The 230,686-nt window shown below is 38.6% G+C and carries 216 protein-coding genes, 9 tRNA genes and 2 riboswitches (2 of these 227 cut by a window edge); of the genes, 171 read left to right on the forward strand and 54 right to left on the reverse strand.

The window, feature by feature from the left end; translation table 11 throughout:
* The 10 genes from VNN39_RS04225 to VNN39_RS04270 all read left to right on the forward strand — a co-directional run.
* Window positions 1-70 (forward strand) — tRNA-Asp (locus tag VNN39_RS04225); it begins 3 nt to the left of the window's first position.
* A 38-nt stretch (window positions 71-108) separates the two neighbouring features.
* Window positions 109-181: transfer RNA gene (locus VNN39_RS04230), tRNA-Lys, on the forward strand.
* 46 nt (window positions 182-227) lie between these two features.
* A tRNA-Leu gene (locus tag VNN39_RS04235) sits at window positions 228-309 on the forward strand.
* Between the two features lie 11 nt (window positions 310-320).
* Window positions 321-393, forward strand: a tRNA-Thr gene (locus tag VNN39_RS04240).
* Between the two features lie 69 nt (window positions 394-462).
* A tRNA-Gly gene (locus VNN39_RS04245) sits at window positions 463-534 on the forward strand.
* A gap of 38 nt (window positions 535-572) precedes the next feature.
* Window positions 573-658 (forward strand) — tRNA-Leu (locus VNN39_RS04250).
* A 391-nt stretch (window positions 659-1,049) separates the two neighbouring features.
* A complete protein-coding gene (locus VNN39_RS04255; RefSeq protein ID WP_017369695.1) occupies window positions 1,050-1,535 on the forward strand; it encodes a hypothetical protein in 486 nt (161 codons plus the stop codon).
* 92 nt (window positions 1,536-1,627) lie between these two features.
* Window positions 1,628-2,824 carry a phosphoglycerate kinase gene (locus tag VNN39_RS04260; protein WP_338997945.1) on the forward strand — a complete coding sequence of 399 codons (1,197 nt, stop codon included), beginning with the start codon at window positions 1,628-1,630 and terminating at the stop codon, window positions 2,822-2,824.
* A gap of 47 nt (window positions 2,825-2,871) precedes the next feature.
* Window positions 2,872-4,041, forward strand: coding sequence for a class I SAM-dependent rRNA methyltransferase (locus VNN39_RS04265; protein WP_338997947.1), 1,170 nt, complete (start codon window positions 2,872-2,874; stop codon window positions 4,039-4,041).
* A 215-nt stretch (window positions 4,042-4,256) separates the two neighbouring features.
* Entirely contained in the window at window positions 4,257-5,051 is a 795-nt protein-coding gene (locus VNN39_RS04270; protein WP_165712538.1) for a TraX family protein, read from the forward strand.
* Window positions 5,052-5,085: 34 nt separating this feature from the next.
* Here the strand turns inward: VNN39_RS04270 and VNN39_RS04275 are convergent, their stop codons facing one another.
* The 8 genes from VNN39_RS04275 to VNN39_RS04310 form a co-directional block, all read right to left on the reverse strand.
* A complete protein-coding gene (locus tag VNN39_RS04275) occupies window positions 5,086-6,120 on the reverse strand; it encodes a YdcF family protein (RefSeq protein WP_338997950.1) in 1,035 nt (344 codons plus the stop codon).
* Window positions 6,121-6,253: 133 nt separating this feature from the next.
* Window positions 6,254-6,339, reverse strand: a tRNA-Leu gene (locus tag VNN39_RS04280).
* An 83-nt stretch (window positions 6,340-6,422) separates the two neighbouring features.
* Window positions 6,423-7,691 (reverse strand): NAD(P)/FAD-dependent oxidoreductase, encoded by a 1,269-nt coding sequence (locus tag VNN39_RS04285; RefSeq protein ID WP_165713565.1) that lies wholly within the window; start codon window positions 7,689-7,691, stop codon window positions 6,423-6,425.
* Window positions 7,692-7,787: 96 nt separating this feature from the next.
* A complete protein-coding gene (locus tag VNN39_RS04290; RefSeq protein WP_270232018.1) occupies window positions 7,788-9,290 on the reverse strand; it encodes an ABC transporter permease/substrate-binding protein in 1,503 nt (500 codons plus the stop codon).
* Entirely contained in the window at window positions 9,283-10,125 is an 843-nt protein-coding gene (locus VNN39_RS04295; protein ID WP_165713563.1) for an ABC transporter ATP-binding protein, read from the reverse strand. Before VNN39_RS04295 ends, VNN39_RS04290 begins: the two co-directional genes overlap by 8 nt.
* Window positions 10,126-10,223: 98 nt before the next feature.
* A complete protein-coding gene (locus tag VNN39_RS04300; protein WP_096368991.1) occupies window positions 10,224-11,237 on the reverse strand; it encodes a Gfo/Idh/MocA family oxidoreductase in 1,014 nt (337 codons plus the stop codon).
* Entirely contained in the window at window positions 11,234-11,383 is a 150-nt protein-coding gene (locus tag VNN39_RS04305; RefSeq protein WP_017369688.1) for a hypothetical protein, read from the reverse strand. Before VNN39_RS04305 ends, VNN39_RS04300 begins: the two co-directional genes overlap by 4 nt.
* A gap of 14 nt (window positions 11,384-11,397) precedes the next feature.
* On the reverse strand, window positions 11,398-11,877 hold the full coding sequence (locus tag VNN39_RS04310) for an S-ribosylhomocysteine lyase (RefSeq protein WP_003133193.1): 480 nt from the start codon (window positions 11,875-11,877) through the stop codon (window positions 11,398-11,400).
* A gap of 120 nt (window positions 11,878-11,997) precedes the next feature.
* On the opposite strand from VNN39_RS04310, the gene VNN39_RS04315 reads away from it, so the two are divergent.
* The 21 genes from VNN39_RS04315 (at window position 11,998) to rpsD (ending at window position 34,051) form a co-directional block, all read left to right on the forward strand.
* Entirely contained in the window at window positions 11,998-12,843 is an 846-nt protein-coding gene (locus tag VNN39_RS04315) for an aldo/keto reductase (RefSeq protein ID WP_096368992.1), read from the forward strand.
* Window positions 12,844-13,021: 178 nt separating this feature from the next.
* On the forward strand, window positions 13,022-14,116 hold the full coding sequence (locus tag VNN39_RS04320) for an alanine dehydrogenase (RefSeq protein ID WP_213432483.1): 1,095 nt from the start codon (window positions 13,022-13,024) through the stop codon (window positions 14,114-14,116).
* A 24-nt stretch (window positions 14,117-14,140) separates the two neighbouring features.
* Window positions 14,141-15,148, forward strand: a complete 1,008-nt coding sequence (gene tdcB / locus VNN39_RS04325) for a bifunctional threonine ammonia-lyase/L-serine ammonia-lyase TdcB (RefSeq protein WP_338997957.1) — start codon at window positions 14,141-14,143, stop codon at window positions 15,146-15,148.
* A 226-nt stretch (window positions 15,149-15,374) separates the two neighbouring features.
* Complete coding sequence (locus tag VNN39_RS04330) at window positions 15,375-16,565, forward strand: glycine C-acetyltransferase (protein WP_338997959.1); 1,191 nt, start codon at window positions 15,375-15,377, stop codon at window positions 16,563-16,565.
* Window positions 16,566-16,631: 66 nt separating this feature from the next.
* A complete protein-coding gene (locus VNN39_RS04335; protein ID WP_019291514.1) occupies window positions 16,632-17,585 on the forward strand; it encodes an L-threonine 3-dehydrogenase in 954 nt (317 codons plus the stop codon).
* 147 nt (window positions 17,586-17,732) lie between these two features.
* Window positions 17,733-19,094, forward strand: a complete 1,362-nt coding sequence (locus tag VNN39_RS04340; RefSeq protein ID WP_017369683.1) for an APC family permease — start codon at window positions 17,733-17,735, stop codon at window positions 19,092-19,094.
* A gap of 104 nt (window positions 19,095-19,198) precedes the next feature.
* Entirely contained in the window at window positions 19,199-19,711 is a 513-nt protein-coding gene (locus VNN39_RS04345) for an isochorismatase family cysteine hydrolase (RefSeq protein ID WP_338997961.1), read from the forward strand.
* A gap of 158 nt (window positions 19,712-19,869) precedes the next feature.
* A complete protein-coding gene (gene nrdD / locus VNN39_RS04350; protein ID WP_338998090.1) occupies window positions 19,870-22,110 on the forward strand; it encodes an anaerobic ribonucleoside-triphosphate reductase in 2,241 nt (746 codons plus the stop codon).
* A 211-nt stretch (window positions 22,111-22,321) separates the two neighbouring features.
* Window positions 22,322-23,767: an APC family permease gene (locus VNN39_RS04355; RefSeq protein WP_165712504.1), complete on the forward strand. Its 1,446-nt coding sequence runs from the start codon at window positions 22,322-22,324 to the stop codon at window positions 23,765-23,767.
* Window positions 23,768-23,958: 191 nt separating this feature from the next.
* The gene (gene nrdG / locus VNN39_RS04360) at window positions 23,959-24,558 is read left to right on the forward strand and encodes an anaerobic ribonucleoside-triphosphate reductase activating protein (RefSeq protein ID WP_339007255.1); all 600 of its coding nucleotides are present in this window, start codon (window positions 23,959-23,961) and stop codon (window positions 24,556-24,558) included.
* Window positions 24,555-25,049: a DUF2325 domain-containing protein gene (locus VNN39_RS04365; RefSeq protein ID WP_165712501.1), complete on the forward strand. Its 495-nt coding sequence runs from the start codon at window positions 24,555-24,557 to the stop codon at window positions 25,047-25,049. Before nrdG ends, VNN39_RS04365 begins: the two co-directional genes overlap by 4 nt.
* 66 nt (window positions 25,050-25,115) lie before the next feature.
* Complete coding sequence (locus VNN39_RS04370; protein ID WP_165713537.1) at window positions 25,116-25,949, forward strand: energy-coupling factor ABC transporter ATP-binding protein; 834 nt, start codon at window positions 25,116-25,118, stop codon at window positions 25,947-25,949.
* Window positions 25,946-26,791 carry an energy-coupling factor ABC transporter ATP-binding protein gene (locus VNN39_RS04375; protein ID WP_338997966.1) on the forward strand — a complete coding sequence of 282 codons (846 nt, stop codon included), beginning with the start codon at window positions 25,946-25,948 and terminating at the stop codon, window positions 26,789-26,791. Before VNN39_RS04370 ends, VNN39_RS04375 begins: the two co-directional genes overlap by 4 nt.
* A gap of 1 nt (window position 26,792) precedes the next feature.
* Window positions 26,793-27,596 (forward strand): energy-coupling factor transporter transmembrane component T family protein, encoded by an 804-nt coding sequence (locus VNN39_RS04380; protein WP_165713536.1) that lies wholly within the window; start codon window positions 26,793-26,795, stop codon window positions 27,594-27,596.
* Window positions 27,597-27,711: 115 nt separating this feature from the next.
* A tRNA-Arg gene (locus VNN39_RS04385) sits at window positions 27,712-27,785 on the forward strand.
* 54 nt (window positions 27,786-27,839) lie between these two features.
* A tRNA-Pro gene (locus VNN39_RS04390) sits at window positions 27,840-27,913 on the forward strand.
* Between the two features lie 434 nt (window positions 27,914-28,347).
* A complete protein-coding gene (locus VNN39_RS04395) occupies window positions 28,348-30,384 on the forward strand; it encodes a hypothetical protein (protein WP_338997968.1) in 2,037 nt (678 codons plus the stop codon).
* A 19-nt stretch (window positions 30,385-30,403) separates the two neighbouring features.
* The gene (locus tag VNN39_RS04400; RefSeq protein WP_338997970.1) at window positions 30,404-31,048 is read left to right on the forward strand and encodes an ATP-binding cassette domain-containing protein; all 645 of its coding nucleotides are present in this window, start codon (window positions 30,404-30,406) and stop codon (window positions 31,046-31,048) included.
* A gap of 114 nt (window positions 31,049-31,162) precedes the next feature.
* The gene (locus tag VNN39_RS04405) at window positions 31,163-31,612 is read left to right on the forward strand and encodes a hypothetical protein (RefSeq protein WP_206916525.1); all 450 of its coding nucleotides are present in this window, start codon (window positions 31,163-31,165) and stop codon (window positions 31,610-31,612) included.
* Between the two features lie 269 nt (window positions 31,613-31,881).
* Complete coding sequence (locus tag VNN39_RS04410; protein WP_046400862.1) at window positions 31,882-33,237, forward strand: APC family permease; 1,356 nt, start codon at window positions 31,882-31,884, stop codon at window positions 33,235-33,237.
* 202 nt (window positions 33,238-33,439) lie between these two features.
* Window positions 33,440-34,051, forward strand: a complete 612-nt coding sequence (gene rpsD, locus VNN39_RS04415) for a 30S ribosomal protein S4 (RefSeq protein WP_003133217.1) — start codon at window positions 33,440-33,442, stop codon at window positions 34,049-34,051.
* 210 nt (window positions 34,052-34,261) lie between these two features.
* On the opposite strand, the gene VNN39_RS04420 is transcribed toward rpsD, so the two are convergent.
* Window positions 34,262-35,035: a sulfite exporter TauE/SafE family protein gene (locus tag VNN39_RS04420; protein ID WP_019291824.1), complete on the reverse strand. Its 774-nt coding sequence runs from the start codon at window positions 35,033-35,035 to the stop codon at window positions 34,262-34,264.
* Window positions 35,036-35,183: 148 nt separating this feature from the next.
* Between VNN39_RS04420 and VNN39_RS04425 the strand changes: the two genes are divergently transcribed.
* The 6 genes from VNN39_RS04425 to VNN39_RS04450 are packed head-to-tail and all read left to right on the forward strand — an operon-like array spanning window position 35,184 to window position 40,098.
* Window positions 35,184-36,026 (forward strand): PTS sugar transporter subunit IIC, encoded by an 843-nt coding sequence (locus VNN39_RS04425; protein ID WP_338997975.1) that lies wholly within the window; start codon window positions 35,184-35,186, stop codon window positions 36,024-36,026.
* Window positions 36,019-36,855 carry a PTS system mannose/fructose/sorbose family transporter subunit IID gene (locus tag VNN39_RS04430; protein WP_061414255.1) on the forward strand — a complete coding sequence of 279 codons (837 nt, stop codon included), beginning with the start codon at window positions 36,019-36,021 and terminating at the stop codon, window positions 36,853-36,855. Before VNN39_RS04425 ends, VNN39_RS04430 begins: the two co-directional genes overlap by 8 nt.
* 38 nt (window positions 36,856-36,893) lie before the next feature.
* Entirely contained in the window at window positions 36,894-37,373 is a 480-nt protein-coding gene (locus VNN39_RS04435) for a PTS sugar transporter subunit IIB (protein WP_165711898.1), read from the forward strand.
* 15 nt (window positions 37,374-37,388) lie between these two features.
* Complete coding sequence (locus VNN39_RS04440; RefSeq protein ID WP_017369657.1) at window positions 37,389-38,237, forward strand: MurR/RpiR family transcriptional regulator; 849 nt, start codon at window positions 37,389-37,391, stop codon at window positions 38,235-38,237.
* A gap of 12 nt (window positions 38,238-38,249) precedes the next feature.
* Window positions 38,250-39,152: an N-acetylmuramic acid 6-phosphate etherase gene (gene murQ / locus VNN39_RS04445; protein ID WP_213496607.1), complete on the forward strand. Its 903-nt coding sequence runs from the start codon at window positions 38,250-38,252 to the stop codon at window positions 39,150-39,152.
* On the forward strand, window positions 39,115-40,098 hold the full coding sequence (locus VNN39_RS04450; RefSeq protein WP_339007257.1) for a serine hydrolase domain-containing protein: 984 nt from the start codon (window positions 39,115-39,117) through the stop codon (window positions 40,096-40,098). The genes murQ and VNN39_RS04450 overlap by 38 nt, the downstream gene beginning before the upstream one ends.
* 65 nt (window positions 40,099-40,163) lie before the next feature.
* Here VNN39_RS04450 and VNN39_RS04455 read toward each other — a convergent pair whose 3' ends face one another.
* Window positions 40,164-40,778, reverse strand: a complete 615-nt coding sequence (locus tag VNN39_RS04455; RefSeq protein WP_339007259.1) for a nitroreductase family protein — start codon at window positions 40,776-40,778, stop codon at window positions 40,164-40,166.
* Between the two features lie 95 nt (window positions 40,779-40,873).
* Between VNN39_RS04455 and VNN39_RS04460 the strand changes: the two genes are divergently transcribed.
* From VNN39_RS04460 to add, 6 genes are all read left to right on the forward strand, one after another.
* Window positions 40,874-43,006, forward strand: a complete 2,133-nt coding sequence (locus VNN39_RS04460; protein ID WP_270741009.1) for a Tex family protein — start codon at window positions 40,874-40,876, stop codon at window positions 43,004-43,006.
* A complete protein-coding gene (locus VNN39_RS04465) occupies window positions 42,987-43,421 on the forward strand; it encodes a SprT family protein (protein ID WP_165711903.1) in 435 nt (144 codons plus the stop codon). Before VNN39_RS04460 ends, VNN39_RS04465 begins: the two co-directional genes overlap by 20 nt.
* A 99-nt stretch (window positions 43,422-43,520) precedes the next feature.
* Window positions 43,521-44,324: a DUF6273 domain-containing protein gene (locus VNN39_RS04470; protein ID WP_270741011.1), complete on the forward strand. Its 804-nt coding sequence runs from the start codon at window positions 43,521-43,523 to the stop codon at window positions 44,322-44,324.
* Between the two features lie 11 nt (window positions 44,325-44,335).
* Entirely contained in the window at window positions 44,336-47,131 is a 2,796-nt protein-coding gene (locus VNN39_RS04475; protein WP_339007261.1) for a VWA domain-containing protein, read from the forward strand.
* On the forward strand, window positions 47,121-47,918 hold the full coding sequence (locus VNN39_RS04480; RefSeq protein WP_165714567.1) for a DUF6273 domain-containing protein: 798 nt from the start codon (window positions 47,121-47,123) through the stop codon (window positions 47,916-47,918). Before VNN39_RS04475 ends, VNN39_RS04480 begins: the two co-directional genes overlap by 11 nt.
* A gap of 181 nt (window positions 47,919-48,099) precedes the next feature.
* A complete protein-coding gene (gene add / locus VNN39_RS04485) occupies window positions 48,100-49,134 on the forward strand; it encodes an adenosine deaminase (protein WP_338997988.1) in 1,035 nt (344 codons plus the stop codon).
* A gap of 12 nt (window positions 49,135-49,146) precedes the next feature.
* Here add and VNN39_RS04490 read toward each other — a convergent pair whose 3' ends face one another.
* From VNN39_RS04490 to VNN39_RS04500, 3 genes are all read right to left on the reverse strand, one after another.
* A complete protein-coding gene (locus tag VNN39_RS04490; RefSeq protein ID WP_165711907.1) occupies window positions 49,147-49,608 on the reverse strand; it encodes a VanZ family protein in 462 nt (153 codons plus the stop codon).
* A 118-nt stretch (window positions 49,609-49,726) separates the two neighbouring features.
* Window positions 49,727-51,415, reverse strand: a complete 1,689-nt coding sequence (rnjA, locus tag VNN39_RS04495; protein WP_339007263.1) for a ribonuclease J1 — start codon at window positions 51,413-51,415, stop codon at window positions 49,727-49,729.
* 120 nt (window positions 51,416-51,535) lie between these two features.
* Entirely contained in the window at window positions 51,536-51,766 is a 231-nt protein-coding gene (locus VNN39_RS04500) for a DNA-directed RNA polymerase subunit epsilon (protein ID WP_017369648.1), read from the reverse strand.
* 408 nt (window positions 51,767-52,174) lie between these two features.
* On the opposite strand from VNN39_RS04500, the gene tsaB reads away from it, so the two are divergent.
* The 4 genes from tsaB to tsaD are packed head-to-tail and all read left to right on the forward strand — an operon-like array spanning window position 52,175 to window position 54,850.
* Window positions 52,175-52,885, forward strand: a complete 711-nt coding sequence (gene tsaB / locus VNN39_RS04505) for a tRNA (adenosine(37)-N6)-threonylcarbamoyltransferase complex dimerization subunit type 1 TsaB (protein ID WP_165713524.1) — start codon at window positions 52,175-52,177, stop codon at window positions 52,883-52,885.
* A complete protein-coding gene (gene rimI / locus VNN39_RS04510) occupies window positions 52,869-53,405 on the forward strand; it encodes a ribosomal protein S18-alanine N-acetyltransferase (protein ID WP_017369646.1) in 537 nt (178 codons plus the stop codon). Before tsaB ends, rimI (VNN39_RS04510) begins: the two co-directional genes overlap by 17 nt.
* Window positions 53,395-53,829: a ribosomal protein S18-alanine N-acetyltransferase gene (rimI, locus tag VNN39_RS04515; protein ID WP_096369028.1), complete on the forward strand. Its 435-nt coding sequence runs from the start codon at window positions 53,395-53,397 to the stop codon at window positions 53,827-53,829. The genes rimI (VNN39_RS04510) and rimI (VNN39_RS04515) overlap by 11 nt, the downstream gene beginning before the upstream one ends.
* Before the next feature lies 1 nt (window position 53,830).
* Complete coding sequence (tsaD, locus tag VNN39_RS04520) at window positions 53,831-54,850, forward strand: tRNA (adenosine(37)-N6)-threonylcarbamoyltransferase complex transferase subunit TsaD (RefSeq protein ID WP_096369029.1); 1,020 nt, start codon at window positions 53,831-53,833, stop codon at window positions 54,848-54,850.
* Window positions 54,851-54,883: 33 nt separating this feature from the next.
* Here tsaD and VNN39_RS04525 read toward each other — a convergent pair whose 3' ends face one another.
* Window positions 54,884-55,360, reverse strand: a complete 477-nt coding sequence (locus VNN39_RS04525; protein ID WP_096369030.1) for an effector binding domain-containing protein — start codon at window positions 55,358-55,360, stop codon at window positions 54,884-54,886.
* Window positions 55,361-55,369: 9 nt separating this feature from the next.
* Window positions 55,370-56,170 carry a hypothetical protein gene (locus VNN39_RS04530; protein WP_338997993.1) on the reverse strand — a complete coding sequence of 267 codons (801 nt, stop codon included), beginning with the start codon at window positions 56,168-56,170 and terminating at the stop codon, window positions 55,370-55,372.
* Between the two features lie 236 nt (window positions 56,171-56,406).
* On the opposite strand from VNN39_RS04530, the gene VNN39_RS04535 reads away from it, so the two are divergent.
* Together VNN39_RS04535 and VNN39_RS04540 are read left to right on the forward strand one after the other, a co-directional pair.
* Window positions 56,407-58,947, forward strand: a complete 2,541-nt coding sequence (locus VNN39_RS04535) for a M1 family metallopeptidase (RefSeq protein ID WP_338997994.1) — start codon at window positions 56,407-56,409, stop codon at window positions 58,945-58,947.
* Window positions 58,948-59,105: 158 nt separating this feature from the next.
* A riboswitch (THF riboswitch) is annotated at window positions 59,106-59,204 on the forward strand.
* Window positions 59,205-59,247: 43 nt separating this feature from the next.
* Window positions 59,248-59,787, forward strand: coding sequence for a folate family ECF transporter S component (locus tag VNN39_RS04540; protein WP_338997995.1), 540 nt, complete (start codon window positions 59,248-59,250; stop codon window positions 59,785-59,787).
* Window positions 59,788-59,797: 10 nt separating this feature from the next.
* Here the strand turns inward: VNN39_RS04540 and VNN39_RS04545 are convergent, their stop codons facing one another.
* The 3 genes from VNN39_RS04545 to VNN39_RS04555 form a co-directional block, all read right to left on the reverse strand.
* Entirely contained in the window at window positions 59,798-60,991 is a 1,194-nt protein-coding gene (locus tag VNN39_RS04545) for an MFS transporter (protein WP_338997997.1), read from the reverse strand.
* Window positions 60,992-61,088: 97 nt separating this feature from the next.
* A complete protein-coding gene (locus VNN39_RS04550; RefSeq protein WP_165713520.1) occupies window positions 61,089-61,547 on the reverse strand; it encodes a MarR family transcriptional regulator in 459 nt (152 codons plus the stop codon).
* Between the two features lies 1 nt (window position 61,548).
* Window positions 61,549-62,763: a cation diffusion facilitator family transporter gene (locus tag VNN39_RS04555; protein ID WP_165711914.1), complete on the reverse strand. Its 1,215-nt coding sequence runs from the start codon at window positions 62,761-62,763 to the stop codon at window positions 61,549-61,551.
* Window positions 62,764-63,080: 317 nt separating this feature from the next.
* Here VNN39_RS04555 and VNN39_RS04560 point away from each other — a divergent pair, with 317 nt between their 5' ends.
* On the forward strand, window positions 63,081-64,814 hold the full coding sequence (locus VNN39_RS04560; RefSeq protein WP_017369636.1) for an ABC transporter ATP-binding protein: 1,734 nt from the start codon (window positions 63,081-63,083) through the stop codon (window positions 64,812-64,814).
* Between the two features lie 53 nt (window positions 64,815-64,867).
* A complete protein-coding gene (locus tag VNN39_RS04565; protein ID WP_338998001.1) occupies window positions 64,868-66,961 on the forward strand; it encodes an ABC transporter ATP-binding protein in 2,094 nt (697 codons plus the stop codon).
* Window positions 66,962-67,062: 101 nt separating this feature from the next.
* Here VNN39_RS04565 and VNN39_RS04570 read toward each other — a convergent pair whose 3' ends face one another.
* On the reverse strand, window positions 67,063-67,782 hold the full coding sequence (locus VNN39_RS04570) for a hypothetical protein (RefSeq protein ID WP_339007265.1): 720 nt from the start codon (window positions 67,780-67,782) through the stop codon (window positions 67,063-67,065).
* Between the two features lie 228 nt (window positions 67,783-68,010).
* On the opposite strand from VNN39_RS04570, the gene VNN39_RS04575 reads away from it, so the two are divergent.
* The gene (locus VNN39_RS04575; RefSeq protein ID WP_165713516.1) at window positions 68,011-69,276 is read left to right on the forward strand and encodes a UDP-N-acetylglucosamine 1-carboxyvinyltransferase; all 1,266 of its coding nucleotides are present in this window, start codon (window positions 68,011-68,013) and stop codon (window positions 69,274-69,276) included.
* A gap of 48 nt (window positions 69,277-69,324) precedes the next feature.
* A complete protein-coding gene (locus tag VNN39_RS04580) occupies window positions 69,325-69,540 on the forward strand; it encodes a YdbC family protein (protein WP_003133281.1) in 216 nt (71 codons plus the stop codon).
* A gap of 72 nt (window positions 69,541-69,612) precedes the next feature.
* Here the strand turns inward: VNN39_RS04580 and VNN39_RS04585 are convergent, their stop codons facing one another.
* The 4 genes from VNN39_RS04585 to VNN39_RS04600 form a co-directional block, all read right to left on the reverse strand.
* On the reverse strand, window positions 69,613-69,969 hold the full coding sequence (locus VNN39_RS04585) for a DUF3397 domain-containing protein (protein WP_165711919.1): 357 nt from the start codon (window positions 69,967-69,969) through the stop codon (window positions 69,613-69,615).
* A 108-nt stretch (window positions 69,970-70,077) separates the two neighbouring features.
* Window positions 70,078-70,557 carry an aminoacyl-tRNA deacylase gene (locus tag VNN39_RS04590; protein ID WP_338998003.1) on the reverse strand — a complete coding sequence of 160 codons (480 nt, stop codon included), beginning with the start codon at window positions 70,555-70,557 and terminating at the stop codon, window positions 70,078-70,080.
* 12 nt (window positions 70,558-70,569) lie between these two features.
* Window positions 70,570-71,106 carry an energy-coupled thiamine transporter ThiT gene (gene thiT / locus VNN39_RS04595; protein ID WP_017369630.1) on the reverse strand — a complete coding sequence of 179 codons (537 nt, stop codon included), beginning with the start codon at window positions 71,104-71,106 and terminating at the stop codon, window positions 70,570-70,572.
* Window positions 71,107-71,161: 55 nt separating this feature from the next.
* Window positions 71,162-71,260: riboswitch (TPP riboswitch) on the reverse strand.
* Window positions 71,261-71,293: 33 nt separating this feature from the next.
* On the reverse strand, window positions 71,294-72,082 hold the full coding sequence (locus VNN39_RS04600) for a CPBP family intramembrane glutamic endopeptidase (protein ID WP_017369629.1): 789 nt from the start codon (window positions 72,080-72,082) through the stop codon (window positions 71,294-71,296).
* Window positions 72,083-72,159: 77 nt separating this feature from the next.
* Here VNN39_RS04600 and VNN39_RS04605 point away from each other — a divergent pair, with 77 nt between their 5' ends.
* Complete coding sequence (locus VNN39_RS04605; protein ID WP_339007267.1) at window positions 72,160-72,936, forward strand: CppA C-terminal domain-containing protein; 777 nt, start codon at window positions 72,160-72,162, stop codon at window positions 72,934-72,936.
* A complete protein-coding gene (locus VNN39_RS04610; protein WP_213496631.1) occupies window positions 72,933-73,871 on the forward strand; it encodes a serine hydrolase domain-containing protein in 939 nt (312 codons plus the stop codon). Before VNN39_RS04605 ends, VNN39_RS04610 begins: the two co-directional genes overlap by 4 nt.
* Before the next feature lie 76 nt (window positions 73,872-73,947).
* On the opposite strand, the gene VNN39_RS04615 is transcribed toward VNN39_RS04610, so the two are convergent.
* Window positions 73,948-75,288: an amino acid permease gene (locus VNN39_RS04615; protein WP_338998004.1), complete on the reverse strand. Its 1,341-nt coding sequence runs from the start codon at window positions 75,286-75,288 to the stop codon at window positions 73,948-73,950.
* Window positions 75,289-75,844: 556 nt separating this feature from the next.
* On the opposite strand from VNN39_RS04615, the gene VNN39_RS04620 reads away from it, so the two are divergent.
* The 4 genes from VNN39_RS04620 (at window position 75,845) to dinB (ending at window position 82,332) form a co-directional block, all read left to right on the forward strand.
* Window positions 75,845-78,955 carry a DEAD/DEAH box helicase gene (locus tag VNN39_RS04620; RefSeq protein ID WP_339007269.1) on the forward strand — a complete coding sequence of 1,037 codons (3,111 nt, stop codon included), beginning with the start codon at window positions 75,845-75,847 and terminating at the stop codon, window positions 78,953-78,955.
* A gap of 135 nt (window positions 78,956-79,090) precedes the next feature.
* Window positions 79,091-79,720 carry a hypothetical protein gene (locus VNN39_RS04625; RefSeq protein WP_017369624.1) on the forward strand — a complete coding sequence of 210 codons (630 nt, stop codon included), beginning with the start codon at window positions 79,091-79,093 and terminating at the stop codon, window positions 79,718-79,720.
* Between the two features lie 50 nt (window positions 79,721-79,770).
* Window positions 79,771-81,102, forward strand: coding sequence for a UDP-N-acetylmuramate--L-alanine ligase (murC, locus tag VNN39_RS04630; RefSeq protein ID WP_165713509.1), 1,332 nt, complete (start codon window positions 79,771-79,773; stop codon window positions 81,100-81,102).
* 132 nt (window positions 81,103-81,234) lie between these two features.
* Complete coding sequence (dinB, locus tag VNN39_RS04635) at window positions 81,235-82,332, forward strand: DNA polymerase IV (RefSeq protein WP_096369050.1); 1,098 nt, start codon at window positions 81,235-81,237, stop codon at window positions 82,330-82,332.
* On the opposite strand, the gene VNN39_RS04640 is transcribed toward dinB, so the two are convergent.
* Window positions 82,280-82,936, reverse strand: a complete 657-nt coding sequence (locus VNN39_RS04640) for a prepilin peptidase (protein ID WP_165713508.1) — start codon at window positions 82,934-82,936, stop codon at window positions 82,280-82,282. The genes dinB and VNN39_RS04640 overlap by 53 nt on opposite strands.
* A 110-nt stretch (window positions 82,937-83,046) precedes the next feature.
* Between VNN39_RS04640 and VNN39_RS04645 the strand changes: the two genes are divergently transcribed.
* On the forward strand, window positions 83,047-83,493 hold the full coding sequence (locus VNN39_RS04645) for a Dps family protein (RefSeq protein WP_096369051.1): 447 nt from the start codon (window positions 83,047-83,049) through the stop codon (window positions 83,491-83,493).
* A 39-nt stretch (window positions 83,494-83,532) separates the two neighbouring features.
* Here VNN39_RS04645 and VNN39_RS04650 read toward each other — a convergent pair whose 3' ends face one another.
* Genes VNN39_RS04650 through VNN39_RS04660 form a run of 3 tightly spaced genes read right to left on the reverse strand, consistent with a single transcriptional unit; the run spans window position 83,533 to window position 85,103 of the window.
* Window positions 83,533-83,913, reverse strand: a complete 381-nt coding sequence (locus VNN39_RS04650) for a rhodanese-like domain-containing protein (RefSeq protein ID WP_017368654.1) — start codon at window positions 83,911-83,913, stop codon at window positions 83,533-83,535.
* Window positions 83,914-83,929: 16 nt separating this feature from the next.
* A complete protein-coding gene (locus VNN39_RS04655; protein WP_017368653.1) occupies window positions 83,930-84,898 on the reverse strand; it encodes an ROK family glucokinase in 969 nt (322 codons plus the stop codon).
* Window positions 84,891-85,103 (reverse strand): YqgQ family protein, encoded by a 213-nt coding sequence (locus tag VNN39_RS04660; RefSeq protein ID WP_003133311.1) that lies wholly within the window; start codon window positions 85,101-85,103, stop codon window positions 84,891-84,893. The genes VNN39_RS04655 and VNN39_RS04660 overlap by 8 nt, the downstream gene beginning before the upstream one ends.
* Before the next feature lie 319 nt (window positions 85,104-85,422).
* Between VNN39_RS04660 and typA the strand changes: the two genes are divergently transcribed.
* From typA to VNN39_RS04700, 8 genes are all read left to right on the forward strand, one after another.
* Window positions 85,423-87,264, forward strand: coding sequence for a translational GTPase TypA (gene typA, locus VNN39_RS04665; RefSeq protein WP_339007271.1), 1,842 nt, complete (start codon window positions 85,423-85,425; stop codon window positions 87,262-87,264).
* Between the two features lie 74 nt (window positions 87,265-87,338).
* A complete protein-coding gene (locus VNN39_RS04670; RefSeq protein WP_017368651.1) occupies window positions 87,339-87,569 on the forward strand; it encodes a DUF3165 family protein in 231 nt (76 codons plus the stop codon).
* 45 nt (window positions 87,570-87,614) lie between these two features.
* A complete protein-coding gene (locus VNN39_RS04675; RefSeq protein WP_338998010.1) occupies window positions 87,615-88,550 on the forward strand; it encodes a class I SAM-dependent methyltransferase in 936 nt (311 codons plus the stop codon).
* Window positions 88,551-88,634: 84 nt separating this feature from the next.
* On the forward strand, window positions 88,635-89,828 hold the full coding sequence (locus tag VNN39_RS04680) for an acetate kinase (protein WP_338998011.1): 1,194 nt from the start codon (window positions 88,635-88,637) through the stop codon (window positions 89,826-89,828).
* Between the two features lie 117 nt (window positions 89,829-89,945).
* Entirely contained in the window at window positions 89,946-91,139 is a 1,194-nt protein-coding gene (locus VNN39_RS04685; RefSeq protein WP_165713502.1) for an acetate kinase, read from the forward strand.
* Between the two features lie 90 nt (window positions 91,140-91,229).
* Window positions 91,230-91,946, forward strand: a complete 717-nt coding sequence (gene pyrH / locus VNN39_RS04690) for a UMP kinase (RefSeq protein ID WP_019292238.1) — start codon at window positions 91,230-91,232, stop codon at window positions 91,944-91,946.
* 28 nt (window positions 91,947-91,974) lie between these two features.
* Window positions 91,975-92,532, forward strand: coding sequence for a ribosome recycling factor (gene frr, locus VNN39_RS04695; RefSeq protein ID WP_017368646.1), 558 nt, complete (start codon window positions 91,975-91,977; stop codon window positions 92,530-92,532).
* A 108-nt stretch (window positions 92,533-92,640) separates the two neighbouring features.
* Window positions 92,641-93,501 carry a CvfB family protein gene (locus VNN39_RS04700; RefSeq protein ID WP_017368645.1) on the forward strand — a complete coding sequence of 287 codons (861 nt, stop codon included), beginning with the start codon at window positions 92,641-92,643 and terminating at the stop codon, window positions 93,499-93,501.
* 53 nt (window positions 93,502-93,554) lie between these two features.
* On the opposite strand, the gene VNN39_RS04705 is transcribed toward VNN39_RS04700, so the two are convergent.
* The 3 genes from VNN39_RS04705 to VNN39_RS04715 all read right to left on the reverse strand — a co-directional run bounded on the left by VNN39_RS04705 (window position 93,555) and on the right by VNN39_RS04715 (window position 97,132).
* Window positions 93,555-94,967 (reverse strand): glycoside hydrolase family 1 protein, encoded by a 1,413-nt coding sequence (locus VNN39_RS04705; RefSeq protein ID WP_338998014.1) that lies wholly within the window; start codon window positions 94,965-94,967, stop codon window positions 93,555-93,557.
* Between the two features lie 18 nt (window positions 94,968-94,985).
* Window positions 94,986-96,275, reverse strand: coding sequence for a PTS cellobiose transporter subunit IIC (gene celB / locus VNN39_RS04710; protein ID WP_046400840.1), 1,290 nt, complete (start codon window positions 96,273-96,275; stop codon window positions 94,986-94,988).
* Between the two features lie 80 nt (window positions 96,276-96,355).
* Window positions 96,356-97,132, reverse strand: a complete 777-nt coding sequence (locus VNN39_RS04715; RefSeq protein WP_017368642.1) for a MurR/RpiR family transcriptional regulator — start codon at window positions 97,130-97,132, stop codon at window positions 96,356-96,358.
* Window positions 97,133-97,333: 201 nt separating this feature from the next.
* Between VNN39_RS04715 and msrA the strand changes: the two genes are divergently transcribed.
* The 9 genes from msrA (at window position 97,334) to VNN39_RS04760 (ending at window position 103,590) form a co-directional block, all read left to right on the forward strand.
* Entirely contained in the window at window positions 97,334-97,849 is a 516-nt protein-coding gene (gene msrA, locus VNN39_RS04720; RefSeq protein WP_019292236.1) for a peptide-methionine (S)-S-oxide reductase MsrA, read from the forward strand.
* A complete protein-coding gene (locus VNN39_RS04725; protein WP_003133330.1) occupies window positions 97,846-98,061 on the forward strand; it encodes a YozE family protein in 216 nt (71 codons plus the stop codon). Before msrA ends, VNN39_RS04725 begins: the two co-directional genes overlap by 4 nt.
* 17 nt (window positions 98,062-98,078) lie before the next feature.
* Window positions 98,079-98,450, forward strand: coding sequence for a VOC family protein (locus VNN39_RS04730; protein WP_003133332.1), 372 nt, complete (start codon window positions 98,079-98,081; stop codon window positions 98,448-98,450).
* A gap of 234 nt (window positions 98,451-98,684) precedes the next feature.
* Window positions 98,685-99,083 (forward strand): hypothetical protein, encoded by a 399-nt coding sequence (locus VNN39_RS04735; protein WP_165713499.1) that lies wholly within the window; start codon window positions 98,685-98,687, stop codon window positions 99,081-99,083.
* 6 nt (window positions 99,084-99,089) lie between these two features.
* The gene (locus VNN39_RS04740) at window positions 99,090-101,150 is read left to right on the forward strand and encodes a DUF1430 domain-containing protein (RefSeq protein ID WP_338998017.1); all 2,061 of its coding nucleotides are present in this window, start codon (window positions 99,090-99,092) and stop codon (window positions 101,148-101,150) included.
* A 6-nt stretch (window positions 101,151-101,156) separates the two neighbouring features.
* Window positions 101,157-101,786, forward strand: a complete 630-nt coding sequence (locus tag VNN39_RS04745) for an ABC transporter ATP-binding protein (RefSeq protein ID WP_165711937.1) — start codon at window positions 101,157-101,159, stop codon at window positions 101,784-101,786.
* A 126-nt stretch (window positions 101,787-101,912) separates the two neighbouring features.
* Window positions 101,913-102,338, forward strand: coding sequence for a 50S ribosomal protein L11 (gene rplK, locus VNN39_RS04750; protein WP_003133340.1), 426 nt, complete (start codon window positions 101,913-101,915; stop codon window positions 102,336-102,338).
* An 89-nt stretch (window positions 102,339-102,427) separates the two neighbouring features.
* On the forward strand, window positions 102,428-103,117 hold the full coding sequence (rplA, locus tag VNN39_RS04755) for a 50S ribosomal protein L1 (protein ID WP_003133341.1): 690 nt from the start codon (window positions 102,428-102,430) through the stop codon (window positions 103,115-103,117).
* A 116-nt stretch (window positions 103,118-103,233) separates the two neighbouring features.
* Complete coding sequence (locus VNN39_RS04760; protein WP_017368636.1) at window positions 103,234-103,590, forward strand: hypothetical protein; 357 nt, start codon at window positions 103,234-103,236, stop codon at window positions 103,588-103,590.
* Between the two features lie 4 nt (window positions 103,591-103,594).
* Here the strand turns inward: VNN39_RS04760 and VNN39_RS04765 are convergent, their stop codons facing one another.
* Window positions 103,595-103,822: a hypothetical protein gene (locus VNN39_RS04765; RefSeq protein WP_096369065.1), complete on the reverse strand. Its 228-nt coding sequence runs from the start codon at window positions 103,820-103,822 to the stop codon at window positions 103,595-103,597.
* Entirely contained in the window at window positions 103,819-104,214 is a 396-nt protein-coding gene (locus VNN39_RS04770) for an HIT family protein (RefSeq protein WP_017368634.1), read from the reverse strand. The genes VNN39_RS04765 and VNN39_RS04770 overlap by 4 nt, the downstream gene beginning before the upstream one ends.
* Before the next feature lie 199 nt (window positions 104,215-104,413).
* Between VNN39_RS04770 and VNN39_RS04775 the strand changes: the two genes are divergently transcribed.
* From VNN39_RS04775 to VNN39_RS04795, 5 genes are all read left to right on the forward strand, one after another.
* Window positions 104,414-106,162, forward strand: a complete 1,749-nt coding sequence (locus tag VNN39_RS04775) for a MucBP domain-containing protein (protein WP_338998019.1) — start codon at window positions 104,414-104,416, stop codon at window positions 106,160-106,162.
* 110 nt (window positions 106,163-106,272) lie between these two features.
* On the forward strand, window positions 106,273-106,914 hold the full coding sequence (locus VNN39_RS04780; protein WP_270232058.1) for an HAD family hydrolase: 642 nt from the start codon (window positions 106,273-106,275) through the stop codon (window positions 106,912-106,914).
* Between the two features lie 55 nt (window positions 106,915-106,969).
* Window positions 106,970-107,815, forward strand: a complete 846-nt coding sequence (locus VNN39_RS04785) for an Rgg/GadR/MutR family transcriptional regulator (protein WP_165711941.1) — start codon at window positions 106,970-106,972, stop codon at window positions 107,813-107,815.
* A gap of 141 nt (window positions 107,816-107,956) precedes the next feature.
* On the forward strand, window positions 107,957-108,697 hold the full coding sequence (locus tag VNN39_RS04790; protein ID WP_165713495.1) for an ABC transporter ATP-binding protein: 741 nt from the start codon (window positions 107,957-107,959) through the stop codon (window positions 108,695-108,697).
* Entirely contained in the window at window positions 108,690-109,709 is a 1,020-nt protein-coding gene (locus VNN39_RS04795; RefSeq protein WP_338998025.1) for an ABC transporter permease, read from the forward strand. The genes VNN39_RS04790 and VNN39_RS04795 overlap by 8 nt, the downstream gene beginning before the upstream one ends.
* A gap of 22 nt (window positions 109,710-109,731) precedes the next feature.
* Here VNN39_RS04795 and VNN39_RS04800 read toward each other — a convergent pair whose 3' ends face one another.
* Window positions 109,732-110,358: a copper homeostasis protein CutC gene (locus VNN39_RS04800; protein ID WP_338998027.1), complete on the reverse strand. Its 627-nt coding sequence runs from the start codon at window positions 110,356-110,358 to the stop codon at window positions 109,732-109,734.
* Window positions 110,359-110,702: 344 nt separating this feature from the next.
* Between VNN39_RS04800 and VNN39_RS04805 the strand changes: the two genes are divergently transcribed.
* From VNN39_RS04805 to VNN39_RS04815, 3 genes are all read left to right on the forward strand, one after another.
* A complete protein-coding gene (locus VNN39_RS04805; protein ID WP_338998029.1) occupies window positions 110,703-110,969 on the forward strand; it encodes a hypothetical protein in 267 nt (88 codons plus the stop codon).
* 136 nt (window positions 110,970-111,105) lie between these two features.
* Window positions 111,106-112,209 carry a S66 peptidase family protein gene (locus tag VNN39_RS04810; RefSeq protein WP_338998031.1) on the forward strand — a complete coding sequence of 368 codons (1,104 nt, stop codon included), beginning with the start codon at window positions 111,106-111,108 and terminating at the stop codon, window positions 112,207-112,209.
* A gap of 183 nt (window positions 112,210-112,392) precedes the next feature.
* Window positions 112,393-113,214, forward strand: coding sequence for a putative RNA methyltransferase (locus tag VNN39_RS04815; protein ID WP_338998033.1), 822 nt, complete (start codon window positions 112,393-112,395; stop codon window positions 113,212-113,214).
* A gap of 43 nt (window positions 113,215-113,257) precedes the next feature.
* On the opposite strand, the gene VNN39_RS04820 is transcribed toward VNN39_RS04815, so the two are convergent.
* Window positions 113,258-113,536 (reverse strand): DUF3270 domain-containing protein, encoded by a 279-nt coding sequence (locus tag VNN39_RS04820; protein WP_017368623.1) that lies wholly within the window; start codon window positions 113,534-113,536, stop codon window positions 113,258-113,260.
* 171 nt (window positions 113,537-113,707) lie between these two features.
* Here VNN39_RS04820 and VNN39_RS04825 point away from each other — a divergent pair, with 171 nt between their 5' ends.
* The 10 genes from VNN39_RS04825 (at window position 113,708) to VNN39_RS04870 (ending at window position 125,813) form a co-directional block, all read left to right on the forward strand.
* Window positions 113,708-114,631, forward strand: coding sequence for a peptidase U32 family protein (locus VNN39_RS04825; RefSeq protein WP_165714544.1), 924 nt, complete (start codon window positions 113,708-113,710; stop codon window positions 114,629-114,631).
* 187 nt (window positions 114,632-114,818) lie between these two features.
* The gene (locus VNN39_RS04830; RefSeq protein ID WP_017368621.1) at window positions 114,819-116,108 is read left to right on the forward strand and encodes a peptidase U32 family protein; all 1,290 of its coding nucleotides are present in this window, start codon (window positions 114,819-114,821) and stop codon (window positions 116,106-116,108) included.
* A gap of 22 nt (window positions 116,109-116,130) precedes the next feature.
* The gene (locus VNN39_RS04835; RefSeq protein ID WP_165713490.1) at window positions 116,131-117,000 is read left to right on the forward strand and encodes an adenylyltransferase/cytidyltransferase family protein; all 870 of its coding nucleotides are present in this window, start codon (window positions 116,131-116,133) and stop codon (window positions 116,998-117,000) included.
* A gap of 10 nt (window positions 117,001-117,010) precedes the next feature.
* Window positions 117,011-117,760: a MurR/RpiR family transcriptional regulator gene (locus VNN39_RS04840; protein WP_017368619.1), complete on the forward strand. Its 750-nt coding sequence runs from the start codon at window positions 117,011-117,013 to the stop codon at window positions 117,758-117,760.
* Between the two features lie 168 nt (window positions 117,761-117,928).
* On the forward strand, window positions 117,929-119,326 hold the full coding sequence (locus VNN39_RS04845; protein WP_338998037.1) for a glycoside-pentoside-hexuronide (GPH):cation symporter: 1,398 nt from the start codon (window positions 117,929-117,931) through the stop codon (window positions 119,324-119,326).
* A gap of 57 nt (window positions 119,327-119,383) precedes the next feature.
* A complete protein-coding gene (locus VNN39_RS04850; RefSeq protein WP_339007274.1) occupies window positions 119,384-120,412 on the forward strand; it encodes a galactose-1-epimerase in 1,029 nt (342 codons plus the stop codon).
* Between the two features lie 10 nt (window positions 120,413-120,422).
* The gene (locus tag VNN39_RS04855) at window positions 120,423-121,622 is read left to right on the forward strand and encodes a galactokinase (protein ID WP_338998041.1); all 1,200 of its coding nucleotides are present in this window, start codon (window positions 120,423-120,425) and stop codon (window positions 121,620-121,622) included.
* An 11-nt stretch (window positions 121,623-121,633) separates the two neighbouring features.
* On the forward strand, window positions 121,634-123,112 hold the full coding sequence (gene galT / locus VNN39_RS04860; protein ID WP_338998043.1) for a UDP-glucose--hexose-1-phosphate uridylyltransferase: 1,479 nt from the start codon (window positions 121,634-121,636) through the stop codon (window positions 123,110-123,112).
* A 70-nt stretch (window positions 123,113-123,182) separates the two neighbouring features.
* Window positions 123,183-124,166: a UDP-glucose 4-epimerase GalE gene (gene galE / locus VNN39_RS04865; RefSeq protein WP_017368614.1), complete on the forward strand. Its 984-nt coding sequence runs from the start codon at window positions 123,183-123,185 to the stop codon at window positions 124,164-124,166.
* 186 nt (window positions 124,167-124,352) lie between these two features.
* Window positions 124,353-125,813: a basic amino acid/polyamine antiporter gene (locus VNN39_RS04870; RefSeq protein ID WP_096369083.1), complete on the forward strand. Its 1,461-nt coding sequence runs from the start codon at window positions 124,353-124,355 to the stop codon at window positions 125,811-125,813.
* Window positions 125,814-125,833: 20 nt separating this feature from the next.
* Here the strand turns inward: VNN39_RS04870 and VNN39_RS04875 are convergent, their stop codons facing one another.
* From VNN39_RS04875 to VNN39_RS04885, 3 genes are read right to left on the reverse strand one after another with little or no spacing between them, the layout of a single operon-like run.
* Window positions 125,834-126,055 (reverse strand): transcriptional regulator, encoded by a 222-nt coding sequence (locus VNN39_RS04875; RefSeq protein ID WP_017368612.1) that lies wholly within the window; start codon window positions 126,053-126,055, stop codon window positions 125,834-125,836.
* Window positions 126,027-127,121 carry a DNA replication/repair protein RecF gene (gene recF / locus VNN39_RS04880; protein ID WP_213496666.1) on the reverse strand — a complete coding sequence of 365 codons (1,095 nt, stop codon included), beginning with the start codon at window positions 127,119-127,121 and terminating at the stop codon, window positions 126,027-126,029. Before recF ends, VNN39_RS04875 begins: the two co-directional genes overlap by 29 nt.
* A 2-nt stretch (window positions 127,122-127,123) precedes the next feature.
* The gene (locus tag VNN39_RS04885) at window positions 127,124-127,486 is read right to left on the reverse strand and encodes an RNA-binding S4 domain-containing protein (protein ID WP_096369085.1); all 363 of its coding nucleotides are present in this window, start codon (window positions 127,484-127,486) and stop codon (window positions 127,124-127,126) included.
* Window positions 127,487-127,619: 133 nt separating this feature from the next.
* Here VNN39_RS04885 and yfmF point away from each other — a divergent pair, with 133 nt between their 5' ends.
* From yfmF to VNN39_RS04925, 8 genes are all read left to right on the forward strand, one after another.
* A complete protein-coding gene (yfmF, locus tag VNN39_RS04890) occupies window positions 127,620-128,864 on the forward strand; it encodes an EF-P 5-aminopentanol modification-associated protein YfmF (protein WP_338998049.1) in 1,245 nt (414 codons plus the stop codon).
* Window positions 128,845-130,128, forward strand: coding sequence for an EF-P 5-aminopentanol modification-associated protein YfmH (yfmH, locus tag VNN39_RS04895; protein ID WP_339007277.1), 1,284 nt, complete (start codon window positions 128,845-128,847; stop codon window positions 130,126-130,128). The genes yfmF and yfmH overlap by 20 nt, the downstream gene beginning before the upstream one ends.
* A gap of 51 nt (window positions 130,129-130,179) precedes the next feature.
* On the forward strand, window positions 130,180-131,088 hold the full coding sequence (locus tag VNN39_RS04900) for a helix-turn-helix domain-containing protein (RefSeq protein WP_165713481.1): 909 nt from the start codon (window positions 130,180-130,182) through the stop codon (window positions 131,086-131,088).
* A 48-nt stretch (window positions 131,089-131,136) separates the two neighbouring features.
* Window positions 131,137-131,688 carry a CDP-diacylglycerol--glycerol-3-phosphate 3-phosphatidyltransferase gene (gene pgsA / locus VNN39_RS04905; RefSeq protein WP_017368606.1) on the forward strand — a complete coding sequence of 184 codons (552 nt, stop codon included), beginning with the start codon at window positions 131,137-131,139 and terminating at the stop codon, window positions 131,686-131,688.
* Window positions 131,689-132,253: 565 nt separating this feature from the next.
* Complete coding sequence (hisS, locus tag VNN39_RS04910; RefSeq protein ID WP_338998054.1) at window positions 132,254-133,537, forward strand: histidine--tRNA ligase; 1,284 nt, start codon at window positions 132,254-132,256, stop codon at window positions 133,535-133,537.
* Between the two features lie 55 nt (window positions 133,538-133,592).
* Entirely contained in the window at window positions 133,593-135,341 is a 1,749-nt protein-coding gene (aspS, locus tag VNN39_RS04915) for an aspartate--tRNA ligase (protein ID WP_165713480.1), read from the forward strand.
* Window positions 135,342-135,351: 10 nt separating this feature from the next.
* Window positions 135,352-136,215, forward strand: coding sequence for a YitT family protein (locus tag VNN39_RS04920; protein ID WP_185767522.1), 864 nt, complete (start codon window positions 135,352-135,354; stop codon window positions 136,213-136,215).
* Window positions 136,216-136,337: 122 nt separating this feature from the next.
* Complete coding sequence (locus VNN39_RS04925; RefSeq protein ID WP_017368602.1) at window positions 136,338-137,219, forward strand: YitT family protein; 882 nt, start codon at window positions 136,338-136,340, stop codon at window positions 137,217-137,219.
* Window positions 137,220-137,258: 39 nt separating this feature from the next.
* Here VNN39_RS04925 and VNN39_RS04930 read toward each other — a convergent pair whose 3' ends face one another.
* The 4 genes from VNN39_RS04930 to hslO form a co-directional block, all read right to left on the reverse strand.
* The gene (locus tag VNN39_RS04930; RefSeq protein ID WP_017368601.1) at window positions 137,259-137,501 is read right to left on the reverse strand and encodes a hypothetical protein; all 243 of its coding nucleotides are present in this window, start codon (window positions 137,499-137,501) and stop codon (window positions 137,259-137,261) included.
* A 66-nt stretch (window positions 137,502-137,567) separates the two neighbouring features.
* The gene (gene dusB, locus VNN39_RS04935) at window positions 137,568-138,563 is read right to left on the reverse strand and encodes a tRNA dihydrouridine synthase DusB (RefSeq protein WP_003133380.1); all 996 of its coding nucleotides are present in this window, start codon (window positions 138,561-138,563) and stop codon (window positions 137,568-137,570) included.
* Between the two features lie 88 nt (window positions 138,564-138,651).
* The gene (locus tag VNN39_RS04940; protein ID WP_096369092.1) at window positions 138,652-140,196 is read right to left on the reverse strand and encodes a ClC family H(+)/Cl(-) exchange transporter; all 1,545 of its coding nucleotides are present in this window, start codon (window positions 140,194-140,196) and stop codon (window positions 138,652-138,654) included.
* The gene (gene hslO, locus VNN39_RS04945) at window positions 140,193-141,077 is read right to left on the reverse strand and encodes an Hsp33 family molecular chaperone HslO (RefSeq protein ID WP_338998060.1); all 885 of its coding nucleotides are present in this window, start codon (window positions 141,075-141,077) and stop codon (window positions 140,193-140,195) included. The genes VNN39_RS04940 and hslO overlap by 4 nt, the downstream gene beginning before the upstream one ends.
* A gap of 307 nt (window positions 141,078-141,384) precedes the next feature.
* On the opposite strand from hslO, the gene VNN39_RS04950 reads away from it, so the two are divergent.
* Window positions 141,385-142,674: an adenylosuccinate synthase gene (locus VNN39_RS04950; RefSeq protein WP_339007278.1), complete on the forward strand. Its 1,290-nt coding sequence runs from the start codon at window positions 141,385-141,387 to the stop codon at window positions 142,672-142,674.
* 56 nt (window positions 142,675-142,730) lie between these two features.
* Here the strand turns inward: VNN39_RS04950 and VNN39_RS04955 are convergent, their stop codons facing one another.
* A complete protein-coding gene (locus tag VNN39_RS04955; protein ID WP_338998062.1) occupies window positions 142,731-143,303 on the reverse strand; it encodes a TetR/AcrR family transcriptional regulator in 573 nt (190 codons plus the stop codon).
* Between the two features lie 418 nt (window positions 143,304-143,721).
* Between VNN39_RS04955 and VNN39_RS04960 the strand changes: the two genes are divergently transcribed.
* The 7 genes from VNN39_RS04960 (at window position 143,722) to VNN39_RS04990 (ending at window position 152,558) form a co-directional block, all read left to right on the forward strand.
* Complete coding sequence (locus VNN39_RS04960) at window positions 143,722-144,744, forward strand: hypothetical protein (RefSeq protein WP_338998064.1); 1,023 nt, start codon at window positions 143,722-143,724, stop codon at window positions 144,742-144,744.
* Between the two features lie 102 nt (window positions 144,745-144,846).
* Window positions 144,847-145,476, forward strand: a complete 630-nt coding sequence (locus VNN39_RS04965) for a hypothetical protein (RefSeq protein WP_338998066.1) — start codon at window positions 144,847-144,849, stop codon at window positions 145,474-145,476.
* Between the two features lie 343 nt (window positions 145,477-145,819).
* Window positions 145,820-146,860, forward strand: a complete 1,041-nt coding sequence (gene pheS, locus VNN39_RS04970; RefSeq protein WP_165714201.1) for a phenylalanine--tRNA ligase subunit alpha — start codon at window positions 145,820-145,822, stop codon at window positions 146,858-146,860.
* A 48-nt stretch (window positions 146,861-146,908) separates the two neighbouring features.
* Window positions 146,909-149,317 (forward strand): phenylalanine--tRNA ligase subunit beta, encoded by a 2,409-nt coding sequence (gene pheT / locus VNN39_RS04975; protein WP_338998068.1) that lies wholly within the window; start codon window positions 146,909-146,911, stop codon window positions 149,315-149,317.
* A gap of 157 nt (window positions 149,318-149,474) precedes the next feature.
* The gene (locus VNN39_RS04980) at window positions 149,475-150,506 is read left to right on the forward strand and encodes a 3D domain-containing protein (RefSeq protein ID WP_165714203.1); all 1,032 of its coding nucleotides are present in this window, start codon (window positions 149,475-149,477) and stop codon (window positions 150,504-150,506) included.
* 185 nt (window positions 150,507-150,691) lie between these two features.
* Complete coding sequence (locus VNN39_RS04985) at window positions 150,692-150,862, forward strand: adenine methyltransferase (protein ID WP_339006929.1); 171 nt, start codon at window positions 150,692-150,694, stop codon at window positions 150,860-150,862.
* A gap of 97 nt (window positions 150,863-150,959) precedes the next feature.
* Window positions 150,960-152,558, forward strand: a complete 1,599-nt coding sequence (locus VNN39_RS04990) for a hypothetical protein (protein WP_338996850.1) — start codon at window positions 150,960-150,962, stop codon at window positions 152,556-152,558.
* A 63-nt stretch (window positions 152,559-152,621) separates the two neighbouring features.
* Here the strand turns inward: VNN39_RS04990 and VNN39_RS04995 are convergent, their stop codons facing one another.
* Both VNN39_RS04995 and VNN39_RS05000 read right to left on the reverse strand, forming a co-directional pair.
* The gene (locus VNN39_RS04995; RefSeq protein WP_165713903.1) at window positions 152,622-152,816 is read right to left on the reverse strand and encodes a hypothetical protein; all 195 of its coding nucleotides are present in this window, start codon (window positions 152,814-152,816) and stop codon (window positions 152,622-152,624) included.
* Window positions 152,817-152,839: 23 nt separating this feature from the next.
* A complete protein-coding gene (locus VNN39_RS05000; RefSeq protein WP_096369100.1) occupies window positions 152,840-153,613 on the reverse strand; it encodes an XRE family transcriptional regulator in 774 nt (257 codons plus the stop codon).
* Window positions 153,614-153,703: 90 nt separating this feature from the next.
* Here VNN39_RS05000 and VNN39_RS10105 point away from each other — a divergent pair, with 90 nt between their 5' ends.
* The 21 genes from VNN39_RS10105 (at window position 153,704) to VNN39_RS05100 (ending at window position 181,430) form a co-directional block, all read left to right on the forward strand.
* On the forward strand, window positions 153,704-153,910 hold the full coding sequence (locus tag VNN39_RS10105) for a DUF5963 family protein (RefSeq protein ID WP_416274273.1): 207 nt from the start codon (window positions 153,704-153,706) through the stop codon (window positions 153,908-153,910).
* Entirely contained in the window at window positions 153,904-154,785 is an 882-nt protein-coding gene (gene rsgA / locus VNN39_RS05005) for a ribosome small subunit-dependent GTPase A (RefSeq protein WP_338996854.1), read from the forward strand. Before VNN39_RS10105 ends, rsgA begins: the two co-directional genes overlap by 7 nt.
* Window positions 154,757-154,963, forward strand: coding sequence for a hypothetical protein (locus VNN39_RS05010; RefSeq protein ID WP_017369142.1), 207 nt, complete (start codon window positions 154,757-154,759; stop codon window positions 154,961-154,963). The genes rsgA and VNN39_RS05010 overlap by 29 nt, the downstream gene beginning before the upstream one ends.
* Before the next feature lie 8 nt (window positions 154,964-154,971).
* Window positions 154,972-155,631 carry a ribulose-phosphate 3-epimerase gene (gene rpe / locus VNN39_RS05015; protein ID WP_017369141.1) on the forward strand — a complete coding sequence of 220 codons (660 nt, stop codon included), beginning with the start codon at window positions 154,972-154,974 and terminating at the stop codon, window positions 155,629-155,631.
* Window positions 155,628-156,914 (forward strand): DNA recombination protein RmuC, encoded by a 1,287-nt coding sequence (gene rmuC, locus VNN39_RS05020; RefSeq protein WP_165712251.1) that lies wholly within the window; start codon window positions 155,628-155,630, stop codon window positions 156,912-156,914. Before rpe ends, rmuC begins: the two co-directional genes overlap by 4 nt.
* A gap of 1 nt (window position 156,915) precedes the next feature.
* Window positions 156,916-157,860, forward strand: a complete 945-nt coding sequence (locus VNN39_RS05025) for a 3'-5' exoribonuclease YhaM family protein (RefSeq protein WP_339006931.1) — start codon at window positions 156,916-156,918, stop codon at window positions 157,858-157,860.
* A 15-nt stretch (window positions 157,861-157,875) separates the two neighbouring features.
* Window positions 157,876-158,745 (forward strand): aldose 1-epimerase family protein, encoded by an 870-nt coding sequence (locus tag VNN39_RS05030; RefSeq protein WP_338996858.1) that lies wholly within the window; start codon window positions 157,876-157,878, stop codon window positions 158,743-158,745.
* A gap of 90 nt (window positions 158,746-158,835) precedes the next feature.
* Complete coding sequence (locus VNN39_RS05035) at window positions 158,836-159,963, forward strand: cation:proton antiporter (RefSeq protein ID WP_165712248.1); 1,128 nt, start codon at window positions 158,836-158,838, stop codon at window positions 159,961-159,963.
* A gap of 74 nt (window positions 159,964-160,037) precedes the next feature.
* Window positions 160,038-160,667: a uracil phosphoribosyltransferase gene (gene upp / locus VNN39_RS05040; RefSeq protein ID WP_017369137.1), complete on the forward strand. Its 630-nt coding sequence runs from the start codon at window positions 160,038-160,040 to the stop codon at window positions 160,665-160,667.
* Window positions 160,668-160,815: 148 nt separating this feature from the next.
* Window positions 160,816-161,424: a nitroreductase family protein gene (locus tag VNN39_RS05045; protein ID WP_017369136.1), complete on the forward strand. Its 609-nt coding sequence runs from the start codon at window positions 160,816-160,818 to the stop codon at window positions 161,422-161,424.
* A 204-nt stretch (window positions 161,425-161,628) separates the two neighbouring features.
* The gene (locus tag VNN39_RS05050; RefSeq protein WP_003133409.1) at window positions 161,629-161,946 is read left to right on the forward strand and encodes an ATP cone domain-containing protein; all 318 of its coding nucleotides are present in this window, start codon (window positions 161,629-161,631) and stop codon (window positions 161,944-161,946) included.
* Window positions 161,947-162,143: 197 nt separating this feature from the next.
* A complete protein-coding gene (locus VNN39_RS05055) occupies window positions 162,144-169,079 on the forward strand; it encodes an LPXTG cell wall anchor domain-containing protein (protein WP_339006933.1) in 6,936 nt (2,311 codons plus the stop codon).
* A 191-nt stretch (window positions 169,080-169,270) separates the two neighbouring features.
* Window positions 169,271-170,218 (forward strand): ferrochelatase, encoded by a 948-nt coding sequence (gene hemH / locus VNN39_RS05060; RefSeq protein ID WP_338996862.1) that lies wholly within the window; start codon window positions 169,271-169,273, stop codon window positions 170,216-170,218.
* Between the two features lie 362 nt (window positions 170,219-170,580).
* A complete protein-coding gene (gene thrS / locus VNN39_RS05065; protein ID WP_339006935.1) occupies window positions 170,581-172,521 on the forward strand; it encodes a threonine--tRNA ligase in 1,941 nt (646 codons plus the stop codon).
* A gap of 155 nt (window positions 172,522-172,676) precedes the next feature.
* Window positions 172,677-173,573, forward strand: a complete 897-nt coding sequence (locus VNN39_RS05070; protein WP_017370538.1) for a class II fructose-bisphosphate aldolase — start codon at window positions 172,677-172,679, stop codon at window positions 173,571-173,573.
* Window positions 173,574-173,714: 141 nt separating this feature from the next.
* Window positions 173,715-174,980: a GTPase gene (locus tag VNN39_RS05075; RefSeq protein ID WP_213432707.1), complete on the forward strand. Its 1,266-nt coding sequence runs from the start codon at window positions 173,715-173,717 to the stop codon at window positions 174,978-174,980.
* Window positions 174,965-175,495: a YcjF family protein gene (locus tag VNN39_RS05080; protein WP_213432706.1), complete on the forward strand. Its 531-nt coding sequence runs from the start codon at window positions 174,965-174,967 to the stop codon at window positions 175,493-175,495. The genes VNN39_RS05075 and VNN39_RS05080 overlap by 16 nt, the downstream gene beginning before the upstream one ends.
* Before the next feature lie 193 nt (window positions 175,496-175,688).
* A complete protein-coding gene (gene licT, locus VNN39_RS05085; RefSeq protein WP_213496843.1) occupies window positions 175,689-176,534 on the forward strand; it encodes a BglG family transcription antiterminator LicT in 846 nt (281 codons plus the stop codon).
* 72 nt (window positions 176,535-176,606) lie between these two features.
* Entirely contained in the window at window positions 176,607-178,532 is a 1,926-nt protein-coding gene (locus VNN39_RS05090; RefSeq protein ID WP_338996871.1) for a beta-glucoside-specific PTS transporter subunit IIABC, read from the forward strand.
* Window positions 178,533-178,546: 14 nt separating this feature from the next.
* Window positions 178,547-179,992: a glycoside hydrolase family 1 protein gene (locus VNN39_RS05095; RefSeq protein WP_338996872.1), complete on the forward strand. Its 1,446-nt coding sequence runs from the start codon at window positions 178,547-178,549 to the stop codon at window positions 179,990-179,992.
* A 1-nt stretch (window position 179,993) separates the two neighbouring features.
* On the forward strand, window positions 179,994-181,430 hold the full coding sequence (locus VNN39_RS05100; RefSeq protein WP_338996874.1) for a glycoside hydrolase family 1 protein: 1,437 nt from the start codon (window positions 179,994-179,996) through the stop codon (window positions 181,428-181,430).
* Window positions 181,431-181,489: 59 nt separating this feature from the next.
* On the opposite strand, the gene VNN39_RS05105 is transcribed toward VNN39_RS05100, so the two are convergent.
* Window positions 181,490-182,179, reverse strand: a complete 690-nt coding sequence (locus VNN39_RS05105; RefSeq protein ID WP_213496851.1) for an alpha/beta fold hydrolase — start codon at window positions 182,177-182,179, stop codon at window positions 181,490-181,492.
* 196 nt (window positions 182,180-182,375) lie between these two features.
* Between VNN39_RS05105 and VNN39_RS05110 the strand changes: the two genes are divergently transcribed.
* The 5 genes from VNN39_RS05110 (at window position 182,376) to VNN39_RS05130 (ending at window position 187,814) form a co-directional block, all read left to right on the forward strand.
* A complete protein-coding gene (locus VNN39_RS05110) occupies window positions 182,376-183,968 on the forward strand; it encodes a glucosaminidase domain-containing protein (RefSeq protein WP_308003670.1) in 1,593 nt (530 codons plus the stop codon).
* A 338-nt stretch (window positions 183,969-184,306) separates the two neighbouring features.
* Window positions 184,307-185,761 (forward strand): ribosomal protection-like ABC-F family protein, encoded by a 1,455-nt coding sequence (abc-f, locus tag VNN39_RS05115; RefSeq protein WP_213496855.1) that lies wholly within the window; start codon window positions 184,307-184,309, stop codon window positions 185,759-185,761.
* 332 nt (window positions 185,762-186,093) lie between these two features.
* The gene (locus VNN39_RS05120; RefSeq protein WP_338996877.1) at window positions 186,094-187,182 is read left to right on the forward strand and encodes a DUF4097 domain-containing protein; all 1,089 of its coding nucleotides are present in this window, start codon (window positions 186,094-186,096) and stop codon (window positions 187,180-187,182) included.
* 37 nt (window positions 187,183-187,219) lie between these two features.
* Window positions 187,220-187,420 carry a PspC domain-containing protein gene (locus VNN39_RS05125; protein WP_017369124.1) on the forward strand — a complete coding sequence of 67 codons (201 nt, stop codon included), beginning with the start codon at window positions 187,220-187,222 and terminating at the stop codon, window positions 187,418-187,420.
* Between the two features lie 34 nt (window positions 187,421-187,454).
* Window positions 187,455-187,814 carry a PspC domain-containing protein gene (locus VNN39_RS05130; RefSeq protein ID WP_017369123.1) on the forward strand — a complete coding sequence of 120 codons (360 nt, stop codon included), beginning with the start codon at window positions 187,455-187,457 and terminating at the stop codon, window positions 187,812-187,814.
* Window positions 187,815-187,881: 67 nt separating this feature from the next.
* On the opposite strand, the gene VNN39_RS05135 is transcribed toward VNN39_RS05130, so the two are convergent.
* Complete coding sequence (locus VNN39_RS05135) at window positions 187,882-188,631, reverse strand: biotin--[acetyl-CoA-carboxylase] ligase (protein WP_339006937.1); 750 nt, start codon at window positions 188,629-188,631, stop codon at window positions 187,882-187,884.
* Window positions 188,632-188,776: 145 nt separating this feature from the next.
* On the opposite strand from VNN39_RS05135, the gene metK reads away from it, so the two are divergent.
* The 12 genes from metK (at window position 188,777) to pknB (ending at window position 202,799) form a co-directional block, all read left to right on the forward strand.
* Window positions 188,777-189,970 carry a methionine adenosyltransferase gene (metK, locus tag VNN39_RS05140; RefSeq protein WP_339006939.1) on the forward strand — a complete coding sequence of 398 codons (1,194 nt, stop codon included), beginning with the start codon at window positions 188,777-188,779 and terminating at the stop codon, window positions 189,968-189,970.
* A gap of 286 nt (window positions 189,971-190,256) precedes the next feature.
* A complete protein-coding gene (gene rny / locus VNN39_RS05145) occupies window positions 190,257-191,873 on the forward strand; it encodes a ribonuclease Y (RefSeq protein ID WP_003133434.1) in 1,617 nt (538 codons plus the stop codon).
* A gap of 154 nt (window positions 191,874-192,027) precedes the next feature.
* Complete coding sequence (gene gmk / locus VNN39_RS05150; protein ID WP_017369120.1) at window positions 192,028-192,657, forward strand: guanylate kinase; 630 nt, start codon at window positions 192,028-192,030, stop codon at window positions 192,655-192,657.
* A gap of 113 nt (window positions 192,658-192,770) precedes the next feature.
* Window positions 192,771-193,127 (forward strand): DNA-directed RNA polymerase subunit omega, encoded by a 357-nt coding sequence (rpoZ, locus tag VNN39_RS05155; protein WP_338996882.1) that lies wholly within the window; start codon window positions 192,771-192,773, stop codon window positions 193,125-193,127.
* A 146-nt stretch (window positions 193,128-193,273) separates the two neighbouring features.
* Window positions 193,274-195,601 (forward strand): primosomal protein N', encoded by a 2,328-nt coding sequence (locus VNN39_RS05160; RefSeq protein WP_338996884.1) that lies wholly within the window; start codon window positions 193,274-193,276, stop codon window positions 195,599-195,601.
* A gap of 246 nt (window positions 195,602-195,847) precedes the next feature.
* Window positions 195,848-196,504 carry a deoxynucleoside kinase gene (locus VNN39_RS05165; protein WP_017369117.1) on the forward strand — a complete coding sequence of 219 codons (657 nt, stop codon included), beginning with the start codon at window positions 195,848-195,850 and terminating at the stop codon, window positions 196,502-196,504.
* The gene (locus VNN39_RS05170) at window positions 196,501-197,055 is read left to right on the forward strand and encodes a TIGR00730 family Rossman fold protein (protein WP_165713921.1); all 555 of its coding nucleotides are present in this window, start codon (window positions 196,501-196,503) and stop codon (window positions 197,053-197,055) included. The genes VNN39_RS05165 and VNN39_RS05170 overlap by 4 nt, the downstream gene beginning before the upstream one ends.
* Entirely contained in the window at window positions 197,039-197,518 is a 480-nt protein-coding gene (locus tag VNN39_RS05175) for a nucleoside 2-deoxyribosyltransferase (RefSeq protein ID WP_017369115.1), read from the forward strand. Before VNN39_RS05170 ends, VNN39_RS05175 begins: the two co-directional genes overlap by 17 nt.
* A gap of 311 nt (window positions 197,519-197,829) precedes the next feature.
* On the forward strand, window positions 197,830-198,783 hold the full coding sequence (gene fmt, locus VNN39_RS05180; protein ID WP_017369114.1) for a methionyl-tRNA formyltransferase: 954 nt from the start codon (window positions 197,830-197,832) through the stop codon (window positions 198,781-198,783).
* Window positions 198,773-200,044, forward strand: coding sequence for a 16S rRNA (cytosine(967)-C(5))-methyltransferase RsmB (gene rsmB / locus VNN39_RS05185; protein WP_165713923.1), 1,272 nt, complete (start codon window positions 198,773-198,775; stop codon window positions 200,042-200,044). The genes fmt and rsmB overlap by 11 nt, the downstream gene beginning before the upstream one ends.
* Window positions 200,045-200,064: 20 nt before the next feature.
* Window positions 200,065-200,838, forward strand: coding sequence for a Stp1/IreP family PP2C-type Ser/Thr phosphatase (locus VNN39_RS05190; protein WP_165713924.1), 774 nt, complete (start codon window positions 200,065-200,067; stop codon window positions 200,836-200,838).
* Complete coding sequence (gene pknB, locus VNN39_RS05195) at window positions 200,838-202,799, forward strand: Stk1 family PASTA domain-containing Ser/Thr kinase (RefSeq protein ID WP_339006941.1); 1,962 nt, start codon at window positions 200,838-200,840, stop codon at window positions 202,797-202,799. The genes VNN39_RS05190 and pknB overlap by 1 nt, the downstream gene beginning before the upstream one ends.
* An 86-nt stretch (window positions 202,800-202,885) precedes the next feature.
* Here the strand turns inward: pknB and rpsO are convergent, their stop codons facing one another.
* Together rpsO and proC are read right to left on the reverse strand one after the other, a co-directional pair.
* Window positions 202,886-203,155, reverse strand: coding sequence for a 30S ribosomal protein S15 (gene rpsO / locus VNN39_RS05200; RefSeq protein ID WP_338996891.1), 270 nt, complete (start codon window positions 203,153-203,155; stop codon window positions 202,886-202,888).
* 143 nt (window positions 203,156-203,298) lie between these two features.
* Window positions 203,299-204,090: a pyrroline-5-carboxylate reductase gene (proC, locus tag VNN39_RS05205; protein WP_339006943.1), complete on the reverse strand. Its 792-nt coding sequence runs from the start codon at window positions 204,088-204,090 to the stop codon at window positions 203,299-203,301.
* A gap of 157 nt (window positions 204,091-204,247) precedes the next feature.
* Between proC and glmU the strand changes: the two genes are divergently transcribed.
* The 15 genes from glmU to ileS all read left to right on the forward strand — a co-directional run bounded on the left by glmU (window position 204,248) and on the right by ileS (window position 219,505).
* A complete protein-coding gene (glmU, locus tag VNN39_RS05210) occupies window positions 204,248-205,624 on the forward strand; it encodes a bifunctional UDP-N-acetylglucosamine diphosphorylase/glucosamine-1-phosphate N-acetyltransferase GlmU (protein ID WP_017369108.1) in 1,377 nt (458 codons plus the stop codon).
* A 32-nt stretch (window positions 205,625-205,656) separates the two neighbouring features.
* Window positions 205,657-206,241 (forward strand): NUDIX hydrolase, encoded by a 585-nt coding sequence (locus VNN39_RS05215; protein WP_338996893.1) that lies wholly within the window; start codon window positions 205,657-205,659, stop codon window positions 206,239-206,241.
* The gene (macP, locus tag VNN39_RS05220) at window positions 206,234-206,512 is read left to right on the forward strand and encodes a cell wall synthase accessory phosphoprotein MacP (protein WP_017369106.1); all 279 of its coding nucleotides are present in this window, start codon (window positions 206,234-206,236) and stop codon (window positions 206,510-206,512) included. The genes VNN39_RS05215 and macP overlap by 8 nt, the downstream gene beginning before the upstream one ends.
* Before the next feature lie 95 nt (window positions 206,513-206,607).
* Window positions 206,608-207,288 (forward strand): 5'-methylthioadenosine/adenosylhomocysteine nucleosidase, encoded by a 681-nt coding sequence (locus VNN39_RS05225; protein ID WP_338996895.1) that lies wholly within the window; start codon window positions 206,608-206,610, stop codon window positions 207,286-207,288.
* 75 nt (window positions 207,289-207,363) lie between these two features.
* Window positions 207,364-208,674, forward strand: coding sequence for an aminopeptidase C (gene pepC / locus VNN39_RS05230; protein ID WP_338996897.1), 1,311 nt, complete (start codon window positions 207,364-207,366; stop codon window positions 208,672-208,674).
* Window positions 208,675-208,723: 49 nt separating this feature from the next.
* Entirely contained in the window at window positions 208,724-209,452 is a 729-nt protein-coding gene (gene rlmB / locus VNN39_RS05235) for a 23S rRNA (guanosine(2251)-2'-O)-methyltransferase RlmB (RefSeq protein ID WP_017369103.1), read from the forward strand.
* 11 nt (window positions 209,453-209,463) lie between these two features.
* Window positions 209,464-210,336: a DegV family protein gene (locus VNN39_RS05240; RefSeq protein WP_017369102.1), complete on the forward strand. Its 873-nt coding sequence runs from the start codon at window positions 209,464-209,466 to the stop codon at window positions 210,334-210,336.
* A 119-nt stretch (window positions 210,337-210,455) separates the two neighbouring features.
* Complete coding sequence (ftsA, locus tag VNN39_RS05245; protein WP_017369101.1) at window positions 210,456-211,817, forward strand: cell division protein FtsA; 1,362 nt, start codon at window positions 210,456-210,458, stop codon at window positions 211,815-211,817.
* Between the two features lie 28 nt (window positions 211,818-211,845).
* Window positions 211,846-213,120, forward strand: a complete 1,275-nt coding sequence (gene ftsZ, locus VNN39_RS05250; RefSeq protein ID WP_339006945.1) for a cell division protein FtsZ — start codon at window positions 211,846-211,848, stop codon at window positions 213,118-213,120.
* On the forward strand, window positions 213,120-213,791 hold the full coding sequence (locus VNN39_RS05255) for a YggS family pyridoxal phosphate-dependent enzyme (protein ID WP_338996902.1): 672 nt from the start codon (window positions 213,120-213,122) through the stop codon (window positions 213,789-213,791). Before ftsZ ends, VNN39_RS05255 begins: the two co-directional genes overlap by 1 nt.
* A gap of 40 nt (window positions 213,792-213,831) precedes the next feature.
* Complete coding sequence (locus tag VNN39_RS05260; RefSeq protein ID WP_017369098.1) at window positions 213,832-214,410, forward strand: cell division protein SepF; 579 nt, start codon at window positions 213,832-213,834, stop codon at window positions 214,408-214,410.
* Window positions 214,411-214,416: 6 nt separating this feature from the next.
* Window positions 214,417-214,662 (forward strand): YggT family protein, encoded by a 246-nt coding sequence (locus VNN39_RS05265; protein WP_003133468.1) that lies wholly within the window; start codon window positions 214,417-214,419, stop codon window positions 214,660-214,662.
* Entirely contained in the window at window positions 214,659-215,456 is a 798-nt protein-coding gene (locus VNN39_RS05270) for an RNA-binding protein (protein ID WP_213496893.1), read from the forward strand. The genes VNN39_RS05265 and VNN39_RS05270 overlap by 4 nt, the downstream gene beginning before the upstream one ends.
* 26 nt (window positions 215,457-215,482) lie before the next feature.
* Window positions 215,483-216,325, forward strand: a complete 843-nt coding sequence (locus VNN39_RS05275) for a DivIVA domain-containing protein (protein WP_213496895.1) — start codon at window positions 215,483-215,485, stop codon at window positions 216,323-216,325.
* Between the two features lie 393 nt (window positions 216,326-216,718).
* A complete protein-coding gene (gene ileS / locus VNN39_RS05280) occupies window positions 216,719-219,505 on the forward strand; it encodes an isoleucine--tRNA ligase (RefSeq protein WP_339006947.1) in 2,787 nt (928 codons plus the stop codon).
* Between the two features lie 58 nt (window positions 219,506-219,563).
* Here ileS and VNN39_RS05285 read toward each other — a convergent pair whose 3' ends face one another.
* The gene (locus tag VNN39_RS05285) at window positions 219,564-219,680 is read right to left on the reverse strand and encodes a DUF4044 domain-containing protein (protein WP_004259413.1); all 117 of its coding nucleotides are present in this window, start codon (window positions 219,678-219,680) and stop codon (window positions 219,564-219,566) included.
* A gap of 61 nt (window positions 219,681-219,741) precedes the next feature.
* On the reverse strand, window positions 219,742-219,924 hold the full coding sequence (locus VNN39_RS05290; protein WP_165713933.1) for an SPJ_0845 family protein: 183 nt from the start codon (window positions 219,922-219,924) through the stop codon (window positions 219,742-219,744).
* Window positions 219,925-220,106: 182 nt separating this feature from the next.
* Between VNN39_RS05290 and tuf the strand changes: the two genes are divergently transcribed.
* On the forward strand, window positions 220,107-221,294 hold the full coding sequence (gene tuf / locus VNN39_RS05295; RefSeq protein ID WP_017370373.1) for an elongation factor Tu: 1,188 nt from the start codon (window positions 220,107-220,109) through the stop codon (window positions 221,292-221,294).
* 123 nt (window positions 221,295-221,417) lie between these two features.
* On the opposite strand, the gene VNN39_RS05300 is transcribed toward tuf, so the two are convergent.
* The 3 genes from VNN39_RS05300 to VNN39_RS05310 all read right to left on the reverse strand — a co-directional run bounded on the left by VNN39_RS05300 (window position 221,418) and on the right by VNN39_RS05310 (window position 224,589).
* Entirely contained in the window at window positions 221,418-221,762 is a 345-nt protein-coding gene (locus VNN39_RS05300) for a DUF1831 domain-containing protein (protein ID WP_213496901.1), read from the reverse strand.
* 3 nt (window positions 221,763-221,765) lie between these two features.
* On the reverse strand, window positions 221,766-222,884 hold the full coding sequence (locus VNN39_RS05305; protein WP_338998094.1) for a cysteine desulfurase family protein: 1,119 nt from the start codon (window positions 222,882-222,884) through the stop codon (window positions 221,766-221,768).
* 739 nt (window positions 222,885-223,623) lie between these two features.
* On the reverse strand, window positions 223,624-224,589 hold the full coding sequence (locus tag VNN39_RS05310) for a ribose-phosphate diphosphokinase (RefSeq protein WP_017370369.1): 966 nt from the start codon (window positions 224,587-224,589) through the stop codon (window positions 223,624-223,626).
* Window positions 224,590-225,070: 481 nt separating this feature from the next.
* Between VNN39_RS05310 and VNN39_RS05315 the strand changes: the two genes are divergently transcribed.
* The 6 genes from VNN39_RS05315 to VNN39_RS05340 form a co-directional block, all read left to right on the forward strand.
* A complete protein-coding gene (locus VNN39_RS05315) occupies window positions 225,071-226,012 on the forward strand; it encodes an ABC transporter substrate-binding protein (RefSeq protein ID WP_338996913.1) in 942 nt (313 codons plus the stop codon).
* Window positions 225,990-227,009, forward strand: coding sequence for an iron ABC transporter permease (locus VNN39_RS05320; RefSeq protein WP_338996914.1), 1,020 nt, complete (start codon window positions 225,990-225,992; stop codon window positions 227,007-227,009). The genes VNN39_RS05315 and VNN39_RS05320 overlap by 23 nt, the downstream gene beginning before the upstream one ends.
* Window position 227,010: 1 nt before the next feature.
* Entirely contained in the window at window positions 227,011-227,787 is a 777-nt protein-coding gene (locus VNN39_RS05325; protein WP_338996916.1) for an ABC transporter ATP-binding protein, read from the forward strand.
* Between the two features lie 260 nt (window positions 227,788-228,047).
* Window positions 228,048-228,881 carry a LicD family protein gene (locus tag VNN39_RS05330; protein ID WP_213496907.1) on the forward strand — a complete coding sequence of 278 codons (834 nt, stop codon included), beginning with the start codon at window positions 228,048-228,050 and terminating at the stop codon, window positions 228,879-228,881.
* Window positions 228,796-229,824, forward strand: a complete 1,029-nt coding sequence (locus VNN39_RS05335) for a glycosyltransferase (protein WP_243415556.1) — start codon at window positions 228,796-228,798, stop codon at window positions 229,822-229,824. The genes VNN39_RS05330 and VNN39_RS05335 overlap by 86 nt, the downstream gene beginning before the upstream one ends.
* 194 nt (window positions 229,825-230,018) lie before the next feature.
* A protein-coding gene (locus tag VNN39_RS05340) for a glycosyl transferase (protein ID WP_338996920.1) crosses the window boundary here: on the forward strand, window positions 230,019-230,686 show its 5' portion. 406 nt of this gene lie beyond the right edge of the window; only the first 668 of its 1,074 coding nucleotides appear in the window; the start codon lies at window positions 230,019-230,021; the stop codon falls past the right edge of the window.

Raw genomic sequence — 230,686 nt, forward strand, 5'->3', positions numbered from 1 at the left:
TCCGTAGTGTAGCGGTTATCACGTCGCCCTGTCACGGCGAAGATCGCGGGTTCGATTCCCGTCGGAACCGTTTCAAGTAGACTTACTTGAAAGGTAATAAAAGAAATAGACTCGTTAGCTCAGTTGGTAGAGCATTTGACTTTTAATCAAAGGGTCGCTGGTTCGAGCCCAGCACGGGTCATACTTTAACATTAGGTTGAGGTATAAAGCGTAAAAGAACTTGTCAAGCGGATGTGGTGAAATTGGCAGACACGCTAGATTTAGGTTCTAGTGCTTTAGGGCGTGGGGGTTCAAGTCCCTTCATCCGCATTTCTTTTATAGCCGACTTAGCTCAGTTGGTAGAGCATCTGATTTGTAATCAGAGGGTCGCGTGTTCGAATCATGTAGTCGGCATTCCTTTAACTGTTGGACCTAGTGAAGCCAGATAGAGGGTTTGAGAGAGCTTGTCTTTCTTTAAGCGTTGCGAACGTAGTTCAGGGGTAGAACACAACCTTGCCATGGTTGGGGTCGCGAGTTCGAATCTCGTCGTTCGCTTTGTTAGTTCTCCCTTAGTGGGGGATTTTCCATATTTTGCCGGGGTGGCGGAACTGGCAGACGCACAGGACTTAAAATCCTGCGAAGGGTAACCTTCGTACCGGTTCGAAACCGGTCCTCGGCATCACTTATACCAAGAGTTTACTAACTCTTGGTTTTTTTATAGATTATATTAACAACTGGTACATTAAGCGAGTTGTTTTTTTGTTGAAATATGAGGTTATGAGTTGATTTGTTAAATATCAGAGAATTGTTATTTATTACTCTAAGATGAAAAGATACGTGCTAATATTCTAGTTTTTTTGATAAAATGTCAATTTGTATTCTGGAACTTAAAAAATGTCCATAATTTCGATTATGTTTTAGAAATTTAAAGAATAAAAATAATTTGATAATTGTATTTATTTCTAGCTATGGTATTCTACTATATAGGAGTAGAACACATTACAAAAGGAGGAAACAAATAAGTTACGATAAGTTGGATGTTATTCTAGAGGGGAGAGAAATGTAGAAGGATGGAGCATAATTTAGATATGGAGCAGCTGGAAGAAATATTTCATTCTGTTCAACATATTGTATGGAAGAATAGTCGTTTGATTCCGATAAATTTTTGGACGATAGATGACTATCAGCAGGAAGGGCGTTTGGTATTATATGATTTACTTGAGGATGGTGTGACACAAAGAAAACTTTTTTGCCATTTTAAAGTACGTTATAAGCAGAGACTTATTGATATTAAAAGAAGGGAGCGGGCTTTTAAAAGGGGTTTTGACTGTGGGACTGGGCTAGATATTTACGAATATTCAGATGCTTTAAAAGGAAAAGTAGCCAGTCCAGAACATACTCTGATTTCTGGCAGTTTGCTTGAAGAAGTTTTAGAAAACTTAAATTTACGCTACCGTGCTCTTCTTAAAAGTTACCTTGCTGGTGATGAACTGCATCGAATGGAAAAACATCGTTTGAAAGAAAAAATAATAAAAATATTATATGATGAACAGTGACTTTATTAACAATGCTTGAAGAGAAAGTTTTGTTCAAATTGTGATATAATTACTTTATTACTAAATAAAAATTTATAGGAGATTTCCAGAAAATGGCAAAATTGACTGTTAAAGATGTAGATCTTAAAGGTAAAAAAGTTCTTATTCGTGTGGACTTCAATGTCCCACTTAAAGATGGTGTAATTACTAATGATAACCGTATTACTGCAGCTCTTCCAACAATCAAGTATGTACTTGAACAAGGCGGACGTGCAATTCTCTTCTCTCACCTTGGTCGTGTTAAAGAAGAAGCAGATAAAGCTGGTAAATCTCTTGCTCCAGTAGCAGCAGCTTTGGGCGAAAAATTGGGCAAAGAAGTTGTTTTCCCAGGAACTACTCGTGGTGCTGAGTTGGAAGCTGCTATTGCTGAATTAAAAGATGGCGATATCTTGCTTGTTGAAAACACTCGTTTTGAAGATGTTGATGGTAAAAAAGAATCTAAAAATGATCCTGAACTTGGTAAATACTGGGCTTCACTTGGAGACGGTATCTTCGTAAATGATGCATTTGGTACTGCTGACCGTGCCCACGCTTCAAACGTAGGTATTTCTGCTAACGTGGATAAAGCAGTAGCTGGTTTCTTGCTTGAAAACGAAATTGCTTACATCCAAGAAGCTGTTGAAAACCCAGTTCGCCCATTCGTAGCGATCCTTGGTGGTTCAAAAGTTTCAGATAAAATCGGTGTTATTGAAAACTTGCTTGGTAAAGCAGACAAAGTTATCATCGGTGGTGGTATGGCGTACACATTCTTCAAAGCACAAGGCATCGAAATCGGAGACTCTTTGGTTGAAGAAGATAAACTTGACTTGGCGAAAGAATTGCTTGAAAAAGCAGACGGGAAACTTATCTTGCCAGTAGACTCAAAAGAAGCTAATGCTTTTGCTGGTTACACTGAAGTAAAAGACACTGAAGGTGAAGCAGTTGATGCTGGTTTCCTTGGTCTTGATGCAGGTCCTAAATCAGTTGAACGTTTTGCTAAAGAACTTGAAGGTGCTAAAACAGTTGTTTGGAACGGTCCTATGGGTGTCTTTGAAAACCCTGACTTCCAAGCAGGTACTATCGGTGTTATGGATGCCATCATTGCTCAACCAGGTGTAAAATCAATCATTGGTGGTGGAGACTCAGCAGCTGCAGCAATCAACCTTGGCCGTGCAGATAAATTCTCATGGATCTCTACTGGTGGTGGTGCTTCTATGGAACTTCTCGAAGGTAAAGTTCTTCCAGGACTTGATGCTCTTACAGAAAAATAATGCAATAAAAAACAGACCATGGTCTGTTTTTTTGATACAATAATACTATGAAGAAAATCACAGTAAAAAAGCAGGCTGCACAAAAGCTCCGCCGCGCTTTTCCCTTAATTGTTGCCGAAGATTTAAAGTCTACTCCTCAGGAAGACGGGTTTATTGACTTTGTTGATGAACAAGAAAACTTTCTGGGAAGAGGCTATTTATCAAAACAAAATAAAGGCGCTGGTTGGCTTTTAAGTCCGATCTCAGAGGATATAAATCAAAGCTTCTATGCAGCGAAATTTGAAGAAGCTAAGCGCGCACGTCTTTCTTTTTTCCAAGATGAGCTTACTACAGCTTTCCGGCTTTTTAATGGTGAAGGAGACGGATTAGGTGGGGTAACTGTAGATTATTATGCTGATTATGCTGTTTTTAGCTGGTACAACCCTTTTATCTATACGCAAAGTACAGACATTATAGCTGCTTTTCGCTCTGTTTATCCTGAAATCAAAGGAATTTATGAAAAAATTCGGTTTGATGGTCCAAATTTTGAAACACGACATGTATGGGGGGAAGTTGCCCCAGAACCCTTGGCCGTTAAGGAAAATGGTGTGACCTATGCAACATATATGAATGAAGGGTTAATGACAGGGATTTTCTTAGATCAAAAAGAAGTCAGAGGTACTTTAGCAAGTGGTTTAGTGGCAGGTAAGACCCTTCTTAATATGTTTAGTTATACGGGCGCTTTTTCGGTCGCAGCAGCGTTTGGTGGAGCAAGCCAAACAACCTCAGTTGATTTAGCTAAACGTTCTTTGGATAAAACGCGAGAACAATTTACAATGAATGGCATCGATCCTGAGAGTCAACGCATCTACGTTATGGATGTTTTTGGTTATTTTAATTACGCCAAGAAAAAAGAATTAAGTTATGATGTAGTAGTTTTAGATCCACCAAGCTTTGCTCGTAACAAGAAGAAGACTTTTTCGGTGGCGAAGAATTATGGGGAACTCGTTCAAGAATCAATCGATATTTTAAATAAAGAAGGACTTTTGATTGCCTCTACAAACGCTGCTAATGTTAGCCGTGAGAAATTCCGTAAAATGGTAGAACAGGCTCTTAAAAATAAAAATGTTAAATTTGATATTTTTCAGGAAGAGCACTTGCCTGCCGACTTCAAGGTGGCTTCTTCTTTCCCGGAAGGTGATTATTTGAAAGTCATGTTTATTCAAATCAAAAAATAAGAAAAAACTGTTGGAAAGTTGCTTCAGCAGTTTTTTAATAAGCCATAAATTACTGAAATGTAAGAGAGGATGTACAATTCTCCTTTATAATAAAAGGGTATCAGTTTTTCTAAAAAAAGCCGTCTCAGTAGAAGCAGTTCTCTTGTTTCTTCATCTTCTTCACCTAGGCTGGTTTCTTCTAGAAAATCTGTTTCACAAATAAAGGAGAACAGAGTATGAAAAAAATATTTTCTAGCTATGATTTAAAAATCATAGGTATAGTATTTATGGTTATCGATCATATTAACATTTATCTTGGAAGCTACTTTGGCTTACCTACCTGGGTAGGATTTTTAGGGCGATTTGTCGCACCTCTATTTGTATTTATGATGGTCGAAGGCTTTCATTATACAAGAAGTCGAAAAAAATATTTTTTAAGGCTTTTAGGTGGTGGTCTACTGATGTATGCCATCAACATTAGCTTCAACTTGCTGACACGGAGCAGTTTTGAGGATCCTTATGGGCAATTTGATATATTTTTACTTCTTGCAGGTCAAAATATTTTCATGACGCTGGCACTCCTATTTGCTTTGATCTGGGCAATTGATATTATTCGTAAAAATCAAGGGACGAAGCTTAAGTGTTTTTCATATAGCTTAGTCATTCTATTGCTTTTGCCCCTTATCCTGTTGAGTGAGGGTGGCCCGTACGAGCTTGTATTGGTTCTCATTTTCTATTTTTTCCGAGGAAGATGGGCAAAAATTTCAGCAGGAATTATTACTTTTAGTCTTCTGTTGCTTGTATGGAGTTTGGTGGGCTATTTTACAGGGAGTGCAGCAGGCACGCTTTACCAGGTACTCAGTTTTTCAAATGAATTTATGATTATTACTGTTTTACCTTTCATTTTCCTCTACAATGGTCAACGTGGCGGTAATGGCGCACAGTGGCAAAGAGATCTTTTCTATTATTTTTATCCCGCACATTTGCTTATTCTGTACATCTTACGCTATGTCTTGGTAGGTGTAGTATAACAAAAACACACGGTCATTTATTAACCGTGTGTTTTTATATTGGTAAAAAGCTATATAATAAAGCGAAGAAAACAAAACCAATGAGGCTCATAACCCATATTTTATTGTGTGATAAGAGGGCCACGTATTCACGTATGAGGGCTGTGGGTAAGAAATAAAGTGCTGTTGGTGCACCAACCCCTTCAGCCTTAAGATGCACTCTACGGGCATATAAACGTGCACGGAGTACATGATAATTATTGGTTGAAAAGATAATACTTGGCGCTGGGTGGCTAATCTCAAATCGTGTGAGCCAATCTTCTTCAATAAGCTGTTTTGAAAAAAGCATATTTTCATAAGTTGTAGTTGATTGATCTTCTAAAATAATCATATTTTCAGGAATATGCTGAGAGAGGAGGTATTTACGCATGGCATAAGCTTCAGAAACAGGCTCATCAGCCCCTTGCCCACCACTCACGACAAATTTCGCATTCGGATTTTTGTAGAAATATTCAATCCCTTTGTCCAAGCGGCTTTTTAGAAGCGGTGGAACGTCTTCACTAGAAATACCAGATCCAAGTACAATAATATAGTCAATATGCTTTTTAAGCGGTAGCATCTGGTACATCCAAGAATAAAAGAGGTAAGCAATAAAGATGAAGGATAGTATTAAATCAAGTAAGAGGATAAATAACAAAATTATATCCAGAAAAAGTGGTAGTTTGAATACACCTGTGATTAAAAATAGAAAAAGAGGGAAACTGATGATTAAGTTTAAGCCCATGGCAGCGGAGAGCTTTGCAGTTAAGCTTTTCCCTTCTTTTGTATGCATTGTTTGTGAATTGAAAATGAGATAGATGCATACAGCTAAAAAAATCAGCGGGATAAGTAAATAGAAAATGGCTAAGGCAAGCAGTGAGCCATGGGAGGAAGTTTTATCAAGGAAAACGAGTCCAAGAATTAAAAGGGTGAAAAATGAGAGAATCAAGCCGGCAGCAAGAAGTAGCCCTCCAAAGATACTGCGGTCTTTAAATTTAATTAGCAAATAGCCTATCCCAGAAATAGCAAGAAAAAAGAGTAGATAAAGCATAGAATCCTCCAATAGTTAAAATTAGTATATCATGTTCGCACCTCGGTAAACTAGTATTTTGTATTACTGAAGCGGTATTTGTTTGAAATAAGAAATATAAAAAAACACCGGCATGAAACCGGTGTTTTTACGATGCGGAAGGCGGGACTTGAACCCGCACAGCCAAGATAGGCCACAGGATCCTTAATCCTGCGCGTCTGCCAATTCCGCCACTTCCGCGAATTGGTACTTTAATATAATACCATTTCACGAAGAAGAATGCAAGGATGAACTTATTTTTTAGATGTTTTTATAAAGATTGTTCAGTATTTCATATAAGAAGCCATTTCTGCAGCATGGGTACCTGCTACACGCCCTGTTACAAAAGCACATGTAATGTTATAGCCACCAGTATAACCGTTGATATCAAGTAATTCTCCTGTCATATAGAGACCGGGTGTTAATTTACTTTCCATTGTCTTTGGATTAACTTCTTTAAGGTGTACACCGCCACCAGTGACAAAAGATTTCTCAATCGGAAAAGTTTTATCGATTTGGATTGGAAATGCTTTAAGGATATGGGAGAGTCTCTCTAATTGTTTTTCAGTGAGTTGCTTTGCAGGCATATCTGCGTCGATTTGAACTTTATCGAGTAAGAAAAGTAAGTAGCGTTCCTGAGTCAGTGCTGCAAAAGCATTTTTCACAGCCTTTCCATTGTCACGCGCAGTATTTTTCAAGTCGTTTAAGAGTTGTGCTACAGATATGTCAGGGAAGCTGTCCAGCTGTACAGTCACGCTTTCTGCGCCTTTAGCCAGCTCTTGGTTGATAAAGCTAGAACAGCGAAGTGCTGCTGGTCCGCTAATACCAAAGTGTGTAAAGAGCATATCCATTTGGTGGTCAATGATGACTTTCCCTTTAGCATTAAGTACACTCAATCGAATATCTCGAAGGGAGATACCTTGTAAACTTTTCTCACTGATAAATGTTTCAGAAGAAACTAATGGAGATTCTGTCGGATAAAGGGTTGTGATTGTATGTCCAGCACTTCGTGTTAATTTATAACCATCGCCGGTGGAGCCTGTTGATGGATAGGCGCGACCGCCAGTAGATAAGACAACACAAGAGGCCGCGAAGCTGTCTGTTTCTGTTTCGAGTCCGGTAATAGTGCCATGCTCTATGTTGAGCTCAGTTACGGCAGAGTTTGGAAAATAGTCCACTTGAAGTTCCTCTATTTTACTGAAAAGTCCCTCAACAATTGTGCGAGATTTATCTGTTACAGGGAACATACGGCCATGATCTTCTTCCTTGAGCGGAATACCATTTTTCTCAAAGAAATCAATAATATCCAAGTTTGAAAATTGAGCAAAAGCACTATGTAAAAAGCGCCCGTTTCCAGGAACATGAGTAATAATCTCATCCACAGAATGACTGTTAGTAACGTTACATCGTCCACCTCCAGTCATCAATAGTTTTTTTCCAACCTTTTTGTTCTTATCAATTAAAGCTGTGTGGGCACCATTTTCAGCAGCAGCTATGGCAGCCATCATACCTGAAGGTCCAGCACCAACAACGATTACATCATATTTTTTCATAACTTCATTATAGCATAGTTTCTGGTGCTGATTTCTGGAGCTCGCTTACGAAATATATAAAAAGAACTCTTAGGTAAGAGTTCTTAAGCTCAGTCTTTAAACCAAACTATGTTTCATCAGAAAATCGTGGGCTACAGCAGCGGGATCTTTTTGTTCAACATTGACAGCGTAATTCATGTCAATCATTTCCTTATTGGTAATTTTTCCTGAGAGTTCGTTTAAAATTTTTTCTAATTGGGGATATTTTTTTAGGAGACTGTTGTTCATCAAAGGAGCGGCTTGATAGGGTGGGAAAAGATTTTTATCATCATTCAGTACAGTGAGTTCATATTGCTTGATTTGACTGTCTGTGGAGTAGACTTGTGCCAAATCAATGTTATTACTGTTTAAAGCATTGTAGATCAGGCTTGTTTGCATTGTCTTCACATCAAAACTTAACCCATATAAACTTTGAATTCCGATATAGCCATCCTGACGGTGTGCAAATTCTAAGTCGAATCCAGCTTTAACGGAAGGCAAGCTTTGCAGATCAGAAATATTTTTAAGGTGATGTTTCTGGGCATAGCTATTTTTAACAGCTAATGCATAAGTATCCTGGAACTCCATAGGTGCAAGATAAGTAAAGTTGTCAAGCTTAGCAATGCCTGCGCGCGCCTCTTCATAAACTTTTTTGGGGTCGGTGGAAGTCGTATTTTTTTTCAAAAATGTCGTTAAGACTGTTCCAGAAAATTCAGGATAAATATCGATTTTATTTGATTTTAAAGCATTGTAAAGGAAGGTTGTGTCTCCAAAGTTGGACTTGAGTGTGACTTCGATATCACTGTTCTTCTCAATAACTTCCTTGTACATATTTATCAAAAGTGTCGGCTCAGCTCCGAGTTTTCCAGCAATAGTAATCTGTGGATGAGTATTAGAATGAGGCTGATAATATGAACCCAACAAGAGTAAAAGCCCAGCAAAGAAGCTAATCAGAATGGTCCGAATTTTTGCTTTTTCCAAGAAGCGGAGTAAGGTTGAGAAAATAACGGCCAGTAAAGCAGAGGAAAGCGCTCCAATCAGGATAAGGTTAACATCATTGGAGTTAATGCCTAAGAGGATGAAATTTCCGAGTCCGCCTGCTCCAATAAGTGCAGCTAAAGTTGCGGTCCCAATAATCATGACTGCACTTGTACGAATACCTGCCATAATAAAGGGTAGAGCAAGTATCAGCTCAAACTTCATCAAGCGCTCCCGCCGATTCATTCCAAAAGCCGTTGCAGCTTCAATTAAGGATGGATCAATTTGTTGAAGTCCTGTGTAGGTATTTTGGATAATGGGAAAAAGGGCATAGACAACTAATGCAACAATGGCTGGCAAAGAGCCAATACCAATGAAAGGAATCAATAATCCAAGAAGGGCCAAACTTGGAATAGTTTGGAAAATTCCTGTAATTTGTAGTGCAGGTTCAGCAGTTTTGGGATAACGTCTTAAAAGTAAAGCAAGAGGAAGCGCGATTAAAATAGCGATAAACAGAGAAACCAAAGAAATTTGGATATGCTCTAAAAGAGCAGTCCAAAACTGGTGCTCTTGCTGTTGGAAGGTAGCAATCAAATTATTCATGAGTATCGTCCTCCAGACTATTTAAGATTTCCCCCAAAGGCGTTTCTTCCGAAAAATCATGAGTTGCAAGGACTTGTTCAAGATTTTTTAATTTATATTGAGATAGATCTTGATGATAATCAGTGAAGAAGTCCGCTACAAAAGTATTTGCTGGAGCATTTAAAATTTCTTGGGGTCGTCCCACTTGTTGAAGTTCACCATCTTTGAGAATAGCGATACGGTCAGCCATCGCCATTCCTTCAGACATATCGTGGGTAACAAAAACCGTTGTGATTTTTAAGGTTTTTTGTAAATCTTTGACCAGTTCCTGTAGCTGTTTACGGGAGATAGGATCTAAAGCGGAGAAAGGTTCGTCCATTAAAATAATCTTTGGTTTACAGGCGATAGCACGTAAAATACCAATCCGCTGTGCTTCACCCCCAGAAAGTTCGTGAGGATAGCGGTTAAGATACTTTTCGGCATCTAGACCAACTAAAGGAAGGAGTTCGAGTACACGCTCACGTATTTCTCTTTTGCTCCAACCTTTCATGGTTGGGATGATACTAATATTTTCTAAAACGGTCATGTTAGGAAAGAGCGCAATTTGTTGGAGAACATATCCTATTTGAAGACGCAAGTCCCTTAAGTTAATTGTTTGAATATCTTGATCATCAATGAGAACCTGTCCTTGATTGGGTTCGATGAGCCGGTTAATCATCTTGAGTAATGTTGTTTTTCCACCACCCGAAGAGCCTGCGAGGACAAAAAACTCATGACTTTTTATGGATAAGTTGATATCTGAAAGTACGGCTTTGTCTCCGTATTTTTTAGTAACATTTTTAAATGTAATAGTCATAGTGTCATTTTAACATTTTATCTTTCAGTTCTTTCAGGAAATGGATTGCTATTTTTCTGGATGGAAGGGTATAGAAAAAGCCCTCAAAGAGGACTTTTTTATTTAAAGCCATTTTCTAAAGTTTCAATAACCGTCAAAATTTGCTCATCCAAAACAAGTTTTTCAGCTCCATTCACGATTGACTCATAAGCCGCATCATAGACACGACCATAATCGCCTGAAACTGTAGGAATTGACTTTTCAATACGATCTCCATTTTGATTGTAGTATGTCAATTGAGCAAAATCTTGCGGTGTATCGGCCCCAAAACCTTCATTTCCTGGGAAGATTCCTACCTTCAAATCATTTTCCTGTTGATCAACGTTTTCTTTAATTAAAGTTCCTCTAGAACCATAAAGCACCCATTTGGGACGTTTGAGCGCAGCCAGTTCAGTGGCTTGGACGGTTGCTCGGAAATCAGTGTAAAGCAAGTTTACAGAGAAGTAATCGTCCACAGCATTTGAATCGCGTGTTGAACGGATATCGTACTGTACATCTTTTGGATGTCCAAAGAGTGAAACCATTTGGTCAACCATGTGTACACCATGGCCATACCAGGCGCCGTCAAAGTTTTTTCCAGCAGTTGCATCTGTTGGACGATAGTGATCCATAGTGACAGTAATGTCAAGCAAATCTCCTAAGTAACCCGCATCCAAAACTTTTTTAATCGTCAAAAAATCACTGTCAAAACGACGGTTTTGGAAAGGCATAAAGAAGAGATTATTTTCTTGAGCGATACCAACTAATTCTTTGGCTTGTTCTAACGTTTCCACTAACGGTTTATCACAGATAACATTTTTTCCACCCAGTAAAAGCTTTTTACTCGTTTCGTAATGTGCAGCACCTGGAGTGACGACAACGACTAAATCAATTGAATCATCTTGAATAATATCATTGATGTCTGTTGAAAAAACGGTTCCTTCAGCCTCAAGAATAGCTTGCTCAGGACGTTTACCTAGGCTACGATTGACAATGCGCGCAATGTTGAAGTGCTCACGAATTTTAACATACGGAATATGATAGCGATTGGTGGACTTCCCAAAACCAACATAAGCAATGTTTAACTTTTTCATGCTTTCTTCTCTTTTTTCTTTTTAGCTAAGTGTTGTTTTTTTAATTCTTCAATTTTTGACAACTTGTCTGTCTTTTTATTTGAATTTTTCTCGTGGAATTTTTGGACAGAGGCTTGTCCTTTATAGTCTAATTGATACTTTCCCATAGTTCTCTTTCTCTCTATTTTACAAGGCGACGTTCGAAAGCATCCGAGGAGATACCCTCACTCAATATTTTCTTCGCCCATTCTTTTGCTGAAAACAATGAGTGATCACGATAATTACCACATTCTTTTTCGGCAACACCTGGGACATTATCCCAAGTGAAACTGTCTCCTGCGAGCTCTTCCAAAGATGAAGTGATTACTTTAGCAATCTCTTCAGCAGTTGGCTCGCCCCACATAATCATATGGAAACCAGTGCGACATCCAAAGGGAGAAAAGTCAATCATACCATCAATACGGTCACGTATCAGACTTGCCATTGAGTGTTCGATAGTGTGTAGTCCGCTTGTAGGAATTTCACCGTGATTAGGTTGCACAAAACGGACGTCAAAGTTGGTAATAATGTCACCCTTAGGGCCTGTTTCTGTCCCAATTAGACGCACATAGGGTGCTAAAACTTTTGTGTGATCGAGCTGGAATGATTCTACTTCAGCCATTTTTCTTACCTCCAGTATTCTTTAGTATTCTTCTATTTTACCATTTTTTGAACCAAAATTTTTTTGTCTGACCTCGTAAAGTGATAGAATGAAGCTAGAAAGTAAAGAAAAGGAGAAATTATGTCACTTACAGAAACTTACACTCTCGCAAATGGTATGACAATTCCAAAAGTTGGTTTTGGAACATGGCAATCTAAAGATGGCGAAGAAGCGTATCAAGCTGTTAAAACAGCCTTAGAAGTTGGATACCGTCATATTGATACAGCAGCTGTTTATGGAAATGAAGAGTCCGTTGGTCGAGCGATTAAAGATAGTGGGATTGCACGCGAAGACTTGTTTATTACGACAAAACTTTGGGCTGTTGGCACAACAGAAGATGCGCGAGCGGCTCTTGATGAAAGTTTGGAAAAATTAGGCTTAGACTATGTAGACCTTTATCTTATTCACTGGCCAAACCCAAAAGCATTTCGCCCGAACTTTGCAGAGCGCAATGCTGCAGTCTGGAAAGCAATGGAAGAAGGCGTACGTGATAAGAAAGTCCGTGCTATTGGAGTGTCTAACTTCCATCCACGACATTTAGAACCTTTACTAGAAGTAGCCGAAATTAAACCAGTTGTCAACCAAATTATGGTTAATCCCTCGGATCAGCAAGAAGAGGTTGTTGCCTTCAATAAAGCACATGATATCTTGACAGAGGCTTATAGTCCACTTGGTACTGGAAAAATATTTGCGGTTACTGAGTTGACTGATATTGCAGATAAATATGGTAAAACAGTTGCCCAAGTCGTTTTACGTTGGAGTTTACACAAAGGCTATCTTCCTTTACCTAAGTCTGTGACGGCCAGCCGTATTAAAGAAAATGCGGATATCTTTGATTTTGATTTGACCGAAGAAGATATTACTTTTATCGACAGCCTTCATGGTAAAGCGGGTCTAGCACGCAACCCAGACGAAGTTGATCACTAAAATAAGTTGAAAGACATTCAAATTGTAAGATTTGAATGTCTTTTTTTATAATTGACAGAATATAGACAGGAAGAATAATAAAGCGTTAAAAAAGTGTTTTATTTCACAAAAATGATTGCTAAAAAAGAATGAAAGTGCTATCATTTAATTGATAAAGAATTCACAAAGGAGAAACAAAATGAAAATTGGTGTAATTAAAGACCCAAAACAAGGTGAAGCGCGTGTAGGGATGACTCCAGAAAACGTAAAAATTCTCGTTGAAGCAGGTAATGAAGTATTTGTCGATAGCAATGCTGGTGCAGGTTGTGGTTTTACAAATGACCTTTACGAAGCAGCAGGAGGACAAATCGTTGATACAGAAACTGCTTGGGAAGCAGAGCTTATTGTTAAAGTCAAAGAGCCAATGGAATCTGAATATAAATATTTCAAACCAGGACAAATAATTTGGGGATTCTTACACTTGGCAGCGAACAAAGCTTGTGTTGAAAAAATGATGGAAGTCGGCGTAACAGCTATTTCTGGTGAAAATATCTCAATCAATGGTGTGCTTGAGTTGCTTAAGCCAATGTCAGCTATTGCGGGACGTCGTGCAGTTAATATTGGGCAATATTATCTTGAAAAACAACATGAAGGGGAAGGAATTCTTCTTCCTGGTATTGAAGGTATCGAGGCTGGTACAGTTGTTATCTTCGGTGGTGGTAATGCTGCAGAAAATGCTGCCGATATGGCTGTTGCTTTGGGATGTAAGGTTATTATCATTGAACTTGGTGATGCGCGTATCGCCCAACTTAAAGAACGCTATGCAGGCAAAACAGTTGAAATCGTTAAATCAACAACTGAAGCTCTGGAAGAAAATATTAAACTTGCAGATGTCTTTATTTCAACAATCTTGATTCCAGGTGCTAAACCACCAAAATTAGTTAAAGAATATATGGTTGAATCTATGAAACCAGGATCTGTTATCGTGGATATTGCTATTGACCAAGGTGGTACAGTTGAAACAATTGATCATGCAACAAACCATGCAGATCCAGTCTTTATCAAACACGGTATTATTCATTATGCTGTGCCAAATATGCCAGGAGCAACACCTCGTACAGCGACGATAGCTTTGGCTCAAGGCAATATCTCTTTCCTTAAGGATATTTCAGTCAAAGGCTTAGATGAGGCGCTGAAATCAAAAGAACTTTTATCCGGTTTGAGTGTTTACAAAGGAAAAGTCGTTTCCAAAGCACTTGCGGATTCAATCGATGTTACTTATACGGAACTCTAAAAATAAATCTAAGGAAAAAGAATTATGCCAAATTTAGCAAATCTGCCAATTACAATTAAAGATATTAAAAAAGCTCAAAATACTGTCAAACAATATGCACGTGAAACACCTTTGATTCAGTCAATGTTCTTGACTGCTAGAACAGGTGGTGAAGTTTACTTGAAACTTGAAAATATGCAATTAACAGGTTCATTCAAGTTTCGTGGTGCTTTCAATAAGATTGCTCAATTGTCCCAAGAAGAAAAAGACCGTGGAGTTATTGCTTGTTCAGCAGGAAATCACGCTCAAGGTGTGGCTTTAACATCAAAACTTTTGGGGATCAAAAGTATTATTGTTATGCCAAAAGGTGCACCGCAAGCCAAAGTTGATGCCACACGTGGTTATGGCGCAGAAGTAATGCTTGAAGGTAAACAGTTTGACGACTCCAAAGCCTTTTGTGAAGCTTACGCTAAAGAAAATAACATTACCTATATTCCACCATATGACGATGCAGAGGTAATGGCTGGACAAGGGACAATTGGTCTTGAAATCTTAGATCATCTTTGGGATGTTGACACAGTATTGGTACCAGTAGGCGGTGGTGGTTTGATTTCGGGTGTTGCTGTTGCCCTGAAATCCTTCAATCCTAATATCCAAGTTATTGGTGTTCAAGCTGAAAACTGTCATGGTATGACTGCATCCTTTAGAGAGCGTAAAAAAGTACACCATGACGAAGCTCCAACGATTGCAGATGGGTGTCATGTGGCTTACCCTGGGGAACTAACGTTTGAAGTAGTCAATCAAATCGTTGATAATATGGTTCTTGTGACAGAAGAAGAAATCGAATTGGCAATTAAAGATTTAATTCAACGTACAAAAATCGTGGTGGAAGGTGCCGGAGCTCTTGCTACAGCTGCTATTCTCTCAGGTAAAGTTGATGATTATGTGAAAGGGAAAAAAGTTGTTTCTATTGTTTCAGGCGGGAATGTTGACTTGGCCCGTATCGAAGATGTCGTAGATCACTTCCTGATTGCCAATGACAATGATCAATAATTTTTAAAGCAAAAGACTCTTAATTTCAGAGTCTTTTTTTGTATAGTTCAGTCTTTTTTTAATCGTGAGATAATTTACTCTGATATCACGAAATTCACAAAGACATGTAATTTAAATTAAAATTTAATCAAAGTGCAAAAAATCCTTGCATGAGTAAAAAAAAAGTGTTAAACTTACTGTAAACGGTTACAAAACGTGTAACTAAAAATTGAAAGAAGGTTATAGAATGACTTCAAAAGTTTTAACACAGTTCCTCGAAAATGGGCTTGGAGACCTTAAACAAAAAGGTTTGCTCAACACCATTGATGTCTTAGATAGCGCCAATGGTCCTGAGATTACAATTGCGGGCAACAAGATGATTAACCTTGCTTCAAATAACTATTTGGGATTTGCAACACGCCCTGAATTAATTCAAGCGACAAAAGATGCAACAGATAAATATGGAGCAGGAGCAGGTGCTGTACGTACAATCAACGGTACTTTAGACATCCATATTGAATTGGAGAAAACAATTGCTGAATTTAAAGGTACAGAGGCTGCTATTGCGTTTCAATCTGGTTTCAATTGTAACATGGGAGCGATTAGCGCTGTCATGAAAAAAGGTGATGCAATTCTTTCTGATGAATTGAATCACGCCTCAATTATTGACGGGTGTCGTCTCTCAGGTGCTAAAATTATTCGCGTGAAACACCAAGATATGGCTGATCTTGAAGCAAAAGCAAAAGAAGCTACCGCGTCTGGTGAATATAATAAAGTAATGTACATCACAGACGGTGTCTTCTCAATGGATGGTGACGTTGCAAAACTGCCAGAAATTGTCGAAATTGCCGAAAAATATGATTTGATTACATATGTTGATGATGCGCATGGTTCTGGTGTTATGGGCGGCGGAGCCGGCACAGTAAAACACTTTGGTTTACAAGACAAAATTGACTTCCAAATCGGTACACTTTCAAAAGCGATTGGTGTAGTGGGCGGATATGTAGCAGGTTCAAAACTTTTGGTTGATTGGCTCAAATCACAAGGTCGTCCTTTCCTCTTTTCAACTTCATTGACACCAGGTGCAGCAGCAGCAGCAAAAGAAGCCTTTGTCTTAATGCATGATCATCCAGAGTATGTTGAAACACTTTGGGATAACGCAAAATACTTCAAAGAAGAATTGCAAAAAGCCGGCTTTGATACAGGTGTATCTGAAACACCAATCACACCAGTAATTCTCGGAGATGAAGCAAAAACACAAGAGTTTTCTAAGAAATTGATTGAAAATGGTGTCTATGTTAAACCTATCGTATTCCCAACTGTACCACTTGGAACAGGACGTGTACGTGCAATGCCTACAGCGGCACATACAAAAGAAATGTTGGATGAAGCCGTTGCTGTTTTTGCCAAAGTGGGTAAAGAAATCGGATTGATTTAATCTCTTAAGATAAGAAAAACTTTCTATTACAAATAAGCATATAATAAATATATTGGAGAAAATATAATGAAAAAAGTACTCATCACAGGCGCACTCGGACAAATTGGATCAGAATTAACTGAACGTCTTCGTAAAGATCTTGGTGTTGATAATGTTATTGCAACAGATGTACGTGAAGTTGAAGGTAATCCAGTTGTCACTGATGGTCATTTTGAAATTTTGGATGTAATGGACCGTGACAAAATGATGGCAATTGCTAAAGATAATGGTGTTGACACTATTATTCACTTAGCTTCACTTCTTTCAGCTGTTGCTGAAGCAAAACCTCAATTTGCTTGGAACTTGAACATGGGCGGCTTGGTTAATGCTTTGGAAACAGCGCGTGAACTTAACCTCCAATACTTCTCACCATCATCTATTGCTGCCTTTGGACCAAGTACTCCAATGGACAACACGCCTCAAGTTACAATTCAACGTCCAAATACAATGTATGGTGTGACTAAAGTTTCTATGGAATTGCTTTGTGATTACTACTACACTAAATTTGGTGTTGATACACGTGGTGTACGCTTCCCAGGCTTGATTTCATATAAAACATTGCCTGGTGGAGGAACAACAGACTATGCTGTTGACATCTACTATGAAGCAATTAAAAATGGTCATTACTCAAGCTTCATCGCTGAAGGAACAAAGATGGATATGATGTATATGCCGGATGCTATCGATGCGATTGTTGACTTGATGAATGCACCTGCAGACAAATTAGTAAACCGCAACGCTTTCAATATCACAGCGATGAGCTTTGAGCCTGAAGAAATTGCTGCATCAATCAAAAAATTCATGCCAGACTTCACAATGGATTATGATGTAGATCCAGTCCGCCAAGGTATTGCTGATAGCTGGCCAAACTCTATCGATGCAACTTGTGCCAAAGAAGAATGGGGCTTCAATCCTAAATATGATTTGGATGCAATGACTAAAGAAATGCTTGAAAAACTTACTGAAAAATTAAAAGGCTAAAAACTAAGTTCATTCCATCACAAAATTAAAAATTATGTTAAAATAAGAGAGTAATCGGTTACAAGGTTACTCTCTAATGCTGATGTTAGGAATCAGCATTGTTATTATTAATCTTATCAAAAATTTATCTTTGAAAGAGGAGCTCTTATGGAACAAAAAAATGAAATGAAGCGAACGCTTGGTTTCTTCCCTGCCCTTACAACAGTAATGGGTACGGTTATCGGTGCAGGTGTATTCTTCAAGGCTGGCCGCGTGGCGGAACTTACTGGCCAACCAGGATTGCACATATTGGTTTGGGTACTTGGTGGTATCATTTCAATTTGTGGTGGTTTGACTGCCGCTGAACTTGCCGCCGCTATCCCTGAAACAGGTGGGATGATTCGTTACATTCAACGTGGTTTTGGTAAACGTTGGTCATTTCTCTTAGGTTGGGCACAATCTATTATCTACTTCCCTGCAAATATTGCAGCGCTATCTGTTGTATTTGGTACACAATTTTTAAATTTGTTTGGCATGAATGTGAGTGCCGCCAATACAGCTATAGTTGGTGTAATTGCGGCTGTTACAGTTACCTTGATTAACTTCATCAGTTCTAAAGCTGCAGGCGGCTTGCAGTCTGTTACGACGGTTATCAAGCTGATTCCTATTGCCTTGATTGTTGTTGTTGGCTTACTCCGTCCTGGTGGTGTTGAGTTCCAATTGCTCCCTATCACAGCAGGAGAAAATCTGTCCCTAGCATCTGCTATTGGTTCAGGTCTCTTAGCAACTATGTTTGCCTATGATGGATGGATCTATGCTGGTAATATTGCTGGCGAAATGAAAAACCCAGCAAAACATTTGCCACGTGCGATTATTCTCGGTATTGTTGCCATCATGTTTGTATATGTCTTTATCAATGCGGCTTATATCCGTACTTTAGGTATTCCAACTTTGATGGAAAATGATCCAAATCTTCCTGCTATTGTTGCCAATAAAATATTTGGTGGTATGGGTGGTAAACTTGTCACAATTGGTATCTTGATTTCTGTATATGGTACGATTAATGGTTACTCTATGACAGGTATGCGTGCTTCATACGCTTTAGCAACAGAAAAATCTTTCCCCTTCTGGAAAACATTCAAGAAACTCTCAGCGAGTGGTGTTCCCGTAAACTCAGGTATCCTTCAAGTTGCTATCGCAGCGATTATGTTGGTAGTAACAATGCTTTCAAGCGATGCTTTTGATTTCTTAACAAATATGTTGGTTTTCGTTATTTGGATTTTCTACACTATGGTCTTCATTACGGTCTTTATCTTACGTAAACGTGAACCAGAATTAGTACGTCCATATAAAGTACCACTTTATCCAGTTGTTCCAATTATCGCAATTGTTGGTGGTGTCTTCATCTTAGTAATGACTTTGATCAGTTCAGATTATATGAGTAACCAAATCCCAGCCTTGGTTGGTGTTGTCTTTACTTTAATCGGTCTTCCTGTTTACAATCATTTAGATAAGAAATACCATCGCTAAGATATAAAAACTCCGTTGGTGGAGTTTTTTATTTTGGTGTCTAGTATACTAGTTGGCTTTTACCTTGTCTTTGCTTTTTAAAGTAAATTTGCTATAATTTGCTTATGAAAAAATTACTGGTACTGATTGACTTTCAAAATGATTTTATAGATGGTTCTTTGGGCACAAAAGAAGCGCAAGACATTGTTCCAAAGGTTATTGAGAAGCTGGCAACCTATGCCAGAAATGAACGTTTAGCCACACAAGATACACACTTTGAGGATTATTTGACATCTCAAGAAGGTCAAAACTTGCCAGTGATTCACTGTCAAAATGGGACTCAGGGTTGGGAGATACGTAAAGAAGCACAAGTTGGCTTTCAACGCGTTTTCGAAAAGAATATCTTTGGTTCAGTAGAGCTTGCAGAATACATACGTGACGAGAACGTTGAACAAGTAGAACTTATTGGTATATGTACAGATATATGCGTAGTTTCAAACGCTTTATTGATCAAGTCATTTGCTCCAGAAGCAAAAATTACTGTTGATGCCTCATGCTGTGCGGGTGTGACTCCAGAAACTGACCGTGCAGCCTTGGAAACAATGAAATCTTGCCAAATTAATGTAATTAACGATTAAAAAGAGTGAAAAAAAGCTCTTTTTTTATTTTTCTACGAAACACTATATATAGTATGCTTTCTTTTATTTTCATAAAAAATACTACTAGATATAGTGGAAAAAGGGAATTATATTTGATAGAATAGAGGCACAAGGAATTAAAAATGGGGGAACAAAGAATGAAAATGGTTGAGGAAAGCACCATCGTAATGGATCAAGAAATTAGTGTGATTAAGCGTGATGGTCGCTCCGTAAAGTTTGACAGCAGCAAAATTTTTGAGGCATTGCAAAAAGCTGGAGATGAAATAGTTCCGCCAGCTTCAGAAAATCGTATAGCTGAAATTTGTGATCGTGTGGTGTGTGAAATATTCACGCGTTTTACGGATAATGTTAAAATTTATGAAATTCAAAGTATTGTGGAACATCTATTGATGGAACTTGGCGAAACGAAATGGGCGGAAGTTTATACAACTTATCGGACACAACGTGACCTTGAAAGAAGTAAAGCAACAGATATTAACTTTACTATCGAAAAACTAATCAACAAAGATCAAACGGTCGTCAACGAGAATGCCAACAAGGACAGTGATGTTTTCAATACGCAACGTGATTTAACTGCGGGTGCTGTTTCTAAAGCCATTGGTTTAAAAATGCTTCCTCCTCATGTAGCGAATGCCCACCAAAAAGGGGAGATTCACTATCATGATTTGGATTATTCTCCCTTCACAACGATGTCAAACTGTTGCTTGATTGACTTTAAAAATATGTTTGAAAATGGCTTTAAATTAGGAAATGCTCAAGTAGATTCACCTAAGTCTATTCAAACAGCGACTGCTCAAGCTTCACAAATTATTGCGAATGTGGCCAGTTCACAATACGGTGGCTGTTCATTTGATCGTGCTGATGAAATTTTGGCACCTTATGCAAAATTGAACTATGCGAAGCATTTAAAAGATGCAGAAGAGTGGATTGAGCAGCCGGAAAAACGTGAAGCCTATGCTCAAGCAAAAACTAAAAAAGATATTTATGATGCGATGCAATCTTTGGAATATGAAATCAATACGCTTTTCACTTCAAATGGCCAAACACCTTTTGTTACCGTTGGTTTCGGTTTGGGAGAAGATTGGTATGCACGTGAAATCCAAAAAGCTATCCTGAAAGTGCGTATTGGAGGTTTGGGAAAAGAGCATCGTACAGCAATTTTCCCTAAATTAATTTTCACACTGAAACGCGGGTTAAATCTCGAAGTGGGTACACCAAACTATGACATTAAAAACTTGGCGCTAGAATGTGCCACAAAGCGTATGTATCCAGATATCTTGTCTTATGATAAGATTGTCGAGTTAACAGGGTCATTTAAGGCAAGTATGGGTTGTCGTAGCTTCCTTCATGGCTGGAAAGATGAAAATGGTAATGAAGTTACTGCTGGGCGTAACAACCTTGGAGTTGTAACGGTAAACCTTCCACGCATTGCGCTTGAAGCAGCAGGTGATAAAGAAAAATTCTGGGACATCTTTAATGAGCGTATTGCAATTGCTAAAGATGCTTTGGTTTTCCGTGTTAACCGCACAAAAGAAGCTCAACCCAAAAATGCCCCCATCCTATTTATGAATGGTGCATTGGGCCGCTTGAAAGCTGAAGATTCAGTCGATGAGTTGTATAAAAATGAGCGTGCGACAGTTTCCCTTGGTTATATCGGTCTCTATGAAGTTGCGACAAGTTTCTATGGGCCAACTTGGGAAAATAACAAGGAAGCCAAAGACTTTACACTGGAAATAGTAAAACGCATGAACCAAGACTGTAAAGACTGGAGCAAAGAAACTGGCTATCATTTTTCTGTTTACTCTACACCAAGTGAAAGTCTGACCGACCGATTCTGCCGTATGGATAAAGAAAAATTTGGTTCAGTAGCTGATATTACTGATAAAGATTACTATACAAATAGTTTCCACTATGATGTACGTAAAAATCCAACACCATTTGAAAAATTGGAGTTTGAAAAAGATTATCCCGTTTATGCAAATGGTGGCTTTATCCACTATGCGGAATATCCAATGATTCAACAAAATCCTCGTGCACTTGAAGCCGTTTGGGACTTTGCGTATGATCGCATCGGTTATTTAGGAACAAATGCACCGATTGACCACTGTTATGAATGTGGTTTCGAAGGAGACTTCACAGCAACAGAACGTGGCTTTAAATGCCCTCAATGTGACAATGCTAACCCGCAAACATGTGATGTGGTAAAACGAACATGTGGGTACTTAGGTAACCCCCAAGCCCGACCAATGGTTCATGGCCGCCATAAAGAAATCTCAGCGCGTGTGAAACATATGAATGGTTCCGTAGGTGTTCTGGAAGATGGTGAAAGTATTGACAGTGAAGCTGTAGACCATGCAAAGAGTAAATTTGTAAAATAAAAGAGAGTGAATCTTAAGGTTCACTTTTTTTATTAGAAGATAAAGAAGCAGGGATAATTTTAAAATTTTATTGAAAATTCAAGAATAATATTGACAGTGTTTAAGTTTTATTTTATAATTTTAATGCAACCGCTTTTTTATATTTGTAAAAAGCGCGTAAAAAAATTACTTTGTCTTGTCCGCAGAGTGATAAAAAAATTTAAGGAGTAATATGGACACTAAAAAAATAAGATGGTTTACCGTCGCATTTATTGCCTTCAACATGGTTTGGGGTATGGGAAATGTGGTCAATAACTTTGCACAGCAAGGGATTACAGTTGTTACCTCATGGATTTTAATTTTGGCACTTTATTTTGTACCTTACGCACTTATTGTTGGGCAGTTGGGCTCGACTTTTAAAGACAGTAAAGGTGGTGTGAGCTCGTGGGTTGAACAAACTTCAACAAAACGTCTTGCCTATTATGCAGCATGGACGTATTGGGTTGTGCATATCCCGTACTTAGCCCAAAAACCTCAAGCGATTTTGATTGCCTTTGGTTGGATTGGTCGTGGGGATGGGCAGCTCGTAAGTTTGATGTCTGTTCCGATGGTCGCAATCATTTCATTGGTTATTTTCCTTCTTTTCCTCTGGCTCGCAACAAAAGGATTAAATACGCTTAAAGTTATTGGGGGTCTCGCAGGAACAGCGATGTTTGTCATGAGCTTGCTCTTTATCGTGATGGCTGTCAGCGTTCCTTTCATTGCAAAAGACTTTGCGATTGCAACACCAGACATGGGGAATATCAACACATATATCCCTAAATTCGACTTCAGTTACTTCACAACCATCTCAATGTTGGTTTTTGCTGTTGGTGGTGCCGAAAAAATCTCGCCTTATGTCAACCAAATGAAGAATCCTGCACGTGAATTTCCAAAAGCAATGTTTATGCTTGCTGCTATGGTAGGTGTCTGTGCTGTTCTTGGTTCAGTTGCGATGGGTATGCTCTTTACAAGTGGTAACCTGCCTGATGACCTCATGGCCAATGGTGCCTATGCAGCCTTTCAAATGCTTGGCGAACACTATGGCATCGGCAATAGCCTGATGTATGTTTATGCCTTTACACAAGGTATCGGTCAAATTGCTGCGCTTGCCTTTTCGATTGATGCACCATTGCGTATTTTGCTTGCTGACGCAGACCCACAATTTGTTCCAGCTTGGCTACGTAAAACAACTGCGAAGGGAACATTGATCAATGGTTTCGTCTTGACAGGAATTTTGGTAAGTATCGTTATTTTGATGCCTTTGCTTGGAATTGGTAATATGAACGAATTGGTCAAATGGCTGACAAACTTAAACTCAGTCGTGATGCCAATGCGTTACATGTGGGTATTCTTTGCCTTCATCATGCTTAACCGTGCAATTAAACACTTTACTTCTGAGTACAAATTTATCAAGCAAAAACGCTTGGCGATGTTTGCAGGTATCTGGTGTTTCTTGTTCACTTTAATAGCATGTGTCCTTGGTATGGTACCAAAAGTTGATTTTGCTACCGACCCATCTGCTTGGTGGTTCCAATTGACTTCCAATATCTTGACACCAGTTGTCTTGATTCTTCTTGGGATGCTTCTTCCGTTTATTGCACGTCGTGAGCAAAAAAAGTCAAATGATTTAGTCTAAAAAGTAGTATAATAGAATGAGTAGTTTCGGGAGAAATTGCTCATTTTTTGATACGCTACCCTCATTGCCCCTAAAGGGTCTAATGAGGAACGTCAAGCTTTATCAGGCTTGTCTGCATGATATCCTCTTCATTGTGATTAAGAGGATGAATTGCGAAATTTTAGATAAAATAGAGATAGGAGTGATGACAGATGAATAATCCAAAACCACAAGAGTGGCTTGCTTCAGATTTGGAACAAGGTTATGTTTCAGATTATAAGCCTTTCAATTTCGTTGATGGTGAAGGTGTACGTTGCTCGCTTTACTTATCCGGCTGTAAATTCCACTGCGAAGGGTGCTATAATCAAGCAACCTGGAATTTTCGTTACGGTATTCCATATACAAAGGAATTAGAAGAAAGGATCATGTCAGACTTGAGCCAATCTTATGTTCAAGGCTTGACATTACTAGGCGGTAAGCCTTTCCTCAACACTGGTGTAGCTTTACCGCTTGTCAAGCGTATACGCGAAGAGCTGCCTGAAAAGGACATCTGGTCTTGGACGGGTTACACTTGGGAAGAGCTTTTACAAGAAGATGAAACTAAACTTGAACTTTTGCGAAATATCGATATACTTGTTGATGGACGTTTTAAACTTAGCAAGAAAAACTTATTGCTCCAATTTAGAGGTTCTTCAAATCAAAGGATTATCGATGTGAAAAAGTCCTTAGCTGAAAATCGAGTAGTTATCTGGGAAAAGCTCAATGACGGCAAGGCAGCTGTGGAACAAATTCATAAGGAAAAGTTAATATGAAAACTGTGTTAGTAATTTGTGAATCAGGCTATTGGCATGATTTACGTGAAGGGTTAGCGGCTGTAGAAATCGGTTTTCTCGGTTTTGATAAGAAAAAGCCCAAGCGTTCAGAAATTGACCAATTAGTGGCGCAAGCGGACTTTGTGATGATTCGGAACCTCAATGTCGCTCATGCTTCAGTACGATTTGCAAAGGAAGCAGCAAAAGCAAGTGATACGCCTTTCTGGATAGGCAGTAATTTTGGTGTAGAAAAGATTATTGAAAAGCTTAGGTTTGCCTTTCCGGAAATGAAGTTGGCTGAAAAAGCTATGAAACCAAAAGTCTCAAAGAAAAAAAGCTCTCAACAAAAGTTGAGTGAGCCTACTATACGCGACTTTAAGGGGAATTATCAGCTTCCTAAAAAAGCAAAAAATCTTGCCTTGAAAACGGCTCTGAAGGACTTTAAAGTTACGGAAGAGGAAGTTGATTTTGCAAAAATATTTAAGCCTTGACATTAGGGCTTTTTTTGTAAAAATGAGAGATAGCGAAAATGCAAGTCATTTGGTATAATTAGTTTTATGAATAAAATCCTCGAAGTAGAAAATCTAACTTTCAAATATGAAGAAAATCAAGAAGCGCCCACCTTAGATGGGGTATCTTTTGCTGTCCAATCAGGAGAGTGGGTTTCTATCATTGGTCAAAATGGTTCGGGAAAATCAACAACAGCTCGCGCTATTGATGGATTACTTGAAAATGTATCAGGAAATATAAAAATTGATGGCCAAATTTTAAGTGCGGAGAACGTTTGGGCACTTCGTCAAAAAATAGGCATGGTTTTCCAAAACCCTGATAATCAATTTGTTGGAGCAACTGTCGAGGATGATGTTGCCTTTGGAATGGAAAATCAGGGGATTCCGCGTGAGGAGATGATTTTGCGTGTGGATCAGGCTTTAAAACAAGTCAATATGCTGGAGTTTAAAGGCAAGGAACCTGCGCGATTATCTGGAGGGCAAAAACAACGTGTTGCTATTGCAGGGATTATCGCATTACGTCCAGAAATTATTATCCTTGATGAGGCAACTTCCATGCTTGATCCGACAGGACGTGCGGAAATCATGCGCGTAATCCGTGAGATTAAGGCAGAATATAATCTGACAGTACTCTCAATTACCCATGACCTTGATGAAGCTACCCTTTCTGATCGTGTATTGGTCATGCGTGCGGGTAAAATTATCAAATCTGCCAAGCCAGAGGAACTTTTTGGTTCTGGTGAGGATATGATTAATTTTGGTTTAGACATGCCTTTCACATCGAACTTAGCCGAGGATTTACGAGCGGACTTTAACTTGCCAGAAAAATATTTAAATGAAGAAGAACTGGCAAAACTCTTAGCAGAAAGACTGAGAAAATGATTAAATTTGATAAGGTAAATTTCACTTACCAACCGAATACTCCTTTTGCGAGTCGAGCGCTCTTTGACATCAATTTAGAGGTGGCAGAAGGAAGTTATACTGCACTTATTGGCCATACAGGTTCAGGAAAATCAACACTATTACAACACCTTAATGGCTTGCTGCAACCCACAGAAGGTAAGGTTAATATTGACGATATTGTTATTCAGGCCAGCAGTAAGCAAAAAGAAATTAAACCGGCACGTAAAAAAGTGGGGGTTGTTTTCCAGTTTCCAGAAAGTCAGCTTTTTGAAGAAACGGTTTTGAAGGATGTTGCTTTTGGTCCTCAAAACTTTGGTGTTTCACAAAAAGAGGCGCTTAAAATTGCGCGTGAAAAACTCGAGCTTGTTGGTTTAGCAGAAAAAAACTTTGAAAAATCACCCTTTGAATTATCAGGCGGACAAATGCGTCGCGTTGCCATTGCTGGGATTTTAGCAATGGAGCCCAAAGTGCTCGTTCTTGATGAACCGACAGCTGGTTTGGACCCTAAAGCACGTATTGAGATGATGGAGCTCTTTAGTCATCTGCATCAGGAAGGTCAGACAGTTGTTTTGGTTACACATAATATGGATGATGTGGCTGAATATGCGGACAAGGTATACCTTTTAGAAAAAGGACGTGTTATTTCATCAGGCACACCTCAAGATGTTTTTCAAGATGTTGACTTCTTGATGCGACATGAGCTTGGCGTACCTAAAACAACGGAATTTGCCGTAAAGTTAGAGCAACGAGGCATTGCCTTTGACCGTTTACCAATCAAACGTCAAGAGTTGATTCAAATGCTGAAGGAGGCGAAAAAATAGAATGCAAAATATGCTCATGGGACGTTATATTCCCGGAAATTCGCTGATTCATCGCTTGGATCCTCGCAGTAAACTTTTAGTCATGTTTATTTTTGTTATCGTGATTTTCTTTGCACATGACTGGTTAGGCTATTTACTCTTAATTCTTTATACTTTCGCCGGTGTACTTTTATCAGGAATTTCTATTTCTTATTTCCTTAAAGGCTTAAGACCGATGATTGGCTTGATTTTATTTACCGTTATTTTTCAGATGCTGTTTACACCTGGAGAACATATTATTTTTCAATTTTGGATATTGAAGATTTCAACAGAGAGCTTGATTAACGCGCTCTATATCTTTTTTCGGTTTGTGCTGATTATTTTTATGTCAACAGTGCTTACGTTAACCACTCCGCCGTTAACATTGGCAGATGGTATTGAAACTGGATTAGCGCCGTTGAAGAAAATCAAGGTTCCAGTACATGAATTAGGTCTTATGCTTTCGATTTCACTTCGCTTTATTCCAACATTGATGGACGATACAACCATGATTATGAATGCCCAAAAGGCACGAGGTATGGATTTTGGTGAAGGGAATCTCTTGCAAAAAGTTCGCTCAATTATCCCAATATTGATTCCACTCTTTGTTTCGAGCTTCCGTCGTGCAGAAGATTTAGCAGTTGCCATGGAGTCACGAGGTTATCAAGGAGGCGATGGACGCAGTAAATATCGTCAGCTCAAATGGTCAAAAAATGATTTTATTTTATTATCGAGCATTTTTATATTGGCAGCTGTTTTACTCACATGGAATGTCTTTAACCACTAATCATAGAGCAATTCTTATAGAAAAACTGAATAATTTCAGTTTTTTTTGTTTATTTATGAGTTTATTCTTGCATTCGTAAAATTGATTTGCTATAATAGTCAGGTAGTTAAGAAAAGCACCCGTGGCTCAACTGGATAGAGTACCTGACTACGAATCAGGCGGTTGCAGGTTCGAATCCTGCCGGGTGCATAATAATCAATTCGGGCTTGCCCGTTTTATTATTGTAAAAAATTTTCATACCTTCGGGAAGTAGCTCAGCTTGGTAGAGTACTTGGTTTGGGACCAAGGTGTCGCAGGTTCGAATCCTGTCTTCCCGATTACCGACTAACCCTAACTCATCTTTCGTGGATGAGTTTTTTTGTTGGAAATAAAAAGAGCCTTGCATTGTGGCTGAACTCATTAAGTTAAATAATAGACTCTTCGGAGTCTATTTTTGTTTTGTCCTAAATTATCAGTAATCCGGTCATTCTAGAAGCAGCACATTAAAAAATGGACTTTCTGCTTTTTTTGTTATATATCACGTTTTTTTACGAATAATAGTGTAGGCATAAATAAAAATTATTTGAAAAGAGGAAACGCATGAAGAGGAAAAAACTAAGAAAGTCTTTTAGAATGATGAGCATTGCTTTGTTAGCTTTAGGAGATTGGCCAGTCAAATCTTTTGAGGGTTCGAAAGGAAAAATGCATAATCTATCAAAAAGTATTATAAATAGACCCTTAGAGAAAAAGAACTACATGAAATGAGGCTTTTTTGAAAAAAAGAATTTTAAAATTTAATCTTGCTATTCTTCTACTCAGCATTTTATTTGGAATGTTTATTTTTCAGGTAGAGCAATATTCAAGAGATAAGGTGACAGACTTTTTTAGGTATACGGACAGTTATTCTCCTGTAAAAAAACCTAAAAAAATAACCAGTAAAGAAGAGAATGATAGAGCAATTGATATTATAGAAAAAATTTCAAAACAGGAGGGATTATTTACGCTCTACAAAGTTGTAGACCAAGGGTACTTTATCAAAGAAGGGATTAATTTTAAGTTCTTAGAAAAAGCAGAGATAACCTTGTATGCACCTCAGACACATCAAAAAAGCGTGTACACTCCTCCGTTGAGTAAATCAGTCTTAACTATAGACAGTATAGATAATTTAAAAAACAAAAATGAATTTGAGTGGCAAGTTTTTATAAAAACAGAGGATAAAAATAAATATAAAGATACGGTAGAACAGATAAAAAACGCTTATAACAAAGCTTTTGATCAGAACTATACTTATAAAGATTTTTCGGATTTTGAAAAAAGTGAAAATTACGACTTAGTATCAGGTCGGGATATTTACAATATTTCAAGCTATTTAAAGATTGGCATAGCCTTTTTTATAGTGATGTTAAGTTTTTGGATTTTTTCGGTTCATAAAAAAATTCATATTTTACGACAAAATGGCTATTCTATCGTAGCGAGTATCAATAACTTTATCGGCAAGGGGTATGCAACTTGTATTTTTGCATCCATTGCTTTACTTACCTATTTATTAGGAAGCATTTCACGCATCTATTGTGTCAATTTTATGATCAACATTGGTCTCCTCCTATCCTTGAGTTATATTTGGTTGATGATGATGGTTTATGTCGTGGAAAAGTTAAGTCGGAGAAAAAAAGAGAGTAAAAATAAAGGAGAAAAGTTATTTATCAATGTATTGCCAACAGCGATAAAACTTATTTTTCTGATGATGTTAGTCGTAATGCACCTAGATTTAGCAAGGATTATGTATCAAGCCTCCAATATCACCTTTAATAGTGAAGTGCCTAAAAAAATAAGTGAAGATAACTATCATGTTTTTTACCCCGTTGTTGTGGGAAAAAATCAACTTGAATTTACCTATGACAAGGATTCTAGAGCAGAAGAAGAGGAGGAAATTTATCGCTATTTAAACCAAAAGGGAAGCTTGCTGGTAAGTATACAACATTATAATACAAAAGAGAACGAAGTATTTGGGAGAGAGATACAACTCAACCCTAATTATTTAAAAAAATTCGAGATTTTAGATGAAAATAATCAGAGAGTCCTTATAGAAGAAAGTGAAGAAAAAAGAATATTACTCATTCCCGAAAGATTCAAGGGAAGTGATGACTTAAAGAAGATAGAAGAATACTATTTTAAAGACTTACTCCAATTTGAGGATAAATTAACGGAGATTATCTATATCAAAGATAAACAACCTGTCTATAGTTTTGTTCCCAATAAGCCATGGATTGATGACTATCCTATTTTAGATATTTTAACACTCAAAAACAGCGACAGTTGGAACAGGAACATTTTTAGTGGTGCTATGTATCCGCCAATCAAAATAAAAACAGCTGGGCAGTCAAGTGAAAAGCTTGGCGGGCTTTTAGAGAAAAACAGGCTGACGGATAATTTACCTTCTTTTGTCCCCTATGAAAAGTCAGAGATTACGCTAATAAAAAGCCTGTCCGGTTCAGTCGGATATTTATTAATCAGCTCCTTATTGACTGTATTTGTCTTTTCTATTGTTTGCTTACTTACGACGGCCTATTTTTTCCAGTATCATAATAAAAAATTTTATTTGCTAAGGCTAAACGGTTATTCCTTTTTTGAGACTTATGCATCTGTCTTTTTGTTGTTGGTATTTGAACTAATGATGGGTTTATCTATAGCTGCATTCTTGTCTGAAATCAGCAAAGAATTTGTTATTAATATCTTTCTGGCCATGGTACTTAATGTCATTATAGTCAGTATAACTTTGTTTAGAGTTGAAAAAAGAAAGTCTAATTAAATCTTTAAAGGGGAAAGTGATGAATAAAAACGAAATAGTCTCTCTATCTAATGTCCAAAAAAAAATACAGGATAATCCCATTTTTTCAATTAATGCGTTTACTGTAAATAAGGGTGATTTTGTTACCATCAAAGGTGTGAGCGGCTCTGGAAAGACAACGCTGTTAAACATACTAGGGATGAACGACACGGTAAGTTCAGGAAAATATTTATTTGAAGGTGTTGAAACAGCAAAGCTGAAAGCAAAAGAAAAACTAAAAATAAAGAGAAATAAAATATCTTTTTTATTTCAAGACTTCGGTCTAGTTGAAGAAGAAACAATTAATTTTAATTTAGAAATAGGCTTAAAATATAGCAAATTAAGTAGGAAAGAGAAAGTAAAACAAAAAAAGGAGGCACTGAATGCGGTCAATTTAAATAAAAAACTATCCACAACGATTAGCAGTTTATCTGGAGGAGAGAAACAGCGCGTTGCACTCGCACGAATTATTTTAAAGCCCTCCATACTTATCTTAGCAGATGAACCCACAGGTTCTTTAGACTCACTAAATAGAGATATCGTTACGGATATTTTATTTCAACAAGCAATAGAAGGGAAAGCAGTAATCATTGTCACTCATGATGAGGAACTGGCAAAGAAAGGGAATAAAAGCATAGAGCTTTAATTTTGCGCTGCCCTTGTTTAAAATCAACCCTACACAAGATCATGAACAATCCTCGGCTTTAAAATTATCGGAGACACAGCAACATTGTATATAAAAAATATTTTGGAGGTAAATATGAAAAAAACGATATATTTAGCAACTTTAGTACTTTCTTTTGGACTGTTTGGAAGTTTATTGGGTGGTTCAGTTGCCTTTGCGGATAAGCAAGAGCCATATGGGGATATCACACACACATCAGATTCTGAGGGATATATCCATTTTGACCCTGAAGGTAATATTGTAGAAAGTAATTTAGGATCCAACACCAATAAGAAAGCAAGACCAGCTATTAATCATGCTTCAGGGAGATGGGTATATTTTTCTGACCTTTATGATTTGGGGAGAAGGAAAAGAGGACATTCTAACCATTACAGCTCTAAATATCAAAGACATGGTGCTAAAGCTCAAGTAGGTTCGGACACAAAAATAGCAAATGCTGGATTTAAAAAATGGGCACTTGCAACTGCTCACGGAAGAACTTTTGATACTTTTTCTTGTTGGTATAACCCAACAAACTGGTATTAATTTTTAAGGGGATTGTTCATGGTCTTCTGTAAGGTTGGTTTGAAAAAATAGCAATGGATAAAAAGCTGTTGTCTTCGGATAGCCGTTGAGTTGCGCTTGGTGAGGAGTTTTCGTAGATAGTTTTTTGCTCTTTAATTCCTCTAAAAAATTACATTTTCTTAACAAGCTCCTAAAGTCCCGCAAATTGTTAGGTGTGTAGAAGTACTTGAAGTATAATAGTGCATAACACTAAAAAAATTAGTGAATATATTACTTAAGGAAGATATTATATGGAAAAAGACTTGAAAAATGATGTCGGTTTTTTCGGAGCCTTATCTATCGTTGTCGGAACGGTTATTGGAGCAGGAGTATTCTTCAAAATTGCTGCGATGGTTGCAGTAACCCAATCTGCTTCGCTAACTTTGCTTGCTTGGGCAGTGGGTGGTATTTTAACGATTTGTGCGGGACTCAGTGTTGCTGAACTTGCAGCTGCCATTCCGGAAACAGGTGGTGCTGTAAAATATTTAGAGCGCAGTTATGGAAAACTAGTGGGCTTTCTTTTTGGCTGGGTACAAGTATTAATTTATAATCCTGGAAATATGGCAGCCTTGGGAATCATTTTTGCCACACAAGTTCTGAACTTGCTTGGCCTACCTCAAGGCTTATTATTACCTATCGCTATTGCCTCTATTTTAACTATCATGTCTATTAATCTATTGGGTTCACGTTTTACTTCACGTTTTCAGCAAGTGACTTCGATTTTAAAATTAATCCCAATCTTTTTGATTATTATTTTTGGTTTGACAACCAATTCGCAAGTGGATGTGCAGTTATTTCCGATTCAGGCGGGACAAAATATCGGATTCTTTGCCGGTCTTGGTGGTGCTTTGGTCGCGAGTTTGTTTGCCTTTGACGGCTGGATGAATGTAGGGAATATCGCGGGTGAGATGAAAAATCCGCAAAAACATTTGTCGAAAGTTATCACCATCGGTTTATTGGTTATTTCATTTATTTATATTGCCATTAGCTTAGGATTTTTGAAAGTTCTGCCTCTGGATCAGATTGCAGGAAATGCAAATACAGCTTCAGATGCTGCACAAAAATTATTTGGTGTAAATGGTGGTAAGCTCGTAACGATTGGGATTTTAGTTTCTGTTTATGGCACGCTCAATGGCTACACGATGACAGCAATTCGTGTGCCTTATGCTCTAGCTTTAGAAAACTCACTTCCTTTCTCAAAACACTTGAGTAAACTCAATAAAAATGCCATTCCCTTTGTTTCAACGGCCTTGGTTGGGAGTTTAGCTTGCATCTTTATGGCAGCAGGTTCCTTTGATATCCTGACAAATCTGGTCATCTTTGTAATGTGGTTTTTCTCCTTCTTGTTAATTCTTGCAGTATTTATCCTCCGCAAAAAGGAGCCAAACTTGCACCGCCCTTATAAAGTAGTCCTTTATCCAGTCCTCCCTGTCATTGGAATGTTGGGTGCCTTGTTTATCATGTGGACGACTATTACACAGCAGCCCGTTCTTGCGATGATTGGGATTGCTATTACGCTTGCCGGTATTCCTGTGTTTTATTACCAGACGAAAATGAAGCGAAGCAGCGATAGTATTGCAGCAGTTGTTAAAGTAAAATCTAAATAAGAAGAATACTATAAATGATTCACTTGTCATGTTGACAGTTTTTGATAATTTTGCTAAAATAGTAAAGTTGAATATAGCAGTCAGCTAGAAAACTCGTCAACATTTCCCTTGTTACGAAGTAACCGAAGCTGTAAGGCGAAAGTGAAATGCACGAATTCGAGGCTGTCAATATTCTTCAAAAAAATTTGAAGGAGACATTAACATGTCACGTTATACTGGTCCATCTTGGAAACAATCACGCCGTCTCGGCATTTCACTTACAGGTTCTGGTAAAGAACTTGCACGTCGTAACTACGTACCTGGTCAACACGGCCCTAACAACCGTTCAAAACTTTCTGAATACGGTTTGCAATTGGCTGAAAAACAAAAACTCCGTTTCACTTACGGTGTTTCTGAACGTCAATTCCGTAACTTGTTTGTAGCAGCTACACGTGTTAAAGAAGGAACTCTTGGTTTCAACTTCATGACTTTGCTTGAACAACGTTTGGATAACGTTGTATTCCGTCTTGGTCTTGCAACTACACGTCGTCAAGCACGTCAATTCGTAAACCACGGTCACATCCTCGTTGACGGCAAACGCGTTGATATCCCATCATACCGCGTAGCACCTGGTCAAGTTATTTCAGTTCGTGAAAAATCTATGAAAGTTCCTGCAATCCTTGAAGCTGTTGAAGCAACTAAAGGACGTCCAAACTTCGTATCATTCGATGCTGATAAACTTGAAGGTTCACTCGTTCGTCTTCCAGAACGCGATGAAATCAACACAGAAATCAACGAAGCACTTATCGTCGAATTCTACAACAAAATGATGTAATCTCGTTTCACACGAGTTATAACTCTAAGTCAGATTGACTTAGAGTTTTTTTGTTTAAGATTTACTTCATAAACTTTAGGTTCAGTTATACTTAATGAAAATAAAAAACACTGTTTGTCAGCGTTTTTATCGAACTGATATGGAAAGGAAAAATTAAATTAGTCTAGCTATGAAATAGTATTCCTAATTATACTGAAATTGATAGAGCTATTAAAACAATACTGGTATTAGAGTAATAAGCATTATCATGATAACTACGATATTAAAGAGTCTGTTAATACTCCGATCACTAAGTTTTCCACTAAGTAATGCGCCAAGATGTCCTCCAATAAATGCAGCAGGAATGATTACCCATAAGATGTTTAAATCATATGCAAATACATTCGAAAAAATTAAAGTTGTAGCTAAATTTGAAACTTGTGAGAACAAAATAGAAACGATAGAGTAGGTCGTTGCTTCTTTGATTTTTAGAGGGAAAATCAGTAAAAGAAGAGCGACATTGAAAGGACCTCCCCCAATTCCTAGAAATACAGATATGGTTCCAAGAGACAGTCCACATAAGAAATAAAGAGTATTGAGTTGTTTATTAAACTGAATGTTTAATCGTCCTAAGAGTAAAACGCCAGATAATAAAATAATTAGTAGGAAAGCTTGGAGTTGACCTGTATTTTCATTTCCAATAATTTTAAAAGAAAATTGCAAAACCCGCTGTCCGAGCATTCCGCCTAACACGGAACCGATAGACAAAAAAGTAACATTTCGAGCGTTAATTTTGATGCCGTTTTTAATTTGGCGCGCTGTTGAAGAAAGTGCCATAACAAGGACAGCCACGCTAGAATAAAATACGATTTCAGGCAGTGAGTGAAATCCAAGTAGGGACAGCAGGGGTTTGATGATTAATCCACCACCCATGCCACTGATTGCTCCAATCACATTTGCTATGATAATGATAAAAGGATAGAGAAAAAATTGTAAAATATTCATACGAACAGTATAACATAAAAAAACACCAAACGAAAATTAATTTCGTTTGGTGTTTTATTTTTAAATAATTGACAAATATTTTCGTTTTCGCTACAATGGGATTATCTAAAATATAAAAACGCTTTCAAAAGAAGGCGGAGGAGGAAATATGGATACACTTTCCATTGGAATCATCATTGTTCTTCTGGTCTATACAGCCATTGGTGTACTAGATCAGATTTCTATTCAAATCGGTCCTTACACGCCACTTTTTGCAGCTGCATTTACAGGGTTTGTTATGGGAGATCTTACAACAGGACTTCTGGTCGGTGCAACGCTACAGTTGATGACACTTGGAGTCGCAACTTATGGTGGGGCTACTGTTCCTGATTTTTTAAGCGGAGCTATTATGGGAACAGCCTATGCCATTCTTTCAGGTAAAGGTGTAGAATACGGCATTGGTATCGCTATTCCGATTGGACTTTTGCTCACACAAATGGATATTTTGGGTCGTATGGTTAATTTATTCTGGCAAAAGCGAGCAGCCAAATTTGCTGAAGTCGGCAATGCTCGGGGTGTGGAAATGAGCAACGTATTTGGAATGTTTTCGTGGACATTATCACGGATGATTCCAGTATTTATTGGTCTTTATTTCGGAGAGCATGTTGTTAATCTTATTAATGAAGCAATACCTGTTTGGGTAATGAATGGGCTAAAAGCGGCAGGAGCAATTCTTCCTGCTATGGGTATTGCAATTTTGCTTCACTACCTCCCGATTAAAAAATATTGGTCTTATTTTATTATCGGTTTTGCCTTAATGGCTTACTTTTCTGAGACATTTTCAGTGCTGGGAGTCGCTCTTATTGGACTTGCACTTGCTGGTATCGCGGTAATCAATCAACAAAATAAAGTGAAAGAAGCTGCAGCGCCACAACCTGTAGCTGCTACAGCTACAGGATCAGATTTATCTGATAATCTCTACGCAGATGAGGAGGTCAACTTCAATGACTGAACAATATAATAAACCAGAAATCACAAAAAAAGATTTAAAAAAAGTTTACATTCGCAATCTCTTTGGTTTCCAATGGGGATGGAATTATGAAAGTATGCAAGGTCTAGGCTATGCCTACACCATTATGCCAGCTTTACGTCGCCTTTATGGTAACAATAAAGAAAAAATGGCTAAAGCCTTGAAAACACATATTGGCTTCTTTAATACAACACCAGCCATGAGTCATCTGATTATTGGTGCGAATATAGCTATGGAAGAAGAACTCAATGAAACAGATGAAGAAGCAGTTATCGGTCTTAAAACGGGTTTAATGGGGCCATTTGCTGGTGTCGGGGATACGCTTTTTATTGCTATCTACCGTGCTGTGGTCTTTTCAATGGCGGCTTACTTAGCTCAAGCAGGACAAGTTGTTAGCTTAATTATTCCTTTGATTATTGGACTGGCTGTACTCGTCGTGCGCTGGAAATTCCTTCAGATTGGTTATGCACAAGGTAAAAAAATTGCTGTTGGTTTTGCATCACAAATGAAAGTCTTGACTGATGCAGCAGCTATTCTTGGTTTGACCGTGGTAGGGGGCTTAATTCCTTCTGTGATTACCTATAAACTTGAACTTTCCTATAAAATGGGCGAAGTAACAATGAATGTGCAAGAAATGTTGGATAAAATTCTACCAGGGCTTGTGCCACTTGCAATTGTCGGACTTAGCTACTGGCTTCTAGGTAAAAAGAAGATGAACTCTACACGCTTGATTTTTGTCCTGATTGCTTTGGGTATGATTTTAGGAAATTTACAGCCTATGTTAAATGCTGTTGGTAACCTCTTTAACTAGTAGAATTTTAATTGAAAGAAGAATGAGGAAATAGTAAAATGATTATACATGCAAGGGTAGATGAGCGTTTGATTCATGGGCAGGTTGCTGCCGTGTGGTCAAATGTAGTTAATGCAGAGCGACTCTATGTAGTAAATGATAGTGCATGGAATGATGAGATGGTTCTCGGTGCATTGCAGTTGGCAAAACCAGCGGGGAAAAAGTTAACTGTGTCAAGTATTCGCCGTGCAATTGTGAATTTTAAGGAAAATCGCTTTGGTGATGAACGTGTTTTTGTTTTGACAAAAACAATTGGAGATATGAAAGCTTTAGTTGATGCTGGACTACTGGACGAATTTAATGTGGGAAATATCTCGAAACAAGGCGAAGACTCTGTTCAGGTAAAAAAATCTGTCTTTTTATCTCCCCAAGATATAGAACAGCTCAAGGAACTAACAGAAAAAGGAACAAAAATTACTGCTCGTATGGTACCAGGTGAAAGTGATGCCTCCATTATGAGTATGATTGATGATAAATAGAAAAAGGAAATATTTATGAATATCAGAATGGAAATCAAGCAAAATTATGAAGCGCTCAACCAAAGTCAAAAAAGGGTGGCGGATACTTTTTTGCGACATCCTGATGTTCTGACGATGAGCATTGCTGAAATTGCAGCACAGTCGGATACATCTGCTTCCGCTATCACACGGTTTGTTCGTAAATTTGGCTATGATGGTTTGGATACATTTAGGATTGCCATGGCACAAAGTTCTCATACTGTGGCTTCAAGCGATATCATAGAGATTGATCCCATTGTCCAAAAAAATGATGACTTATCAATGATTATTGATAAGGTTGCTGTTATGCTCTCCACGACGGTTTCAGATACTGCTAATTTTCTAGATGAGAAAGTGATACAAGATGCTATTTTTGCTTTGAAAAAAGCGAGGAGAATTTATCTTATTGGTGTAGGTTCATCAGGTGTCATTGCTTATGATTTGGCTCACAAATTTAACCGTGCTGGTTTTCTGGCTTTGCATAGTTGGGATGGGCATATGGTGATGGAAAATTTGGCTTACCTCAATGAGCAAGATGTTGTTTTAAGTTTTTCTTACTCTGGAGAAACAAAAGAAGTGTTGGCTGCTTTAGATATTGCGCGTGAACGTGGTGCTCAATCTTATATTATTACTAAAAATCAGTCAGATGAACTGAGTGAGCGTGTGAGTGGTGTGATTGCGATCCCTACAACAGAGCACTTGTTACGGGTAGGCGCGATTGCTTCTTTTGAGTCATCATTTCAAGTAGCTACAGTGTTATATCTCGGTGTTATTGAAGAGATGATTGGACCGAAATTGACGGAGCGTATGAAGGAAACGGCTGAAAATATAAAAAAAATTAAATAAAGCGAGAAAAAATTGAATAAAATTGAGAATTTATCTACAGAAGGACGTAATCCGAATTCCATGAATTTAGACCAAGTTTCGACTTTAGAAATGGTTAAAATCATGAACAATGAAGATGCGAAAGTAGCAGCGGGGATTGCAGCTGTATTACCTGAAATTGCTCGAGCTATTGATCATGCTGCTGAACGTTTCGCGGCAGGCGGTCGTATCATTTATATAGGGGCAGGAACGAGTGGTCGGTTAGGACTTTTGGATGGTGTTGAATTAACGCCAACTTACAGCGTTCCCGCCACACGGGCTTTTGGAATTATCGCAGGAGGGGACGAAGCAGTTTACAAGGCTATTGAAGGTGCCGAAGACTCTCGTGAACTAGGATTAGCTGATATAAAAGCAGTTGAGCTAACGCCTCAAGATATATTGATTGGGTTATCTGCAAGTGGCCGGACGCCCTATGTTTTGGCAGCGTTGGAATATGCCAAAAAAGTGGGCGCACTGACGATTTCAGTATCTGCAAATCCAAACAGTGAAATGGCTGCCGTAGCTGATGTAGGGATAGATGTTGCTGTTGGTCCTGAAGTTATTACAGGTTCAACCCGTATGAAATCAGGAACTGCACAAAAGATGGTGCTCAATATGATTTCTTCAGGAATTATGGTTAAAACAGGTAAGGTTTACCAGAATTTGATGATTAACGTCCAAGCGACAAATGAGAAATTAGTGAATCGTGGGATTCGTATCGTTTCTCAGGCGACAGGCGTGAGTTTCGAAGAGGCAGAGAAGGTCTTTTACGAGTCTGGGGAGCGTGTTAATGTCGCAATTTTGATGCTGGAATTAAATGTTTCAAGCATTGAAGCTAAAAAGTTACTTAAGGAAAAAGATGGGAATATTGCCAATGTTATCCGAGAAAGCAAGTAATATTTTTAAAATGTTGGAAGCTGCAGTAGTTCGGGAAGATACACCTGGCTTTGCGGCTTTTTATATGGAAAATCAAGACAGTCAAACAGTATGTGGTGGGACAATAGATTATGATGAGGGAGTCACGTCATCGTCCCTTTATGACATGGCTAGCCTAACTAAAGCGGTCGGGACAACAACGCGTATCCTTCAACTCATAGACCGCGAAGAAATATCTCTTTCAGATTCGATTGGCCATTTTTTTCCTGTGCTTACAGAGTTGAAAATAACAATCGAAGACCTTCTCTTACATCGTGCGGGATTTCCTGCGGACTTCACAGATAAAACAGACTTTTCACAAGACTTTTTTTGGAACTTTTTGAAGAAAACTGACCTCCCTTTGCCTAATGAAAGGTACACGATTTACTCTGACATTGGTTATTTACTCCTGGGAGAAATCATTGAAAAAATAGACGGTTGTGGACTTGAGGAGAGTTTTCGCACTCATGTCTTTGAGCCTTTGGGTATGGTATCGACGACCTATTTTCCAAATGAAAGTTCTGCTGTACCGACAGAGATTACGCTATCTCGAGGTAAGATTAAAGGTATTGTTCACGATGGGAAAGCCTATCTCTGGGAAAAAGAAGCAGGTCATGCGGGACTTTTCAGCACGATTGGAGATTTAGAAACTTTTGTTAGAGCAGTTTTTTCAGGGGATATTTTATCTGATGAGCTGTTAACGACTTTGCAGACACTCGAGGTTTCGGGGCGGACACTAGGCTGGCTTTCTCGTGGTGCTGGGCAGCTCTATCATACAGGTTTTACGGGAGGTGTAATATGTTTAGATCTTTTACAGATGCGTGCTTTAGTTGTGCTGAGTAATCGAACATATCCTAATCGGGAAAACAAGAGTTATATTTGTGTTCGCCAAGATATAATAGAAAAATTTTTTGAAAGTGAGATTTAGGAAAGATTCCAAGATACTTTAGCTTTATGAGATAAAATAAAAAAATCTGCATTGAAGCAGATTTTTTATGACCGAATTTCCATAATATCCTCAAGCCCCAAACGAAAGCTTGGTTGGCCAGTTTCCTCAGAAGTTCCAAAAGGGATGATGAGTTCTGGACGGTATTTTTTATCGACGTTGAGAATCTCATTGATTTTTTCTGTGCGTTTATAGCCAAGGACAACATTGGCCTTATAACCTTTATCATAGATGGCATAGAGCAAGTTCATTGTGACAAGGCCAGTTGTCATAGACATATAGGTATTGAGATATTCAGAATCAAAGCTATTTACATAAGCTTGATAGCGTTGGGTCAAACGTTCAATGTCAAGACTTGACAGCTCGTCACTTCCACGCTCGCTAATAAGTCTAAGGCGTTCGGCATATTGACTGTCCGCAAAAATCATGATCAAGCCACCTGCTGTTTCAATCTGCTCATGGTTTGAAGGATTGACTTCTTTTAAAAGTTCGGCTTTGGCTTCAGTTGAATCAATAACGACAAAGTGCCAACTTTGTATATTGATGCCTGAAGGGGCTAAACGGGCTATTTTAATAATGTCTTTAATCTCTTCGAGAGGGACTTTCTTTTTATCAAACTTTTTGACCGCATGGCGTGAGTGAGCTAATTTTAAATATTCCATTTCTTTCGCTTTCTACTTTTTACTAGAGCTATTTTAGCAAATAAACATCGAAATCACATGAATTGAAAATGAGGATAATATGGTAAAATGGAAGAATGGAAAATACGAAAAAAATAGCTGAATTGCTAAACATTAAAAGTTCACAAGTTCAAAAAGTACTTGAACTTACAGCAGAAGGTAACACAGTACCTTTTATTGCCCGTTATCGTAAAGAAGCTACAGGAAGCTTAGACGAAGTTGAAATCAAAAAAATTATTGACGAAAATGACAGCCTGACAAAACTTTCGGATCGTAAAACAGCGGTTCTGTCCAAGATTGAGGAGCAAGGAAAATTAACGGATGCGCTTAAGACTCAAATAGCAGCGGCTGAGAAGCTGTCCGAAGTTGAAGACCTTTATCTTCCTTATAAAGAAAAACGTCGCACAAAAGCCACAGTGGCGAAAGAAAACGGTCTCTTCCCTCTTGCGCAACTCATTGTTAAAAATACACCAAGTCTTGAAGAAGAAGCAGAGAAGTATACGAATGAAACTTTCGCTACGGCAGCAAAGGCACTTCAAGGTGCGATGGATATTCTGGCAGAGGCGATCTCTGAGGATGCTAAATTGCGGAGCTGGCTTTTGAGTGAAGTGAAACAAAACAGTCTCTTAGAAAGTCGTCTGAAAGAGCAAAGCCTTGATGAGAAAAAAGTGTTCCAAATTTATTATGAATTTGCGGAGAAAATCTCTGAACTTCCAAACCACCGTGTGCTTGCTTTAAATCGTGGCGAAAAGATGGGCGTTCTTTCTGTGAAATTTGAACATAATGAAGATAAGATTTTACGCTTTTTTGAAAATCGTTTTGCTGCGCGAAACAACAAATATATGAGTTTAGCTATTAAAGAAGCAGTGAAGAAAAAGCTGCTTCCAGCGATGGAACGTGCAGTGCGTGCCGAATTAACAGAAAAAGCTGAAGATGCAGCTATCGAAGTGTTTGGTGAAAATTTGAAAAACCTGCTCTTGGTGGCACCGCTTAAAGGGCGTACAGTGATGGGCTTTGACCCTGCTTATCGTACAGGAGCAAAGCTTGCCATTGTTGATGCGACAGGTAAACTCTTGACGACAACTGTCATCTACCCCGTAAAACCTGCCAATGCGAGTCAAATCGCCCAAGCCAAGAAGGATTTAGCAGCGCTTATTTCTAAATATAAGGTTGATATGATAGCTATTGGTAATGGAACAGCCAGTCGTGAATCCGAAGCATTTGTGGCCGAAGTCTTAAAAGAAAATAGCCTGTCTGATGTCTTTTATGTCATCGTGAGTGAATCTGGGGCTTCTGTTTACTCGGCTTCAGAGTTGGCGCGTGAAGAGTTTCCGGACTTGACGGTAGAAAAGCGTTCGGCTATTTCCATTGCAAGAAGGCTGCAAGATCCTCTGGCTGAGTTAGTGAAAATAGAACCAAAAGCTATTGGTGTAGGGCAATATCAACATGATGTTGCAGAGAAGAAACTTACCGAAAACTTGGACTTTGTTGTCGAAACTGTGGTCAACCAAGTTGGTGTCAATGTAAATACAGCCAGCCCTGCGCTTCTTTCACATGTTGCTGGTTTTAACAAAACCTTAGCCAATAATGTCGTAAAATTTCGCGAGGAAAATGGAGCGCTCGCGAGCCGTGTACAGTTGAAAAAAGTCCCTCGTTTAGGTGCGAAAGCTTTTGAGCAGGCAGCGGGTTTCCTTCGTATTCCTGATGCAAAGAACTTTCTTGATAACACTGGAGTCCATCCAGAGTCATATAAGGTGGTCGAAAAATTACTTGAAACACTTAATATAGCTTCTCTCGATGCGAATTCCGCAGCAATTTTGAAAAAAGTAAATATTGTGGAAATGTCAGAAAAACTTGGTGTTGGTCGCGAAACGTTGACAGATATTATTGCTGATTTGACAAAACCAGGACGTGATTTACGTGACAATTTTGATGCACCAATCTTACGTCAAGATGTTCTTTCCGCGAGCGATTTACGTGTGGGCCAAAAACTTGAAGGAGCAGTGCGTAACGTTGTCGATTTTGGTGCCTTTGTGGATATTGGTATTAAAAATGACGGATTGATTCACGTTTCTGACTTGAGTAAAAACTTTGTGAAAAATCCTCATGAAGTTGTTGCTGTTGGACAAATCGTAACTGTTTGGGTAAAATCCATTGACCAAGAGCGCGGTAAGATTAATTTAACTTTGGTTGAGCCACGTGAACAATGAGGAATTAACAGACCATGTGCGTCAACTTTCTGTAGAGAAATTTGCGCGTCCATTTCTGCATACTGCCCAGTGGAATAGTCGTCTACGCAGTACGGGAGGCCGCTTTTTTCCTAAGGATATGCATTTGGATTTTAACCCTAAAATGGCAAAACGAGCAGAGTTTGATGGTATTATTCTCCATGAGCTGGTTCATTATCATCTCTATGCCCAGCAAAGAGGTTATAAGCATAAGGACAAGGAGTTTAAGGCATTACTTGCTCAAGTAGGAGGTTTGCGTTATGCTCCAGCGATAGGAGAAGCTAAACATATTTATGTGTGCCAAAGCTGTCAGCAGCTTTATCAACGTCAACGTAAAATTGATACAAAAAAATACGCCTGTGGCAAATGCCGAGGCAAACTAAAAGAACAAGGATAACTTCTTGTTCTTTTTTCTTTGCTCTTTTTAGTGTTAATTTTCTTTTTTTCTCGTATTAGTTAGTGAAGGATTTATCACGATTTTTAAGGAGAGAGACGATTGAAAAGTAAAAAAAAGATGATGATGTTTTTAGGATTAAGTTTGCTACAAATACTTATTGCTGTGTTTATAGTTGTGAAAAGAGAGGACTTTATTTATCTATTACCCGCAAAAGAGCCACAAGTATTAAGAGATTTAGCCTATGACAAGGACAAACGCTTGGGCTACACCATTCACATCAAAGAAGAAGGAAAGTTGGTGCCCTATCTGGTGCTCACGAAAAATTACATTAATCAAGGCAATGTCTTGTTGCTTCGCAAATACCTGCTAGATCCACCCATGTCTTTTCGAGATGGTTGGAAGGAAGCTTATTATGGCCACAGTATACCGGATGCCTTTATGCACAAGGACTTTATCAAGCGTTTGTCTAAAGGTATACAAGAAAATATTCCTCTCACAGAGCTAGGGATAAAGCCTTCAGAAGAAAATGCAGGAACGGGGCACATAGAAAAAATAAAGCGGCAACTTTTCTTGCTTTCGGACGTTGATGTAGGGAATTATAAGCATAGAGTTCGTTTTGAAGATGACCGTAACTTACTGTATTTTAAACGAAAAGGTGGAGTAAAAGAGGACAGGTTAGCTTATTCAGATGGGGATTCTACCCCTTACAGTTGGTGGCTCCGTACTGCCTTTGCGACGGATTCTGCAGTAGCAAAGGTCATTAATTATGAAGGTAAGTTTGGAGGAAATGGTGTTGCCTACATCTCTTATGTCCGCCCAGCTTTCACGCTTCCACCAGAAACAGAGGTAGAGAAAAAAGAGAGCGATGGGCAGACAATATATGTGCTTAAGACAGATAAATAAAGGAGAAGAAGATGTTTAAAAATTTATGTTTATTGTTATTTGTGCTGTGTCAACCCATATTTTTTGGTACACGTGTATCTGCTACAGCAGTGAAAGATTTGGATTTAAGTATCAGTTTATCAGAAGTTCAAAGACAAAAGATAAGCTTTGAAGCTCCCGATGACAGTAAAAGAAATCAGTACAGCATTTTTCTGATGGATAGCTCCAGAAGTATGGGTGGAAGAAGCGTCAAGCAGACCAAAGATATGGTTGGCAAGTTTGTAAAAGAGTCGGGTGCGTCCAAGCAGGAGCACCACATTGCTCTTGTGAGTTTTGGAGATGAGGCAACTCTGCTTCAAGCTTTTACTCCCGATGATAAACAACTGTTGTCCGCTTTGGAAAAGATAGAAACGCAAGGGAAGACCAACTTATACAGTGGTTTGAAACGTGCAGAGCAGCTCTTGCAAGAAGTCAATGATGCTGGGCAAAAAAATATCTTCATCATCAGTGACCGGACACCAACCACGGGTGAAAAAGTAAATACAGGAAAGTATGGAAACAAAGACATCTACAGCTATCAGTTTGCCAATGCGGCGGATAATCTGGCGCAAAAGATGAAAGAAGAACAACAGATAAGCTTTCGGACTTTCGTATTTATGGATAAGATTGCGGATTCGACCAAAGCATTTGCCCGAACCTTTTTCCAAAATATCCAAACAGATGGTGCCTTTGATTTTAAAGATGTACAAGATATGGATTTTGTTTTTAAAAGTAAGGAGGCAGGCAAGGGGTTTCAATCAGGGACTTTTAACTATGGTTCCGTACCTTCTGGAAAAGACGGCAAGGATTCCCAAGCCGTCTACCACTACAGTGATTCTTATTTTGAGCAGAGTGCCTATGCTTATCGCAAGGAAAAAAATCGTCCTTATGACCCACGACTAGCGACCATGTCCCTCAATCTAGAGCTGGCTGCTTGGTCCAGTATCCAGGAAAAAAACTATCTTTTAAAAAATAGAAATGCGAAGCAGCTGCTGGAAGAAATCGGTTTTGAAAAATTCAAGGCTAACCAGCATTTTCAAGAAAGACCCTCGAAAGACTCGATTGGTGCGGTCATTGCCCAGAAAAAACTGACGGTCAAAGAAGAGGACTACACCTTGATAGCTCTAGCCATCCGAGGAGGGGGTTACGAAGCAGAGTGGGCCAGCAACCTGACTCTGGGATGGTCAGGCGAGCATCAAGGTTTTAGAGAAGCCAGTGAAAAAGTGCTGACTTTCTTAGACCAATACTTGAAAGAACACAAGGTGACAGGCAAGATAAAGCTCTGGATTAATGGCTATAGCCGTGCGGCCGCAGTGACAAACCTGACGGCTGGCGCTTTAAACAAGGGACGTAAGCTAGCCAGTGGTAAACTCAAAGCAGAAGAAATGTATGCTTTCTGCTTTGAAGCACCTGCGGGGACTTTGAAGGGAACAGGGAATGACGATAAGCGACACGATAATATTGTCAATATTATTAATGTAAATGATGTGGTGACTAAAGTTGGACCGGAGGTCTATCCGTTTGAGTTTGCGCGTTATGGAAAAGATGCACGTTTACCTGATAGGAGCACTGTTTCAACGGTGGCTTATGAAGTTGCCAAAAAGCGAATGGAAGGGGAACTGAAAAAGTTAGATTCTAACTTAATCTATAAACTCGAAGAATTTCGTGCTAAAAAGGTTAGTATACTGGATATTTTTGACGGTCTGATTGTGGATGACCCAAAGGGGAAAGAGATGAACGAATCTCTAGACGATATCATCAGCACCTTTGCGATCGAGCGGATAAAGAACAGAGATAAGTATACCAACAAACATCAAGAAGATATGAGAGTACTGGCGGAACTCTATTTCACCACACGGGAGGAAGAGAGGAAAGAACTTTTACATAGTTTGGTGAAAAACTTTATCGTTTCACGTTTATTGGGCACCCCGATAAAAGAAATCAACAATCTGGTGGAAGGGAGCTTGCGAAAGATAGGTTTAGCAGGTCAGTCAGGGGTCAAGGTGGAGTCCTTAGTCAATACTGTCAAAGAGTTATTACTTGAATTTGCGGTTTCACACCCCAATCTCTCAGTGACCCTTGTATCAAACTTAGCCCCAGTTGCCCAAGCCCATCATCCTGACCTTTGCCTCGCATGGTTGAGGGCGCAGGATGAAAATTATCAGAAGGAAAAGATTGAGGCTCCTGAGCCAAGCAAAACCTCAAAACTCCTCCTAATAGCAGGAGATGTAGACATCAAGGTAAAACGTGAAACAGGAGAAATGGAGGAGTATTCGACGGATGAAGTCATGGAGCTTTCCACTTCAGCAGCAGAAGATACGACGGTCCTTGTCCAAGCCAGTGAGGCGACAAAGGTGGATTATACGGTACAGACCATTGACAACACGGACGGAAGTGTGATGCTTACAGAAGAGTTTGAGGATTTAGAGATAGGAGCGGGTGAAAAAATTGAGATAAATCTTTATAAGGAATCAGAAAATAAAGCTACAGAACTCGTCAAGGCTGGAGAACAGTTAACCGCAGAGACGAGTGGTAAAGAAGAGGCATCAAAATATTATGCGACAAAGATTAAAGTAGAAGACGAAAAACTAGGCTCTACTCTAGGAGGCGGAATGACTCGCTTTGCAAACTATTCGCCCTTATATGCTCTTCCACGAGAAAATGCGGAGTTTGTGGGTTGGTACAAAGGAGATGTGCTTTTATCTTCGGAAAACACTTACCAGCACCAAGTAAAAGCTGAGGAGGAACTTGTTGCGAAGTTCAGAGAGGTAAAGTCACATGACCAATAAAAAATTATTTTTACTTATTGCTTCACTTTTCCTAACTATTGTTCTCTCAATTGTCCTCATAAAGAGAGAGGAACTCGTGTATTTACTTCCTGCAAAAGAACCCCAAATCCTAAGAGATATAGCCTATGACAAGGATAAGCGTTTGGGTTATACCGTTCATATTAAGGAAAATGAGAAGCTAGTGCCCTATCTGGTGCTCACGAAAAATTATATCGGACAAGGTAATGTTTTGCTTTTAAGAAAACACCTCGTAGATTCCCCCATGTCTTTTCGGGATGGTTGGGAAGAAGCCTACTACGGACATAGTATACCGGATGCCTTTATGCACAAGGACTTTATCAAGCGTTTGTCTAAAGGTATACAAGAAAATATTCCTCTTACAGAGTTGGGGATAAAACCCTCAGAAGAAAATGCAGGAATGGGGCATATAGAAAAAATAAAGCGGAAACTTTTCTTGCTTTCAGACATTGATGTAGGAAATTACAAGGGTAGAGTGCGTTTTGAAGATGACCGTAACTTAATGTATTTTAAGCGAAAAGGGGGAGTAAAGGAGGATAGGTTAGCTTATTTAGAAGGGGATTCTACCCCTTATAGCTGGTGGCTCCGTACGGCTTTTGCGACAGCCTCCACAGTAGTTAGCGCAGTTAACTACGAGGGAATGTTATCAGGCGGGGGCGTAGTCTACCCCGCTTATGTCCGCCCAGCCTTCACACTTCCACCAGAAACAGAGGTGGAGGAGAAAGAAATCAATGGGCATAAGGAATATGTGCTTAAAATAAATAAGTAAAGAGGTCGGGGTAAAAATTAACATTGGACGCCTTTCGCTTAAAGTTTTAAAAATAAAATCGCTCACCAATGCATGTAAGAATATCGTGTTCCAATATCTTTTTTCTTGACGAAAAAATTTGCATGTCGTAAGAAAAAAGCGTAAAATAGAAAAAATATATTTTTATGGGGGCTCTAATCTAATGCTTAATTCAGAAACCATTGCTTTAATGCCGAAAGTTGAACTTCATTGTCATCTTGATGGTTCACTCAGTTTGCCTTGTATTAAGCAGCTGGCTAATAACATAGGGTACGATTTAAATATGAGTGATGATGAAATACTGAATTGTGCACAAGCGCCAGAAACGACTCAAAGTCTTTTAGAATATCTGGAGCGTTTTGACTTCGTTCTTCCGTTACTACAAAGCTATACTAATCTTGAGCTGGCAGCTTATGATGTGGTTCGTCAAGCTGCTGAGGATAATGTCAAGTATATTGAAATTCGCTTTGCACCTGGTCAGCATCTGGAAAAAAATCTTGAACTTGAAGAAGCTGTAGAAGCTGTTATTGCTGGTGTTTCTCGTGGTGAAGAAGACTTTGATATTGTCGCAAATGTTCTCCTTTGTGGTCTTCGTCAGGTGCCAATCGAGCGTTTGGATAAGTTGGTTCCGCTTTTTGATGAGATAAACGATGAACATTTGGTTGGCTTTGATATGGCAGGCGATGAGGTAAACTACCCTCAAGTAAAATTTAAAAACTTGCTGGATAAGGTGACATGTCGTGGGGTACAAGTCACACTGCATGCGGGAGAATGCCCTGGCTGTGAACAAAACATTATTGATTCTGTCGAGATGGGAGCAACACGTTTGGGACATGGCATCATGACGAAAGAGCTTCCAGACTATCAACATATTTTGATAGAGTTGGGTATCGTTTTGGAAATGGCACCAACCAGTAATTTTCAAACAAAAGCTATCCGCCATCTTGAAGAATATCCTTTTTTAGAATTGTATAAGAAAGGTCTTCATGTAACCATAAATACTGACAATCGCACAGTAAGTAATACCAACTTGCAAAAGGAATATGAGAAAATTGCAGCGTGGTATGATTTTCAAGTGAGTGATTTTGAAAGAATCAATCATTATGCTATTGATGGTGCCTTTATTAGTGAGGAAGAAAAAGAAACTCTCCATCAGCGGTTTTCTATTGAGTATGCCCAAATAAAAAAAGCTGAGTAACATCAGCTCTTTTTAATGAAGCAAAAGAACGAAAGTAAAGAAAAGAAGAAAGCCACCAAAAAACAAGCTTATTACATCTTGTCTTCTTTCGTTTTTCTGAAAGGCATGATAAAGCAACAGTCCTATCAAACCACCAGAGGTATTTGTGATGATGTCGGTTATATCGGTGGCTCCGATGCCGAGAATAAATTGAAGAATTTCGACAAAAAGACTGACAAGGAAGATTGCCCCCCATTTTCCAAAAAAGCTCCGTTCTGAAAAGCGGCCCATAAAAAAACCGAAAGGGATAAAAATAAGGACATTAAAAAGGATTTCTAAACGTCCACCAGAAGCATCAAAAGGTGACACATTTAGGCTGCGGGAAGGGAATAAATGGGCTGTATTTATCGTATGTGCAATGTCAAATTTAAAAAGAATCCCCCAAAATAGAAATAGAAGATAATAAGCAAAGATAATTTTGGAGAATTTATACATGAAAGCCCTCAGATATTTAAACATTTTTTATCCTTAATTATAGTAAAATAACTGAAAATAAGCTTAATGCGCCTAGAATAGCAAATAAAAAACCACATCTTCTGATGTGGTTTTTGTATTATTTTTCATCAGGTGTCATAATCATCGGAACGATGAGTGGACGACGTTCAGTTTGCTTATAGAGGAAAGGAGCCAGTGCTTCACGCATCGCGCGTGCAACGACAGCTTCGTTAACATTTTCTGTATTGAGCATGGCTTCACGGATAGCGTTGAAAAGTACACGCTGACCGTTACGGATTAAATCCCCAGACTCTCGCATGTAGATAAATCCACGGCTTAACATATCAGGGCCTGCAAGGACTGTTTTATTTTTGAAATCTACAGTGGCAACAGCCAGGACAATACCATCTTCAGCAAGCTCATGACGGTCATGAAGCACTGCATTACCGACATCACCAATACCTGAACCGTCAACATAAGTATCCGCAGCAGGGAAATGATCAGCATAACGTGCTGAATCAGCAGTTAGGGCAAGAACATCACCATTTTCAAAAATGAAACAATTTTCTTTAGGGACACCAGTATCCTGGGCAAGTCCCGCATGAATTTTTAACATACGGTACTCACCATGAACAGGCATGAAGTATTTTGGTTTAATCAAACGGAGCATTAATTTTTGTTCCTGTTGACCTCCATGACCGGAAGTGTGAATGTTATTCATCTTACCATAAACTACGGTTGCGCCAGCTTCAGTGATTGTGTTGGCCAACTGGTTTACACCATGTGTGTTACCAGGGATTGCATTAGATGAGAAGACAACGGTGTCTCCCATTTGCAGTGTGATATGGCGGTGCATACCATTGGCGATACGGCTTAGAGCAGCCATTGGCTTACCTTGAGAACCTGTACACATAATGAGCAGTTCACTTGAATTGTATTGATTTACTTCATTTGGCTCAATGAAAGTCCCTTTAGGGGCTTTAATATATCCAAGTTCAAGGCCGTTAACGATAGCTTTTTCCATAGAGCGACCGAAGACAACAATCTTGCGTCCAGTTTTCACAGCGCCATCAACAGCTTGTTGTAAACGGAAAATATTTGAAGCAAAAGAGGCGAAAATAATGCGTCCTTCAATGCGCTCAAAAATCTTCATGATGTTTTGACCAACAACTTTTTCAGAGTGAGAGAAAATTGGAATTTCGGCATTGGTTGAGTCTGAGAGAAGAAGCAAAACGCCTTCTTCACCAAGAGCGGCCATGCGGTGCAAGTCAGCAGGTTCACCAACGGGTGTAAAGTCAAACTTGAAGTCACCTGTAGCTACAACCTTACCTTGAGGTGTTTCAACAACAATTCCCAAAGGTTCTGGAATGGAGTGGGTTGTGCGGAAGAAGTTAACACTTAAGTTGTTAAACTTAATTTCGCTATCTGCATGGATTTCAAAGAGTTTTGCATCACGCAAAAGACCATGTTCTTCCAATTTTCCACGAATTAAAGCAAGGGACAAAGGACCTGCATAGATAGGGATATTGGCCTGCTTAAGCAAAAAAGGGATACCACCGATGTGGTCTTCATGTCCGTGGGTAATGAAGAGACCCTTGATACGATCGATATTTTCGACAATGTAACTATAATCAGGGATAACATAATCGACACCCAAGAGGTCATCTTCTGGGAATTTTATACCGGCGTCGATGATGATAATTTCATCTTGATATTCGACACCATAGGTGTTTTTACCGATTTCGCCCAGTCCGCCAATGGCGTAAACTGCGACTTCTTCGGAGTTAATTTTTAATGGTTTAATCATTGTTTTCTTTCTATACATATTTGTATGACAAAATCACTTTAGAGTTGTGACTTTCGTCCCTTTCTAAAGTGTTTTGCAGTAAATCTTTTGATGATGCGGGTTGCAAGCATCTTCTTTTAATTAAAAGCTTGTAATTTCAAGGCCACCGTTTTCTTTTTCATATTCAACGGCTTCGTCTGATAGTGAATCGATAAATTCAACGTGATAGTCTGTGTTTGCAGCCAAAAGTTCGCGTGCTAAGATAACGCCTTCACGTGTATCTGTAACATCGAGGTCAAGGTAGAGAACCTTGGTTGTTTCACGACGTGGTGAACGAGTTTTGTCTTCTTGGTAAAATGCTTTGAAAATCATATTATATTTGAGCGAATAAAAATTCGCCTTCCTTTCTTTTGTTTCCGAGTGTTTCAGTTTTACAGTTACTTCCATTTTAGCATAAAATGGGAATAATGAAAAGTAAAGGTTTATAGAGCCAAAGCATTTACAGCAAGAAAAGCTTTTTCAAAGAAGTAAAAGACAGACAAAAAATTAAGCAAAATTAATGGTACTACTTTGTCATAACTAAATAAAAATTTAAAATAGCAAATCGAAAAATTTCAAGACATATAAAAAATGTTATAATAGATGCTATCGTATACTTCTAGATGTTAAAAAAGAGCTGTATGCTTTGGGCTGACTTGCGTAAGCGATAAGTTTAAAAATGCCTATCAAGCTGCAAGTATTAGGGTATAATAAAACAAGAAGAATGGAGAATATAATCTCGTGAAAATTTTAGCTTTTGACAGTTCGAGTAAGGCCTTGTCTGTGGCACTTGTCGATAATGATGTTTTGTTGGGAGAGATTACTCTAAATTTAAAGAAAAATCATAGCACTACTCTGATGACATCTGTTGACTTTCTGATGCACCAATCCGCAGTAGAAGCGAGTGAACTTGATCGTATTGTCGTAGCTCAAGGCCCTGGATCTTATACTGGTTTGCGCTTGGCAGCAACTGTCGGAAAGACACTTGCCTACAGTTTAAATAAGGAAATTGTTGGTGTTTCAAGTCTTTTTGCTATTGCGAGAAGACTGAAAACAGATCGAGCTATTGTTCCTGTGATGGATGCGCGTCGTGGTAATGCCTATGCTGCTCTTTACCAAGGGGAGGAAGAAATTGTTCCCGGACAGCATTGTGTCTTTCACGAATTCTTAGCCCACTTAGACAAGGATCTTCCGCTTGTGTTTACAGGTGAAACAGAAAACTTTGTGACTGAGATTGAGGCTGCAGGATTTACAAATTTTGAAATTATTGAAGACAGTTTAGATAAACTACCTTCAGCTTATCAAATCGCTCTATTTGGAAAAAAACTAGAACCTGTAGCGGTTCATGGCTTTGCTCCAAATTATTTGAAAAAAGTTGAAGCAGAAGAGAAATGGTTGGAGACACATGAAGAATCTGAAAACGCTACTGGCGAATATGTTCAAAGGATTTGAACCGCGTCGCTATCTGAATATGGATGAGGTAGATTTTAAGTCAAATATTGAGGGTGTAGATTATCGCTTGGCAGAGCGTAAAGATATTGTAGACATGCTCGCGATTGAGCGTGATGTCTATGATGGAGAAGTTCCGTGGACTTTTTCGCATTTTGAGCACGAGATTGTTCAAGATGAGAATGCTTTCTTTGTTTCGGCAGTAGTTAATAGTAAACTTATTGGTTTCATTGGAATCCGTCTTACTGAACGCGGGAAAGTCGTACATATCACGAATCTTGCAGTTGCTGTAGCCTATCAAGGAAAAGGAGTTGGGAGTAATCTCGTCAATCAAATGATTCGTCTGATGACACTTCTTGGTAAGCAACAGATGACGCTTGAAGTGCGTCGGGATAATACAAAAGCCCAAGGGCTTTACCGCCGTTTAGGTTTTTCAACAGGAAAGCTGATTTCTCACTATTATGAGGATGGTGGCGATGCTGTATGGATGTCGAGACAGTTGAGAACTGAACATGAAAATTAAACGATTTGATTCTGCAAGGTTAGATACGCGGGACATAGCTCTTAAACTAAAAGAAATTCTAGACCTTTGTTATGGAGAGTCACCTTGGTCTGAAGTTTATCTCCTTAGTAATCTGAAAAGGGATGTCTATTTTCTAGCAGAAGTAGATGATGAGATTGTTGGTTTTCTAGCAGTTCAAGTGGTCATGGAAGAAATGGAGATTACCAATCTTGCAGTGAAGCCAGAATTTCGAAGCAAAAAAATAGCAAGTGCCTTAATGGATCAAATCAATAACTTTTCTGGTACCCTTTTTTTAGAAGTAAGGAAATCCAACAAACTGGCGCAAAATCTCTATAAAAAATATAATTTCGAGGCTTTTTATACCCGAAAAAACTACTATTCGCACCCGACAGAAGATGCGATTCTAATGAGGAAGATACAATAAAATGAATGATAAATATATATTAGCTTTCGAAACCTCTTGTGATGAGACATCTGTCGCCGTTTTGAAAAATGGCACAGAACTTCTCTCTAATGTTATCGCAAGTCAGGTCAATAGCCATAAACGTTTTGGCGGAGTAGTCCCTGAGGTGGCTAGCCGACATCACGTGGAACAAATTACTGCTTGTATTGACGAAGCTCTAGAGCAAGCTGGAATTACTGCAAAAGAACTCTCAGCTGTAGCTGTAACAGAAGGTCCAGGACTTGTTGGGGCTTTACTTGTGGGTATCATGGCCGCTAAAACTTTTGCCTGGGCCAACAAGCTCCCATTAATCCCCGTTAATCATATGGCTGGTCATCTTATGGCTGCAGCTTTGGTGGATACCATTGAATATCCAGCCATGGCTCTTTTAGTCAGTGGTGGCCATACGGAGTTAGTTTATGTAGAATCTGAGGGAAACTACAAAAAAATTGGTGAAACACGGGATGATGCAGCAGGGGAAGCCTACGATAAAGTCGGCCGTGTCATGGGATTAACTTATCCTTCAGGTAAGGAAATTGATGAGTTGGCACATAAAGGAGAGGATACTTATGCTTTTCCACGTGCAATGATGACTGCAGCAGATGGTTTGGAAATGTCTTTTAGCGGTCTTAAATCGGCATTTATCAATCTTGTTCATAATGCAAAACAGCAAGGGCAAGATTTAGTAGCGACTGATTTAGAAAATTTGGCGGCCAGCTTTCAAGCAGCAGTAGTCGATGTCTTGATTGCGAAAACAAAACGCGCACTTGAACAATACCCGGCCAAAACCTTAATCGTTGGTGGAGGTGTATCTGCTAATCAAGGATTACGTGAGCGCCTTGCAACTGATATGAAGGATATTAAAGTTATTTTGCCACCTCTTCGCCTATGTGGTGATAATGCTGGGATGATTGCTGCTGCGGCAACTGTCGAGCTAGAAAAAGAACAGTTCGCGGATTTGTCACTTAATGCGCGCCCTAGTCTTGTATTTGGTGATATTTGAGCATAAAAACACTCAGAATACTTCTGAGTGTTTTTATTTTTTTACGACAGGCAACCAAATTTCGCCGTAATAGCTGCCATCAGCTCGCTCTTGTCGATAAGCAAGATGTGGACCACCAAGATAAGCGTAATCTACAACTTTAGGAAGGATTTTACGAAAAGCTTGATAAGACAGATGTTCAAAGATTTTTCCTTTATCTGCTGTATCAGCAATCACGATATAGTCATTTTCAGGAAATTTAAGTAAACGACAATCCTCCTTTAATCCCTTTCGGCTTTCCACTGCAAAATAATTCCAAGGTTTTCCGAGGTAATCCGTATGAACAGACCACTCACGCTCGTTTTTAGCGCTTTTTTTGAGTTTTGCTAAACGACCATTTTTTTGCAGACTGGTCTCAAATACTTCTCTTTCAAGGGCTAAAGAGTGATAGTCTTGCAGTGAAGCTTGAATAGGAAAACCATATGCCGATAGGATAAAAGAGTTTTTATGCTCAAGAGTATAATCAATCATAATCGCTCCTTAATTAACGACGCTTAGTTCATGGATTGAACGGCCTTCATCATCAAACATTTCTAACCAACTGTTTGTTCCAGCAAAGTAGAGAAAATGACCGAGTTCGTTGACAGAACGTAGGATAATGTCTTCAGTGGTGGTCCAAGTTTCAGGATTAAATTTTTCTTTGTTTTCTTCCCTAAGGTTTAACGCAAATTTTGCAGTGAAGCCAAGCGTACCATCGCCCCTTTTAGGCGCTGCATCATTAGGCAGCATTTTTGCACCTGCAAGCAGACGCATTTCGGTAGATTTTTGCCAGATGACTGTGCCTGATGTTCCTTCATGTTTAATATGAAATGGAATATCTGAGATAGCCTTTTTCCAGCGGTGTTGCGCTTTAGCGGAAAAAGCTTTCTTCTTTGCGAGTTTAAAACCGAACGCTTCAAGGCTAGGCAAAAATTCATCAGCAGCCTTACTACAGAGGGTGTAGACATTCGAGGGGAGTTTAATCCTTTCAGGAAAGACGGCTAACTTCATAGAAGCTTCTTGAGCTTTGTCGAGGAGAAAAGCTTCAAGATAGGCAGTGTCTATTTCATATGCCTTAGGATCAAGGACAATAACTTTATCAAATTCCACCTTAGGGATTATTTTTTTATCGGCAGCAATCATAATAATCTGGCTTTTTTTCGTTAGAAAAAATATTTCGCCTTGTTTGAGGGCAAAACTACTATTATTACTATCAAAGATACGGATCGTGGCACCAGAAGAAAGCTCAAGAAGGAGCTTTCCCTTTTCATCAATCGTTACTGAAAACTTTGTTTTTTTCATAACTTTATTTTAACAGAAAAGTCTATTTTTTCATCTTTTTTTGAATATACTTTATCTTGTCAAAGAAATTCTACTTATTTAAGCAAGTTTTTTTGATACAAATGAAAAATAGTCTATTTAATAATTTACGTAAGCACCTTTAAAAATTAAATGTGGGAAAGCAAAGCTTTTCTCGAAATTTTCTAAACAATTTGCTATAATTAAGTAAACTAACGAAAAAGGAAGCGAACAACATTATGGCAGTAAAACGTTTAATTGAAACATTTGTACCAGAAAATTATAAAATTTTCCTTGATATTGACCGCAAATCAAAGACTTTTAAAGGTCAGGTAGCGATCAAAGGTGAAGCTAAAGCTGAGACCATTTATTTCCACCAAAAAGATTTGAACATTACTAAAGTTTCTGCTTTTAGTGTTGAAGCAGATTTTACTGTGGATAATGCCAACGAAGAACTTACAGTTAAAGTTGGCCAAAAAGGTCAAGTGACTGTTTCGTTTGAATATGAAGGTAAAATCACAGATAATATGATGGGAATTTACCCTTCATATTACGAAGTAAATGGTGAGAAGAAAATGCTTATCGGTACCCAATTTGAATCGCATTTTGCCCGTCAAGCTTTCCCATCAATTGATGAACCAGAAGCTAAGGCTACTTTTGACCTGTCAGTTAAATTTGATGAAGAACCAGGTGATATTATCATTTCCAATATGCCAGAACTTCTCAATATCGAAGGGATTCACGTCTTTGAACGTACAGTTCGTATGAGTTCTTATCTTCTTGCTTTTGTCTTTGGAGATATGCAGTATAAAAAAGGACGTACAAAATCTGGTGTAGAAGTAGGTACTTTCTCAACGAAAGCACATTCTGAAGCTGTCTTAGATTTTCCTTTAGATATCGCGATTCGTTCCATTGAATTTTACGAAGACTACTATAAAACACCTTACCCATTGCCACACAGCTGGCATGTTGCACTACCTGACTTCTCAGCGGGTGCTATGGAAAACTGGGGCTGTATCACTTATCGTGAAGTCTGCATGCTAGTTGACCCAGAAAATGCTACAGTTGCCAGCAAACAGTATGTAGCAACAGTTATTGCGCATGAGTTGGCGCATCAATGGTTTGGTGATTTGGTGACAATGCGCTGGTGGGATGACTTGTGGCTCAATGAATCATTTGCCAACAATATGGAATATGTGGCCATTGATGCCATCGAACCTGATTGGAAGGTTTGGGAAAGCTTCTCTGTTAAGGAAGCCAGCCTTGCTTTAGATCGTGATGCTACAGATGGTGTTCAATCTGTTCACGTGGATGTTAACCATCCTGACGAAATTGGCACACTCTTTGATGCTGCTATTGTCTATGCTAAGGGCTCACGCTTGATGGTCATGCTACGTAAATGGTTGGGTGATGAAGACTTCTCTGCAGGATTACGCAAATACTTTGAAACGCACCAATACGGCAATACCGTAGGTGATGATCTTTGGGATGCACTCTCAAGTACATCAGGTAAAAATGTAGGTGAATTTATGCATTCGTGGGTAAACCAACCAGGTTATCCTGTCTTGACTGCGGAAGTTGTGGATGATACGCTTGTTTTAAGCCAACAACAATTCTTCATTGGTAAAGGTGAAGATAAAGGACGTTTGTGGCAAATTCCATTGAATACAAACTGGAAAGGTTTGCCAGATACATTGACTACGGAAAAAGTTGAAATTCCAGGATATGCGGCACTTAAAACTGAGAATGAAGGTCAACCGCTCTTCTTCAATGAAGCACATGCAGCACATTATATTATTGATTATAAAGGTGAACTTTTAGATAATCTTGTGGCCAACCTTACAAAACTTGAAGATATTACGAAATTCCAAATTCTTCAAGACCGTAAGTATCTTGCCAAAGGTGAGGTTATCAGTTACCCTGATGTTGTGAAAATCTTACCTGCCTTTGCTAATGAAGAAAGCTATATTGTCAATCAAGCGCTCAACCAAATTTTTAGTGAATTAGACATCTTTATTGACGATGACTCAACTACAGAAAAATCATACAAATCACTTGTAGGTAAAGTTTTTGCTAAAAACTATGCACGTTTGGGATGGGAGAAAAAAGCTGGTGAATCAGCTGGAGATGAAACTTTACGTGGCACAGTGCTCTCACGTACACTCTACTCTGAAAATCCTGAAGCAGTAGAAAAAGCAAGTGAGATTTACGCAGCGCATAAAGACAATGTGGCAACTATTCCTGCAGATATTCGTCCAATTGTCTTGAATAACGAAATTAAAACAAGTAATTCTGCGGAACTTGTAGCTTCTTATATGGATACTTATGTGAAAACAAGCCTCCAAGAACTAAAACGTGAATTAGCTGCAGCTGTAGCCAATGTCCGTGATGAAGCAGCAATTAAAGGACTCTTGGAAGATTTCAAAAATGCGGATATTGTTAAACCACAAGATATTGCATTCTCTTGGTTCTACCTCTTAGCCAAAGACTTTGCTCAAGATGCTGCATGGACTTGGGAGCAAGAAAACTGGGATTGGATTGCCGAAAAACTTGGGGGTGATATGAGCTATGATAAGTTTGTCATCTATCCAGGTAATGTCTTTAAGACAGCCGAAAAGTTTGAAGAATATAAAGCTTTCTTTGAACCAAAATTGAGTAACCCAGGGCTTAAACGTTCAATCGAGATGGCCATTAAACAAATTGATGCGCGTGTATCATTGATTAATAATCAAAAGAGTGCAGTTGAAGCTGCCATCGTAGATGTAGAAAAAGAATTGTAAAAAAAGACTTCTTAGAAATCAGAAAGCGCTGAATTCTAAGAGGTTTTTTTCTCTATAGAAAACTTCTGTAAACATCTAAAACCCAATGTAAAAGAAAAGCCTTGAAATTGAGAATTATCTGAACAAGGTATGTGGTAAACTATAAAAGTAAAAAAATTAACAGAGTAGGGCCAATGCGTTAAGTGCTGTGAAATGGGATGTCGTTCACAGACGAAACTTGAGTTTTTCAAGTGCGGTAGAGGCTTGCATCCGCTGATTCTCATATAATCAGTTACTCACCAGATCCTTGGGAGGTACTATATGAAAAGATTTACTGTGAAGCTGTCACTCATACAGCTTGTTTTTTTGGCGATTTTGCTGGCATTGTCCATCATTTTACGTTCTTTTACTTTTGGGAGCAGTTTTTGGAAGTTATCGCCAGGATTTATTGCTGATGGTTTGATTGGCTTCTTTGTTGGCCCTTTATGGGCAGGTTTAGCTTTAGGGCTGGGTGATATATTTGGCGTTTTGTTCCGAGGAAGTATTTCCTCGCCAGGTATGACTATAACAGCAGCTTTAGTCGGCTTTATCTATGGTTGGGCTTTTTATAACAAGAAGTTCAGTCTAACACGAGGTACAGATTGGCTCTACATTTTAGCTGTTGTAAGTGTAACAATGCTTCTTCAAACCGTGTTACTTAATACTTTTTGGCTTTCGCTCATGTATCAGACACCTTTTAAGGTTCTCTTAGCTACGCGACTTCCTTTGCTTGTACAGATTCCTATAAGAACGGTTATTTTCATGTTGGTATTTGATAATATTCAACGTTTACCGCAGATTATGAGGCGTCTAAAAACATAAAAGAAAACCGTCATTTTTGACGGTTTTTTGTTTTGAAAATTGTCAGAGCAAAGATTAACAGGATAACTCCCATGCAGGCAGGAGCCGAGGAGCCGAAGAGAACATAAAGTTGTCCACCAATAATAGGACCTAAAATACGCGTTAGTGCTTGCAAAGCTTGGCTACTCCCTTGAATCTGTCCTTGTTGGTCTTCAGCGACTGATTTAGAAAAAGTTCCATTGAATGGTGGGGCAAAAATAGAATCACCAAAACCGTAGATAAAAATACCAATTACAAAATAGAAAGGATGCAGGGTAAAGGCAGAGACAGCCATAAAAATATAGCCAAAGAGTTCCGCAACTATCGCACATTTAATGATGTATTGGTCCGTCAATTTTTTTAATAGAAAAGGCATAATGAGCGCCTGGCTAAAAATATCTTGAAGTCCCATAATAGAAAATAGAAGACCAATTTGCACCGGTTGCCAAGAGAAGTTGTCTAAAGAAAACTGAGCAACAATAGCTTGTAATGCACCATTTGGCAACCACAACAACAGTGCAGCTAGAAATAACCGGTTCAGTTGTTTTATCTCAAATAAGTTTTTGAGAGGTGCAAAGGGATAAAGCTGATGTGGATCTAGCTTAACAAGTCTTTCTTTTGGTGAAAGACTTTCAGGCATAAAGAAAATACCGTAGAAGAGATTAAATAAGCTGAGAACAGCAGCAAAATAAAAGGGAACGCGGTTACCATAATGAGCTAACAGTCCTCCAAAAGTTGGACCTAACAATGTTCCAACTCCAACAAGGGCAGAAATCCATCCGAATATTTTAGTGCGGGAAGCAGCTGGCGTAATATCGGAAAAGTAGGCAAATAAAGTGGCAATGTTTCCTCCGGAAATACCATCGATGATACGGCCAAGGAAAAAGATCCACAGTGCTCCAGCCATACCAAAGATGAGATAACCCAAGGCAGAGCCAAGCAAGCAGAAAAGTAAAATCGGTTTACGGCCATAGCGATCACTCAATGTTCCTAGAGCTGGCGCTGCAAGAAAAGTGCATAAGGCATAGATAGAGGTCAAGAAGCTGATGACTAAGGGTTGATTTTGTGATGAGGTATAGGGCTCCAGTAAAAAAGGAACCACAGGATTGATAATGGTAAAGCCAAGGCCTGTAAGAAAAACGGAAAATAATCCAAAACTCAAAGCATGTTTATTTAGTGTATACATATAACTCCTTATTAATGTTTCCTTGGAAACTATAAAAGTATAACTTATTATTGTTTCTTTGTCAACAAAAAAATAAATTAAGAAAAACAACCCCATGCTATATGGAGTTGTTACGGAGTTCTTTATCAAGGTGTTGATTGTAAAGTTGAGTAAACTCTAGTATCGATTCTAATTTTTCAGAGCTGAAGGAATCAAAGACTGCTTGATCATTGAGTAGAAAAGCTTTGTGAAGATCCTCGTGCTGCTGATTTATTTTCCTTCCTTTTGAAGTCAGTTTAAAATAAATCTCTTTGTTGTTGTTGGGATTTCTAAATGTTATAATGTCTTGCTTTTGGAGGAGTTTTTTTGTTGCTTTACTAATTGCACCTCGAGTGACATATAGCTCTTCTGCCAGCCGTGTGACATTTGGGTTATTAAGCTTGGCAATGAACTCAATGCAGGCGATTTCCAAAAATGAATAGCCTTTGAATTTTTCGACCATTTGAGGTTTTCGAAGTTGATCCATTTTATTAAAGAGATCTGTAAGGCTCAGCATAATTTCTTCTTGTTGTTTCATACTAGCTTTCTCCTGTCACTTGACGATAAATGCAACGCCAATATTCATTTCTGCGCCAGATACTTGATACAGTGTAACTTTTTTGATTATCTAAGTAATGATAGGTGAGGATAAATGTTTTTTTGCTGACTTGCTCTGCTTGGTAATTTTTAATGGCTAAATCTTCTGTTTCAACAGCACTTGCCACATATTCTTCCTGCTGAATAATTTTACCCTTTGTCGTAATAGCTTGAAATTGTGGCGCTAAAAGTTGATCGAGATATTTACCGTTGAGAAGAGCCTCTTCTTTGGGCAAGAGTTCTAATGCGCGTGAAGCAAAGTGTTCTTCTTCAGGTAGGGCAGCAGGTTCCACGTGGACATCGACATCATAAACATCAAAACCAGCCATGAGCATACGTTCTATTTTTTCGGTAGCAGCATGGCTTTCATAGACAGAAAGGTCGCGGGACATCTCAACAACTACATCTAGAAAGATATTACTGCCATAGGTACGCCCCCGAATCATCTTTACAGACTTGACTTTGTTTACGAGCTCAATCGCTTCTTTATAATCTGCTAAAAGATTGTCATCAAAACCATCGGAGAGTGAAAAAACACTGTCGCGGAAAATATCATAAGCTGTTTTAAGGATGAAACCGCAGATAACAAGAGCCATAATACGGTCGAGCCATATCCAATGTAAAGCTGCTGCCACAATGGCGACAGTTGTACCCAGGGAGGTCAGTGCATCACTAAGATTATCTTTGCTGGAGGCTTCAAGTGCTTTCGATTGAGTTTTTTTTGCTAAACGGCTAGAGTAGAGGTAAACGGCAATCATCACAAAAGCAGAAAATAAGGCTACTGCAGCACCAACAGGGTTGATTTCAGTGGAACTTCCTTCTATAAAACCAACGATTGTCTGGCGTAGTACTTCAAAACCGATAAAGAACATGATGAAACTAGAGATCAGACTGGCGATTGATTCAACCTTCCAGTGGCCATATGTATGGTCGTTATCAGAAGGGATGCGTGCGATGCGTAAACCAATCACGATAGCAATATTTCCCAAAATATCGGTGACATTATTAAAGCCGTTTGCGAGGAGAGAGGCCGAATTTGTGATTTGTGCCACTCCAAGTTGTAAAAGAGATAGAAATATATAAGCAGCTATACTGACCCACACGCCTCGTTCGGCGAGTTTAAGGTTGTGAGAGCGTGAAATTTTGCTATTATTCATAAACTTAATTATAACAAAAAAGAAGTAGAGGTGCTTTTAAGGGAGAAAATAGCACCCCCAAAAATACGTTTGTATCCTTGAAAGCCGATGATTCTGAACTTACATTCTGCTTTAAATAAGCTGTCGCAAATGATTGACACTCTTATAAAAAAACGTTAAAATTAAATTGTTAGTTTATTTCTGTTATAAACTAAAGAAAAGACTAATAGTGTTAGTTATTAGCATTGCAAAATAGATGCTTAAATGTTATAATTTTTCAGCTAACGTATTTATTCTTGTTATTTTTGACAAGAAAATGAAAGGAAACTTTTTTATTTATGGTAATGAAAGCCATCGGCAAGTACAAATTGCTTGTCTTCGCTGCCCTTGCTACCATGCTTCTTCAAGTTGGCGCTGCTCTTTGGCAGCCTCAATATATGAAGAACATTTTGAGTGTTATGGCAGAATCTATTTCGATATCAGATAAGGTCGATAAAATTAATCATTATGGGGTGTATCTTTTACTTATAGCCGCTGTGGGATTAATTGGTTCAATCCTTAACACCGTAACTGCTGCAAAGATTGCTCAGTCTGTATCTGCGGATATTCGTGAAGAAACCTTCCGAAAAATTCAAACGTTCTCTTATGAAAATATTGAGAAGTTTAATGCAGGGAACCTTGTTGTTCGTATGACCAATGATATCAACCAAGTACAAACACTTTTGATGATGACTTTCCAAGTCTTGATTCGAGTACCGTTGCTCTTTATTGGTGCCTTTATCTTGTCCATTATAACAATGCCAGAACTCTGGTGGATTATTATTGTGATGGTTGTTCTTATTGTCCTGGTAACGATGTTATCAATGAAATCAATGGGTCCTCACTTTATGGTCTTCCAAAAATTGATGGATCGTATCAATGGAATAGCTAAAGAAAACCTGCGTGGTGCCCGTGTCGTTAAATCCTTTGTTCAAGAAAAGGACCAAATCCAAAAATTTGATGCTACATCTGATGAATTATTAGGACACAATATGGCTGTAGGTTATACTTTTGCGGCAATGATTCCAGCATTTACAATCATTTCACAATTGGCTGTTTTTGGCGCAATTTTACTAGTTTCTACTTATGTAACACGTGATTTGAATACCGCAGCCAATACGCTTGGTGGGATTATGTCCTTTATCCAATACATGATGCAAATCATGATGGCGATTATCATGGGTGGTATGATGTCAATGTTTGCCTCTCGTGGTTTTGTTTCGATTGGACGTATTAACGAAATTTTAAAAACTGAGCCTGCGATGGAGTTTGAAGATGTTGCGGATGAGGAACTTAGTGGTTCTGTTAAGTTTGATCATGTCTCTTTTGCTTATCCTAACGATGAACATCCAACATTACAAGACATCAGTTTTGAAATTCAACCTGGACAAATGGTTGGTATTGTCGGAGCAACTGGTTCTGGTAAATCAACCCTGGCTCAATTGATTCCACGTCTTTTCGACCCAACTGAAGGCACAGTTAGCGTTGGTGGGAAAGATTTACGCCATGTTTCTAAAACTACTCTGAAAAACACGATTTCGATTGTCTTGCAAAAAGCAATCCTTTTCTCTGGGACAATTTCTGGCAACCTAAAACAAGGGAAAGCAGATGCGACCTTGGAGCAAATGAGCCGTGCAGCCAGCATTGCGCAGGCAGCAGAGTTTATTGAAAAACTACCAGAGCATTATGAATCACAGGTTGAAGAACGTGGAAATAACTTCTCAGGTGGTCAAAAACAACGTATGTCGATCACACGTGGTATTATCAAAGATCCGAAAGTCCTTATCTTGGATGACTCAACATCAGCGCTTGACGCTAAGTCTGAAAAACTAGTACAAGAAGCTTTGAGCAATGACTTAAAAGATACGACAACTATTATTATCGCTCAAAAGATTTCATCTGTCGTTCATGCGGACAATATTCTTGTCCTTGATGAAGGTAAACTTGTGGCGCAAGGCACACACGCAGAGCTCGTTGAGAACTCTGCCGTTTACCGTGAAATCTATGATACACAGAAAGCAAAGGAGGACTAAATTTTCAGTGTTCTTCAATCTGTTTATGAAAAACAAGAAAATGAAAAAAGATTATGAATGATACATCTCGTGCATTGAAGTTCTTCTATCTCTACTTCAAAAAATATAAATTACAATTCCTCGTGATTGCGATATTTATCATTGCGGCTACTTATCTGCAAGTTAAAGCACCCGTACTTCTTGGGGATTCTATTACACACCTTTCGACTTATGTTGGTGATTATTTTAGTCATCAACACGCTGATGAAGCGGTGAAGGGTTTACAACAAATAGCAGCAGGAGCAAATCAAGCTCAGGATGCTCTGCAACAAATTGCTGCGCAAATGGGAAAAGCTACTGGACAAGTGGTTGACTGGCATAGTCTGACAACTGCGAATGTTCCAGCAGCGGTAACTTCAAACTTACCTTCGGGAACAACAATTGACAGCCTTCAAGCTATGGCTAAGATTCCAACAGATTGGCACCAACTTACAGACGCGAATGTTCCAGAAGCGATACGTGCCAACCTTAACGGTCAGTCTATTTCTGACTTGATGAAGGTGGCTACGTCACAAGCACCAAGCAAGGCTGATTTCATGCGTTCAATGTGGATGTTGCTTGCCTTTTACGTGATGACAGGTATTGCGCAACTTATCTATAGCTTGCTCTTTACACGTATCGTTGCACACTCAACAAACCGTATGCGTAAAGGTCTCTTTGGTAAGTTGGAACGCCTAACAATTTCGTATTTTGACCGTCATGCGGATGGAGATATTCTCGCCCGCTTTACCTCAGACTTGGATAATATTCAAAACACATTGAATCAAGCAGCAGTGAACGTTACCACTAACTTTGCCCTGTTCATCGGGATTTTGTATATGATTTTCGACCAAAATGTCAAGATGGCATTAGTGACAATTTCTACAACTCCTGTGGCCGTTCTCTGCGCTGTGATTATCATTATTCAAGCTAAGAAATACACGGATAGACAACAAAAAGAAGTCGGCGAACTTAATGCTTATATGGATGAAAAAATCTCTGGGCAAAAAGCGATTATCGTTGAAGGACTTCAAGCAGATGCAATCGAAGGTTTTGAAGTACGTAATGATAAAGTACGTAAAACAACCTTCGCAGCTCAAGCTTGGTCAGGTATGATTTTCCCATTGATGAATGGCTTCTCCCTCTTGACTTTGGCTTTGGTTATTTTTGCAGGTGCTAATATCCTCCTTAATGATGCTTCATTATCAACTGCTGCAGCCTTTGGTTTGCTTGCTACATTTATCCAATATGCGCAACAATATTACAACCCAATCATGCAGATTTCTTCATCTTTCGGTCAATTGCAACTTGCGGTAACTGGTGCAACACGTCTGAATGTGATGTTTGATGAAAAAGAAGAAGTACGTCCTGAAAATGGTAAAACTTTTAAAGGCATTTCTGAAGGTGTACACATTGAAGATATTGACTTTAGCTATCTTCCAGGTAAACCAGTCCTTAAAGATGTCAATATTAATGTGGACAAAGGTCAAATGGTTGCCTTAGTTGGTCCAACAGGATCAGGTAAAACAACTGTTATGAACCTCATGAACCGTTTCTATGATGTGGACAAAGGTGGGATCAAGTTTGATGGTACCGATATTCGTGAATTTGACTTAGATTCATTACGTTCAAAAGTCGGGATTGTCTTGCAAGAGTCTGTCCTTTTCTCTGGAACCATTGCGGACAACATCAAGTTTGGTAAAAAAGATGCGACTATGGATGAAGTTATTACAGTAGCCAAGACGACACATATCCACGAGTTTATTGAGAGTTTACCAGAGGGTTATGAAACGCTGGTGGATGACGACGACAATGTCTTCTCTGTAGGCCAAAAACAACAAATTTCGATTGCCCGTACTATCTTGACTAACCCAGATTTGCTTATTCTTGATGAAGCAACATCAAACGTTGATACGGTTACAGAAGAACAAATTCAAATGGCTATGGAAGCAGCAATTGCTGGTCGTACATCATTTGTTATTGCCCACCGTTTGAAAACAATACTTAATGCAGACAAGATTGTTGTCCTTAAGGACGGTGAAGTTATTGAAGAAGGAAACCATAATGAACTTGTGAATCTTGGTGGCTTCTACTCTGAACTTTACCACAATCAGTTTGTCTTTGAATAAAATTAAGGATAGATATTAATATAAAAACGCTCGTGTTTCAACGAGCGTTTTTGATGTGATTCAGATTCCAAAAATAAGAGAACGTATCTATCAACCTTCAATTATGATATTTGTTCGAAGATAGCAATAATATCGACAGAACCAATACCAGCAGGGATGATTAGCTGTTCTTTACTTAAGGGAGAATCATCGATTTGCCAGCCGACAAAGTGATAGTGAGGTAATTTTACTTTCGCTGGAGAAATATAGCCTTGTTCGATACTCCGCATACCTTCAGGATGATGCCATTCGAGAGGCTCGTTCCAAATTGTCTTAGCACTGTAGCGTACGGGGTATTTGATTGGTGTCCACTGTGCATGAAAATCATAGATTTGGCCAAGAGGTTCAAACTGATGTTTTTCTTGAGGTTTCCAAAGGAAGTTAGGATTATAGACCCTCGTGCGATGTATAACAGAAGTTGGGCCAGCATAAAGTTGAGCTTGTTCTTGAGATTGAGGGTGAGCCAGTACATTGTGACGGTTGCGTACTTTAGCCCAGCCTTCAAAGGTATAGCCGGAAAGTTTGAGGGTCTTGTTCTTAAGAGAGTAGCTCTGATTTTTAGGGAGGAGTTCAGAGCTCATACCAATCCATTTCCCTTCTGTGTTTATTATTTTATTATAGCCCTGATAATCTGCTTTATTGAGAGAAGGAACCGGACTTATTTGAGCACGTTCCAAGTGACTGAGCATATCGTTATTAATATTAAAAAAATAATTTGCTTTAAAAAATTTTGATTTCTTTTTATTTGGGATGAAAGAAGTTTTAAGTGAAAAATTCATCATTTATCCCTTTCTTTGTTTTTTGTGTTCAATGTTATATTATCATTTTTTTCTAATGTTAAATAGTAATATACAATAAAGTTTTAGGTAGAGAAAAGAATAAGTGTTCCTAAAGAATGATCAAGAAAAAAGGATGCTTTTTATCTATTCAAAAGGCGGGAAAAATGGTAGAATAGAGGGTACATGTATTTCATGTCTCAAATAAAACAATAAGTGATAGAGTAATAATTTATGAAAAAAATAGTAATCAATGGCGGTAAAAGTATCTCAGGGAAGGTAACGATTTCGGGAGCCAAGAACAGCGTAGTTGCCCTTATTCCGGCAACGATTTTAGCTAATGATATTGTTACACTTGAAGGTGTACCCGATATTTCTGATGTCGCAAGTTTGGTCGATATCATGGAAATTATGGGGGCAAAAATTCAACGTGATACTGATGCGGGCATTTTGACGATTGATACACGTGATGTGACTTCAAAGCCATTGCCTTATGGTAAGATAAACTCTTTACGTGCTTCTTATTATTTTAATGGAGCGCTTCTTGGTCGTTTTGGGAAATCAACGGTTGGTTTGCCAGGGGGATGCGATTTAGGCCCACGTCCTATGGATCTTCATGTTAAAGCTTTTGAAGCTTTAGGAGCAGAATTATCTTATCTTGAAGATGCTATGCACCTTGAAGCTAAAGAAGAAAAATTAAACGGTACAACTATCTATATGGATATGGTTTCTGTTGGTGCAACAATTAATACAATGCTTGCGGCTAGTACAGCAGAAGGTGTAACCATTATTGAAAATGCAGCACGTGAACCAGAAATCATTGATGTAGCTACACTCTTGAATAATATGGGGGCAAAAGTTCGTGGGGCTGGTACAGATGTGATTCGTATCACAGGGAAAACAGAGATGCATGGTGCACGTCATACGGTTATTCCTGACCGTATCGAGGCAGGAACTTATCTTGCTTTGGCTGCAGCGATGGGAGATGGCGTCATCGTTGACAATGTTATCTATGAACATCTAGAATCATTTATTGCTAAACTCGAAGAAATGGGCGTACGTATGACCATTCGTGAGGACTCTATCGAGGTCCATCGTTCAGAAAACTTGAAAGCAATCAATATTAAGACTGTACCTTATCCTGGGTTTGCAACTGATTTGCAACAGCCAATTACTCCGCTTCTACTAAAAGCACAAGGACGTGGTTGGATAATGGATACGATTTATGAAAAACGTGTCAATCATGTGCCAGAAATGGCACGTATGGGTGCTGCAATCTCAACAGTGGATGATCATATTATCTATGAAGCACCTAATAAACTTCAAGGTGCTCATGTTCGTGCTACCGACTTGCGTGCGGGGGCAAGTCTGGTCTTGGCTGGTATTATTGCCGAAGGTACAACGACGATTGAAAATATTGAATTTATCCTTCGTGGATATGATAGTATTATTGAAAAAATGACGGCTTTGGGTGTTGATATTCAACTTATTGAAGATTAACTGTGAAAAGTTGAAAATTTTTCCGTATCATTAATATAGGAGGTGCGTATGGCTGATTTAAAGTTTGAAATTGAGGAACATCTTATTACCTTATCTGAAAATGCCAAAGGCTGGACCAAAGAGCTTAACCGTGTATCGTGGAATGGCATGGAAGCTAAATATGATTTGCGTCAGTGGTCGCCCGACCATGAAAAGATGGGCAAGGGGATTACACTGACAGATGAAGAATTTGCTGTTCTTTTGAAAGAGCTCGGAAACAAATAAAAAAAACCAGTTTTTCTGGTTTTTTTTTATGAATCATATATAAAAAGAAAAACCATTAGTATGGTTCTTTTATCAATGCATGTAAATCATGACAATCATAGCGATGTAAAGAGCAAAAGTAATCACAAAAGTAATGCGCCAAAAAAGCTTAAAGAAGCGCTTATATTTGAAGTCTTTAAAATAGAATAAATCCATTAACAATAAGACGAGAGCTAAAATTGAAAGGATCAAGAAGTAATAAGGCAAAATATTAATGGCAGTGAATTGCTCTGAAAAAAGTTGGAGCCCAAAAATTAAGAAGAGGACAAAAATATCAGGAATGCGAAGTTTTCGATTCGTCAAGTGGCGAATCCGCAAAAATTTAAAAGCGAAAACCAATACAATCCAGCTTAAAAGCGGATATAGGGTGGCAATAATCTTAGGTAACATAGCTTAATTTTAGCGGTTTTGGGTACTTTTGTAAAGTGTTATTTGTCGGAACAATAAATCGAGATGTAAAAATAAAAAGAAAAGCCATAGTTAAGCTTTCCTTTTTATTTAAATTTCACGAATTTCAGCAAATTCAGCTTGTACAAAAGTTGCGAGTTCTTTTGGATTGAGGCGTATAGAACGGCCGATTTCACCGGCAGATACAATGATTTTATCTGCATCCAGTGCAATGGTATCGATATAGATAGGGAACCTTTTGATTTGCCAGATACCGACAGGATTATTAGCACCATGGATGTATCCAGTGGTTTTCTGCAAATCTTTTTGAGGAATCATGTGGACCTTCTTATTTCCAGAGACCTTTGCTAATTTCTTTTCAGAAAGATGCTCTGTCAGAGGAAGGATCCCCACGATTGGACCCGTTTTATCTCCTATAAGTGCGAGCGTTTTATAGATATCACGACGTTGGATGTCTTCAGGCATGAGCTCTGCTTCTAAAGCATTGAGAGCAAGCCCTTCATGGTTGACTTGACCTTTGTCCAGAATTTGTTCAACTAATGTTTTTTTCAGTTTCTTTTTCTTGCTCATGCGTTCATTATATCACTTTTTCGCTTGAAAAATCTGAGCTGCACTCTTAGAGATAATAACGAGAGCCAGAGCAGCGAGTGTTGCAGTTGCAAGTCCACTCATTCCATTTACGACAAATGAATAAGGAATCGCACCCCAGCCCTTCCAAGCATATTTCCCCCAAAAAATAACACCAGCGACAAAGTGCCAAAAATATTTGATAAGAACGCCGAGAAAAGCAGCAGCAAAGATTGTGCGTGTTTGACTCGAATCTTTCTTGCGTATGATGCCAGCGAAGCCAAGAGAAATCGGTGCAACGATATATTCCAGCAAGGCCTGTACTGGAGTCAAGATAGTTGCTTGACCTAATACAATCAAAAGTAAGCCAAACACCAGCCCACCTGTCATGCCCCAAAAAACACCGCGGCGCAAGGCCAAGACCAGTAAGGGAATAACTGCCAGCTCAAGATAAAAAACTTGAGCATAGTTTATCGAGATGAAACTCAAGACAAGAGCTAATGCAGCAGCAATAGCCGTTTCAGTAAGTTCTAAAACTTTAGAATCAGACATAAAAAATCTCCTTTTGTTGGCACAAAGGAGGGTTAGAGAGAAGTGAGGATAGCGATCCTCTATACAAACACATTCCTACGCTGGTACGAACCAGATCAGGTCAAATGGTGTTTCTCAGCTCTTGGTTTTCCCTCGAGCACCCATTGTGCAAATTTTAATTTTACAGTATTAATATATCATAAGATGTTTACTTTAGCAAAAATGTCATACTTATTCCAAGGAAATTCCAAGCCATATGGATGGCCATATTGAGGTAGAAATTACGGTATTTAAAGTAGAACATGGTGAGCACTAAACTCATTGAACCATAAACAAGCCAACTGTAAAGATCTGTTGGACTGTGCATACCTGCAAAGAGGAGAGCTGCTGTCAAAAAAGCGAGCATTTTATTTTTTGTAAAGAGAACTTCGAAAGGGCCAACGCGGTAAGTAAGTTCTTCAAAGAAGCCAGCAAAGATCGTTTGGACAGCAAAGATACCTAAAGGAATAACCTGGGCGAGACTGTTTAAAGCCTCTTGATTTTCTGTACTTGCTTGTAAACCAAGCGCCTGTGCTAAAATATTGACACAGAGTGAAACCAAGAAAAGAGAACCAAAGCCTTGGGCAATTTTGCCCAAGGGGAATTCTTTGATAGCAATCGGCGGAATAATATTTCGACGGCGAGCAAGAAAGTAAGACAAGCCTAGAGCAACAAAGAAAATCACAAAAAATATTATTTGATCAAGAGAAGAAAAGGCTTTTCCAGAATGCAACTGGCTGATAAGTGCTGTAGCAAAACTTGGTAGTAAAGAAAGCACAAAGAGAGCCAGCCAGATTGATTTCTTATAAGTGAAAATTAAACTAATTAGGTAAAGAAGGAAACTTAGCCCTAACCATTGCATCCAGCCAGCTCCTAAAGAAAAAGGAAGAGCGAAGAGAAAAGCAGGGAGAATAGTCCAGGTCCAAGGTTTTTTTATAAGGTCTCGAAATTTAATCATAGAACAATTCTAACATATAATCATTGATAATTTGTATAAGTTTTAATAAAATATAAGAAGATAAATGGAGAATCAGAATGAAAGAATTCATAAACAATTTAGAAGTTTGCTTACCAGGCTATCGTGTACTCAATCGCGAAGAAAATTTAAATTTTTATCGTGATGTGCTTGGCATGAAAGTCTTACACGAAGAAAATGCAGAAGTTTTTTTATCTGGTTATGAGGCAAAAGAACCAAGGTTAATCTTAGAGGAGTTACCGGGTGTGACTCCTGTTCAAGGGATGAAGAAACATGGACGCACAGTCATCCAAGCTGATGAGGAAGAAATTGAACAGCTTTTGGCGCGTAACTTAGACCAAGTAGCACATCTTTATCAGGTCAAAGACAGTTGGGCTTTTGAGGCTGTTTCTCCAGAAAATGATGTTTATCTGATGGTTTCTGTAAACGATTGGTCAGATTTAACAGAGGTTGCTAAATCTGATGTTGACTTTGATGAGGGGGAATTTGCAGGACTATCTGATTTTTCTATCAAAGAGGTACAAATTAATATTCCAGAAGTGTCTATTATTGCAGAATATGAAAAAATTCTCGGTGTAAAAGCGCAAGGTAATCTTTTAGACCTTGCTGGTTTGCATCTCGTCTTTTGCCAAAGTGAAGGTCCTGATTTGACAGCTAATATGGATGAAAAACTTGACCTGATGCTTTTACGTTTTCAAGTTTCGCAGTCGTTTGACTTAGCTCAGTTCGCTGATAATTTACCTGACGAAAAACTGTATTTGGATAAAAAAGCGAAAACGTTAGCTATTGATATTCCACATCACATGGAACTTTGGTTTACAAAGCAAGGCCTATGAAAAATGAAAAAGAATTTTTAGAAACAATTGATGACTATATAGCACAAGAAATTTTCCCGGGCTGCCATGTTGCTATTGTGGAAGAAGCAGAGGTTCAAGAGTTTGTTCGAGGCAACCAAGCAATCCTTCCGAAAGTAAAACCATTGGTTGCAGGTAAAAAATGGGATTTAGCTTCCGTTTCAAAAGTTGTAGGCACAGGAACAGTTGTTATTAATCTCGTTTTGTCTGGGAAGTTAGAGCTTGATGCTCCGTTTACGGATTATTATCCTGATTTTCATGATGAGAGTATTACTTTGAGACAGCTTCTTACGCATACAACGGGTATAAATCCGTTTATTGAAAACCGTGATAAGTTAGATTTTAAAGGTTTAAAGGATGCGATTGACCATATCGAAGTGACGGAAAATAAAAGTTGTCACTACACAGATATCAACTTTATTTTGTTGGGTTTTATGCTTGAAAAGCTTTATGAGAAATCTTTAGATGAAGTCTTTAAAGCAGAGGTTTTTGAAAAATGGAACATGTCTGAGACATCTTTTGGACCTGTTACTAATGCCGTGCCTACAAGTCTGGATACACGAGTGGGGTCGGTTCATGATCCAAAAGCAAAAGTACTAGGAACACACTGTGGGTCAGCAGGACTTTTTGCACCGATGATTGATTTGGTTAAATTTGTTCAAGGTTATTTTTCAGACACAAAATATTTGGCTTTGCAGAAAAATTATGCAGCGGGAGATCGCCCAAGAAGTTTAGCTTGGGATTTTATACACGACCAGTGGTTGCTTCATACAGGTTACACAGGCACTTTCATTCTGATGAATCTCGAATCAAAGAAAGCGGTAATTTTCTTATCCAATCGAGTGCACTTGAAGGATGAGCGGGCACAGTGGATTGTAGATCGTGACCGACTGATTGAAATACTCATAAAAATTTAAACTGACCTGAGTGTCGGTTTTTTCTTTTCCTATAAAAAAACACTTTCCTGTTATTGAGAAAGTGTTTAATATTTTTTTATCCAATATTGTCTACAGGATCATTCTTTTTACGATAACTTATCAATATAATGAAATAAAGAAGTGCGGTAAAGAGAGTTACTCCAATAGGATTAGTTGTAAGGATACCAAAGAAAATTAATAACAAAGCAATGAGAGCAATAAGACTCATGCTCATAGTACCTAAAGCTTTGGTTTTGCGTGCCAATAAGAAGCCTGCGAGACTAATTAAAAACCAAACTAAAAGGACAGTGTAAGATAAAGAACCGGCAAGATAGTTAAATAGGCTGTCTCCTAAGAAGTAAGAAAGAACAACGCCGATATAAAGTGTTCCAGAGCAGAAAAGAACAGATCTTTGAGGTACTTTACTTTTATTCAGTGTAGCAATCTTTTGCGAAAGCTTGCCTTTATGATTTTTTAAGCGGAAGAATAAAATTCTTGAAGAGGCATAAATGCCAGAGTTGATTGAAGAAAAGAGCGCGAGAATAATAATGAAATTAATGATGTCTGCAGCAAAAGGAATATGCATTTTGTTAAAGACCATGACAAACGGGCTCATTGTTGACGTTGCCAGGTCGTTCCAGTTGTAGATAAGGAGCAGGAGGAACATTGGGACGATATAAAAAGAAATGATGCGTCCAATAACGCCTCGGATAGCGCGTGGGATAGCAGTTTTAGGATCTTCTGTCTCACTAACAGTAATGGCAATGAGTTCAGAGCCCCCGTAGGAATAGATAACAATCAATAAAGAATTGATAACACCTTTAAGTCCGTGTGGCGCAAAGCCACCATATTTTGTCATCCCTGAAAATGCAGATATCAAGTTGGTATTAAAAATGTTTTGTGCAACTAAAATGACACCAAAAATAATAAGAAGAATGATAACGCTGATTTTGATAAAAGCAAGCCAATATTCTGTTTCGGCAAAGAATGTTACTGACAGTAGGTTGATAAGCGATGTTAGGATAGCGATGAGTAAGACGAAGGCCCATGAAGGGATATTAGGGAACCAAAGCTGTATAAAGCTAGCAGCAGCGACAGCTTCGGCAATAATATTAATCATCCAAAGTGACCAATACACCCAGTCTGTAAAATCAGCTGCATGGTTACCCAGATAAGGTTGAACCAATCCTGAAAGACCATGTGGTTCATCCGAGCTAAGGACCAACTTCTCTAAACTCTTCATCACGAAGAATAAAACCAAACCTCCGATGAAATAAGAAATAAGGACAGCAGGACCAGCAGACTCAATGGCAGAAGCGCTCCCTTTAAAAAGGCCAGCCCCGATCGCTCCACCTAGAGCAATCATAGTGATATGGCGTGTTGCCATTCTCTTTTGTAAATTTTGATTATTTTCCAATTATAAGTTCCTCTCTTTATAAAATAAATATTTTTAATTTAAAATTCTAAGTCAAATTAGGCCTCCTCTCACTTTATTGTCACGTTTGAGTAGCAATAATCAATAAAAATAAATTAAAAAAGATGCCCAAAGGGACATCTTTTTGCCCCTTTCTGACCAACGCCAAAGAGGACTCACACCTTTACCTTTCAGCACTTAGTGTGAGCCCATAATCAACAACAAAACTGTGTGATAAGCGTTAATCATTTTTGAGCCTCATTATTTTAATAGTGTAAAGTATAATACAAATAATGTAAAAATTCAAATTTTTGCACAAATTAAAAAAACAAAAGTGGACTTTTAAAATTTTAATGTCAAAAGTTCTTTACATTAAAATCAGAAAGGAATTGGAGGTTATAAAATTTTTTATCTGAAGATAACTTTCTATTTTTTATTAGGTAATTCGTGAAAAAAATAGCAAAATATGGTATAATGTATGCACGTTTTAAAGGGATTTAGAAGAAAAAATAGACAGAGAGTTGGTGCAAAAAGGCATCAAAAATAGGATAAACATAAAATGAGCAGAATGATGCCAGCACGTGTACGCAGTGAAGGAATAGCCCTGTATAGCCAGGGACTTTTAATTGATCCATCAATAGAGGATTTTAAACTTTCTGCAGAGGTTGAAGGAGAACAAGTAATTTACGATATGGACGGGGCACAGGATTATTGTTCTTGTGCTGATTTTCAGCGGAATTACCGTTATTGTAAGCACATTGCTGCAGTGGAAGAATACCTCAAGAATGAAAATAAAGAAATTGAAGATGACAAGAAAAACATAGAAAAGATTGAGTTGGTAGCAAATGACGAATTAGCTGCTAATGCTGCCTTTTTGGATGCTTTGAATGGCGAAACACAGGTCAATTTTGGAGCTGAGCAATTTTCAATTGAAGTCCATGTCGAAGATAACTCGCAACTCTATGATGTTTTTTCTATGGATTACTTCATGTATTTTGACTTACGCTTATATAGCGAACGCTTAGGTAGAGCTTATGTAATCAAAGATATCCCGTATTTTTTGAGAACATTGCAAAACTTTGGACAATATTCGTTAGGTGCTTTGCATTATGTTGACCTCTTTTTTGATAATTTTGATGAAGCGAGTCAGGACTTTTTGAATTTCCTACTTAAAATACATGGCAAGCTTGATGCTCAAATGGCTAACCAACTGTATATTAAAAATGGACGTTATCTCAATTTCCCTTATCTTTTTATTGAAGAGGCAATGGATTTAGCCTCTAACTTGTCACGTTTTAGCTTGAGGTTATCAGGCGCCTTGATTAACTATTTCACCTTTGTTGCTCTTGATGAAGAGTCAGAGATTTTTAATTTTAGTGTGACAAGCCAAAGGGACTTTATCGAGTTGAAAATCGAAGATAATGCCTTTAGTTCCTTCTATAGTGGTTCCCTTCTATACTATAATCACGTCTTTTATAAGGTTGATCATGAACAAAAACGTTTGTTGCAGCTGGTTCAAAAAGAATTAGAAGGTGAGAAGCATAATCAATTTTCATATATGGACAAGGACAAAGTAGCTCAAGCACTGCAACAACTTTCTACTTTGGGCCAAATTTCAGCCCCTGAAAATTTCGTTATTCGCCCCTTTACACCGATTTTTAACTTTGCTAATCCTGATGGACAAAATATAGAACTTTCGGTTCAATTTGATTATGGCAATTTTAAAGTGGAACACTTTCATGAACTAGAAACACTCGAGTTCTCTCGGGACCTACGCCTAGAAAATAAGATATTTACGCTCATGGCTCGTTTTGGTTTCACACGTTCTTTTACAAGTTCTGTGACGCTTTCGGCACAATTTGCAGAAACATTCTTTATCAAGATTCTGCCACAATTCCAGAAATTAGGTCAAGTAAAACTGTCTCCTGGACTAATGGATATGAAAGTCGATGAAGTCCCTGAAATCATGATTGATCGTCGAGGAGGCTTGTTAGATATTGCCTTTGAAATGCCAAGCATCGGTGAGAATGAATTTGCAAATGTTATTGCACAGTTGCAAAACAATGCGGAATACTATGTCAGTGAAAACGGAAAATTATTTATCTTTGACCAGAAGTTCAGCGAACTGAAATCAGCTTTACGAGAACTGGATGATAATTTTACGATCAGTGGGACGAGCTTAGAAGTCAATGTGACACGCAGTTTTCAAGTTTCTAAAATATTTGAAAATATTTCAAGCAGTAATTTTTCAAATGAATTTAAAGCCTTCTATGAACACCTCACGCATCCAGAAACCTTCCCATACGAAAAGCCTGAGCATGTCAAAGCTGAACTGCGAAGTTATCAGGAAACAGGAGTTCGTTGGATGTCTATGTTAACGCACTATCACTTAGGTGGTGTTTTGGCAGATGACATGGGTCTAGGTAAAACAGTACAAGCGATTACCTATTTATTGTCAAATCTGAAAGAAGGTGAAACAGCTTTAGTCACTGCTCCTGCTAGCCTTATTTACAACTGGGCCAGTGAGTTTGATCAATTTACGGACACGGTTGATTACGTAGTAGTTGACGGTATGAAGGCTGATCGCGATGCTTTGATTCATGGGAAGCATCAAGTTTATATCACAAGTTATGGCAGCTTCCTTAAGGACTTTGATGATTATCAAGAGAAGGAGCTTAACTATCTTCTCTTAGATGAAGCACAAGCTGTGAAAAACTATAGCAGTAAAACAAATAGAGCGCTTAGTCAATTGAATGTTGAACATACTTTTGCTTTATCTGGAACGCCTTTAGAAAATCGTTTAGAAGAAATTTGGGCAATCTTCCAAGTGGTAATGCCTGGCTTTTTACCAAAACGTGAAACATTTAATAAAATGTCACCCGAAGTTATCTCACGCATTATCCATCCATTTATTATGCGCCGTAAAAAAGAAGAAGTTTTGACAGAGTTGCCTGATAAGATGGAAATGACCTTACGCAATAACATGGTTGAAGAGCAAAAACTCCTATATTTAGCACAGTTAGAGTTAATGCAACAATCTGTCCGCCAAATGGATAGTGCAAGCCTTAAAAAATCACGTATTGAAATTCTTGCAGGGATTACCCGACTTCGTCAAATATGTAACACGCCAGCTCTTTTCATGGATAACTATGAAGGTGGATCTGGTAAGCTAGATAGTTTGATGGAGCTGTTAGAGCAAGTCAAGGCTTCAGGACATCGTCCTCTGATTTTTTCACAGTTTACTAAGACTTTTCCCTATATTGAAGAAGCAATGGAAAAATTGGACCTCACTGCCTATAAGTTAACGGGCTCAACTCCAGTTAAAGAACGCTTAGAAATGGTTCAAGCCTTTAATGCTGGAAGCCGTGATGCCTTCCTCATTTCGCTAAAAGCGGGTGGCGTAGGTCTTAACCTCACTAGTGCCGATGTTGTTATCCTTGTCGATCTATGGTGGAATCCTGCGGTTGAAGAACAAGCTATAGCAAGGGCTCACCGTATGGGACAAAAGAGTACCGTTGAAGTCATTCGCTTGATTACACAAGGGACGATTGAAGAAAAAATCATGGAGATTCAGGAGCGTAAAAAAGATCTGATTGCAAATGTTTTAGATGGCGATGTGATTGATAAGACGCTCAGCGAAGCCGAAATCAGAGAAATTTTAGGACTATAACTTTAAAAATCGCTGAAAATGCGATATAATAATAGTTGAAACACATACCTAAGAAAAAAAATAAGATTAGACAAACTTTTTAAGGAACGTAGAGGAAAAGTTTCAAGACAAACAAAAAAATAAGTAGGGCAAGCAATGAACGAAGGAAGAAGAGTCGTATTTCCAATCATCGATGATGATGAAATGCTTGAAAAAGACACACGCGTCATCATGACAAATTCACAACTGATTACTAAGAATCCTAGTCAACAAGACGAGGCTTCTTTTGGTGGTGTTCAAATGTCTGATAAAAAACGTTCAGATGTCTATAAGCCAATAAAAACAAAAGTTAGCTACAGCACTCAACATCGTCCATTAAATAGCAATCATAGTGGGTACAGTTCTTTTGATAAAATGCCTAAAAAAACGAGTGTTGATGAATCAAAAGAAAAGGCCAAAAGAGAAGCGGCAGTACTTCCTAAACGTCCAAAAGGCTATGTTCATCCGCTAGAACGCGATAAAGATGATTTTTCCTTACGTCGTTCATCAGCAGTACTTAACGCAGCGAAACCAGCACCGGGTGAAAAGAAGACAATCGAACAAAAGCCGATGTCTCCAAGACGTCCAGCAACTAATAATCCCATCAGAGACATGAAAAAACGTGGTTTAAATCTTGATGAAGCAATTATTTCTGGTTCTCCTCAAAAAGGAGAAGATAAGACTAAAACTGCAAAAAACGAGTATTTCGACAACAAACGGAAGAACTTGTTTGATCGCGGACTTTAAATAAAAGAAGGAGAAAAGATTTCAGTTCCGACTGAAATTTCTTATTTATCATGGAAAAAGTATATCATTTTATAGGAATTAAAGGCTCAGGGATGAGTGCACTCGCTCTTATGCTCCACCAAATGGGTAAAAAAGTACAAGGTTCTGATACGACGGACTACTATTTTACACAACGTGGCCTTGAAGAAGCAGGTATTCCTATTCTTCCTTTTGACGAGAAAAATATTACACCAGAAGTTGAGTTGATTGCAGGGAATGCTTTTCGTACCGACAATAATGTCGAAATTGCTTTTGCTGAAAAAAACGGCTTTGCTTTTAAACGTTACCATGAGTTTTTAGGACATTTCATGGAAGACTTTATCAGCGTTGGGGTCGCGGGGGCGCACGGTAAAACTTCAACGACAGGAATTCTAGCACATGTCATGAAAAATGCTGTGGATACGTCATACTTGATTGGTGATGGTACAGGACGTGGAAATGCGGACAGCGAATATTTTGTATTTGAATCAGATGAATACGAACGTCATTTCATGCCTTATCATCCAGAATATACAATTATTACCAATGTTGATTTTGATCATCCAGATTATTTCCAAAACATTGATGATGTCGCCTCAGCTTTCCAAGATTATGCCCAAAACATCAAAAAAGGTATTTTCGTTTTTGGAGAAGATCCGTATTTACGTAAAATTACAGCAGAAGCGCCAATTTACTATTATGGTTTTGAAGATGGTGATGATTATCAAGCAAAAGATATCATCCGCTCAACACGCGGCTCATCTTTTGATGCTTATTTCCGAGGCGAAAAAATCGGTCACTTTGTAGTTCCTGCTTACGGGAAGCATAATATTGCGAACGCCTTAGCAGTAGTTGGTGTAACCCATCAGCTTGGCTTAGATATGAATGATATCGCAGACCATTTGTTGACTTTCTCTGGTGTAAAACGTCGATTTACGGAGAAAAAAGTTGGAGAAACAATTATTATTGATGACTTCGCGCACCATCCAACAGAAATCGAAGCAACAATTGATGCAGCGCGTCAAAAATATCCCGATCGTGAAATCGTGGCTGTTTTCCAACCCCATACATTTACACGAACAATTGCCTTTGCTGATGAGTTTGCTCAAGTTCTTGATTCAGCAGATACTGTGTATCTTGCAGAAATTTATGGCTCTGCACGTGAAGTTGACCACCATGAAATTACAGCACAAGATCTTGCTGATAAAGTACGTAAACCTGCACGCGTTATTTCTGTGGAAAACGTTTCGCCTTTATTGGACCATGATCGTGGGGTCTATGTCTTCATGGGTGCTGGAAATATCCAACAGTATGAAGTGGCATTTGAAGATTTGCTTAGCCAATTAACTAAAAATACTTTGTAAAATAAAAGGATTAAAAGTAATAATTATTATCAATGGTTTAACCTTATTTAAAAATACTGTCTCCTTTTAAATAGTGAGATACTACAGTTTGTAAATTCATACCACTTATCGGCTCTATGATATAATTAAAGCATGTTAACATTTCCACTGGTCAATGATACGTCGCGAAAAATCATCCATATTGATATGGATGCCTTTTTCGCGTCAGTAGAAATACGGGACAATCCAAAATTAAGGGGAAAACCTGTAGTTATTGCACGGAACCCGCTGGAAACTGGCGGGCGTGGCGTTGTTTCAACATGTTCTTATGAAGCACGAGCATTCGGGATTCATTCGGCAATGAGCGCCAAAGAAGCTTATGATCTTTGTCCGCAAGCTGTTTTCATTAGTGGGAATTATGAAAAGTATCGTGCAATATCAGAACAAGTACGTGAAATTTTTAACCGCTATACTGATGAAGTAGAGGCAGCATCTATTGATGAAGCTTATCTGGATGTCACTCGGAATAAGATAGGGTCAACCAGTGCAATTAGAGTTGCAAAACTTATACAGCACGATATTTTTGTTGAGCTCGGTTTAACTTGCTCAGCAGGTGTGTCCTACAATAAATTTTTAGCAAAGATTGCCTCAGATTATGAAAAGCCTCATGGGCTGACGGTAATTATGCCTGAAGCAGCAAAAGACTTTCTAGCAGTGTTACCTGTTGAAAAATTTCACGGCGTAGGTAAGGCTACTGGAGCAAAACTACATGAGTTAGAGATTTTTACAGGTGCTGATATTCAAGCGGCGGACCCGTTACTCTTGGCAGAACGGTTTGGTGTTTATGGTTGGAATCTTTTTTTGAAGGCTAATGGTATTCATCATGCACCCGTAGTGACAAGCCGTCAAAGGAAGTCAGTAGGCAAAGAAAGAACTTATAGCAAACTCCTCTACAATGCAGAGGACATCAAGCAGGAACTTACTAACCTTTCGGAACGCGTTTCTACTAATGTGAAGCGTCATCAACTTCTGGGAGATACAGTTGTCCTCAAGTTACGTTATTCTGATTTTAAGACAATTACGAAACGCAAAAAGCTTCCCGAGAAGATAAATGAAACAACTGCATTGGCACATGTCGCTCAAGATTTACTAGAAGAGATTGATTATGATGAAACAATAGGTGTACGACTGCTGGGTGTTACCCTAACAGGGTTTGGGGCAGAAGAATTACGATTAGATATGAAAAGCTAAGAAAAGGAATAAAGGGGATCTTTTTCCTTTTTTTGATAAGCAAAAAACAGAGTCCCAATGCAGAAGCCAGCTGGATAAGAATAAGCATTTCTTCTAAAGAGAGAGAAAAAGAGGCAAAGAAAAGCCACAAGATATCTCCAGCACCAATCCCAATATTGATAAAAAAAGTGAAACAAGCAAGCGCTAATAAGAAATAAGCTATAGGGGTAACAGGAAATAAAATAAAGAAGCAAGCAGTAAACGCTAAACCGATATTTAAAGGGTAAGCATAAGAATCAATATCAAATTTGCTCAAAAGTAAACTAATAATAAGGGTGAAAAAGTGGAGAAAATCTAAATCAAACCACAATGCGGCAAAGAGAGTTCCTGAAAGAAATTCTAGGATAAAATAACTATAAGAAAATTTTACACCACACAAACGACACTTGCTTTTAAAGATAATTTGGGAAATTAAAGGGATAAGTTGATACCATTTGAGAGGCGACTGACAAGAGCTACACTGTGAGCGTCCATAAAGAATCGAGGCTTCCGTATCCCATCGTTCACTTACTAAACCAAGAAAAGAGCCAAATACAGTGCCGATAATGAAGAAAAAAATAAGCATATTTGTTAATACGAGAAAAAGCTAAAAAGCTCACAATCTTAAGCAAAATATTTTCTAATTGACCTTTTTTTTTATATAATTGTAATAGAAATAAAAAATTGGAGGTTTCTATGTCTAAGGAAAAAACACAAGAAGTTTTGAATCAAACAGTTGCAGATTTATCTCAAGCAGCAGCACTTGTACATCAAACACACTGGTATATGCGTGGTTCTGGTTTCTTGACTCTGCATCCTAAAATGGACGAGTTCATGGACGCACTTAACGAGCATTTAGATGAGTTTGCTGAACGTTTAATTACCATCGGTGGTTCGCCAGTTTCAACGCTTAAAGAGTTTGATGAAAAGTCAAAAATTGAACTTCAACCAGCTACTTGGGATAAGTCAATGTCTGAACGTTTACATGGTGTTCTAGATACTTACAAATACTTGGCTAAACTTTTCCAAGAAGGCATGGATATTGCTGAATCTGAAAATGACGCGGTTACAGTTGATCTTTATACAGTTGCACTCGGAGATGTTGAAAAAACAATCTGGATGCTCGAAGCAGAACTTGGATAATAAAAAAAGACCTTACATACTCGGTAAGGTCTTTTTTTATTATCCGTTTTTAATTTTTCCAGGCCAGTTATTCAAGCCAGTCTTAAGAATATAAACTTCTGGTACGCCAGCTTTTTTAAGTTGTTTAGCAACTTTGACTGATGCTGTTGGCTTACCATTTTCATAAAGTAGCACAGGTTTCTTTTTATTGATGGCGTTTAAACTTTGTTCCATCTGAGAAGCAGGTAAATTACGAGCACCAAGAATGTGTTTTACTCGGAAATCTGCAGCTTCACGGACGTCGATAAGTTGAGAAGTAGCCATTAAACGTTCAAATTCAGGTGCCTCAACAACTTTGGCATTACGTTTGAGCGTCCAACGTGGATAGATGAAGAAGACGACAATGAGGGCTAAAAGTATAAAGTCAATGATCCAGATCATTTAAGTTCTCCTAAGTTTATTTTTTAAATTTTAAAGCAAGGCTTGCGGCACCGATGATACCAGCATCATTTCCGAGCTCAGCAAGTTTGATTTTTGTAGAGTCACGTACTGTTGAGAACGAATATTTTTGGAAATAAGTTTCAACTTTAGAACGGAGAAATTCTCCAGCTGCAGAAACTCCGCCTCCGATGACAATAGCCGCTGGGTTGAGCGTGCTTCCGAGGTTCGCGCAAGCAAAACCAAGGTAATAAGCAAACTTATCAACAACGCTAAGTGCAAAAGCATCACCAGCTTCAGCTGCAATGAAGATGTCTTTAGAAGTTACTTCGTCACCATTATCAATATTTGCTTTAATTTCGCTGTTTCCTTCGTATTCTTCTGCGAATTTTCTTGCAAGGCGTACAACGCCAGTAGCAGAAGTTACTGTTTCTAAGCAACCGTAGTTTCCGCAAGTACAAGCAAAGCCATCATGAGGCTCTACCACGATGTGTCCGATTTCACCAGCTGCACCAACAACACCATGGATAAGGTTTCCAGCAGCAACAATACCGCCACCCACTCCAGTTCCTAAAGTGATGAAGACAACGTCAGGTTGGTTTTCACCAGCTCCGACCCAACGTTCGCCTAAAGCTGCAACATTTGCATCATTATCAAGAATGAATGGTAGACCAACACCTTCGCTGATAGGAGCACCAACTTCTTGAACATCTGCCCAGTTAAGATTAAAGGCACCGCGGACAGTAGCAGCTTCAATATCTACTGTACCAGGTGTCCCCATTCCAATACCAATAAAGTCAGACTTATCAAGGTTGTAAAGATTTAAGCGGTGGTTGATAGATTCAATGATATCAGGGACAATGTGTTTTCCATCACTGAGAATATTTGTCGGGATAGCCCATTTGTCTTGAACTTCACCTTCGAGTGTTAAAATACCGAACTTGATAGAAGTTCCGCCGAGGTCGATACCAATAATTTTGTTAGCCATTTAGTTTTTCCTTCTCAATTCTTTCTTCACGACGTAAAATAAGTTGGGCAGTGAGGTATTCTTTATCACTTTTCTCAAAAATTCCCTGCTCAACCATATTTGTAAGTTCCTGTTGCATAAAATAAATCGCATCTAAGCGATTGGTCATGAAATTAATAAAACCGTATTTTTTTAACAATTCCTGTACATCATAAAGTGTTTTCATTGTTCTATTTTACCGCAACTGTAAGCGGTTTTCAAGTATTGATAAGTTTTTCAATGAGTTTTTGGTCCATAATTTTTTTACAAACTGATAATCTGTTTGGAGTATTTCAAAATTACAACTTAAAGTTCATAGTAGGAAGTAGGTCAAATTTGTCAATTTTATTCCTTAGAAAACTTGTAAACGCGTGCATTTTCGCCTTTGACAAAAAGTGTGCTATAATAAATTTGATATATTGTTTGGGCGCACCATAAAAGCTAGCGTTCAAGCTACGGAGACGCGATTTCCGTAGGAAATTTTCGAAAGAATAGGTAGAAATAAATTGACTAAATTACGCGAAAACATCAGAAACGTTGCGATTATTGCCCACGTCGACCACGGTAAAACAACTTTGGTTGATGAGTTGCTTAAACAATCTCAAACGCTTGATGCCCGTACAAACCTTGCTGAACGCGCAATGGACTCTAACGCTCTTGAACAAGAACGTGGAATTACAATCCTTGCTAAAAATACAGCCGTAGAATATGGCGATACACGTATTAACATTTTGGACACACCAGGTCACGCGGACTTCGGTGGTGAAGTAGAACGTATCATGAAAATGGTTGACGGTGTTGTTCTTGTCGTGGATGCTTATGAAGGTACAATGCCTCAAACACGTTTCGTGTTGAAAAAAGCTTTGGATCAAAACTTGACACCAATCGTTGTCGTGAACAAAATCGATAAACCATCTGCACGTCCACAAGAAGTTGTAGATGAAGTCTTGGAACTTTTCATCGAACTTGGTGCCGATGATGACCAATTGGACTTCCCAGTTGTTTATGCTTCAGCGATTAATGGGTCATCATCATTAAGCGATAACCCAGCGGATCAAGAAGCGACAATGGATCCAATCTTCAACACAATCATCGAACATATCCCAGCGCCTATCGATAACTCTGACGAACCTTTGCAATTCCAAGTTTCACTCTTGGACTACAATGACTTCGTTGGTCGTATTGGTATTGGACGTGTTTTCCGTGGTACAATCAAAGTTGGTGACAATGTAACATTGTCTAAACTTGACGGTTCAACGAAGAACTTCCGTGTCACAAAACTTTTTGGTTTCTTTGGGCTTGAACGTCAAGAAATTACGGAAGCAAAAGCAGGGGACTTGATTGCCGTCTCTGGTATGGATGATATCTTCGTTGGTGAAACTGTTACACCGACAGATGCTGTTGAACCATTGCCAGTACTTCACATTGACGAACCGACACTTCAAATGACTTTCCTTGTAAATAACTCACCATTCGCAGGACGCGAAGGTAAATGGGTAACTGCACGTAAAGTTGAAGAACGTTTGCAAGCAGAACTTCAAACAGACGTATCACTTCGTGTTGAAAATACTGATTCACCAGATAAATGGATCGTTTCAGGTCGTGGAGAATTACACTTGTCTATCCTTATCGAAACAATGCGTCGTGAAGGCTATGAACTTCAAGTTTCACGTCCAGAAGTTATCGTTAAAGAAATCGACGGCGTAGAATGTGAACCATTTGAACGTGTACGTATTGATACACCTGAAGAATACCAAGGATCAATTATCCAAGCCCTTTCAGAACGTAAGGGTGACATGTTGGACATGGAAATCACTGGTAACGGTCAAGCGCGTTTGGTCTTCTTGGTTCCAGCACGTGGTTTGATTGGTTTCACAACAGAATTTATGTCAATGACACGTGGATATGGTATCATGAACCACACATTTGACCAATATATGCCAATGGTTAAAGGAACAATCGGTGGACGTAGCCGTGGTGCTTTGATCTCTATGGACCAAGGTTCTGTAACATCATATGCTATGGGATACGTACAAGAGCGTGGTGTTCTCTTTGTTGAAGCGGGTACAGAAGTTTATGGTGGTATGATTATCGGTAAACATTCACGTGATAATGACTTGACAGTTAATGTTACAAAAGCAAAACAACAAACAAACGTTCGTTCATCTAATAAAGACTCAACTTCAGTGCTTAACGCTTCTAAAATCTTGTCTCTTGAAGAATCATTAGAATTCTTGGGTGATGACGAATACATGGAAGTAACACCAGAATCAATCCGCTTGCGTAAACAAATTCTTGACAAAGCAATGCGTGAAAAAGCAACGAAAAAGAAAAAAACTGCTGAATAATAGTTTTGACATGGTGCTTGAAACAGCAGAGGGATTTGAGAAAAGACTAAGAAGCCAAAAATAAGGAGAAAAGCATGTTTTATCTGATACTTTTAGTTTTATTTGCCCTGGGCTACATCTTTTTAATGCCTAAGGATGTGAGAAGAAGTACGGATATCTTTGTTTTTGCGTCAGTGATTGTCCTTATCGTAGCTGTAGCTATCGGTCAAGCTGTCAGTCATCGTGCAGCCTTATATGAAATCGCAATGGTGATTGCACTCTTAGCTCTCGCTGTTAAGGCCCTTTTAGAAATTGAAAAATTATAAAATAAGAAATAGTTTGTCTCTGGCAGACTATTTTTTGGAGGTTACATGGATATAGAGAAAATCGAAAAAGCTTTTGGGTTGGTCCTTGAGAATATCATGGCAATTCAAGCAGAGCTGATGACGGATTTTTATGATGCTTTTGTGGAACAAAATGCAGCTTACTTAGGCGCCTTAGAGCTGGCGTCACTGACGAAGGAAAATAACGATAAAGTTCGTTCAATGAATCTTACGAAAAGTGAATGGCAAAAACTGTTTCAGTTTGTCTTGTTACAAGGCTCTCGTATTGCACCGATGCAAGCAAATCATAATTTAACACCGGACTCTATTGGTTTTATCTTTAATTTCATCATTGAAGAGTTGCACAAGGACCGATCGATTCGCGTGTTAGAGTTTGGTTCAGGAACGGGGAATTTAGCGGAAACGCTCTTGGTTCATCTGCAAAAAGAAGTAGACTATGTTGGTTTTGAAGTAGACGACCTCTTGTTGGATTTATCTGCTTCAATGTCAGAAGTCATGGGAACAGAAGCAAGTTTTCTCCAAATGGATGCTGTTAAACCTCAGCCCTTGGAAGCTGTGGACGTTGTCCTAAGTGATCTCCCAGTTGGTTATTATCCAGACGATGAAGCTGCTAGCCATTTTCAAGTACATGACAAATCAGAACATACCTATGTGCACCACTTAATGATCGAGCAATCCTTCAAGTATTTGAAAGAGAGTGGCTTTGCACTTTTCTTAGCTCCAGATAATCTTTTGACAAGTGCACAGTCAGAGTTTTTGAAGGCCTGGATTAAAGAACATGCACATATTGCTGCAGTCATTACATTACCTTCATCCCTCTTTAAAGGGGCAGTAAAATCGATTTATTTATTAAGTAAAAACCAGACAAATACACCGACTTTTGTTTACCCCTTGTCTGACTTAGCAGACCGCTCTATTTTGCAAGAATTTATGTCTGAGTTTGTGAAAAATGTCAAGATTTGACCAAAAACTCTTAGCCAGTCACTGCCTTCAATTGGGTTTTGTGATATAATTTAAGAGAAAATTGAAAGAAGAAGGATAGATAAAATGACAAAAACTCTTGCGGTTAATGCTGGTTCATCATCAATGAAATGGCAAATGTATGAAATGCCAGAAGAAAAAGTTCTTGCAAAGGGCTTGATTGAACGTATTGGCTTGAAAGATTCAGTCACAACGGTAAAATTTGACGACCAAAAAGAAGAACGTGTATTGGATATTGTAGACCACACACAAGCCGTTCACATTTTACTTGAAGACTTGAAACGTTTCCATATTGTTGAAGAATTTACAGAGATTACCGGAGTAGGTTACCGTGTTGTCGCTGGTGGAGAGTTGTTTAAAAAATCTACTTTGATCAATCAAGAAGTACTAAAACAAATTGAAGAACTTTTACCACTTGCTCCACTACATAATCCAGCAAATGCGGCTGGTATAAAGGCTTTCTTGGAGTTGTTGCCTGAAGCAACAGCGGTAGCTGTTTTTGACACAGCTTTCCACACAACAATGCCTGAAAAAGCTTTCCGTTACCCATTGCCTAAAAAATATTACACTGAAAACGCCGTGCGTAAATATGGAGCACATGGGACTTCACATATGTTTGTGGCACAAGAAGCTGCAAAAATGTTAGGTAAAGATATTAAAGATACAAAAATCATTACTGCCCATATCGGTAATGGTGGATCAATCACTGCTGTAAAAGGTGGTGAGTCAATTGATACTTCAATGGGCTTCACACCATTAGCAGGTATTATGATGGGGACACGTACAGGAGATATGGATCCTTCTGTTTTCCCTTATCTTATTGCTAACGATGATTCACTCAAGGATGCTCAAGACGTTGTCAATATGATGAATAAAGAGTCAGGACTATTTGGTGTCTCTGGTTTGTCCTCTGATATGCGTGAAATCATCTCTGCTCGTGATGCTGGGGATGCGGATGCAGCCTTAGCATTCGAAATGTATGTTGACCGTATTCAAAAATTCATTGGCCAATACTTGGCTGTTTTGAATGGTGCTGATGCAATTGTATTTACGGCAGGTGTAGGTGAAAACTCAGCACCAGTACGTGAAGGTGTCTTAAAAGGTTTGTCATGGTTTGGTATTGATGTTGATTTCTCTAAAAATATTTTTGGTTTTGAAGGAGAGATGTCAACACCAGAATCACGTGTTAAAGTTTTTGTCATTCCAACGGATGAAGAGCTTGTTATTGCACGCGATGTTGAAGCTGCAAAAGCGAAATAAAAAGAAACGGCTAATAAAAAGCCGTTTTTATATATTTCTTTTAAGATATTTTTTAAAGTTATGTTATACTAGTAAGACAAAAAGAAAACACTTACATATTGAAGGGATTTTTAAAATATGGAAAAAACACTCGCTGTTAACGCTGGATCATCGTCACTAAAATGGCAACTTTATGATATGCCAGAAGAAAAAGTTATTGCTAAAGGTATTTTTGAACGTATTGGTTTGAAAGATTCTATTTCAACAACAAAGTTTGATGATCAAGTGCATAAAAGAGAGCAGGATATTGTTGACCACCGTCAAGCGGTCTTGCTTTTGATGGACGAGTTGATACATTTTAAACTCATTAGTAGTTTCCGTGAGATTACAGCTATTGGTCACCGTGTTGTTGCGGGTGGAGAATTTTTCAATACGTCTACTGTAATTACTCCTGAAGTTTTAGAAGAGATAAAAAACCTTTCAACTTTAGCCCCTCTCCACAACCCCGCAAATGTGCTGGGAATCGAGGCTTTTAAACGCTTGCTTCCAGATGCGCTTGCTGTAGCTGTCTTTGATACAGCCTTTCACACAACGTTGCCAGAAAAAGCCTTTCGTTATCCAATTCCAACAAAATACTATACGGATTATGCTATTCGTAAATATGGAGCGCATGGAACTTCACACATGTATGTGTCACGTGAAGCAGCAAAAGTACTCGGAAAACCGCTTGAAGATTTAAAACTCATCACTGCCCACATTGGTAATGGTGCTTCAATTACAGCTATTGAAGGTGGAAAGTCTGTTGATACTTCAATGGGCTTCACACCACTAGCAGGTGTAATGATGGGGACACGTTCTGGCGAAATGGACCCTTCTGTGATTTCTTATATGCTTGAAAGTGATCCTAGTTTACGTTCGGCGCAGGATGTTATTGATGTTCTTAATAAGAAATCAGGTTTACTTGGTGTATCAGAGTTTTCAAGTGATATGCGAGATTTGGAAGAAGCACGTAACTCTGGCAATGAAAAAGCACTTTTGGCTTATGAAATGTTTATTGATCGTTTGAAAAAGTTTATTGCACAGTACTTTGGGGTCCTCAATGGAGCAGATGCGCTTATCTTTACAGCAGGTATTGGGGAAAATGATACCGATGCACGTCGTGATATTGTAGCAGGCTTGTCATGGTTTGGTATGGAAATTGACCCAGAAAAGAACGTCCGTGGTGCGAATGGTATCATTTCTACACCAGAATCGCGTGTTAAAGTCCTAGTTATACCAACAGACGAAGAGTTGGTTATTGCGCGTGATGTGGAAGCGGCAAAAAATAAATAATTTTGTTAAAAGACCATATGGTCTTTTTTTCAGCTAAATTTTATGGTAAAATAGTAGGGATAAAAAAGAATAGAGAAGAGATAGGAAACTATGGCTGATATTAAATATAAACGCGTACTTTTGAAACTTTCTGGCGAAGCTTTAGCTGGAGAAAAAGGATTTGGAATTGATCCTGAAACAGTTAAAAAAGTTGCTGAAGAGCTCAAAGAAGTATATGCTCTTGGTGCAGAAATCGCCATCGTTTGTGGCGGCGGAAATATCTGGCGCGGCGTGACCGGTGAAAAGATCGGTATGGAACGTGCCCAAGCAGATTATATGGGCATGCTAGCTACGATCATGAACGGCTTAGCTCTTCAAGATACACTTGAAGCACTTGGCGTACCTACTCGTGTTCAAACAGCTATCGAAATGAAAGCTGTCGCAGAGCCTTATATCCGTCGTCGCGCTGAACGACACCTTGAAAAAGGTCGGGTCGTTATTTTCGCAGGTGGAACAGGTTCGCCATACTTCTCCACAGATACAACATCAGCACTTCGTGCAGCAGAAATTAATGCGGATGTTATTTTGATGGCTAAAAATGGTGTTGATGGTGTCTATAATGCAGATCCTAAACTTGACGAAACAGCAGTTAAATTTGACAATCTTACACACATGGACGTTATCACAAAAGGTCTTCACGTTATGGACTCAACGGCTTCAACAATGTCAATGGACAACCACATTCCGCTTGTTGTCTTCAATATGAATGAATCTGGAAATATTAAACGTGTTGTTCAAGGTGAAGAAATCGGAACAACTGTAGAATAAATTTATAATAAAATAAAAAGGAAAAATCATGGCAAACGAAATTATTGATAATGCAAAAGAACGTATGAATAGCTCATTGAACAGCTTGCAACGTGACCTTGGTCACATCCGTGCAGGTCGTGCCAATGCGAGCTTGCTTGACCGCATCTCTGTGGAGTACTATGGCGCACCAACACCACTAAATCAAATGGCATCAATCACAATCCCAGAAGCGCGTGTTTTGATGATTACACCATTTGATAAAACAATCTTGAAAGATATCGAGCATGCCTTGAATGCCAGTGATATTGGGATTACACCAGCAAATGATGGTTCAGTAATTCGCTTGGTTATTCCAATGTTGACAGAAGAACGTCGTAAAGAGTTGGTTAAAGAGATGGGTAAATACATCGAAGGTGCAAAAGTTGCAATCCGTAACATCCGTCGTGATGCTATCGATACAGCGAAAAAACAAGAAAAAGCAAAAGAAATCACAGAAGATGATTTGAAAGTACTCGAAAAAGACATTCAAACTATAACAGATAATGCTGTTAAAGAAGCAGATAAAATGGCTGCTGAAAAAGAAAAAGAACTTTTGGATGTTTAAGTTTGTATCGTCATTTGATTGTAAAAGATTTTATTCTATATAATCGACAGAGCAAAAAAAAACAATCAGAAATAAACGGCTCTGCGGAGCCGTTTTTAAGGAAAAAGAATGAATAATTTATTAGCAACAACATTTTCAGCCATTATTACAGCTGAGAATGATCAATTTTACTTTTTGCAGAAAGATGATAATATCATACGTCTTGCAAAATCAGAAGGCGAACATCAGGTAGGGGATATCGTCACAGGTTTTGCCTATGTGGATAAATCTGACAAAATGTGCATGACAACGCAAGAGCCAACTGCGACACGCGAAAAATTCGGCTGGGGCACAGTGACCGATGTTCGTCGTGACTTGGGCGCTTTCGTTGATATTGGTTTAGCTGGGAAAGATATCGTGGTTTCGCTTGATGATCTTCCGCTACCAGAAGATAAAGATCAATGGCCTAAAAAAGGGGATAAGCTCTTTGTTAAAATTGTCGTTGATGCGAAAGATCGTCTTTGGGGTAAATTAGCTTGGCACCAAGATTTCTGGGAAATGTCAGGACCGGCCTATGATAATATGCAAAACCAAGACTTACGCGGGATTGTTTACCGTAACAAAGAAACAGGATCCTTCGTCTATCTTCCAGATAATAATATGCTTGGTTTCATCCATCCTAACGAAGCTTTTGGCACACTCCGTATCGGGCAAGAGCTTCAGGTACGTGTTATTGGCTTCCGTGATCAAGACCGTAGTTTAAATCTTAGTGCGAAACCACGAGCTTATGAAATGTTGGATGCTGATGCACAGATGATCCTTGCTTATCTTGAGAGTATGGGTGGAAAAATGCCTTTTAATGATAAGTCAGCGCCAGATGATATCAAAGCGACATTTGGTATATCTAAAGGACAATTTAAAAAAGCGCTTGGTGGTTTGATGAAGAATAAAAAAATCAAACAAAGTCCTGAGGGTACAGAACTCATTTGATTAATAGCAAAAAAGTTGGAATGATTTCCAACTTTTTTTAGTAGGGTAAAATATTATTCTTCCTCAGTAAGTGGCTCGATTTCAAAGGCATTGCTATCTGACAAAGTTTTAAACCAGTGGGCCGATTTTTTCAAACTTTTAACTTGCGTATGAATATTTGTCGAGATGAGTCCATACCGATTGCGGTAAGCATTGAGCCAGCTCCAACAGTCGATAGGTGTCCACAAATGATAGCCTAAGCAATTGCTGCCCTCTTCCATCGCCTTATTTAACCAGTACAGATGCTCTTTGATAAATTGAATACGATAGTCATCTTCAATGATTCCCTGACTATTCATATATCTTTCCTCGTTTGACACACCCATACCATTTTCGGAAATGAACCAGTCGATATTTCCATAGTTTTCTTGAACATCTTTAGCAATGTCGTAAACTGCTTTTGGATAAATTTCCCAACCTTTATCGACATTCATACGGCATGAAGGTAGTTCAAATTCTTGCCAGAATTTGTTAGGCATAAAGTCAACAGCTAAGGAATTTGCCGAGTATTTTGGACGTTGTACACGATTTGGATGATAGAAATTAATACCCAGTAAGTCAACCGTATTATCTCTGATGAGTTTTAATTCATCTTCTGTTGATTCCCAAAGTGCGTTTTCCTTATCTAAAATTTCAACCAGTTCAGCAGGAAACTCGCCATTGACAGAGGCATCCATATAGAGACGGTTCAACCATAAGTCAGCGATATGGCTGGCTTTAAGGTCAGCTGCTTCTTTGGTAGAAGGATACGGCGGTGTCAGGTTGAGGATAATCCCAATTTTTCCATCGAATTGTAGCGCGCGGTATTTTGCGATGGCTTTGCTTGAGGCAAGTTGCAAGTTGTAAGCAACTTGGACAGCAGCGTGTCCATCGACTTTATTTGGATAATGGAATTGGAATAAATAGCCTCCTTCCACGACAACCAATGGTTCGTTGTGGGTAAACCAGTATTTGATGCGATCACCAAAGCATTCAAAAGCTTTTTCAGCAAAGCCAGCATAGAGATCAACAACTTTTTTTGATTCCCAGCCACCATACTTATGGTAGAGTTCAACAGGCAAATCAAAATGGTGCAGATTAATCATTGGCGTAATATCTTGGGCGATAAATTCATCAATGACTGCATTATAAAATGCTACAGCGTCTGAATTTACAGTGTTTTTTTCTAAATCATCAATCAAACGGCTCCATTGTATAGAGGTACGAACTGTTTTTAGTCCAGCTTCCTTCATTAAGCGAATATCATTCTTGAAGTCATTATAAAAGTTACTTGCTGTATCTGGGCCTTGATGTTTATAGAAACTTTCGGGTTTGATTTCATAAAAATAATCAAACATGTTGGCATGTTTTTTATTAAAACGACCTTCGGTCTGAGGGCCACTGGTTGCTGCCCCCCACCAAAAATCATTAGGGAATTTAACTTGCATTATTTTATCCTTTGTTTTTTATAATGTTTCAGTACGATCAATGACTTTCAAGAAGGGTAACCAGATGAGCGCGATGACCACAAATTGAACTAATTGAAGTAGAGAACCCATAATAGAATTTGTTGCTAAAAATCCTGAAAGGAAGATTGGCATTGTCCAAGGCACTTGCGCCCCAGTGGTCAGAGGAACTAACCCAGACGCAAAGCCGAGATAGGCGATAATGACTGAAACAACAGGAGCTAAAAGCCATGGAATGAAGATTGTAGCATTCATGACGATAGGAAGACCAAAAATTACAGGTTCATTAACGTTAAATAATCCAGGAGCCAAGCCCAGACGTCCAATGTTTTTATATTGCTTATGTTTCATCAGAAATGCCATAATCAGGACGACAGCCAAGGTAGATCCTGATCCACCTAAGCTTACTGTGAATGTATCCATGAATGATTTTGTAACGATGTGTCCATTTTCAGCTAAGGCAGATGCTCCTTGTTGCGTAAGCGCAGCGTTATCGAGCATATTTGTTTGCCAGAAAGGTTCAAAAACAGAGTTGACAATGATTTGGCCGTGCAGACCGAAGAACCAGAGGAACTGGACAAGGAATACGGCAATGATTGTTGCTGGAAGTCCCGTTCCTAAACCAGTCAGTGGTTTTTGGATAACATTGTAAATAACATCATGAAGATTTGTAGTAAAGGCACCAACCATAAGCGCATTGATAAGTAAGAAAACAAGCAATGTTCCTAGGGCTGGGATTAGAGAGGCGAAAGATTTAGCGACAGCTGGTGGAACACCGTCTGGCATTTTAAGCGTAAAACCTTTTTTAGTCAGTGCAGCGAAGATTTTTGCGGCAATGAAGGCAGCAAAGATACCTAAGAACATCCCTTTTGCACCCAATCGGTCAAGAGTAAGAAGCCCAGTACCTTCAACAGTTGTAGCTCCATCAGCTGATGTAATAATTGCAGCGAAAGGTGTCAATATCAAGAATGAAGCTAAAGAAACGACACCACTGAAAATAGCTTCGATTTCTTCTGACTTCGCCCAGTAGTACCCAATGGCTAAAGTAACGAACACGGTCATAATTGACATTGTGGCGCTTTGACCATTACCAAAAAGGTTACCCAAGTTTGCTTTCATCGAGTCAGACCAGAAGGGTAAATTATTGAATACGACAATAAGTGAACCAAACATTGTTAAAGGGAAACTGACCATGAAGGCATCACGCAAAACAGTGAGGTACTTGTTTTGCCCCAAACGAGACGCTACCGGTAAAACTTTTTCTGATAGCAAAACCATAAATTTGTTCATGAAAAAACTCTCCTTAAATATTATAAAGAGAGTATAACACGAAATAAAATATATTTCAAATTAAATAATAAAAATAAAACTTATTCCAAAGAGTGGATGTAATAAGCTGCCAGAATTTCTGATAAAACAATAAATGCAAAGCGGTTGTCCAGCTGATAGATGTCTGGTTTGGAAAAATCTGTCAGATTTGAAGGCAGAAGCAGAACCTCGGTCGAAGTTTGTTTGAATTTGGAATTTCTATTCATTGTGATGAGGACAATCTTTGCCCCAGTTTCCTTGGCTTGCTCAAAAATTTCCTCATAAAGATCCGTATTTCCAGAAACGGTAAAGATGATTAATAGTGTATCTTGATCAAGTACGCGCGATAGGTAAAATATTTTGGTACGGCTGGTGATGGCTTCGACATATTTATCTTGATACAAGAGAGAATAGACAAATTGTTCAGCAGCTAAACCAGAACTACCAATCCCTAAAACTCGTGTTGTTTTAGCCTCGCGTATCATTTGCGCAATGCTGGTCAGTTGTTTTTCCGACAAACAGCTACGAATCAAATTCAGACGTTGCTTATACTCACCAATGATGGATTCTGAAAGCAGTTCTTCTCTTGAGCTCTGAACAAGTTCAGTTTTTTCACTCATATATCTTTCTAAAGCATTTTTTAAGTCCGGTAAACCACGATATTGTAGTTTCTTTACAACACGGATAATCGCAGAAGGTGAAACCTCAAGATCCTTGGCAGCCTCCTGAATAGATCGGTCAATAAGTACCTCTGGTTTTCTCATTAATTCGCCTGTTATTTTACGATCGGTCTTTGTCAACTCAGTATAGTGGATAGATACTCTTTCTTTAAATGACATAGAACTCCTCTCTTTGTTTATTAATAATTTCGGATAAACCAACTCTAGATATTCAGTTATGAGTTCTCTAAATAGTAGTGTACTAAAAAAATTATCATAAGACAATTGAAGCTAAAAAATAAAATTGAAAGAAAAGAATAAGTGCATGAAAAGAATACTTTTGTTATAATATTTTCAGTTAATAAGGACGAGGTAAAAAGGATGAGTAAAGAAAGAGCAATATTTGCGGGTGGTTGCTTTTGGTGCATGGTGCAACCTTTCGAGGAACAAACAGGGATTCTTGCTGTGACAAGTGGTTATACAGGCGGTCATGTTGATAATCCAACTTATGAGCAAGTTTGCAATCATCAGACAGGGCATACTGAGGCAGTGGAGATTATCTTTGATAATGAAAAAATCACTTACAAAGATTTAGTGGAACTTTACTGGGAGCAGACCGATCCAACCGATATGTTTGGGCAATTTGAGGATCGTGGCGATAATTATCGTCCAGTTATTTTCTATACTGCTGACTCACAGAGAGAAGTCGCTGAAAAGTCAAAAGAAGCACTTCAAAATTCTGGACGTTTTGATCAGCCTATTGTTACCACAATAGAACCCGCACAAAAGTTCTGGCCGGCAGAGGATTATCATCAAGGATTTTATAAAACAAATCCTGAGCGTTATGCTTTGTCCAGCCGCTTACGTCATAAGTTTTTGGAGGAAAACTGGAAATGAGACAGCCTTTTTATACTTATTTGATGCGCCATCGGGCGCCAGTTGAGGTGGATGATGTCACGCGTTTGGCTAATCTTGCCTTTGCAGATACACAGTTTCCCAAACAATCGAAAGACTTTGATGAAGTCTCCACATATCTGGAAACCTATGCCCCTTTTTACTTTAACTTGGGACTTTTTGACGATATCTGGGCAATGTACCTAGAAGCCTAAAAATGGAGGAAAACACAATGAAAATGGCACACACTTGTTACCGCGTCAAAGACTTGGATGCTTCAATCAAGTTTTATCAAGAAGCTTTCGGCTTTGAGGAAAAACGTCGTCGTGACTTTTTAGAATATGAATTTACTTTAGTTTATCTGACTTTACCTGGTGATGACTACGAATTAGAATTGACTTATAATTACAATCATGAAGCGTATGATTTGGGTAATGGCTATGGACATATTGCTATTTCGGTTGATAATTTGGAAGAACTGCATACAAAACAAAAACAAGCAGGATTTGAAGTGACAGAACTTAAAGGCCTTCCTAACTCCGACACACGTTATTACTTCATCATTGATCCAGATGGTTATAAGGTTGAAGTGATTGCAGAGTAAATAAAAAAGAATAAAAAGACTGAATTATTTCAGTCTTTTTTTGATTTCCGATTGAATATAGCAACTACATTTTTCAAGCTTAAAGTATGTCTGATTTTTTTTGGAAACAAAATATAGATGAAAAATAGAAGGAACTTATTATGTTAGACTGATAAAAGAAAATAGAAAACAAAGGAAGGAGATGAACAAATATTGTTAGGTAAGAAAAAGATTCATATTTGAAAGGAGAGCTATATGAAAATCAAAAAACTTATTGCACTATCAACTTTAGGACTCGCTTTGTTTGGGGCAAGCCAGTTAGCCACTGCTGAAAAAGCTTCTGCTGATGGTGTTTTTGGCGATAGCCTTGAAAAGCTAGAGCGCGCAGTCCGTATCTTACAGAATAATTTTACACGTCATGGACGGCAGGTGGCTTATTCTAGGACTTGGCCAGATGCCGCATGGGGCAAAAAGACCTTAACAGCGGAGTATTATAACTGGGCGGTGTCTCATCAAAGTCATGCCTATGTGTCTGGGGGGAAACGAGAAAAGAGTGGCTGGTATGGTCCTGGTTGGAAAGTTTGGACTTCCTCTACAGGTGATTATTATGGAAAAATGGAGTGGCGATATGAAGCAAGGGGTAATAAGTGGTAAGTAATAATGAATAAAGTCTTAAAGCTTACATTATTGCTTTTATTCTCTTTCGTTAGTGTGATGCTTGCCTATATGCGCTACAATGATATTGAGTCAGATAGGCTTACGCGTTATGTGAGTAAGCCAAGTTATACCCAAATCTATCCTCCTGAGATAGGAGATACTGAGCGCTATGAGACAGATGATGTAAAAATACTTGAGCGGAAAGATTTTATCTCAGTTATAGAGGAAGTATCAAGGGAGTTCAACACTCCTTTTACTGTTCGTTCCCGCTTTATTGGTGCCGACTATGATGGTAAGGGAAATATCTACTATAGTCGACCAATAGCCAGTATCACATACTTTCAAACCGCTTATAAAAAGCAAAGTCAAAAAGAGTTTATGGATCACGGTTCAAAAGTAACGGTGATCAATGAACCGCTAAAAAAAATAACTGATGAAGAGTACCAAGGAGCCGCAGTATTTTTTGAATCAAGTGAGAAAGAAAAAATATTAGAAGCTTTGAGTGAAAAAATAAACCAAAGATTTAATCTGGCAACCAGTTCAAGCAGCTTAACCTCTCAACCTGAATGGTACAATCCCCAGCCTTTAATCACTCGTGGGAACGATATGTATCGTTTTCTCATCAAGATGATTCTTTTTTTCTATTTTATTTTCCTTCTTGTTTGGATGGTCTTGCGCAGTAAGGAGATTGCTATATATGCTCTTAATGGGATGGGGAACTGGGAAATTCTTCTGCGGATTTATATGAAGAGTTTTCTGTTTGTACAGCTTTTTGTAGGGTTATTAAACAGTAGCTTTCTTCTGAAAGCTTTCGATTTTCAATATTTGATAAGTCTCAGCCTGTTGATGGGACTAAGTCTGATTCTGGTAATGCTTGTTATTGGTATCGTGAATCGAGCATCTTTAGTGGCTCAAACTAATAATAAGTCTTTCTTAAAGCGCGTCCACATTTTGGTTTATCTGGTTAAAGTTTATATCTTTGCGGCCAGTGTCTCTACAAGTATGGGGATTATCCTTTTATTAAATAGCAGTTTGGGTTTGATGCATAAGACACCCTTGGACGACTATGGTGTTTTTGCAGGCTGGAATTTAGGTTATTCTGAAGCTAAAGATAGCTCGAGACACACGGAGATATTTAAATATATCGAAAGTAACGGTGGTTTGCACGCAACCAAAAAAATCTTAGGGCATGAGAACCTCAAAGATTATCAAGGGATAGAGGTTAACTCTGCCTATATCGATAAATATTCCGTTAGAGATAGAGAAAACAACCCAATTTACATAGATAAAAGCACTAAAGAAGCTGTTATACTTGTCAACGAACGCTATAAAAGTAAAGTAGAGGAGATAAAAAAAGCTTATAATGACTTGTTAGAGATGCAGGGCGCCTGGTTTCGAGCAACAGAAATCAAGGTGTTCTTGATGAAAGATAAACAAAGTATGCCTATATTTGAAGGGGAAGCAGGCGGTGTTTATTCCAATGGTAAAAAACAAGAACTTGTAGCAGATATAATTGAGGTGCATACGGTAAATAACGCTGGGGTTAATACTTATAGTAATATGTTTTACGGAAATAATACCCTAGGCGTTTTGATTCCAATAAAAGAGAACATAGAAAAAACGTATTTAGAGATACTGCCAAGTTTGAAGAAAGACTTAGTAGCTGCAAGTTTTGTTTCCTTTGTTCCTACATCAAAAATTGCAGAAATTGAGGTCAAACGTTTTATTGGTGAACCGATAACATGGGTATTTATGAATGTTTTAGCTTTTGTGCTTTTTATCCTGATGATTTTATCCACAACGGTAATCTATTTTAAGGTAAATAATAAGAAGTTAGTACTTAGACGGGTGCAAGGCATTTCATATTTTAGAACATATAAAATACTGTTTATCCTCATTGTTATTCAAAATTTGATTTTCTTAGTTCACTCCACGCTACGCGGACATGAACTAGTGATTGTTGAAGCTTACGTACTCTATGCTTTGATTGAGCTATTTTTAGTCTTCCACCTCCTTACCCGTATTGAAAAGAAAGAACTGGTCACCACCTTGAAAGGAGCATAAAAACACATGATAGAACTGCAAGAAGTGAGTAAAAAGTTTGGGAAACATCAGATTTTTGAAAATTTTTCCCTCAGTATTCCAGCTCAGAAAATGACAGCGATACTCGGAAGAAGTGGTGCCGGAAAGTCTACGCTTCTTAATCTTATCGGACTGATTGAAGGCGCAGATTCTGGGAGGTTATATATATCAGGGAAAAAAGCACCTAAGATAAACAGCAAAGAAGCGTTACTTATGCGGCGCAACCTGATAGCATTTCTTTTTCAAAACTTTGCCTTGATTGAAGATGAGAGCATTGAGCGAAATCTCAATATCTCTCTAGTGTATGAGAAAATAAAAGGCAAAGAAAAGCGACGTAGGATGAGAGAGATTTTAAATCAAGTAGGTATTGCTCATAAGCTAAGCGAAAAAGTATACGCTTTGTCTGGTGGGGAAAAACAGCGTGTAGCTCTGGCGCGTGCTTTGTTGAAACGCAGTAAGATTATCTTGGCTGATGAGCCGACCGGTTCTTTAGACGGACAAAATAGAGTTTTGATACTGGGATTGTTACGCCAAGAAGTAGAAAAGGGAAAAACAGTCATCATTGTCACGCATGACCCAGCTGTTGTTGCGGCATGTGACGAATCTATTGAAATATAGAGACTTGACAAAAGCATCCATATTTGATAGACTATTTAAGTATGTTTTTAGCATATAGGCGTGGAAGATAGAATAGTCTATCATCATACCACATCACGAAAACAATATTATAAGGAGAAATTTATCGTGGCTAAACAAGTAGAAAAACTCGTTAAATTGCAAATTCCTGCCGGTAAAGCAACACCAGCTCCACCAGTTGGTCCAGCTTTGGGTCAAGCAGGTATCAACATCATGGGATTCACTAAAGAATTCAACGCGCGTACAGCTGACCAAGCTGGTATGCTCATCCCAGTTGTAATCTCAGTATATGAAGATAAATCATTTACATTCATTACAAAAACTCCTCCAGCAGCAGTTCTTTTGAAAAAAGCAGCTAAAGTTGAAAAAGGTTCAGGTGAACCTAACAAAGTTAAAGTTGCAACTGTAACAAAAGCACAAGTTGAAGAAATTGCAAACACTAAGATGGCTGACCTTAACGCTGGTTCACTTGAAGCAGCAATGTCAATGATCGAAGGTACTGCGAAATCTATGGGATTTGTAGTAGAAGGTTAATTCTTAATTAATCATCGCTCATTTTCCACACAAGTGGAAGGCTGTTATAATAACAGACAACCGATATTACCACAAGGAGAAATATAGAAATGGCTAAAAAAAGCAAATCAATGCGCGCTGCTATCGAAAAAGTAGACGCAACTAAACTTTACAGCGTTGAAGAAGCAGTAGCACTCGCTAAAGAAGCTTCAATCGCAAAATTTGATGCATCTGTAGAAGTTGCATACAACCTTAACATCGACACTAAAAAATCTGACCAACAAATCCGTGGAGCAATGGTATTGCCAAACGGTACTGGTAAAACTGCTCGTGTTCTTGTTTTCGCTCGTGGCGAAAAAGCTAAAGAAGCAGAAGCAGCTGGTGCAGACTTCGTTGGTGCTGATGAACTTGTAACTAAAATCAACGGTGGTTGGTTGGACTTCGATGTTGTAATCGCAACACCTGACATGATGGCTGTTGTAGGTCGTCTTGGACGTGTCCTTGGCCCACGTAACCTCATGCCAAACCCTAAAACTGGTACTGTAACAATGGACGTAACTAAAGCTATTGAAGAATCAAAAGCTGGTAAAGTTAACTACCGTGCTGATAAAGCTGGTAACATCCACGTACCAATCGGCAAAGTTTCATTCGACAACGAAAAACTTATCGAAAACTTCAAAGCTATCAATGCCGTAGTTGTTGCTGCTAAACCAGCTACAGCTAAAGGTACTTACATCACAAACCTTTCAGTTACTACAACTATGGGTGCTGGTGTTAAAGTTGATACAACAAGCTTCTAAGTTAAAAATTAAAAAAGTCTCCTTAGGGAGCTTTTTTTGTATATTGAAAGAAACATTTATGTAATTTAAAGTAATTTGAATTAGAAAAATAATCTTTTTCATGTTACAATGGTAATATGAAACGAATAACCCTACTGATAGGCTTTATAGCAGCCGTTTGGATAATTATTTATATCGGAACAGTATTTGAATTCCCCTTGATAAGTTTACAAATAATTTCATTACTATTACTTTTTACGACTTTTCACTTGGTAAAACTCGACGGAACTCGTGTATGGCCCTATTTACTCATTATCGATATTTTCTTGGTGTTTTTCCTCTTTACCTTTTATAATTCTCGTTATTTTTTCACATATATCCAATATGATAGCGATGTGACTGAAATTTTAATTATCGCTGGATCATTTGTTATCTCCCAAATTTTAGGAATCTTTTGGGGCAGTCAATTTTATATTCATCCGAATAAAAAGTAGTGAATCATTCTTCACTACTTTTTTCTGAAAGTTTTTCTAAAATTTCATTGATTTTATCAACCTTAGGTTGAGCAAGGGCCTGAAATTCATTTACCTTTCTTTGAATTTCTTGTCCGGTAAGCTCAGCCTTTTTTGCTTCAATTTTTACATTTTCTAAGTTTGCTTTGACCTCATCTATTTCTTTGCTTAACCGTGAAAAGATTTCTGAGACGTCATTGATGAATTCTTTCATAAGATTTCCTCCGCAATTGCATTAAGATCATAAGTATGTGCTGTGAAAGCAGCAGAGAAACCATCATCTTCAGCATAACGTGGAATGAGGTGTACATGAGTGTGGAAGACAGTTTGCCCAGCTATTTCCTCGTTGTTTTGTAGGATATTTATCCCTTTGGCGTCTAGAGAATCCACAAGTTTATTGGCGATTTCAGGAATTTTAGAGAAAAGCTGAGAGGCTTGCTCGGGTTCCATTGCTAATAAATTTCGTGTATGTGTTTTAGGTACAACTAAAGTATGCCCTTTTGTGGTCTGTGTGATATCAAGAAAGGCTACCAAGTTATCATCTTCGTAGATTTTCGTACTTGGAATTTCACCAGCAATTATTTTACAAAAGATACAATTATCCATAAGAAATCTCCCTGTCCATTTGTAGAGTCTCAAAAGTTGAGCACTACTTTGTTATAAGTAAATTATAACAAATTCTTCTGTTTTTGCTTAGTGTAACTTGTTAAGAAATTTTTTTAGAAAGCGTTAAGACAAATAAATAGTTTTTAATGTTTAAAATTGGTATTATCATGGTAAGAAAAACAAAATAGGAGGTAAAGTCATGAAAAAAATTACAAACCAATTATTGCTTTTCATCCTCATGTTGGGGAGCATTTTGAATCTTACCCCATTGGTGAGTGCTGAAACAAAGTCTCCAAGTGCAATACAATTTGTAGATCAAGTTGTTCTAAGTAATAACAATGGACCAATCAGCTCAAATAAAATAAGCGATGCTTCTTTGGTCAACGCTACCTATACGCTTAGTATTCCAAACGGTACAGTCATTGATACGGCGCAAACGTACTCAATGCCATTACCACAGGAATTAAAGTACACAGGAACTGCTCCAATTTTTCTGACTAAAGAAGATGGTACATTGTTAGGTTCAGTGACTATCCAAAATAATATGCTTAATATTGTTTTTGAGCCCGTCATCAACAATCTATCTAACCGTACATTATTTTTTAACTTTTGGTCTGGATTTAATAAAAATACTTTAAATTATGATATGGGGAATGATTTAGCCTTTCCGACAAAAAATAATTTAAATAATAGTATTCACGTTAATTTTTCAAAAAGTAGCTCAGGTGAAGGTTCAGGTAACAGTGCAATTGCCAAAACATTGCACTATGAAGCAAATAATATAGTATCTTGGACTATAACCATAAACAATGGTGGTTATGAAGTTTCCGATGCGAATTTTGTTGATACGATGGGCAACACACAGGATTATATACTGGGTTCGACCAGTATACATTATAGAAACTATAAAAATACTGTTATTAAAACAGAGTCAACGGATTTGGTTTTTAATCCCAATGCAGATGGGAGTCAATCCACCTCCTTAAATCTTGGACATCTCCGTGGTGACACAGAAGCATCTCTCACCGAACCAAATTCAGTGGTCATACATTATCAGACAAAATTAAAATCTAATCCTCTCAATAATAAATATCCTAATCAAGCTTTTTCCTATGACGGGACAACTCTAATTGATAGTGCACTTTCTACTGCAACCTATCACGGTCAAAGTGGGGGAGGAACAGGCGACGTTGCCGGTGATGTGCACATCAAATATGTTGACGAATTAGGAAATGACCTTATGGATAATATTGTGCTCAAAGGAAGTATCGGACAAACTTATACTTCTGAGCAAAAAGAATTTGAAGGATATACTTTCAAAGAAGTACAAGGTAATCCCATAGGAGCCTTTACGAATCAGGAGCAAACAATCACTTATATTTATACTAAAATACCTGTCAAGGTGGCTGGTGATGTGATTGTTCAATATGTTGACGAATCAGGTAAAAAACTTTCTAATGACGAGAAGCTAACTGGAAAAGTCGGAGAAACTTATACTTCAGAACAAAAAGCATTTGAAGGATACACCCTCAAAGAAGTACAAGGTAATTCCACAGGGACTTTCACAGACCAGGAAGAAACTATTACTTATGTTTATACTAAATTACCAGTAAAAGGTGAAACAGTAACTGTAAAATACACAGGCGATGATGGTAAAAAAATAGCAGAAGATACAGTTCTTACAGGCAACATTGGTGAAAAATATGTTTCGACACCGAAAGAACTCTCAGGTTATAGTATAAAAGGTGTTCAAGGAAATCCCAAAGGTGTGTTTACTCATGCCAAACAAGAAGTAAAATACTTGTATACTAAAAATCAAGCGCATCAAATTAATCTCCCAGCTACAGGAGAAGATAACGGAAAATTTTTGACAATCATTGGTGCCATTCTCTTATTTTTAATAGGAGGAGTGATATTCTTTGTAAAAAAGATTAATAAGTATAAGTAATCTTTAATAATATTACTCACCACAAAATATAAAATAGATTAAAAATCTTAAAAAAATCAAATATATGTTATAATAATTTTTAATAAATTATAAATGAGGAGAACTTCAGCATGGATGGGTATATTTTTGATTTTGATGGGACATTAGCAAATTCGGGAAGCACGGGTATATTGGCAACAAGAGCCGCTTTTCAACAGTTTAACTTAAGTATTCCCTCAGAAGAGAGGATTAACTACTACACAGGGATTCCTATCGAAAAATCTTTTAAAAAAATGGCTGCAGATCATATATTTGAGGAGGAAGAATTTGAGGCACTGTTAAGTGCTTTTCGAGAGTACTATAAGGTTTATGAGCAAGAAAATCTCACTCTTTTTCCTCACATCAAAGAAGTCCTTCAAAACCTGTACCATTCCGGTAAGAGGCTTTACGTGGTTTCAAGTAAGCATTCTACAGCTTTAAAGAGAAATTTAGAATTTCTTGAGATTGCTTCTTATTTTGAAGGTGTGATTGGTTCAGACCAAGTTAAAAATTATAAACCTGCGCCAGATGGGGTGCTCTACATTGTGAAGCAGTATGGTTTAAGTACAAAGCAAACAGTAATGATTGGTGATGCCATTTTCGATATACAGATGGGGAAAGCTGCAGGGGTACAGACATGTGCTGTAACTTGGGGTGCACACGATGCAACCGAGTTAGCAGCACAGCAACCTAACTTTCTGATTGAGCAAGTGGACGAGTTGTTGAACCTTTAAACGGAAGTGTATTGAATAAAGCTTTTGAGTTTGTGAAATTTAGGAAATGAATTTTATGATTTATAAAAAATATGGGGAAGTTTTTAAAAAATTACGTATCCAACATAAACTTTCTTTGCGTGATTTTGAGCGCATTGGTTTATCAAAGTCAACGATATCTTCCTTTGAAAATGGAAAAACACTGATTTCATTTGATAAACTAGATCTTGCTTTACAGGAAATGCATACAACATTCAGATCCTACATGCTGATGCTCAACAATGATGAAGAAGATTATTGGTTGAATCAGTTTAAAAAAATAGAGTACGCTTATTTTAACAAGAATTTATATTTGTTAGAACATATATATGTAGAAAATAATGCCTATGATTTAGAAGAAAATAAGGTTATAGCACTTTCTGCTAAAGCTTGTTATAGCCATTTATCGCCGCTTGAAGTTTCTTATATTGAGACGAAACTAAAAAGTTACTATATTTGGCATAGTTATGAACTCTATATTTTGGTGAATACCTTAGATGAAATCGACCCTATTTTACTGCAAGATATTGTTTGGCGAATCCTTTCACAAAATAAATACTATTTGAAAGAAATAACCGAATTTAGAAACCTGCTTATTCGTGTTGTCATTCGAGCGACACTTGCAATGATACGTCAAAGCTATAAGGATTATTCAGAACGTTTTCTCAAAGCACTTGAGGAATTGACAATAGTCTTTGACACCTATATTCGAATATCGACCCTCTTTGTAAAAGGTTGTTGGATTTACGCATTTGATAATCAAATTACGGGGAAAAAACTCATTGCGCGTGCTTTAAAAATATTATCCGAGATTGGAGCCTTAGAGCTGCGGGAAGTTTTCCAAAAAGATTTTGAGAAAATATGCAATAAATCAAGTGCATGAATGATAAGTAAGTTTTTTATATTGTCCTCATTTTTGAACGACTAAAATTGAGAAAAAGAGTTGCGTTAGAGGAAAGCAAAAGAAGGAGTGATATGATAAAATTAACTTATACTAAATTCGAATAGAAATGGAGATATTAACGTGGCACTAAAAATAAATAACGTGACTGGAGGCTACTTTGGCAATCCGGTTCTTGAAGATGTAAGCTTTGAGATAGGAAACGGAGAGTTAGTTGGTCTCATCGGCCTCAATGGTGCAGGTAAATCAACAACTATTCAAGAAATTATGGGCTTGCTCACACCTTACTCTGGCCAGATTGAATTAGATGGAATTACGCTCCAAGAAGATCTTGAAGGCTATCGCAAAAAGATTGGTTTTATTCCAGAAACACCAAGTTTGTATGAAGAACTTACCCTTCGTGAGCATATCGAGCTTACAGCATTAGCTTATGGGGTTCCTGTAGAAGAAGCAATGCCTCGGGCAGAAAATCTCTTGAAAACCTTCCGTTTAGAAGATAAGTTAGACTGGTTCCCGGTCAATTTTTCTAAAGGTATGAAGCAAAAGGTAATGATTATTTGTGCCTTTTTGACGGACCCAAGTCTTTACATTATTGATGAACCATTTTTAGGTTTGGATCCTTTAGCGATTCAAGATTTAATCACACTTATGCTTTCCATGCGTGATGCTGGAGCTTCCATTTTGATGAGTACGCACATTCTCTCAACAGCGGAGAAATTCTGTGACAAATTTGTCATTCTCCATGAAGGGAGGGTGTTAATTGCGGGGAGTATGGAAGATTTACGTGCTAAATTTGGCAAGGAAGACGCCAGCCTCGATGAGATTTATTTAGAATTGACGAAAGGTGTAAATACCCATGAATAGCTTATTTGAAGAACGCCGCAAAGTATACTATCGGCAAAATCTCAAATATTTGCGTTATGTTTTTAATGATCATTTTGTCCTCTTTTTGATGATTTTATTGGGTGCTTTAGCCGTACAGTATGCTCAATTTTTACAAGCTCACAGTTTAACTACTGTTGGAAAAGTTGGTTTAGTCCTTTTAATCACAATTTTAAGCCAGATTTTTGGAAGATTGGCAAGCTTTGTGGAACCTGCGGATAAAGTGTTTCTCCTACCACAAGAGAAAGGAGTGCGCAAACACTTACTTTTGTCTTACCTTCGTTCGCTTGTCTTCCCTGCGCTTATTAGTCTTATTTTAGTTGGGATTGTGGCACCACTTTTAAAATGGTCATTCCTTTATCTCTTACTATGGTTTTCTCTTTTAGTCTTGTTAAAAGCAGCAGGTTTAGGCCTTCGCTTACGTCAACTTATGCCCAATGGCATTATTTATTGGGAGAGACTTATTGCCTATGAAGAAAACCGCAAAACGAATACTTTACGTTTCTTTGCCCTTTTTACCAATGTCAAAGGTCTGAAAACTCAAAGTCACCGCCGAAAATATTTAGATTTTCTCCTGCCTAAGACATTACGCACCTATGAATACCTCTTTAGTCGTGCCTTTTTACGTTCAGGAGATTATCTTTCTCTGACTCTACGTTTAATCGCCTTGGCTGTACTTGCCTTGACTTTCATTGGCAACCCGTTACTTGCTGTTATTTTGGCATCGGTCTTTAATTACTTATTACTTTTTCAACTTTTTGCTCTACAAGATTCTTTTGAATATCAAATTTTGACGCGGATTTATCCACTCCGTCACTCTTCAAAATTTACAGCCCTTAAGGATGTCCTCTCACGTATCATGCTTTTTGTAACCGTTGTAGAAGTTATTTTTGGCTTGATTTTTCTGCAAGCACGCCTTTATCTGATTCTCCTTTTACTGGTAAATTTCCTGTTAGTAAAATTTTATATAAAGATGCGCTTGAAAGGCAAATAAAAAAACAGCTTAAGCTGTTTTTTTATTTTGCAATGATCTTTGTTCCGTGGACGAAATGTGTACCTGTTAAGCTTGCATATTCTTCATAGTTACCCACAGTTACTCCGCCACCGATAATAATAGTAATTCTTCCTTTTGCATATTTAACAAGATCTGCAATTTTTTCGGTATTGAGTGGCTTGTCGAGACTGTCACCATGCATAAGAATTTTTTCTACACCAGCTTCGACCAGTGTGTCAATGGCTGCATGTTGGTCTTCAATCTCATCAAAGGCCATGTGGAAGGTTACAGGAAGCCCTTGAGAGGCGACCATGAGTGTTTCAAGAGCTTCCACGTCTATTTGATTGTCTTCTGTTAGAGCTCCTAAAACAAGGTTTTGTGCGCCAGCTTCAATAGCCTTGAGAATATCATTTTCCATAATCTTTAACTCATAAGAATTATAGACAAAATTGCCTCCACGTGGGCGGATGATAACGGCTAGAGTAGTTTTTTGGTCTCCGATAAATTCAGCAGCTTGCTGAATAACACCATAGCTCGGTGTTGTTCCACCGACAGCAAGGTTATCACAAAGTTCAATACGTTCCACACCTGCAGCGATTGCTTTAGGAATTTCGGTAAAATTTTCAACACAAAGTTCACGAATAATCATTGGCTTCTTTATTTCCTTTTCTGACTTTTTCTATATTATAACAAAAAAAGCAACGTTACTGTTTTTAACGATTAGCTATGTGATGTTATCGCAGGTATAGCTACGGAAACTATTACATAAATAAAAGAGAGCACTAGAAATTTATAGGCGTAGAATAGAGTCTCTTTTGTGATTTTAATATCGTCATTCCACGATCTACTTTGAGATTAGGAATGTGATAAAAGGTTACAATAGAGTATTAAAAGCAGTATAGAAGGTGAGAGGTATAGGTGGTACATAGTTAAAGGGCTTTTGTGTAATTTGAGTGTTTTGTGAGATAATAGTACTAATTAGGGAGATTGAAAATGAATAAACAAAATCAAGAAACTACGTTTAAACAAAGCCTAAAAAATACGAGTATCGTAGTTGCTATTATCATGCTTCTAAGATTGATTAAGAAACTTATTTTTAAGTTTCAAGAAACAAAAGAATTTTTTAATGAAATACTATTTTCTAATTCTCCTTTTTTATATGGAACGATTGTTGTCTGTACTGTAATTCTTGCATGGGCTCTTGTTTCACTCTTAGGTGCCTTGGTATACTATTTTTATAAAAAAGTAAAAGGTAAATAGTAATAGTATAAATTGTAAACGTGGCCAATACGCGCAATTATTAATTTGATTATCGTATCTTTCACTCTTTAACTATTTTTTAATTAAGTATTTTTTTATCGAAAAAGGATATAATTAACACAGAAAAGGACTGACATTGAAAATAGAAAGAATAAAATTAGCGACTAAATTTACTATGGGTATGTTTATATTAATTCTGGTAACCATGATAATAACTTATGTAATTAATCCTAATTTAGAAAATTTATTAAATGGAGTAAGCACAAATGTTCCAGAAACATCAAACTCTAATCAGGGACTAAATCAAATTTTATCCTATGTTATAAATAATGGAGTGAGGGTTCCATTTCAAATGTTCATCCTATCATTGATTCCAATAGGCTATTTATATTTAACAAATGCTATTATTACATCTATTTTAACGGGTATCTTATTCGGGGCTTTATTTCGTTACTCAATAGCCAAATCAATTGCTTTTTTATGCTCTGCTTTCCCTTATGAAAACGTGAAAGCAATACTAACCACAATAGGGGGATTAAATTGTAATGAGTTGCTTCCTTATATAGACTGGAATTTGATTAAACAAAATCCCAAAATGTTCATTGGTTATTCTGATACAACAAGTCTACATAATGCAATACGAGCCAAGACAGGTCTTGTGACGTATTATGGCCCTTCTTATTCATCTTTTAAAATGGATGAACTTCAAGAGTTTCAGACCCAAAGCTGGATAAAAGCTATGAAAAATAAAAATTATAAATTAGAACCTAGTGATTTATGGACAAGCGACTTGTGGTTTGATAAATCTATAACTAGATCCCCCCAAAAAACAAAATGGAAAATCTATAATCATGGAGAGGTAAAGGGAGTTATTACGGGTGGGAATATACAAACCTATAACCTCCAAGCTGGGACAAAATTTTTACCTGAAGTTGAGTCTCCAATTTTATTTTTAGAACTTTCAGAAGGCGGAATACCTCTAGAATTTTCAAGATATTTGGCACAAATATTAGAAATTCATACTGATGTATCTGGTTTAGTCATTGGTCGTTTTCCTACAGATACTGAGATTTCTGAAGAGATTCTTTACTATATTTTGGATAAATTTCCTATTTTAAAGACTATTCCCGTAATTTATGATGTTGATTTTGGCCATACACAACCAATATTTACCTTCCCTCTGGGAGGAATAGCTGAAATTTCTACTGACCCTATGGTCATTCAAATATCACAGGGATAATAAAAAGACTGCATATCCTAGATTTACAGCTCCTTGCTTGAAAAAAATTAGTTATATTTTTTACTATATTTTAGTTGAACTTTATTGAAAGCTATTTATTATCTATTTAAGTAAGAAGTAGGATTAGATATTGATTTATGAGAGGAGTTACATGTTGTTTCAGTTGTATGTTAAAATAGGTCTATGTTAAAAAAAATCGAAAAAGCCTATATGTACTTAGAACAAAACTTAGAAAGCCTAAGCTGTCCTTTATGCCATACTTCCTTTTCTTTGGGACCCTATGCACTGCGTTGTGAGAATAAGCACACCTTTAACTTGAATAAAAAGGGGTATATTAACTTTTTACAAACAAAAGCAGATACGCAACACTATACAAAGAAGATGTTTGAGCCGAGACGTCGCTTAATCGCCGCTGGAATGTACGCACCTGTACTTAAGGAAATTGAAACAGCCCTTTTGCCTGGTAATTTGTTGGATGTTGGGACAGGGGAAGGTAAGTTTTTGGAGTTGTTGTCTTACCAAGGGAACAAATTTGGCTTTGATATTGCCAAAGATGGTATTGAAATGGCGACAGATTTGCCCTTTTCAGCTTTTCTAAGTTTGGCAGATTTAACAAGATTGCCTTTTGCTGATGGTTCAATTTCGAGTGTTTTAAATATTTTTACACCTTCAAACTATAAAGAGTTTAACCGTGTGTTACAGTCAGGGGGAAATATCATCAAGATTGTACCTGACAGATATTATCTTCAAGAGCTACGTAAAGTCTATGGTTTTCCAGTTAACTATGACAATACAGAGGTTATTCAACGCTTTAAGCAGGAATATCCTAATGCCGTGGAAAAAGAACTTCATTATAATTTTGAAATTCCTGAGGAATTACGTTTAGATTTTCTGGAAATGAGTCCTTTAGAGTGGGCAGTATCCACTGAGATAAAAACAATAGCGAGAAAAAATCCCCCAATGCAAGCAACTATCCATGTGCAAGTTTTGGTAGGGCAAAAATAAAAAACCTCCAGCAGAGGTTTTTTTCGTTAGAAAATAAAATTTATTATTTCATGAGTAGATGTACAATCTTTTTAATTCCCTTTTTACAAACAAGGAAAACGATAAAACCAACAACAAGAGCAGCTGGCACAGCAACTAAACTACTTGTGATTGTAATAAAAATATAGACCATCATAGCCATGATTACTGAAAAGCTAGCGACATTAAGAAAGAAAGTCAGCTCATGGACACGTTTTGTCAGATGACTTTCTTGTGCATGTAGCTCATCATATGAGTAGTATTCTTGCTTCTCATAGAAATCGTTTAAATTTTTTAATTCCATAGTTTTTTCCTAAGTTTTCCTGATAATTAAGCTCTACACTACATCATAACAAATTATGTAAATGTTTGCAATACAATTTCATGTCTTATGTTACTTTTTTGTTAATCGGAAAATAAAATAAAATGAAAATCTGACGTGTCAAGAGCGATAAATAGTGATATAATTTAGTCTATGATTAAAATTACTACTACCGCAGAAAGTGTGGAGCAAGCCAAAGCCCTACTAGCTGCTGGAACTGACACCCTTTATATTGGTGAAGCCGAGTTTGGGTTACGCTTACCCACAGCGCTTAGCTATGATGAAATTCGTGAGATTACAGCTCTTGCACATGCAGCAGGAAAAACGGTTACTGTTGCAGTGAATGCGCTAATGCACGTTGACATGATGGCTAAAATCAAACCCTTCTTAGACTTCTTGCAAGACATTAAAGTAGACCGTATCGCTGTAGGAGATGCAGGAGTTATCTTCGTACTTCAGAGGGACAAGTATGACCTTCCTTTTACTTATGATGCCTCTACAATGGTAACTTCAAGTAGACAAGTTAATTTTTGGGCGGGGCAAGGTGCTGTCGAAGCCGTATTGGCACGTGAGATTCCCAAACCTGAACTTGAAGCTATGACGGGAAACTTAGATGTACCCGGCGAGGTATTGGTTTATGGAGCAACTGTTATCCATCAAAGTAAACGTCCTTTAGTGCAAAATTACTATAATTTTATTAAGACAGAAGAGACGGGAAAAGATCGTGAACGTAATCTTTTTGTTTCGGAACCTAAAAGGGAAGATACCCACTATAGTATCTTTGAAGACAATCATGGTACACACATTTTTGCTAACGATGATCTTAATATGATGAGTGAACTTTCTGACTTGGTTAAAATGGGCTTTGACCATTGGAAACTGGATGGTATTTTCACTCGTGGCGCGGATTTTGTTGCTATTACGAAGTTGTTTGTGGAAGCTAAAAATACCATTGAGGCAGGAAAGTTCACTGCAGACAAGGCTTTCCAGCTAGAAGAAGAAGTGCGTAAATTTCATCCAGCTGGACGTACATTATCCCATGGTTTTTATGATTTAGATCCTGATAAAATCAAGTGATGCACACCTTCTATTACAAAAAGAAGGACTAGGTCGAAAGTGTTCATTTTTTCTTGAAAGAAAGTATTTCCGTATTTAGATTTCAGGAAGATGTGTGCAAGGTTTTATTAAAATCATAGTTTATTATTAAAAAAGTTTTGGTCGGCAGACCTTATCAAAAATCTTATCTTGAAAATAGGAGAAAAAAATGCAAGAAAATTATACAAGACCTGAGGTACTTTCACCTGCAGGCACACTGGAAAAACTCAAAGTAGCGATTGATTATGGCGCAGATGCTGTATATATCGGTGGACAAGCCTACGGTTTGCGATCACGCGCAGGTAACTTTACCTTTGATGAGATGCGTGAAGGCGTAGAGTATGCTTCAGCCCACAATGCTAAGGTATATGTTGCGGCCAATATGGTCACACATGAAGGAAATGAAGAAGGAGCAGGCGAATGGTTCCGTACACTGCGTGATTTAGGAATTTCTGCAGTAATCGTTTCGGATCCTGCATTGATCGCAATTTGTGCAGCCGAAGCACCAGGTTTACCAATCCATCTCTCTACGCAGTCTTCAGCAACAAATTACGAAACTTTAGAATTCTGGCAAGGTTTAGGACTGGAACGTGTCGTCTTAGCTCGTGAAGTTTCTATGGAAGAATTGGCTGAAATCCGAAAACATACATCTGTAGAAATTGAAGCTTTTGTCCATGGTGCCATGTGTATTTCTTATAGTGGACGCTGTGTTCTTTCAAACTACATGAGTATGCGTGATGCTAATCGTGGTGGATGTTCACAATCCTGCCGTTGGAAATATGACCTTTACGATATGCCTTTTGGTAGTGAGCGCAAATCAATCAAAGGTGAAATTCCCGAAGAATTTTCAATGTCTGCTGTTGATATGAGCATGATTGAACATATTCCTGACATGATCAAAAATGGTGTGAACTCCTTAAAAATTGAAGGACGTATGAAATCTATTCACTACGTTTCGACAGTTTCAAATGTTTACAAAGCGGCCATTGATGCTTATCTAGAAAGTCCGGAAAAGTTTGAGGCTATTAAGCCAGATTTGGTTGATGAACTTTGGAAAGTGGCACAACGTGAATTGGATACAGGCTTTTATTATGGTATTCCTGATGAAAATAAACAACTTTTCGGTGCACGTCGTAAAATTCCAGAATACAAGTTTATTGGCGAAGTTGTCGCTTACGATGAAGACAGCAAGGTTGCGACAATTCGTCAACGTAACGTCATCACTGAAGGTGATACGATTGAATTTTATGGTCCGGGCTTCCGTCATTCAGAAACAACCATTCAAAACTTGCGTTTGGCAGAAACAGGAGAATCCATCGACCGTGCACCAAACCCAATGACACTTTTACATATCGATGTGGAAACACCTGTACAACCTGGAGATATGATTCGTAAATCAGGTGCAGGGTTAATCAATCTTTATGAAAAATCAGGAGCGGCTAAAACAGTACGTGCTTAAAAAGATCAACTAGGGGAGTACAATGGAAAAGAAAAGATTAGGTGTTTATTTTGGTACTTTTGCTCCTTTTCATAAGGGGCACCAACAACAAATCTATAAGTGTGCAGCACTTAATGATCAGGTTCTCTTAGTTGTATCAGGCTATACCCATGATCGAGGTGATAAGATTGGTTTGCCTTTATCTCAGCGTTATCAGTATTTACAGGAAGCTTTTGCGGACGAAGCAGATATCAATGTTGCAATGTTAGACGAGACGGATCTGCCTCCAATGCCCCAAGGATGGGATGCGTGGTTCACACGTTTATTTGGCTTATTAAAAAAATATCAGAGTCAGGAAATTACTTTTTATGTGGGAGAGCCAGAATATGTGACTGAGCTAGGTGCGCGTTTTCCGCAAGATACGCGGACTTATAAGGTAGAGATGGCTGACAGGCAAGATATTAAGATATCTGCAACGGAGATACGTGAAAATCCACTATTGCATTGGAATGAGATAAATCCCGTCTTTCGTAGGCACTTCACCAAAATCGTTGGCATTATTGGCGGTAGAAAAAGTGGCAAATCAACCTTGGCGAGACGTTTAGCCCGTTCTTTTAACAATGCCCCCTTTGCAGAGAAAATTGAACAGGCTATCACTTCAGCTGGTAATCAAGGCATTGTCTTCATTGACAATACCTTGTCGCCAGATATGGATTTGGTTCTTTTGATTCCATCTGATAATGATGCAGCGCTTTTAAAGAAAATAGCAGAACAAGGACTTACTGAAAAAGTAGTACGTTTGGATGATGAGGAAACAATACGTGACACGCGTGCTTATCTTGGGCGCTATTATCATGCTATAGATGCGATTAGTCAGTATACAGGAGTTCAGATTGACCGATTAAAATATTAGGAGAGGAAACATGGTTAACCAACAGTTATCAAGTGCTGAAGCCTATACATGGCAAGTTATTCAAGAGCACTATGACGAGATCCCCCAACTTTCTATTACAGATTTGGCAGAGTTGGCTCATTGTTCTTTATCAACGATCAATCGCACGGTGAGGAAAAAAGGCTTCTCAGGTTATGCTGAATTTCGCTATTCAATAAAAGAAAAGCCTCTTCCCAATATCAATGGTTTTTCAAATGAAGTTTTAGCTGCCATTGGCAAAAATGAAGAAGAACTCTTACGTACGATTCATAATATTTCAGCACTTGCTATTGAACAGGCTGTGCGTGCAATTGACCAAGCGGATGAAATTATTCTCTTTGCGCGTGGCCTGTCCACTCATGCTGCTGTAGAGATGATGAAGAAGCTCCAACTTTTTCATAAGTCGGTTACGCTTCATGATGATTACAAGTATATGACTTATTATGCAAGTTTTGTTAATGAGAATAGTTTGATTATCAATCTGTCCTTGAGCGGAGAAACTTTAGAACTGATCGAAGCAACTGAAGTAGCAAAAGCGCATGGTGCAAAAATTTTGACCTTGACTGTAACGGAGCAAAGCCCATTGGTACGTCTCGCAGATGTCTCTCTGATTGGTTATAAAAGTACCCTAGAGGTTAACTACTTTGATCTTGATGTGCACAGTCGACTGCCCTTGTATATTTTAGTACGTGTTCTCTTTGATGCTTACTCTATTTATAAAAAAACAATGACAAACAAATAAAAGCTAAGCGAGTTGTGAATAGTCTACTCGCTTTTTGTTTTGTAAGCGGTATTTTAGGAAGTATTTCCTACCTTCTTTCCTTGATGGGAAACTTTTCCAAATAAGAAAATGCTATCATATTAATGTAAGCGATTTCGGTGTAAGGAAATCGAAAAAAGGAGGTTCCCGATGGAGGGAGGAAAAATGAAACAACGAATTTCGTATGCACTAGGTGCCTTGGGTCACGATACCTATTATGCAGCGATTAGTGTATTCTTTATTGCTTTTGTTACAAGTCAAATGTTTGCAGGAAGTGAACATGAAGATAAAATGATTGCCCTTGTAACATCACTTGTCGTCATTATTCGATTGATAGAAATTGCTTTTGATCCTATTATTGGGAGTATTATTGATAACACACGCACACGCTGGGGGAAGTTTAAACCTTGGTTGGTCGCGGGCGGTTTGATTTCCTCTGTAATGATTGTTCTGATGTTCTCAGACTTCTTTGGGCTAGCTAAAAGCTCAAATACGACCTTATTTATCATTGTCTTTGTCATTTCATTTGTTATTCTGGATGCTTTTTATTCCTTCAAGGATATTGCCTTTTGGTCTATGATTCCTGCACTTTCTGAGAAGAATGAAGAGCGTGAAACACTTGGCACGTTTGCACGTTTTGGTTCAGCTATCGGTTCTCAAGGAACAACGATTCTCGTGATTCCGATTACCTATGGTTTCACCCAACTCATGACGGGTTACCATGCACAAGGTGCATCAGGTTGGTTTGCTTTTGGGGTCATTGCTGCGATTGTTTCGGGGGGGACAGCTTTAATTACAGCTTGGGGTACCCAAGAAAAGGATTCTGTTATCCGTCAACAATCACAAAAAACAACCACTATAGATGTGTTTAAAGCTTTATTGAAAAATGACCAACTGATGTGGTTGTCATTATCTTATATCTTGTTTGCTTTGGCCTACGTCGCAACAACAGCAACTTTGATTTTGATGTTTACCTTCGTTTTAGGACAAGCTGCACTGTATTCAATTACAGGGATTGTCGGCTTTATCGGATCTATCGTTTTAGTACCGCTCTTCCCCGTCTTAGCTAAGAAATTTGGGCGTCGCAATGTTTTGACAGGGGCAATCATCTCTATGCTTATCGGTTATGCTTTCTTTATCTTTGGAAGTTCAGTACCGATGACAATCCTCGGTCTTATCTTTTTGACTACACCTTATCAGCTTGTTTTCCTATCTGTTTTGATGACAATCACAGACTCAGTTGAATACGGGCAATGGAAAAATGGCGTGCGTAATGAAGCAGTCACTTTGGCCATGCGTCCTTTACTTGATAAAATTGCCGGTGCTTTTTCAAATGGGATCTTTGGATTTGTAGCAATTGCAGCTGGTATGACCGGATCAACATTTGATCCAAATAAAGTTTATGGAGTAACAACCTTTAAGCTTTATGCTTTCGCTCTTCCAGCCGTTCTGATGGTCGTCTCACTTGCTATTTATCTTATTAAGGTAAAATTAACAGAGAAACGTCATAAAGAAATTGTTGCTGAACTCGAAAATAAATTAAAATAAAATAAAAATAAGGACTAGCGGAGACGCTAGCTCTCCTTATTTAAAGGCAGGTGAAATATGGAAATAACAAGAAAAGACTTTGGCTTAGGTGCGCATTTGATTTGTTTAACAAACAAGGCGGGAGATACAGTCTCATTGAGCAATTACGGTGCCCGAATTGTGGATTGGACAGTTAACGGTAAGAAAATCGTTTTGGGCTTTGATTCTACACAAGAGTATGTGGAAAAAGATAATTACCCCGGTGCTACCATTGGTCGAACTGCGGGACGTATCAAAGAGGGGTGTGTTGAAATAGCAGGCAAGACTATTCAATTGCAGCAAAATGAAGCTGCGCAAACCTTACATGGAGGACAAGCTTCTTTTGAAAGTAAGCTCTGGCAGTTTGAAGTCTTTCAGGAAGCAGAACAAGCAAAAGTTCAATTTTACTTGACGTCAAACGATGGAGAAAATGGTTATCCTGGGCAAATGCAGATTACTGTGACTCACAGTTTTGATGAGAATGGAACATGGTCTATTGAATATGATGCTATTTCAGATAAAGACACGGTGTTTAACCCCACAGGTCATGTTTACTTTAATTTGTCGGGGGATGTACGTCAAAGTATAGACGACCATTTCTTGCGTTTAGGTGCCTCTCGTTTTGTTCCTTTATTGGATAAGAGCGAAGTAGTGCGTGGAGATATTGCTGAGTTATCGGGTACAGATTTAGATTTGCGTTCAGGAAAAAAACTCTCGGAAGTCTTTCAAAGTACTATGGAGCAAGTGGTTTTGGTTGATGGCCTTGATCATCCTTTCCTTCTAGATGAGCCGAGCATAGAGAAAGAACAAGCACGTTTAAGCTTTGAAGATTTAAGTGTTTCTGTTTATACTGATCGACCAAGCATTGTCATCTTTTCGGCCAATTTTGGCGAATCAGGTGCAGTGTATCAAGGTAAAAAAGAAGTAAATCATGGCGCAATCACTTTTGAAACACAAGTGGCACCAGGCAGTCAACAAATTCCGGAACTGGGTAATATCACACTCAAAGCAGGCGAGAAATACTATTCAAAAACAATTTATAAACTCCATAAAGAAGAGAAAAAATGAGGAAAAGAAAATGACAACAATCGTAGAAAACAGCAAAGTTTTAACAGCATTAACAAACAGTTTTGGAAAAGTCTTTGGGGATACAGAAAATGTGGAATATTTCTTTTCGCCAGGACGTATCAACTTAATTGGTGAACATACCGACTATAATGGTGGCTATGTCTTCCCAGCCTCAATCACAATTGGGACAACAGGTCTGGCACGTTTACGTGAGGATACAAAAATCAGACTTTTTTCACAAAACTTTCCAGAAGCAGGTCTTATCGAATTTGAATTAACAGAAGTCAAGGAAAAAGATGAGGACAGCTGGTCAAATTATGTTAAAGGGATGATTGTGATGCTTCAAGATGCAGGCTATACCATCGATAAAGGCTTTGAATTGCTTATCAATGGTGAAATTCCGACTGCTTCTGGTTTATCATCTTCAGCTTCTTTAGAGCTTTTAGTCGGTGTAGTTTTAGATGACTTGTTTAATTTACAAGTCCCACGGTTGGAGCTTGTGCAACTCGGACAAAAAACGGAAAATGAATTCATTGGTGTTAACTCCGGCATTTTAGATCAGTTTGCGATTGGATTTGGTGAAGTGAAAAAAGCAATTTTGTTGGACTGTAATACTCTTAAATATGAAATGGTGCCAGTAGAATTACGTGATTATGATATTGTCATTATGAATACAAACAAGCCACGTGCTTTAACAGAATCGAAATATAATGAGCGATTTGCTGAAACACGTGAAGCACTGAAACGTATGCAAAGTAAATTAGACATTGAATCACTGGGTCAGCTTTCTAACGAGGAATTCGATGCCAATATAGACTTGATTGGCGATGAAACCTTGATTAAACGTGCGCGACATGCTGTATATGAAAATAACCGTACAAAAATAGCACAAAAAGCTTTTGTTGCTGGTAATTTGACGAAGTTTGGTGAATTACTTAATGCTTCGCATGCTTCCCTCAAAGACGACTACGAAGTGACAGGGATTGAGCTTGATACGCTGGCTGAAACCGCACAAAAACAGGCAGGTGTATTAGGTGCACGTATGACAGGTGCAGGCTTTGGTGGTTGTGCAATTGCTTTAGTCGCTCATGATAAAGTCGCAGATTTTGAAGAAGCAGTTGGTGCGGAATATGAAAAAGTGGTCGGCTACCCAGCAAGCTTTTATGTTGCACAGATTGGTTCAGGATCAACAAAACTGGATGTAGAGTAGGAAAAGAAAAGATGGAAAAATATCAAGCTATTCAAGAATTTATTAATTTAGCAGAAAAAAATCATCGAATTGAAGCGCTTGATAAAATATATTGGCGTAATCAATTACTCCATTTCTTGGGTGTGAACGATTGGGACGAACCACAAGTTACAGAAGAACACGATGCACTAACTTTAATGGATCAGCTCATGATTCTTGCACGCGAAAATCAAGCTTTTTCGCCAGAAGAGGAAGAATTTTATGAAGCGGCTCTGATGGACTTTATCAGTCCAACACCAAGTCAAATTAATCGTGAGTTCTGGGAGAATTATCAAGAGAGTCCTAAAAAAGCGACAGATTATTTCTATGGACTGACTCAGGAAATTAATCAGGTCAAGACAAGGGATATCGCAAAAAATATTGCCTTTAACTATCACTCAAAATACGGTGATTTAGAAATCACAATCAATCTCTCAAAACCAGAGAAAGATCCAAAAGCTATCGCTGCAGCAAAATTAGTCAAGGATTCCAGCTATCCAGCTTGTGCGCTCTGTGTTGAAAATGAAGGGCTTTACGGTGGAGGGAATAAAGCTGCACGAAGCAATCATCGCCTCATCCGTTTAAAGTTACAGGATGAAGAATGGGGCTTTCAGTATTCGCCTTATGCTTATTATAATGAACACTCAATTGTGCTTAACGACTTGCACAAGCCAATGAAAATTAATCGCCAATCTTTTAGTAATCTCTTGGACTTTTTGGATTTGTTCCCTCACTATATGATTGGATCCAATGCTGATTTACCAATTGTTGGTGGTTCTATTTTGACACATGATCACTATCAAGCAGGATGCCATGAATTTCCGATGGCTAAAGCCAAGTTAAGAGAACAAGTATCCTTTAAAGCATTCCCAGAAGTAGCAGCTGGCATTGTGAATTGGCCCATGAGTGTGCTGCGTTTATCCTCTGAGGGCAAAGGGCAGTTGTTGACACTTGCGGACTTCATTCTGAAGAAGTGGCAACAATATTCGGATACAAGTATAGATGTTATTGCGCATTCCGCTGATGGTACACCACACCATACGATTACACCGATTGCTCGTAAACGTGGTAATGCTTACGAAATGGATCTGGTTTTACGAGATAACAATGTTAGTGAAACTTATCCGGATGGGATTTTTCATCCCCATGCAGACCTGCATCACATCAAGAAAGAAAATATTGGTTTGATTGAGGTTATGGGCTTAGCTGTTTTACCTCCGAGATTGAAAGGTGAACTGCAAGAAGTGGAACAGTATCTTTTAGGAAAGCCGCATCATATGAAAGATATGCACTTACCTTGGGCACAAAATTTAAAAAATCAAGGGGATTTTACTGAAGGAAATGTCTCGGAGTGTGTCCGTGAAGCGGTTGGAGCTGTCTTTACAAGAGTATTGCAAGATGCGGGAGTATTTAAAGATAACAAAGCAGGGCATTCTGGGTTTAAGCGCTTCATTGATTTTATAAATGAATAAGGTTATACTTGTAAGTGAGTGATAAATAGTATTGAAAACTTTGTAAATCAAAGTAACGGAGGATAAATAAATGACAGTCTTAGTACTTGGAGGCGCAGGTTATGTGGGAAGTCATGCTGTTGATATTCTGGTAGCACGTGGCTATGATGTGGCCGTTGTAGACAATCTTGTGACGGGACATCGTGAAGCTGTCCCAGCAGATGTACGCTTCTATGAAGGAGATGTGCGCGATCAAGCTTTCTTGGCTGATGTTTTTACAAAAGAAAAAGAAATTGAAGGCTTAATGCACTTTTGTGCTTATTCATTGGTTGGTGAATCAATGCAAAAACCTTTGATGTATTTTAATAACAACGTGGGTGGAGCTCAAGTTATTCTTGAAACCATGGAAAAATTTGGTATTAAGCATATTGTCTTCTCAAGTACGGCTGCAACTTTTGGGATACCTGAAGAAAGTCCTATTTCTGAAAAAACACCACAAAAACCAATCAATCCTTACGGTGAAAGCAAACTCATCATGGAAAAAATGATGAAGTGGCAATCAGAGGCAACCGATATGACTTATGTAGCACTGCGCTACTTTAATGTTGCTGGTGCTAAACATGATGGAAGTATTGGTGAAGCACATAAAAATGAAACGCATTTGATTCCGCTTATTTTACAAACAGCTTTAGGCCAACGTGAGTTTATCACTATCTATGGGGATGATTACAATACGCCTGATGGTACATGTGTACGTGACTATATCGATATGGAAGACTTGATTGAAGCACACATCAAAGCCTTAGAATATCTTAAAGCAGGGGGGGCTTCGGACCAGTTTAATCTTGGTTCTTCAAAAGGCTACTCTAACCTTGAGGTTCTGGAAACTGCACGCCGCGTTACCGGGAAAGAAATTCCATCACAAATGGGAGAGCGTCGTCCAGGTGACCCAGATATGCTGGTTGCAGACTCAACGAAAGCGGGAGAAATCTTGGATTGGCACGTGAAAAATAATTTAGAATATATTATTGAGAATGCTTGGAAATGGCATAGCTCACATCCAAATGGATATTAATACAAACGAAAAAGCAATCTTTTAATCTGGATTGCTTTTTCGTTATTTTTGTAAGAAAACGCTTTAAAATGTAAAATTATAAATAAATCAAGATTAAAACCAGATGAAAGTTGCATGAAAATGCAAAAAATGTTATATTAAGAAAATATTTCAATATAAATAAAAATGGAATTATAGGAAAAATAAATGGAAAATAAAAAAGGGATGGGCCTGATAGCCCTTGTCTCCATCGTTGTCTCCAGTGCTATTGGTGGAGGAGTATTTAACCTCTCCAACGATTTAGCTAATGGTGCTACTGCTGGAGGAGTAGTTGTAGCATGGCTCTTCGTTGGTTTGGGGCTTTTAGCACTTGTGTTGAGCTTAAACTATCTGATTATTAACAAACCTCAACTTTCAGGTGTTTCTGATTATGCGCGAGAAGGCTTTGGCGATTTGGTAGGTTTTCTTTCTGGCTGGGGCTACTGGCTGTCTACATGGCTCGGTAATATTGCCTTTGCAGTACTGATGATGATATCTATGGATTACTTTTTTCCTGGTAAATTCGCAAATGCAAATGGCAGCCTAAGTGTTTTTGCAGTGGTGACCGTATCTGCCCTCTCATGGCTTTTAGCTTTGATGGTAAGTAAAGGTGTCGAATCTGCAGCTATAGTGAACGCGATTGTTCTGGTTTGTAAATTAATTCCCATTTTCGTTTTCATGCTTACGGGCATTGTAATGTTTAAAACAGGAGTTTTTACTTCAGGTTTTTGGAACAATATTACAGAAAATGCTCAAGGCTTGGTTCAAGCTCAAGGGTCAATGACCGCTGGGGGCTTACTCGATCAAGTTAAAAGCTCTCTTATGGTCATGATTTGGGTCTTTGTCGGGATTGAAGGTGCAGCAATGATGGGCGATCGTGCCAAGAAAAAATCTGATGCAGGGCGTGCAACAATCATCGGTCTTGTCGTTTTGCTTTTTATCTACATCTTGCTTTCACTCTTACCTTTCGGCTATTATGATCAAGCAGAATTAGCTGCCATGAAAACGCCAGGCATGGTTTATATGCTCAAAGATATGCTTGGTAGCTTTGGAGGCGCATTGATGGCCAGTGGTCTTGTTGTGTCCGTCTTGGGTGCTTGGATATCATGGACGATGCTTCCAGTGGAGTCAACAACACAGTTGGCCAATCAAAAATTACTCCCCGAATGGTTTGGACGTTTAAATAAACATAATGCCCCTGCAAATTCTCTTTGGCTTACACAAATCTTTGTTCAATTTTTTATCATTGTTACTTTTTATGTCGCAAATGCTTATAATGTAATGGTCTATCTCTGTACAGCATGTATCATGATCTGTTATGCTTTGGTAGGTGCATATATGATGAAACATGGTCTTGAGGAAAAAAACACAAAAAATATAGTCATCGGTTTTGTTGCCCTTGCTTTTCAAATTTTAGCTCTGTGGCTATCAGGCTGGCAATATGTTTGGATGGCTTCAATTCTCTACGCGATTGGTTTTATTTTCTACTATTTAGCGAAGAAAGAAAATGGTAAGAAACTTTCTCATGTAGAAATTATTGCTCTTCTTGTGATTATTGTTTTATCTATTTTTGCAGTCTTTGGATTGGTTGGTAACCATTATGGTCTAAGAGAGTTACTTGGTTTATAAACAATAAAAAAAATTCGGAATTAATGTTCCGAATTTTTTTGCTCTAACTGTGAGTAATGGCTGTTTTTGATATGAACCAACACACGTAAATCTTCTTCAAGTTTATCTTTTTGTTGGCGCAATTCACGTTCTTGTTCAACAAGTAGGGAAATACGCTTTAATAATGTCGCGTCACCTTCTTCAGCCAATGCTTTAAATTTGATTAGGTTTTCCTTAGTCAGTGGTGGTTCTTTCTTGTCCATTTGTTTCAATTTCTCCTTGCTTCACATTGAAAATACTTAAGTTTTCTGGCAGGTTTTTGAGGTGGTCAAGCGTCGTTGTAGTAATAAATGTTTGTGTTTTTCCGAGCGTTGTTTCTAAAAGATCCAACTGACGGCTATTATCGAGCTCACTCATGACATCGTCGAGCAAAAGAATAGGATATTCTCCAGTCTCTTCAAAAATTAAATCAATCTCGGCGAGCTTGACAGATAGAGCAACGGTTCTTTGTTGGCCTTGGCTGCCAAAGTCCGCAACATTAATACCATTGACAAAAAAAGTCAAATCATCTCGGTGAGGGCCGACAGATGTCTGATGCCGAAAGATATCCTTATCCTGTGCGCTTTTCAAATCTTCTAAGAGGGTTGCGGAATTTACTTTATAATTAATCTGCAGCTCCTCAATCCCATGAGTGAGCTGAGAATGAATTTTTTGCGCCAGCTTTTCTAGTTTGACAATGAAATTTTGACGCTCAGTGCTGATCTTCTGACCGTGTTCTGCCAGTTGGCTGTCTAAAACGTCTAAAAAAGTAGCATCAATCTGTTTACGTTCCATTTTAAGATAAGCATTGCGTTCCTTTAAAGCACGGTTATAGCGTACTGAATCATAAAGATAAACGGGACGTATTTGGCCAATCTCCATATCTAAAAAGCGACGACGAATACTTGGAGCACCTTTGATAAGTTCTAAATCCTCAGGAGCAAACATGATGAGGTTAAGTTGTCCAATATAGTCCGCCAAGCGATTTTCTTTCAGATGGTTGACATGAGCAGTACGTCCTTTAGGGGTCAAAGCAACTTCGAGAGGAACACTAGTGTGTCCTTTCTCGACAGTACCAGAAACCTTCATTTCTTTCGAATCCCACCGTATCAGTTCCCGGTCATGGTGGGTGCGGTGGCTACGTGTCAGAGCGAGAAAGTAGATGCTTTCTAAAATGTTTGTTTTACCTTGAGCATTCTGTCCTAAAAAAATATTGAGATTAGGGTGGAATTCAAGAGAAAGTTCAGCATAATTTCGAAAATTATAGAGCTGGATATTGTTAAGTTTCATGCTTATTTAGCGCCAGGGAATCTTGGCTTGGCTGCTTTCTTTGGTTTTTGAGTTTTGACTTGGGCGTTCATTTTTTTGACAAGTGCTTTGACGCGCTCTTCTTCGGCTTTATCTTCTTCGCGTTCAGCAATTTCTTCCGCAGTAGCTTGGACAAATGTGATGATCAGTCCAAATTCAGGGATTTCTAACACATCTCCTGCACGTAGTTTTTTGCCGCGGCGGTTTTCGGCTTCCTTGTTTAAGAAAATATTGCCTTCATTTTCGGCGAGAAAAAGCTTAGCTTGTCCTCCTGTATTGACAATGGCCAACTCTTTAATGACTTGTCCTAAAGTGATGTATTCTTCAAATAAAATGTAATTTTGCATAACTCTATTTTAGCATAAAGAGTCTCAAAAATAGTGGAAAATTTGCTATAATAGAGATATTACAGCTCCTGCTCTTTTTAGGGTTAAAGGAACTTTCTTTAAACTTAAAACGAGGAGTAGACAAGGGATATCTATGAAACTAGCCAGCGGAGTAAATCTCCATGTTATAAAAGAAACAAAATTCAAAACAATACGTCTCATGGTGCGCTTTCGTGAAGAACTTTCGCGAGAAAATATTGTGAAGCGTGTGATTATCTCTAACTTGTGGGAGACGACAAATGCAGCGTATCCAACAGCTCAAGCATTTTCAAGTCGCTTGTCCGAACTTTATGGGACCTCCTTCTCAACTGCAGTGAATAAAAAAGGTAACCAACATTTGTTAAGTATTCATATGAATCTAGTTAATCCTAAGTTTGTTGATGTGGATACTTTGTCAGGTGCTGTTGATTTTATGCACAAAGCGCTCTTTTGCCCAGATAATAATGTTGACGTCTTCCAACGAGAAAAGACAAATCTCATAAACTATCTTAAAGCCATGAACGAAGATCGCTCTTATTATGCCAGTCGTCAGTTAGCTGCTCTTTTCTTTACAGATGAAAATCAAGCTCTCCCAGGTGTTGCAACTGTGGAACTTTTGGAGGCAGAAACAGCAGAGGCTGTCTTTAATTACTATACCGAGATGCTTAATCACAATCTTATTGATATTTTTGTTCTAGGAGATGTAGAGGAAGCTGAGGTTATGAGTTTATTCCAAAGCTTTGATTTTAAAGATCGTCAAGGACACTCTGAAATTTTTTACAAGCAAGAGCCCAAGGAGTATCAAGAAAAGATTGAAGAGAAAGAGGTGCAGCAGTCTATTTTACAAATGGCCTTTACGCAACCGACGACATACGGTAGCAAAGACTACATGACTTTACAAGTGATGAACGGACTCTTTGGTGGATTCGCACATTCGAAATTATTTATGAACGTTCGCGAAAAAGCAAGTCTAGCTTATTATGCCAGTTCAGCTTTTGATAGTTTTACAGGTTTGCTAAGAGTTAATGCAGGAATTGATGCAGGAAATTATGAGCAGGCTCGTGCTCTGATTTTAGAACAACTTCAAGCGATGCAGTCTGGGGACTTTACTACACAAGAGATTGAGCAAACCAAAACAATGCTGAAAAATTCTTACTTCATGTCACTTGATTCTTCTTCAAATCTCATCGAACAAGCTTTTATTCATGAAGTTTTACCGGAGCTTTATGTTGATGAAGCAACCTTTTTGAAGGCGTTAGAGACCGTGAGCAAAGAGGACATTATGCGCTTGGCGCAAAGTTTAAAACTACAGGCTCAATATTTCATGAAAGGAGAAGTTTATGCAGAAGAAGAGCTATGAGAAAACGGGAGAAGTCCTATATACTGATGTTTTAGACAACGGCTTAACTGTTTATTACTTACCCAAGCCCGATTACAATCGTACATATGGTCTTTTCACGACAAACTTTGGGTCACTGGATACCTCTTTTATTCCTACGGGAAGTCGGGATATGAAGACTTTTCCAGAAGGGATTGCTCACTTTTTAGAGCATAAACTTTTCGAGAAAAAAGAAGGGGATGTTATGTACAAGTTTGGTGCCTATGGGGCGCAAACCAATGCTTTTACAAGTTTTTCGAGGACTTCTTATCTTTTTTCGACACGTGAAAACATCTATGAGTGTGTGAACTTACTGCTTGATTTTGTGCAAGAACCTTACTTTACAGAAGAAAATGTTGCTAAAGAACAAGGTATTATTCAACAAGAAATCCAGATGTATCAAGATGACAGTGACTGGCGTTTGTTTGCTGGGCTTTTAGCTTCACTTTATCCTGATTTACCATTGGCAGACGATATTGCTGGTACTCCCCACTCTATTAAGGAAATTACTGCGGCAGATTTGTATGCCAACTATGAAACTTTTTATCATCCTTCAAACATGAACCTCTTTTTAACAGGTCCTTTTGATGTGGAGCAAATGGCTGCATTTGTAAATGACAATCAAGAAACGAAGCCTTTTATTAAAGCTGAACCGATTCAGAGAAAAACTGTTGAGGGTAGTCAGCCGATTGCAGGGAAAACTCTTGCGTTTGAAGTTGCAATGCCCAAGCTGGCTCTTGGTTTTCGGGGAGAAGATACTCTCCCAACTGATGCTCGTGAATTATTAGAATACAAGCTATCGAATCAGTTGCTTCTCGATATGCTTTTTGGAAAAACGAGCCATCGTTATGAAGAAATGTACAATGCAGGTTTAGTTGATGATTCGTTTGGTTATGGCTTTGATATGGATAAAAGTTTTCACTTTGCGAACATTACTGTAGACACTGAAAAACCAGACCAAGTAAGTAAAGTTTTGCAGGAAGCTTTAAAAAGTTATAAAATAGATAAGGATTTTGAAAAAGAAAATCTAGAAATGCTGAAACGTGAAACACTGGGGGATTATTATAAATCCCTGAACTCTTTAGAATACCTTGCCAATCAATTTTCATCAAATATTTATGGCGAGATTAACTTCTTTGATCTTCCTGAAATTTTATCAGGATTAACGCTTGAAAAAGTCAGCAAACATGCTGAAAAATTTGTAGAAAATATGCAAACGGTAGACTTTATCATCTACCCTAAATAATACGAACAGTTATGAATAAATCCATGTATTTCATAAAGCTGAGAGGAGGACATGGTGGCAATTAAAACAATAGGCGAAGTCCTCAAAGAAAAGAGGACGGAGCTTGGCCTCGGGCTAAGTGAAGCCGAAAAACTTACAAATATTCCGAAATTATATATTATTGCTTTAGAAACAGGGGATTATAAGGCTTTGCCCGGTGATTTTTATATCAAAGCCTACCTTAAACAATATGCAGAGAAGTTAGATCTTGATGCGGATCAAATCATGCTTGCATATGAAAAAGACGGGTCAATGTCTGTTGAAGAACACGAAGATATCCAAGAAACATATCGATTTGTGAAACCTAGTGAACGTGTAGAAGAAGATGAGGAAGAAGAGGAAAGTAATAAGCCGGCATGGCGCCATTATGTTCCAATTATCTTGCTTTCTGCTGTGGCGATAGCTATTGTCGGAAGTGTTACAGCAGTTGTGCTGCTCACACGCCCGCCAAAACCAGATTTGAGTGATACTTCTTATACTTATAAAACGAGCGAAACAAAACAAGCCACAGAAGAGCAAAAGAAAACAACAGAATCATCAGAAAAGCCTGTTGAATCAAAACCAGAACCACAAAATCAAATTACAGTTACTGGAAGCGGCGCACTGCTCAATGTCAAAGTAGAAAATGCTGCGAGTCCAACGCAAATTGTCTTTACAACAGCAGCTGGTGCAGTAACAACAATTTCATTGACTAATGCAGACTGGGCAACAGTACGTACATTGTCAGATGCCGAAAATACAGCTACGGCAACGCTAGGGACAGGCTTGACAAATTCGGTGATCAACTTGTCCAACACACAAGGGCTTACAATGGCAATTAACGGTAACAATGTTGATTTGTCTGCTCTTACAGCAGGTAATGCAGCTCAAGTGCAATTGACGGTAACTTATGCGAGCACCACGGCGCCTGTAACCCAATAAAAAATTGAGCCACGAACAGTTCCGCTCAAAGAATCGGAGAAAGTAATTATGAAAAAAGAAAAACTACCCAATCAATTAACCATACTAAGAATCTTTATGATTCCTGTCTTTCTCATTGTCCTTTATCTGCCACATGGTGCAGCTGTGGGTGCAAGCTATGTTTCGTGGATTGTTGCAGCAATTATCTTTGCTGTAGCCTCAATCACTGACTGGCTTGATGGGTATTTAGCACGCAAATGGAAAGTAGTTTCAAATTTTGGTAAATTTGCAGATCCGTTAGCGGATAAAATGTTAACAATGGCTGCATTTGTGATGCTAATTGCACTCGGTTTAGCCCCTGCTTGGGTTGTTGCAATTATCGTGTGCCGTGAACTTGCCGTGACAGGACTTCGTCTTTTATTGGTTGAGCAAGGTGGTGCAGTCTTAGCTGCAGCTATGCCAGGAAAAATCAAAACATTTACACAAATGTTGTCGATTATTTTCTTATTAATCGGGGATCCCATTTATATTGGCACAATCTTACTTTATGTTTGCCTTATCTTCACGATTTATTCAGGCTATGATTACTTTGCTAAAAATATGCAAGTTTTTAAAAACTAATGTGAATTTAAAGCTTGAAAAAAAAAGAAGTCTGCGTTATACTTAAAGATAGAGAGAGTGAGACTTGGCTGAAAGCTTACAAAACTTAAAGTGACGATAAAAAACGATAGCGACGTTATAGCTAAACTAAGGTTCTGGAAGACAGGACAAATTTAGGTGGTACCGCGATAAGATTACTGACGCCCTAGAGCTTTATATGCTTGGGGCGTTTTAATTTGCTACCAGCATTGCACCTAAAGGTGCTAATGCTGGACGGCAAGCCCTATTGGGCCTTGCCTAAGCAACTTATTAGGTAAAATGTAAAAAAATTATCGTTTTTTACATTTTACCGTCATAATTATTCGTCATTGCGCCTGAAAGGCGCTAATGCTGGACGGCAAGCCCTATTGGGCCTTGCCTGAACACCTTATTAGGTAAAACGCAAAAAAATCATCGTTTTTTGCATTTCACCTTCATATGCATTGCTATCATTGCGCCTGAAGGCGCTAATGCACTATGGCAAGCCTTACAAAGGCTTACTTAAGAATATTCGAATCATAAATGTATTTGATACAAAGGAGATAATATGAAATTACAAAAACCCAAAGGTACGGCAGATATTCTGCCTCAAGAGTCACAAAAATGGCAATATGTAGAAATGATGGCCCGTGCAGTATTTGAAGATTATAATTTCAGAGAAATCCGTACACCGCTTTTTGAAAGTTATGAGCTATTTAGTCGGGCAACAGGTGAAACAAGTGACATCGTAACTAAAGAAATGTATGATTTTGACGACAAAGGTGGACGTCATATCGCATTGCGCCCTGAAGGAACTGCTTCAACTGTTAGGGCTTATATTGAAAATAAACTCTTTGCTCCAGAAGTACCAAAACCAGTGAAAATGTATTATATGGGTTCGATGTTCCGTTACGAACGTCCTCAATCTGGACGTTTACGCGAATTCCACCAATTTGGTGTGGAATGTTTCGGTGCAAAAAATCCAGCGATTGATGTCGAAATTATCGCCATGGCGCAATCATTATTTGAGCAAATCGGTATCTCTGGTGTAACACTTCACTTGAATTCTTTGGGTAACTTAGAGACACGTAAGGCTTATCGTACAGCTTTGATTGATTATTTGACACCTTTTGAAAGTCAGCTTTCCAAAGACAGCCAACGCCGCCTTCACGAAAACCCACTGCGAGTACTTGACAGTAAGGAAAAAGAAGACAAAGAAATTGTTAAGGGTGCACCATCTATCTTGGACTATCTTACAGAAGAGTCTCAAAATCACTTTGACATGACCCGAGAACTGCTTGATGGTTTGGGTATTGATTATGTCATTGATACCAATATGGTTCGTGGTCTGGATTACTACAATGATACGATTTTTGAATTTATCGTGGACGTAAAAGGACAAGAGCTAACGGTTTGTGCAGGTGGTCGTTATGATGGGTTGGTTGAATACTTTGATGGTCCTGCCACACCAGGTTTTGGATTTGGACTGGGTGTAGAGCGCTTGTTGATGGTTGCTGAAATGCAAGGCGTTGATTTCCATGAAGAAGATACACTTGATGTTTATATTGCCGTTATGGGAAATAAAGCCAGCTTAGCAGCGACACAACTTGCAGAAAGTCTTCGTGCTCAAGCCTTTAAAGTTGAACGAGATTTTTCTAACCGTAAACTAGGTGCTCAATTTAAATCAGCTGAAAAGGCAAAAGCAGAAGTGATAATTACACTTGGTGACAATGAAGTGGAAACAGGTGAAATTACAGTTAAACATAACCAAACGCGTAAAGAAGTAAAAACAACTTTGGCAGAAGTTGCAAAAGGTTTTGCACCTATCTTTGAAGAAACGCTTGGAGAATAAAAAGTCCAGTAGTTCCAAGGAACATGAGGACTAAAGAAACGTAAGGAGATTAAACTTGAAGAGAACAAACTATGCAGGGAATATTACCGAAGAGTATTTAAACCAGGAAGTTACCGTAAAAGGTTGGGTTGCAAAGCGCCGTAATCTTGGCGGCTTAATCTTTATTGATTTGCGCGACCGCGAAGGTATTGTCCAGATTGTGGTTAATCCAGAAACAGCAACAAAAGAAATTGTTGAGGTAGCAGATAAAGCCCGTAACGAATACGTACTAGAAGTTACAGGTAAAGTCGTTGAGCGTGCCAGCAAAAATGAAAACATTAAAACAGGTGGAATTGAAATTGAAGCCAACAAAATGCAAATTCTTAGTACTTCAAAAACAACACCATTTGAGATTAAAGACGGTGTGGAGGTGCTTGACGATACGCGTTTGAAATACCGTTATCTCGACTTACGCCGCCCAGAAATGCTGAACAACATTACGATGCGTCATGCGACAACACGTGCCATCCGTAGCTACTTAGATAATCAAGGTTTTATCGATGTTGAAACACCTTTCTTGAACAAATCAACACCAGAAGGTGCACGTGATTACCTTGTTCCTTCTCGTGTCAATAAAGGCGAGTTTTATGCTTTGCCACAAAGTCCACAACTTATGAAACAATTGTTGATGACTGCAGGTCTCGATCGCTACTACCAAATCGTAAAATGTTTCCGTGACGAAGATTTACGTGGCGACCGTCAACCAGAATTTACACAAGTCGACTTAGAAACAAGCTTCCTTGGGGAAGAAGAAATTCAAGATTTGACTGAAGGCTTGATTGCAAAAGTTATGAAAGACGTTAAAAACGTCGATGTCACTTTGCCATTCCCACGTATGAAATACGATGATGCCATGAATTTCTATGGTTCAGATAAGCCAGATACACGCTACGAGATGCTCTTGACAGACTTGACAGACCTTGCGAAAACTGTAGATTTCAAAGTGTTTAGTGAGGCACCTGTTGTTAAAGCGATTGTTGTTAAAAATAATGCCGATAAGTACTCTCGTAAAGCTATTGATAAATTAACAGAGCAAGCAAAACAAAATGGTGCCAAAGGCTTAGCTTGGATTAAGTTTGAAGACGATAAATTGGCTGGTCCTATTGCCAAATTCTTGACAGATAAAACTGCAGAATTCGTTGAAACTTTGGGCTTAGAAAACAACGATTTGGTTCTCTTTGTGGCGGACAGTTTAGAAGTGGCAAATTCAGCACTGGGTGCTTTACGTCAAACGATTGCCAAAGAGCAAGGCTTAATTGATTATTCGAAATTCAATTTCCTCTGGGTTATTGATTGGCCAATGTTTGAATGGTCAGAAGAAGAAGGTCGTTATATGAGTGCGCATCACCCATTCACTTTACCAACTGCTGAAACACAAGGGGAACTTTCAGGAGACCTTAGTAAAGTCCGTGCGCATGCTTACGACATCGTTTTGAATGGCTACGAACTCGGTGGTGGTTCACTCCGTATTAATACGCGAGAATTACAAGAAGAGATGCTCAAAGCACTAGGCTTTAGTTTAGAAGATGCCAAAGAGCAATTTGGTTTCTTGTTGGAAGCTTTAGATTATGGCTTCCCACCACACGGAGGATTGGCCCTTGGTTTGGACCGTTTCGTTATGTTGCTTGCCGGAAAAGACAATATTCGTGAAGTTATTGCCTTTCCTAAGAATAATAAAGCCACAGACCCGATGACACAAGCGCCATCAGTAGTCAGTGAGAGCCAACTGGAAGAATTGAGAATTAAACTTGAAAAACTTGACTAAATTTATCAACATGTTTGGTGGCTGGGAAAAGTTGACACATCGTTTCTCAGCATCTGTCCTATATGGAATCACATCTGCTTTTGCATTGAACTTCTTCTATCAACCAGGAAGAGTTTATGCTAGCGGTGCGACAGGGGCAGCACAGGTGGCAACAGAAATTTTTACGCGGATTATGGGGCACAATTATCTTCCTATATCGGCAACGCTCTTTCTGATTAATGTTCCCTTAATGATTTTAGCCTGGTTCCGTTTGGGAAAACAATTTACCCTGTTTACCCTGTTGACGGTTACCATGAGTTCCATTTTTATCCACTTTGTCCCTGAAACAACGCTGACACCTGATCCTATTATCAATGCCATCTTTGGGGGTACCATCATGGGTGCAGGAGTTGGATATGCCATGCGTAATGGTATTTCAAGTGGTGGTACGGACATCATTGCCCTTTATATCCGTAAAAGAACAGGCCATAATGTTGGTACACTGGGTTTCATCGTTAACGGTGTGATTATCTTTACTGCGGGCGTACTCTTTGGCTGGGAATATATGTTGTATTCTATGATTGCTATCTTTGTAAGTTCACGTGTTACAGATGCGATCTTTACGCGTCAAAAACGTATGCAAGTGATGATTGTTACCGAGAATCCTGAAATCATTATCCGAAAACTCTTTGAAAAAATGCACCACAGTGCAACAATCTTGAACAATGCTGAAGGTGCTTACTCACACGAGAAACGGACAATTTTGTTTACGGTTATCACCATGTATGAGTATCAAGATTTTAAAGAGATCATCACAAAATATGATCCAAAAGCTTTTGTCTCCATCTCAGAAAATGTCCGTGTAATAGGGAATTTTAGTGAGATTACCGATTAAGTTGACAAAATGACCGTTTTAGTATAAATTAGAGAAGGCCTCTGTCAATTTTGACAGAGGTTTTACAAGAAATTATAAAGCCATTTTTATAAGATAAGAATGGTATTAGATTGGAGAGTTGTATGAAGGATATGAGCCTCATTAAAATCCATTTTCGTAACTTTATTGCCATCAGCTTAGGCGCAATTATCTTTGCTTTTGGTTTTGTAAAGTTAAATATGGCCAATCAGTTGGCTGCAGGTGGCCTTTCCGGTATTACCTTGATCTTGCACGCATTATTCAAGTTGGATCCGGCCCTAAGTCAGTTCATTCTGAATATCCCCTTGCTTTTTATTGGTTACCGTTTCTTAGGACAACGGACCTTTACCTATACGGTCTATGCGATTGTTAACATCTCGCTTTTCCTTTCAGTTTTCCAAGCATTTGATTTTAGTATTAATCTTTTGCATGATAACTTAGTTGCAGCTCTCCTTGCCGGTGTATTTGCCGGAACGGGGATTGGGATTATCTTCCGCTTTGGCGGAACAACTGGAGGTTCAGATATCATTGCTCAGCTCTTGCAAATTAAGCGAGGCACAGCAGTGGGACGTGTGATTTTCACGATAGACCTTTTTGTAATGACACTTTCTCTCACTTACATTGATGTTAATCATATGGTTTATACATTAATTGCAAGTTTCGTAAGTGCGCAAGTTATTAACCTTATCCAATCTGGTGGTTATACCGTTCGTGGGATGCTTATTATTAGTCCTAAGTATCAAGAGATTTCAAATGCTATTCTGGCAGAACTTGGACGTGGTGCAACATTCCTCCATGGTGAAGGCGCATATTCGGGCACAGAAAAACGTGTAGTCTATGTGGTCCTTAACCCTCGAGAAGTCATGACGGTTAAAGCCTTGATTGCTGAAATAGATCCTCAAGCCTTCTCAACAGTAATAAATGTTCATGAAGTTATGGGAGATTTTACTTATCCACAAAGTAAATATAAACGTAAGAAAAAATAAAAAAGAGCCAGATTTGGTTCTTTTTTATTTTAATGGCTATTATTGAAAAAGTTTTGATGTTAGACGTTCGCCTTCAAGTCGGCCCACAGAAGAAACACCTTCTACATCAGAAGAGTCAGCATTAACGCCGTCCTTAATAATTTGTAAGCGATCGATAGCTTGGTTGATTTGAATGAGACTTTGAGTTTGATTTTCAAAGCTATAGTTACTGATCTCACGTTTCGCTTTCTTAAGGTGAATAATTGCCTTTTCGATTTCGACAAGAGCTTTTGATGTACGCATAGAGTCCCTCCTTGTTTTATGATACTAACCTTATTATAAACAAAAAGATTGGCAAAAGCCAATCTCTTAATTTTGGGCAACGAAATCATCTAAAATCTTGACAATTTCTGCTTGTGTTTCTGCTTGATTTACGGCTACCTTAACTTTTGCAGCACGTTTTGCACCTTTGAGGTAGTAAGCTGCATGTTGGCGAAATTCGCGTGACGCTAAGTTATCGCCTTTGAGGTCAACAAGACGTTGTAAGTGAATCTTAGCGATACGCATTTTTTCATCCACAGTGGGTTCAGGGAGCAATTCCCCTGTGCGAAGGTAGTGTTCCGTACGGTGAAGCATCCACGGATTTCCGAGAGCTGCTCGACCAATCATGACTGCATCGACACCTGTTTCATCAATCATACGTTTCGCATCTTCAGGTGTTTTCACATCACCATTTCCGATGAAAGGAATGTTAATGTTGCTTGCTACTTTTTCAAGCCATGTCCAGTCTGCTTTACCTTCATAGAGTTGAGCACGTGTCCGTGCGTGCATTGCAACAGCAGCACCTCCAGCTGCTTCAATAGCCTTGGCATTTTCGACAGCGTAGAGATGATCAGAGTCCCAACCGATACGAATTTTTACAGTGAGTGGTAAGTCAATCGCAGAGCTGACCGCTTTCACTACATCATAAACCTTATCTGGGTCAAGCAGTAAGCGACTTCCAGCTTCATTTTTTGTTACCTTAGGAACAGGACAGCCCATATTGATATCAATGATGTCTGCTACTGTATTTTCTTGAACAAATTTCGCTGCTTCAACCAGTGTATCAACTTCACCACCAAAAATTTGCATTGAAAGTGGATGAGGTACGCCTTCAAAGTCCATCATTTGGAGCGTTTTTTTGTTACGGTGTTCGATACCTTTGTCAGAAATCATTTCAGTAACGACAAGTCCTGCTCCAAACTCTTTAGCTGTTGTCAGGAAGGCTTTATTATTAATCCCCGCCATTGGAGCGAGTACGATTTTATTAGCAATTTCTATATCCCCAATTTTCCAAGGGCGTGTGTATTTTGAATCCATAGTCATAGAGAATATTTTACCATTTTTTAAGGGATTTGCTAAAACTTTGCACTGAAAAAACCTTCGTAGGTAATTTAACGAAGATTTTTTTAGATTAATCAGTAAATAAGTGCTTTATTTTTTGACGAACAGGAACTTCCTGCGCTTGAGTAGTTAAAAAGGTTGCAATATCACCCGCATGGAGTAAGGTATCTCCTCGTGGAATGATTTTTTCCCCATTTCTCTGAATAGAAACCAAGAGGCTATCTTTAGGAAGATGAAGATTTTGAACCGCCTGATGGTCAGCTTCCGAATCAAACTGGACCAAAGCTTCAATCATAATATGCCCTTCTTTTTCAGTAGCTATGTCCGAATCAGCAGTAAGAAGATTGTGGAGCAATGAATCGTAGATTGGCTCAGAGTGTAAGAGTTCGGCCACAAGATAGGAAATGAGAGAAACAAAAGCGAGAGGGAGTAGATGATCAAAAGAACCTGTCATCTCGACCAAAAGAAGAATTCCAGTCATTGGCGCACGGACGATAGCAGTAAATGTTGCTGCCATCGCTAAAATAATAAAGTTTGGGAAAAGATTAGGGGATAAATGCAAGAGAGGGATGACTGTTGTAGCAAAAATACTACCCAGACTAGCACCAAGCACCAAGAGGGGGAAGAAGATTCCTCCAGGAACACCTGAAGCATAGCTAATAATGGAAATTAAAAACTTTGCAGCAAAGACCAGACAGAGAAAGGCAAGACCCCAAGTAAGTGTCAATTGGTCAATCAGCTGGTGGCCGCTGCCGCTGATCAGTGGAAAGAAGAGTGCGACAAGAGCCGAAGCAGCGAAACTGAATAAGACACGAAGAAAAGGACTTTTTATTTTCCCTTTCATAAGGCTTTGCCCCTTTAGAAGGGCAGTATTATATACTGCACCAAAGATTCCCATAAGGATACCTAAAAGTAAAAGTAACCAATAATCTGAAAGGGGAAAGCTGCTCACGATGCGAAAATCAAAGATACTGGCTGGGCCAAAGATAATACGAGAAACAGCATCTGCCATGATAGCGGAGCTCATACAGGTTAACAAAATCAAAGGTGAGAAATATTTGAACACTTCTTCAAGCGTGAACATGATACCAGAAAGCGGGGCATTAAAAGCGGCGGATAACCCAGCTGAAGCACCAGAAGCAATCAGCAAACGTTGGTGGCGCTCAGTATAGGAAAATTTTTGACCGATGGCTTGTCCCATCGCAGCACCGAGTTGGATTGATGGACCTTCACGACCTAAGGATAACCCAGCAAACATGGCCAATGTTCCCCCGACAAACTTAGCCCAAGCTGTTGAAAACCAGTCTGGTTTAAAGTAGCCCAGCAATTGCCCTTTGACTTGAGGAATTCCGCTGCCGGTTGACATAGGATATCTTTTCATCAAAGTACTGACAATAAAGGCAAGGAGGAGTAAGACAGGGAGGAGAAAAAGAACATAGATAAGATGCGTACTGACTTGATGATAGAGGGTAACACCTAATTTTTCAGCTATGGAAAGAGACAAACGATAAAAGCTGGCTAAGAAGCCAGCTGCCAGTCCAACCAATAGACTTAAAAAAATTAAACCTATATTTTTGTTTGACGATTGTGAAAGATCTTTAATCAATAGTCTCATTTTTGAGCAGCTCCCAAGATTAAATCATTGAGTTCTTTTTCTGTAAATTCATATTTACGTCCGCAAAATTGGCAGAGCACTTCAGCGCCATGATCTTCTTCAATAATCTCAGTGAGGGCTTGACTTCCAAGGCTTTGCAAGCCTTCAGAAAATCGCTCTTTTGAACAATCACATTCAAAGGCTAAGGGTAACTCAGCTAGAATCGTATATTCGAGATCACCATAAAGTGCAGCTAACATAGCTTCAAGTGGATTCTCTTTTAAAAGCATTTCCGAAATGCTTGGCATTGCTTTAATATTTTTTTCCATCACTGTGATTTCATCATCAGTTGCATCAGGCAGGGCTTGAAGCATAAAACCGCCTGCGATTTTAACACTATCTTCTCCGTCATTGAGCAAGACATTTAAACCAACAGAAGAGGGTGTTTGCTCACTGGAGAGAAAATACCAGGCTAAGTCTTCACCAATTTCCCCTGTAATTAAATCAGTTTGTCCTGTATAAGGTTGACGAAGTCCCATATCTTTAATAACCACAAAGAAGCCATTCCCAACGAAAGGAGCAACAAGTACTTCTCCTGTTGAAGCTTTTTTATAGTCTAAATCTTTGTTTTGAACATAACCTTTAACATTTCCTTTAGCATCTGCTACGGCAACAATTGCACCCATAGCACCATCACCCAAGATTTTGACTGTGATTTTACTGTCCCCTTTTTCATTGGCACCTAAAATTTGAGCAGCAATCAAGGTACGACCGAGTGCAACAGTAGAAGTAGGCATCGTTTGATGACGTTCCTGAGCTTCACGGACAGTCAAGGTTGAATCAAGAGCAAAAGCACGAAAGTGACCATTTTTTGAAATGGATTTTAATATTTTATCAGTCATAACTCCTTCTATTTTAACATATTTTTAACAGCATTGATTGCTGGGCTTTTATTTTGGAGATGATATTTTGTATTAAAAACAAATGGGGCAAAAAAGTAAGGTTTGTAGAGAAAACTGGAATAAAGTTAGATATTTCCGAACAAAAAAAGAGATTTATAGCAAAAAAATTATTTCTTACTCAAATCAAATTATTTTTTTTGCTATAATAGGAATAGTGCGATAGGAGCTTTTCAATATCAAAATGCCAGCTGTGTTACCTGAAAAGGGGACATAGAGCGTACAAATATTAAAAGAAAAGAGAGCTATTATGCCATCAGTTGTTGTTGTAGGAACGCAGTGGGGAGATGAAGGAAAAGGTAAAATTACGGATTTCCTCAGCTCAGACGCAGAAGTTATTGCGCGTTACCAAGGAGGGGACAATGCCGGTCACACTATTGTTATCGACGGCTTTAAGTACAAACTCCACCTTATCCCATCTGGTATTTTCTTCCCAGAAAAAACATCTGTTATCGGTAATGGTGTAGTAATCAACCCCAAAGCCCTGGTTAAAGAAATTGCTTACCTCCACGAAAACGGTGTAACAACAGATAATCTTCGTATCTCAGACCGCGCCCATGTTATCTTGCCTTACCATATCAAGTTAGATGCCCTTCAAGAAGAAGCTAAAGGCGATCAAAAGATTGGTACGACAATCAAAGGTATCGGCCCAGCCTACATGGATAAAGCAGCACGTGTCGGTATCCGTATCGCAGACCTTCTCGATAAAGAAATTTTTGAAGAACGTTTACGTACAAATCTTGAAAATAAAAACCGTGAATTCGTTAAACTTTACGACAGTGAAGCACTTGATTTCGATGAAATCTTTAACGAATACTATGAATACGGTCAACAAATTAAAAAATATGTAGCTGACACTTCAGTAATCTTGAACGATGCGCTTGATGAAGGCCACCGTGTCCTCTTTGAAGGTGCACAAGGTGTTATGTTAGATATCGACCAAGGAACTTATCCTTTTGTTACATCTTCAAACCCATTGGCAGGAGGAGTCGCTATCGGTTCAGGTGTTGGACCAACAAAAATTGATAAAGCAGTTGGTGTATGTAAAGCCTATACTTCACGTGTTGGAGATGGTCCATTCCCAACAGAGCTTTTTGATGAAACAGGTTACCAAATCCGTGAAGTTGGACATGAATATGGTACAACAACAGGTCGTCCACGCCGTGTAGGATGGTTTGATGCGGTCGTTATGCGTCACTCACGTCGTGTTTCAGGCCTGACTCATCTTAGCTTGAACTCTATTGATGTTCTGGCAGGATTACCAACAGTGAAAATCTGTGTCGCTTACGAACTTGACGGAAAAGAAATCACTCACTACCCAGCAAGTCTTAAAGAATTGGAACGTTGTAAACCAATTTACGAAGAAATGCCAGGTTGGTCTGAAGATATTACAGGAATGCGAACTCTTGAAGAACTTCCAGAAACAGCACGCAACTATGTACTTCGTGTTGCAGAACTCGTTGGTGTTCGCATCTCAACATTCTCTGTCGGTCCAGATCGTGACCAAACAAACGTTTTGGAAAATGTTTGGGAAGCATAAGGAAATCAATCTAAAAAAAGCAAGCAATCATTGATTTGATTGCTTTTTTTGTCTTTTTAGTGACCGATATCCTTATAGATAAGATCGTACATTGAAGTTTTGACTAATTTGAGAAATATAGGTTTAAATTTTTCAGGAGTTAGAGGAATTTGGACGCTGAACCAAAGTGTAAAGATAATATCCAAATACGAAATCCAGAAGGAGAGAAGCTGTTTAGAGGAAAAATAGGGGCTTAATTGATGCACTTTTACCAGATAATCATAACGTTCTTTCGCCCAAGGGTAGACAAGATCAATTGCTCCAATATCTGTCCGGTACAAGAGTTTACTCGTTACTAGGATATGGGCCTCATCTCGATGTTCCCACAGAATGTGTAGGATTATGTCAGCGAAAATTTCAACAGGAATTTCATTGGGACTATGGCGAAAAAGTTGCGTGTTGATTTCTTGGAAAATACCGCTATAGATATATGCGATAATACTATCAATTCCTTGATTTCCAAAGTTATATCGAATAGTATTTCGAGTAATCCCTGTACGACGGGTAATCTCTTCGATATTTACAATCCCGCCCTCAGCAGCGATATTCAGTAAAGTTCTGATGACTATTTCTTTCGTGTTTTTAGCCATTTTTCATTCTCCTATATATTATTGGGGTAGAAAATATTATAAAACCAGATGAGTTGAACTAAGATATTAAATGAAGTAATCTCGAATTTCTTTTTAAAAGAAGCTGTTAGGCTTAATTTTGGACTTGATAATTTGCCTAATTGTAAAATAGTTGCCATTATTTATCATTAGGTGTTAAAACGAAAGCAAAAAAAGACGAATATGGTTAAAAATTAGACTAAATATACTTAAATACAAAACAGTTGTCCTATTTGTGGTTCTTTTTTGCTCGAAATAGATGGATTTGATTTGTTTTGTTATTACTTTACATTACGAATGATACGAATATATAATAGTATTATATAAAATAAGTAACGAAAAACAAATTTAAAACGAATATATTGAATTTAAGTTTGTCAGACTTAAATGGAGTGAAAAGATGAAAAATTTATTTGGAAACAGTCGTAACAGCGAAGAAAATACTGTAAGTCAAAATGAAGGAAAAACAACGATACATCTGGAAGAGTTTAATAAGGTCCGTGAGGAACTGGAAACGAATAATCAAAGTTTGAAAGATGCTCTCCTTAAGACCGAAGGAGAGAAGCATAAAGTAATTTTTGAAAGAAAAAAACTGGAAACAGAGCTACAGCAGCTTAAAGTAGAACAAGAAAAGCAGCTTCTGGAAAAAGAACAAGCAGTACAAAAATTGGAAGAGAGGCTTCAAAAAAACATTGACAATAATCAAGGGGAACTTGTGGCCTTGGAGGAATTGAAAGAGCAAAACGAAGCATTAAAAAAAGAAAATGTAGATATACGTACTCAGGTTGCTGATTATTTATTAGAGTTACAAAAAGAAAATGAAAAACGCCAAGAAGCACTTGAAAAAGAAAAAAATGATGTTATAGAGCAAGCAAAAATAGAGTGTAACCAGATGAAGCATCAAACAGAAAGAGAAGTGAGTACACTCAAAGTTAATGCAAAAAAAGAGGCTGAAAAAATGCTTCAAGAGATAGATAATCTGAAACAAGAAACGCAAAAAGAAACCGATCAACTCAAAGAAAATGCTCAACGCGAGGTTGAGAAAATGTTTAGAAAGTCTGAAGCGCTTAAAGCAGCTATGCTTAAAGAACAAGAAACATTAAGACTTAAAGCAGAACAAGAAAAGGTGCAGGCAGCGAATGAGGCAGAGCTGATGAAAAAAGCTATTGCTGAGGAAAATAAAGTCTTGCGTTTTGAAGGGCAAAAAGAGTTTGAAAAGGCGAAAAAGGAAACAGAACTCTATATAACTCAAAAACAAGAGGAAGCAGAGGCAATAGTTAAGGCAGCTGAGGAAAAAGGACAAGAAAAACTCATTGAGGCAGAGGAACAGTTAGCAGAGTTGAACAATCAAATTTTAGAAACAAGGAATGCTGCTAAGGAGTTGATTGGTCGTTTGGGTGAATTGATGAAGCTTGGAATTTAAGAACATCAGTCATAGGCATCTGAAAAATAAAGCGCTGAAAAGGCGCTTTTTGAACGAGTAGATCACAGGTATTATTAAAAGTTAACGGAAAGGAGATAAGGAGTGGTTCAAAGCCAGTATGAAGAGTTATTTAACGAATCAGAAGATTTACTGAAACAAATGTCCTATATGCTAGAATCACCAAGCCCTCTACCGTCCCCTAATGTGCATCAGGTTAAGAAAAGAAAACTGAAAAGGTGGGTTCGGAGTGGAATAATTTTATTCACCCTCTTCATTTTGCTTCTAGGCCTTGCGATGGGAGGAGGACAACTCTTAAGAATTATCGGAAGATATGTTCCTCTAAGTTCTAATGTGGAAGTTCAAAGTAAACCGCAATCGATGAGTGACTATACGCTTGAACACACAGAGGATAATTATCCTAGCAATATGGCAAAGGTGCGCGTGTCTTTAGAAATAAAAGCAGAAAAGCAGCGAAAGTCAGGACAACTGGTCATTCAAAATCTACCGACGAATCGTACACGTCTAAGATTTACCATACTTGTAGAGGGCAAGAAAGAACCAATATTTCGCTCAGAAATGATTGATCCGGGGTATGCAGTCACGGAGATACCATTGGATAAACAATACCTGAATGGTAAACATAAGGCACGTCTTTTATTAGAATTCTATGAAATGGAACAAGAAAATAAAATTACAGAAAGCTTAATGGATATCATGATTAATGCGACTTAGTCAGTAGGCTTCTGTTTTTAAAGAATACGTTGAAGCTCGCATACTTAGTCACCCTTTTATATACAAATAAGGCAGAAGATTAAGGATTGACAAATGAGATAAATCTGCTAAAATAAGAACATATAAAGAATGAGAAGAGTAGGTTACTGGAACGTTTAAGGGAGTGATGTCGTCGACTGCAAATCATCACACGGAAAAGTTATTGAAGTTTACCTCGTTCTAATTTAAAATAGTCTTTAATTAAGTGATAAAATAGGATGGTACCGCGGTTTTCGCTCCTTTGTTTAGGGGTTGAAATCGTGGTATTTTTTGTCATCATGGTTAGAAGGTATTAGGAGAAGAAATGAATTTACAAGAAAAAATTGAAGCTTTACGTGAACAAGCTTTGAATAATTTAACAGCTGCCGTGGAAGAAAGAATGCTGAATGATTTGCGAACAGCAATCATGGGTAAAAAAGGTGAGCTGACAGAAATCCTCAAAGGGATGAAAGACTTAACAAATGAAGAACGTCCAGTTATCGGTGCTCTAGCTAATGCTTTCCGTGACGAGTTTGGAGCAAAGCTTGAGGAGAAAAAAACAGAACTCGAAGCAGCAGCAATGAATGCAGCCTTGAATTCTGAAACTTTAGATGTAACTTTACCTGGTCACGCACCTAAAAAAGGGGCACGCCATATCTTGACGCAAACAGCAGAAGAGATTGAAGAAATTTTCTTGGGAATGGGTTATGAGATTGTAGACGGCTATGAAGTCGAAACTGACCATTATAATTTTGAACGCATGAACTTGCCTAAAGATCACCCAGCGCGTGATATGCAAGATACTTTCTATGTGACAAACGAGGTATTGCTACGTACCCATACATCACCAATGCAAGCACGCACGATGGATCAACACGACTTTAGTAAAGGTGGTTTACGTATGATTGCTCCAGGTCGCGTTTACCGCCGTGATACTGATGATGCTACTCACAGCCACCAATTCCATCAAGTCGAAGGTTTAGTTGTGGATAAAAACATTACAATGGCCGACCTTAAAGGTACGCTTGAACTTGTTATCCAAAAAATGTTTGGTGCTGACCGCGAGATTCGCCTACGTCCTTCTTACTTCCCATTTACTGAACCCTCTGTTGAGGTTGATGTAAGCTGCTTCAAATGTGGCGGCAAAGGATGTAACGTCTGCAAGTATACCGGTTGGATTGAAATTCTTGGTGCGGGTATGGTTCATCCTAATGTTTTAGAAATGAGCGGTATCGATAGCAAGGAATATTCTGGTTTTGCTTTTGGTATGGGACAAGAACGTATCGCAATGCTCCGCTATGGTATCAACGATATTCGTGGCTTCTATCAAGGTGACTTACGTTTCTTAGAACAATTCGGAAAATAATTTCAGAAGTAAAGACATAAAAGAAAACGGAATAAAAGGAAAAATAAAATGTTAGTATCATATAAATGGTTAAAAAAATTAGTGAACGGTCTTGATGATATTCCCGTTGCTGATTTGGCAGAAAAAATGTCACTTTCAGGTATTGAGATTGAAGGTGTAACTGTACCAGGTCAAGGCTTGTCAAAAATTGTTGTCGGTCAAGTATTGACTTGTGAAGATGTTCCTGAGACACATCTTCATATTTGCCAAGTCGATGTTGGTGAAGAAGAACCCCTCCAAATCGTCTGCGGCGCTCCCAATGTCAAAGCAGGGATTAAAGTAATAACAGCACTTGTTGGTGCACGTATCGCGGATAACTATAAAATCAAAAAAGGAAAAATCCGAGGTATCGTTTCATTAGGAATGCTATGTGCGCTTGATGAAATTGGTATTCCTGAATCTGTTAATCCAATGAAACATGAAGATGGTATCTATATTTTACCTGAAGATGCAGTGATTGGTGACAGTGTCTTGCCATATCTTGACTTAGATGATGAAATTATCGAACCTGATATCTTGGCTAACCGTGCTGATGCAATGTCAATGCGTGGAGTTGCCTATGAAGTCGCAGCTATCTATGGGAAAACAGTCAACTTTGATGAAAAAACGGTAACCGAAGTAGCCAAAAAAGCAGCAGATAAAGTAGCTGTAAAAGTAGAAACAAGTACAGAACAAGTCCCAACCTACAAGATTCGTATGATTGAAAATGTCAAGATTGCACCATCGCCACTTTGGCTGCAAAATACCTTGATGAATGCTGGTATTCGTCCCATCAATAATGTTGTTGACGTAACCAACTATGTTTTGATGTACTACGGTCAACCACTCCACGCTTTTGATTTTGATAAATTTGGCGCAGATGAGATTGTAGTTCGTCAAGCCAATCAAGGAGAGAAAATCGTTACTCTTGATGAACAAGAGCGTGAACTTAGCACAGAAGATATCGTGATTACAGCTAATGGTCAACCGGTAGCTCTTGGAGGTGTCATGGGGGGCTTTGACAGTGAAATTACTGATCAAACCGTCACAGTAGCTTTAGAAGCTGCACTTTTCAATGGCACTTCAATCCGTAAAACTTCACATAAGTTTGCCTTACGCTCAGAATCTTCAAGTCGTTTTGAAAAAGGAATCAATCAGGGAACAGTGCGCGAAGCACTAGACTTTGCAGCAGCAATGATTCAAGAACTGGCTGGCGGAGAGATTCTCTCAGGTGTAGTAGAGTCAAATGACTTCATGCCAGAACCTCAAGAAGTTAACATTACTTTGGACCGTATTAATGCGGCTTTAGGAACATCACTTGATGAAGCAGAAGTTCTTGCGATTTTAGCGCAACTTGGTTTTGAAACACAAGAAAAAGAAGGACAATTTAATATTCAAATTCCTTCACGCCGTTGGGATATCAAGATTGAAGCCGATATCGTGGAAGAAGTAGCGCGTATTTATGGTTATGATAATTTGCCTAGTACCTTACCTTCAGGTGCGACAGCAGGTGAATTAACGGCCATGCAAAAATTGCGTCGTAAGGTACGCACACACGTCGAAGCAGCAGGACTTTCAGAAGTTATTGGCTACTCTTTAACTACAGCAGAAAAAGCGCAAGAATTTGTAGAAACACAAGGGGCAACAACATCGTTGATGTTACCAATGACAGAAGATCGTCAGACCCTACGTGGCAGTCAAATTCCAGGTCTTTTAGATATTGTTAATTACAATCAAAACCGCAAAAATGCAGATGTTGCGATTTATGAAGTGGGCAATATCTTTGTAGCGACAGATTCTGAAGATACACGTCCTCTTGAAATTCCTCATCTTGCCTTTGCTATTTCTGGAAATGTAGAAGACAAAACCTACAATTCTGATGCTGTAGCTGTGGACTTTTATCATGCAAAAGCTATTGTTGAACAACTTTTAGCAGGTTATGACAATCTTGCTTTTGAAGCTTACTCCGAAATTAAAGAGATGCATCCAGGACGTACTGCACGTATTCTTTTGGGCGACCGTCAAGTTGGTTTCGTAGGGCAAGTACATCCTGCAACAGCAAAAACTTATGATGTGAAAGAAACTTATGTGGCTTCATTGGACTTAGATGCAATGCTTGAGCTTGCACCAGCGCAGACAGTCTTCGTGGAAATTCCAAAAGTTCAAGCTGTGCATCGTGATATTGCGATGTTGGTAGATGCAGAGAAGACACATGCTGAAATCGTAGAGACAATCACTTCAAGTAAAGTTAAAACATTAAGCAAAGTTGAACTCTTTGATATTTATCAAGGTGAAAACTTACCAGAAGGTAAGAAATCAATGGCTTACAGCTTAACTTTCCAAAGTCGTGAAAAGACAATGACAGAAGAAGAAATTGCAAAAGCAATGGCAAAAATTACTAAAAATCTTGTAGAAACTTTAGCAGTTGAAATTCGTTAAATAAAAAACCTTGGAGAATTTTCCAAGGTTTTATTATGAGTTTTAAAAAAAGTCAAGAGACAAAGTATTAATAAAAGCGGTTTACATTAAATTTCAATAACCATACGTAACTTAATTGCAATCAAACAGCGTTCTTTTTGTGTTAGAATGGTAAAATATGAAAAAGAACAATTGGAAAAAAGGAGCAACTCTACTTGGACTGTCAGTTGGAATGCTGACATTGGGCCTACAAGTTGCTAAAGCTGACGAAAGTACGATTAATAAAGATATCGAGAACTTTCAGCAACAGCTCAACTCGGAACTTTCTCAGACAAATGCAATCTATGCGAAAGCAACTGTTTCACAAAACAAACTAAAATTAACGCAAGAAAAGATTGAAAATCTGAATCAAGAGATTGAAAGAACTGAGGGAAAATACAATTCCTTAAAAGAAATCGTAGCGAAGCAAATGCGTTCAATGCAAGCCCATGGTGGAGCTTCTGCTTCTGTTCTTAATGTAGTATTGAATGCTAATGATTTTCATGAAGCGATACAGGCTTGGACAAACTTGAGTGTTATTTTAAGAGCTGAAGATGCGCAAGCTAAGGATTTAGTAGATACGCAGAAAACTTTGGAAACAATGCAAAGCTCTCTTCTACAAACAAAAGATGAGTTAAAAACCGCTCAAGCAGACTACCAAAAGCAAGCGGAGAATCTCGAAGAAAGTATCCATACACTCAAAAATAAAGTGGCTGACAACCAGACCGTACTGGAAGAGATGAAAGCCCAAGCAGAAATGGCTAAAGATACTACAGTGGACGAGGATGGAGATAAGCCCACAATAGAGCCTTTGACTTCAAAGAAAAAAGAAGAGTCTAAAACTTCGGAGGCTAAGGATACTACCATTACTACTCCAAGTAGTGATGGAGGAACTTCCTTGACCGTTTCAGCTACGGCCTACTCCTCAGATAACGGCTTAGGTTTCATCACAGCTACAGGGATAAATCTTCACCAAAACCCAATGTGTATTGCCGTTGACCCTTCTGTTATTCCCTTAGGAAAGATGGTTGAAGTACCAGGTTACGGTATTGCTATCGCAGGTGATACAGGTGGAGCCATCAAGGGAAATATTATTGATGTGCATCTTCCGACAACAGCTCAAGCGCAAGCTTGGGGACGTAAAACAATCCAGATTAACATACTCAGTTAAAGATTACTGAAAAAAAGTAAAAAAAACTCCTGTTTAACAGGGGTTTTTTGTTTTTCATCTGGATTTCGTATCGCTCTTATCTTCTGAAATTATTTTGAAAATCATAAGAAAAACATTACAATAATATCATATAGATGTTATTGTTGTTACTTAATGATAACAAAATACTTGACGGGGTAAAGCAGATGACTTATAATCGGTCAGCACAGCACAGCACAGCACAGCACAGCACAGCACAGCACAGCACAGCACAGCACAGCACAGCACAGCACAGCACAGCACAGCACAGCACAGCACAGCACAGCACAGCACAGCACAGCACAGCACAGCACAGCACAGCACAGCACCAGCGGTAGACATCCGCCTATTTTTACTTGCACCCAAACGCTCAGGACCCCTTGGAGCGTTTTTTTGGCATTTACAATTATTAATCAATAGAAATGAGGAAAACCTATGACACCAGATAAAAAACGGAAACTGCGGAATATCGCTATCCTATCTCTGCTCGGCTTAATCGGCGGCACCTTCGCCTTTACAGCCTTTAACCAACAAGCCATTAACGACCGGGAAAATGAAGTCCAAGTCAATGTCGGAGGCCGTGTGCATGACTACTATGATGTAGAGACTGAAAACAAGGACGTCTTTGTCGAAAACTATGGCGAACGTCCCATCATGGCACGTATCCGCCTCTCGGAGTATTTGGAAACCCAACAAACAGGAGCTTCAGAGGCTACACCATTAGTCGATGGGACAGAAAGAGACCAACTCAACACATGGACCCCTTATATCCCGAGTGCGACAGCGATTGGCACACGTACAGGAGCGGGAACTGCTTTTAATAGATACTCTAATCTAAGGTTTGGTCATGCAGGAGAAGCGCCATGGTATCTTCCAACCTTTAACCATAACAACTTAGACCTTAGTACTGCTGCAGCAGGGGATGCCCGTGACCTGGCAGATGGTTCAGATGACGTGACCCATCCGGGAGACGGAACAGATGGCTATTGGGAAGAAGGGGTAACTTATACCAATGGCGACAATGGGACAACTTGGCATGGTGCATCTGATGGCGTAGAACGCACTACAGCACAAAACCTCCAACAACAGCGCCCCGTCATGACCATCCAACAATGGTCAGAACTTCAACCTTTCCAACAAATCGGTAACTTCTGGGTGGTTGACCACACGACAGGCTGGGCTTATTGGGCTTCACTCTTAGAACCAGATGAAGCAAGCTCTTATCTACTGGATGCAGCAGAAATGACCGCTGCTATCGAAGATACAGTCTTCAACGGCTCTTACTATTACGGTATCCATGTGGACAGTCAGTTGATTAGTCCTGACACCGAAAATATGAATGAATTTCTTACAGGTGGCGATAGCCGTTTAGCAGACTTCCTTACAGGTATACAGAATAATGCTATGGACGGTGAAGGCTCTAATCCACGTGCTGATATTGATTCTCCACCATCTGCCTTTAACTTTGATGCCATGCTTCCAGGCCGTGTCTTTACGATGGCAAATGAACAGTACCGTTATCTTGAAGATATGGGTGACGGCAATCACTTAATCATCCGTAATGATGCAATCCGCAATGTTTCTTGGAATGACCAAGAAGCTGAACTTACTTCTTGGTATGGACAACTTGATTCTGCAGTCCAAGCCATGGTTCAGCCTGTGGCAAATGAATTCACGACAGGTGAAGTTGCGGCTGAAAATGTTAATTTTACAGGAGGTGCAAGCTGGCTCCCTGAAAACTTAGAGGGGGATGTTGCGGCAGATATTACTCAAGTTGTTTCGGGAGGGACACGTCGTGCCTTTGCTCTCTCTCTTGCGGATATTACCCGTTTATCTGGCGAAGGCTTAGCTTTTCCTAATCATGCACAGCGTGGTTCCGTTGCACTAGGCTGGTGGAGGCTACGTACTCCTGCGTCTTACCCGTATGCTTGGGGTGTGTTTAACAGTGGCCTCTTGACTGGAAATCGTCCTCGCACGCTTAGCACTGCCAATGGAGGAGCTCGTCCAGCCCTCATCATTAACCAAGCAAACTAAAACAAAAAACGTTCACTATTGGTAAACGTCTTTTTCATCTACAGGCTCTGACCCAACTTTCTTTCATGAAACTTTTTGACCTGTTTTTAACTTGATTACTGTTGGTAGCGTAATGAATTTTTGGGCTTTGAATTGTTTTGCTTTTTTCGACTTACGAAAATCTCTCTCCTCGGGACTGAACCAGAGGGCTATTTCGTAGAGCGCCGCAAAACCTAGGCCCATTCCTCCAAACATTAAAACAATTTCTATAAATTCCATTGTGACCTTCTTTTATAATATTCTTAGTTCTCGATTAATTCGGGGTTTATTTCTTCGATACAATCAACGACAGGACCGACGATTCTTGAAGTTTCTTCATCTAAGTAAAAATCCTTATATTGAGGATCGGTGTTGAGTGAGTGACAGCGGAAACTGTCCGCATCTCGGAAAACTTGTTTACAATACAGTTGTTCTTCGCCTGGTCCACCCTCTGAAATGACATAAATATCACCATCTCTATCAAAACCTGTTGTAACAAAGGTGACAATAGAGAAGTTAGGATATTCCGGTTGCATAGAATCTCCCTTGATACGTGCGGCACCGTCATAACGGCCTGGACGTACATCTGTAAAGATGGTGTAAGTCTCCTGAGTATCATTCAAAGCTTGCCCAAAACCAGCAGAGAGTTGTTCATCAGCTACCTCAATCGTATAGAGGTCCTCACGACGGTAAGTGCGTAAAGGAATGATATTATCTGAGACTGGAGGAGTTTGAGGGGTCTGGCTAGCAAGAAACTGCGAAAAATTTAAAACATTCTTTTGTTGCTCAACATCGAGCTGTTTGTAAATATTGAGAAGCTCAATAAAAGGAGAGTTACCTTGATTTTCATTAAGGATAAGATCGATAGGTGTTTTGTAAATATCTGCCAGTTTAGAAATCATTTCTAAAGCAGGATTACTGGTTTTCTTTTCCCAAAGCGCATAAGTCCCCTGAGTGATGTCAAGCATCTCAGCAATTTCTTTTTGAGTAAACTGATGTTCTTTACGTAGCTTTTTTAAAGTTTGTCCTAGATTCATGCTTCATCCTCTTTTATTGAATTTATCAATATTATAAGCTAAAATAGAATAGAAGTCAAGCTTAAAAATTGAATGCTTCAATAAAAGGAAGTGAGCGTATTTCCTTGCCTTTTACCAATACTTTCAATATTCAAGGGCTATTTTAGGTTGAGAATCAAGGACTTTGTCAACGGCTTCACGTGTAGAAAAGAAAATCTCTATAGCTTTACCATTTTCAAGCTTGAAGGAGACATAAAGAAGTTTCAAGGAGCAGGGAATAATAATTATATGAAATGTGTTAAAATATCAGTATGGTAAAAAAAGGACGTATTATTAAATCTTTAGCAGGGTTTTACAATGTAGAATCTGAAGGACAAGTTTATCAAACGCGTGCACGTGGTAACTTTCGTAAGAAAGGAATGAAGCCAATCGTTGGTGATTTTGTGGACTTTTCAGCTGAAGAAAATTCAGAAGGTTATATCTTAGATATACATAAACGTAAAAACAGCTTGATTCGCCCTTCTATTGCGAATATCGATCAGGCTGTAATCATCATGTCAACGATTAATCCTGATTTTTCCTTGAATCTGTTGGATCGTTTTCTTGTGTTTCTAGAACATAAAGATATTCAGCCCCTCATCTACATCTCGAAACTTGATTTGCTTGAGGATACAAGTGAGTATGAACAGTTCAAGAAAAATTATGAAGAGATTGGCTATCAGGTGTTCTTTGACTGGAAAGAGCTGACTGAAGTATTAGCAGACAAAGTCACTGTCTTTATGGGGCAAACAGGTGCTGGGAAAACAACCTTGTTGAATCTGATTGCGCCAGGCATGAACTTGGCTACGGGAGAAACTTCAGATAAACTGGGACGTGGACGTCACACTACGCGTCATGTGGAGTTCTTTGAAGTTGCATCAGGCTTGATTGCCGATACGCCAGGATTTTCAAATCTAGACTATGATGTCTCTAACCAACCCGACTTAAATGCGGCCTTTCCAGAAATTTTACGAGAAAGTCATGGGTGTAAGTTTAGGGAATGTACCCATACACATGAACCTTCTTGTGCTGTCAAAGAGGCACTTGAAGAGGGTAGGATTTTAGCGAGCCGCTATGAGAACTACCTGCAATTATTAACTGAAATAAATAACACGAGGGAAACTTATGCCAAACAAAGAAAAAAACAAAATTAAAGGGAACATTTGGATGAAGCAAGCTGGCTTTTTAGGTTTGGTGATTCTTTGGGGCCTTATTATTCTGTTTAAAAATAGTTTGGGAGACTGGAAATGGCCACTCTTTGGCTTGCTCGTCATCTTGACTATTTGGGGCTTATACCAAATCAATAAAGCTTTCTTTGGCTTGAAAAAATAGGAGGAAACATGAAACAATTTACAAATAAAATCGCACCATCTATTCTCGCTGCTGACTTTGGTGCTTTTACAGCAGAAGTCGCAAAGATTAAAGCTGCCGGGGCTGATTATGTACATATTGACGTCATGGATGGTCACTTTGTTGACAACTTGACGTTTGGCTCTGGTGTCGTTGCTGCACTCCGCCCACATACAGATATGGTTTTGGATGTGCACATGATGGTCGAAAATCCAGAAAAGTACGTCACAGAGTTTGCGAAAGCTGGTACGGACATCATGAGTATTCATGTTGAAGCGACTGCACATATCCATGGTGCATTACAAAAGATTAAAGCAGCTGGAATGAAAGCCAGTGTAGTCATCAATCCTGGAACGCCCGTTTCAATGATTGAACCTGTTCTCGGCATGGTGGATATGGTCCTAGTGATGACTGTCAATCCTGGTTTTGGAGGTCAAGCCTTCATTCCTGAAACGATGGATAAAATTCGCGAACTTGTGAAATTGCGTGAAGCTAACAATCTAGAATTTGATATTGAAGTTGATGGTGGTATTGACGATAAAACTGTTGACCAGGCCCGAGAAGCAGGCGCCAATGTATTTGTAGCTGGATCTTTTGTCTTTAAAGGCGATGTAGCTGATAACATTCAAAAGTTAAGAGATAGATTATGAACGTCGTCATTATTATTCTTTTGATTTTAGCCATTCTGATTGGGATAGCTAATTTTTTCAAAAAACCAACATCCAACACCAAACTCAATGCACGGGTTGAAAATCTGTCATCAAACTTGACGGAGTTACGTCTAGAGATGTCGCAACAGTTAGGGCAAAATCGTCAAGAAATCTCAGGGACGGTCTCAAGCTTAGCGCATAATATGAATGGGAACTTAGCAAATCTGACAGAAAATATCAATGCTAAATTTGATTATCAGTTTAAGGATTTACAAAGTTCCAACGAACAAAAACTAGATAAAATTGCGCTCAACTTAGCGGACATGTCAGAAGCTATTACGGATAAATTTGATCGTAAGTTTCAGGAACTGCAAGAGGCTAATGATAAAAAGCTCAGTCAAATCCAAAATACGGTGGATGAAAAGCTTCAAGAGACGTTGAACAAAAGGATTTCCCAAAGCTTTGAGCAGGTCACAAATCTTCTGACTTCAGTTGATAAAGGATTAGGTGAGATGCGTAACCTTGCGAGTGATGTTGATAGTCTACAAAAAGTAATGACAGGTGTGAAGACACGAGGCATTATTGGTGAGGTACAACTTGGTCGTATCTTAGAGCAGATTTTTACCTCGAGTCAGTATCAAGAGCAAGTCAACATTCAAGAGCGAAATGCAGTAGACTTTGCAGTTGTCATGCCTGGTAAAGTAGCAGGAAGTGATGTTTTACTCCCCATCGACTCCAAGTTTCCTTTAGAAGATTACCAACGTTTGCAAACTGCGCTTGAAACAAACGATATGCTAGCGATTGAAGCATCGAGAAAAGCTCTCTTCACGGCAGTTAAAGCTCAGGCAAAGTCAATTTCGGAGAAATACATCTTACCGCCAAAGACAACAGACTTTGCAATCATGTTTTTACCTATTGAAGGACTCTTCATGGAAGTAGTAAATAATACAGAGCTTTATGAGCAACTCAGCCGTGATTATAAGGTAAATGTTACTGGTCCAACAACCATGACAGCAGTCTTGAATAGCTTGCAAATGGGATTCAAGACTTTACAGATAGAACAAAAATCAAGTGAAGTTTATGAAATGCTTGGGGCAGTCAAGACCGAATTTGGTAAGTTTGAAACCTCGCTTAAGAAAGTTCACGAACGTTTGCAACAGTCCGAAAAAGAAATCAATACGCTGATTACGACAAGAACGAATGTCATGAATCGTAAATTGCGCACGATTGATGCCGTTGACAAAGACACGAGTGCTGCGCTTTTAGAAATAGAAGGGGACTAAGATGGTTCTGATAAAAAATATAGCTATGGGAGAATTTTTTGAAGGATTCTACCTGATAAAATCAGTTGAGCTTCGTCGAACACGCGCAGGTAAGGATTTCCTTGCGATTGTTTTTCAAGATCGTACAGGAACAATCTCGGGCAATATTTGGGATGCCAATCCTAAAGCTGTCAAGCAGTTTGTTGCGGGGCGTGTGGTTCATATGAAAGCCTTAAAAGAACTCTACAACGGCATGCCGCAGGTTAATCGAATTAGCCTACGTTTGCCAGAAGGTAACGAACCAGCTAATCCAGCGGATTATCGTGAAAAATCGCCTGTAAATGAGACGGATCTCCGTAAATATGTCGAAAGTATCGTTTTTCGTATTGAAAATGCAACGTGGAATCGTGTCGTTCGTCATATCTTGAAAAAATTTGACCGTGAATTTTATCAGTTTCCTGCTGCAAAAACCAATCACCATGCCTTTGAAGGTGGCTTGGCCTATCATACAACCACGATGCTCCAACTGGCCGAAAAAGTATGTGAAGTTTATCCACAGCTCAACGAGTCTTTGATGTTTGCAGGTATTCTTTTGCATGACATGGCCAAATGTTTAGAATTTACTGGTTATGAAAACACAAGTTATACGTTGCGGGGAAATCTCCTAGGACACATCGTTCTTATCGATGAAGAAGTCAGTAAAGCAGCGATCGAACTTGACATCAGTGATGAAAAAGAGGACTTGCTTTTACTACGTCATGTCTTACTGAGTTACCATGGTCAGTTAGAGTATGGCAGTCCTGTCCGCCCTAAAATCATGGAGGCAGAAATCATTCATCAGATTGATATGATGGATGCTAGCATGATGATGATGATGACCGCTCTAAATAATGTTGAACCGGGACAATCTAGCCAACGCGTCTTTGCCTTGGAAAATCGAAACTTTTATAAACCATTGGATAACTAAAGAGAAGAAGAAAAGATGAAACACACACTTAAAAACAATACATTGACGGTTGCAGTTGACACTTTTGGCGCAGAATTACACTCTGTTCAAAAAGAAGGTATCGAGTATCTTTGGCAAGCAGATCCAGCGTTCTGGGGACGTCATGCTCCTGTGCTTTTCCCGATTGTTGGGAAGTTAAAAGACGGACACTACAGCTACGCAGGTAAAAACTATGAGATGTCAGGGCACGGCTTTGCACGTGATACAGAATTCAAACTCGTACAGGAAAAAGAGGATGAGTTGGTTTATGAAATTACCTCAAATGCTGATACACTTGTACAATATCCTTTTGATTTTAGCTTCAAGGTAAGTTATAAATTAACAGGAAATCAAGTGCGTGTACGTTATCAAGTGGAAAACAAAGATGAAAAGACCATGATTTTTGGTGTTGGGGCGCATCCAGCCTTTAATGTTCCTCTTGAAAAAGGAAACTTTGAAGATTATACCTTGACAATTGCTCCTGCCGAAAAACGTACTTTTATACCTTTAGATTTACCAACAGGTACGCTTAAAAGGGAAGAACAATCTGAAGTTGAGGTGAGTGATATAGCACTGAACCATGAATGTTTTTCAAAAGACGCGCTCGTCTATACATCCTCAGATAAAATGTCAGTGGCCTTAACAAACCGTTTGGATAGCCGAAGTGTGAAGGTAACATGGGAAAATATGCCTTTCTTTGGCCTTTGGAGTCCTTATCCAGCTGAAGCTCCTTTTGTTTGTATCGAACCTTGGGCTGGTATAGCAGATGAAGTTAGCACAACAGGCGAACTTACTGAAAAATATGGAATGAATAATCTTGCTCCATATGAAACCTTTAGCTGCGAATATGTCATTGAAATAAATTAAAACCAAAAGATAGACAGTAAGTCTATCTTTTTCTAAATTTTTAAGAAAGACCGCGAGAAAAAGAAGCCGTAAATTGCTATAATAGAGAGTATGAATGATATTTTCCAACTTACACTGATTTTAGTGGCTTCATTAGTCGCAACTTTAATCGCAAGAAGAATAAGAATTCCCGCAGTAGTCGGTCAAATACTGATTGGTATTGTTTTGGCACCTGCTGCTTTGGGATGGTTGCAAGGAGGACACACCATTGAGGTCCTTTCCGAAATTGGGGTGATTCTGCTCATGTTCCTGGCAGGGCTAGAGAGTGACCTTGGGGTATTAAAGAAAAACTTTAAACCTGCTTTACTGGTTGCCCTAGCGGGTGTCATCGTACCTTTACTGGTTTTCTGGGGCGTAACAACGATGATGGGCTATGCTTTCTCAACGGCTATCTTTTATGGGATTGTCTTTGCAGCGACCTCTGTCTCGATTACAGTTGAAGTTTTGCAAGAATACGGTAAGCTTTCTACAAAGGCAGGATCTATTATCTTGGGTGCAGCTGTTGTAGACGATATTTTGGCAGTTCTAGCTTTATCTATCTTCACATCTACACAGAGTTCTTCTGGCAACTTGCCAAGGCAGTTTTTCATGGAATTCCTCTTCCTTCTTTTCCTTGTCTTGGTACACAAGTCAATCCCGAAAGTTTGGCGTTTTGTGGAAAAACTTCCGGTCTATGCGAAGAACACGACAGCAGCGCTTATTCTCTGTTTGGTTTTAAGTCTTCTTGCTGATGCAGCGGGGATGTCGGCTGTGATTGGGTCTTTCTTTGCTGGACTAGCCTTGAGTCAAACAGATGTTTCTCATAAGATTGAGGAGTACAGCTCCGCTATTGCTTATGTCGTTTTCATCCCAGTTTTCTTTGTTTCTATTGCGATTTCCGTAACTTTTGAGAGTATCTTTGAACATCCAATCTTGATTCTCTTCTTTACGTTATTGGCTGTATTGACAAAGTTTGTCCCTGCATATTTTATCGGGAAATCGACAGGACTTACCACCTCAGACAGTGCCTTGGTCGGTACAGGGATGGTCTCACGTGGCGAAATGGCATTGATTATCGCGCAGATTGGGCTTGCTTCGCAAGTGATTAATAGTGATATTTATTCAGAGCTTGTCATTGTGATTATCCTCAGTACTCTGATTGCGCCGTTCCTCATCAAGCTCTCTTTGAAAAAAGACTAAAATAACAATAATAACAGACTTATGACAAGAAAAATGATAAAATAGTCAAAGTATATAAAATGAAGGGGTTTCTTATGTCAAACTGTCAAGTAGTAAAACATCCACTTATCCAACACAAACTTTCAATTTTGCGTCGTGCAGACGTTTCAACAAAAGAGTTCCGTGAACTCGTTGACGAGATTGGTATGCTTATGGCTTACGAAGTATCTCGTGACTTACCTGTACAAGATGTCGAAATTGATACTCCTGTTGCGCATATGACAGCGCAAGAACTTGCAGGTAAGAAATTAGCAGTTGTGCCAATTCTTCGTGCAGGTATCGGTATGGTAGACGGAATCTTGAAACTTATCCCAGCAGCGCGTGTCGGCCATATCGGGATGTATCGTGATGAAGAAACATTTAAGCCAGTTGAATATTTGGTTAAACTTCCAACAGACATTGCTGATCGCCAAATCTTTTTGGTTGATCCAATGTTGGCTACAGGTGGTTCAGCAATTCTTGCAATTGATAGCCTTAAAAAACGTAATGCCAACAATATCAAGTTCGTTTGTCTTGTCGCAGCACCAGAAGGTGTAAAAGCGGTACAAGAAGCACATCCAGATATTGATATCTATGTGGCAGCACTTGATGATCACCTTAATGAACATGGCTACATCGTTCCAGGTCTTGGGGATGCTGGTGACCGTTTGTTCGGTACAAAATAATAAAAACTGAAAACGTTAGAGAGCGACAAGCTTTCTAACGTTTTTTTATAAAAAAATAAAATTCTGAGCTAAATAGTTTACAAACGTAAATTTATGTGTTAAGATTACACTTGTAAACATAAATAAGAAAATAAAAGGAGACATTACTATGTCATTTATCAATTCACTCAAAAACCGTCGTTCAATCTACGCACTTGGTAAAGATGTTAAAGATGCAGACCAAGCTATCGAAACAATTAAAGAAGCAGTAAAACACAGCCCATCAGCTTTCAACAGCCAAACAACACGTGTACTTATCGTTACAGGTGATGCTCAAGAAAAACTTTGGGGACAAATCGTTGCTGACGAATTGAAAGCAACAATGAAAGCACAAGGTGTTCCTGAGTCAGCTTGGGAAGGTACAAAAGCAAAACTTGATGGTTTCAAAGCTGCTTATGGTACAGCTCTCTTCTTCGAAGACCAAGACGTTGTTAAAGGCTTGCAAGAACAATTTGCTCTTTATGCAGATAACTTCCCAGTATGGAGCGAACAAGCTTCAGGTATTACTTCAGTCAATGCATGGACAGCTCTTGCAGAACTTGGTATTGGTGCAAACTTACAACACTACAACCCAGTTATTGACGAAGCAGTTGCTAAAGAATGGAACGTTCCAGCAAACTGGAAATTACGTGGTCAACTTGTATTCGGCTCTATCGAAGATGAAGCTGGAGAAAAAACTTACATGGAAGACGATGACCGTTTCATTATCGTAAAATAAATTGAAAAAAGCCTTCGGGCTTTTTTTTGTAGGAAAAATGATAATTTGCTATAATAAAAGAAAGTAATACTACTCGAAAAGACTAGCGTTGCTACTGTTTGAGGCAATAAAGTATTTTGAAATAATCAAGATATGAGCCAAAATATGATTTCGAAAAATTCCTTAGAACTAAGGATGCAAGATACAGCACATAAAGGAGAAGATATGGAAGCAAAATTGCTCAATAAAGTAGTGATAAAACGTAATGGTCGTGTTGTCGATTGGGATTCATTCCGTATACAAACAGCAGTTTTTAAAGCTGCAATCAACGGAAAATACAAAGACAAACCCTTGCACGCCAATATGATTGCCAACAATGTTGCAAAAGTTGTTGAGAAAGTCATCGCTGAAATTCCATTCGACAAGATTGAGATTGACACGATTCAAAACCAAGTTGTCAATCAACTCAATGACTTTGACAAAGAAGTGGCAAAAGATTTTCTTGAGTATAAAGTAAAACAAGAAATTAATCGTAAACACTAAAACAGCGACTTTATGTTAAAAGTAAAAAAGCAGATTCTTTGAGAATCTGCTTTTTGTGTTCTTTAAATTAAAAACACATGAGCGTAATATTGCTTCTTTATAATTTTAATCTTTGATATAATTTGTAATATAAGAAATGCTGTGGATATATCCAAACAATTTTATGAAATTACATATAGATTTCAGGAGAAGAATATATGACAGAAAGAAAAGTAATCAAAGTGAAGAAGCAGGCCATACGCCGTGCACGACTCAAAAAAGTAGGAACTGTCGCTGCGATGTTGCCGCTGGTCATGTCGAAAGGCGCACCTGTAGCCACACTTATCCGTGGACGCCATGGCGAGGAGACAACAGGCATCGAACAAGTTGTCGAGTTTTCTGAACAAGAAATCGCAGATGTTCTCTTACCCGATGAAGTCGTTGAGGAAGTGATACAGGAAGAGCAGGAGGAGTATGAAATACAGGAAACAAGGGAAGAGATAACATCAGAACCTCTCCCTGCTTTTGAAGCGCCCCAAAGCTTTGTAGCTCCTTCTTTTTCAGAGGGCGGACTAACAACTTTTGAAGCAGAGCAAGCCTCTATTGGTATTGCACCTTTGCAGGTAGGAAACTGGGACGGTCGTGACCGTTGGCCTTCAGGGAGAATTTATAGTGTCCAATGGTTAACGGAAGACACTGTTCGGATTGAGTTCTCCACTCGTTTTCCTGATCCTGTAGGGAACTTAGGAACTAGTCACATTGAGGAAAGAGCAGAGTTTAAAGTTGAGTTAGATGGCGTTCTTTCTGATATTATGCATATCGCAAATGTTAGAACAACGACGGGAGACCGTGTTTTTCTTGACCTCATAGGTATAGCGCCCGATGCATACGGTGAAGTAACCATCTATGGTCGTGATCTGCACCAAGGGGGGAGCGATTCGTCCTTCCGGCTTTTTGGTGGCGTTCTTCGTCCAAATCCTCATCGTCCTATTGTACTGAACGAACAGCATATCCATCGTGGAACAGTTACACATAAGTTTGTTGGCGATGATGTTGCTGTGGCGGATGCGGAAGTTATCGAGTGGCCGCACTTGGATATATCAGAACTGGGCTTTACTGGGGATGTTAACTTTACCAGTAAAATAGCAGATATTGTGTTTGCCAGTACAGCACAAGCAGGGTCCTCAGCAATATATTACGGGACAATTGACTGGTACAGGATTATCAGCGAAATTGAAGAAGCGCTCAATAGGCAAGATAATCTTCCAGCAGGTGTTTATTACACCGTCGAAATCCCCGACACATTACGCAATAACTTTGCAAACAGCAGCCTTTTCTATGATGCTCAAGTCCTTGAAAATATACCTGTAGCTATCGAAAATATTCATGTTAATCGGGGGATTGTCCCTGACCGTGCCTTTAATGCCAGTCGTGCAGTACAATCTATTGAGCGACACATCACACTTGATTTTGACATTCAGATGGCGCGTCCTACGGAGCGTCAGAATATCATGGAGCTAGAAGTCCGACTACCACTGGATATTCTCCTCCATGATCGTCCAGGCCTCTTTGCCTCTTTTGTCCATATCGAGGGACACAATCATTTCGACCGTGTTTTTGATGCTGTTGTCGAAGCTGTCGAAGAGCGTTCGCTAGAACTTGATGTGTCCTTATTACAGGAGCTCACACAGAGTATCTTAACACAGTCAGCCGTGCATGATGTCAACGGTAATGCCAACGGTCTCTATTCGGGACGGATGTTTATCGGCGATGCGGAGTTTGTCCCGACGATTATCGGCAATCGGCAGTCTGTGCCAGATAAAACTTTTGACAATACCGATGAAGTTGTAGAGGCTTTAGCACAATATACGATAGAGTTCGCGATCATGGGACATAATCCCGATGTCGAAGGGGGAATTTTACGTTATGCAACTGCAAGATTAACAGTAAGGGGGAGCGATCTCAAGTTTGCAAGCAGTCAAGCAGGGCGCCATCAAATATTGGTAGATGCTGATGCCTCTATAAGTATAGAGCTGATCAATGGAGCAGATGACGCCTTCACTGCAGACGGTTGGCCTCGTTTCTTAGAAGAATACGGCGCACGTGTCAAAGACAAAATAGGGGATTTAGCCAAGCAAGGCGGTCTCTTTGAGGACGCAAATATTGACCCTAAGCAAGTAACTTGGACACGAGGTCGTGTGGCGGATAAGGTATACGACGGCTCAACCCGTGTGTCGTCGGTCGTTGCTCCCGTCTTGGAAGGTTTTGTTCCTGGCGATAGCAACATCATCACTTTTGACTTTAACAGAGCATCGCAGAATGGAGATACGCTTGCACCTTTAGCAGAGCGTTTGCGCTTTGCGGACAGTCTGCCGGGGGAATGGGCGATTCATGGCCTTGACTTTCATGGCGGTATGCTTAACCGTCAAGACCAAGTATCAGGAAACATCTTTAACTATGAGATTGTTGGGGTACCTGAGTTTGATGATGCAACCATCAGTCAGTTGATACTGGATGTTGATGACCTCTCCCGTCTTGATTTTGAAGCAGGACGTGTCTCACGGCAATACAATGGCACGACTGTTTATGACTATAGTTCTTTATCACCTATCAATGTGACGATTGAAGGCGTCGAGAATAGTGAGAATATTTATCAGTTTACTTTCTATGATACCTTTGACACGCTGACTTTTGAGAGACGTCATGTAACGAACGGCTATGTACCTGTACGTGTAACGACAGCCTTTGGCCTCAAACATTTAGGGATACCACTTGTACCAGAGTTACAACCTATCCATCTTTTACCAGAACTTCAGGATGTTTTGCGAGATAAGCTTTACTTAGGAGAAATTACCCCGCGTCAAGTCTTCTGGGGCTTTGGAGAAGTTGCAGATAAAGACTATGATGGTGAAAATCATGCTGAGATTACCGAAAGGCCTCAACTCTTTGCACGTTATCCGACACGTACTGGTGACTTCGGTATTTATGAAGGCGATAAAGGTACAGGAGCAGATCGCGTCCAACTCGAGTATGGCACGGTACATTTCACGTCTGAAAATGTTGCTTTTAATGAAGATAACTTTGTCACCGCTCAGCCGGTCTTTGCACAGGGAGGCTGGACCATAGGCGGTGGATATTATAAGGATAACTATGAGCTGGTCGCACGCCCTGATCCATCAGGTATAGCCGGCTTTAGACCAGCAAATCTCTTCTCTGGACAGTCGGCCTTTGAGATGCCGAGTTTTGTGACTCTGGGTGGCGCTTTGACGCCTGGTTTTCTTGAAGCAACGATTCATCAACTAGAAGTCGAATTCGCAGGCGGTGCTTTAAATCAACCGAACAGAACCTATACAGGTATGCCGATAGAGCCCGAAATCGACGAATTTTCTTTGCCAACTTTAAGGGCGCGCGAGAGTGGGGCTCAAGTCGTATTGGACAGAGATTTGGCTAGTGGACGTGTTGAACCAGTTCCGGGCGGTTTTATTCATCGAAATAACCGTGAAGTAGGGCCAGCATTCAGTGATTTGGATATGGCTTGGAGGCTTGCAGGTACGCATCCATCCAACTATCGCTTATCGACTTCAGGGATAGAATGGTCTATCTCTGCGCAGCAGATTACTTCTTGGGAAAGCGACCAAGTCTCTGGTGCGCTGTCAGGACGTGCTGCCAAACGTTTTGATGATACGGATGACTTTTTAGATGAACATCTTCTGGATTTACCGCGCTTAGGAACAGTTGAAAATGCTGAGGGTGATTTGGTAGCCAATACATTGGATATCACCGACTGGGACTTGCTCTTTTACTTACCTGATGTGGGTGAAGGCAATAGTTTAACGATAGAAAACCCTAATGTGGTCCGTCAACAGCTTAATGACTTGATCGGACCGAACCAAGTCTTGCATGATGACTTTGACTTTAACAGTCTTTTTGAAGCACATATTACCCCACGTGTATTGACTTGGTCAAACGGTCAAGTTCTTTCAAGGGATTATGATGGAACGACTACGATTTCAGGAGAAGTGATTTTGCCAAGCCTGGTTGCATCAGAAGTTGGGCATGAGATTCTTAATAATCATGTAAGGAGAACCTTTACTCAAAGTCTGCTCGATGACCTCGCCTTTCCTAATGAGGCTCCTGGTACTCATACTTTTGATTGGAGAGTGCTTGTCGAATTAGACGTTGAATTTTCAGAAAGTCGTCACGCACAGAACTATGTGGTACGAGAAGCCGCACCGACCTTTGCGACTATTTTCCCGGCAGACTTTAACAAGTCAGAAGCAAAGATTAACTTTAGTGTTGATGATCGGGAGTACGACGGTCTTTCTTATATTGCTGAAAATTCCTTTATTGCTGAGATTGTGCTTAATGATGATTTGAGTATCGTTCTGCCTTATCATGTGGAAGGCTTACGCTTTGTCGATGTGAATGCAGGCACAGACGCGCTTGCCTTTGAAAAAATTATTTTTGATGAAAAATATACTTTCTTTGATCAAGCGGATATCGAGGAACTTCAAGATCGTATCGCTCAGGAGGTTACAAGCTTTAGAGATGCCCAAATTACCCCACGGCGTATTGCTTGGTCTCTGGGAGAAGTTGCGCATAAGGAATGGGATGATACTTATGCTGTACATGATATTATTACTCCTCCTGAATTAATACGTCCGACAAATATCGGAAATACAAGGACAGTTGGAGAAGTACCAGAGCTGATGTTTGTGCCTGAACGAGCTATAGTTGATCGTGATTTGGAAAAGGTAACCGTAAGTAAGGGCTGGGCCCAGTTTATCCGTAAAGAAGTTGAGAATGATGTTCCGGTAAACTCAGATGGAGAATGGTACTTAAGGACAACGGATACCGTTGAGCATCCGCTAGTAAACTACACTTTTGTAGATGGTGATCAGCCCGGCTTTGCACCAGCCAATATCAAGAATGTTTCCGTTACGGATGTCCAACCGATGCCGGAGAATCACGAAGATATGGAGGCTAATGTCCTCTATATTCAATCAGGTTATGTTGAGCGCCAATATAACGGGCGCACTCAAGTTGTTTTATGGGATGAGCAAGCTGTCGCGCAAGACATGAAGACAGTACCTGTCTTTGCACTACGCAATCTACAAGAACAAGTCATTTCCTTATCTTTAGACAACTTGGAAGAACTCGACGTCCACTTCATAGATGAACACGTTGCCTATGATAATGGCGACATCACGAATAAAGAGCTTATCACACGTATCCAAGGCTTTACACATGAGAGTATCCTGCTTTCGGCACCACAGATAGACAAGATTAAAGCTTTGCTCTTCACAGGTCGTATCACACCTTGGGAGCTTCAGGAAAGTGATATCACTGATGCAGTCATTGCGCTTAATGAAAATCGTACGATTCAGCAGGTGTATAATGGTGGGGCGAGTTATATCGTTCCAGAAGAGCCAGATTTAGACAACCCTGGAGAAGTGATCAAGCGTTTTCCAGAGCTTTATATTAAGATTGTGGAAACAGGTGAGATTATCCATATCCGCTTTGAAGACGACTATACGATTACTTTTGGTGATCGTCATGCAGCTACAGAAAAGCCAGTGACGATAAGTGGTTTCTATTTGGATTCACGTAATGTGGTACTGTCGGAAGCTTTCCACACTTGGATGAAGACCAACTTACTGACAGGTACAATCATTCCTAAACCAATCTCTTGGACACGTGGACAGGTCGCGCGACGCCATTATGATGGAACTGACAATGCAAGTATTGTTGCTGCACATACACCGTCCTTGGACATTTTACCTATAGATGATGTTACTGTTCTACGAGGCGGCGTACGCTTTGATGAGATGAATGTGCGTTTTGATGCTGAGGGGAATGTGATTGCCATGCCTGTTCATGCAACAGGAGAGTGGGGGATTTCTGGAGCAGACGCACAGAACTACCAGTTGATGCAGCCGAGAACTTTACGTGACTCTATCGTGCCGACAAGTCAAGCTATGGTCCAGCCTTTCCGTATTGACCGTGTACAGTGGATGCTTCCACTCTTTGATGATCAGATTATTGACCCTGTACGTATCAGTTTTAACGGTCGTAAAATCGCTGAGCGCGTGTTCAATTATGAAAACCACTTCATGCCAGAGGACAAGTATTATGAGTACGGTCAGGAACATGGCTTTGCTGTATCTGAAAAATGGACCAATGCTGATACAGGACAGGTCATGGATACGATTGGAGATTATTACCTTACGATGGTCCCTGTCGAACAGCGCTCACGTTTGGCGAACAATCAACCGCACGTTGCTGAGGATGAGCTGGTCTTTATTGATGAACTAGGCAACGAGATAAGTCGAGAAGATGTTGTTATCGAGTTGCGTGATGAGCAAGGCAACCTCAACCGTAACTATACCTATGTTTTTCATCCAGATACGGAAGTGATCGGTCGTATCACTAAAGCCCAAGGTTTCCCTGTGACTCAGCCACAAGCAGCGCGTGTGGAAGAGACAGAGATAGAACTCTTCCAGTCGCAACTCATGCCGCATCAATTTATCATGGAAGGGCAAGTTTTTCTCTTTGAACCATTTGCCTTTAGGGAAATAGAGATTGAAACGATGGAAGCAGAAAAAACTTTTGCTCCACTTAACGCTTTTGATCCAGGCCCCTACTTGATTGAGTATGCTGTTTCAACTTCAGAAAATCCTGAGCGTTTGATGGAAGATGATTGGCAAAAAGAACTCCTCTTCACTGGTTTAGTACCTGGGACAGACTATTTCCTCTTTGCGCGACAAGCGGATCATCATAACCGCTATGCAGGAGAAATTATCTCTGGTGCTACGGTCTTGACTTTAGGCGAAGCGCCAAAAATACCTGATAATGGTCAAGAAAAACCAACTGATCCAGAAAATGGTGGCAATCAAGGGGAACACCCAGAAGGTCCCCATCAACCTAGCCAGCCGCCTCTCGATGATGGGTCAGCTGATGGGGAATATCGACCATTAGATGATGAGGAAGGACGAACAGTTGAAGAAGAAATAGTGGCTATAAAAGAGATTTCTCAAGAAAACAGAAGCCTTCTGCCAACTACAGGAGACAGGCTTGCAGCTACTCTTGGTATAGCGGGATTAATCGCCCTAGCAAGTGCAGTAATCTTACGAAAAAAGAATAAAGAAGAATAGTTTTATTCTTGGAGAGAACTTAAAAAAACGATAAAATTTACGAATTTTTTCGTTTTTTTATTGCCATTTTTGCTCTATTTAATTAGATATTCCATAATATTAATGAATAACTTATGAAATTTAGGTAAAATAGAAAGCAGGATAATTGGATTGTCCGTTGAATTTTAGAAAATACAGGAGACATATATCGTATGAAAAAAAGAGGCATCCTCTTAGTTAATCTTGGTACACCCGAGAATACATCGCCCCAAGCACTAAGAAAATACCTAAAGAAATTTTTGTCTGATCGGCGCGTGATTAAGACACATCCCTTACTCTGGCAACTGCTTCTCAACGGAGTTATTCTTAATACTCGTCCGAAAAAATCAGCTAAGCTTTACGAAAAGATTGTCAAAGATGGCGAGTTTCCACTACTTACCTACACAGCAGCTCAGGAAAAAAATCTGCAGGAAATCTGTCCTGACGTTGAGGTAGCTATGGGGATGTCCTACAGCGAACCGAGTATTGAGAGTAGTCTGGAAAGTCTCTTGAGCAAAGGGGTGGAGGAGTTAACGGTTCTTCCTATGTATCCCCAATATTCAGGGACAACAGTAGGTTCAGTCTTTGACAGTGTGATGAACTTCTTTTTGAAAAAAGATCATATTGTGGATTTAAAGTTTATACGCTCCTTTTATAAAGAACCTCTCTATATCAAATATTTTGCTGATAAGATAAAAGAAACCCTTGCAAATGAAGAGGACATTGAAGCTGTAGTCTTTTCTTATCATGGTATTCCACTTTCTTACGTGACGGATGGCGACACTTATCCAGAAGAATGCACGGAAACGACACGTTTAATTATGGAAGAGCTTGGTGATTTTCCGCATTATCAAACTTATCAGTCAAAATTTGGTCCTGCTGAATGGTTAACCCCCGCAACCGATGATACTTTGAAGAAACTTCCTGGACAAGGCATCAAAAAAATTCTTATCGTTGCGCCTGGCTTCGTGGTAGATTGTTTAGAAACGATTGAAGAGCTTGAAGAAGAAAATAAAGAATACTTCCTTGAAAATGGTGGCGAAAAGTATGTCTATGTCTCGCCTTTCAATGAAGACATGGCTTTTGCTGAGCTTGTCAAAGAGATTGCAGAGAAAAAATAAATATTATTTTCTAAAAAATCAAAAAACTTACTCAAAAGGGCTTGACAAAAGATAAAGAAAATCCTAAAATGGTCATTAGAGACAAGTCTTTAACCAATTCTTTAAAAGAGAGCGAGTGTGTGGTGCGAACTCGTATTGTGATTGCTAAAGATACCACTCTGATAATTCTTTCTGAGAACAGAAAGCGTGGCTGACACGTTACGTCAAAGATGAGATATTTTTGAGGCTTTTTGTGCCGAAAAAATTAAAAAGGTGGTAACACGCAGATCGCGTCCTTTAGAGGGAATTGATCTGCGTTTTTTTATTTCCTCAGTGCTCATCCCCAAAACTAAAATATGTTAACAAAAAAATTGGAGGCTTATATGATTAAAATCACTTTCCCAGATGGTGCTGTCAAAGAATTTGAGGCAGGCATCTCAACACTTGAAATTGCAAAATCAATCTCACCTGGTTTGGCTAAAAAAGCCTTGGCTGGTAAAGTCAACGGCAAACTTATTGACGTGACCCGTCCAATCAAAGAAGATGCAACTTTTGAAATTGTAACACCTGACCATGAAGATGCTTTTGGTTTACTTCGTCACTCTGCAGCTCACTTATTTGCTCAAGCAGCACGTCGTCATTTTCCAAATATTTACCTTGGTGTAGGTCCAGCGATTGAAAATGGTTTCTACTATGATACTGATAATGAAGAAGGACAAATTTCAAACGACGATTTGGAAAAAATTGAAGCAGAAATGCGTCGTATCTCCAAAGAAAATTTCCCTTCAATTCGTAAAGAAGTAACAAAAGAAGAAGCAAAAGAAATCTTTGCTGGCGATCCTTATAAGCTTGAGCTTATCGAAGAACACAATGAAGATGAAGGCGGTTTGACAATCTATAGCCAAGGCGAATACACTGACCTTTGCCGTGGCCCACACGTACCATCAACTGGCTTTATTAAATTCTTTAAATTGCTTAACGTGGCAGGTGCTTACTGGCGTGGAAATAGTGATAACGCGATGATGCAACGTGTTTACGGTACAGCGTGGTTCAATAAAGAAGATCTAGAAGAAAACTTGAGAATGCGTGAAGAAGCGAAAGAACGTGATCATCGTAAACTCGGTCGTGAGTTAGATCTTTTCTTTAATGAAGCTTCTTTGGGGGCCGGTACAGCTTACTGGTTGCCAGATGGTGCAACTATTCGTCGTACAATCCAACGTTTCGTAGAAGACCGTGAAATTGCTGCAGGCTACTTGCACGTTAACACACCAAACTTGATGAACTTGGATATTTATAAACAATCAGGTCACTGGCAACATTATCACGAAGACATGTTCCCACCAATGGATATGGGTGATGGCGAACAAATGGAGCTTCGACCAATGAACTGCCCATCACACATTGCTATCTATAAACACCATGTACACAGCTACCGTGAATTGCCTATCCGTATCGCTGAGTTCGGTACAATGCACCGTTATGAAAAATCAGGTGCACTCTCAGGTCTTCAACGTGTACGTGTGATGCAACTGAATGATGGTCACACATTTGTGACACCTGATCAAATCCAAGAAGAATTTGGTAAAATTCTTGAATTGATTATGGAAATGTACCGTGATTTTGGTATCGACGATTACAGCTTCCGTCTGTCATATCGTGACCCAGAAGACACAGAAAAATATTTCCCAGACGATGCAATGTGGGAAAAATCACAACGTATGCTTAAAGCAACAATGGATGATATGAATCTTGACTACGTTGAAGCTGAAGGCGAAGCAGCCTTCTACGGACCAAAACTGGACATCCAAGTTAAGACAGCCTTAGGTAATGAAGAAACACTTTCAACTATCCAACTGGACTTCCTTAACCCTGAAAACTTTGACATCACATATGTTGGTGCAGATGGTGAGAAACACCGTCCAGTCATGATTTACCGTGGTGTAATTTCAACTCTGGAACGCTTTACAGCTTACTTGATCGAACTTTATAAAGGTGCGTTCCCAACTTGGTTGGCACCTACTCAAGCGATCATCATCCCTGTAAACAATGAAATTCATGCCGATTACGCATGGGAAATCAAAAAACGCCTCCAAGAAAAAGGATTGCGTGTCGTTGTTGATGAATCGAATGAAAAAATGGGTTATAAAATCCGTCAAGCACAAACACGTAAAGTTCCTTATCAAATCGTTGTAGGTGACCAAGAAATGGCAGATGGTACTGTAAACATTCGTCGTTATGGTTCAACAGATACTGAAGTTATTAGCTTGGATCAATTTATCGAAAATATTCAAGAAGACGTAGCAAACTACAGTCGTACTAAATAATAAGAAGAGAGGCAACTCTCTTTTTATTATCATTAGAGCTGGTCTGACTTTCTAAAAAATCCAGAATACAAGCGCATTCACGACTTATAACTAGAAAAATAGTTCACAAAATGCTATACTAAGACAGTAATAGAAAATATTCGGAGGAATTTGAAATGGCAATCGTTTCAGCAGAAAAATTCGTACAAGCCGCTCGTGACAATGGTTACGCTATCGGTGGTTTCAACACAAACAACCTTGAATGGACTCAAGCTATCTTGCGCGCAGCAGAAGCTAAAAAGACTCCAGTACTTATCCAAACTTCAATGGGTGCTGCTAAATACATGGGTGGTTACAAAATGTGTAAACTCCTCATTGAAACTCTTGTAGAATCAATGGGAATCACTGTACCAGTAGCTATTCACCTTGACCACGGTCACTTTGATGATGCTTTGGAATGTATCGAAGTTGGTTACTCTTCATTGATGTTTGACGGTTCACACCTTCCAATCGAAGAAAACCTTAAACTTGCTGAAGAAGTTATCACAAAAGCTCACGCTAAAGGTATCTCAGTTGAGTGTGAAGTTGGTTCTATCGGTGGTGAAGAAGACGGTATCGTCGGTGAAGGCGAACTTGCTCCTATCGAAGATGCAGTAGCAATGGCTAAACTTGGTGTTGACTTCCTTGCGGCTGGTATCGGTAACATCCACGGTCCTTACCCAGAAAACTGGAAAGGTCTCCACATCGATCACTTGACTAAATTGAACGAAGCACTCGTTGAAGCTATGGGCAAAAATGTTCCTATCGTATTGCACGGTGGTTCAGGTATCCCTGACGATCAAATCCGCGAAGCAATCGCTAACGGTGTAGCTAAAATCAACGTAAACACAGAATGCCAACTTGCATTTGCAAAAGCAACTCGTGAATTCGTCGTTGAATTTAACGCTAACGAAGCTGAATACATGAAGAAAAAACTCTTCGACCCACGTAAATTCTTGAAACCTGGTTTCGACGCAATCACTGCATCAGTTGAAGAACGTATCGACGTTTTCGGTTCAGCAAACAAAGCTTAATCAGCTTTTTAAACTATGAATAAAAGAATGCTTGTCACTTGTGGCAGGCGTTTTTTTATGTGTTGATATAAATTTTATGAACCTAAGTATGCTATAATTTAATCAATGATATGAAGTCAATGGAATCTAAGGAGCTTTGAAATGATTGAGGTTAGTGATATATTAAAACAGCGAATAATTGAAAGAGACGAAACAGAAACTCTTGTGGAAAAGCTCAATTGTATTGTGGTTGGTAAAACAGGAGTTGGAAAATCAACATTAATTAACGCTCTGCTTGGAGAAGAGAAAAGTACGATAGGGCAAGGTAGTCGAGGTACGCAAGACCTGTCAATGCTATTGTCTACAGCTTTGCCTTATACAAGTGAGGATTCTATATTTGCTCTTTATGATACTCTTGGATTAGAATTGGAAAATCAGAAGTTAGGCGTACATTCTGTTTTAAATAAAAGTTCTATTGATAAAATTGCTACTGCAATCGAAAAGAAAATCGAATATCATCAAAAAACACGAAATAGCAACGAATATATTCACTGTATTTTTTATTGTATTAATGCAATGGGAGATAGAATTGAAGATGTTGAGATTGATTTCATGAAGCGTATTGCTAAAACTGGAGTACAAGTATTTCCCATATTGACCAAAGTTCAGGATGAACATTCTATTTATAATTTAAGACAAAAATTTCAAAAGCAAACAGGTTTTGAGCCGATCTTGATAAGAGCAATTGACATAATTTTAGAGGGGGAAGCTATAGATAATCCTTTCTCAATTCAATATATGATTGATTTTATGGAAGAAAACATGGCAGGAATAGTTTATAATGTAAATAAAAATATGCGTTTGAAAAATTGGAAGGAAGATAAAAAACAAGCCCTCAAATACTTTTCAGCTGAAACGAAAAATATAGATACGATGAGTTTCTTTTCAGCTTTGAAGAAGGCTAACAAATATTTAGGACTTCAAAATGATTCAGAAGAGCTTGCTCTTCTCGAAGAAAAATTTTATAGTCCTCAAACATTTGAATCTAATAATATAGATGAACATCATGCTGAAGTAAACCAGTTAAAGTCAAGCGTTAAGAAAGGTCTTTCAGGTACAATAGGAGACATTAATTTTGGCAATGTTAAAAAAGGATTGAAGAAAATTACAAAAAAATCATCCAGCACAAATAAAGTACCTAAAGGAAGCGTCAAATTCAATAAAGCCTTAACAGCGCCTTTTATTGATGCTGGGGTAGCTATAGGAGTTGATATTGTAAGTAATGTGGCAAGTGATGTTAAAGATAAAATACTTGAAACCAAGCATATCAGAGATGAGTTTAAGAATTCAGGTTTAAATTACCTTAACCAAATTGAACGTATACAGAAAGAAATTGATGAAGAGGACGAGAGATGGCAAGAGAATTAAAAGGTTCAGCAAGAGAAAAAGCTTTGAAGTTGGGGAAAAAATGGAAGAGCGGGGAGCTTTCAAATGAGGTAAACGGACCAATACCTCAACCTGTGAAAAAAACCATAAGCAGTGATAAAGCTTCTAAGGTTCACAGAACGATTCATGGAGCCTCGATTACTGCTGCAGGCGTAGGCGCTCTACCGATACCTATTGCTGATGCTTTAATTTTAGTACCGATTCAGTTAAAAATGCTGAAAAATATTTATAAAATTTATGACGTGAAGTTTAGTGATAAATTTGTCGTAAACTTTATAAGGGTGACATTGATTCCGTACATCGGAAGATCATTGGCTACTTTGATTCCAGGTGTAGGTAGCGTGGTTAATGCTTCAATCGCTGCAGCAATCACTGAAGCGATTGGCTGGAGTGCAGCTGCTTCATTAGAAAAAGGAATTGATATTACAAAAGACACTGAAAAGTTTGAAGGGATTTTGACAGATACGCTGAAAACTTTGATTCAACAAAAAAAATAAAAAAACTGCCATTTCTGGCAGTTTTTTTATAGAACATAATTTTTCCTTGACAAGAATTCATTAATGCAGTATACTTGTATAAAAGCGGTTTCATAAAAACGGATAGTGATTATTAAGTTAAGCTAGACCTTATCGTACTCTATTTTTGTCATAGGGGCGATAGGGTCTATTTTTGTGAAATAAGGGGTGAATTGTGGAAATCAGAAAAATCCTAAATAATAATGTGGTCATAGCAATCAATAGCAGAAATGAAGAAATTATCCTTATGGGTCTTGGTATTGGTTTCAAGAAAAAAATAGGTCAAGCAGTTGAGGTTGATAAAATTGAAAAAATTTTTGGTCTAAAAGCTAGCTCAGATATACAAAGTTTTTCAGAGATTTTAAACGAAATTCCGAGTACTATCATTGAGCTTTCGATGGTGACTTTATCCGAGGTCAAAGTTAAATTTGATAAGGAAGTTTCAGATACGACGCTTGTTGCTTTTGCAGACCATCTTCATGCAGCGCTTCTGCGGACTGAAGAAAACATCTCGGTGAAGAATTTCCTGCTCTGGGATATTAAACGTTTCTTTCCAGAAGAGTTCAAAATCTGTCTGAAAGCATTGGGAAAGGTCAAAGAACAATTTGGTGTAGAGCTGCCAGAAGATGAAGCAGGTTTCCTGACCATGCATATTGTCAATGGAACACTTGGTGCTGGACATGAGTATGCGATGCAGCTGACCAAACTTATGGAAGAGATTTTAACCACGCTAAAGTACACTTTGAAAATAACCTTTGATGAGCAAGATATTTACTTCCAACGCTTCGTAACACATTTAAAATTTTTTACGGAGCGAATCTTATCTGGCAGTGCTAGAGTGGAAGAAACAGATAAAGAACTGTTTGCTCTTATTATGCGCAAGTATCCCGTAGCTTATCTTGGCACACGTAAAGTGAGCGAGTTTTTAAAGCAAACAAGGGATTATGAAGTCTCTGAAAGCGAACAGATTTATATGACCGTGCATTTGGCACGTATCTTGGAGAAAATCCAGGAAAACTAAACTTTGGTAACAAATGGATCGTGACATTAAGTTGGCGAGACCTCTAAAAAATATATTATTTGGAGGTTTGTGATGGGCAAATATGAAGCTCTTGCAAAAGACATTGTAGCAAATGTGGGAGGGAAAGAAAATATCCTCTCATTGACAAATTGTATTACGCGTCTACGTTTTAAGTTAAAAGACGAAAGTCTCGCGAATACAGAAGTACTGAAGAAGATGAATGGTGTTGTCACTGTCATGCAAGCTGGTGGACAGTATCAAGTCGTCATTGGGAACCATGTTCCTGATGTCCGCGCTGATGTGGATAGTGTTATCGGCAAGCTAGAGAGTGATTCTTCTCAGACGAAAGCCAAAGGAAATATTTTCGATAAGTTTGTCGAAATGATTTCGGGAATTTTCCAGCCTATTTTAGCTCCCTTAGCGGCAGCAGGTATGATTAAAGGGTTGAACGCGATTTTATCCTTTGCACTAGGTGCAAGCTTCCAAGCTTCTTCAACCTATGCCGTGCTTAACTCGATGGGCGATGGTCTATTCTTGTTTTTACCTATCTTTATCGGCTATACAGCGATGAAAAAATTTAACGGCTCGCCCTTTGTCGGGATGATGATTGCCGCAGCCTTGGTTTATCCTGGATTTGTGGATGGTTCAGTCACAAAAACATTCGCTGAGAGTGGGGGACTGGACTTCTTTGGAATTCCGTTTTCCGTTCCGGCTGCAGGTTACGGTTCATCAGTTATGCCGATTATCGCTATCACAGCTTTTGCGGCTTTTCTTGAACAACAGCTCAAGAAAATTATCCCTGATGTGGTGAAACTTTTCTTAGCGCCATTCTTTACTGCTTTGATTGCAATTCCTTTAGGTTTCCTCATTATTGGACCAGTCATGAACATTGCTTCTGATGCTTTAGGGAAAGGACTTCTCGCCTTACAAGGTTTCAGTCCAATTATCTTTGGACTTGTATTAGGCTTTACGTGGCAAATTTTGGTTATGTTTGGCTTGCATTGGGCGATTGTGCCTTTTGCCATCATTTCTTTAGCACAAGGTGAACCAACTGCATTACTTATAGCAGCATCAGGTGCTTCATTTGCTCAGACTGGTGCAGTGGGAGCAGTAATGTTGAAAACAAAAGATAAACGATTACGTGAGTTAGCAATCCCTGCTTTCATTTCAGGATGGTTTGGCGTAACAGAGCCAGCAATCTACGGTATAACACTTCCAAAGAAACGTCCTTTCTGGGCTTCATGTGTGGTAAGTGGGATTATTGGTGCCTTTGCTATGGGAATGGGCATTAAAGGATACACAATGGGCGGCTTAGGTGTCTTTAGTTTCACAACAAATATCAGTTTAGATGGTGATATTTCGGGAGCAGTTAAGATGATTATTTTAGCAATCATTGCTGTAATCGCAGGCTTTGTCTTGACTTGGATTCTTGGCTTTGAAGATGAAAACTCAGAGGAAGAACAACCAAAAGAAGCAACAAATAATCTAACTCGTGTATCACAAGCAGTAGGTGAAGAACATATTACGACTCCTTTAGAAGGTAAAGTCCTTGCCTTATCTGAAGCCAATGATGCAGCTTTTGCTGCTGGTGTGATGGGCAAAGGAGCAGTAATTGAACCAACAATTGGTGAAGTCTATGCCCCATTTGATGGACAAGTGATGACTGTTTTCCCTACAAAACACGCTATTGGTTTAATTTCAGAGCAAGGAACAGAACTCCTTATCCATGTCGGGATTGATACTGTGCAGCTGGAAGGGAAATATTTTGAATCCTTTGTTTCACAGGGACAAAAAATTCAAAAAGGCGAATTATTATTGAAGTTTGATATGGAAGCTATTGAAGCTGCAGGTTTCAGTACGCAAGTACCGATTATTGTAACCAATAGCAGTGATTTTGCGGATATTATGGTAACTGACAAGACAGCTATTCATAAAGCAGAAGAGTTATTAACAGGTCTTGTAAAAACAGCTGATGATTTGGTCGTTCAGCCGGTATAAAAAAGGAGAAATAGATGAGCTTTAAAAACGACTTTTTATGGGGTGGAGCTATCGCAGCCAACCAAGCAGAAGGTGCTTATAATGTTGGCGGCAAAGGACTTTCTGTGGCTGATATGAAAACAGTAGGTGGAAAAAACAAGGAACGTTATTTTACACCAGTGCTTGACGAGGAAACCTATTACCCTTCACATCGCGCGATTGATTTCTATCATAATTACAAAGAAGATATTGCTCTATTTGCGGAAATGGGATTTAAAACATTTAGATTGAGTATTAACTGGTCACGAATTTTTCCTCAGGGGGATGAAACTCAACCTAATGAAGAGGGACTACTCTTTTATGATCGTGTGTTTGATGAATGTTTGAAATATGGCATTGAACCATTGGTTACACTCAGCCATTTTGAAATTCCACTGGGCTTGATGGAAAAATATGACGGCTTTTTAAGCCGGAAAACCATTGATTTCTATGTGAATTATGCCAAAGTATGTTTTGAACGCTACAAAGATAAAGTCAGATACTGGATCACTTTTAACGAACTTAATTTTGGTACAATGCCACACGGTGAGCTTACGGTTTTAGGCCTTCATCCACATGGTGATTTTGCGCTCAATGCGATTCCAGAAGATGAGCATAAAAGATTTCAAGCTTTACACCATACTTTTATTGCCAGTGCAAAGGCGGTCATTGAGGGCCATAAGATTAATCCAGAGTTTAAGATTGGCTGTATGATTGCTCATTTGACTATGTACCCTCTTACACCAAACCCAGAAGATATCTTGCAAACCAAAGAATACGATCTGCTTGTGAATAAGTTTGTCGGTGATGTCCAAGTTAAAGGGAAATATCCAGCGCTTATCGAAAAATACTTTCAAAATAAAAAAATTGAAATCCAAAAAGAAGAAGGTGATGATGCGCTGCTCCAAGAAGGAAGAGTTGATATGTACACTTTCAGTTACTATATGACACTTTGCGTAACGACTCAAGAAGGGGCAGAGCCTTCGATGGGAAACTTGATGGGAGGTGCAGCAAATCCTTACTTGGAAGCCAGTGAATATGGCTGGCAGATTGATGCGACAGGGTTAGAATATACCTTAATGGATTTGTATGACCGCTATGAAGTCCCGCTCTTTGTTGTGGAAAATGGTTTAGGTATGGAAGATAAAGTCGAAGCAGATGGTACAATCAATGATGATTATCGTATCGATTATTTCCAAAAACATATCAAGGCGATGAGCCGTGCAATTGATAAAGGTGTGGATCTCCTGGGTTATACACCTTGGGGCTGTATTGATTTGGTTTCAGCAGGAACTGGGGAAATGCGGAAACGTTATGGTTTTATCTATGTAGATATGGACAATGACGGTAAAGGAACATTAAAACGTTCAAAGAAAAAATCCTTTGACTGGTACAAAGAAGTAATTGCCTCAAATGGTGAAACGATTTTAGGAGAAAAATAAAATGACATTTAAAAAAGACTTTTTATGGGGCGGTGCCACAGCTGCTAATCAATTGGAAGGTGCCTTTGATGTGGATGGAAAAGGACTTTCGGTCGCAGATGCGATGCCAGGTGGAAAAGAACGCTTAGGAATTCTCAATTCACCAGACTTTGACTGGACCATTGATGAAGACAAATATGTTTATCCTAACCACAAAGGGATTGATCATTACCATCATTTTAAAGAAGATATCGCCTTGTTCGCCGAGATGGGTTTTAAAGCTTATCGCTTTTCTGTAGCTTGGTCCCGCATCTTTCCGAAGGGAAACGAAAGTGAGCCAAATGAAGCAGGTTTAAACTTTTACGACCAATTGATTGATGAATGCTTGAAATACGGTATCGAACCTGTAGTCACAATCTCTCACTATGAAATGCCTCTAAACCTTGCCAAAGAATATGGCGGATGGAAAAATCGTGAATTGATTGATTTTTATGTCCGTTATGCAAAAGTTTTATTGGAACGTTATCAAGACAAAGTGAAATACTGGATGACTTTCAATGAAATTAACTCGGCAACTTTCTTTGCGGCTCTGGGTCAAGGTTTAGTACCTTCAAACGGAGGTAATGATAAAAAGAATGTTTTCCAAGCTTGGCATAATCAATTTGTTGCAAGTGCATTAACTGTAGAATTCGGACATGGCTTGAACAAAAATTTGCAGATTGGATGTATGAGTATTTATTCGACAACTTATGCTTTTGATGCTAATCCTGTGAATCAGATAGCTGCTCAACAAAGTATTCAAGAATTCAATTACTTCTGTAATGATGTCCAAGTACGTGGGGAGTATCCTGTCTTTACACACCGACTTCATAAGAAATATGGAATCAAAGAAGAAGACCTCAAGATAACGAAAGAAGATTTGGAAGCCCTGAAAAGAGGAACAGTCGATTACATCGGTTTTAGCTATTATATGTCAACTGTAGAATCTAAGACCCAAGAAGGGGTTGAAGCAAGTGGAAATATGGTACTTGGAGGTGTAAAAAATCCGTTTCTTAAAGAAAGTGAATGGGGCTGGGCCGTTGATCCTGATGGTTTACGCTATGCCTTAAATGATCTTTACGGACGTTATCAGGTCCCCCTCTTTATAGTAGAAAATGGCTTAGGCGCTATTGATAAAGTCGCAGCTGATGGCAGTATTCAAGATGATTATCGCATTGACTATTTGCGTAGACACATTATTGCTATGGAAGAAGCTGTCAATGATGGTGTTGATGTAATGGGCTATACACCTTGGGGATGTATTGACCTTGTCTCTGCCTCAACTGGGGAAATGAGTAAACGTTATGGCTTCATTTATGTGGATTTGGATGATAAAATCCAAGGTACAGGTCAACGTATAAAGAAAAAATCATTTGACTGGTATAAAGAAGTTATTGCCTCTAATGGTCAAAGACTTTAAAATAAAAAACCACCTCAAGTGGTGGTTTTTTTATTTAGAGACTTATTAACGGGAGATTTCTAGGTATCCTCTAGAAAATGACGGACGATACGGCTAAAATTTGTGGGACGAAAATAGAAACTCAGATGACTCCCCCAAGGAATGATAAAAAACTGGCTATTAGGAATGTGCCTTGCAATATCATGCGCATGAGAAGTTTTAACTACGTCAAATTGACCATTTATGACAAGTGTGGGCGCAGTAATTTTTTCTAATTCGTTCATACTTTGGAGTGAATCTTCTAAAAGAAGTTGCAAAGCAGGTGAAGGTCTGCGCAGCATATGTGCACAGATATTGAGAAATTTTACTGTAAAGCGTACCAAAGCATAAAGTCCCGCATAGGTAGAATTCCCAGCGTTGAGGATTAAACGATTTATGCGTGTGGGGTACTTACTGGCTAGGAGCATTGCAATATTTGCACCATCGCTGAACCCGAGTAGATTGATGGACTTCAACTCTTCGGCTTGTACCACTTCAAGTACATCTTGCATTAAGCGATTAAAACTAAGCTTTTTTCCGTAAAAAAGACTTTTTCCATGCCCACGTGTGTCAATTGAAATGCAAGTGTAATATCCTTTTAGCCTTTTAATAAGTCGCTTAAAGATATTACTATTTTGTGAGTTACCGTGGAGGAGTAAAAGTGCAGGTCCCTCACCCTCAATTTTATAGTAAATTTTTACGTTATCACTTGTAATAATATATTTTTCCATGATCTTGTCCTTGATGCTAGTATAGCAGATTAGCCTTGAAAAGTGGCAGATGTAAATTAAATGAAATAATTGTAAAAAAATCGCTCATATTGGTTGAGCTAAATAATAATTTTTGTTAGAATAAAGTGACAATCGATTTATTAAAAAAAGATTATAAAAAAAATTTTTTAATTGACTTGAGGAGATAAAATTAACAATGGCTGAAAAAAAGTATAAACATATGAAGGTAAAGGAGCGCAAAGCTCTACCAAAAGTTACTCTAAGTGCAGCGGCAGTGTTGGGCGTCGCTGCTTTTGGTGCCAATGTTCATGCCGATAGTATAAAAACTGCTTCATCAGATATAAAATCGGTGGTAAACTTGGATAGCCTAACTCAGAACTCAGAGGAAAACAAGACTGAAACTGGAGATAATGGGCAGTTGGGTAGTAGTAACTCAGAAAACTCAACAAATCCAACGGACCCCACAGACCCCACAGATCCAACGGATCCAGTAGATCCGACAGACCCGGTTGACCCAACGGATCCAGTAGATCCGACAGACCCGGTTGACCCAACGAACCCAGTAGATCCGACAGACCCAGTTGACCCAACGGATCCAGTAGATCCGACAGACCCAGTTGACCCAACAGATCCTGGAAAACCTGTGAACCCCTCTAAACCAAAACCCGATAAGCCAAAGCCTTCTAAACCAAAGCCATCAACGCCCAAACCTAGCACGCCGGCACCTACTCCAGCTCCGTCTGCGCCTAACTATAATTATGTGGCACCCGTCTATTCTGGATCAAATTATACAGCACAGGATGCAGTAACGACTTATAAACAGGCAAGTACAGATGGCGACTTGAAATTTAATAAAACAAATATTGCAGTACCACCATTGACGAAAATTAACAACACAACTGTTGAAGATTTTATCAAGAGTATTGCACCCCGAATTTCACAGCTTGCGGGGCAAAATAATCTCTATGCTTCTTTAATTATTGCCCAAGCTATTCTAGAGTCAGGCTACGGACACAGTAATGTCGCAGCTATCTACCATAATTTGTTTAACATTATTGGTGCCTTTAATGGACAGTCTGTAACGATTTCGTCTGGAACTTATCGTGCCTATAGCTCCTACGATCAATCGCTTGTGGATTATATTAATTTAATGCTACATGGGACAACTTGGAACAGTAAGATTTATGCTGGAAGTTGGAAAGTAAACAGTGATAATGTTGAAGATGCAGCCCGTTCATTACAAGGAATTTTTGCTACAGATCCTGAATATGCAGCGAAGCTCATCCAAATTATTCAAGAATACAACTTAACACAGTATGATGACATTGAAAACTTGTCTGAAGAAGACAGAAACCTAGATGCACCTGCGAGTCCACTACTTGAAGCAATGCCATCTGATTTGAAATTCCCAGAATATGATGGAAAACAATATCCGGGAGCATCAAGCTATGCTTGGGGAAATTGTACACAGTATGTGTATAACCGTATCTTCCAATTGGGCGGAAAAATTGGCCAATTCATGGGTAATGGTGGCGATTGGGGAACAAGTGCTGTAGCTCAAGGTTACTTTACGACAACTATTCCACAAGTGGGCTATGCGGTAAGTTTCCCACCAGGTGTAGCTGGAGCTTCTGCTGAGTACGGTCACGTTGCTTTTGTGGAAAAAGTAAATAAAGATGGTTCAATCCTTGTTTCCGAAATGAATGTTAAAGGCCTCAATGTTGTGGATTATCGTACGATATCAGCAAGTGATGCAAGTTTATCCACATATATTCAACCTCAAAAATAGGAAAGCTGGTTCGGAAGAGCCAGTTTTGATTTAGTCTTTAGTCTGACTTTGGAAATTATCAAGAAATGGGCAAAGGAGACATATTAAAACCTTTTGGCTTTATTTAATTTTATGTTAAAATAAATTTATAGAAAGTGGGAAAGGAGTGCAATAAATGACAGCATCGATGAAACTCTGGAATAAACTCTAAAATTGTATATTTTTAGGGTCTGTAATCAGGATTTCAAGGGTGGAGTTTGCACTTTTTTAGAAAGCATTGAAAAGCGGGCAGCCGCTTTTTTATGTCTAAAAATATAAGAAATATTTACAGACCTCCAGGACAGATTTGGAGGAAAATTATGGATTTATCGCTAGAACTAAAAAAGGTTTATTTGAGTTTCAAAGATCAAGAAATCTTAAATATTGAGCATTTGTCGGTTTATGATGGAGAAAAAATAGGTATTATAGGTGCTAATGGTCAAGGGAAATCCACTTTACTTGATCTTATCTCTGGTCAGTTAAAGGCTGATGCTGGGACGATTGAGCAGTATATTGAATTTAAATACCTTAAACAAATTGGAGAGGAAACTGTGGATGAACTTGACTACGAATGGTTATCAAGGATGCAGGTACCTATGCAGGACTATGATGACTTGTCTGGTGGGCAGCAGCGTAAATTTATGCTCAGTCAGGTTTTCTCACAGTATCCACAAGGAATGCTGCTAGACGAGCCTACAACACATCTGGATCAAGAGAGCATTGATGAATTAATTAGAGAAATCCAATATTACCACGGGACAATGCTCATTGTGTCTCATAACCGCTATTTCCTTAATGCCACAGTACAGAAAATATGGGAAATTACAGAGGGAAAGGTGGTCATATATAACGGAAACTACGATGACTATGAATATGAAAAAGAAAAAGCAGCTTTAGAGATTGCACGCTATAATGAAAAATTAGTAAAAGAAAAGAAACTCTTAGAGCGTGCCATCGCTAATAAAGAAGCTAAAATATCTAAGCAGGCAGACAATGTCGCGAAAAATTTAAAACGATCGATAAAACCAGACCGGTATTCGGCGACAAAATCTAAAGATAGTGTACAGAAAGCAGCATATCGGCAAGTAAAGGCGATGAATACAAGGTTAAGTAAGCTGGGTGATTTTGAAAAGATAGAAGAAGAACGCGAACTCAACTTTCCCTTGCCGCAGAGTTTAATCTTGTATAACAAATTCCCTATTATGGCAGATGGCTTGACAATTAAAGGAGGAGAAAAAATCCTACTAGACAGAATTAATTTTCAGTTTCCTTTAGGGAAAGTAATTGCTCTTTCAGGCCCAAATGGTTCAGGAAAATCTAGTCTTTTACGAAGAATTATAGAGGGAGATAAACATTTGATTTTATCTCCAAAACTCAAAATAGTAAGTTATGGTCAACGGGATTATGAGCTTCAATCAGAATTGCCTTTATTGCAATATTTAACAAAGCAAAGTGATTATGATACAGGCTTAATACGTAGCCTCTTAGCACAACTGGGCTTTAATCATAGCCAAATGAGAACATCTGTTAATAAATTATCTGGTGGTCAAGCTACAAAGGTCGTTCTGGCGGAAACTTTTATTCAACCCTCAAATCTTTTAATTTTAGACGAACCGACGAATTTTATTGATTTAGGAACAATAAAAGCTTTAGAAAGATTTATCAAAGCTTATCAAGGAACAATAATTTTGACTTCACATGACAGAGAATTTGTCGAAAAAGTGGCAGATGTTAAATATGAGATTTCGGAAGGTAAGCTGTACCAAGTGAATTGAGCAGTCGAAAAGTTATTGTTTCTTTGAGGCAGAGGATGAATCCAAAGATATCATTTACTGGTAAAATGAATCGTCAAGATTTTCAGCTTAGTTTTCATTATTTATACAAGATATATTGTTAAGTAATGGAAGAAAGCGAGGAATTATGAAGTAACAAAAACTTCTCTCGCCATAAGTTTGGGCACAATTATACACATGTGAGAAATTTTGCCCTTTCTAAAAAAAGTTAAAGAAAAAAATCAGTCCAAAGACTGAGATTATCCACAATAAAGTATGGGATAATTTAAGTATAGAGATTGACATATCTCAGTTCTATAACAGGAGGAACAAAAATGAATAAAAAAGATAGAATTATGGACTTGATGCGTCGGGGGATTATCACTGAAGACGAAGCATTAGAGTTGCTTGACAAATCAAATCCTATGGCTGAAGAAGGTCAAAGCGAAAATAAAGAAAAATTTAACTACACAGATACAGAAGGATTTGTTAACCATGATGTTGACTTTATGGACTCTTTCAAAGGAATCATGGATCAAATCGTTTCAAAAGGAAAAGTAGTCTTCAAAGATGCTTCGAAAGCAATTGATGATAATATCGACTTCTCTAAAGGTTTTCCAAAAGTAAAATCGACAGTAAAAACTGTGGAAAAAGATATCGAAGGAGATTTTCATTCCGTTAATTTAGATATTAAAGCAGGAAAAATTTCCGTTTACCCAGGTGACAATGCTCATGTAAAAGCTGAATACAGAATTTACGGTGCAGTGGACCAAGAAAAAATCGATGAATATCTAGCTGAAAAAACAAAACTCGAAGTTAATGATGGTGTTTTAGAAATTACAACATCTGATAGCTTACGTACAGCTGTGAATCTGGAACTTTACTTACCTGAAAAAGTGTATGAAACTTTTGATTTTAAGTTTGCACATGGGGATATTAAAGTTGAAAAAGTAGCAGTGGATAACTTAGAAATCGATCAAGTCAATGGAGAAGTTGAACTTCTGGAAACAACCAATAAAGACATTAACGTAACTATTAAAAATGGAGAAATTAAAGTTTTAGATGGTTCAACAAATGTTTTAAATCTAAACTCAGTCAATGGTAATATCCGAGTTACCTCAGCTTTTGAAGACGGTAATGTCAACTTGGTTAATGGAAATATTCTCTTGACACAAAACCAAGACACACCAAGAAAATTAATGGTAAAGAACGTCAATGGTGATGTGAAACTCTCAGTACCAGAATATCTTGGTCTCGTTGGACATGTGCGTACAGTCTTTGGTGGTTATAAAACACGCCTGAACTTGGATAATCCTTTTGAGGCAAGTCGTAATGGTGCGGCAGTCGTTCGTACTGGCCCAGATACTTTGACCTTTGAACTTGAAACAAAATCAGGTACAATTTGGCTTAAAGATATTGACTAAGCAAAAAACATTCCAAACTTTTTAGAAAGGAAAACATATGTCTAAAAGACAACTTACAAAATCATCAAGTAACCGTATGTTGACGGGGACCATAGCTGGCGTAGGCGAGTATTTTGGCTTAAGTCGTGATATAATTACACTAATGCGTATTTTGTATGTGTTCTTCGCTTTAGGAAGTTTTGGAACACTTGCACTTGTATATATCGTAGCGAGTTGGCTCATACCGAGCCCTCATTAATCATTCGAAGGACAGCTTCTAGAAAGGAAAGAAAATGTCTCAAAAACAATTAACCAAATCTCCAAACAATCGAATGTTGACGGGTACAATTGCAGGTATCTGTGAATACTTTGGTTGGAGCCCTGATATCATCACTTTTGTACGGATCTTGTATGTCCTCTTAGCTTTCGGAAGTTGGGGAAGCCTTATACCTGTATACTTCATCGCCAGCTGGATTATTCCAAGCGCTGGGGGTAATGCTGGGAGACAAAATTATCGCAGAACAAATGAAGAAAACTGGTCAAGCTATGCGGACCGTTGGCAAAGTAAATCTTCATCTCACTCATCTGGCCGTAAGATGAAAGAGGCTGAGCCAGTTGAAGATGAGAAAAAAGATGACTGGTCAGATTTTTAAAAAATAATAATTCCGAATTTCCTAAACTCCTAATAATATAAATGAAAAAAATAAAACTGGACGTCCATCACGTCCAGTTTTTTAGCGAGACTTCACCGCTTGAGAGAGTTTTTATCTGACCATCTTCAAGGTGAACAATGAGCTGACCAGAAGACGTTAAGTCTACTGCGGTACCTGTGTATAAGACTCTATTTTCCTCAAATTCCACTCTTTTACCGAGAATGAAGGAATGAGATTTATAAATTTCAAAGAAGTCTCCCTTAGAGAGACGATGAAATTCTGACCAGATTTTAGCAACAAGCTCAGAGCGTGTGATTGTAGGGATTTCTGTAAATAATGACCCGGCTTTCTGGACGATTGCTTCAGGAAATGTTGAAATATGAAAATTTATACCGATGCCTAAGGCAACCTGTAAACTCGTGTCAGGTTGGACTTGAGCTTCTGCGAGAATTCCGACGATTTTTTTATTATTAAGATAAATATCATTGACCCATTTAATATCTACTTTCTTTGCGGTCAGTGTTTCAATAGCTGAAACGACAGCTGCGGCGGCGAGAAGTGTGTAATTCGGCAGATTCTCTAATGATCCAGCAGGCTTTAAGAGGAGGGTCATATAGATACCTCCTTCAGGACTTGCATAGTATTCTCGTCCAAAACGGCCATAAATACCTGTTTGTTTTTCAGACATATATAAAGTATTGGCATAACCATCAGCTTTGGCATCTAATTGTGTTGAAATGGATTCCTGAAGGATTTTCACATCTTTTAACCATGGATTAGCATCTAAAATAATTTTTTTATCTAAAGGATTTTTCATTTAGGCAAAGTATATCAAAAATTCCCTTTTTGTGCTAAAATAAAGGAGTTACAATTTCCGATGGCGGGAGAACACTCTCCAAGTGAGCGATCACTACCATTAAGCCTGTAACCGAAAAATACTTAAGAAGTAGGGGAAATAAAGAATGTCAGAAAAACGTCTATTCACATCAGAATCAGTTTCAGAAGGACATCCAGATAAGGTTGCTGACCAAATCTCGGATGCTATCCTTGATGCCATTGTGGCACAAGATCCAGATGCACACGTAGCCTGTGAAACAGTAGTTTACACAGGTACAGTCAATGTATTTGGGGAAATATCAACATCAGCATATGTTGATATTGCTGGAGTGGTTCGTGAGACAATTAAAAATATTGGCTATACAGACAGTGAAAATGGATTTGACTACAAATCAGTCGGTGTCCATGTTTCACTTGTAGAGCAATCACCGGATATTGCCCAAGGGGTAAACGAAGCAGAAGAAGTTCGTGGTAAAGATGGAAAAATCATTGATCCGCTTGATCTTATCGGTGCTGGTAACCAAGGAATGATGTTTGGTTATGCAACCAACGAAACGGAAGAATATATGCCACTCGCGATTTCACTTAGCCATAAACTTGTGAAAAAATTGGCAGATTTACGTAAATCAGGTGCGATTAGCTACCTTCGTCCAGATGCAAAATCACAAGTTACAGTAGAATATGATGAAGCAGGACAAGTTAAGCGTGTAGATACAGTAGTTATTTCAACACAACACGCAGCTGAAGCTACTAATGAAGAAATTCGCCGAGATGTCATTGAAAAAGTGATTAAGGAAGTTATTCCAGAAAATCTTCTTGATGATGAGACAAAATACTTTATTAATCCAACAGGGCGCTTTGTTATTGGCGGTCCTCAAGGAGATTCTGGATTGACTGGTCGTAAAATAATTGTGGATACTTATGGTGGATATGCACCTCATGGGGGAGGCGCTTTCTCAGGTAAAGATGCTACAAAAGTTGACCGCTCAGCCTCATATGCCGCACGTTATGTTGCAAAAAATATTGTTGCTGCAGGCTTGGCTGATAAAGCACAAGTTCAGTTATCTTACGCGATTGGCGTAGCTACACCAACTTCTGTGAATATTGAAACCTTTGGTACTGGAAAAGTTTCTGACGATATCTTATTGGCAGCTATCCGTGAAAACTTTGATTTGCGTCCAGCGGGAATCATTGAAATGTTAGATTTGCTCCGCCCGATTTATGGACAAACAGCTGCTTATGGTCACTTTGGCCGTACAGACATTGATCTTCCATGGGAACGTTTAGACAAGGTCGAAATACTTAAAGAATTACTTTAAACAACAAAACTGTGTATTATGCACAGTTTTTTTATTTTATAAAAATGCTATAAAGGACGTCATTTACTGGTTTTACTAATAATAATCTTTTGTCTCTCATGTAGCAGGATATCATGCTTTTAAAATCAAAATGTTAAAAAGTTGAAAGCGGTAAAATACTTAATTGAAACATATCCTAAAAAATGGTAAAATATAGGGAGTGTTTCTCTGCAAACACACATGAATTATAATCAAGCTATCTGCCCTATTGAACCGCGATGGGCCAGGTATGAATAAAAGGAGACAAATGAACGTCATATCACTCGTTCTGCTTGTCTTATTGATTGTATTGGTTATTGCCTTTATTTTTTATGCCCAAAATATTAAGAAAAACAAGCAAGATGCTGAGAGTCTTTTTATGCAGGCAGAAAACAAGGCAAATGAGATAACGGCAAATGCACAGCGTGATGCTGCTCTTGTAAGAAAAGAAGCGGAAATCCTGAGGGACGAAGCAGAAGCATTCAAGAAAGAAGCGCGCTTTAATCTTCGCGAAGAAGAACAAAAGCAACGCCGTGAAATCGAAGATGAATTTAAGCAAGATCGTAAGGAGTTAAAAGAAACTGAACAACGCCTAAAACAACGTGAAGAAGTTCTAGACCGTAAGGATGATAAACTTACAAATAAAGAACGTAGCTTAGACTCTAAAGAAGAAGCCCTCTCTAAAAAAACTGATACACTCAATAAACGTGAGCAAGAACTTTTAGAAATTGAAGAAAAGAAACAAGAAGAATTAGAACGTATTGCTGCTTTAACAAAAGAAGAAGCGAAAGAAATTATTCTTAGTGAAACCCGTGATGGTTTAACAAAAGAAATGGCACAGCTTATTCGTTCAAGCGAAGAGAAAGCTCATGCTGAAGCTGATAAACGTGCGAAAAACATTGTTTCACTTGCAATCCAACGTGTCTCTAGTGATTCGGTTGCTGAACAAACAGTATCAGTAGTTACTTTACCAGATGATGGTATGAAGGGCCGGATTATCGGACGTGAAGGTCGGAATATTCGTACCTTTGAAGCTTTGACGGGGATTGATGTTATTATTGACGATACTCCAGAAGCCGTTGTATTATCTGGTTTTGATCCGATTAGACGTGAGATTGCACGAATGACCTTGGAGCAACTGGTTCAAGATGGCCGTATTCACCCTGCACGTATTGAGGAGCTTGTCGAGAAAAACCGCAAAGCATTAGATCATAAGATGCGCGAGTATGGCGAACAAGCTGCCTTTGAAGTAGGGGCACATAACCTCCATCCAGACTTAATGAAAATCATGGGACGCTTGCATTTCCGTACTTCTTATGGTCAAAATGTTCTTGACCATTCAGTTGAGGTGGCAAATGTTGCCGGAAACCTTGCTGGTGAAATGGGTGAAAATGTGACTCTCGCTAAACGTGCTGGCTTCCTACATGATATCGGTAAAGCATTGGATCATGAAGTTGAAGGTAGCCACGTTGAGATTGGTACAGAACTTGCACGTAAGTACAAGGAAAATCCAATTGTTATTAATACCATTGCAAGTCACCATGGCGATACAGAACCAAACAGTAATATCGCTACTTTGGTTGCTGCAGCTGATGCTTTAAGTGCAGCACGTCCTGGAGCACGTCGCGAATCAATCGAAAATTATATTAAACGACTCCGTGACTTGGAAAATATCTCAACAAGTTTTGATGGTGTTGAAAGTGCATTTGCCTTACAGGCAGGACGCGAAGTTCGTGTCATGGTTAAACCAGAGAAGCTTACGGATGATCAAATCGTAATTCTTGCACGAGATGTGAAAAATCGTATTGAAGATGAAATGGATTATCCAGGAAATATTAAAGTAACAGTTATTCGTGAAACACGTGCGATTGACTATGCAAAATAAAAAAGTACTCTAGGGTACTTTTTTATTTAAAGAAGAATAAAAAACTAAAGTATGTTACAATTTGATTAATTAAAGTTACTTTGTGTTACGCAAAGTAGATATACAAGCCCAACTTTGCTAGAATAGATTGTAAACAATAAGTGAGGTTAAAAAGATGCCCGAACGTGGTTTATTAATTGTCTTTTCTGGTCCTTCTGGAGTAGGAAAAGGTACTGTCCGTGCGAAAATTTTTGAAAATGAAAATAACTTTGATTACTCCGTATCAATGACAACACGTGCACAACGCCCTGGTGAAGTAGACGGAAAAGATTATTATTTCCGTACACGTGAAGAGTTTGAGGAAATGATACGCAAAGGTGAAATGTTAGAATATGCTGAATATGTTGGCAATTACTACGGGACTCCTTTAACTTACGTTAATCAAACCTTGGATGAAGGTAAGGATGTATTTCTTGAAATTGAAGTTCAAGGGGCCTTACAAGTTAAAGAGAAAGTACCAGATGGTGTATTTGTCTTTTTGACACCTCCAGACTTGGAAGAGTTACGTGGTCGACTTGTCGGGCGCGGTACTGATAGTGCAGAGGTTATCAATAACCGTATGATGAAAGCTAAAGAAGAGATTCGCTTGATGAGTGAATACGACTATGCTGTAGTCAATGACAAGGTTGAACTCGCTGCAGAACGTGTTATCAAGATTATTGAGGCCGAACATTACCGTGTTGATCGTGTCATGGAACGTTATGCTCATATGATTGAGAAGTTAGACGAAGACGGAAAAAATTAAAAACAAGTGGCTTTAGTTTTTAACTGAAAGACGCTCAGGCTGCTTGAAAAGAGAGCCCATTGGTACTCGCAGCCCAATGTAGTAGCGTACAGAAAAGAAAAGAGGAAACTGATATGATGTTAGAACCTTCAATTGACAAATTACTCCAAAACGTGGATTCAAAATATTCACTCGTTGTTTTGGAAGCCAAACGTGCTCATGAACTACGTGATGGTAAACGTCCTACAATGGAATTCAAATCTGTGAAGCGTACTTTACAAGCTTTGGAAGAAATTGCAGAGGGAACGGTAACAATCCACCCTTCTCCAGATGCCAAACGTGAAACTTTGAAAGAAAAACGTGAATTAGAACGTCTTCAACAAAAAATGGCCGAAAAACTTATTCGTGAACAAATTGCGAAAGAAGAAGCTGAAGAAGAAGCAAAACAAAAAGGAAACCGTGCAGCTAAAGCTGCTGCTGCGGCTGAATAAAATATACTACAAACTTTCAAGGGTTTATATACCTAAACTTTGGAAGTTTTTCTTTTTCCAAAATTCAGAGTTGACATTCGGTCATCTCTTTTTGCTATAATTAAATCACTATATTTAGCCACAGAAAAAGTAAGCAGAGGAGAAAAATGTTCAAAAAAACAGCACGAATTATTGTAGATGTTCCTCTGATGCAGACAGATAAACCATTCTCCTATGCAATTCCTACAGAGCTGCAAGAGATGATTGAGCCAGGGATGCGCGTCCATGTTCCTTTTGGTAAAGGAAATCGTCTGGTTCAGGGAATAGTTATTGAAGCAGGAGACCACGAAGAAGAGAATCTCAAAGAAATAGCTGAACTTCTCGACTTAGAGCCTGTCTTGACAAAGGAACAGCTCTGTTTGGCAGATGAAATGCGACATACTGTTTTTTCTTACAAAATATCCTGTCTGAAAGCGATGCTGCCTAATTTATTGAATTCAAGTTATGATAAGATTTTGACTAATCAAGAAGGAATTCAAACCAAGTGGAGCGTGCTTGACGAAAGTCAAAAAGTTCAAGCTTTAAAAGATATTAAGGCAGGGAAATTAGTCGTTAGCTACTCTGCAAAGTCAAAAGAGAACAAGAAAATAGAAAAGTATCTAAAGGCTAATGCCAAATTGGCCACTTTTGAGATTGGAAAAGCAGCTAAAAAAAGAGCGGAATTAAAGGACTATCTTTTAAACCAAGAAGCAAGTGTGCGTCAAAAAGACTTGCCATTTTCTTCGACTGTCATCAAGTATTTTATAGAAAATGAACTTGTTGAAGTGACTGAAAAAGAGGTTTCTAGAACTTCATCCGTTTTTGAAGCAGTCGTACCTGATCAAGCGAAAGTTCTGAATCATGAGCAGCAGCTTGCATTTGATGCTATTGTTTCTTCTGCAGATAAGCCCTTTTTACTTGAGGGAATTACAGGTTCAGGAAAAACAGAGATTTATTTACAGGTTATTGAACACTTTTTGGAAAAAGGGCAATCTGCAATTATGCTGGTTCCCGAGATTTCCCTAACACCACAAATGTCTAATCGTTTTATTGCACGCTTTGGGAAGAAAGTGGCAATCATGCATTCGGGACTATCAGATGGCGAAAAATATGACGAATGGCGTAAGATAAAGGAAGGACGCGCACAGGTTGTTGTCGGGGCGCGATCAGCTATCTTTGCACCTTTGGAAAACATTGGAGTTATCATTATTGACGAGGAACATGAAACAAGTTATAAACAAGATTCAAGTCCTCGTTATCATGCCAGAGACATTGCCTTATTACGTGCACAATATCATCATGCACGTTTAGTTCTCGGTTCAGCGACACCTAGTCTTGAGAGTCGAGCACGTGCTCAGCGAAATGTTTATCATTTATTGACACTCACGCACCGTGCGAATGACCAAGCTCTTCTACCTGAAGTTAAAATTGTAGATATGCGTAATAATCTTAGCGATAAGTCTGCCAATTTTTCAGATGCTTTACTTCAAAAAATTCGGGAAAAAATTGAGCGAAATGAGCAAGTAATTTTGATGCTTAATCGTCGTGGCTACAGTTCATTTGTGATGTGCAGGGATTGTGGCTTCGTTGTTGAATGTCCAAACTGTGATATTTCTTTAACCCTTCATATGGATACGAAAACTTTAAATTGCCATTATTGTGGTCATCAAGAGGAGATTCCACAAGTTTGTCCAAGCTGCCAAAGCCGAAAAATCCGATATTATGGCTCAGGTACGCAGAAGGTACAAGAAGAATTAGAAAAATTACTACCAGGAATCCGTATTTTACGTATGGATGTAGATACAACAAAAACGAAGAATGCACATGAGAAAATTTTAAAGAAATTTGGTAATCATGAGGCGGATGTGCTTTTGGGTACACAGATGATTGCTAAGGGATTAGACTTTCCTAACGTAACTTTAGTGGGAGTAATCAATGCGGATACTGGCTTAAATCTTCCAGATTTTCGTGCAAGTGAGCGCAGTTTCCAGTTATTGATGCAAGTTGCAGGACGTGCAGGACGTGCAGATAAAAAAGGTGAAGTTATCATCCAGACATTTAACCCGGGACATTATGCGGTTAAACTTGTAGCTGATCAAGATTATGAAGCCTTCTATCGTCAGGAAATGTATTACCGTCAACAGCTGTCTTATCCACCCTATTATTTTACGGTTCAGATTTTAGTTAGTCATAAGGATGAAGATGCTGTTGCAAAAAAAGCTTATGAGATAGCAAGTATAATTAAGGCAAATTTATCAGAGAAAGCCAAAATATTAGGACCGACCCCTAAACCTATCGCGCGGACACATAATCTTTATCATTATCAAATCCTGGTGAAGTATCGCTTTGAGGAGCAACTGGAAGAAGTATTAAATCAGGTCCTTGATTTAACACAAAAGCGTGAAAACAAGGATGTCAGAGTTCTTATTGATAGTGAACCACAAAATTTTGTATAAAAATGACAAGTAAATTGTCATTTTTTTCTTTATGAGCATTGTCTTATTTTTCGAGGTTTTCATTGCTTACATTTTTAAAGCGAGCACTATATGTTGTGTTGTGATATAATAAAAAATGTCTTTAGGCACTATATGTTGTGTTTGTGTCTTGAGGCGTATTGAAGCAAAATAGTGTGTTCATTACCTCAATGAACCTTTTCACATAGTATTCTGGAAATTAGAATACAAAAAGTTAGGAAGGAAAAAATGGCAGTGTTAGTATTAGCTGGAACAATTGGAGCTGGCAAAAGTTCACTTACAGAAATGTTGGCAGAGGATCTAGGAACAGAGGCGTTCTATGAAAGTGTAGATGATAATGAGGTTTTACCTCTCTTTTACCAAAATCCACAAAAATATGCCTTTTTGTTGCAAATCTATTTTTTGAATAAGAGGTTTGACTCGATAAAAAGAGCACTTTCGCATAATAATAACGTCCTTGACCGTTCAATTTATGAGGACAGTTTGCTTTTTCATCTGAATGCAGACTTGGGACGAGCAACAGATATTGAAGTAGAAGTTTATGATGCTTTACTGGAAAATATGTTAGAGGAAATCAACACAATAACTTTCAAAAAGCGCCCTGATCTCTTGATTCATGTGAGTGTTTCTTTTGAAAAAATGCTCGAACGTATCCAGAAAAGAGGACGTGAGTTTGAACAATTGGAATATGACAGCTCACTTTATGACTATTATCAAGAGTTAAACAAGCGTTACGAAAAATGGTTTGAGGATTTTGATATTTGTCCGAAAATTCAAATTGACGGCGATAAGTATGATTTTGTTGAGGATGAAAAAGCAAAATTATTTGTCCTTAAACAAATTAAAGATAAGCTCGCAGAAATTGAGGAGGAGAACAGCAAATGAATTTAACTGTTTTCTTATCGGCCCGAGATGGAAAAAATCCGACTCATTTATTGCGCAGTAAGAAACTCGGAGAAGCAATAACGCGTAGCGGGCACACCTTAGTGTATGGAGGTTCTCAAGAAGGATGTATGGGTGCTGTATCGGATGCGGTGCTAGAGAATAAGGGACAAGTTATTGCTGTTTATCCTGAAGGAGTCTTACCTTTAGAGCCGCCACGTCAAAATGCAACAGAGCTTTATCTGGCTAAAAATATGGATGAACGCAAGCGCAAGTTGATTGATTTAGGCGAAGCATTTATTATTTTGCCTGGAGGCTTTGGGACAATGGAAGAAGTTTTTCAGCTCCTGACGGAGATGAGCATTGGACAAACAGAAATACGGCCGGTTATTTTCATTGATAAAGACTTCTATCTTCCTTTATTTAATATGATTCAGCAACAAACCAAAGAAGAAATGTTGTCTTTAGAAGTTTTAGAAGCTGTCCATCTAGTTGAGACAACGGAACAAGCCATGCAGTTATTAGGAGACTTAAATTATGAACAAGCTATTTGAACAAGAAGTAAAAGTGTATCTTGCAGCACCCTTTTTCAGTGAGAGTCAAATTCAAAAAGTGGAAAAATTGGAAGCAGCACTTGCTAAGAACGAAACAGTTGCCTCTTATTTTAGTCCCATGCGTTGTCAACGCCCAGAAGGTTTAGCAGAGGATGTTGAACCATTTACACCAGTGTGGGCAAAAGCTACAATGGAAAACGACGTTAAAGAAGTGGAAGCTGCCGATGTAATTGTTGCCATTTTAGACTATGATGGACAGGATACGGATTCGGGTACTGCATGGGAGTTAGGCTATGCGATAGCGAAAGGCAAACCGACTTTCTTAGTTCGTTTTGAAGAAAATGGACCGGGAAACATTATGCTCACAGAGCGAAATACCGCCTTCTTCACCGAAGCTGAACAAGTAGAAACATATGATTTTATGGAAGCTCAACCCCTACCTTATACCGGCAAATATATATAGTTATTATTTATTTTTAATTCATTTTGGGGCTAACAAATAATAAAAGAGAGATGCATTGTTGTGCTCTCTTTTTTATTTTTTTATTGAAAGTGAAGAATATCCTGAGATTATAGTCTATAATCAAGGGTATGAAAAGGAATAGGGGTTAAGAAAATGTTATAATAAAGGCACACATTTTTTATAGGGTAAGAAGAAAGTTTTTTATGAAAAATAAAAGAGGAGGATGAGGGACACGAGAAATATGTTCAAGGAAATCACAATAAACTTGAAGCATTAAGAAAAAGATTTAGACAACGTGTTAAAATAATACTATGACAAAAACAAAAATCATATTTATGGGGACTCCTAAGTTTTCTCAAACGGTATTGCAAGGATTGATTGATAGCCAACGTTATGACATTTTAGCTGTCGTCACACAGCCTGATCGTAAGGTGGGACGTAAGCAAGAGCTTCGTCAAACACCCGTAAAAGAGCTGGCATTGAAAGCGGACTTGAAAATTTTACAGCCTGAGAAATTATCTGGTTCAGCTGAAATGGATGAATTACTGGCATTTGGTGCTCAAGGTGCAGGTATTGTAACGGCAGCCTTCGGGCAGTTCTTGCCAGGAAAATTACTTGATGCAATGGCTTTTGCAGTAAATGTTCATGCCTCTTTGTTGCCTAAGTATCGTGGTGGAGCACCGATCCATTATGCAATTATGAATGGCGAAAAAGAAGCAGGCGTGACCATTATGGAAATGGTCAGAAAGATGGATGCAGGGGATATGGTTGCGAAAGCTTCTACTCCGATTTTAGATGAAGATAATGTAGGAACGATGTTCGAAAAATTAGCTATTATCGGCCGTGATCTTCTTCTTGAAACGTTGCCTCTATACGTTGCAGGAGAAATCAAACCAGAAGCGCAGGATGAAACACAAGCGACTTTCTCTCCAAACATTAGCCCTGACGAAGAAAAAATTGACTGGTCAAAAAATAACCGTCAAATCTTTAATCAAATCCGTGGTATGAATCCATTTCCTGTAGCACATACCCTCTGGAATCAAGGACGATTCAAAATCTACAACAGTCGTCCTATCGACACAGAGAAACAAGGACAACCTGGTGAAATTATTGATAAAACAAAAAAATCCCTCATAGTGGCAACAGGTTCTGGTGCTTTAGAACTTCTCGAAGTACAGCCAGCTGGAAAGCCCAAAATGGATATTATTAGTTTCCTTAATGGTTTAGGACAGAAAGTAAATATAGGAGATCAATTTGGCAAATAATGCAAGACAAGTCGCACTTGATGTGCTCAACGATATTTTTGGGAATGATGCGTATGCGAATATTGCCTTAGATAGAACATTACGTGAAGTAGAACTTTCGGACTTAGACCGTAATTTTGTAACAGCTTTGGTTTATGGTGTCGTATCTAAAGAAAAACTTTTGGAGTGGTATTTAGAGCCTTTCTTTAAAAAACAACCAAAACCGTGGGCGAAGATGCTATTGATAATGACCATATATCAAATCCTTTTCATGGATAAAGTGCCAACCTCAGCTGCCGTTGATGAAGCTGTTAAGATAGCTAAACGTAAAGATGGGCAGCAAGCAGGAAACTTTATCAATGCTGTTTTGCGCAATTTTATGCGTTCAGAGCGCCGAAATGAAGAGCCAAAAACTTGGGAAATCAAATACTCCATGCCTAAACTTCTTTTGGATAAAATGGTACGACAGTTTGGCGGAAAACGTACAGGAATGATGTTAGAGAGCTTAGAAAAACCAAGTAAAGCCAGCCTCAGAATAATCGATCCTCAAGTTACTGTTCCAGATACAGTACCCTCAGAACTCTCTCCTGTTGGGCGTGTGGCAGATCATGGTAATTTTGCACATAGCCAAGCATTTATTGAAGGGAAAATTACTATTCAGGATGAGACCAGCCAGCTGGTAGCGCCACAACTTGAATTAACAGGAAGTGAACGGGTTCTTGACGCTTGTGCTGCACCAGGCGGAAAGACAACTCACATCGCTCAATACCTTGATGATGGGCATGTCACAGCTTGTGATCTCTATGACCACAAGTTAAAACTCATTGAAGATAATGCAGAACGCCAAAGGGTTTGGGAAAAAATTACAACAGTCAAAGCAGATGCAACGCAATTAGCAGAACGCTTTGCGGATGAAGAAGACTTTGATCGTATCTTGGTTGATGCACCTTGCTCTGGGATTGGTTTGATTCGTCGTAAACCTGATATCCGTTATCGCAAGGAAAGCTCTGACTTTCTTAATTTACAGGGAATTCAACTGAAAATTTTAGACAGTGCTTCGAAAAAGCTAAAGAAAAATGGTATAATGGTCTACAGTACCTGCACAATTTTTGATGAAGAAAACTTTGAGGTGGTAAATAAATTCCTTGAGACTCATCCAGAATTTGAACAGGTTGAAATTTCGCATGAAAAAGAAGATATTATCACAGAAGGTTGTATTTTCATTACACCAGAAATGTATCATACAGATGGTTTCTTTATTGCGAAATTCAGAAAACTTTAATTCTTTTATAAGGAGCAAAAGTGGAATATAGTATTTTATCAGACATTGGTATGAAACGTACCGCCAACCAAGACTTTGCAGGCACTTATGTTAACCGCGCAGGCTATCGTCTTTTTCTTTTAGCAGATGGTATGGGGGGACATAAAGCAGGCAATGTCGCGAGTAAATTAACCGTAGAGGATTTGGGAAAATTATGGTCGGAATCATTTTTTGATGACGGCACACCTGTTGCGACAATGGAAACATGGCTCCGCAACCAAATCCGTAATGAAAGTGAAAATATTGCAGATTTAGGTAAACTTGATGAGTATCAAGGGATGGGGACAACGCTTGAAGCTTTAGTGATGCAAGAAGGCCAAGTGATCTCGGCTCACGTCGGTGACAGTCGTACCTACTTAATTCGTGATGGTCAGATGCAAAAAATTACAACAGACCATTCTTTAGTTCAAGAGCTTGTTGATGCAGGTCAAATTACTGAAGAAGAGGCTGAAATACACCCTAACAAAAACATCATTACGCGTTCTCTTGGTCAGTCGGCTGAAGTTCAAGCTGACTTACAAGCTGTGGATGTTCAGCCGGGAGATTATCTTCTGATGAACTCTGATGGTTTGACAAATATGATATCCTCTGAGGAGATTTTAGAAGTTGTCTATTCAGAGGCGAGTATTGAAGAGAAGACGGAAATACTTGTAGGTCTTGCAAATGAAGCAGGCGGACATGACAATATCACAGTGATCTTAGTGAAAATTGACGAAGAGTCTGTAGTGATGAATGAAGATGTGGAGGTTGACTGATGATTCAAATCGGAAAAATCTTTGCAGATCGTTATAAAATCATTAAAGAAGTTGGCCGAGGGGGTATGGCCAATGTTTATCAAGGGGAAGATACTTATCTTGATAATCGTCAAGTAGCGATTAAAGTTTTACGCTCTAATTTTGAAAACGACAATATTGCAATTGCTCGCTTCCAACGAGAAGCATTTGCAATGGCAGAACTTTCTCATCCTAATATTGTGAGTATTTCTGATGTAGGAGAGTCTGAAAATCAACAGTATATCGTCATGGAATACGTTGATGGAATGACTTTAAAACAATACATCAATGAACACGCTCCTTTGTCAAATGATGAGGCAGTGAACATTACTTCAGAAATTCTTTCAGCTATGGAATGTGCGCATAACCATGGTATTATTCACCGTGATTTGAAGCCACAAAACGTATTGCTCTCTCAAAGTGGGAACGTGAAAGTGACGGACTTCGGGATAGCCAAGGCCCTGACAGAAACGAGTTTAACGCAAACCAACACGATGTTTGGAAGTGTTCACTATTTATCGCCAGAGCAAGCGCGTGGGGCGAATGCAACACTTCAGTCAGATATTTATGCTATTGGTATTATTTTGTTTGAGTTGTTGACAGGGCAAATCCCGTTTGACGGGGATTCTGCAGTAGCGATTGCTCTAAAACATTTTCAAGAAAATGTACCAAGCATTATTAATATCAATAAAAATGTTCCTCAAGCATTGGAAAATGTTGTAATCAAAGCAACAGCTAAAGATATTCACAATCGTTATGCGAATGTTGAGGAGATGATGACAGACCTGGCTACGGCTACCAGTTTGGATCGTAAAGGGGAGCCGAAGCTTACCTTTGATAAGGACTTAGATGCAACTAAAGCTTTGCCTAGTAAGTTGATCAATCCCTATGATACAAAACCTCTAATTGATAATCCGCAATCAGAACAAAAGGACGAAGCAAAAAATAGTGTTGCCGAAGACAAGGTGAAAACAGATCCGGAGCTAATAAAGAAGAAATCACGTAAAGGATTGATTGCTTGGATTGTTCTTGCACTTGTACTTATCGCAGGAGGTGTTACAGCTTGGATGATTACAACGCCTCAAAATGTCTCTGTTCCTGATGTGACAAATATGACACAGGAAGAAGCAGAAAGTAAGCTAAAAGACAAAAATCTTACTGTTGGAAATATTATTCCTGAATTAAGTACGACCGTTGAAAAGGACAAAGTAACACGTACAAATCCTGAATCAGGATCTAATGTTCGAAAAAATAGCAAAGTAGATATCTATGTTTCACAAGGTGCAAGTGGCTTTAAGATGGACGACTATGTCGGACAAAAGTATGAGGACGTTGTGGATGAGCTTGTTTTGAATAAAAATATCAGCAAGAGTCAAATTAAGGTAAATTATGTGACAAGCTCTGAAGCTTCAGGTACTATTGTGAAGCAAACGCCAGCTAAAGGAGAGTTTTTCGATCCAACAGGTAATGATCAAATCACATTTGATGTGTCTGAAGGTGAGACGGTAATTATGCCTGCACTTGCCCTTACTGCAGGTGGTTTAAGCTCAACATCAGCAATCAGTTACCTCAATCAGTTGCAAAGTCTTGGTGTACCTAAATCAAATATTACCTTTGTTGATGCAAGTACAGCTAGCGAAGTTTCAAGTTCTAACCTTAATGGTTATTACGTAACACAAACCAGCCCTGAGTCAGGAAAAGAATTTAATCCGTCAAACACAAAAATTACCTTGACAGTGGCGAAAGCTAACAATAGTAATACAGGTGGCAATCAAACGTCAGAGACAACAACTGAAACAACACCGGAAACAACAACACCAGAGACGACTCCAGAAACAACACCGGAGACTTCACCAGAACAAGGTAAAGACTCTTCCAACCAGGAAAAAGATTCTTCCTCAAACAATGGAAACACGAACAACACAACGGAACAATCGTCTTAACACAAAAAACTTCCAGGAATTTCTGGAAGTTTTTCTTTTTATTTGTTTAAATAAAAAAACTGTCCAAAGACAGTTTTTTCTGAGTCTTAACGACGAAGACCAAGTGAAGCGATAAGCTCACGGTAACGTTGAACATCTTTTTCACGAAGGTAAGCAAGAAGGTTACGACGGTGACCGATTTTTTTCATCAATCCACGGTAAGTAGCGTGGTCTTTTTTGTGTGATTTAATGTGGTCGTTAAGGTGGTTGATTTCCCAAGTCAAAACAGCGATTTGAACTTCAGGTAAACCAGTATCGCCCTCAGTACGTGCGTATTGCTTGATGATTTCTTGTTTTTTTTCTTTTGAGATTGCCATGAGTTTTTCTCCTTTTTATTTAGTGCTCATACTGAGTAGAGCGCAGGCAAAGCGCAAAACCAAGAATGAGTTGTAAAAAACTACCTACTTATCTTACACTATTTTTATATTTTTTACAAGCTTATGAGGTAACAAAAGCGGTTTTAGTTTAAGGTGTTCTCTTTTTCAATCGTTGCAGTGATTGCATCAATTACTGTAGCTACAAAATGATTTTGTTCTAAAGAAACAACACCAGCAACGGTGGTTCCACCAGGACTTGAAACTTTATCGACTAAAGTCCAAGGGCCCTCTCCGGATTCCAAAATCATTTGAGCAGATGCTGCAACGGTTTCTGCAACGATTTTTGTAGCCTGATCTTTAGGAATACCATGAAGAACACCAGCTCGGCTTAAGGCGTCAACGAACATATAGATATATGCAGGACTTGAACCAGCAATAGCGGTAAATGTAGAAAAGTCCTTTTCAGCAACTTCATGAACAGTACCGATTGAAGAGAAAATTTCTTGAGTCAACTGGTAGATGTCTGAACTTACATATTCGTTACGTACGATAGCAGAAGTTGACTTTTGAATTTGTGCATTAATGTTTGGCATTACGCGGATGATTGGGAAGTCATATGTTTTAGACATATCTGATAATGCTTCTAAATCAAAACCAGCTGCGATTGAAATAAGAGTTTTATCTTTCGTAAAGAGAGGGGAAATCTCTTCCATAATGTCAGGCAAAATTTGAGGTTTAACAGCCATAACGATAAGATCAGATTGTTCAACGAGCTGACCATGTGAGTGACTCGCAAATACACCTAAGTTATCAGCTTGATCTTTTGTTTTTCTCAAATCACGCCCTGAAATAAGTACGCGGACATTTGACTTATCAAGTCCAGTAATGATAGCAGATGCCATCTTACCGACACCTATAAAACCAATTGTTTTCATTTTATCTCCATTTTCTTTATAGTAGGACTTCCTTCATTTTAGCATATATTTTAGCATATTTATAGAAACAAAGACAATAATTAGAAATACTCTTAGAGTGTGATATAATTAATGTATATTCTATTAGAAATTTAATAAGTTTTGGAGGCCATATAAAATGGAAAAATATGCAATTATACTCGCAGCTGGAAAAGGGACGCGAATGAAATCTTCTTTACCGAAAGTTCTTCATAATGTGGCTGGGAAAACAATGTTAGGTCACGTTTTACAAAGTGTCAATCAAGTCGATATGGCAAAACGTATTGTGATTGTTGGGCATGAAGCGGACAAAGTTATTGAAACTCTTCCTAAAGGGACGAACTTTGTGAAACAAGACGAGCAGTTGGGGACAGGACATGCAGTTCGTATTGCCTCAGATTTACTTGAAAATGAAGAAGGCGCAACATTGGTTATTGCGGGTGATACTCCATTAATTACAGGCGAAACTTTAGAACAATTGTTTGAGTATCATGTAGCCCAAAAAGCCACAGCAACTATTTTAACAGCTCTTGCACCAAACCCAACAGGCTATGGACGTATTATCCGTGATGCAGAGAACTGTGTGGAAAAAATTGTGGAGCAAAAAGATGCTTCTGAAGAAGAACAAGCTATTCAAGAAATTAATACAGGCACTTATATTTTTGATAACAAAGCTTTATTCGCAGCACTTGAAAATCTCACAACAGATAATGCACAAGGTGAGTACTACTTGACAGATGTTATCGAAATTTTCAAAAAACAAGGGGACAATGTTACAGCTCATATCTTAGAAGATTTTGATGAAAGTCTTGGTGTAAACGATCGTGTAGCGTTAGCACAAGCAGAAAAAATTATGCGTCGTCGTATCAACCACCAACATATGGTCAATGGTGTAACACTTATTGATCCTGAAACAACCTATATTGATGCAGATATCGAAATCGGTGAAGAAACAATCATTGAACCAAATGTCCAAATTATGGGTAATACCGTTATTGGCAAGAAAACTTTGATTACAAGTGGAAGCCGCATTGAGGATTCAGAAATTCATTCTCATTGTGAAATTCGTTCGTCATGGATTGAAAGCAGTAAAATGAACATCATGAGTAATGTTGGACCATATGCTCACTTGCGCCCAGGAACGGTTCTCAGCGAAAAAGTTCATGTGGGTAACTTTGTTGAAATCAAAGGATCAACACTCGGTAAAGGAACAAAAGCCGGTCACCTCACTTACATTGGTAACGCAACAGTTGGTGAAAAAGTAAACTTCGGTGCTGGAACAATCACTGTAAATTATGATGGACAAAATAAATACAATACGGAAATTGATGATTTTGCCTTTATTGGTTCCAACTCAACATTAGTTGCGCCACTTCGGGTAGGAAAAAACGCCCTAACTGCTGCAGGATCAACAATTACTAAAGATGTTGCACCAGAAAGTATCGCAATCGGGCGTTCACGTCAAGTTGAAAAATCAGGTGCAGCACGTCGCTTGCCGCATTTTCGTGGTGAGTAAAACATAAGAAAATAAAGATAACGGAGATAAACATGCGAGAATTTGACGAGAAAAAGTTTGAAGAACCCACTTTGTCTCGTGAGCAAATTTTTCACGGACAAATTTTTCGAGTGGTGAAGGATTTAGTAAGCCTTCCAGATGATACAATGGCAACGAGAGAGTTGGTTTTTCATAATGGCGGCGTTGCTGTTGCACCAATAATTGAGGATAAGCTTGTATTGGTAGGGCAATATCGTAAAGCATTTGAAAAATTTATTTATGAAGTACCTGCCGGAAAACTTGAAGCTGATGAGCTGGATGATCCGAAAGCAGCTGCTTTACGTGAATTAGAAGAGGAAACGGGCTATACAGCAGAACAACTTGTCGAAATTACGAGCTTTTATGGTACACCTGGTTTTTCATCTGAAAAAACATATCTTTATTTCCCTATTGGACTCACGAAGGTTGAAAACCCTCGTCCCAAGGACGAAGGAGAATTTCTTGAGATGATTGAAGTGACACTCTCAGAAGCTAAGACGATGATTGAAGAAGGTCAAATTTGTGATGCTAAGACAATCATGTCTGTTTGGTACTGGGAACTAAAAAATCTGAAAACACAAGGAGATTTAGATGCCTAAACCACTTTTAACAGATGATATCATCGAGGATGCAGAGCGAAAAAGAAAACGTTTGGAGAGAATTCTCAAAGAAGAGTTAGAGCAAGACCGAGAAATTTCAGAGAAGTATGATAAGCTTGAACGTGATTTATCTAAAAATGCTGTGTATAAAAGTCGTCGCATTGAAAATGCCAAGCAGAAAAAACGAAGTAGCCGTGTAAACAAATGGCTTCTTATTACGTCTCTTGTTGTAATTGGGATAGGAATTTTATTTTTCTGGTATTACTTCTAAATGATATCCATGCCTCACATATATGTGGGGTTTTATTTTAAACTTTTATACTATATAATGTATTTACCACAATGAAAGAAAAAGGAGAATAAAAAATGAAATTAGGAATTATTTGTGCAATGGAGGAAGAACTACGTACTCTTGTAGAAAATCTTGATCAAGCAAGTAAGATTACACGACACGGTTATGTTTTTCATACAGGATTAATAGGTCGTCACGAAGTTGTATTAGTTCAATCAGGAATAGGTAAAGTGATGTCTGCGATGGCAGTGACTTTGCTAGTTGAAGTTTTCTCCGTTGATGGGATTATTAATACAGGTTCTGCAGGGGCCGTCAATCATGAATTAAAAATTGGTGATGTTGTTGTTGCAGATAGATTGGCTTATCATGATGTAGACGTTACAGCCTTTGGTTATGCCTTTGGTCAAATGGCGCAACAACCACTTTATTTTGAGAGCAGTAAATATTTTGTTTCAGAACTGAAAAAAGCGATTGAGAATCCTGTTGTCGGTTTGATTACAAGCTCTGATAGCTTTATTTCTAGCGACAGCCGTATAGCTGAAATCAAAAACCACTTTCCAGATGTTTTGGCTGTTGAAATGGAAGGGGCTTCTATTGCGCAAGCAGCAACAGCATTAAAGAAACCTTTTGTTATTATTCGTGCAATGTCAGATACAGCGAGCCATGACGCAAATGTGAAATTTGATGAATTTATTATTGAAGCTGGTCGCAAATCTGCCCAAACATTAATGAATTTTCTGAACAATATGGAATAAACGATAATTAGCTGACTTTTTCACCAGAAAAAGTTATAATAATAAAATCAATACATGGAAGTGGAGAAGAATGAAATGACAATTACTCAAGATTTCACACAAAAACTTTATGATAACTTTGCGGAAAACCCTAAATTTCGTGCTGTAGAGAATGCAGTGACGAAAAATGGGCTCCTGAATGCTTTGGAAGTTCGTAGCTCACATGCCAACAATATTGCAGAGTTTTCCATCGACCTTACAAAGGACAAAGTAACGAATCAAAAGCAATCGGGGCGTTGTTGGATGTTTGCTGCTCTGAATACTTTCCGTCATAAAATGATTGGACAATTTAAGTTAGAAAACTTTGAACTATCACAGGCTTACACTTTCTTTTGGGATAAATACGAGAAGTCAAATTGGTTTATGGAACAAATCATTAACCATGTGGATATGGACGATCGTCGTTTGAAATTTTTGCTCCAAACGCCACAGCAGGACGGTGGGCAATGGGACATGGTTGTTGCACTTTTTGAAAAATACGGTGTCGTTCCTAAAGATATTTATCCTGAATCAGCAGCTTCTTCTAATTCACGTGAACTCAACCAATATTTAGACAAGTTGTTGCGCCAAGATGCTCAATTATTGAGAGAAGCACTGGCAAATGGTGAAGATGTACAAGTTCTTAAAGAAAATTTGTTACAAGAAATTTTTAACTTTTTAGCAGCAACTCTTGGACTTCCTCCGCAACATTTTGAGTATGCATTCCGTGACAAAGAAAACACATTAGAAAAATTCTCAGGCACAGCCCAAGAATTTTATGCTCAATATGTGGATATCAAACTTGATGACTATGTTTCAGTCATTAATGCACCAACAGAAGATAAACCTTACAACAAATCATACACGGTTGAATTTCTGGGAAATGTCGTTGGAGCTCGTGATGTTAAGCACTTGAATCTTGACATGGATCGTTTCAAAAAACTCGCAATTGCACAAATGCAAGCAGGCGAAACAGTTTGGTTTGGTTGCGATGTTGGACAAGTTTCAAACCGTAAAGATGGTTTGTTGACTCTTGATGCATATGATTTTGAGACATCACTTGATATTCACTTTACACAGGATAAGGCCTCACGTTTAGATTATGCGGAATCTTTAATGACACATGCTATGGTTTTAACAGGTGTAGATTTGGACGAAGATGGAGCACCTACGAAATGGAAAGTGGAAAACTCTTGGGGTAAAGATGTTGGTAAGGAAGGGTATTTTGTGGCCTCTGATGCTTGGATGGATGAATATACCTACCAAATCGTAGTACGCAAAGATTTGCTCACTCCTGAAGAACTTGCAGCCTACAATGCTGAACCTCAGATCCTCTTACCTTGGGATCCTATGGGAGCTTTGGCTTAAAATAAGAGAAGATGTCCCATATGGACATCTTTTTTGCTATAATAATATTATGGAAAATACGGATATCATATACGGCTTACATGCTGTAACAGAGTCACTCAATGCAGGAGTAGTCAATAAACTCTATGTCGAGGAAAAATTACGGGGTAAGAACGTTGAAAAAATCAAGGAACTTGCGCGTGAAAAAAAAGTAAACATCTCTTGGACACCAAAAACTGAGTTAAATAAAATATCAGAAAATGGTGTACACCAAGGTTTTGTTGCACGTGTGGCAGAATTTGCTTACGCAGAGTTAGCGACGATTTTAGCGCAAATTTCAAACAAAGAAGCAGCAACAATTTTAATTTTGGATGAGTTGACAGATCCTCATAATTTAGGCTCGATTGCTCGAACTGCTGATGCTACAGGAGTGGATGCTATCATCATTCCGAAACACCGCTCAGTAGGGATTACACCAATCGCGGTAAAAGCAAGTACAGGGGCGCTTCAGCATGTACCTGTAGTACGTGTCACAAACCTTTCTCAAACGCTAGATAAATTAAAAGAAGCTGGTTTTTGGACTTTTGGAACCGACATGGATGGTACAACTTATTCCAAATGGAATACTTCAGGAAAAGTTGCATTGGTAATTGGTAATGAAGGAAAAGGTATTGGCCAAAATCTTAAGAAACAAGTGGATGAAATGATTACGATTCCTATGGTTGGTCATGTTCAAAGTTTGAATGCAAGTGTTGCTGCTAGTATTTTGATGTACGAAATTTTTAGAAATAAAATGTAAGGGGAAAAAAGATGACTTTTCGCATTGTTACTGATTCAACAGCGGATTTGAGTGAAGATTATTTGCAAAAGTACGACATAGAGGTATTAGGAATGACGGTTACTATTGGCGATCAGACCTTTCCAACGATTGGTGAAAATAGCCTGAGTAACGAACACCTTCTCCGTGAAATTAAAGCAGGTAAAACTGTTCAGACATCACAGATTAACTCTGGCCAATTCTCTGAGTTGTTTAAAAAATTTATAAGCCAAAATCCAGAAGAAGAAATTGTATATCTGGCTTTTTCATCCGGACTATCAGGGACTTATCAATCTGCCGTTATCGCTCGTGAAATGGTCTTAGAAGAATATCCACAAGCTAAAATTACGGTGGTGGACACCTTGGCTGCAGCTTCGGGAGAAGGTTTCTTGGTTCAAGAAATGGTAGAGCTACGAGAATCTGGGAAGAGCTTGACAGAAGCACTTCTAATTTTTGAGGAGCTTATTTTACGACTTAAAAGTCTTTTTATGGTTGACGATTTGAATCACCTTGCACGAGGAGGCCGTATTCCCAAAGCTGTTGCTATGGTTGGGACGATGGCTAACATTAAACCTCTCCTTACAGTGGATTCAGAAGGCAAGTTGACACAACTGACCAAAGTACGTGGCAAGAAGAAGGCTATTAAAAGTTTAGTTGACATGACACTTGAAGAGATGGATCCAGATTATTCACGTGTAATTGTAGCTTATTCAGGTAGTGAGGCAACTGCTCAAGAAGTGAAAGAACTTTTCTTAGCACAACATGTTGACAAGGTTGACATTCGTCCTTTGAGCCCAACGATTGTCACTCATACAGGTTCTGGTACTTTGGCGATTTTTTCAATTGCTAAAAAAAATAGGAATTAATATAAAAAATCACAGTTGAACTCTTGTTTTACTGTGATTTTGTGTTAAAATATAGAGTGAGTGTAAACTCGATAAATTGAAAATATGAATTGTGATATGTGAGGAAAGGGGTCGCTTTTATGCTAAAAAGTGGACTTTATACGGGCGTTGACATCGGTACGAATACTATCAAAGTGTTGGTTGCAGAGTACGTCTCAGATGAAATGAATATAATTGGCGTTGGAAATGCAAAATCTGACGGCTTAAAAAATGGAATTATTGTAGATATTGAGAAGGTGGCAACAGCTTTACGTAAGGCTGTTAATGCTGCTGAAGAACGTGCAGGGATTACGATTGACAAAATTAATGTCAGTATTCCTGCCAATCAACTCGAGATGGAAAATTGCCAAGGCATGGTTCCAATTATCGGGACTTCAAAAGAAATTACAGAAGATGATGTAATGCAAACTGTGCAAAATGCATTGATGCGTGGTGTAGTACCTGAACGTGAAATAATCTCTGTAGAGACAACTGAGTTTACAGTTGATGATTTTACAGGAATTTCTGATCCTCGTGGGATGTTTGGTGTACGTTTAGGTATGCGTGGTATTATTTACACAGGTCCAAAAACATTAGTACATAACATTCGTAAAGTTGTGGAACGTGCTGGATTGATTGTAGATAACCTTGTAATTGCTCCACTTGCCATGAGTCACTATGTTCTTTCAGAAGGAGAACGTGAGTTTGGTACAGTAATGATTGATCTTGGCGCAGGCCAAACAACAGTTTCAGCTGTTCGTGATCAACAATTGAAATTCGCACATACAAGCCCAGAAGGTGGTGATTATGTGACACGTGATATCTCTACGGTTCTCAATACTTCATTGAGTGAAGCAGAAGATTTGAAACTGAACTATGGTGAAGCAAGTACAGAACGCGCCAGTCAAGAAGAGTATTTCCCGGTTGACGTCGTTGGTCAAGCAGACCCAGAAGAAATCACAGAATATTATCTTTCACAAATCATTGAGGCACGCTTAACACAGATTTTTAGCCGTGTGAAATCAGATTTGGAGAACACACGTTCATTGGACTACCCTGGTGGTATTGTGGTACTTGGTGGAGCTGCGGCAATGCCTGGTACAGTGAATCTTGCAACAAAAGTAATTGGCATGAACGCGCGTCTCTTCGTACCAAGCGAAATGGGCTTGCGTAATCCAGCTTTTGCTCAAGTAATCAGTGTTGTGAACTACGTTGGTGAACGCACAGATATTGATCGACTTGTATCACAAGCCATCGCTTCTGATAGCACATATGTTGCCCCTGTTGCACAGTACGAAGAACCTGTTCTTCAAACAACAGATACAATGGATTATGAAGAAAATAACTTCTATCCAACAGAAGCTCCAGCTCGTCCAGTTGCTCAACCAGCAGCTGAACCTGAAGAAGAAAAAGAAGGTGTTGTGGATCGTATGCGCAACATGTTCTCAAACCTTTTTGACTAAAACGACTTAATAACGGAGAAATAAAAACATGGAATTTTCATTTGATACAGAAATCGCTCAAGGCGCTGTAATTAAAGTTATCGGTGTTGGTGGCGGCGGTGGTAACGCAGTTAACCGCATGATTGAAGAAGGCGTTTCTGGCGTTGACTTTATCGTAGCTAATACAGATGTACAAGCTTTGCGCAGTTCAAAAGCAGATACAGTAATCCAGCTTGGCCCTAAGTTGACCCGCGGACTTGGTGCAGGTGCACAACCTGAAGTTGGTCGTCGCGCAGCAGAAGAATCAGCAGAAACAATTGCTCAATCTTTTGAAGGTGCAGATATGGTCTTCATCACTGCAGGTATGGGTGGTGGAACAGGAACAGGTGCTGCTCCCGTAATCGCTCAAATTGCAAAAGAAATTGGTGCTTTGACAGTTGCAGTTGTCACTCGTCCATTTGGTTTTGAAGGTTCGAAACGTAGCTACTTCGCAACTGAAGGTATTGAAGACCTTCGTGCAAATGTAGACACATTACTAATCATTTCAAACAACAACTTGCTTGAAATCGTTGATAAGAAGACACCTTTGACAGAAGCCTTGCGTGAAGCAGACAATGTTCTCCGCCAAGGTGTCCAAGGCGTTACGGACTTGATAACAAACCCTGGTATGATTAACCTTGACTTTGCTGACGTGAAAACAGTTATGGCGAATAAAGGGGATGCTCTTATGGGAATCGGCGTTGCAACTGGGGAAGATCGTGTCATTGAAGCAACACGTAAAGCGATTTACTTACCATTGCTTGAAACAACGATTGAGGGTGCTGAAAATGTCCTCCTTAATGTTACAGGTGGTATGGACATGAGCCTTATTGAAGCACAAGATGCTTCAGAAATTGTTATTCAAGCTGCAGGTAATGATGTGAACATCTTATTGGGAACATCTATCGATGATTCACTTAGTGATGAAATTCGTGTTACTGTTGTAGCAACAGGTGTGTCACAAGATGCAACTGAGGAATACTTGGGAACATCTACAACACCAGTTGTAGAAGAACCACGTCGCCAACCTAATTTTCAACACACTTCGATGAAACAAGCGTCAGTGCCAACTTCACGTCCAGCACAGGCTTCAAAACCTTCACAAGTACAACAAGCTCCTGCACAAAAATCAGGATCTGCTTTTGGTGATTGGGATCTTCGTCGCGACGCTTCACCACGTCAAAACGGAAACCAAAACCGTGAAAACTCATCAAATGTTACAAGCTTCTCAGGTATCCCATCAACAGATGAAGATATCGATACTCCACCATTTTTCCGTAAATAATGAGTATAGCAGAAAATGTTGAAAATATTTTGAACAAGGTAGATGTAGCAAAAGCTGCATCTTCTTATTCAAATCAAGACGTTCAGGTGATTGCTGTAACCAAATATGTTGAGGCTGAAAAAGCCGCACAAGTAGTTGAAGCAGGTATTCATCATTTAGCAGAAAATCGTACAGATTTATTTCTTGAAAAATATAAGGCTCTTGAAAATAAAGATATCACTTGGCATCTTATTGGCAATTTGCAACGTCGTAAAGTAAAAGATGTCATTAATTTAGTGGATTACTTTCATGCTTTAGATTCAGTCAAACTTGCCAAAGAAATTGAAAAACGTGCGGAACATCCGATAAAGTGTTTCCTCGAAGTCAATATCTCAGGTGAAGAGACAAAACATGGATTTGCGCCAGAAGACATAGATCAAGCTTTAGCAGAAATTTCACAGTTAGATAATGTGGAAATTGTGGGCTTGATGACGATGGCGCCGATTGATGCTGATAATGAGCAGTTGGATAACATTTTCGCTTCGATGAAGCAATTGCAAATCGAAATCGCGGCTAAAGGAATTACTAATATTCCTTGTACTGAATTGAGTATGGGAATGAGCCGTGATTATACAAGAGCAATTCAACAAGGAGCGACCTTTGTTCGAATTGGTACAGCATTTTTTGAATAAAATTTGTATAGAATCTTAAGCATTGAAAACGGAGGGAAGTATGGCCTTAAAAGATCAATTTGATAAATTAAAAAAATTTTTCGAAGAGGACGACGATGAGTATGATGAACCCGTTGTAGCGGCACAAAAGCCACAAGCACAACCGCAAAAGTCTTCAACAGTAAATACAGAAAAGAGTCCTGTAGGTGCGAACCGTCCGGTTCAACCCCAAAGACAAGCGCAAGCAAAATCAACTGCTAAACGCCCAGTACCCTTTTCTTCCACAACTAATAACACTAAAACAACAGAGAAAAAAGTTCAAAAACCTATGATGAATCAAGCCACAACAAATGCAGGACAAGTTATTGCCATCAAAGAGCCACGTGCCTATTCTGATATTATGGAATCTGCGCGTATCGTTAAAAATGGAGAGTCAGTTTTGGTTAACTTCAAATTTATGCCAGATAACCAAGCACGACGCTCAATTGATTTTTTGACTGGTGTTGTATTTACACTTGATGGTGATGTTCAAAATGTTGGCGGACAAATTTTCTTACTCACACCGGCGAATATCACAGTTGATGCTTCCCAAGAATTAAGTATCTTGGCAGGGCAAAACTTTGAAAACTTCGATATTTAATAAACTATGATTATATATATTTTAATTCGACTAATTGGTCTTTATACTTGGGTTTTGGTAGCTTATGCTTTGATGAGCTGGATTCCGAGCCTTTATGATACAGCTGTAGGGCGGTTTATCGTCAAAATTTCGAGACCTTATTTGAGCTTGTTTGAAGGTATACCTTTACGTTTTGCAGGGTTAGATTTTACAATCGTGCTAGGTGTGATTGCTTTGCAAGTTATTCAACAACTTCTTTTACGCTTCTTATGAGTTATGAAAATATATATCAACACTTTCATCCTGATGAAAAGCAATTTATTGATCGCGTCTTAGACTGGATGGATCGTGTGGAAAACAATTATTCTGTAGTTACTACTTATTTTCTAAATCCTAGAGAAGTTGAAATTCTCGAGTCTTTAGCAAATAAGCGGGAACTTCAGATTTTTTCTACTCAAGATATTGCCCAGACCGAACTAACTAAGATTATTATAGCCCCTGAATTTTATCAATTAGATGAATCTGATTTTGATTTAGCACTGTTAGAAATTTCCTATGCCAAGAAATTTTATCAACTTAAGCATTCCCAGATTTTGGGAAGTTTCTTAGGACAAACGGGAATCCGTCGTTCAGAAATTGGAGATATTGTTTTAAACGAGGGAAGAGCACAAGTGTTTGTTTCTAAACATCTTCTTGAAATCTTTCAGAATAATATCGAAAAAATTGGTCCTGCCCCAGTGAAATTTGTGGAAAAAACATTGGAGGAATTGATAAAAACAGAAGACAACTCTGTTATAAAAGTTATCTTAGTTTCGAGTTTACGCATTGATAAGATTATTGCAAGCACTTTCGAGATTTCTCGCAATCTAGCTGTAAATATGTTACAATTAAGAAAGGTAAAATTAAACTACCTTGAAATTGAAAAGAAAGATTTTCCTGTTGAACAAGGAGATTTAATCAGTGTTCGTGGTCTAGGTCGCATTAAAGTATTAAAGATATTAGGTGAGACCAAAAAAGGTAAACAGAAAATCGAATGTGAAATTACTAAGAATCATAAGAAAAAATAGAGTCTCTTGGGAGATTGGAGGTACTTATGGCATTAAACAGTTTAGATGTTCAAAATAAAACATTTAACACACAGATGCGTGGTTACAATAAACATGAAATTGAAGAGTTTTTAGATATCGTTGTTCGTGACTACGATGAATTTGCACAAAAAATTAAAGATCAAGATCGCGAGCTCAAGGACTTACGTGAACGCGTAAAATACTTTGATGATATGAAAGATTCCTTGAATAAGTCAATTGTAGTAGCACAAGATGCAGCAGACAATTTACGTGTTCAAGCACAAAGCGAGTCAAACAGTATTATTGCTGAAGCAAGCCAAAAAGGTCAACTCATTATTGAAGCCGCTAAAAAAGAAGCGGGAACAATCCTCAATCAAGCTTCTGATGATGCGCGTCGCTTGGTCCGTGATACAGATGATTTGAAACGTAAAATGCGTCTTTATCACCAACGTATGACTTCAATCATTGAAGCACAGTTGGCAAGTATTCATTCAGAGGATTGGCAAGATACTTTGGAAACAACCTCTTCACATATCACAAATCCTGAAGAAAAGCTCCAAGAAATTGTGGATATGCAATTAAGCGGAACATCTTTGACAGGAACCAAAGGTCAGGGTGGAGCAAGTGTTGAAACTGCTGAGCACGATAAAGAGCCAGAAAAAGCAGCTGAAGTGGAAGAAACAGAAGTGCCACAAACCGTAAAAGAAGTCTTGGCTCCTGCTCTGGAAGAAGAAACTGAAAAAATACCCTCTAAAGAAGGCGAAGCTCCAAAAATTGCAGAAACTGAAAAAAATGAAGAAGCAACTTATCCAGTTTTTCCAGAGATGCAAACAGAAGTTCCAGATGTAGAAAAACCTGAACAAAAATAATCTAATTTTAGGACATGAAAAGAAAAATATATTTACAGCAAGTGAGTGTTGATGAAAGTCTCATATTCCCTGTTTTTCGGCTTATCACCTAAATTATTCTAAGCCCAACTCGAGTAAGTTTAGACGTTGTACACGTTACGTACATTGAGTTCTCACTTTTTGTGAGAAAAATTAAGGTGGTACCACGGTCTTTCGTCCTTTTGCGAAAGACCGTTTTTTATTATCATTCTTTCCGCTTTAGCGGATTAGAATGATAATACGCAGGGAGCGAAGCGAGTTGTGAACCAAGAAACTTTCTTTCCGCTTTAGCGGATTAGAATGATAATACGCAAGGAGCTAATGATTAAGAGCTACTGGTAAATAAATAGAGTTTAAAAGGAAGGTAAAAAAATTATGAAAATTAAAGATACTTTGAATTTAGGGAAAACGGCTTTCCCGATGCGTGCAGGACTGCCAAACAAAGAATCAGCTTGGCAAAAAGGCTGGGAAGAAGCAAAGCTTTATGAAGCACGTCAAGAACTGAACGAAGGTAAGCCATCATTTATGTTGCACGATGGACCTCCGTATGCTAATGGGAATATCCACGTCGGACATGCCTTGAACAAAATTTCAAAAGATATTATTGTACGTTATAAATCCATGTCTGGTTTCCGTGCGCCATATGTTCCAGGATGGGATACTCATGGTTTACCTATCGAACAACAACTTTCAAAAGCGGGCATGAACCGTAAAGAAATGGACATGTTAGACTATCTTGAGGAGTGTCGCAAATATGCGCTCAAGCAAGTAGATATGCAACGTTCAGACTTTAAGTCTTTAGGAGTTTTAGCAGATTGGGAACGTCCATATATGACACTTCTCCCAGAATATGAAGCGGCACAAATTCGTGTCTTCGGTAAAATGGCGGAAAAAGGCTATATCTATAAAGGTCAAAAACCAATTTACTGGTCTCCTTCATCAGAAAGTTCATTGGCAGAAGCGGAAATTGAATACCAAGATGTCCGTTCTGCTTCAATCTTTGTAGCTTTCAAAGCAAAAGATGTTAAGGGCTTGTTACCAGAAGATGTAGAATTTGTTATCTGGACAACAACGCCTTGGACATTGCCAGCAAACATGGGGATTTTTGTACATCCAGACTATGAATATTCCGTAGTAGAAGTCGAAAAACGTAAATTTGTTGTTGCTTCAGAAATGCTCAATAAGGTAGCAGAAACTTTAGAGTGGGAAAACCCAACTGTTCTGCAAACACTTAAAGGCTCTGAAATGGATATGATGACAGCTGACCATCCATTTTATGATCGCGAATCATTGATTATGAATGGGGACTATGTCACACTTGAGTCTGGTACAGGTCTTGTTCATAGTGCACCTGGTCATGGTGAAGATGACTACTTCTTTAGTCGTAAGTATAAACTTGAAGTATTATCACCTGTAGATAACCGTGGATACTATACAGATGAAGCTCCTGGTTTAGAAGGTATCTTCTACGATGAAGGAAACAAAATTGTAAGTAAATGGTTAGAAGAAAAAGGAGCTCTACTGAAGCTTGATTTCTTTACGCACAGTTACCCACATGATTGGCGTACAAAGAAACCTGTTATTTTCCGTGCGACACCACAATGGTTTGCATCGATTGATGATTTCCGTGAAAATATCCTACGTGAGATTGAACAAGTGGATTGGATTATTCCATGGGGGAAAACACGTCTTTATAATATGGTTCGTGACCGTGGAGATTGGGTCATTTCTCGTCAACGTGCTTGGGGTGTTCCACTGCCAATCTTCTATGCAGAAAATGGTGAGGCTATTATTACACCAGAAACAACAGAACATGTTGCTCAACTTTTTGCTGAGCACGGTTCAAAAGTATGGGTTGAACGCGAAGCTAAAGATTTGTTGCCAGAGGGCTTCACTCATCCTGGGTCGCCAAACGGTGAATTCACAAAAGAAAAAGACATCATGGACGTCTGGTTTGATTCAGGTTCATCATGGAATGGTGTTCTGAACGAACGTGATTACTTGTCTTATCCTGCAGATCTCTATCTTGAAGGTTCAGACCAATATCGTGGATGGTTTAATTCATCAATCACAACATCAGTTGCTGTTAACGGCATTTCGCCATATAAAGCAGTTCTGTCACAAGGTTTTGTTCTTGATGGAAAAGGACGTAAGATGTCTAAATCTATCGGTAATACGATCTTGCCTTCAGATGTGACAGGGAAATTAGGGGCAGATATTCTTCGTCTTTGGGTAGCTTCTGTGGATACTGAAGCCGATGTTCGTGTTTCGATGGAGATCCTTAATCAAGTTTCAGAAGTCTATCGTAAAATCCGTAACACGATGCGCTTCTTGATTGCAAATACTACAGATTTTGATAAGAATGTACATGCTGTTTCATATGAAAACTTGCGCAGTGTTGATAAATACATGCTTGTCAAGTTCAATACATTGGTAAAATCAGTACGTGAAGCCTATGACTCATACAACTTCATGAGTGTTTACAAGCAAGTGATTAACTTCTTGACCAATGATTTGTCTGCTTTCTATCTCGATTTTGCTAAGGATGTTGTTTATATTGAAGCAGCAGCTTCTGCTGATCGTCGTTCAATGCAAACCGTAATGTATACAATGCTTGCAGATTTGACGAAACTTTTAGTTCCGATCCTCCCACACACAGCAGAAGAAATTTGGTCATATCTTGAAGCAGAGACGGAAGAGTTTGCTTATCTTGCTGAAATGCCGGAAGTTAAAGATTTTACTGGGGCAGAAGAATTACTTGGTGAATGGGAAGCTTTCCTTGAATTCCGAAATAAAGTACTCAAAGCACTTGAAGAAGCACGTGAAGCAAAACTCATCGGTAAATCACTAGAAGCAAAAGTTACTGTTTATCCGAATGAAGTAGTTTCAAGCCTTCTTGTAAGCCTTGATGAAAATGTTGCGCAACTTCTTATTGTTTCAGAGTTCACTGTATCAAATGAAGCAGTACCAGAAACAGCTGTTAAATTTGACGATGTAGCTATTCTTGTAGAGCAAGCAGCTGGTCAAGTATGTGACCGTTGTCGCCGTACAGATGTTACAGTTGGAACAGATGAAAATGAACATCTACATGCCCTTTGCTCAAGCTGTGCTACAATTGTAAAAAATGAATTTCCTCAAGTATTAACTGAAGGATTTGAATAAGATAAAAAGCTTGGCTCGCCAAGCTTTTTATAATATAAAAAACTGCTTCAAGCAGTTTTTAAAATGCAGATAGTGCCATAGCTAAGGAGCTAAAGACAATGAGTAGAAGCATTGCAACGACAACAACCATTGTCACTTTTTGAAAAGTCGATTTTTGTTTCTTTTTGTAAGCCATAGTTTCCTCGTTATTTATTATTCTCAATTCTATTCTAGCAGTAAATCAGTAAAATGTCACACTATTTACCAGAGTCTGCTTTTTCGGATTTTGAAGTATCTTTTGGTTCTAAGAATTTTGCAAATGGATCTTCTTGTTTATCAGATTTTTTTATTACTTTATCAGTATCTAAATCCCCAGTTGAGACACCTAAATCATCCATCATTTTATCGAAATCATCACGTTTTCTAAAAGTTAATCCCATATCGACATTACTCCTTATCATTTTTTATATATTTTACTACGAAAAGCCAAAAAAAGCCAGATAAATAGCAATAAAGTTTGCAATTACAGCGAAAATCCAGTATAATGTTAAGGAACGGTAGTTTGTGTAATGGCACTGCTACCTATAAAAAATATATTTTTTCTCAAAGGAGACATTTTAAAATGGCTAAAGAAGTTTACGACCGTAGCAAACCGCACGTAAATATTGGTACTATCGGACACGTTGACCATGGTAAAACTACCCTCTCAGCTGCAATCTCTAAAGTATTGTCTGACAAAGGTTACTCTAAAGCGACTGATTTCGCAGCTATCGATGCTGCACCTGAAGAACGCGAACGTGGTATCACTATCAACACTGCTCATATCGAGTACGAAACTGATAAACGTCACTATGCCCACATCGACGCTCCAGGTCACGCGGACTACGTTAAAAACATGATCACTGGTGCTGCCCAAATGGACGGTGCGATCCTCGTTGTTGCTGCAACTGACGGACCAATGCCACAAACACGTGAACACATCTTGCTTTCACGTCAAGTTGGTGTTAAATACCTCATCGTATTCCTTAACAAAGCTGACCTCGTTGATGACGAAGAACTTATGGAACTTGTTGAAATGGAAGTTCGTGACCTCTTGTCAGAATACGACTTCCCAGGTGACGATACTCCAGTAATCGCTGGTTCAGCTCTTGGTGCTTTGAACGGTGAACCTCAATGGGTTGCTAAAGTTGAAGAACTTATGGATATCGTTGACGAATACATCCCAACTCCAGAACGTGACACTGACAAACCATTGTTGCTTCCAGTCGAAGACGTATTCTCAATCACTGGTCGTGGTACAGTTGCTTCAGGTCGTATCGAACGTGGTACTGTTAAAGTCAACGACGAAATCGAAATCGTTGGTATCAAAGAAGACACTAAAAAAGCTGTTGTTACTGGTATCGAAATGTTCCGTAAAACACTTGAAGAAGGTCTTGCCGGCGATAACGTTGGTGTACTTCTCCGTGGTGTTCAACGTGATGAAATCGAACGTGGTCAAGTTATCGCTAAACCAGGTTCAATCACTCCACACACTAAATTTGAAGGTGAAGTTTACGTATTGAGCAAAGAAGAAGGCGGACGTCACACTCCATTCTTCGACAACTACCGTCCTCAATTCTACTTCCACACAACTGACGTTACTGGTTCAGTTAAACTTCCAGAAGGTACTGAAATGGTAATGCCTGGTGATAACGTTCACATCGACGTTGAACTTATCCACCCAGTTGCGATCGAACAAGGAACTACTTTCTCTATCCGTGAAGGTGGACGTACTGTTGGTTCAGGTATCGTAGCTGAAATCAAAGCATAATTCATAAAGAATTATTGAAGTAATCTTACTTCCTAAAAACCTCACAGTTTGTGAGGTTTTTTTGTAACGATTTTCTTCAAGGGTGGGAGATATAAAAAAACTCCTATTAGGATAGGGAGTTTTTTAGGCTTTGTTTTTAATAAAAATGTCACGATCAACAAAGGTATCCATTTGGAAATAAAATTTTTCTTGGATAATTTCGCTGGCATTTTTAAAGATATTCACATTGCGTAATCCTGATTTATCAGTAACTGATAGTTTAAAGCCTGTTAAATCAGGGTTAATAATAATTTTAAGGAGGAAGCCTTGACCAGAATTTGGAACTTCTTCAAGTATACGTTTAAACTCAAAGTTTCCGATATTATTTTGAGAAAAAGTTGTGTCTTTGAGTGTAAATTTTTTAACTTTTGGCGATAAGGTATAGCTGTATTTACAGCCCTCAAGTTTTTTTTCAGTAATAAAAGCCATCTTTTATAGTGCCCTTTCTTTTAGTGCATTAACAAAATTATTAATTTCTTCTTCAGTATTGAGTTCTGAAAAAGATACACGAATATTTTCTTTAAGTTTTGGTGATTGACTTCCGTACACAGCTTCGAGAACATGCGAAGGATCAACCGTTCCAGCCGTACAGGCTGAACCTGTTGAAATTGCTACACCAGCTAGATCAAGTTTTGCCAGTAATAAATCATGATTTTTTCCTGGAAAGCCGATATTCACAACATGTGGCATACTAGGACCAAATTCGTGTGTGTAGTATTCGATATCTGAAAGATTTTTAAAAAGTAAAGCTCTTAGCTTTTCAACATGTGTATAATTATCATTCATATTATCTGTAGCTATTTGTAGCGCTTTAGCCATACCCAGAAGTGAATGGAGATTTTCTGTACCTGCACGTCGCTTCTCTTCTTGCTCACCACCGTGGATGATACTGTCGAATTGTAAACCAGAACGATGATAAAGGAAGCCGACTCCTTTTGGACCATGAAATTTATGACCACTAGCTGAAAGAAAATCGATTTTTAGCTCTTCTGGATGTACAGGGATTTTCCCCATTGTTTGTACTGAATCAACATGAAAAACAGCTTGGTGATTTTCTAAAAGTTGTCCAACTTCTTTGATTGGAAGCAGTTGACCTGTTTCATTATTAGCCATCATCATTGAAACGAGAATCGTATCTTCCCGTAGTTCGTTTTCAATTAACTGAGCAGGAAAAGAACCATCAGCTTGAGGCTGAACAAAAGTAACGTCAAAGCCATGACGGGTTTTCAAATAGTTAAGTGCGTTAAGTACGGAGGGATGTTCTAAGGCAGTGGTAATAATATGATTCCCGCTTTGACGATGAGCTAAAGCATAACCGACCAAAGCAGTGGAGTTGGATTCGCTTCCGCCGGAAGTAAAAGTGATTGTTCCAGGAGAAACTTCTAGTACTTTGGCCACTGTTTCTCGTGCTTGACGTACGATTTGGCTCGCTTGACGACCAAAAGTATGGGTACTGGATGGATTACCAAAATTGTTAGCAAGAACTTCTGTCATGACATCAACAACTTCAGGAAGTATAGGCGTTGTTGCGGCATTATCTAGATATATAATTTTTTTTTCCTCTCTTTCGAGTTTCTTTCAAAAGTTTTATTTCAAGGGGAGCTAAGGTCATATTGACTCGACCTCTTTCATAAATGCATGTATTTCATTTATATACTCTATACGAAAGCTTAATGACAATCGTAAGTTCCCATTACCTCTATATTACCATGTTTTATATTTTTTTTCTGTAATTTCGAACACTTCTGCTGAATTTTGAGGAAAATGGAGAGTGTTAGTGGAAAAGAGTTACCGAATGCATGATACGATATGAAAAAAGCCACCTAGGCAGAGAGGTGACTTTTTAAAGATGTATTAATTATATTATTGTAATCTGCCTATACCAATTATAACACTGACAAAGGCCAAAGTATAGTTTTTAAAATGATGTGGAGCAGTCTAAACATGGAGAATATAATAAATTTAAATCTGTTGAGTAGTTTTAAAGAAAAGGAAGAAAAAATATAAGGGAAGATACCTCGGCATTAATTGCAATTATTTTAGGGGCGTAGTTCAAGCGTATCAAAAAAGGAGCTCATTGAAAAAGAGGGAGGAGAAATCATCGCCAGCTGTGTTAACAAAAGGTAATGCCATGCGGAAGAAGATATGTTATATTGAATACGGCAAATCAAAATATCGATTAAAATTTCCTGAATGTGAAGTCCCGTCTTGCCAGCGTGGCTTTTTTCATATAAAAAAACCAGCTAAGAGCTGGTTGATGAATGAACTGAAATATTATTCAGAGTAGATTTTAGTCTTGATTTTTATCAAATTTGAAGAGTGGAGATACAGGACGTCCTTCGTGAATACGAAGAATTGCATCTGCCATATGTTTATCTACACTAAGGTATTTTACATTGTTAGGTTTGCGATTTTTAGTCGCTACAGAGTCGGTAACGAGGACTTCGCAAATTCCTGATTTTTCAAGCAAGTCAGCAGCAGTGTTGGTGAAGAGACCATGACTTGCTACAGCGTAAACATCTTCAGCACCTGCTTCACGTACTACAGAAGCAGCATTTGAGAAAGTTACACCTGTGTTGAGGATATCGTCAATGAGAATAACTTTTTTGCCTTCAACATTACCGATGATATATCCATTTTCACGTTTCGCGTCGTCATCTTCATAGTCAACAATGGCAATAGGAGCTTCGAGATATTCTGCAAGGCTACGCGCACGTTTGATTCCTGAGTTTTTAGGAGCAACTACAACAACGTCATCGCCAGATAATCCTTGATTCATGTAGTATTCAGCGAAGAGCGGAACTGTGAAGAGATTATCTACAGGAATATCAAAGAAACCTTGCACTTGAACGGCGTGGATATCTAAAGTGAGTAAGCGATCTGCACCAGCTTTGACGAGCATATCAGCTACAAGCTTGGCTGTGATAGGTTCACGGCTTGATGCAGTTCGGTCTTGACGCGCATAACCAAAGTATGGCATAACGATATTGACAGAATGTGCAGAAGCGCGGACGCAAGCATCGATCATGATCAACAATTCCCAAATGTTATCATTGACGGGACAACTTGTTGACTGGATAATATAAACATCATGATTACGAACACTTTCTTCCATGTTGATCATGATTTCTCCGTCAGAAAATTGTTTTGAAGTCACTTTCCCCAAAGGAACATCCATAATTTTGCTAATTTTTTCAGCCAATTCAGGATTTGAGTTCAGTGAAAAAAGTTTAAGTTGTGCGTCAGAATAAGTCACAGTTTTTCTCCTATAATATTATGATATGTCTATTCTATCAAATTTGAGGGGGATTTCATAGCGCTATTTACGTGAAAGATTTCACGTTACCTGAACAAAGATTATAATGTGGAATTTTATAATATATGGTGTTAAAAATTTAGCGCTGCCTTCTTATTTGGCATGTTGCATAGGATAAGCAAGTGTTTTAGCTACCGAAGTTAAGTGTAGACATGGTAAAATAAGAGGGATATTATGCCTCGAGCTGGCATAAAATAGAAATAATAAAAGAGCAGCAACAATCATGGAATGGGGTGTGATTCCTCAGCAGTCCTTAGTCTACTGTGATGCTATAAGCTAAGCCAGATCTTTGAGTGTTGATGAGTAAATAGAAGCTATCAAGGACTTTTGTTTATTTTTCTTTCTTTTTTTGTGTATTCAAAAATAAGAGAAAAATAAAGTGCCTTGCTTAAGCGAGGCTTTTTTGAATGAGGAGATAAAAATGAAAAAGAAAATATTAACGATAACTGCTTTACTCTTTATAGTAGTCAGTCTATCATCATGTGCCAACAATAATCATGAAACTCAGGAAGCAAACCAATCAAAAGTTGAAATTACAACACCTCAAGGTAAGAAGATAAAAGTTCCGAACAGTATCCAAAGAGTTGTGTCACTTTCACCAGCAGTGACACAAATAATTAATGATCTTGGACAAAAAGACAAACTTATTGCTGTAGATACTCAAAGCCCCAAGTATGTTAGTGGTTTGGAAAAAGTACAACAGACAGATCTGATGAACTTAGATTTCGAGAAAATAATGGCGCTTAAGCCAGAGCTTTTATTTGTAAGTGATTTGACTATGTTTCAATCGGAAGATAAAATCAAAAAACTGCAAGATAAAGGAACGGCAGTTGTTGTCCTGCCCACAGAAAAGAACTTTAAAGAAATTGAAAGTAATATTTGTCTTGTGGCAACAGCCTTAAATCAAAAAGAAAAAGGGGAACAACTTGCTGGTCAGATGGAAAAAGACATCACTGCTTTTAGAGAACAAGCAACACGAATAAGACAGAAGAAAAGAGTATTGTTTGAAATTGCGGCCTCACCAGAAATTTATAGCATGGGGAAGGACACTTATGTCAATGAAATGATTGAAACGATTGGAGCTGAGAATGTTATGGCGAAAGAAACAGGAGCCATAAAAGTTTCAGAAGAAGCAGCAATCATGTCCAATCCAGATGTGATATTGACCAATGTAGAATATGTTCCAGATCCTATTCATGATATTCTTAAGATGAAAGGTTGGGAAGAAGTTAAAGCTGTAAAAAATAAAGCTGTGTATTCTATTGATAACGAAAGAAGTTCACTCCCTAATCAACATATAGTACAAGCAATGAGAGAAATGGCAAAAGCGGTATATCCTGATGAATTCAAAAATTTCAAATAAGAAGAGAGTGAGTCTTATTGTTCTACTTTTAGGACTTTCCTTACTCGCAATGTTTCTTAGTCTTCGTATAGGAAGTGCTCCGATATCAGTAGGCGATTTAGTGAATATTATGATGGGGAGAGGTGATAGGACTGCATCACTTTTACAAAGTATTCTTCTCGAAGTGCGCATGCCACGAATTTTACTTAGCTTTCTTGTTGGTTTGGCTTTAGGGGCTAGTGGAACAGTGATGCAGTCTCTTTTGCAAAATCCCTTAGCTTCGTCATATACTTTAGGTGTCTCGTCAGGTGCTTCATTAGGTGCCTCAGCCGTGATGTTATTAGGTATTAATTTTATGAGTACATCAGTTATGATGAGTATTGGTGGCTTTTCTCTTGGCCTTTTGACAGTTTTTGTTGTTTTACTCTTTGCCCAACAATTTTCTCAAGCATTAGACAACCAGACGATCATCTTGGTAGGGATGGTACTTTCATTATTTATCAATTCTTTTTTTACTTTATTGATGACTTTTTCGCCAGATTATATGCAGCGCATTATTTTCTGGCAATTGGGCAGTTTTTCAGGAGCTTCTTGGGAAAATGTTAAGCTCTTATCCCTGACTTTTATCTTTAGTTTTTTGTGCTTGATTTACTTTCATCGAGAAATGGATATTTTGAGTTTTGGTGATGTCTTTGCTCTGAGTCAGGGGGTGGAAGTCAAGCGTACGAAAATTATCTTAATTGGCTTATCAACTTTGCTTACAGGAGCTAGTGTAGCCTTGACGGGAGTGATTGGTTTTGTAGACTTGGTTGCGCCTCATGTCGCTCGACGAATGTTTGGTGCGACACATAGATGGGTTCTACCAAGCTCAGCACTTGTAGGAGGTTTGCTTTGTGTTCTTGCAGATACTGTAGCAAGAAGTATTCTCCAATCAAGAGAATTACCAATAGGAGCAGTAACAGCGCTAATTGGTGCACCGTTCTTTTGTTACATTTTCTTTAGAAAAGGACAAGTATGAAATGTTAAAAGTTGAAAATTTGAAAGTTGAGTATTCTGGGAAAGAAATCCTTTCTGATATTAATTTTTCTATCGGAGCAGGCGAAAGATTAGCGATTTTAGGCCCGAATGGTAGCGGTAAATCGACTCTACTGAAGAGTCTAGCTGGACTGCTAAAGTACCAAGGAAAAATTGAGATTAATAAACAATCTTTGTCCACACTAAAAAGAATTGAATTAGCTGAAAAAGTAGCCCTCTTATCTCAAAATACATCTGTATATTTCTCTTACTCTGTCTATGAAACCTTGATGATGGGACTCTATACTCAGTTGAGGAAGCGATTTATGGCAGTAGCGCGTGCCCAGGATAAGGCTCGCTTAGCACAAGTGATGACGGAACTTGATTTGGATAAGATAAAAGATCAGCAGCTGTCGACACTTTCTGGTGGTCAATTGCAGCATGTTTTTTTTGCTCGGACATTGTTGCAGAATCCACAGATTGTTTTACTGGATGAACCCAATAATCATTTGGATATCTATTACCAACTGGAAATGTTGCGTAATATTGACAAGTATTTTGCTCAAAATCAAATCATTATTGCTGTTTTTCATGACATTAATTTAGCCCTGTCTTTTTCGGAAAATATTTTAGTTTTACATGAAGGAAGAATCTTAAAACAAGGGAAAGCAAAGAATGTCCTATCGAGAAGCTTTTTAGAGCAGCTCTACCAGACGGACGTTGTAGATTATATGCTTGAAAAAAATAAATTCTGGCAAGAGATGGACAAAAAACACGAATAAAAATAGAAATTTTCGAGTGAAGAAAAAATCATAAAAAAAGTGCAACATTGACGTTGCATTTTTTTATTGAGCGAAATGATGCACTTTGGCTTTAGTCATCATTTTTTCTTTTTTAGAAAAAGCCTTCTCACTAAAACGAAATTTTATCTACATATTATAACATATGTATAACAAAATAAAGACAGATATTGAGGAAGAATCATAAATTTGCTATACTAAGGTGTTATATGGCTTATAATTGCGACTAAGGATATGGAAAAATGAAAGAAATAACAAAAGAGGAGCAACGTGATGTTCAGCTAGGGCTCATGTCTTATATTGACAAAGTTTGTCGTGAACAAGATATAGAATACTCTATTAGTGCTGGGACATTGCTTGGTTCGGTGAAATATAAGGGGTATATTCCTTGGGATGATGATATCGATATGATGTTAACGCGTCCCAACTACGAGCGTTTAATGGAAGCGCTTATGCAAGGTTTACCTAAACACTTTACACTTTTGTATTATAAGAACCATACCGCTTATCTCCCTTTTGCTAAATTATATGATAATCGTACTTATTTTGTAAGTGAATTAGATACTTTGAATAAAGGGACTGGACTTTTTATTGATATTTTTCCTCTGGATAGTTTGCCTGAGGACAAAGTTGAAGGTGAACATTTCAAGAAAAAAGTCCGCACAGCAGTGACTAAACTCGTTTCATCAGCACCGAGTGGACTTTCATATGCAAGTTCTGAGAAGCGTATTTATTTTTTTGCGAAATCTCTCCTATGGCTTCCTTACCATTTGCGTTATAAGGGACGTAGCCGTGTACTGGCTGAACGAGTTGATGTTTTGATGCAAAAATACAATGATGAAGAACATAAATTCTGTAATTTTGTGTGGTCGCCGCCAAAGAAAACAGCATATTTTGATAAAGGCATCTTTACAGAATATGAGGATATTGATTTTGAACATTTAAAGCTCAAGAAAATCAAAAATCATGACGTTTATTTGAGTGAACTCTATGGAGATTGGCGTAATCCTCCGAAAAAAAGAGCAGTACGTAACCACAGTTACTATCGATGGTATTGGAAAGATAAAAATGACTAAAACAGCTGTACTTGTCGCCACTTACAATGGCGAAAAAATATTACAAAAACAATTGGATACGATTCGGGAGCAGGAACTGAAGCCCGATTTTGTTCTTTTTAGAGATGATCGCTCGACAGATAATACTGTGGCGTTTTTAAAGGATTATATTGCAAAATATAATTTGGAAAATTGGATCATTAAAATTAATGATGTGAATATTGGTTGGCGTCTAAACTTTCGTCAGCTTTTAGTCGATACTTTAAATTACGATATTGATATAGCTTTCTTTTCTGACCAGGATAATATTTGGCATCTGGATAAAAATCTTCGACAGGTCAGGGTCATGGAAGAGCATCCTGAAATGGAGCTACTTTCAGCAGATATAGAGGTAAAAAAAGTTTCCGAAGATGTGGCAGATTTGCCGCGTTGGTTTACATATTTTAAGTTTGATCAGAATCAAGAATTTTCAAAGTACCCACTTCGTTTTGGCTATTCTTCTTATCGTGTTGGCTGGGTAGTTGGTATGCGTCGAAAATTTATTGCTGATATTGTAAAATATTGGAAACCCGAATATAATATTACCCATGATGTACTCGTTGCCGCTCTATCAAGCTTAACCGAGACGGGCTATAATTTGAACCATGTGGTAGGTACACATTTACTACATGATAGTAATGCTACGGGAGATAGGCTTTTAACTGTACATTCCCCCAAGCAAGTACATGTGGATGAACTCTATAAATTTGTCGGATTCTATGATGTAATGTATCATGTCTTGCAAGAACGGGGTTCGAACCATGCACCACGAGTAAAGGCTTATTATGATTTTTATGTTAAGCGTCATTCAATGGCACGCGATAATAAATTCTGGAGTGTATTAATGCAGATTGTTAAAGATTGGAACTATTATGATGGAATGAGCGGCCGTCTACGTGATATTTTATTTGCTTTTAAGAGATAGTGTGAGGTAGGGAAGTGTATGATCATTACGTAGAGCAACACATTGCTCATCATTTAGAATCTCAGGACGATGAATATTATAAATTTGGTTATCGTATTTTTGGACCTTATCTCTTTGGGATGAGTGCTTGGCTTTACCAGAAAATAACAAAACAGGATTTAAAAAGAGTTCTTTTTTTGGCACGTGACGGATATATGGTTAAAGAAGCATTTGATTTACTTTTTGAAGCAAGTGAATTTGAGGGTAAACGTGTTGAAAGCAGTTATATTTATGCTTCTCGTCGTAGTTTTGCCGTTCCAGCCTTGACTGAATGTCAGAATGTGGAAGAAATTTTCACCAAGTACCCTTATCTGAAAACAAGTTTTGGTAAAACTTTAAAAAAGTTAGGCTTAAATACTAAAGACGTAAAAAAATTTCCACAATCACTGCTTGATACAGTATTTAATAATTCGCAAGATCTTTTGGCTCATCCTGAAGCGCGTGCAGCACTAGAGCAAGTTTTCCCCAATATTTTACAGAACAGTCATCAAGAAGCAAAATTGCTCCAAGAATATTTTAAGCAAGAAAAGATACAAGGTGATATTGCGATTTTCGATATAGGATGGCATGGAACCTTACAAAAAGCTCTTTTTTCCTTAAAAGAAAAATTAAATATAAGCAGCATAAGAGGCTATTATACAGGGATTTTACCCAAAGTAAAGACAGATTCCTTGAAAAAGAGTCAAGGCTATCTTTTTGATAGCAATCATAATCAAGCATACTATAAGTTTATGGGCTTGAACTTTCCAATTTTTGAGCGGCTTTTCCAGCCTCAAGAAGGTTCTTGTATAGGGTTTAAAAAAGAAGGAGATCGAATTTATCC

It is taken from the genome of Lactococcus formosensis, assembly GCF_037892375.1.
Taxonomy (GTDB): Bacteria; Bacillota; Bacilli; order Lactobacillales; family Streptococcaceae; genus Lactococcus; species Lactococcus formosensis.

Coding starts and splice junctions, on each gene's coding strand:
- VNN39_RS04255 (WP_017369695.1), top strand. CDS start 1,050: ATGGAGCATAATTTAGATATGGAGCAGCTGGAAGAAATATTTCATTCT.
- VNN39_RS04260 (WP_338997945.1), top strand. CDS start 1,628: ATGGCAAAATTGACTGTTAAAGATGTAGATCTTAAAGGTAAAAAAGTT.
- VNN39_RS04265 (WP_338997947.1), top strand. CDS start 2,872: ATGAAGAAAATCACAGTAAAAAAGCAGGCTGCACAAAAGCTCCGCCGC.
- VNN39_RS04270 (WP_165712538.1), top strand. CDS start 4,257: ATGAAAAAAATATTTTCTAGCTATGATTTAAAAATCATAGGTATAGTA.
- VNN39_RS04275 (WP_338997950.1), bottom strand. CDS start 6,120: ATGCTTTATCTACTCTTTTTTCTTGCTATTTCTGGGATAGGCTATTTG.
- VNN39_RS04285 (WP_165713565.1), bottom strand. CDS start 7,691: ATGAAAAAATATGATGTAATCGTTGTTGGTGCTGGACCTTCAGGTATG.
- VNN39_RS04290 (WP_270232018.1), bottom strand. CDS start 9,290: ATGAATAATTTGATTGCTACCTTCCAACAGCAAGAGCACCAGTTTTGG.
- VNN39_RS04295 (WP_165713563.1), bottom strand. CDS start 10,125: ATGACTATTACATTTAAAAATGTTACTAAAAAATACGGAGACAAAGCC.
- VNN39_RS04300 (WP_096368991.1), bottom strand. CDS start 11,237: ATGAAAAAGTTAAACATTGCTTATGTTGGTTTTGGGAAGTCCACCAAT.
- VNN39_RS04305 (WP_017369688.1), bottom strand. CDS start 11,383: ATGGGAAAGTATCAATTAGACTATAAAGGACAAGCCTCTGTCCAAAAA.
- VNN39_RS04310 (WP_003133193.1), bottom strand. CDS start 11,877: ATGGCTGAAGTAGAATCATTCCAGCTCGATCACACAAAAGTTTTAGCA.
- VNN39_RS04315 (WP_096368992.1), top strand. CDS start 11,998: ATGTCACTTACAGAAACTTACACTCTCGCAAATGGTATGACAATTCCA.
- VNN39_RS04320 (WP_213432483.1), top strand. CDS start 13,022: ATGAAAATTGGTGTAATTAAAGACCCAAAACAAGGTGAAGCGCGTGTA.
- tdcB (WP_338997957.1), top strand. CDS start 14,141: ATGCCAAATTTAGCAAATCTGCCAATTACAATTAAAGATATTAAAAAA.
- VNN39_RS04330 (WP_338997959.1), top strand. CDS start 15,375: ATGACTTCAAAAGTTTTAACACAGTTCCTCGAAAATGGGCTTGGAGAC.
- VNN39_RS04335 (WP_019291514.1), top strand. CDS start 16,632: ATGAAAAAAGTACTCATCACAGGCGCACTCGGACAAATTGGATCAGAA.
- VNN39_RS04340 (WP_017369683.1), top strand. CDS start 17,733: ATGGAACAAAAAAATGAAATGAAGCGAACGCTTGGTTTCTTCCCTGCC.
- VNN39_RS04345 (WP_338997961.1), top strand. CDS start 19,199: ATGAAAAAATTACTGGTACTGATTGACTTTCAAAATGATTTTATAGAT.
- nrdD (WP_338998090.1), top strand. CDS start 19,870: ATGAAAATGGTTGAGGAAAGCACCATCGTAATGGATCAAGAAATTAGT.
- VNN39_RS04355 (WP_165712504.1), top strand. CDS start 22,322: ATGGACACTAAAAAAATAAGATGGTTTACCGTCGCATTTATTGCCTTC.
- nrdG (WP_339007255.1), top strand. CDS start 23,959: ATGAATAATCCAAAACCACAAGAGTGGCTTGCTTCAGATTTGGAACAA.
- VNN39_RS04365 (WP_165712501.1), top strand. CDS start 24,555: ATGAAAACTGTGTTAGTAATTTGTGAATCAGGCTATTGGCATGATTTA.
- VNN39_RS04370 (WP_165713537.1), top strand. CDS start 25,116: ATGAATAAAATCCTCGAAGTAGAAAATCTAACTTTCAAATATGAAGAA.
- VNN39_RS04375 (WP_338997966.1), top strand. CDS start 25,946: ATGATTAAATTTGATAAGGTAAATTTCACTTACCAACCGAATACTCCT.
- VNN39_RS04380 (WP_165713536.1), top strand. CDS start 26,793: ATGCAAAATATGCTCATGGGACGTTATATTCCCGGAAATTCGCTGATT.
- VNN39_RS04400 (WP_338997970.1), top strand. CDS start 30,404: ATGAATAAAAACGAAATAGTCTCTCTATCTAATGTCCAAAAAAAAATA.
- VNN39_RS04405 (WP_206916525.1), top strand. CDS start 31,163: ATGAAAAAAACGATATATTTAGCAACTTTAGTACTTTCTTTTGGACTG.
- VNN39_RS04410 (WP_046400862.1), top strand. CDS start 31,882: ATGGAAAAAGACTTGAAAAATGATGTCGGTTTTTTCGGAGCCTTATCT.
- rpsD (WP_003133217.1), top strand. CDS start 33,440: ATGTCACGTTATACTGGTCCATCTTGGAAACAATCACGCCGTCTCGGC.
- VNN39_RS04420 (WP_019291824.1), bottom strand. CDS start 35,035: ATGAATATTTTACAATTTTTTCTCTATCCTTTTATCATTATCATAGCA.
- VNN39_RS04425 (WP_338997975.1), top strand. CDS start 35,184: ATGGATACACTTTCCATTGGAATCATCATTGTTCTTCTGGTCTATACA.
- VNN39_RS04430 (WP_061414255.1), top strand. CDS start 36,019: ATGACTGAACAATATAATAAACCAGAAATCACAAAAAAAGATTTAAAA.
- VNN39_RS04435 (WP_165711898.1), top strand. CDS start 36,894: ATGATTATACATGCAAGGGTAGATGAGCGTTTGATTCATGGGCAGGTT.
- VNN39_RS04440 (WP_017369657.1), top strand. CDS start 37,389: ATGAATATCAGAATGGAAATCAAGCAAAATTATGAAGCGCTCAACCAA.
- VNN39_RS04450 (WP_339007257.1), top strand. CDS start 39,115: ATGGGAATATTGCCAATGTTATCCGAGAAAGCAAGTAATATTTTTAAA.
- VNN39_RS04455 (WP_339007259.1), bottom strand. CDS start 40,778: ATGGAATATTTAAAATTAGCTCACTCACGCCATGCGGTCAAAAAGTTT.
- VNN39_RS04460 (WP_270741009.1), top strand. CDS start 40,874: ATGGAAAATACGAAAAAAATAGCTGAATTGCTAAACATTAAAAGTTCA.
- VNN39_RS04475 (WP_339007261.1), top strand. CDS start 44,336: ATGTTTAAAAATTTATGTTTATTGTTATTTGTGCTGTGTCAACCCATA.
- VNN39_RS04480 (WP_165714567.1), top strand. CDS start 47,121: ATGACCAATAAAAAATTATTTTTACTTATTGCTTCACTTTTCCTAACT.
- add (WP_338997988.1), top strand. CDS start 48,100: ATGCTTAATTCAGAAACCATTGCTTTAATGCCGAAAGTTGAACTTCAT.
- VNN39_RS04490 (WP_165711907.1), bottom strand. CDS start 49,608: ATGTATAAATTCTCCAAAATTATCTTTGCTTATTATCTTCTATTTCTA.
- rnjA (WP_339007263.1), bottom strand. CDS start 51,415: ATGATTAAACCATTAAAAATTAACTCCGAAGAAGTCGCAGTTTACGCC.
- VNN39_RS04500 (WP_017369648.1), bottom strand. CDS start 51,766: ATGATTTTCAAAGCATTTTACCAAGAAGACAAAACTCGTTCACCACGT.
- rimI (WP_017369646.1), top strand. CDS start 52,869: ATGTTCAAAGGATTTGAACCGCGTCGCTATCTGAATATGGATGAGGTA.
- rimI (WP_096369028.1), top strand. CDS start 53,395: ATGAAAATTAAACGATTTGATTCTGCAAGGTTAGATACGCGGGACATA.
- tsaD (WP_096369029.1), top strand. CDS start 53,831: ATGAATGATAAATATATATTAGCTTTCGAAACCTCTTGTGATGAGACA.
- VNN39_RS04525 (WP_096369030.1), bottom strand. CDS start 55,360: ATGATTGATTATACTCTTGAGCATAAAAACTCTTTTATCCTATCGGCA.
- VNN39_RS04530 (WP_338997993.1), bottom strand. CDS start 56,170: ATGAAAAAAACAAAGTTTTCAGTAACGATTGATGAAAAGGGAAAGCTC.
- VNN39_RS04535 (WP_338997994.1), top strand. CDS start 56,407: ATGGCAGTAAAACGTTTAATTGAAACATTTGTACCAGAAAATTATAAA.
- VNN39_RS04540 (WP_338997995.1), top strand. CDS start 59,248: ATGAAAAGATTTACTGTGAAGCTGTCACTCATACAGCTTGTTTTTTTG.
- VNN39_RS04545 (WP_338997997.1), bottom strand. CDS start 60,991: ATGTATACACTAAATAAACATGCTTTGAGTTTTGGATTATTTTCCGTT.
- VNN39_RS04550 (WP_165713520.1), bottom strand. CDS start 61,547: ATGAAACAACAAGAAGAAATTATGCTGAGCCTTACAGATCTCTTTAAT.
- VNN39_RS04555 (WP_165711914.1), bottom strand. CDS start 62,763: ATGAATAATAGCAAAATTTCACGCTCTCACAACCTTAAACTCGCCGAA.
- VNN39_RS04560 (WP_017369636.1), top strand. CDS start 63,081: ATGGTAATGAAAGCCATCGGCAAGTACAAATTGCTTGTCTTCGCTGCC.
- VNN39_RS04565 (WP_338998001.1), top strand. CDS start 64,868: ATGAATGATACATCTCGTGCATTGAAGTTCTTCTATCTCTACTTCAAA.
- VNN39_RS04570 (WP_339007265.1), bottom strand. CDS start 67,782: ATGATGAATTTTTCACTTAAAACTTCTTTCATCCCAAATAAAAAGAAA.
- VNN39_RS04575 (WP_165713516.1), top strand. CDS start 68,011: ATGAAAAAAATAGTAATCAATGGCGGTAAAAGTATCTCAGGGAAGGTA.
- VNN39_RS04580 (WP_003133281.1), top strand. CDS start 69,325: ATGGCTGATTTAAAGTTTGAAATTGAGGAACATCTTATTACCTTATCT.
- VNN39_RS04585 (WP_165711919.1), bottom strand. CDS start 69,969: ATGTTACCTAAGATTATTGCCACCCTATATCCGCTTTTAAGCTGGATT.
- VNN39_RS04590 (WP_338998003.1), bottom strand. CDS start 70,557: ATGAGCAAGAAAAAGAAACTGAAAAAAACATTAGTTGAACAAATTCTG.
- thiT (WP_017369630.1), bottom strand. CDS start 71,106: ATGTCTGATTCTAAAGTTTTAGAACTTACTGAAACGGCTATTGCTGCT.
- VNN39_RS04600 (WP_017369629.1), bottom strand. CDS start 72,082: ATGATTAAATTTCGAGACCTTATAAAAAAACCTTGGACCTGGACTATT.
- VNN39_RS04605 (WP_339007267.1), top strand. CDS start 72,160: ATGAAAGAATTCATAAACAATTTAGAAGTTTGCTTACCAGGCTATCGT.
- VNN39_RS04610 (WP_213496631.1), top strand. CDS start 72,933: ATGAAAAATGAAAAAGAATTTTTAGAAACAATTGATGACTATATAGCA.
- VNN39_RS04620 (WP_339007269.1), top strand. CDS start 75,845: ATGAGCAGAATGATGCCAGCACGTGTACGCAGTGAAGGAATAGCCCTG.
- VNN39_RS04625 (WP_017369624.1), top strand. CDS start 79,091: ATGAACGAAGGAAGAAGAGTCGTATTTCCAATCATCGATGATGATGAA.
- murC (WP_165713509.1), top strand. CDS start 79,771: ATGGAAAAAGTATATCATTTTATAGGAATTAAAGGCTCAGGGATGAGT.
- dinB (WP_096369050.1), top strand. CDS start 81,235: ATGTTAACATTTCCACTGGTCAATGATACGTCGCGAAAAATCATCCAT.
- VNN39_RS04640 (WP_165713508.1), bottom strand. CDS start 82,936: ATGCTTATTTTTTTCTTCATTATCGGCACTGTATTTGGCTCTTTTCTT.
- VNN39_RS04645 (WP_096369051.1), top strand. CDS start 83,047: ATGTCTAAGGAAAAAACACAAGAAGTTTTGAATCAAACAGTTGCAGAT.
- VNN39_RS04650 (WP_017368654.1), bottom strand. CDS start 83,913: ATGATCTGGATCATTGACTTTATACTTTTAGCCCTCATTGTCGTCTTC.
- VNN39_RS04655 (WP_017368653.1), bottom strand. CDS start 84,898: ATGGCTAACAAAATTATTGGTATCGACCTCGGCGGAACTTCTATCAAG.
- VNN39_RS04660 (WP_003133311.1), bottom strand. CDS start 85,103: ATGAAAACACTTTATGATGTACAGGAATTGTTAAAAAAATACGGTTTT.
- VNN39_RS04670 (WP_017368651.1), top strand. CDS start 87,339: ATGTTTTATCTGATACTTTTAGTTTTATTTGCCCTGGGCTACATCTTT.
- VNN39_RS04675 (WP_338998010.1), top strand. CDS start 87,615: ATGGATATAGAGAAAATCGAAAAAGCTTTTGGGTTGGTCCTTGAGAAT.
- VNN39_RS04680 (WP_338998011.1), top strand. CDS start 88,635: ATGACAAAAACTCTTGCGGTTAATGCTGGTTCATCATCAATGAAATGG.
- VNN39_RS04685 (WP_165713502.1), top strand. CDS start 89,946: ATGGAAAAAACACTCGCTGTTAACGCTGGATCATCGTCACTAAAATGG.
- pyrH (WP_019292238.1), top strand. CDS start 91,230: ATGGCTGATATTAAATATAAACGCGTACTTTTGAAACTTTCTGGCGAA.
- frr (WP_017368646.1), top strand. CDS start 91,975: ATGGCAAACGAAATTATTGATAATGCAAAAGAACGTATGAATAGCTCA.
- VNN39_RS04700 (WP_017368645.1), top strand. CDS start 92,641: ATGAATAATTTATTAGCAACAACATTTTCAGCCATTATTACAGCTGAG.
- VNN39_RS04705 (WP_338998014.1), bottom strand. CDS start 94,967: ATGCAAGTTAAATTCCCTAATGATTTTTGGTGGGGGGCAGCAACCAGT.
- celB (WP_046400840.1), bottom strand. CDS start 96,275: ATGAACAAATTTATGGTTTTGCTATCAGAAAAAGTTTTACCGGTAGCG.
- VNN39_RS04715 (WP_017368642.1), bottom strand. CDS start 97,132: ATGTCATTTAAAGAAAGAGTATCTATCCACTATACTGAGTTGACAAAG.
- msrA (WP_019292236.1), top strand. CDS start 97,334: ATGAGTAAAGAAAGAGCAATATTTGCGGGTGGTTGCTTTTGGTGCATG.
- VNN39_RS04725 (WP_003133330.1), top strand. CDS start 97,846: ATGAGACAGCCTTTTTATACTTATTTGATGCGCCATCGGGCGCCAGTT.
- VNN39_RS04730 (WP_003133332.1), top strand. CDS start 98,079: ATGAAAATGGCACACACTTGTTACCGCGTCAAAGACTTGGATGCTTCA.
- VNN39_RS04735 (WP_165713499.1), top strand. CDS start 98,685: ATGAAAATCAAAAAACTTATTGCACTATCAACTTTAGGACTCGCTTTG.
- VNN39_RS04740 (WP_338998017.1), top strand. CDS start 99,090: ATGAATAAAGTCTTAAAGCTTACATTATTGCTTTTATTCTCTTTCGTT.
- VNN39_RS04745 (WP_165711937.1), top strand. CDS start 101,157: ATGATAGAACTGCAAGAAGTGAGTAAAAAGTTTGGGAAACATCAGATT.
- rplA (WP_003133341.1), top strand. CDS start 102,428: ATGGCTAAAAAAAGCAAATCAATGCGCGCTGCTATCGAAAAAGTAGAC.
- VNN39_RS04760 (WP_017368636.1), top strand. CDS start 103,234: ATGAAACGAATAACCCTACTGATAGGCTTTATAGCAGCCGTTTGGATA.
- VNN39_RS04765 (WP_096369065.1), bottom strand. CDS start 103,822: ATGAAAGAATTCATCAATGACGTCTCAGAAATCTTTTCACGGTTAAGC.
- VNN39_RS04770 (WP_017368634.1), bottom strand. CDS start 104,214: ATGGATAATTGTATCTTTTGTAAAATAATTGCTGGTGAAATTCCAAGT.
- VNN39_RS04775 (WP_338998019.1), top strand. CDS start 104,414: ATGAAAAAAATTACAAACCAATTATTGCTTTTCATCCTCATGTTGGGG.
- VNN39_RS04780 (WP_270232058.1), top strand. CDS start 106,273: ATGGATGGGTATATTTTTGATTTTGATGGGACATTAGCAAATTCGGGA.
- VNN39_RS04785 (WP_165711941.1), top strand. CDS start 106,970: ATGATTTATAAAAAATATGGGGAAGTTTTTAAAAAATTACGTATCCAA.
- VNN39_RS04795 (WP_338998025.1), top strand. CDS start 108,690: ATGAATAGCTTATTTGAAGAACGCCGCAAAGTATACTATCGGCAAAAT.
- VNN39_RS04800 (WP_338998027.1), bottom strand. CDS start 110,358: ATGATTATTCGTGAACTTTGTGTTGAAAATTTTACCGAAATTCCTAAA.
- VNN39_RS04805 (WP_338998029.1), top strand. CDS start 110,703: ATGAATAAACAAAATCAAGAAACTACGTTTAAACAAAGCCTAAAAAAT.
- VNN39_RS04815 (WP_338998033.1), top strand. CDS start 112,393: ATGTTAAAAAAAATCGAAAAAGCCTATATGTACTTAGAACAAAACTTA.
- VNN39_RS04820 (WP_017368623.1), bottom strand. CDS start 113,536: ATGGAATTAAAAAATTTAAACGATTTCTATGAGAAGCAAGAATACTAC.
- VNN39_RS04825 (WP_165714544.1), top strand. CDS start 113,708: ATGATTAAAATTACTACTACCGCAGAAAGTGTGGAGCAAGCCAAAGCC.
- VNN39_RS04830 (WP_017368621.1), top strand. CDS start 114,819: ATGCAAGAAAATTATACAAGACCTGAGGTACTTTCACCTGCAGGCACA.
- VNN39_RS04835 (WP_165713490.1), top strand. CDS start 116,131: ATGGAAAAGAAAAGATTAGGTGTTTATTTTGGTACTTTTGCTCCTTTT.
- VNN39_RS04840 (WP_017368619.1), top strand. CDS start 117,011: ATGGTTAACCAACAGTTATCAAGTGCTGAAGCCTATACATGGCAAGTT.
- VNN39_RS04845 (WP_338998037.1), top strand. CDS start 117,929: ATGGAGGGAGGAAAAATGAAACAACGAATTTCGTATGCACTAGGTGCC.
- VNN39_RS04850 (WP_339007274.1), top strand. CDS start 119,384: ATGGAAATAACAAGAAAAGACTTTGGCTTAGGTGCGCATTTGATTTGT.
- VNN39_RS04855 (WP_338998041.1), top strand. CDS start 120,423: ATGACAACAATCGTAGAAAACAGCAAAGTTTTAACAGCATTAACAAAC.
- galT (WP_338998043.1), top strand. CDS start 121,634: ATGGAAAAATATCAAGCTATTCAAGAATTTATTAATTTAGCAGAAAAA.
- galE (WP_017368614.1), top strand. CDS start 123,183: ATGACAGTCTTAGTACTTGGAGGCGCAGGTTATGTGGGAAGTCATGCT.
- VNN39_RS04870 (WP_096369083.1), top strand. CDS start 124,353: ATGGAAAATAAAAAAGGGATGGGCCTGATAGCCCTTGTCTCCATCGTT.
- VNN39_RS04875 (WP_017368612.1), bottom strand. CDS start 126,055: ATGGACAAGAAAGAACCACCACTGACTAAGGAAAACCTAATCAAATTT.
- recF (WP_213496666.1), bottom strand. CDS start 127,121: ATGAAACTTAACAATATCCAGCTCTATAATTTTCGAAATTATGCTGAA.
- VNN39_RS04885 (WP_096369085.1), bottom strand. CDS start 127,486: ATGCAAAATTACATTTTATTTGAAGAATACATCACTTTAGGACAAGTC.
- yfmF (WP_338998049.1), top strand. CDS start 127,620: ATGAAACTAGCCAGCGGAGTAAATCTCCATGTTATAAAAGAAACAAAA.
- yfmH (WP_339007277.1), top strand. CDS start 128,845: ATGCAGAAGAAGAGCTATGAGAAAACGGGAGAAGTCCTATATACTGAT.
- VNN39_RS04900 (WP_165713481.1), top strand. CDS start 130,180: ATGGTGGCAATTAAAACAATAGGCGAAGTCCTCAAAGAAAAGAGGACG.
- pgsA (WP_017368606.1), top strand. CDS start 131,137: ATGAAAAAAGAAAAACTACCCAATCAATTAACCATACTAAGAATCTTT.
- hisS (WP_338998054.1), top strand. CDS start 132,254: ATGAAATTACAAAAACCCAAAGGTACGGCAGATATTCTGCCTCAAGAG.
- VNN39_RS04920 (WP_185767522.1), top strand. CDS start 135,352: ATGTTTGGTGGCTGGGAAAAGTTGACACATCGTTTCTCAGCATCTGTC.
- VNN39_RS04925 (WP_017368602.1), top strand. CDS start 136,338: ATGAAGGATATGAGCCTCATTAAAATCCATTTTCGTAACTTTATTGCC.
- VNN39_RS04930 (WP_017368601.1), bottom strand. CDS start 137,501: ATGCGTACATCAAAAGCTCTTGTCGAAATCGAAAAGGCAATTATTCAC.
- dusB (WP_003133380.1), bottom strand. CDS start 138,563: ATGACTATGGATTCAAAATACACACGCCCTTGGAAAATTGGGGATATA.
- VNN39_RS04940 (WP_096369092.1), bottom strand. CDS start 140,196: ATGAGACTATTGATTAAAGATCTTTCACAATCGTCAAACAAAAATATA.
- hslO (WP_338998060.1), bottom strand. CDS start 141,077: ATGACTGATAAAATATTAAAATCCATTTCAAAAAATGGTCACTTTCGT.
- VNN39_RS04950 (WP_339007278.1), top strand. CDS start 141,385: ATGCCATCAGTTGTTGTTGTAGGAACGCAGTGGGGAGATGAAGGAAAA.
- VNN39_RS04955 (WP_338998062.1), bottom strand. CDS start 143,303: ATGGCTAAAAACACGAAAGAAATAGTCATCAGAACTTTACTGAATATC.
- VNN39_RS04960 (WP_338998064.1), top strand. CDS start 143,722: ATGAAAAATTTATTTGGAAACAGTCGTAACAGCGAAGAAAATACTGTA.
- pheS (WP_165714201.1), top strand. CDS start 145,820: ATGAATTTACAAGAAAAAATTGAAGCTTTACGTGAACAAGCTTTGAAT.
- pheT (WP_338998068.1), top strand. CDS start 146,909: ATGTTAGTATCATATAAATGGTTAAAAAAATTAGTGAACGGTCTTGAT.
- VNN39_RS04980 (WP_165714203.1), top strand. CDS start 149,475: ATGAAAAAGAACAATTGGAAAAAAGGAGCAACTCTACTTGGACTGTCA.
- VNN39_RS04985 (WP_339006929.1), top strand. CDS start 150,692: ATGACTTATAATCGGTCAGCACAGCACAGCACAGCACAGCACAGCACA.
- VNN39_RS04990 (WP_338996850.1), top strand. CDS start 150,960: ATGACACCAGATAAAAAACGGAAACTGCGGAATATCGCTATCCTATCT.
- VNN39_RS04995 (WP_165713903.1), bottom strand. CDS start 152,816: ATGGAATTTATAGAAATTGTTTTAATGTTTGGAGGAATGGGCCTAGGT.
- VNN39_RS05000 (WP_096369100.1), bottom strand. CDS start 153,613: ATGAATCTAGGACAAACTTTAAAAAAGCTACGTAAAGAACATCAGTTT.
- rsgA (WP_338996854.1), top strand. CDS start 153,904: ATGGTAAAAAAAGGACGTATTATTAAATCTTTAGCAGGGTTTTACAAT.
- VNN39_RS05010 (WP_017369142.1), top strand. CDS start 154,757: ATGCCAAACAAAGAAAAAAACAAAATTAAAGGGAACATTTGGATGAAG.
- rpe (WP_017369141.1), top strand. CDS start 154,972: ATGAAACAATTTACAAATAAAATCGCACCATCTATTCTCGCTGCTGAC.
- rmuC (WP_165712251.1), top strand. CDS start 155,628: ATGAACGTCGTCATTATTATTCTTTTGATTTTAGCCATTCTGATTGGG.
- VNN39_RS05025 (WP_339006931.1), top strand. CDS start 156,916: ATGGTTCTGATAAAAAATATAGCTATGGGAGAATTTTTTGAAGGATTC.
- VNN39_RS05030 (WP_338996858.1), top strand. CDS start 157,876: ATGAAACACACACTTAAAAACAATACATTGACGGTTGCAGTTGACACT.
- VNN39_RS05035 (WP_165712248.1), top strand. CDS start 158,836: ATGAATGATATTTTCCAACTTACACTGATTTTAGTGGCTTCATTAGTC.
- upp (WP_017369137.1), top strand. CDS start 160,038: ATGTCAAACTGTCAAGTAGTAAAACATCCACTTATCCAACACAAACTT.
- VNN39_RS05045 (WP_017369136.1), top strand. CDS start 160,816: ATGTCATTTATCAATTCACTCAAAAACCGTCGTTCAATCTACGCACTT.
- VNN39_RS05050 (WP_003133409.1), top strand. CDS start 161,629: ATGGAAGCAAAATTGCTCAATAAAGTAGTGATAAAACGTAATGGTCGT.
- VNN39_RS05055 (WP_339006933.1), top strand. CDS start 162,144: ATGACAGAAAGAAAAGTAATCAAAGTGAAGAAGCAGGCCATACGCCGT.
- hemH (WP_338996862.1), top strand. CDS start 169,271: ATGAAAAAAAGAGGCATCCTCTTAGTTAATCTTGGTACACCCGAGAAT.
- thrS (WP_339006935.1), top strand. CDS start 170,581: ATGATTAAAATCACTTTCCCAGATGGTGCTGTCAAAGAATTTGAGGCA.
- VNN39_RS05070 (WP_017370538.1), top strand. CDS start 172,677: ATGGCAATCGTTTCAGCAGAAAAATTCGTACAAGCCGCTCGTGACAAT.
- VNN39_RS05075 (WP_213432707.1), top strand. CDS start 173,715: ATGATTGAGGTTAGTGATATATTAAAACAGCGAATAATTGAAAGAGAC.
- VNN39_RS05080 (WP_213432706.1), top strand. CDS start 174,965: ATGGCAAGAGAATTAAAAGGTTCAGCAAGAGAAAAAGCTTTGAAGTTG.
- VNN39_RS05090 (WP_338996871.1), top strand. CDS start 176,607: ATGGGCAAATATGAAGCTCTTGCAAAAGACATTGTAGCAAATGTGGGA.
- VNN39_RS05095 (WP_338996872.1), top strand. CDS start 178,547: ATGAGCTTTAAAAACGACTTTTTATGGGGTGGAGCTATCGCAGCCAAC.
- VNN39_RS05100 (WP_338996874.1), top strand. CDS start 179,994: ATGACATTTAAAAAAGACTTTTTATGGGGCGGTGCCACAGCTGCTAAT.
- VNN39_RS05105 (WP_213496851.1), bottom strand. CDS start 182,179: ATGGAAAAATATATTATTACAAGTGATAACGTAAAAATTTACTATAAA.
- VNN39_RS05110 (WP_308003670.1), top strand. CDS start 182,376: ATGGCTGAAAAAAAGTATAAACATATGAAGGTAAAGGAGCGCAAAGCT.
- abc-f (WP_213496855.1), top strand. CDS start 184,307: ATGGATTTATCGCTAGAACTAAAAAAGGTTTATTTGAGTTTCAAAGAT.
- VNN39_RS05120 (WP_338996877.1), top strand. CDS start 186,094: ATGAATAAAAAAGATAGAATTATGGACTTGATGCGTCGGGGGATTATC.
- VNN39_RS05125 (WP_017369124.1), top strand. CDS start 187,220: ATGTCTAAAAGACAACTTACAAAATCATCAAGTAACCGTATGTTGACG.
- VNN39_RS05130 (WP_017369123.1), top strand. CDS start 187,455: ATGTCTCAAAAACAATTAACCAAATCTCCAAACAATCGAATGTTGACG.
- VNN39_RS05135 (WP_339006937.1), bottom strand. CDS start 188,631: ATGAAAAATCCTTTAGATAAAAAAATTATTTTAGATGCTAATCCATGG.
- metK (WP_339006939.1), top strand. CDS start 188,777: ATGTCAGAAAAACGTCTATTCACATCAGAATCAGTTTCAGAAGGACAT.
- rny (WP_003133434.1), top strand. CDS start 190,257: ATGAACGTCATATCACTCGTTCTGCTTGTCTTATTGATTGTATTGGTT.
- gmk (WP_017369120.1), top strand. CDS start 192,028: ATGCCCGAACGTGGTTTATTAATTGTCTTTTCTGGTCCTTCTGGAGTA.
- rpoZ (WP_338996882.1), top strand. CDS start 192,771: ATGATGTTAGAACCTTCAATTGACAAATTACTCCAAAACGTGGATTCA.
- VNN39_RS05160 (WP_338996884.1), top strand. CDS start 193,274: ATGTTCAAAAAAACAGCACGAATTATTGTAGATGTTCCTCTGATGCAG.
- VNN39_RS05165 (WP_017369117.1), top strand. CDS start 195,848: ATGGCAGTGTTAGTATTAGCTGGAACAATTGGAGCTGGCAAAAGTTCA.
- VNN39_RS05170 (WP_165713921.1), top strand. CDS start 196,501: ATGAATTTAACTGTTTTCTTATCGGCCCGAGATGGAAAAAATCCGACT.
- VNN39_RS05175 (WP_017369115.1), top strand. CDS start 197,039: ATGAACAAGCTATTTGAACAAGAAGTAAAAGTGTATCTTGCAGCACCC.
- fmt (WP_017369114.1), top strand. CDS start 197,830: ATGACAAAAACAAAAATCATATTTATGGGGACTCCTAAGTTTTCTCAA.
- pknB (WP_339006941.1), top strand. CDS start 200,838: ATGATTCAAATCGGAAAAATCTTTGCAGATCGTTATAAAATCATTAAA.
- rpsO (WP_338996891.1), bottom strand. CDS start 203,155: ATGGCAATCTCAAAAGAAAAAAAACAAGAAATCATCAAGCAATACGCA.
- proC (WP_339006943.1), bottom strand. CDS start 204,090: ATGAAAACAATTGGTTTTATAGGTGTCGGTAAGATGGCATCTGCTATC.
- glmU (WP_017369108.1), top strand. CDS start 204,248: ATGGAAAAATATGCAATTATACTCGCAGCTGGAAAAGGGACGCGAATG.
- VNN39_RS05215 (WP_338996893.1), top strand. CDS start 205,657: ATGCGAGAATTTGACGAGAAAAAGTTTGAAGAACCCACTTTGTCTCGT.
- macP (WP_017369106.1), top strand. CDS start 206,234: ATGCCTAAACCACTTTTAACAGATGATATCATCGAGGATGCAGAGCGA.
- VNN39_RS05225 (WP_338996895.1), top strand. CDS start 206,608: ATGAAATTAGGAATTATTTGTGCAATGGAGGAAGAACTACGTACTCTT.
- pepC (WP_338996897.1), top strand. CDS start 207,364: ATGACAATTACTCAAGATTTCACACAAAAACTTTATGATAACTTTGCG.
- rlmB (WP_017369103.1), top strand. CDS start 208,724: ATGGAAAATACGGATATCATATACGGCTTACATGCTGTAACAGAGTCA.
- VNN39_RS05240 (WP_017369102.1), top strand. CDS start 209,464: ATGACTTTTCGCATTGTTACTGATTCAACAGCGGATTTGAGTGAAGAT.
- ftsA (WP_017369101.1), top strand. CDS start 210,456: ATGCTAAAAAGTGGACTTTATACGGGCGTTGACATCGGTACGAATACT.
- ftsZ (WP_339006945.1), top strand. CDS start 211,846: ATGGAATTTTCATTTGATACAGAAATCGCTCAAGGCGCTGTAATTAAA.
- VNN39_RS05255 (WP_338996902.1), top strand. CDS start 213,120: ATGAGTATAGCAGAAAATGTTGAAAATATTTTGAACAAGGTAGATGTA.
- VNN39_RS05260 (WP_017369098.1), top strand. CDS start 213,832: ATGGCCTTAAAAGATCAATTTGATAAATTAAAAAAATTTTTCGAAGAG.
- VNN39_RS05265 (WP_003133468.1), top strand. CDS start 214,417: ATGATTATATATATTTTAATTCGACTAATTGGTCTTTATACTTGGGTT.
- VNN39_RS05270 (WP_213496893.1), top strand. CDS start 214,659: ATGAGTTATGAAAATATATATCAACACTTTCATCCTGATGAAAAGCAA.
- VNN39_RS05275 (WP_213496895.1), top strand. CDS start 215,483: ATGGCATTAAACAGTTTAGATGTTCAAAATAAAACATTTAACACACAG.
- ileS (WP_339006947.1), top strand. CDS start 216,719: ATGAAAATTAAAGATACTTTGAATTTAGGGAAAACGGCTTTCCCGATG.
- VNN39_RS05285 (WP_004259413.1), bottom strand. CDS start 219,680: ATGGCTTACAAAAAGAAACAAAAATCGACTTTTCAAAAAGTGACAATG.
- VNN39_RS05290 (WP_165713933.1), bottom strand. CDS start 219,924: ATGGGATTAACTTTTAGAAAACGTGATGATTTCGATAAAATGATGGAT.
- tuf (WP_017370373.1), top strand. CDS start 220,107: ATGGCTAAAGAAGTTTACGACCGTAGCAAACCGCACGTAAATATTGGT.
- VNN39_RS05300 (WP_213496901.1), bottom strand. CDS start 221,762: ATGGCTTTTATTACTGAAAAAAAACTTGAGGGCTGTAAATACAGCTAT.
- VNN39_RS05315 (WP_338996913.1), top strand. CDS start 225,071: ATGAAAAAGAAAATATTAACGATAACTGCTTTACTCTTTATAGTAGTC.
- VNN39_RS05320 (WP_338996914.1), top strand. CDS start 225,990: ATGAATTCAAAAATTTCAAATAAGAAGAGAGTGAGTCTTATTGTTCTA.
- VNN39_RS05325 (WP_338996916.1), top strand. CDS start 227,011: ATGTTAAAAGTTGAAAATTTGAAAGTTGAGTATTCTGGGAAAGAAATC.
- VNN39_RS05330 (WP_213496907.1), top strand. CDS start 228,048: ATGAAAGAAATAACAAAAGAGGAGCAACGTGATGTTCAGCTAGGGCTC.
- VNN39_RS05335 (WP_243415556.1), top strand. CDS start 228,796: ATGGAGATTGGCGTAATCCTCCGAAAAAAAGAGCAGTACGTAACCACA.